General features: G+C 50.2%; 189 protein-coding genes and 4 pseudogenes (2 of these 193 cut by a window edge). 105 read left to right on the forward strand and 88 right to left on the reverse strand.

Annotation, left to right across the window (positions count from 1 at the left end; translation table 11 throughout):
* A protein-coding gene (locus H144_RS0127205; RefSeq protein WP_229208008.1) for a hypothetical protein crosses the window boundary here: on the forward strand, positions 1-117 show its end. It extends 624 nt beyond the left edge of the window; only the last 117 of its 741 coding nucleotides appear in the window; its start codon lies off the left edge, out of view; the stop codon is at positions 115-117.
* A gap of 22 nt (positions 118-139) precedes the next feature.
* Here H144_RS0127205 and H144_RS0127210 read toward each other — a convergent pair whose 3' ends face one another.
* Genes H144_RS0127210 through H144_RS0127225 form a run of 4 tightly spaced genes read right to left on the reverse strand, consistent with a single transcriptional unit; the run spans position 140 to position 4,005 of the window.
* Positions 140-1,093, reverse strand: a complete 954-nt coding sequence (locus H144_RS0127210; protein ID WP_019945284.1) for a hypothetical protein — start codon at positions 1,091-1,093, stop codon at positions 140-142.
* Positions 1,094-1,118: 25 nt separating this feature from the next.
* A complete protein-coding gene (locus H144_RS0127215) occupies positions 1,119-2,528 on the reverse strand; it encodes an MBOAT family O-acyltransferase (RefSeq protein WP_019945285.1) in 1,410 nt (469 codons plus the stop codon).
* A 5-nt stretch (positions 2,529-2,533) separates the two neighbouring features.
* On the reverse strand, positions 2,534-3,742 hold the full coding sequence (locus tag H144_RS0127220) for a cytochrome P450 (RefSeq protein ID WP_033403371.1): 1,209 nt from the start codon (positions 3,740-3,742) through the stop codon (positions 2,534-2,536).
* Positions 3,743-3,756: 14 nt separating this feature from the next.
* Positions 3,757-4,005: an acyl carrier protein gene (locus H144_RS0127225; RefSeq protein ID WP_019945287.1), complete on the reverse strand. Its 249-nt coding sequence runs from the start codon at positions 4,003-4,005 to the stop codon at positions 3,757-3,759.
* Between the two features lie 139 nt (positions 4,006-4,144).
* Between H144_RS0127225 and H144_RS0127235 the strand changes: the two genes are divergently transcribed.
* From H144_RS0127235 to H144_RS0127255, 5 genes are all read left to right on the forward strand, one after another.
* A complete protein-coding gene (locus tag H144_RS0127235; protein WP_229208009.1) occupies positions 4,145-4,819 on the forward strand; it encodes an RNA polymerase sigma factor in 675 nt (224 codons plus the stop codon).
* A gap of 71 nt (positions 4,820-4,890) precedes the next feature.
* Positions 4,891-6,060 (forward strand): FecR family protein, encoded by a 1,170-nt coding sequence (locus H144_RS0127240; RefSeq protein WP_019945290.1) that lies wholly within the window; start codon positions 4,891-4,893, stop codon positions 6,058-6,060.
* A gap of 209 nt (positions 6,061-6,269) precedes the next feature.
* Positions 6,270-9,806 (forward strand): TonB-dependent receptor, encoded by a 3,537-nt coding sequence (locus H144_RS0127245; RefSeq protein WP_019945291.1) that lies wholly within the window; start codon positions 6,270-6,272, stop codon positions 9,804-9,806.
* A gap of 14 nt (positions 9,807-9,820) precedes the next feature.
* Entirely contained in the window at positions 9,821-11,260 is a 1,440-nt protein-coding gene (locus H144_RS0127250; protein ID WP_019945292.1) for a RagB/SusD family nutrient uptake outer membrane protein, read from the forward strand.
* Between the two features lie 18 nt (positions 11,261-11,278).
* The gene (locus H144_RS0127255) at positions 11,279-12,499 is read left to right on the forward strand and encodes a M14 family zinc carboxypeptidase (protein WP_019945293.1); all 1,221 of its coding nucleotides are present in this window, start codon (positions 11,279-11,281) and stop codon (positions 12,497-12,499) included.
* 43 nt (positions 12,500-12,542) lie between these two features.
* Here H144_RS0127255 and H144_RS0127260 read toward each other — a convergent pair whose 3' ends face one another.
* Positions 12,543-13,157, reverse strand: a complete 615-nt coding sequence (locus H144_RS0127260; protein ID WP_026351035.1) for an HD domain-containing protein — start codon at positions 13,155-13,157, stop codon at positions 12,543-12,545.
* A gap of 632 nt (positions 13,158-13,789) precedes the next feature.
* Between H144_RS0127260 and H144_RS33525 the strand changes: the two genes are divergently transcribed.
* Positions 13,790-16,108 (forward strand): T9SS type A sorting domain-containing protein, encoded by a 2,319-nt coding sequence (locus H144_RS33525; protein WP_084600025.1) that lies wholly within the window; start codon positions 13,790-13,792, stop codon positions 16,106-16,108.
* 61 nt (positions 16,109-16,169) lie between these two features.
* Here H144_RS33525 and H144_RS0127270 read toward each other — a convergent pair whose 3' ends face one another.
* Positions 16,170-18,479 (reverse strand): TonB-dependent receptor, encoded by a 2,310-nt coding sequence (locus H144_RS0127270; protein WP_019945296.1) that lies wholly within the window; start codon positions 18,477-18,479, stop codon positions 16,170-16,172.
* 218 nt (positions 18,480-18,697) lie between these two features.
* On the opposite strand from H144_RS0127270, the gene H144_RS0127275 reads away from it, so the two are divergent.
* Positions 18,698-19,489, forward strand: a complete 792-nt coding sequence (locus tag H144_RS0127275; RefSeq protein ID WP_019945297.1) for an SDR family oxidoreductase — start codon at positions 18,698-18,700, stop codon at positions 19,487-19,489.
* A 72-nt stretch (positions 19,490-19,561) separates the two neighbouring features.
* Here the strand turns inward: H144_RS0127275 and H144_RS0127280 are convergent, their stop codons facing one another.
* The 3 genes from H144_RS0127280 to H144_RS0127290 all read right to left on the reverse strand — a co-directional run bounded on the left by H144_RS0127280 (position 19,562) and on the right by H144_RS0127290 (position 22,445).
* Positions 19,562-20,584 (reverse strand): hypothetical protein, encoded by a 1,023-nt coding sequence (locus tag H144_RS0127280; protein ID WP_019945298.1) that lies wholly within the window; start codon positions 20,582-20,584, stop codon positions 19,562-19,564.
* Between the two features lie 33 nt (positions 20,585-20,617).
* Positions 20,618-21,490, reverse strand: coding sequence for an alpha/beta fold hydrolase (locus H144_RS0127285; RefSeq protein ID WP_019945299.1), 873 nt, complete (start codon positions 21,488-21,490; stop codon positions 20,618-20,620).
* A 118-nt stretch (positions 21,491-21,608) separates the two neighbouring features.
* On the reverse strand, positions 21,609-22,445 hold the full coding sequence (locus H144_RS0127290; protein ID WP_033403375.1) for an MOSC domain-containing protein: 837 nt from the start codon (positions 22,443-22,445) through the stop codon (positions 21,609-21,611).
* A 159-nt stretch (positions 22,446-22,604) separates the two neighbouring features.
* Here H144_RS0127290 and H144_RS32555 point away from each other — a divergent pair, with 159 nt between their 5' ends.
* On the forward strand, positions 22,605-22,943 hold the full coding sequence (locus H144_RS32555; RefSeq protein ID WP_019945301.1) for a hypothetical protein: 339 nt from the start codon (positions 22,605-22,607) through the stop codon (positions 22,941-22,943).
* Between the two features lie 44 nt (positions 22,944-22,987).
* Here H144_RS32555 and H144_RS0127300 read toward each other — a convergent pair whose 3' ends face one another.
* A complete protein-coding gene (locus H144_RS0127300; RefSeq protein ID WP_211220712.1) occupies positions 22,988-24,607 on the reverse strand; it encodes a mechanosensitive ion channel family protein in 1,620 nt (539 codons plus the stop codon).
* Positions 24,608-24,837: 230 nt separating this feature from the next.
* Between H144_RS0127300 and H144_RS33530 the strand changes: the two genes are divergently transcribed.
* Positions 24,838-28,047 (forward strand): T9SS type A sorting domain-containing protein, encoded by a 3,210-nt coding sequence (locus tag H144_RS33530; RefSeq protein WP_084600026.1) that lies wholly within the window; start codon positions 24,838-24,840, stop codon positions 28,045-28,047.
* Between the two features lie 23 nt (positions 28,048-28,070).
* On the opposite strand, the gene H144_RS0127310 is transcribed toward H144_RS33530, so the two are convergent.
* From H144_RS0127310 to H144_RS0127320, 3 genes are all read right to left on the reverse strand, one after another.
* Positions 28,071-29,096 (reverse strand): LLM class flavin-dependent oxidoreductase, encoded by a 1,026-nt coding sequence (locus H144_RS0127310; protein WP_019945304.1) that lies wholly within the window; start codon positions 29,094-29,096, stop codon positions 28,071-28,073.
* Between the two features lie 129 nt (positions 29,097-29,225).
* On the reverse strand, positions 29,226-30,710 hold the full coding sequence (locus tag H144_RS33535) for a T9SS type A sorting domain-containing protein (RefSeq protein WP_019945305.1): 1,485 nt from the start codon (positions 30,708-30,710) through the stop codon (positions 29,226-29,228).
* A 38-nt stretch (positions 30,711-30,748) separates the two neighbouring features.
* Positions 30,749-32,560, reverse strand: coding sequence for a tail fiber domain-containing protein (locus H144_RS0127320; RefSeq protein WP_019945306.1), 1,812 nt, complete (start codon positions 32,558-32,560; stop codon positions 30,749-30,751).
* 206 nt (positions 32,561-32,766) lie between these two features.
* On the opposite strand from H144_RS0127320, the gene H144_RS0127325 reads away from it, so the two are divergent.
* Positions 32,767-35,817, forward strand: a complete 3,051-nt coding sequence (locus tag H144_RS0127325) for an ATP-binding protein (protein WP_019945307.1) — start codon at positions 32,767-32,769, stop codon at positions 35,815-35,817.
* Here H144_RS0127325 and H144_RS0127330 read toward each other — a convergent pair.
* On the reverse strand, positions 35,788-36,420 hold the full coding sequence (locus H144_RS0127330; RefSeq protein ID WP_019945308.1) for a response regulator: 633 nt from the start codon (positions 36,418-36,420) through the stop codon (positions 35,788-35,790). The two genes, H144_RS0127325 and H144_RS0127330, sit on opposite strands and share 30 nt — an antisense overlap.
* 224 nt (positions 36,421-36,644) lie before the next feature.
* Here H144_RS0127330 and H144_RS0127335 point away from each other — a divergent pair, with 224 nt between their 5' ends.
* The 5 genes from H144_RS0127335 to H144_RS0127355 all read left to right on the forward strand — a co-directional run bounded on the left by H144_RS0127335 (position 36,645) and on the right by H144_RS0127355 (position 38,748).
* A complete protein-coding gene (locus tag H144_RS0127335; RefSeq protein WP_026351036.1) occupies positions 36,645-37,019 on the forward strand; it encodes a DUF2147 domain-containing protein in 375 nt (124 codons plus the stop codon).
* A 41-nt stretch (positions 37,020-37,060) separates the two neighbouring features.
* A complete protein-coding gene (locus H144_RS34905; RefSeq protein ID WP_019945310.1) occupies positions 37,061-37,264 on the forward strand; it encodes a dihydrofolate reductase family protein in 204 nt (67 codons plus the stop codon).
* Positions 37,265-37,352: 88 nt separating this feature from the next.
* Positions 37,353-37,817 (forward strand): hypothetical protein, encoded by a 465-nt coding sequence (locus H144_RS0127345; protein ID WP_019945311.1) that lies wholly within the window; start codon positions 37,353-37,355, stop codon positions 37,815-37,817.
* 11 nt (positions 37,818-37,828) lie between these two features.
* Complete coding sequence (locus tag H144_RS0127350) at positions 37,829-38,161, forward strand: DUF3817 domain-containing protein (RefSeq protein WP_019945312.1); 333 nt, start codon at positions 37,829-37,831, stop codon at positions 38,159-38,161.
* Complete coding sequence (locus H144_RS0127355; protein ID WP_019945313.1) at positions 38,158-38,748, forward strand: TetR/AcrR family transcriptional regulator; 591 nt, start codon at positions 38,158-38,160, stop codon at positions 38,746-38,748. Before H144_RS0127350 ends, H144_RS0127355 begins: the two co-directional genes overlap by 4 nt.
* On the opposite strand, the gene H144_RS0127360 is transcribed toward H144_RS0127355, so the two are convergent.
* The 4 genes and pseudogenes from H144_RS0127360 to H144_RS0127375 all read right to left on the reverse strand — a co-directional run bounded on the left by H144_RS0127360 (position 38,745) and on the right by H144_RS0127375 (position 42,840).
* Positions 38,745-39,095, reverse strand: a complete 351-nt coding sequence (locus H144_RS0127360) for a metallophosphoesterase family protein (protein ID WP_019945314.1) — start codon at positions 39,093-39,095, stop codon at positions 38,745-38,747. The genes H144_RS0127355 and H144_RS0127360 overlap by 4 nt on opposite strands.
* 111 nt (positions 39,096-39,206) lie before the next feature.
* Positions 39,207-40,055: an arsenite methyltransferase gene (locus tag H144_RS0127365; RefSeq protein WP_019945315.1), complete on the reverse strand. Its 849-nt coding sequence runs from the start codon at positions 40,053-40,055 to the stop codon at positions 39,207-39,209.
* 84 nt (positions 40,056-40,139) lie between these two features.
* Positions 40,140-40,331: pseudogene (locus tag H144_RS32575) on the reverse strand (ArsR/SmtB family transcription factor); the annotation flags it as partial.
* 115 nt (positions 40,332-40,446) lie between these two features.
* A complete protein-coding gene (locus H144_RS0127375) occupies positions 40,447-42,840 on the reverse strand; it encodes a sensor histidine kinase (RefSeq protein WP_019945317.1) in 2,394 nt (797 codons plus the stop codon).
* Between the two features lie 157 nt (positions 42,841-42,997).
* Between H144_RS0127375 and H144_RS0127380 the strand changes: the two genes are divergently transcribed.
* From H144_RS0127380 to H144_RS34455, 3 genes are all read left to right on the forward strand, one after another.
* Complete coding sequence (locus H144_RS0127380) at positions 42,998-43,213, forward strand: hypothetical protein (protein WP_019945318.1); 216 nt, start codon at positions 42,998-43,000, stop codon at positions 43,211-43,213.
* A gap of 12 nt (positions 43,214-43,225) precedes the next feature.
* Complete coding sequence (locus tag H144_RS0127385) at positions 43,226-44,461, forward strand: sensor histidine kinase (protein WP_169409436.1); 1,236 nt, start codon at positions 43,226-43,228, stop codon at positions 44,459-44,461.
* A 168-nt stretch (positions 44,462-44,629) separates the two neighbouring features.
* Complete coding sequence (locus H144_RS34455) at positions 44,630-44,935, forward strand: hypothetical protein (protein ID WP_157505195.1); 306 nt, start codon at positions 44,630-44,632, stop codon at positions 44,933-44,935.
* On the opposite strand, the gene H144_RS35030 is transcribed toward H144_RS34455, so the two are convergent.
* The 6 genes from H144_RS35030 to H144_RS0127415 all read right to left on the reverse strand — a co-directional run bounded on the left by H144_RS35030 (position 44,833) and on the right by H144_RS0127415 (position 51,823).
* Positions 44,833-45,330, reverse strand: a complete 498-nt coding sequence (locus H144_RS35030; protein ID WP_019945320.1) for a LysR family transcriptional regulator — start codon at positions 45,328-45,330, stop codon at positions 44,833-44,835. The two genes, H144_RS34455 and H144_RS35030, sit on opposite strands and share 103 nt — an antisense overlap.
* A complete protein-coding gene (locus H144_RS33540; RefSeq protein ID WP_019945321.1) occupies positions 45,331-47,589 on the reverse strand; it encodes a histidine kinase dimerization/phosphoacceptor domain -containing protein in 2,259 nt (752 codons plus the stop codon).
* Positions 47,590-47,786: 197 nt separating this feature from the next.
* Positions 47,787-48,182: a response regulator gene (locus tag H144_RS33545; protein WP_019945322.1), complete on the reverse strand. Its 396-nt coding sequence runs from the start codon at positions 48,180-48,182 to the stop codon at positions 47,787-47,789.
* A 130-nt stretch (positions 48,183-48,312) separates the two neighbouring features.
* Positions 48,313-49,950 carry an ABC-F family ATP-binding cassette domain-containing protein gene (locus tag H144_RS0127405; RefSeq protein ID WP_019945323.1) on the reverse strand — a complete coding sequence of 546 codons (1,638 nt, stop codon included), beginning with the start codon at positions 49,948-49,950 and terminating at the stop codon, positions 48,313-48,315.
* A 189-nt stretch (positions 49,951-50,139) separates the two neighbouring features.
* A complete protein-coding gene (locus H144_RS0127410; protein WP_019945324.1) occupies positions 50,140-51,165 on the reverse strand; it encodes a bestrophin family protein in 1,026 nt (341 codons plus the stop codon).
* A gap of 124 nt (positions 51,166-51,289) precedes the next feature.
* Positions 51,290-51,823 (reverse strand): dihydrofolate reductase family protein, encoded by a 534-nt coding sequence (locus H144_RS0127415; RefSeq protein ID WP_019945325.1) that lies wholly within the window; start codon positions 51,821-51,823, stop codon positions 51,290-51,292.
* A 196-nt stretch (positions 51,824-52,019) separates the two neighbouring features.
* On the opposite strand from H144_RS0127415, the gene H144_RS0127420 reads away from it, so the two are divergent.
* Positions 52,020-53,024, forward strand: a complete 1,005-nt coding sequence (locus H144_RS0127420) for a sialidase family protein (protein WP_019945326.1) — start codon at positions 52,020-52,022, stop codon at positions 53,022-53,024.
* Positions 53,025-53,106: 82 nt separating this feature from the next.
* Here H144_RS0127420 and H144_RS0127425 read toward each other — a convergent pair whose 3' ends face one another.
* Positions 53,107-53,535, reverse strand: a complete 429-nt coding sequence (locus H144_RS0127425) for a VOC family protein (RefSeq protein ID WP_019945327.1) — start codon at positions 53,533-53,535, stop codon at positions 53,107-53,109.
* Positions 53,536-54,036: 501 nt separating this feature from the next.
* Here H144_RS0127425 and xth point away from each other — a divergent pair.
* Positions 54,037-54,828 (forward strand): exodeoxyribonuclease III, encoded by a 792-nt coding sequence (gene xth / locus H144_RS0127435; protein ID WP_019945329.1) that lies wholly within the window; start codon positions 54,037-54,039, stop codon positions 54,826-54,828.
* Between the two features lie 33 nt (positions 54,829-54,861).
* On the opposite strand, the gene H144_RS0127440 is transcribed toward xth, so the two are convergent.
* The 3 genes from H144_RS0127440 to H144_RS0127450 all read right to left on the reverse strand — a co-directional run bounded on the left by H144_RS0127440 (position 54,862) and on the right by H144_RS0127450 (position 59,126).
* Positions 54,862-55,779 (reverse strand): helix-turn-helix domain-containing protein, encoded by a 918-nt coding sequence (locus H144_RS0127440; protein WP_026351037.1) that lies wholly within the window; start codon positions 55,777-55,779, stop codon positions 54,862-54,864.
* Between the two features lie 59 nt (positions 55,780-55,838).
* Positions 55,839-56,639 (reverse strand): SDR family oxidoreductase, encoded by an 801-nt coding sequence (locus tag H144_RS0127445; RefSeq protein ID WP_019945331.1) that lies wholly within the window; start codon positions 56,637-56,639, stop codon positions 55,839-55,841.
* A 111-nt stretch (positions 56,640-56,750) separates the two neighbouring features.
* A complete protein-coding gene (locus H144_RS0127450) occupies positions 56,751-59,126 on the reverse strand; it encodes an ABC transporter permease (RefSeq protein WP_157505196.1) in 2,376 nt (791 codons plus the stop codon).
* Positions 59,127-59,531: 405 nt separating this feature from the next.
* Here H144_RS0127450 and H144_RS0127455 point away from each other — a divergent pair, with 405 nt between their 5' ends.
* From H144_RS0127455 to H144_RS0127485, 7 genes are all read left to right on the forward strand, one after another.
* Positions 59,532-62,723: a SusC/RagA family TonB-linked outer membrane protein gene (locus H144_RS0127455; RefSeq protein ID WP_157505197.1), complete on the forward strand. Its 3,192-nt coding sequence runs from the start codon at positions 59,532-59,534 to the stop codon at positions 62,721-62,723.
* Positions 62,724-62,737: 14 nt separating this feature from the next.
* The gene (locus H144_RS0127460; protein ID WP_019945334.1) at positions 62,738-64,555 is read left to right on the forward strand and encodes a RagB/SusD family nutrient uptake outer membrane protein; all 1,818 of its coding nucleotides are present in this window, start codon (positions 62,738-62,740) and stop codon (positions 64,553-64,555) included.
* 249 nt (positions 64,556-64,804) lie between these two features.
* Entirely contained in the window at positions 64,805-68,854 is a 4,050-nt protein-coding gene (locus tag H144_RS0127465; protein WP_026351038.1) for a hybrid sensor histidine kinase/response regulator transcription factor, read from the forward strand.
* Between the two features lie 30 nt (positions 68,855-68,884).
* Complete coding sequence (locus H144_RS0127470) at positions 68,885-69,940, forward strand: glycoside hydrolase family 43 protein (protein ID WP_019945336.1); 1,056 nt, start codon at positions 68,885-68,887, stop codon at positions 69,938-69,940.
* A 7-nt stretch (positions 69,941-69,947) separates the two neighbouring features.
* Positions 69,948-72,401 (forward strand): glycoside hydrolase family 95 protein, encoded by a 2,454-nt coding sequence (locus H144_RS0127475; RefSeq protein WP_019945337.1) that lies wholly within the window; start codon positions 69,948-69,950, stop codon positions 72,399-72,401.
* Positions 72,402-72,431: 30 nt separating this feature from the next.
* Complete coding sequence (locus H144_RS0127480; protein ID WP_019945338.1) at positions 72,432-74,366, forward strand: alpha/beta hydrolase-fold protein; 1,935 nt, start codon at positions 72,432-72,434, stop codon at positions 74,364-74,366.
* A 55-nt stretch (positions 74,367-74,421) separates the two neighbouring features.
* The gene (locus H144_RS0127485; protein WP_051100201.1) at positions 74,422-75,465 is read left to right on the forward strand and encodes an endo-1,4-beta-xylanase; all 1,044 of its coding nucleotides are present in this window, start codon (positions 74,422-74,424) and stop codon (positions 75,463-75,465) included.
* Positions 75,466-75,688: 223 nt separating this feature from the next.
* Here H144_RS0127485 and H144_RS0127490 read toward each other — a convergent pair whose 3' ends face one another.
* From H144_RS0127490 to H144_RS0127500, 3 genes are all read right to left on the reverse strand, one after another.
* The gene (locus tag H144_RS0127490; RefSeq protein ID WP_019945340.1) at positions 75,689-76,918 is read right to left on the reverse strand and encodes an FAD-dependent monooxygenase; all 1,230 of its coding nucleotides are present in this window, start codon (positions 76,916-76,918) and stop codon (positions 75,689-75,691) included.
* Positions 76,908-77,282, reverse strand: a complete 375-nt coding sequence (locus H144_RS0127495; RefSeq protein WP_084600040.1) for a DUF4174 domain-containing protein — start codon at positions 77,280-77,282, stop codon at positions 76,908-76,910. The genes H144_RS0127490 and H144_RS0127495 overlap by 11 nt, the downstream gene beginning before the upstream one ends.
* A gap of 177 nt (positions 77,283-77,459) precedes the next feature.
* Positions 77,460-78,746 (reverse strand): spondin domain-containing protein, encoded by a 1,287-nt coding sequence (locus tag H144_RS0127500; protein ID WP_019945342.1) that lies wholly within the window; start codon positions 78,744-78,746, stop codon positions 77,460-77,462.
* Between the two features lie 139 nt (positions 78,747-78,885).
* On the opposite strand from H144_RS0127500, the gene H144_RS0127505 reads away from it, so the two are divergent.
* The gene (locus tag H144_RS0127505) at positions 78,886-79,590 is read left to right on the forward strand and encodes a response regulator transcription factor (RefSeq protein WP_026351039.1); all 705 of its coding nucleotides are present in this window, start codon (positions 78,886-78,888) and stop codon (positions 79,588-79,590) included.
* Position 79,591: 1 nt separating this feature from the next.
* Positions 79,592-81,073 carry a HAMP domain-containing sensor histidine kinase gene (locus tag H144_RS0127510; RefSeq protein ID WP_019945344.1) on the forward strand — a complete coding sequence of 494 codons (1,482 nt, stop codon included), beginning with the start codon at positions 79,592-79,594 and terminating at the stop codon, positions 81,071-81,073.
* A gap of 65 nt (positions 81,074-81,138) precedes the next feature.
* On the opposite strand, the gene H144_RS0127515 is transcribed toward H144_RS0127510, so the two are convergent.
* Both H144_RS0127515 and H144_RS0127520 read right to left on the reverse strand, forming a co-directional pair.
* The gene (locus H144_RS0127515) at positions 81,139-83,598 is read right to left on the reverse strand and encodes a TonB-dependent receptor (protein WP_026351040.1); all 2,460 of its coding nucleotides are present in this window, start codon (positions 83,596-83,598) and stop codon (positions 81,139-81,141) included.
* A 97-nt stretch (positions 83,599-83,695) separates the two neighbouring features.
* The gene (locus H144_RS0127520; protein WP_229208010.1) at positions 83,696-84,454 is read right to left on the reverse strand and encodes an AraC family transcriptional regulator; all 759 of its coding nucleotides are present in this window, start codon (positions 84,452-84,454) and stop codon (positions 83,696-83,698) included.
* 199 nt (positions 84,455-84,653) lie between these two features.
* Between H144_RS0127520 and H144_RS0127525 the strand changes: the two genes are divergently transcribed.
* The 11 genes from H144_RS0127525 to H144_RS33550 all read left to right on the forward strand — a co-directional run bounded on the left by H144_RS0127525 (position 84,654) and on the right by H144_RS33550 (position 95,718).
* The gene (locus H144_RS0127525; protein WP_019945347.1) at positions 84,654-85,811 is read left to right on the forward strand and encodes an alcohol dehydrogenase catalytic domain-containing protein; all 1,158 of its coding nucleotides are present in this window, start codon (positions 84,654-84,656) and stop codon (positions 85,809-85,811) included.
* Positions 85,812-85,887: 76 nt separating this feature from the next.
* Positions 85,888-87,045 carry a glycosyltransferase family 1 protein gene (locus tag H144_RS0127530; protein WP_019945348.1) on the forward strand — a complete coding sequence of 386 codons (1,158 nt, stop codon included), beginning with the start codon at positions 85,888-85,890 and terminating at the stop codon, positions 87,043-87,045.
* Between the two features lie 55 nt (positions 87,046-87,100).
* Positions 87,101-88,228, forward strand: a complete 1,128-nt coding sequence (locus H144_RS0127535; protein WP_019945349.1) for a hypothetical protein — start codon at positions 87,101-87,103, stop codon at positions 88,226-88,228.
* A gap of 168 nt (positions 88,229-88,396) precedes the next feature.
* Positions 88,397-88,936, forward strand: coding sequence for a VOC family protein (locus H144_RS0127540; RefSeq protein ID WP_019945350.1), 540 nt, complete (start codon positions 88,397-88,399; stop codon positions 88,934-88,936).
* A 93-nt stretch (positions 88,937-89,029) separates the two neighbouring features.
* Positions 89,030-91,144: a sigma-54 interaction domain-containing protein gene (locus H144_RS32590; protein WP_019945351.1), complete on the forward strand. Its 2,115-nt coding sequence runs from the start codon at positions 89,030-89,032 to the stop codon at positions 91,142-91,144.
* A 179-nt stretch (positions 91,145-91,323) separates the two neighbouring features.
* Positions 91,324-91,875, forward strand: a complete 552-nt coding sequence (locus tag H144_RS32595) for a helix-turn-helix domain-containing protein (protein WP_019945352.1) — start codon at positions 91,324-91,326, stop codon at positions 91,873-91,875.
* A gap of 162 nt (positions 91,876-92,037) precedes the next feature.
* Positions 92,038-92,430 carry a GlcG/HbpS family heme-binding protein gene (locus tag H144_RS0127555; RefSeq protein ID WP_019945353.1) on the forward strand — a complete coding sequence of 131 codons (393 nt, stop codon included), beginning with the start codon at positions 92,038-92,040 and terminating at the stop codon, positions 92,428-92,430.
* A 41-nt stretch (positions 92,431-92,471) separates the two neighbouring features.
* A complete protein-coding gene (locus tag H144_RS0127560) occupies positions 92,472-93,284 on the forward strand; it encodes an SDR family oxidoreductase (RefSeq protein ID WP_026351043.1) in 813 nt (270 codons plus the stop codon).
* A gap of 117 nt (positions 93,285-93,401) precedes the next feature.
* Entirely contained in the window at positions 93,402-94,229 is an 828-nt protein-coding gene (locus tag H144_RS0127565; RefSeq protein WP_019945355.1) for an oxidoreductase, read from the forward strand.
* 176 nt (positions 94,230-94,405) lie between these two features.
* Positions 94,406-95,050, forward strand: a complete 645-nt coding sequence (locus tag H144_RS0127570; RefSeq protein ID WP_019945356.1) for an SDR family NAD(P)-dependent oxidoreductase — start codon at positions 94,406-94,408, stop codon at positions 95,048-95,050.
* An 8-nt stretch (positions 95,051-95,058) separates the two neighbouring features.
* Positions 95,059-95,718 carry a putative quinol monooxygenase gene (locus tag H144_RS33550; protein WP_084600029.1) on the forward strand — a complete coding sequence of 220 codons (660 nt, stop codon included), beginning with the start codon at positions 95,059-95,061 and terminating at the stop codon, positions 95,716-95,718.
* Between the two features lie 102 nt (positions 95,719-95,820).
* Here H144_RS33550 and H144_RS33555 read toward each other — a convergent pair whose 3' ends face one another.
* A complete protein-coding gene (locus H144_RS33555; protein ID WP_169409437.1) occupies positions 95,821-100,074 on the reverse strand; it encodes a T9SS type A sorting domain-containing protein in 4,254 nt (1,417 codons plus the stop codon).
* 757 nt (positions 100,075-100,831) lie between these two features.
* On the opposite strand from H144_RS33555, the gene H144_RS32610 reads away from it, so the two are divergent.
* From H144_RS32610 to H144_RS33565, 3 genes are all read left to right on the forward strand, one after another.
* Positions 100,832-101,461, forward strand: a complete 630-nt coding sequence (locus H144_RS32610) for a TetR/AcrR family transcriptional regulator (protein ID WP_019945359.1) — start codon at positions 100,832-100,834, stop codon at positions 101,459-101,461.
* Between the two features lie 270 nt (positions 101,462-101,731).
* A complete protein-coding gene (locus H144_RS33560; protein ID WP_019945360.1) occupies positions 101,732-102,499 on the forward strand; it encodes a phage tail-like protein in 768 nt (255 codons plus the stop codon).
* Positions 102,500-102,564: 65 nt separating this feature from the next.
* Positions 102,565-104,139, forward strand: coding sequence for a T9SS type A sorting domain-containing protein (locus H144_RS33565; protein ID WP_084600031.1), 1,575 nt, complete (start codon positions 102,565-102,567; stop codon positions 104,137-104,139).
* 193 nt (positions 104,140-104,332) lie between these two features.
* Here the strand turns inward: H144_RS33565 and H144_RS0127600 are convergent, their stop codons facing one another.
* The 7 genes from H144_RS0127600 to H144_RS0127630 all read right to left on the reverse strand — a co-directional run bounded on the left by H144_RS0127600 (position 104,333) and on the right by H144_RS0127630 (position 116,263).
* The gene (locus tag H144_RS0127600) at positions 104,333-105,835 is read right to left on the reverse strand and encodes a glycoside hydrolase family 32 protein (RefSeq protein ID WP_019945362.1); all 1,503 of its coding nucleotides are present in this window, start codon (positions 105,833-105,835) and stop codon (positions 104,333-104,335) included.
* Between the two features lie 40 nt (positions 105,836-105,875).
* Complete coding sequence (locus H144_RS0127605) at positions 105,876-107,594, reverse strand: RagB/SusD family nutrient uptake outer membrane protein (RefSeq protein ID WP_019945363.1); 1,719 nt, start codon at positions 107,592-107,594, stop codon at positions 105,876-105,878.
* A gap of 11 nt (positions 107,595-107,605) precedes the next feature.
* Positions 107,606-110,683, reverse strand: coding sequence for a SusC/RagA family TonB-linked outer membrane protein (locus H144_RS0127610; protein ID WP_019945364.1), 3,078 nt, complete (start codon positions 110,681-110,683; stop codon positions 107,606-107,608).
* Positions 110,676-111,575, reverse strand: a complete 900-nt coding sequence (locus H144_RS0127615; RefSeq protein WP_019945365.1) for a carbohydrate kinase family protein — start codon at positions 111,573-111,575, stop codon at positions 110,676-110,678. Before H144_RS0127615 ends, H144_RS0127610 begins: the two co-directional genes overlap by 8 nt.
* A 13-nt stretch (positions 111,576-111,588) precedes the next feature.
* Entirely contained in the window at positions 111,589-112,911 is a 1,323-nt protein-coding gene (locus H144_RS0127620) for a sugar porter family MFS transporter (protein WP_019945366.1), read from the reverse strand.
* A gap of 203 nt (positions 112,912-113,114) precedes the next feature.
* A complete protein-coding gene (locus H144_RS0127625) occupies positions 113,115-115,853 on the reverse strand; it encodes a substrate-binding domain-containing protein (RefSeq protein ID WP_019945367.1) in 2,739 nt (912 codons plus the stop codon).
* A gap of 62 nt (positions 115,854-115,915) precedes the next feature.
* A complete protein-coding gene (locus H144_RS0127630; protein ID WP_019945368.1) occupies positions 115,916-116,263 on the reverse strand; it encodes a nuclear transport factor 2 family protein in 348 nt (115 codons plus the stop codon).
* 696 nt (positions 116,264-116,959) lie between these two features.
* On the opposite strand from H144_RS0127630, the gene H144_RS34065 reads away from it, so the two are divergent.
* The 3 genes from H144_RS34065 to H144_RS0127645 all read left to right on the forward strand — a co-directional run bounded on the left by H144_RS34065 (position 116,960) and on the right by H144_RS0127645 (position 119,316).
* Positions 116,960-117,220 carry a hypothetical protein gene (locus H144_RS34065; RefSeq protein WP_211220713.1) on the forward strand — a complete coding sequence of 87 codons (261 nt, stop codon included), beginning with the start codon at positions 116,960-116,962 and terminating at the stop codon, positions 117,218-117,220.
* Positions 117,221-117,339: 119 nt separating this feature from the next.
* Entirely contained in the window at positions 117,340-118,380 is a 1,041-nt protein-coding gene (locus tag H144_RS0127640; protein WP_026351045.1) for an NAD(P)-dependent alcohol dehydrogenase, read from the forward strand.
* 9 nt (positions 118,381-118,389) lie between these two features.
* A complete protein-coding gene (locus H144_RS0127645; RefSeq protein WP_019945372.1) occupies positions 118,390-119,316 on the forward strand; it encodes a helix-turn-helix domain-containing protein in 927 nt (308 codons plus the stop codon).
* A gap of 92 nt (positions 119,317-119,408) precedes the next feature.
* Here H144_RS0127645 and H144_RS0127650 read toward each other — a convergent pair whose 3' ends face one another.
* The 16 genes from H144_RS0127650 to H144_RS33575 all read right to left on the reverse strand — a co-directional run bounded on the left by H144_RS0127650 (position 119,409) and on the right by H144_RS33575 (position 143,875).
* Complete coding sequence (locus H144_RS0127650) at positions 119,409-120,827, reverse strand: ATP-binding protein (protein ID WP_019945373.1); 1,419 nt, start codon at positions 120,825-120,827, stop codon at positions 119,409-119,411.
* A gap of 34 nt (positions 120,828-120,861) precedes the next feature.
* A complete protein-coding gene (locus H144_RS0127655; RefSeq protein WP_020647655.1) occupies positions 120,862-125,616 on the reverse strand; it encodes an eCIS core domain-containing protein in 4,755 nt (1,584 codons plus the stop codon).
* A 19-nt stretch (positions 125,617-125,635) separates the two neighbouring features.
* The gene (locus tag H144_RS0127660; protein WP_019945374.1) at positions 125,636-126,931 is read right to left on the reverse strand and encodes a contractile injection system tape measure protein; all 1,296 of its coding nucleotides are present in this window, start codon (positions 126,929-126,931) and stop codon (positions 125,636-125,638) included.
* A gap of 10 nt (positions 126,932-126,941) precedes the next feature.
* A complete protein-coding gene (locus H144_RS0127665; protein WP_157505200.1) occupies positions 126,942-128,873 on the reverse strand; it encodes a hypothetical protein in 1,932 nt (643 codons plus the stop codon).
* A 5-nt stretch (positions 128,874-128,878) separates the two neighbouring features.
* Positions 128,879-132,196 (reverse strand): hypothetical protein, encoded by a 3,318-nt coding sequence (locus H144_RS0127670; protein WP_019945376.1) that lies wholly within the window; start codon positions 132,194-132,196, stop codon positions 128,879-128,881.
* A gap of 6 nt (positions 132,197-132,202) precedes the next feature.
* Complete coding sequence (locus H144_RS0127675) at positions 132,203-135,853, reverse strand: baseplate J/gp47 family protein (RefSeq protein WP_157505201.1); 3,651 nt, start codon at positions 135,851-135,853, stop codon at positions 132,203-132,205.
* Between the two features lie 72 nt (positions 135,854-135,925).
* Positions 135,926-136,357, reverse strand: a complete 432-nt coding sequence (locus H144_RS0127680; RefSeq protein WP_019945378.1) for a gp25 family contractile injection system sheath assembly initiator — start codon at positions 136,355-136,357, stop codon at positions 135,926-135,928.
* Between the two features lie 47 nt (positions 136,358-136,404).
* Positions 136,405-136,701 carry a PAAR domain-containing contractile injection system baseplate protein gene (locus tag H144_RS0127685; protein ID WP_019945379.1) on the reverse strand — a complete coding sequence of 99 codons (297 nt, stop codon included), beginning with the start codon at positions 136,699-136,701 and terminating at the stop codon, positions 136,405-136,407.
* Positions 136,698-138,479 (reverse strand): type VI secretion system tip protein VgrG, encoded by a 1,782-nt coding sequence (gene vgrG, locus H144_RS0127690; RefSeq protein ID WP_019945380.1) that lies wholly within the window; start codon positions 138,477-138,479, stop codon positions 136,698-136,700. Before vgrG ends, H144_RS0127685 begins: the two co-directional genes overlap by 4 nt.
* Before the next feature lie 12 nt (positions 138,480-138,491).
* Positions 138,492-139,244 carry a CIS tube protein gene (locus tag H144_RS0127695; RefSeq protein ID WP_019945381.1) on the reverse strand — a complete coding sequence of 251 codons (753 nt, stop codon included), beginning with the start codon at positions 139,242-139,244 and terminating at the stop codon, positions 138,492-138,494.
* A gap of 2 nt (positions 139,245-139,246) precedes the next feature.
* Entirely contained in the window at positions 139,247-139,423 is a 177-nt protein-coding gene (locus tag H144_RS34460) for a DUF5908 family protein (protein ID WP_019945382.1), read from the reverse strand.
* Positions 139,420-139,860: a phage tail protein gene (locus tag H144_RS0127705; RefSeq protein WP_019945383.1), complete on the reverse strand. Its 441-nt coding sequence runs from the start codon at positions 139,858-139,860 to the stop codon at positions 139,420-139,422. The genes H144_RS34460 and H144_RS0127705 overlap by 4 nt, the downstream gene beginning before the upstream one ends.
* A 10-nt stretch (positions 139,861-139,870) precedes the next feature.
* Positions 139,871-140,347, reverse strand: coding sequence for a phage tail protein (locus tag H144_RS0127710; RefSeq protein ID WP_019945384.1), 477 nt, complete (start codon positions 140,345-140,347; stop codon positions 139,871-139,873).
* Between the two features lie 32 nt (positions 140,348-140,379).
* Positions 140,380-142,131: a phage tail sheath family protein gene (locus tag H144_RS33570; protein ID WP_084600032.1), complete on the reverse strand. Its 1,752-nt coding sequence runs from the start codon at positions 142,129-142,131 to the stop codon at positions 140,380-140,382.
* Between the two features lie 28 nt (positions 142,132-142,159).
* A complete protein-coding gene (locus H144_RS0127720) occupies positions 142,160-143,221 on the reverse strand; it encodes a hypothetical protein (protein WP_019945386.1) in 1,062 nt (353 codons plus the stop codon).
* A 9-nt stretch (positions 143,222-143,230) separates the two neighbouring features.
* The gene (locus H144_RS33575; protein WP_157505202.1) at positions 143,231-143,875 is read right to left on the reverse strand and encodes a contractile injection system cap protein; all 645 of its coding nucleotides are present in this window, start codon (positions 143,873-143,875) and stop codon (positions 143,231-143,233) included.
* A gap of 810 nt (positions 143,876-144,685) precedes the next feature.
* Between H144_RS33575 and H144_RS0127730 the strand changes: the two genes are divergently transcribed.
* Positions 144,686-145,435, forward strand: a complete 750-nt coding sequence (locus H144_RS0127730) for an SDR family NAD(P)-dependent oxidoreductase (RefSeq protein WP_019945388.1) — start codon at positions 144,686-144,688, stop codon at positions 145,433-145,435.
* A gap of 84 nt (positions 145,436-145,519) precedes the next feature.
* Here H144_RS0127730 and scpC read toward each other — a convergent pair whose 3' ends face one another.
* Complete coding sequence (gene scpC / locus H144_RS0127735) at positions 145,520-147,121, reverse strand: succinyl-CoA:acetate CoA-transferase ScpC (RefSeq protein WP_157505203.1); 1,602 nt, start codon at positions 147,119-147,121, stop codon at positions 145,520-145,522.
* A 168-nt stretch (positions 147,122-147,289) separates the two neighbouring features.
* Positions 147,290-148,135: a universal stress protein gene (locus tag H144_RS0127740; RefSeq protein WP_033403305.1), complete on the reverse strand. Its 846-nt coding sequence runs from the start codon at positions 148,133-148,135 to the stop codon at positions 147,290-147,292.
* A gap of 380 nt (positions 148,136-148,515) precedes the next feature.
* Between H144_RS0127740 and H144_RS0127745 the strand changes: the two genes are divergently transcribed.
* The 5 genes from H144_RS0127745 (at position 148,516) to H144_RS0127765 (ending at position 153,920) form a co-directional block, all read left to right on the forward strand.
* Entirely contained in the window at positions 148,516-148,965 is a 450-nt protein-coding gene (locus H144_RS0127745) for an Hsp20/alpha crystallin family protein (protein ID WP_015810350.1), read from the forward strand.
* Between the two features lie 78 nt (positions 148,966-149,043).
* Entirely contained in the window at positions 149,044-151,554 is a 2,511-nt protein-coding gene (gene uvrA / locus H144_RS0127750) for an excinuclease ABC subunit UvrA (protein WP_019945391.1), read from the forward strand.
* A gap of 46 nt (positions 151,555-151,600) precedes the next feature.
* Positions 151,601-152,611: an SDR family oxidoreductase gene (locus H144_RS0127755; protein ID WP_229208011.1), complete on the forward strand. Its 1,011-nt coding sequence runs from the start codon at positions 151,601-151,603 to the stop codon at positions 152,609-152,611.
* A 12-nt stretch (positions 152,612-152,623) separates the two neighbouring features.
* A complete protein-coding gene (locus H144_RS0127760) occupies positions 152,624-152,986 on the forward strand; it encodes a hypothetical protein (protein WP_019945393.1) in 363 nt (120 codons plus the stop codon).
* A gap of 25 nt (positions 152,987-153,011) precedes the next feature.
* Positions 153,012-153,920: a helix-turn-helix domain-containing protein gene (locus H144_RS0127765; protein ID WP_019945394.1), complete on the forward strand. Its 909-nt coding sequence runs from the start codon at positions 153,012-153,014 to the stop codon at positions 153,918-153,920.
* 45 nt (positions 153,921-153,965) lie between these two features.
* Here the strand turns inward: H144_RS0127765 and H144_RS34465 are convergent, their stop codons facing one another.
* A complete protein-coding gene (locus H144_RS34465) occupies positions 153,966-154,205 on the reverse strand; it encodes a hypothetical protein (RefSeq protein ID WP_157505204.1) in 240 nt (79 codons plus the stop codon).
* Between the two features lie 22 nt (positions 154,206-154,227).
* On the opposite strand from H144_RS34465, the gene H144_RS0127775 reads away from it, so the two are divergent.
* Both H144_RS0127775 and H144_RS0127780 read left to right on the forward strand, forming a co-directional pair.
* The gene (locus H144_RS0127775; protein WP_019945396.1) at positions 154,228-154,470 is read left to right on the forward strand and encodes a hypothetical protein; all 243 of its coding nucleotides are present in this window, start codon (positions 154,228-154,230) and stop codon (positions 154,468-154,470) included.
* A 38-nt stretch (positions 154,471-154,508) separates the two neighbouring features.
* A complete protein-coding gene (locus H144_RS0127780; RefSeq protein WP_026351049.1) occupies positions 154,509-155,696 on the forward strand; it encodes a chromate transporter in 1,188 nt (395 codons plus the stop codon).
* 408 nt (positions 155,697-156,104) lie between these two features.
* Here H144_RS0127780 and H144_RS0127785 read toward each other — a convergent pair whose 3' ends face one another.
* The 5 genes and pseudogenes from H144_RS0127785 to H144_RS35175 all read right to left on the reverse strand — a co-directional run.
* Positions 156,105-156,944, reverse strand: a complete 840-nt coding sequence (locus tag H144_RS0127785; RefSeq protein WP_019945399.1) for a helix-turn-helix domain-containing protein — start codon at positions 156,942-156,944, stop codon at positions 156,105-156,107.
* A gap of 92 nt (positions 156,945-157,036) precedes the next feature.
* Positions 157,037-158,011, reverse strand: coding sequence for an alpha/beta fold hydrolase (locus H144_RS0127790; RefSeq protein WP_229208012.1), 975 nt, complete (start codon positions 158,009-158,011; stop codon positions 157,037-157,039).
* Between the two features lie 78 nt (positions 158,012-158,089).
* Positions 158,090-159,019, reverse strand: coding sequence for a hypothetical protein (locus H144_RS0127795; RefSeq protein WP_157505205.1), 930 nt, complete (start codon positions 159,017-159,019; stop codon positions 158,090-158,092).
* Between the two features lie 88 nt (positions 159,020-159,107).
* Positions 159,108-159,431, reverse strand: coding sequence for a nuclear transport factor 2 family protein (locus tag H144_RS0127800; RefSeq protein WP_019945402.1), 324 nt, complete (start codon positions 159,429-159,431; stop codon positions 159,108-159,110).
* A 94-nt stretch (positions 159,432-159,525) separates the two neighbouring features.
* Positions 159,526-159,687 (reverse strand): annotated as a pseudogene (locus tag H144_RS35175) (SDR family NAD(P)-dependent oxidoreductase); the annotation flags it as partial.
* A 147-nt stretch (positions 159,688-159,834) separates the two neighbouring features.
* On the opposite strand from H144_RS35175, the gene H144_RS34915 reads away from it, so the two are divergent.
* The gene (locus H144_RS34915; protein ID WP_229208013.1) at positions 159,835-159,981 is read left to right on the forward strand and encodes a winged helix-turn-helix transcriptional regulator; all 147 of its coding nucleotides are present in this window, start codon (positions 159,835-159,837) and stop codon (positions 159,979-159,981) included.
* Between the two features lie 68 nt (positions 159,982-160,049).
* Here the strand turns inward: H144_RS34915 and H144_RS0127815 are convergent, their stop codons facing one another.
* The 3 genes from H144_RS0127815 to H144_RS34660 all read right to left on the reverse strand — a co-directional run bounded on the left by H144_RS0127815 (position 160,050) and on the right by H144_RS34660 (position 162,427).
* Positions 160,050-161,300: a phthiocerol/phthiodiolone dimycocerosyl transferase family protein gene (locus H144_RS0127815; protein ID WP_019945404.1), complete on the reverse strand. Its 1,251-nt coding sequence runs from the start codon at positions 161,298-161,300 to the stop codon at positions 160,050-160,052.
* A gap of 441 nt (positions 161,301-161,741) precedes the next feature.
* Positions 161,742-162,242, reverse strand: a complete 501-nt coding sequence (locus H144_RS0127820; protein WP_026351050.1) for a 2'-5' RNA ligase family protein — start codon at positions 162,240-162,242, stop codon at positions 161,742-161,744.
* Positions 162,243-162,280: 38 nt separating this feature from the next.
* Positions 162,281-162,427 (reverse strand): hypothetical protein, encoded by a 147-nt coding sequence (locus tag H144_RS34660; protein WP_019945406.1) that lies wholly within the window; start codon positions 162,425-162,427, stop codon positions 162,281-162,283.
* A 144-nt stretch (positions 162,428-162,571) separates the two neighbouring features.
* On the opposite strand from H144_RS34660, the gene H144_RS0127830 reads away from it, so the two are divergent.
* The 3 genes and pseudogenes from H144_RS0127830 to H144_RS0127840 all read left to right on the forward strand — a co-directional run.
* Positions 162,572-162,901, forward strand: a complete 330-nt coding sequence (locus H144_RS0127830) for an ArsR/SmtB family transcription factor (protein ID WP_019945407.1) — start codon at positions 162,572-162,574, stop codon at positions 162,899-162,901.
* A gap of 134 nt (positions 162,902-163,035) precedes the next feature.
* Positions 163,036-163,449, forward strand: a complete 414-nt coding sequence (locus H144_RS0127835) for an arsenate reductase ArsC (RefSeq protein ID WP_019945408.1) — start codon at positions 163,036-163,038, stop codon at positions 163,447-163,449.
* Between the two features lie 77 nt (positions 163,450-163,526).
* Positions 163,527-163,742: pseudogene (locus H144_RS0127840) on the forward strand (arsenic resistance protein); the annotation flags it as partial.
* 44 nt (positions 163,743-163,786) lie between these two features.
* Here H144_RS0127840 and H144_RS0127845 read toward each other — a convergent pair.
* From H144_RS0127845 to H144_RS0127855, 4 genes are all read right to left on the reverse strand, one after another.
* Positions 163,787-165,058 carry an alginate export family protein gene (locus H144_RS0127845; protein WP_229208014.1) on the reverse strand — a complete coding sequence of 424 codons (1,272 nt, stop codon included), beginning with the start codon at positions 165,056-165,058 and terminating at the stop codon, positions 163,787-163,789.
* Positions 165,059-165,197: 139 nt separating this feature from the next.
* Positions 165,198-165,560, reverse strand: coding sequence for a group II truncated hemoglobin (locus H144_RS32645; protein ID WP_019945411.1), 363 nt, complete (start codon positions 165,558-165,560; stop codon positions 165,198-165,200).
* Between the two features lie 87 nt (positions 165,561-165,647).
* On the reverse strand, positions 165,648-165,824 hold the full coding sequence (locus tag H144_RS35180) for a peptide-methionine (S)-S-oxide reductase (RefSeq protein WP_211220714.1): 177 nt from the start codon (positions 165,822-165,824) through the stop codon (positions 165,648-165,650).
* 105 nt (positions 165,825-165,929) lie between these two features.
* Positions 165,930-166,340 (reverse strand): winged helix-turn-helix transcriptional regulator, encoded by a 411-nt coding sequence (locus H144_RS0127855; RefSeq protein WP_019945412.1) that lies wholly within the window; start codon positions 166,338-166,340, stop codon positions 165,930-165,932.
* 96 nt (positions 166,341-166,436) lie between these two features.
* Here H144_RS0127855 and H144_RS0127860 point away from each other — a divergent pair, with 96 nt between their 5' ends.
* The 7 genes from H144_RS0127860 to H144_RS0127890 all read left to right on the forward strand — a co-directional run bounded on the left by H144_RS0127860 (position 166,437) and on the right by H144_RS0127890 (position 171,866).
* Positions 166,437-167,240 carry an enoyl-CoA hydratase/isomerase family protein gene (locus tag H144_RS0127860; RefSeq protein ID WP_019945413.1) on the forward strand — a complete coding sequence of 268 codons (804 nt, stop codon included), beginning with the start codon at positions 166,437-166,439 and terminating at the stop codon, positions 167,238-167,240.
* A 20-nt stretch (positions 167,241-167,260) separates the two neighbouring features.
* Positions 167,261-168,199: an NADP-dependent oxidoreductase gene (locus H144_RS0127865; protein WP_019945414.1), complete on the forward strand. Its 939-nt coding sequence runs from the start codon at positions 167,261-167,263 to the stop codon at positions 168,197-168,199.
* A 275-nt stretch (positions 168,200-168,474) separates the two neighbouring features.
* A complete protein-coding gene (locus tag H144_RS0127870; protein ID WP_019945415.1) occupies positions 168,475-168,963 on the forward strand; it encodes an SRPBCC domain-containing protein in 489 nt (162 codons plus the stop codon).
* Positions 168,963-169,535 (forward strand): alpha/beta fold hydrolase, encoded by a 573-nt coding sequence (locus H144_RS0127875; protein ID WP_229208015.1) that lies wholly within the window; start codon positions 168,963-168,965, stop codon positions 169,533-169,535. The genes H144_RS0127870 and H144_RS0127875 overlap by 1 nt, the downstream gene beginning before the upstream one ends.
* 121 nt (positions 169,536-169,656) lie before the next feature.
* Positions 169,657-170,220, forward strand: coding sequence for a dihydrofolate reductase family protein (locus H144_RS0127880; RefSeq protein WP_019945417.1), 564 nt, complete (start codon positions 169,657-169,659; stop codon positions 170,218-170,220).
* An 11-nt stretch (positions 170,221-170,231) separates the two neighbouring features.
* Entirely contained in the window at positions 170,232-170,588 is a 357-nt protein-coding gene (locus H144_RS0127885) for a YciI family protein (RefSeq protein WP_019945418.1), read from the forward strand.
* A gap of 6 nt (positions 170,589-170,594) precedes the next feature.
* Positions 170,595-171,866, forward strand: coding sequence for an RNA polymerase sigma factor (locus tag H144_RS0127890; RefSeq protein WP_019945419.1), 1,272 nt, complete (start codon positions 170,595-170,597; stop codon positions 171,864-171,866).
* A 141-nt stretch (positions 171,867-172,007) separates the two neighbouring features.
* Here H144_RS0127890 and H144_RS0127895 read toward each other — a convergent pair whose 3' ends face one another.
* A complete protein-coding gene (locus H144_RS0127895; RefSeq protein ID WP_033403406.1) occupies positions 172,008-172,895 on the reverse strand; it encodes a PhzF family protein in 888 nt (295 codons plus the stop codon).
* A 145-nt stretch (positions 172,896-173,040) separates the two neighbouring features.
* Between H144_RS0127895 and H144_RS33060 the strand changes: the two are divergent.
* Together H144_RS33060 and H144_RS32655 are read left to right on the forward strand one after the other, a co-directional pair.
* Positions 173,041-174,255: pseudogene (locus H144_RS33060) on the forward strand (sulfatase).
* A 463-nt stretch (positions 174,256-174,718) separates the two neighbouring features.
* Entirely contained in the window at positions 174,719-175,351 is a 633-nt protein-coding gene (locus tag H144_RS32655; protein WP_019945423.1) for a hypothetical protein, read from the forward strand.
* Between the two features lie 472 nt (positions 175,352-175,823).
* Here H144_RS32655 and H144_RS0127915 read toward each other — a convergent pair whose 3' ends face one another.
* The 4 genes from H144_RS0127915 to H144_RS0127935 all read right to left on the reverse strand — a co-directional run bounded on the left by H144_RS0127915 (position 175,824) and on the right by H144_RS0127935 (position 180,886).
* On the reverse strand, positions 175,824-178,463 hold the full coding sequence (locus tag H144_RS0127915) for an ABC transporter permease (protein WP_019945425.1): 2,640 nt from the start codon (positions 178,461-178,463) through the stop codon (positions 175,824-175,826).
* 1 nt (position 178,464) lies between these two features.
* Positions 178,465-178,794, reverse strand: coding sequence for a PadR family transcriptional regulator (locus H144_RS0127920; protein WP_026351054.1), 330 nt, complete (start codon positions 178,792-178,794; stop codon positions 178,465-178,467).
* 429 nt (positions 178,795-179,223) lie between these two features.
* Complete coding sequence (locus tag H144_RS32660; RefSeq protein WP_019945427.1) at positions 179,224-179,526, reverse strand: winged helix-turn-helix transcriptional regulator; 303 nt, start codon at positions 179,524-179,526, stop codon at positions 179,224-179,226.
* Positions 179,527-180,301: 775 nt separating this feature from the next.
* Positions 180,302-180,886, reverse strand: a complete 585-nt coding sequence (locus tag H144_RS0127935; protein ID WP_019945429.1) for an SRPBCC family protein — start codon at positions 180,884-180,886, stop codon at positions 180,302-180,304.
* Between the two features lie 226 nt (positions 180,887-181,112).
* Between H144_RS0127935 and H144_RS32665 the strand changes: the two genes are divergently transcribed.
* Both H144_RS32665 and H144_RS33590 read left to right on the forward strand, forming a co-directional pair.
* On the forward strand, positions 181,113-181,433 hold the full coding sequence (locus H144_RS32665) for a transposase (RefSeq protein WP_262485423.1): 321 nt from the start codon (positions 181,113-181,115) through the stop codon (positions 181,431-181,433).
* Positions 181,434-181,713: 280 nt separating this feature from the next.
* Positions 181,714-181,959, forward strand: a complete 246-nt coding sequence (locus H144_RS33590) for an integrase core domain-containing protein (RefSeq protein ID WP_084600033.1) — start codon at positions 181,714-181,716, stop codon at positions 181,957-181,959.
* A 34-nt stretch (positions 181,960-181,993) separates the two neighbouring features.
* Here H144_RS33590 and H144_RS33595 read toward each other — a convergent pair whose 3' ends face one another.
* The gene (locus H144_RS33595; protein WP_019945432.1) at positions 181,994-182,896 is read right to left on the reverse strand and encodes a helix-turn-helix domain-containing protein; all 903 of its coding nucleotides are present in this window, start codon (positions 182,894-182,896) and stop codon (positions 181,994-181,996) included.
* Between the two features lie 197 nt (positions 182,897-183,093).
* Between H144_RS33595 and H144_RS34470 the strand changes: the two genes are divergently transcribed.
* A complete protein-coding gene (locus H144_RS34470; RefSeq protein WP_019945433.1) occupies positions 183,094-183,462 on the forward strand; it encodes a hypothetical protein in 369 nt (122 codons plus the stop codon).
* 31 nt (positions 183,463-183,493) lie between these two features.
* On the opposite strand, the gene H144_RS34920 is transcribed toward H144_RS34470, so the two are convergent.
* The gene (locus tag H144_RS34920; protein WP_229208016.1) at positions 183,494-183,712 is read right to left on the reverse strand and encodes a winged helix-turn-helix transcriptional regulator; all 219 of its coding nucleotides are present in this window, start codon (positions 183,710-183,712) and stop codon (positions 183,494-183,496) included.
* A gap of 217 nt (positions 183,713-183,929) precedes the next feature.
* Between H144_RS34920 and H144_RS0127975 the strand changes: the two genes are divergently transcribed.
* From H144_RS0127975 to H144_RS33600, 8 genes are all read left to right on the forward strand, one after another.
* Positions 183,930-184,724 carry an SDR family oxidoreductase gene (locus tag H144_RS0127975; RefSeq protein ID WP_026351057.1) on the forward strand — a complete coding sequence of 265 codons (795 nt, stop codon included), beginning with the start codon at positions 183,930-183,932 and terminating at the stop codon, positions 184,722-184,724.
* Between the two features lie 32 nt (positions 184,725-184,756).
* Complete coding sequence (locus H144_RS0127980; RefSeq protein ID WP_019945435.1) at positions 184,757-185,080, forward strand: nuclear transport factor 2 family protein; 324 nt, start codon at positions 184,757-184,759, stop codon at positions 185,078-185,080.
* 119 nt (positions 185,081-185,199) lie between these two features.
* Positions 185,200-186,087 carry a helix-turn-helix domain-containing protein gene (locus H144_RS32680; protein WP_019945436.1) on the forward strand — a complete coding sequence of 296 codons (888 nt, stop codon included), beginning with the start codon at positions 185,200-185,202 and terminating at the stop codon, positions 186,085-186,087.
* 54 nt (positions 186,088-186,141) lie between these two features.
* Positions 186,142-187,134, forward strand: a complete 993-nt coding sequence (locus H144_RS0127990) for a hypothetical protein (RefSeq protein WP_019945437.1) — start codon at positions 186,142-186,144, stop codon at positions 187,132-187,134.
* A 138-nt stretch (positions 187,135-187,272) separates the two neighbouring features.
* A complete protein-coding gene (locus H144_RS0127995; protein WP_019945438.1) occupies positions 187,273-187,848 on the forward strand; it encodes a TetR/AcrR family transcriptional regulator in 576 nt (191 codons plus the stop codon).
* Between the two features lie 188 nt (positions 187,849-188,036).
* Complete coding sequence (locus tag H144_RS0128000) at positions 188,037-188,873, forward strand: aldo/keto reductase (RefSeq protein ID WP_019945439.1); 837 nt, start codon at positions 188,037-188,039, stop codon at positions 188,871-188,873.
* Positions 188,874-188,900: 27 nt separating this feature from the next.
* Positions 188,901-189,695 (forward strand): SDR family NAD(P)-dependent oxidoreductase, encoded by a 795-nt coding sequence (locus H144_RS0128005; protein WP_084600034.1) that lies wholly within the window; start codon positions 188,901-188,903, stop codon positions 189,693-189,695.
* A 101-nt stretch (positions 189,696-189,796) separates the two neighbouring features.
* A complete protein-coding gene (locus tag H144_RS33600) occupies positions 189,797-190,222 on the forward strand; it encodes a nuclear transport factor 2 family protein (protein ID WP_019945441.1) in 426 nt (141 codons plus the stop codon).
* A gap of 435 nt (positions 190,223-190,657) precedes the next feature.
* Here H144_RS33600 and H144_RS0128015 read toward each other — a convergent pair whose 3' ends face one another.
* From H144_RS0128015 to H144_RS0128025, 3 genes are all read right to left on the reverse strand, one after another.
* Positions 190,658-191,071: a nuclear transport factor 2 family protein gene (locus tag H144_RS0128015; RefSeq protein WP_019945442.1), complete on the reverse strand. Its 414-nt coding sequence runs from the start codon at positions 191,069-191,071 to the stop codon at positions 190,658-190,660.
* 204 nt (positions 191,072-191,275) lie between these two features.
* On the reverse strand, positions 191,276-191,881 hold the full coding sequence (locus H144_RS0128020) for a TetR/AcrR family transcriptional regulator (RefSeq protein WP_026351059.1): 606 nt from the start codon (positions 191,879-191,881) through the stop codon (positions 191,276-191,278).
* Positions 191,882-191,889: 8 nt separating this feature from the next.
* Entirely contained in the window at positions 191,890-192,504 is a 615-nt protein-coding gene (locus tag H144_RS0128025; RefSeq protein WP_019945444.1) for a TetR/AcrR family transcriptional regulator, read from the reverse strand.
* Between the two features lie 333 nt (positions 192,505-192,837).
* Here H144_RS0128025 and H144_RS0128030 point away from each other — a divergent pair, with 333 nt between their 5' ends.
* From H144_RS0128030 to H144_RS0128060, 6 genes are all read left to right on the forward strand, one after another.
* On the forward strand, positions 192,838-193,965 hold the full coding sequence (locus tag H144_RS0128030; RefSeq protein ID WP_019945445.1) for an efflux RND transporter periplasmic adaptor subunit: 1,128 nt from the start codon (positions 192,838-192,840) through the stop codon (positions 193,963-193,965).
* Between the two features lie 19 nt (positions 193,966-193,984).
* A complete protein-coding gene (locus tag H144_RS0128035; RefSeq protein ID WP_019945446.1) occupies positions 193,985-197,188 on the forward strand; it encodes an efflux RND transporter permease subunit in 3,204 nt (1,067 codons plus the stop codon).
* Positions 197,189-197,433: 245 nt separating this feature from the next.
* Positions 197,434-198,615: an MFS transporter gene (locus tag H144_RS0128040; RefSeq protein WP_026351061.1), complete on the forward strand. Its 1,182-nt coding sequence runs from the start codon at positions 197,434-197,436 to the stop codon at positions 198,613-198,615.
* 7 nt (positions 198,616-198,622) lie between these two features.
* A complete protein-coding gene (locus tag H144_RS0128045) occupies positions 198,623-198,898 on the forward strand; it encodes an SDR family NAD(P)-dependent oxidoreductase (RefSeq protein ID WP_019945448.1) in 276 nt (91 codons plus the stop codon).
* Positions 198,899-199,509: 611 nt separating this feature from the next.
* Entirely contained in the window at positions 199,510-199,854 is a 345-nt protein-coding gene (locus H144_RS0128055; protein ID WP_019945450.1) for a DUF7009 family protein, read from the forward strand.
* 5 nt (positions 199,855-199,859) lie between these two features.
* Positions 199,860-202,178, forward strand: coding sequence for an FdhF/YdeP family oxidoreductase (locus tag H144_RS0128060; RefSeq protein WP_019945451.1), 2,319 nt, complete (start codon positions 199,860-199,862; stop codon positions 202,176-202,178).
* Positions 202,179-202,181: 3 nt separating this feature from the next.
* On the opposite strand, the gene H144_RS0128065 is transcribed toward H144_RS0128060, so the two are convergent.
* Positions 202,182-203,198, reverse strand: coding sequence for an aldo/keto reductase (locus H144_RS0128065; RefSeq protein ID WP_019945452.1), 1,017 nt, complete (start codon positions 203,196-203,198; stop codon positions 202,182-202,184).
* Between the two features lie 276 nt (positions 203,199-203,474).
* On the opposite strand from H144_RS0128065, the gene H144_RS0128070 reads away from it, so the two are divergent.
* The 10 genes from H144_RS0128070 to H144_RS32695 all read left to right on the forward strand — a co-directional run bounded on the left by H144_RS0128070 (position 203,475) and on the right by H144_RS32695 (position 211,752).
* The gene (locus H144_RS0128070) at positions 203,475-203,930 is read left to right on the forward strand and encodes a DoxX family protein (RefSeq protein WP_019945453.1); all 456 of its coding nucleotides are present in this window, start codon (positions 203,475-203,477) and stop codon (positions 203,928-203,930) included.
* A gap of 21 nt (positions 203,931-203,951) precedes the next feature.
* Positions 203,952-205,319, forward strand: a complete 1,368-nt coding sequence (locus H144_RS0128075; RefSeq protein ID WP_019945454.1) for an NAD-dependent succinate-semialdehyde dehydrogenase — start codon at positions 203,952-203,954, stop codon at positions 205,317-205,319.
* A 30-nt stretch (positions 205,320-205,349) separates the two neighbouring features.
* Complete coding sequence (locus tag H144_RS0128080) at positions 205,350-206,093, forward strand: SDR family oxidoreductase (RefSeq protein WP_019945455.1); 744 nt, start codon at positions 205,350-205,352, stop codon at positions 206,091-206,093.
* Between the two features lie 12 nt (positions 206,094-206,105).
* The gene (locus H144_RS0128085; protein ID WP_019945456.1) at positions 206,106-207,131 is read left to right on the forward strand and encodes a bestrophin family protein; all 1,026 of its coding nucleotides are present in this window, start codon (positions 206,106-206,108) and stop codon (positions 207,129-207,131) included.
* Between the two features lie 112 nt (positions 207,132-207,243).
* Positions 207,244-207,366 (forward strand): sigma 54-interacting transcriptional regulator, encoded by a 123-nt coding sequence (locus H144_RS35185; RefSeq protein ID WP_374754601.1) that lies wholly within the window; start codon positions 207,244-207,246, stop codon positions 207,364-207,366.
* A 754-nt stretch (positions 207,367-208,120) separates the two neighbouring features.
* Complete coding sequence (locus H144_RS33605) at positions 208,121-209,002, forward strand: helix-turn-helix transcriptional regulator (protein WP_084600036.1); 882 nt, start codon at positions 208,121-208,123, stop codon at positions 209,000-209,002.
* 153 nt (positions 209,003-209,155) lie between these two features.
* The gene (locus H144_RS0128095; protein WP_229208017.1) at positions 209,156-209,914 is read left to right on the forward strand and encodes an alpha/beta fold hydrolase; all 759 of its coding nucleotides are present in this window, start codon (positions 209,156-209,158) and stop codon (positions 209,912-209,914) included.
* A gap of 36 nt (positions 209,915-209,950) precedes the next feature.
* Positions 209,951-210,619, forward strand: a complete 669-nt coding sequence (locus H144_RS0128100) for a type 1 glutamine amidotransferase domain-containing protein (protein WP_019945459.1) — start codon at positions 209,951-209,953, stop codon at positions 210,617-210,619.
* A gap of 14 nt (positions 210,620-210,633) precedes the next feature.
* On the forward strand, positions 210,634-210,945 hold the full coding sequence (locus H144_RS0128105; protein WP_019945460.1) for a putative quinol monooxygenase: 312 nt from the start codon (positions 210,634-210,636) through the stop codon (positions 210,943-210,945).
* Positions 210,946-211,116: 171 nt separating this feature from the next.
* Entirely contained in the window at positions 211,117-211,752 is a 636-nt protein-coding gene (locus H144_RS32695) for a DUF2652 domain-containing protein (RefSeq protein WP_019945461.1), read from the forward strand.
* Positions 211,753-212,614: 862 nt separating this feature from the next.
* Here H144_RS32695 and H144_RS0128120 read toward each other — a convergent pair.
* Genes H144_RS0128120 through H144_RS34090 form a run of 3 tightly spaced genes read right to left on the reverse strand, consistent with a single transcriptional unit; the run spans position 212,615 to position 214,063 of the window.
* Entirely contained in the window at positions 212,615-213,499 is an 885-nt protein-coding gene (locus H144_RS0128120) for an IS3 family transposase (RefSeq protein ID WP_157504964.1), read from the reverse strand.
* A gap of 5 nt (positions 213,500-213,504) precedes the next feature.
* Positions 213,505-213,816, reverse strand: coding sequence for a transposase (locus H144_RS0128125; protein ID WP_019943624.1), 312 nt, complete (start codon positions 213,814-213,816; stop codon positions 213,505-213,507).
* 58 nt (positions 213,817-213,874) lie between these two features.
* Complete coding sequence (locus H144_RS34090) at positions 213,875-214,063, reverse strand: ADP-ribosylglycohydrolase family protein (protein ID WP_084600037.1); 189 nt, start codon at positions 214,061-214,063, stop codon at positions 213,875-213,877.
* 362 nt (positions 214,064-214,425) lie between these two features.
* Between H144_RS34090 and H144_RS32700 the strand changes: the two genes are divergently transcribed.
* Positions 214,426-215,475 (forward strand): leucine-rich repeat domain-containing protein, encoded by a 1,050-nt coding sequence (locus tag H144_RS32700; RefSeq protein WP_019945464.1) that lies wholly within the window; start codon positions 214,426-214,428, stop codon positions 215,473-215,475.
* Here H144_RS32700 and H144_RS33070 read toward each other — a convergent pair.
* Entirely contained in the window at positions 215,454-216,308 is an 855-nt protein-coding gene (locus H144_RS33070; RefSeq protein WP_019945465.1) for a site-specific integrase, read from the reverse strand. The two genes, H144_RS32700 and H144_RS33070, sit on opposite strands and share 22 nt — an antisense overlap.
* Before the next feature lie 102 nt (positions 216,309-216,410).
* Positions 216,411-216,635: an Arm DNA-binding domain-containing protein gene (locus tag H144_RS34925; RefSeq protein ID WP_019945466.1), complete on the reverse strand. Its 225-nt coding sequence runs from the start codon at positions 216,633-216,635 to the stop codon at positions 216,411-216,413.
* A 739-nt stretch (positions 216,636-217,374) separates the two neighbouring features.
* Between H144_RS34925 and H144_RS32710 the strand changes: the two genes are divergently transcribed.
* The 9 genes from H144_RS32710 to H144_RS0128185 form a co-directional block, all read left to right on the forward strand.
* On the forward strand, positions 217,375-218,193 hold the full coding sequence (locus H144_RS32710; protein ID WP_019945467.1) for a hypothetical protein: 819 nt from the start codon (positions 217,375-217,377) through the stop codon (positions 218,191-218,193).
* A gap of 34 nt (positions 218,194-218,227) precedes the next feature.
* Positions 218,228-219,748: an ATP-dependent nuclease gene (locus H144_RS0128145; protein WP_019945468.1), complete on the forward strand. Its 1,521-nt coding sequence runs from the start codon at positions 218,228-218,230 to the stop codon at positions 219,746-219,748.
* Positions 219,749-220,774: 1,026 nt separating this feature from the next.
* On the forward strand, positions 220,775-221,275 hold the full coding sequence (locus H144_RS0128155) for a hypothetical protein (protein ID WP_019945470.1): 501 nt from the start codon (positions 220,775-220,777) through the stop codon (positions 221,273-221,275).
* A 141-nt stretch (positions 221,276-221,416) separates the two neighbouring features.
* A complete protein-coding gene (avs2, locus tag H144_RS0128160) occupies positions 221,417-225,751 on the forward strand; it encodes an AVAST type 2 anti-phage system protein Avs2 (RefSeq protein ID WP_026351064.1) in 4,335 nt (1,444 codons plus the stop codon).
* 102 nt (positions 225,752-225,853) lie between these two features.
* The gene (locus H144_RS0128165; protein ID WP_157505207.1) at positions 225,854-226,201 is read left to right on the forward strand and encodes a hypothetical protein; all 348 of its coding nucleotides are present in this window, start codon (positions 225,854-225,856) and stop codon (positions 226,199-226,201) included.
* 4 nt (positions 226,202-226,205) lie between these two features.
* Positions 226,206-227,294: an MBL fold metallo-hydrolase gene (locus H144_RS0128170; RefSeq protein WP_019945473.1), complete on the forward strand. Its 1,089-nt coding sequence runs from the start codon at positions 226,206-226,208 to the stop codon at positions 227,292-227,294.
* Between the two features lie 110 nt (positions 227,295-227,404).
* Positions 227,405-228,874 (forward strand): YopA family protein, encoded by a 1,470-nt coding sequence (locus H144_RS0128175; protein ID WP_019945474.1) that lies wholly within the window; start codon positions 227,405-227,407, stop codon positions 228,872-228,874.
* A gap of 210 nt (positions 228,875-229,084) precedes the next feature.
* Positions 229,085-230,032: an abortive infection family protein gene (locus H144_RS32715; RefSeq protein ID WP_019945475.1), complete on the forward strand. Its 948-nt coding sequence runs from the start codon at positions 229,085-229,087 to the stop codon at positions 230,030-230,032.
* Between the two features lie 164 nt (positions 230,033-230,196).
* On the forward strand, positions 230,197-230,686 hold the 5' portion of the coding sequence (locus H144_RS0128185; protein ID WP_019945476.1) for a hypothetical protein. The gene runs 167 nt beyond the window's last position; the window shows 490 of its 657 coding nt (coding positions 1-490); it begins with the start codon at positions 230,197-230,199; its stop codon lies off the right edge, out of view.

The raw sequence follows: 230,686 nt of genomic DNA on the forward strand, positions 1-230,686 counted from the left end.
CAGATGAGCCATTCCGACGGGCACCATAAGGCAGGTTCCGAGCCGATGCTGGGCGTTTACAATGTCTTTGGCGTGCTGTCGGGCAATTTGTCGCTGCCTTACACGGTAAAAAAGTAGGGGTTTGACGGTATGGGGCGGGTCACTTTGCCCGGCTCTGCAAATACCGCGTGTAGATGGCCGCCCCTTTCCGGTTGAGATGGTGCGGGTCGAAAAGGTTTTCAGGCCTGAAAAGCGCGTTGCGCAATGCGTGACCGGGTGGTGGGATCAGGTTAGCCTCCGGTAGAAATGGTGCGACTTGCGACAGGATTTTGTATTCGCCAGCCGTAATGCTGTTGGGATAGTAGAAAACTACTTTGCGGCCCAGCCTGCGTGACTGGTCGACCAGTTTATGGATTTGGGAAATATACCAGGCATTCGGTGCCTGCTTTCCAGCCAGGGCGAACAGGCGATCGGTGGCGCTTTGGTTCGCGATCAGGCGTTCGTTGGTTTTCGAAAGTGACGCGGCCACGGATTGGTGGCCGTTTTGCTGCAAATCGGGCTGGCCTTCGATGGGATCATTGTCGGGGTGGAGGGCTTTTTTGACGGACAAAACCTGCGGGGCGATCGATAACATTTGAAAAAGCGTCGTGTTGAGGCCGTCGAGGAAGCCGGCTGCGTTTTCCTGGAAGCGGGCTCCGGGGCTACCGGCCAACGTTCGGGCACGGAAAATGGCGTCCGGGATTACCTGTTGCGGCGGCAATGCTACCGTGCTGTAATCCAACGCGCTGAGTTCAATGTAGATGGTTTTGACTGCCGGGTTATTAGCGAGCAGGTCTTTCGCGATTTCAATGGAGCTGTACGGGGACAGGCTGAACAGGCCGGCATTGTAGCTGCGCGTTTGTCCTCCATTCAAAGAATCGAACAGGGCAGGTTCGATGCCGTACAGCGTCCGGCTGGTACCGATAAATACGACGTTTGGGTTAAATGCACGGCAAAGCTGCTGCCGGGCGGCAATATCGCGGCGGGGATCGGTGTAAAACTGCGCGACGACGAATGCTGCGGCCATTTTGAAGGCCAGAAGGAGCAGCAGCCATTTTGCAATTTTGATGATCATTGTAGCGGTTTTGATTATCGATTGGTCAGAATTGAATGTAATAAAAGTTGGCTACCGACGGCCTGCCGAACAGCAGTACCAGCTGGACGAGTATAAGAAGCGACAGTGTCCGGTACAGCTTGCTTTTTTTGAGCAAATAGGAAGCAATGTCCTCCTGTTCCCCCATTTTGTAATTGAACAAATCCATCACGAGAAACAGCGCGACCGTCAGCAGGAAGCCGGAGCTAAGCACCGATCCCGCGCCTGACCTCAGTCCGAACATGCTGCCGTAGAGCCGCAATCCGCTATCCAGCCCGGCCGCGCGAAACCAGCCCATGATGAGCGTGCCCGTGAGCAGCCGCACCACCACGCGCGACACGAAATGTGCCTGCGAGCCGGGCGTCAGGCCTAAACGCGGATAGAAATGCTGCCAGAACTGTTTTGTGCGCATTTCGAAATTGATGTAAGCCCATTGCAGCGCGCCCCAGATCACGAACGACCAGCTCGCTCCGTGCCAGAGCCCGGTGATGATGAATGTTACCAGCCGATTGAATTCGAGCCGTTTTTGGTTGGTGACGCCTTTGCTGATATTGAAAAAAACATAATCGCGGAACCATGACGTGACCGTGATATTCCACGCGCTCCATGATTCGGTGCGTGACGGGCTGAAATAGTACCGGTTGGAAAAATTCCGGCTCAGCCTGATCCCGAACATCCGCGCCGAGCCGGTAGCAATGTCGCAATAACCGGAGAAATCGCAGTACAACTGGATCGAAAACAGCAGGATGGCAAGCGTGACGGACACGGGCGTGAACGACTCGGGGCGGTCGAAAACGGGGCTGGTAATGTCTGCAAAACGGGCTGCCAGGACGATTTTTTTGAACAAGCCCCAGACAATGAAGTAGATGCCTGCCTTGATGTTGTCCGCGCTGTAAGGTTTCAGGTCACGCAGCTGCGGCACGAGCTGGCGCGTGCGTTCGAGCGGGCCAGCTAGCAGGGTAGGGAAGAATCCGAGGTAGATCATCAGGTAACCCAGGTGGTTTTCAGGCTTGATATACCGCCGGTACACGTCGTGCAGATAGCCGATGATCAGGAATGTGTAGTACGAAATGCCGATCGGCGCGATCCAGTTGAGCGCCACGAGCGACATGGAGTTATGGACCGGCACCAGGTATTTGAAAAACAGAAGCGGCGACAGGCAAATCACAATAGAGAGCGTAAGCAACGCTTTGCGGTGCTTTTTGGAATAACCCTGATTGCTCAATGCCTTGCCCGCCACGTAACAGATCGATACAAGCACCAGCCAGACGACGAGGTACTTCCCGCTCCAGCTGAGGTTGAATAAAATGCTGGCTGCCAGCAGAAAAATCCATTTTTTGCCATCCGGTACTTTGTAATAGGCCGCGACGGCGAGGGACAGCAAAAGCAAATAGGTAAAATCCGTAAACTTGATCATGCCCCCTATTTTAACAGCACGGGCAAGGTCTTGTAACCCCGGAAAAAGATTTTGGAATCCCATTCGGGCGCCTTGGATGGGTTCAGCCGGATGTCGGGGAAGGCCGCCATGAAGCGGGGCAGGAATTTCTGCAATTCGTAGCGCGACAGCCGGGCGCCCAGGCAATGGTGCATCCCGAAACCAAAGCCGATGTGCGGGTTAGGCTTGCGCGCGGGCATGAACGTGTCGGGATTTTCAAATACGGCCGGGTCGTGGTTCGCGGAGGCCAGGCCCAGGAGGACCGTTTGCCCTTTGCGGAGTTTTAGCCCTTCATATTCCATTTCGCGGGCGACCTGCCGGGGTATCCAGTTTACGGGGCTCACGTGGCGGATCAGCTCTTCCACGGCGATGGCGCATTGGTTGTGCGCCTGCCAGTTGATCACCTTGTCGCAATTCGCGATGAGCGTTGCGATGCTTTTGGTGAGCAAAAGGGTAGTGGTTTCCGTCGCGGCATTGACGAGAAATTCCCAGGTGCCGATCAGCTGCGCGGCCCTGTCGCTGCCCATGATCTCGCGCATTTGGAGCAGCAGGCTGTTGGTCGCTTCGGTCTCGTGGCGGGTAAATGTTTTGGAAAGATAGCTGTGAAAGGTTTTCGACATCGACGCGCATTCGAGCAGCTCGTTGACCGACAGGGTTTTCTCGAAAATGAAGGTGATCACGTACGAGAAATGCTGGATGAAGTCATAATCCGATTTGTCCAGGTCGATGATCCTGCTGATGATCAGAAAGCTGAATTGCCGTGCCATTTCCACCAGGTCCGTCTCTTCTTTTCCGTCGAGTCCGGCGATGATCTCGTTAATGGCACCTAGTGTAATATTCTCGTAGTCAGCCTGATAGAATTTCTGGTTCACAAACCGGCGGTGTTCCGCGTGCTTTTCGCCATTCATGAACAGCAGCCAGTACCGCAGGCTTTCACCGAATTCGAGCAGACCGGGGTCGTTGTCCGACAGGGCCGAAACGACTTTGAACCTCTCCGTAAAATCGAAGTTCCTGAAATTTTCCGAGTCGGACAGGATCTTCCGCACATTGGCATAATCCATCGCCACGAGGTCTCCGAACAAATTGAAGTGCAGCGGATCGGTCTGGCGAATGTCGGCGATCAGCCCGGAATAATTTTGGTTGACCTCTTTACTGGCTGACCAGATCGAAGTGGCAGACATGAGCGGGGTTTGCATGATCGGACGGGCTTTTATGCTTCCTGATTTTCGGCGATCCATTCGCTGGTGGCGGCAATGGTGCGCATTTCCCAGAAAATGGAAGGGCTCAGTTCCATTCCTACATAATCTTCCAGCTCGGTCGTAATGTTGACCAGGATCAGTGAATCGAGGCGGAAGTGGACGATGTCGGCATCGAGCGCGACTTCGGAAGGATCAATTTGAGCGTGATTCGAGATTTTAGCGGTAATCCAATCGGAAATTTCAGTAAGTGATTTGGGCATGAGGGCGTCAGGTAGCTTTTACAGAGGTATAAACCCTCAATATAACAGCAAACTTGCTTCCGGAAAAGCCGCCGGACGCGATAATGTGCTTTTGACACGAAATATGTTAGTAACCGGTGTAACTTTCTACCGGAAATGAATGCTGTGCCCGCCGGCATCGATTTTTACCGGTATATTCGGCAGGCACCGCGCTTTACGAGTTACCGCAGTTATCCAGGCACATTTTACCGTAACACCCATGCACCGGTCGGCATTGATTGATGAAAAAGCGCTTTTGCAGCTCGTGGCCGCGGGCGACGAGCGGGCATTCACGCGGGTGTTCGACCATTATCACCAGCGGTTGGGGATGCACATCTACCGCATAACCCGGTCCGAGCAGGTCGCCGAGGAACTGGTACACGATGTTTTCCTGAAAATATGGCGGAACCGGGAGCTGCTGTCGGAGATTGAAAATTTCTCCGTTTACCTGTTCGTCGTATCCAAAAATGCGGCCCTGAATGCACTGAAAAAGATTGCTGCCGAACGCACCCGCTTCACAGACCTTGAAGATGCCGCCGAAGGAGAACCCGACCAGCCCGACGACTACCGCTACGCATTGATCGACGAGGCGATCGACCGGCTGCCGGCCCAGCAGCGGCAGGTTTATTTGCTCAGCAGGCACCACCGGCTGTCGTACCAGGAAATCGCGGAGCAAATGGGGATTTCGCGGGAGACGGTTAAAAAGTACCTGCAAATTGCCACGGCGTCGATGGTTGCCTACATTGGAAAAAGCGTCAAAATGAGCCCGATACTTGTTTTGAAAATTTTCTTTTAAAAAAATCCTTTTACGTAGCCCCTTTTCGCGGGGCGGCATTGTCCTTCGGGTGAAACAGCATTTCAAAGGCAATGAGCCAGGAGGAACAACAACACTTACGACAGCTTTTCGACCGCTACTATGCCGGCAGCGCCACGCCGGCCGAAGAGGAGGAACTCATGCGGTATGTCCGCGCCGGACATGACGATGGCGCGATCGAGGCCGCTATGAAGCGTAACTGGCTCGAAACGCCGGACGAGGCAACCCTGTTCGATTCCGCGCAGCGTGAAAACATGCTGGGGTCTATCCTCGCGTCCGCACGGGAGCGGAAGCGCTGGCATGTGGGCATATGGGTAAGATATGCGGCCGCGGCTGCCATGCTGGCCCTGGTGGCCGGGTTATGGATCATGCGGAAAAGCGCCAGTGAAAGGCCTGTGGCGGTAGCAAGCGTACAAACCGGAGACGTCGCGCCCGGCGGCAACAAGGCGTTGCTCACCCTGGCCGACGGGCAGGGCATTGAGCTCGACCGCGTCGGCAGCGGGCTGGTGGCGCGCCAGGGAAATACGGAGATCACCAAGCAGGACGACGGCCTCGTTGTGTACAACCACCGCTCATCGGCCGCCGCCGCCGCGGGCTTCAACAAAGTATCGACGCCGAGGGGCGGTCAATATAAAATACAGTTACCGGACGGCAGCAAGGTATGGCTCAACGCGTCTTCGTCGATCCGGTTTCCATCGGTTTTTTCGGGCAATGAGCGGCCCGTCGAGATTACGGGCGAGGCGTATTTCGAAGTGACGAAAGATCCTTCCCGGCCATTCAGGGTACGTTTCAACGGCTCGGTAGTGCAAGTACTGGGCACGAGCTTCAATGTGATGGCCTATGCCGAAGAGCGGGTGTCGAAAACGACGCTGGTGGAAGGCTCCGTGTCCGTGCGGAACGGGCAGGGACAGGCCATGCTGCGGCCGGGCCAGCAAGCCGCATTGTTGCCCGGCGGCCGTATTGAAACGGCTTTCAAGCCCGTCGAGGAAGCCGTGGCCTGGAAGGAGGGGATGTTTTATTTCAAAAATGCAGGTGTAAAAGAGGTCATGCGGCAGCTGTCACGCTGGTATGACGTGGAAGTTACCTATCGGGGCGAGGTGCCGGTGCGGCAATTTACGGGCCGGGTATCCCGCCATGTGAACCTTTCGGAAATCGTGGGAATGCTGCGGTACGCCGGGGTGAATTGCAGCCTGGAAGGCGGTACCGTCGTCGTAGAACCCTAGCTAACGTATATCGTACAGCGTTTAACCCTGAACTAAATCAACTCTCAACCATAAACTCTCAAAGCCTATGCTGACCGGGCCGTATGTTCCGACCTGAAACCGTAGTGCCAAAAACAAAAGGGAAAATGCGCTAACATTTTCCCCGTAGTTCAGGCGCAACCGGGCTTCTCTGAAAAGTCATTTTGCCATTCCTAAACTTTAACAAAGTTATGAAAATTAACCTTTTGCCCCGCTTTCCGGCGGGCAGCAGGGCGTATATTGTCGCCCAAACACTGATTATTATGACCAGGATCGCGCTTTTGCTCATCATAACCCTGTCACATGTGACGGCGGACGGGTTTAGTCAAAAGATTTCCTTTCATGCCAGAAACGTCCCGCTGCCAACCGCCCTTCGCAACATCGAGCAGCAGACGGGATACTTGTTCCTGTACGACGAGCTGGACTTGCCTGCTTCGAAAAAAGTGTCTGTAAAGCTCAAAAACGCCTCGATCGACGAACTTTTGCAGGAAGTTTTCCGGGATATGCCGCTTTCCTACAAAATTTTCCAGCGGAATATCGTATTGAAAAAAATAGTGAAAACTCCGGTGCCCGAAACCGCATTGCCGGCGCGCCTGCCCGACACGCAGCCCGCCATCCGGCTCAACCAACGGAGCATCGATCCGCTGCCCGTCAGCACCGACCGCATTGTGCGCGGCCGCGTGACGGATGAAAACGGCGGCCCGTTTCCCGGTGTGAGCATTATCGTGAAGAACACCCAAACCGGTACGGCGACCGACGCTGACGGAGAGTTCCGGCTCACCATTCCCGACGGGCCGGCAGGCGAGCTCGTGATCGTCGCGAGTTTTGTCGGGTATAAGAACCAGGAAATTCCCGTGGGAAGCCAGGCGGAGCTAAATTTCGGCATGACGGTGGATACCAAGGCACTGAACGACGTGGTCGTGGTCGGCTACGGAACCCAGAAGCAGAGCAGCATCACTGGTTCGGTGGCCTCATTGCCTATGAAAAATGTCGCCAGCCAGCCGCTCACGAGCCTCGACCAGGCCCTGGGCGGGCAGATCGCCGGCGTGAACGTGGCGCAGACGAAAGGCGCGCCGGGCGGGGGCGTGTCGGTACGCGTACGCGGCACGGGTTCGATAGGCGCGGGCAACGAGCCTTTGTACGTGATCGACGGCTTCCCCGTATCCAGCGATTTCAACAGCAATTTCAACCCGCTTTCGTCCATTAACCCCAACGATATCGAATCCATTGAAATACTCAAAGATGCCTCGGCGGCAGCCATTTACGGTTCGCGGGGCAGCAATGGGGTAGTGCTGGTGACGACGAAGCACGGCAAATCGGGCAAATCGGTGGTGCAGCTGGATACATATTATGGTTTCCAGCAGGTGGCCAACAAGATCGATATGCTCGACGCGCGGGAATATGCCGAATACAATATGGAGGCGCGCAACAATGCCTGGGTGGACCGGGGCGGCAATGCCAGCGACCCCAACAGCGCACGGCCGGCCGCATTGCAGATCCCCGAAATGTTCATGAACGCGCAGTCGCTGGGCAAAGGTACCGACTGGCAGGACGAGGTGTTCCGCACGGCAGCCATTCAGAACCACCAGCTGTCGGTTTCCGGCGGGAACGATAAAACGACCTTTTTCATTTCCGGGGCCTATTTCAAACAGGACGGGATTGTGATGAAAACCGGTTTCGAGCGCTATTCGGCCCGGGTGAACCTCGACCACCATCTTACCAGACACGTCAGTGTGGGCATGAACCTGTCGCCATCGTTTGCGACGAGCCGCATTCTGCCTGTGGAAGACCAGGTATTTACGGGCGGAATTCTCGGTTCGGCATTGTCGCTGCCGCCTACCGTGCCTGTTTACAACCCCGACGGCTCGTTTACGACCCTGCTGGGCCCGTCGCCCTACAATATCGGGGTGATCGACAACCCGGTAGCCATTGCGACGAAGATCAGGGACAAACGCACCGTTTTCAGAACATTGGGCAATGTCTATGCGGAAATAAACCTGCTGGCAGGCCTCAAATTCCGCACTTCCTTCGGCCTCGACTACTCCGATGCCCGCGAGAATGCCTACTACCCGTCCGACCTCGGCTGGAACGGCGTGCCCGCCCCCGTGCAGGCGAGGGCCATCGCTTCCACCGGGCGTGACCTTAACTGGCTGAACGAAAACATTCTCACTTATAAAAAGGTATTTAATACCAAACACGAGCTGGACCTCCTGGCCGGTTTCACATCCCAGAAAGCCCACGGCGAATCGGCCGCGCTGAATGCCACCAACTTCCCGACGGACCTCGTGCCGACGCTGAATGCGGGGCAGGTCACGGGCGGCAGTACCAATGTGTCGGAATGGTCGCTGCTGTCGCTGCTGGCGCGTGTCAATTACACCTACTCGGGCAAGTATCTTTTTTCGGCGACAATGCGGCGCGATGGTTCGTCGCGGTTTGGCGCACGCAACAAATGGGGCACGTTCCCGTCGGCTTCCGTAGGCTGGTATGTTTCGGAGGAAGGTTTCATGAAATCGCAGAATGTGGTTTCGGAACTGAAACTGCGGGCGAGCTACGGGCTGGCCGGGAACAACTCGATCGGTAACTATAACCACATCGGGCTGCTTTCCAACCGCCGGTACAGTTTTGGGGCGGGCGCAGGTTCGCTGGCCTACGGGCTGTATCCCAGCTCGATCAGCAACGAGCAGCTGGGCTGGGAAATGATGCACCAGTTCGACATCGGCGTCGATTTCGCGCTGCTCCGCAACCGGCTCAGTTTTACCATTGATTTTTACAATAAAAATACGACCGACCTGCTCCTGAATGTGCCGGTACCTGCCTCTATGGGCTACGAAACAGCCTTGCAAAACATCGGTAAGCTCAATAACCGCGGCTGGGAGTTCAGTGTGAACTCCAAAAACCTGACGGGCGCATTCAAATGGTCGACGGCGTTCAACATTTCTTTTAACCAAAACAAAGTGGTGAAGCTCGGGCCGTCGGGTAATCCAATTATCTCAAAAAGCCCGTCGTTCAGTCCTAATACGCATATTACCAAAATCGGCTCGCCGATCGGCAGCTTCTGGGGGTACGATGCGATCGGCGTGTACCAGTCGCAGGAAGAAGTGGACAACAGTCCGAGGGTGACCGGCAGCACCGGCTCGCGCCCGGGCGACCTGAAATTCCGAGATATCGACGGCGACGGCGTCATCACCCCCAGCGACGTAACCATTATCGGCGACAACAGCCCGGATTTCTTTTACGGCATTACCAACAATTTTTCCTACGGCCCGTTCAGCCTGAGCATTCTTGGCGACGGCGTGCAGGGCATCCAGCTCCTGAACGGCTCGCGGCGCAACATCGGCCTCGTGAACGGCAGTTACAGCCGCAAAGACGTGCTTGGCCGCTGGCAATCGCCCACGCAGCCGGGCGACGGCCGCACGCCGCGCGCGAACGTATCGCCCACGGGAGGCAATGTGAGCTACGTATCCAGCCTGCTGGTGGAGAATGCGTCGTTTTTCAGGATCAGGAATGTCAATTTGAGGTACAACCTGCCCGAAAGACTGGCGAAATCGGCCTACCTGCAAAATGCGGCCGTGACGCTCTCGGTGCAGAATGCATTGACATTTACGCCTTACCGCGGCTACAACCCCGAACAAAGCCTGAACGGCAGCAGCTCCCTTACGCCCGGCGTCGATTTCAACGGCTACCCGCTGGCCCGCACATTCACCCTTGGACTTAACCTGACATTCTAACCCGACCTGAACCCATGAAACTCCATCACATTATCCTCGGCTCCATTTGCATGCTGGCCACGGGCTGCTCGGGGTTCCTCGACCTGGCGCCTGTGGACGCGACGAACGTCAGGAATTTTTACCGGAACGCCTCCGACATGCAGGCGGCCGTGACCGCGGCTTACGGCATGCTCGCCAACAACGGCGAGTACGGCTATGCCTATTATAATGTATCCGAAGTGCGTTCGGACAACACGATGAACTGGGAGGGCGGCGGCAACCTGCCCGATGCCGAGCTCGACCAGTTCAAAATGGCTTCCACGAACGAGATCATCCGCATTATGTGGGTGGATACCTACCGCGGCATCCTCGCCGCCAACACCGTGCTCGACCATATCGGCGGTGCGGAAATGGACGACGCGCTCCGGCAGCGGTTTATCGGCGAGGCGCGTTTCCTGCGTGCATTGCAGTATTTCAACCTTGTCCGGACCTTCGGCGACGTGCCGCTGGTGCTGTCCGAAACCAAATCGGTGGACGAAGGATACAGCCAGCCGCGCATGCCTGCGGCGGAGGTCTACGCGCAGATCATCGCCGACCTCACCGACGCCGAACAGAAGCTGCCGGCATCGTATGCGGGCAATGACATCGGCCGGGCCACGCGCGGTGCGGCGAACGCATTGCTCGGCAAAGTATACCTGACTACCGGCGATTTCGCCAAAGCGCAGGCCAAGCTGAATGAAGTGATCGTCGCCGGTACGTACAAGCTGCTCGACGACTACGCGGCCCTCTGGCCGGTAGCGAATGCCAACAACCAGGAATCGCTTTTTGAAGTACAATTCAAAAAAGGCGGTACGGGCACCGGCAGCAGTTTTTACAACAATTTCGCACCGCGCAACTCGGGTAGCTCGGTGATTAAAATCGGGTTTGCGGGAGGCCGCAACCTTCCCACCGCCGATCTCATTGCCGCCTACGAGCCCGGCGATTATCGCAAAAATGTATCGCTGGCATTGGGCTACACCGATAACACCACTGGCAAATACGTGGCCGATCCCTACACGCTGAAATTCCAGGATACGCCTTTTGCCGAAGGCGACGCCGACAATAACTGGCCGGTACTTCGCTACGCGGACGTGCTGCTGATGTACGCGGAAGCCGCTAATGCAGTAAATGGCCCCGGGGCGGAGGCTTATGACGCTATCAACGCCGTTCGGAAGCGTGCAAAACTGGCGGCATTGCCCGCAGGTTTATCGAAAGCGGCATTTGCGCTGGCAGTCGAGCACGAGCGGCAGGTGGAGCTGGCCTTTGAAGGGCACCGCTGGTTCGATCTCGTGCGCACGGGGCGTGAAGTGGCGGTGATGAATGCGCATTTCAAAGGGCCCGTGGTGCAGGCATTCAACGCCGTTTTTCCAATCCCGCAAACGCAGATCGATATTAATCCGGCGGGCATCAGGCAGAATCCGGGATACAATTTTTAATGATTGAATAACTGAAATATGAAACTTACAACATTTCTGGTACTTGCGCTCGTCGGCGTTTTGGCGGGACGGGTTGCAGTTGCATCTGCTGCGGCCGATACGGTGGCTACGCCGAAGATTTTCATCCATACCGGCTTCGAAAATGCTTCGCCGATGAACTGGCGCATCGATTCGGCCGGGCGGGTGATCGGGTCGATGGTATACGACCATGAGCGTTTTTCACCGAACCGTGCCGTGAACCACTACCATTTCAGGGTGGAGGCAGCCAGGGGCACGGAGGTGACCATTATCCTGGAAAATTTTGACAATATCTGGAACGGCCGGTTGGCGAGCGACCTGTCGGAGAAGTCGCGGTATGTCGTTTCATTTGATCACAAGAAATGGGAGAGCCGCCCGGTGGTGCCGCTGCCGGGGCGCCGGGTGTTTATCCAGTTCAAAATGGAAGCGCCTTTCGCCTACGTCGCCAGCGTGGAGCCCTACCGGATCAGCGACCTGGATAAGATGCTTGCCAGGATCAAACAGAGCAAGATCGCCAGCGTGACTACCATCGGTAAAACTTCCGAGGGCCGCTCGCTGGAAATCGTCCGCATCGGCAACGAAAACGCACCGAAGCGCCTTTTCCTGCGTGCACGGGCGCACGCCTTCGAGGCGGGCGGGAACTGGACGGTGGAGGGGCTGGTACAAAAGCTGCTCAGCAACGACGAGGACGCCCGGCGTTATCTCAAAACCTATTGCGTGTACATCCTCCCGATGGCTAATAAGGACGGTGTGGCGCACGGGAAAACGCGGTTCAATGCCAATGGCTACGATCTGAACCGCAAGTGGGACAAGCCGGCCGACTCCCTGATAGCCCCCGAAAATTACTACCTGGAACAATGGCTGCACCGGATGATCAAAGACCGTAAAAAGCCCGATCTGGCGCTCGACATCCACAACGACGCCGGCGGTAACCTGCACATCAGCCGCCCCGACGGCGATATCAGCGCCTACCTGTCGGACATGGAAAAGCTGGATATGCTGCTGCGAAAGCATACCTGGTTCACCGAAGGCTCCACCAAGCCCAGCTTCCGTAATCCGGGGACGCTGGGAGAGGGGTTGATGGAGCGGTTCGGCGTTCATGCCGCCGTGTATGAGCTGAATTACGAATGGATCGCGGGGTTAAAGAAGGCCCCGCTGGCAGAAGACTGGCTGTCGCTTGGCAAGAACCTGGGCGAGGTGTTTTACAACTACTTTAAATAAGTTTTACCGCCGCCGGATAAGTCATACCGCATCATGCGTGTTGCTAGACGGTTTTGTCCGGCGGCGTTTCTTTCCGCAGGATTCCCTTCTCGACGCTTTCGTTCAGCAGGTTCTCGGCATAGGCCCAAATGGCGGCCGAGCCGTGTTTAATGGCGCTCTTTTTGGCGTAAACCTGTTCGTATTTCACATCGAACTCCGCCCAGGTACCGCCGTTATTGGAGCTGTTTTGCAGCAAAGGTTCGAACCGGTCCATCGCCCGCGCGAACCTGGCCTCGTCCGTAATGCCTTCTTCAAACTCTTCCCAGACGGCGATGAAGTCCTCCGCCTGCGCCTGCGGCAGCATGCCGAAGATGCGTTTGGCGGCGAGTAGTTCCTCGTCGGTGTTCGTGTGGTTCTTCACGGTGTCGTAAATGAACGTATCGCCTGCGTCGATCTCGACCAGGTCGTGGATCAGTACCATTTTCACTACTTTAAGCATGTCGACCGGCTTGTCGGAATGGCCGGCGAGCACGAGCGCCATCATGGCCAGATGCCAGCTGTGTTCGGCGTCGTTTTCGTGCCGGTCGCTGTTGATCAGCTTCGTGCGGCGCTGAATATATTTCAGCTTGTCAATCTCCTTGATGAAAGCTACCTGCTTTAATAAATCGTCTGTGTCCATGGTGTTCCGGTCTGAAATTGAATTGGAGTGCTGGAAACCGGGCTTTGTGTTCGCATCGCCGCGGTCCCTTTTCGCCGCGAAATTACGGCGTAGGAGCAACCAATCCTATTTGAATGGACGGAAGTTCCGCGATGGCCCGTCAGGCGCCCGTCACGTTCGCTACCATGGATGCATAATAATCGGCACAATGCAGACAGGTGTTACGCCGGCCACCATGCCAGGTATTCTCGCTGACAGCCTGCCGGATTAGTAACTGATTTTCGAAAATATTACAGTCGGAGGGGATTTTTAAAAAAATAAACGGTCATCTCATGCCAGACGTCAACGATTATCTAAGTTTGTCTACGAATTATTTCTAAATATTAGTAGCAAATAATAAATTTCTTGTAGTAACTTTCGAATTGATTATCAGTATATTTTGACAAAATGTCGCTTGTTTATTCGAAATAGTATCTTGTTTCCGCACCCGTCTTCATACCGCAATGGTCATCTGACCTGCCTTCCATCCATTTTTAACTGCATAGCTTTTGTAAACGACATCTACATGCCGGCTTACGGGGATATGGTATGCACACTTGTAAAGCCTGATAACGCTTTGGATTTGAATTGGTTACTCACTAAACATCGTTCGTATGCGAAAACAATTGCCATTCATTAAGGCTGGCGGAAGAAATTCTATGCCCGTCTGCAAAATTCTTTTACTACTCATTTTTCTCAACGCGGCCGGTTTTTCCCGGAAAGCGTTTGCGCAGGACCAGCAGCGCTATCTGGGCGTCAGCCTTGTAAATGAAGGAACCTGGAACAGCTTGAAACTCATCGAGCAGGCCCATGCCGTGGGCTGTAACGCGGTGTTCCTGAGTATTCAATGGGGCATGATCGACGGGTACATTTCCCGGGCGTTGAAGCAGCAGTACGGCCAGGATTACAATGTGTGGCAGATGTACGACGACCAGATTGCCAAAGCCCGCTCGCTGGGTATGAAGGTCGGGATTAACGTCGCGATCAGTACCGGGGATAATGTAACACACAGTTATTCAGACCGGTATGGGATTAACACGGGTGACGGATGGCTGAAAGAAGAACGGATACTGAACGTGGGTTTCGACGGCTCTGAGGCTGTTTTCCAGAAGTACGGGGGTAAGATTTTCGGGGTGGACGTCCAGTTTGTCATGACCTCGCTCGCCGCCCAATCGACCCGCGACAGGGTGGTCGATTTTACCAACAAGGTTTTACAGCGTTACGGTCACCTGCAAGACACCGGCGAGCTGCTGTACATCGACCTCATTTACACCCGACAGGGCGAGGCTGAATTCGAAGTCGGGACGGACAAATTTCATTTTGACCAGCCTACCAACCTCCGCGACAACAATAGTATGTCGGATTACTCGCAGCCGATGGTGAAAGGGTACCGGGCGTGGCTTGCCAATAAATATGAAAAAATCCAGGCGCTCAATTTCGTATGGGGGACTAGCTACAAGTATTTCAGCCAGATCAACCCGAAACGGCCTTCGGAAACGATGTTCTTGCAGCCCGACGGCTCGGATTGGTATCTCTACCGGACGCAGGTGTTGAAGGAAGTGAATAATATCTTCAAAAACACCGTCAAGGCAGCCGATAGCCGGATTAAGGTCATCGCGCACCACGGCTCGGTGTATGATAAATTGTCTTTGGGGCGGACAACGTTCGCATTCAACGACGTCGCTGCCGAGCTGGACGGGATCAAGATCAACGACGATAACCATTACGACCACCGTTTTGCGATCGACCTGCTGCGCAGCAACCTGCCGGGGAAATTGTACATTAACGAGGCCGCCTACAATTCGAACTTCGGGATTGGAAGTTTTGTCTCGTATGCCACCGAAAGCTACCAGCACGGCGCGCAAATGGTAAGCTGTATGTTCTTTGAAAACCTGCTGAGCGCGGGCGGCGGGCCGGCCATTCAGCAGTTGGCCAATACGTGGGTGAACCAGCCGGTAACGACTCCGACACCGTCCAACCAGGATAGTTTTACCTTGTCAAACATTATCCAGCAGCGGGGCTGCATTACCAACCGGAACAGCTACGGCGACGATTGCGACGCCTACAAGACCTGGATGGCTGCGCGTAACTCAGCGGGCGGGGTTCCGGTTAATATATTGATTAACAACGACCTGCAAAAGGATTGCCAGATCGGGCTGACGGGGTCGTCGAACATCCGCGACCCACGTACCGGTACCAAAATCAACCTTTCTTCCACCTGCGAAGGCAATTGCGACGGGCTGAGCTACCGGTGGGAGCTGAACGGCAATGTGATCGGTACGACAGCCAACCTCACCGACGTGCCGGTACCTTCCCAGACCGGGACGTATACCTATTCCGTAACGGCGGGCCAAAACGGCTGCGCCAAAACATCCGAAGTGGTGATTACCGCCACGGACGTGCTGCCCGTGACGCTGATCGGCTTTCAGGCGGCGGCCCGGGAAAGCGACGTGGCGCTCAGCTGGTCTACGGCCGAGGAAGCGAATTCGAGCCATTTCGAGATCCAGCGCAGCGCCAACGGCGACCAGTGGGGCGTTATCGGCACCGTGAAGGCGGCGAATACCAGCCAGGTGAAAAACGATTACAGTGCCGTCGACGCGGCGCCGTTCAATGGTAACAACCTCTACCGGCTGCGCATGGTGGATGTGGATAGCACATTCAGTTACAGCAAAATACAGCGCGTGATCTTCGACAATCCGCAGCGGCTTTCTTTTTATCCCAATCCCGTGGCGGACCAACTGCGACTGAGCGCGGCGATGCTTAAAACGGCAGCATCCGTGGAACTGATCGACCGAAACGGACAGACGGTGCTCGAAACGTCCAAATTATCGCCGGGCATCAGCGTGGGGCACTTGCGTGCGGGCGTCTATGTGCTGAAAATCACGGGCCGCGACGGCATTGTCACGAGCAGGCAGGTAGCGATAGGCAAATAAGCAGAAGGCCCGGTGAATGTTTGTTCACCGGGCCTTTTTTCTAGCCAGCTATGGAAACGGATCAGAATTTCAGGATCACATTGGCTACGAAATTGCGTGTAGGGTTGGGCGCGCCCCAGTAGCCCCAGCTTTTCTGATCGCCGATATTGTTCAGCTTGAAACCGATCCGCATGTTGTTGTTTTCATAAAAGGCGCTGGCATTCACGACATGGTACGAAGGCAGCAGGAACAGGTTCGCATCGTCGAAATAGGCGTCGGACACGTAGTTGCCGCCCGCTCCGAGCCCGAAGTTCCGCAACGCGCCCGACTGGAACTGATAGTTGACCCAGTAGTTGGCCACGTGCTGCGGCGAGTTGCCGGAAATGTTGCGGTCGAGGTTTTCGGCGCCGAGAATGCGGTTGTTGTTGTACCCATATCCCAGTGTCATCGTCAGCCCCTGTGCGGGATTGGCCGTAAAATCCCACTCGATACCCTTGCTCACCTGCTTGCCGTCCTGGAACGCGAACGAGTTGCTTCCGTAGCGCACCGCATTGTCGATATCGATATAATAGTAGCTCAGTGTCGTGTTGATTTTCTTATCGAACAGCTCGGCTTTCACCCCGCCTTCATACTGGATCGCGTAAATGGGCTTTACCTGCAGGGTCGAACCGTCGGGCTGGACAATGGAAGGGTAGTTCTGGTAGCCGTTCATATAGTTGGCAAACAATGAGACTTTGTCCTTCACCAGCTGGTACACGAGCCCAAGTTTCGGCGATAGCGAACGCTGGGTGTACGGCGTAGACCACGGGCCCATCGATTTATCCTCCAAATACTCATACCGCAGGCTCAGCATGGCGTAGAGGCGGTCGTTCAGACTGATCACGTCGGCGGCATAGGCGCCGTAAGTAATCGTGCTGGAGCGGCCCCAGTTGAGCATTGTCCCCGGCACGAGCGCGCTGTCCACGAGGATGCGGTTGATTTTCGGAAGGTTACCGTTTTTGACATTCAGCGTGCGGATAATGCCGGTGCTGCCGCTTTGGCCGCGACCGGTGTATTGCGTTACGTTGGCACCCGCCAGTACGGTGTGTTTCAACGGGCCCGTCAGGAAGGTCCCGTTGAAATTCTGTTGCAGGTTCATGTACGTGTTGCTCACCGGCCCGTAGCGCGACACGTCGACCGTCACTTCGTCAGGCGAAATCCACACCGGGTAGTCCTGGTAGCTTCTTTCGGTAGCTTCGTTTACGTACGAGAAGTTGGTGGTCGAGGTCCAGCCGCCATTCAGGCGGTACCGGGCTTCTGCGAAGAGCTTGGCCGTGTTGGTTTGCGCGTCGAGGTCGTTTTCCAGCAAAGATTTTTTGTACGCCAACGGAATGTCGGCATAGGATCGGATGCCCGCGTCGGGCGCGATGCGCACGTACGTGGGGCGCACGGAATTCACACTGTAAATCTCCGCGTCGACGAGTACCGACAGGCGGTCACTGGCCTTGTAGAGCAGGCTGGGGGCGAACATGGCGCTGTTGTAAAATCCACGCTCATTGTAGCTGTCCTGACGCTGCACGGCCGTGTTGACCCGGAGCAGGAGGCTGCGGTCGGCGTTCAGCGGTGTGTTCACATCCGCGCTGATGCGGCCCAGGCCGAAACTGCCGACCGAGAGGTCTACGCTTCCTTTGAAAGTTTCAAAAGGCTTTTTGGTAACCAGGTTCACGACACCCCCGAATGAGGAAATACCCGCGCCGAACAGCGTGCCGGACGGCCCTTTGATGAACTCGATGCGCTCGATGTTGGCAATGTCGGCGCTGCCCCTGCCGGACGTGGTTTGCAGCCCGTTACGGGCATCGATCCCCGTGGAAAAGCCCCTCGACAATGCACCGATACCCCCGCTGGGATACAACGTCGCCACCACGCCCGGTGCATTTTTGAATGCGTCGGTAATGGCCACGACATTCTGCTGCTTCATCAATTCCTTGCCTACTACATTGAATGCCTGCGGGTTTTGCAGGTTGGTGATGGGCATACGGGCTACCATTTCGCCGCCTTTGTCGGTGACGCGGTTGGCCGAAGACCGCACGATTACCTCCTGCAATTGCTGATCGTCTTCCGCTAATGTAAAATCAATGGTCAGCGATTCACCGGCCGCAATGGCTACCGGTTTTTTCTGGGTGACGAGGCCCGTGAAGCTCGCCACCAGGGTGTAGCTGCCCGCGGGGATTTTAGCGATCGTGTAATTACCTGCCTGGTCGACGGTAGCGCCTCGGCCCGTGCGTTCGAGAACAACATTGACAAATTCGGCCGGCTTGCCATCCGAGGTGGTCACCGTGCCGCGTAGGGTGCCCGTTTGTGCCAGGGCCGGAATGCTGAGGAGAAAGAAGATGTGGATTAAAAGTTTTCGCATGAATATTGAGCTGTATTTGAACTGATTTTCGAACAGGCCACAAATATAGCGACGACTTCATTGTTATTTATATTTAGTTTAAATTATTATAACATCAAAAAACGAACACCAGGGCGCGCGCTCCGATGTTCAGATTGTTGCAATGATCGGTCAGATTGTGCGGCTGTTTGGCGCATTCTTTTCTGAACTTTACGTCATCACATTTAAGCGCAATTCAAATGAAAAGGCTAGAAAATAAAGTAATCGTCATCACGGGCGCTGCCATGGGCCTCGGCTACGCGACCGCCCTCGAAGCGGCCAAAAATGGCGCCCGGTTATCCCTTATAGATTATAATGCAGCGTCCCTCGGAGAGGCCAAATCGGCTATTCTCGCGGAATACCCCGATACTCAGATCATTACCTCGGTAGCGGACGTGTCCGACGAGGCGGCGGTGAAGCAATATGTGGACGATACCGTGGCCGCATTCGGCCGGATAGACGGTTTCTACAACAATGCAGGCATCGAAGGCCGGCAGGCGCCGATGGTGGAATACGACCTCGACGTGTTCAAAAAAGTGGTGGATATCAACCTGATGGGCGTTTACTACGGATTGAAATACATTATTCCCGTGATGCAGGGACAGGCGTATGGCCGGATCGTGAACGTCGCGTCCGTGGGCGGCATCCGCGGCGTGATGAACCAGACGCCCTACGTGGCGACGAAGCACGCCGTGTCGGGTATCACCAAAAACGCCGCGCTCGAATATGGCCGCTACGGCATTCTCACGAACGCCATCGCACCGGGCGCTATCTTGACGCCGATGGTGGCCGAGGCATTCAAGCAGGTTAATCCCGCCGATCCGAAGCAGGCAGAAGACCATTATGCCCAGTCCAACCCGACCAAGCGGCTAGGCTTGCCGGAAGAAGTCGGAAAGCTGGTAGTGTTCCTGCTGAGCGAGGATTGCAGCTACGTGAGCGGCCAGATCATCGCGATCGACGGCGGGCAGTCCAACTCTTACGGGAATGTTTAAGGGTTTCAGGTTAATGTAAAGAAAATGGGCGCCTCGCGAGGCGCCCATTTTCTTTGGCAGGGTATTAAATTACTATTTTTTTACGACAAAGAGCGACATGCCGTAGTTGTTGCCATCGCCTCCCGGAAGATAAGCCGGTGTATCGTTTTTCCATACCGACGCAACGGTGAAGCCATTGTTGCCCCAGTTGGCCCCGGCAGTGAAAACGTTTTCGTCCGGCACGGCAATGCCCCGGTAATCGAAGTCATTCGTCGTTTTGAATGGAATGCCATTTTTCCAGACTCTCGCATGGTTCATACCGTTGATGTTTTCAAATCCGGAGACATAAACGTCGTTACCCTGCACCGCGACGTCATAAGCAACCGCCTGGCCCGTACCGTCCGTCAGGTTGGTTTCAACGCCGTTTTTCCAGTATTTGGCTACCTGGCGGTTATTCTGGTCATCACCGTAGCCCACCACATGCACGTCGCTGCCGGACACCGCAATGGCATTGGCCAATGCCTGGTGCACACCATCGGACAGGTTTACCTCGATGCCGTTTTTCCAGTACCGGGCTACCAGTACATGGTCGTTGAATTTATGGCCGGAAACGTAAAGGTCATTGCCTGAGAGGACGATCCCGGTCGCCTGTGCATTCTGGGCGTCGTTCAGGAACAGGGCGGTGCCGTTTTTCCAATAGGCCGCCACCTGCGGGTCGGTGCCGTTTTGGGTATAGCCGGCCAGATACACGTCCGGGCCGGAAACAGCGACGTCGTTCAATCGCTTCGGTACAAAATTGGTCCAGCCATTAAATAGCACGCCATTTTTCCAATATTTACCGATGGCGTCGTTCCCCACCTGTATCGCCCCCACGACATGCACATCGCTGCCGGACACCGTGATGCCGGTAGCCACGAGCTGGTAGGAGGTAGTGAGCGTTTCCAGCTCCACGGGGATGCCATTTTTCCAGTACTTGGCAATGGAACGTTCCCCATTGGCCTCGTATCCGGCCACATAAATGTCATATTGGGCAGGCAAAACGTGATCTTCCAGGCTGCACGACAGCAGGAATACCGAAAGCAATAAACAGGACAGGTAAATAGACAGGTTTTTCATAAGCGGCGGAGATGGTAATTGCTATTTCGCAATCTACCTCGCGGGAAGCCGCCGCATAAACGCCCTGATCTTTTCCGTGATATCAGCCCAGTCTTCTTCCAATGCGAAATGCCCGGTATCATAGGGGTGGTACTCGGCATTTTTCAGGTCCCGCAGGTACGCCTTCGCGCCGGGTTCGGGGAAGAAGGGGTCCTTAATGCCCCAGGTGATCAGCGTCGGCGGCTGGTGGTCGCGGAGGTACTGCTGCCATTTGGGGTAGAGGGCAAGGTTATTCTGGTAGTCGAACAGCAGGTCGAGCTGGGCCCGGTCGTTGCCGGGGCGCGACATGCGGGCGTAGTCGAGGTGCCAGTTGTCGGGGTTGATGTTTTCGGCATTCCTGGCACCGAAAGTGTATTGCCATTGAATGCTTTCCTGCGTCAGCAAGCCCCGCATCGGGCGTTCGGTATCCGGCGTGCGGTTCTGCCAGAATAGCCGCGACGGGGCGAATCCATCGCTCAGGCCCTCTTCATAGGCATTGCCGTTTTGCACCAGCAATGCCCTGATCCGCTCCGGGTGGGCCGTAGCGATACGAAAGCCGAGCGGCGCGCCGTAATCCTGGATCATGAGCGTGTAGGAGGAAACACCGAGGTTTTCCAGAAACTGGCCGAGCACCTGTGCGATGTTGTCGAAGGTGTATGCAAACTCGTCCGGCGACGGGAAATCGCTGTACCCGAAACCCGGATAATCCGGCGCAATGAGGTGAAATTCGTCGGAAAGCGATTGCAGGACATTACGGTACATATGTGAAGATGTGGGAAAGCCGTGCAGCAGCACAATGGTTTCGCGGGAAGGGTCACCGGCTTCGCGGTAAAACAGTTTCAGGCCGTTGACCTGCTGGAACTTGTACGAAATGCTTTGATTGCTCATATACAGGGAATTGTGATGGTCAATTGGCTCAGTATGTCCGTTTGCAGCGTGCGGACGGACATTTTGGCGATCACAAAGTTGGGAAACGACCTGGTGCCTGTAAATGGATCAATGGTGCTTACTGATGTAATAATCCGATCAAAACGGGATCGCCCTCGGCCACCGTGCCCTCACGGACGGCTACCACATTTTGCCCGAAATGGATGCGGTTGCCCCGCCGGCGTGTCCCTGCAAGCGTTTTCAATGGCTGCCTGCCTTTTTCGCCGGAACGCGGATCTACATTGACCATCACGCAGCGTTCGCACGGGGATATCGGCGCAAATTCGGCCCCACCGATCGCGATTGAGCTCAATGCGTCTTCTTCGTAAGGAGATGCGCCGGAGATTACAAAATTGGGCCGGAAGCGGCGGACGTCCACCGGCTCGTCGAGCTGCGTATTGAGCTCATCGAGTGATGATTGGCTGATTAAGTGGTAAGGGAAATCATCGGCGAAGCTCAATGCCTGCGGCGCATGGCCGGGAATGCGATAGGTCCTGCCGGCTACGTCAGGCTGCTTCGCTACCAATGCCACATCCCGATCGAGGCGGTCGCTGAGCCAGCGGTTCGCCTCCGCGCTCGGCTCGTACGCGATGACCGTGTCGTCCCACACCTTCACTTGCCGCAGCGGGCCGCCGGATTTTGAAACAGGGACAAATACCTGCGCACCGGATTGACCGATCGCCGACAACAAAAGGCCATTATCCCCGATTTCAGCCTGCAACAGCGCCATTTGCGGCATTTCACGCTGGGTAAGAAAACGCCCGTGCGCGTCGACTACCATCCACTGGCGGTCGTACCGCAAGCCAGGCCACCCGGCATGCGCCGACGGTACGCGGAAGCCGGCCAGCGATTTGACAGGGTAAATCCATATTTCAGACAAATACGTGGAATGGACAGGCAGTTGATTCGGATTCATGATGACCACACGGCAGGCGCCCGTTTGTTTTGAGCGAAGCGAGTGCGAATACCATGCCAGATGCCACAGCACGGGTATCCCGGGAATGGTTTTTGTTGATAACCACCGGCCCCGCAGGGTAATCCTGCGGACCATCCCATTAACATACTTTAAACAATCATGAAAAAGCTAGCAATTCTGATCGCATTCCTCGCATTCACTTCCGCTGCATATGCGCAGGATGATGCGAAATCCAAAGCCGACAAAGCGGCAGCCGAAACGAAGGAAGCCGGCCGGAAGGCAGGTAAGGAAATCAAAAAGGACGCCAAATATGTGGGCGATAAGACGAAGGAAGGCGCTGAAAAAGTTGCCGACGGCTCTGAAAAGGCCTACGACGCGACGAAAAAGGGTGTGAAGAAAGGCGCAAAAAAAGTAGGCGACGGTGCTGAAAAAGCCTACGACGCCACGAAAAAAGAAGCAAAAGAACTGAAAGACAAAGCTAACGACAACCGTCGTTGATCGTGAATTTCTGAAAAGGGCCGGTATGTTTGCATGCCGGCCCTTTATTGTTGTGACCCGTGGTCCTTCGACAAGTACAGCGTCTGCGAGGGCAGCGTGAACCCGGTTCCGCTGGCCGTAACCACGTCCATCATCTGCAAAAGGAGCTCTTCCTGTATTTCCAGAAAAACATCCGCATCACCCGTGTCGACATAGGCGAACACTTCGAGCTTGACGCCATTCAGCCCGATCTCGACAAACCTTACCCGTGCTGGGGCGGGATTTACCCTTGGATGTACCATAAGCACCCTTTTCAGATCGGTGATCAGCTGGCGGATCTGCCCGGGCGTGGTATCGAGGCGGAGGTAGAAAATCGGATGGAACCAGAATTTTTCGCGGTAAGCATAATTTTCGATTTTGAGGGACGATAGTTCGCCGTTGGGGATCGTGACGATCGTACGGTCGTTCGTACGTACCTGCGTGGCGCGCATGCCGATCCGCTCGATCGTGCCCGTAATGTCGCCGATTTTACAAAAATCCCCCACACGCACAGGCTGGTCGGCGATGATGGTGACGCTGCCGACAAAGTTCTCCACCGTTTTCTGCGTACCCAACGCCAGCGCGATACCGCCGATCCCTAGTGCTGCAATGCCCGTTGTGACGTCGAAACCGACCGTATCGAGGATCACAATGGCGCCGATGATGACGAGGGTCGTTTTGAGGGCCCTGCGCAGGAACAATATTGCAGACACGGCCGACTGGTTCCGTGAGCGCTGCATTCTCCGCTCGGTCACAATGCCGATCACATCCAGCAGCTGCCATATCAGCAGCACCACGGCCACCACGCCGACGATCACCGTCAGGTTGCTGAAACGCTGCCGCACCACGAGCGAAATGCCTGCTTCCTTGCCGAAATAGATGAAGCCCCAAACGGCCAGGTTCAGCTGCATCGGCAGGGAGAATGCCCGGATGACGCCGATGTACGGCTCCTCGCCGGCCTTTTTGTAGACTTTCGGAATGAGGAAAATAAACAGCCGGCATATGCCCACCGCGACCAGGTAGGAGAATATCAGCACGAGGATCGTTGCGATCCAGTGCGATACGGGTACGCCGCTCCATTTCCGGGTTTGTAAAAAGGATGGGAATGTATCTGAAATGAACGTGCTGGTGTCCAGGTCGTCGAGACGCAGCGGAATGTGCTCGATCGTTTGCGTGGAGAACAGCCAGATCGGGTTACCTTCCTTATCTTTATAACTTTCCAGGATGAGGTCAAACGATTCATTATCAATGGTAACTGCGCCGATGCGGTCGAGGTTCGGGCCGAGGTTGTCGTCTGTTTTTCCTTCGGGCTCGTTGCTGATCCAGGAGTACGGATAAATGCGCCCGTTGACTTCGAGTAACGTCTGCAATGCCTGCGCCTGCCGAACGGTATTCTGTCGTTTTCGGAGCGCGGGGTCGCGGCGGATGTACAGCGCCGCTTTTTTATAGTCATTTTGGTAGCTCGCTTTCAGGAACCCGTCGACCGTGCCGCGAGGGGTGCGGCGGCCAAGCGTGTCGGGCGGGTACACAGTACGCCCCGGGCGCGCCGTATCGCCCGACATGGCGGGAAGCTGGGCCAGTGCCGGTAAATGCGGCAGGAGCAGCAGGCATCCGAGTAACAGGATTTTCAGTTTATTGTTTTTCAAAAGGTCGTTTGGCATCGCAAAAGGCAGGAATGGTAAGGCCGCCCGCGTAAATAACGTGCCAGAAAAGCGGGATTGCTAATGTGCATTGGTGAAATTTGGCCTTTCCCGCGACTGTTCGATCATTTTATTGGATGCTTGTTCACCCGGATATCACTGCGTCATCTATTATTTCACGAAAATATTAAGGTATCTTGTGGGTACATGTATTGCTGCAACATCCATTATACCCCATGACGCGACCTCTACGCCTGAACCTGGTTCCTATTCTGTTTCTCTTCATTGTTTTATGTTTCTGTGTAAGCACCGCTTTTAGTCAGTGTGACCTCGTACCGCTTGGCCCGTCGGGCGAAAACCAGGCGTCTTACGGCTATGCTTTCAATCTGTCGTCTGCCAGTTTTCAGAATAAGACATTTATCTGTTACAAGGACAAAGCGTCGCGGATATTCGTACGTCAATGGGATGGAGTTGCCTGGACGACGTTGGGAGACGGGCCAGTGTCCGGTACCAAGGTGGTTATGGACCCGCATATGGTTGTCGATCAGGCAGGAAGATTGTATGTGATTTACCGCGAAGTCTACAACGCTGCCCATATTGCTGTGCGTATGTGGAATGGGGTAACCTGGACGTCCATAGGAGGCGAGTGGGTTATCGATGACTATTGGGGTGGAAGTTCCAACATGGTGAACAGACTGGCCATTGCGGTTGACCCTGCAAACCAGGTTTACATCGCCACCTTCGACCAGCGGACGTCAGAAAAGCTGACGGTGATGAAATGGGACGGTACTTCCTGGGCTTTCGTCGGGTCAAGAGGGTTTTCTTCGGGGTTTGTCACCGACATTCATTTTGCTTTCGATGCGGAGGCGCGGCCTTATGTAGGGTTTATTCAAAGCTATCTTGGTGCCAATGCCGAGATCATGAAATTTGACTCGGGCAATTGGGTATCAGTTGCCAGCGTCAACAATCTGGCCTTTCTGGAATACATGACATTCCTATGCAATGACCGGAATGGCAATATCTACTTTGCCCACAAAACGGCGGAAGCCGGCCGGGAAATGCGGATAAACAGGTTGGAAAACGGCAATTTGATTAGTGTCGGCAGTAATAATCAAACCGGATTTTCGGACCTCATGTCGCTTTCAGCCGATGCGGCGGGAAATCTGTATCTGGTGTATAGTGACAGAAATAATATTCCGGGAAAGCCGGCTGTCAGAAAGTGGGAAAATGGCATTTGGTCGGATATAGCGCTGGGGCTAAATGTGGATTCGCGTGCCGCGGTGAATGCAGTGAGCTTTACGGACGATGGGAAAATGCGCTTCGTATACGCGGAATCGAACGGGGAGGCCATTTTACAGGAATGGGATGGTGCAGGTTGGACCGAGTTGGTTTCCAGAGGTATTTCCGACGGAATTGCTTCCAATGTGTCAGCTGCGATCAACCAGCGCGGTGTGCCGTACGTTTTTTATCAGGATATGAAAAACGGGTTCCGCGGGGTAGTGAAAAGGTGGACGGGCTCAGCATGGGTGACCGTCGGCGGGCCAATTCCAGCGGATAACCCTGTCTATAATCAGCTCATCGTGCTGGATGAGGCAGGTGTACCGTATATCGCATTCACCGACTTGTGGAATGATTTCAAGCTGTCGGTTATGAAGCTGGTAAACGACCAGTGGCAGCTGGTCGGTACGCCTAACTTTTCAGACGGCCTGGCCGGCTGGCCTTCCATTGCGTTTAAGAATGGAGTCCCTTATATGGCCTATTCCGATAAATCATTGGGATGGAAGGCGGTGGTGAAGAAATGGAACGGTTCCGCCTGGGAGGCGGTGGGTGCCGGAGACGCTTCGGGCGCAGGCGCAAGCATGACACAAATTTCCGTTGATGAGCATGGAAACCCGCTACTCGTATATCTGGATGGTAACGGGAATGACGCCGGAAAGCCGGTTGTGAAACGCTGGAATGGCAGTACCTGGGAAAAAGTGGGGTCGGGCGACATCTCGGCGGCAAACGTTTCGCAGCCGCGTTTGGCTACGCATCGTTCAGGTGCCATTTACCTGGCGTATCAAAACATGTACCTGGATCAGGAACTGGTTGTCCAGAAATGGGACGGCAGCCAGTGGACGCGGCTTGGAAACTCCAATATTTCTACCGGACTGGGCACCACGGTGCGATTGGATACGGACAATGGCGGAGCTCCTGTGATGGCCTTTCTGGATGCGGCGCTTGATAACCAGCTGATCACCAAACGTTGGAATGGCAGCGCCTGGATTACGACCGGGCAGTGGACTATAACGTCGCATTTTATGACCGCTCTTTCCGTTGCTTTCGATCAGGCAGGAGTTCCTTTTGCAGCGTTCTCGCACGGAGATGTGTACGCGAGAATGGGCAGACCCGCGCTCGCGGGCGGGCAGGAATCTCAAACGATCGACATCGGAGAATCAAGTTCCGGCGCTTTTAGTGAAAATTGCGGGCTTATTGCGGTCGTCAGGCCGGGCGGCGCGAATCCGGTGGGAGGTAATGTCACGGCGAAAGTGTGGGTAGAGACCGCGCAGCGCAAAGCATTCGTGAATCGTCACTACGAAATCACCCCGGCAAGCAATGCCGGCGAGGCGACGGGCCGGGTAACGCTCTATTTCACGCAAGCGGATTTTGACGCTTATAATGCAGTTAATGCTGTCAAATTGCCGGCGGGACCTTCCGATTCGCAAGGGATAGGGAATGTACTGATTGAAAAACGACGCGGTGAAAGTGCCGATCAATCAGGTCTGCCTAATTCCTATCCGGGCGAGGCCACAAATATCAACCCGGAAGACGCCGACATATTCTGGAACGTCGCAGGAGAAAGATGGGAGGTCAGCTTCGACGTCGCCGGATTCAGTGGTTTTTTTGTTAAAACTTCCGAAACGCCCTTGCCGGTTACGCTCATTAAATTCAGCGCTGGCAGGTTAGAGGGTAATGTACTCTTAAAATGGGAAACAACCTCTGAAATTGCAGCGTCTCACTTTGAAATCGAGCGCAGCAGCGACGCGAAACGTTTTCAGACAATCGGACTGGTCGCCAGCAATGGATATAGTTCCAGGAACAATTTGTATTCATTCCGCGACGACCATCCGCATGGGAAAGATGTGACGTATTACCGCCTGCGAATGGTCGATCTCGATGGAAGTTTCTCTTATTCCAGAACGGTTTCTCTCGGGGATTTACGGAATGGTGATGCTCTTACCGTATACCCGAACCCGGTTAAAAGAGGTTCGCTCATGACGATTGGGGGCAATGCAAAACCTGGAAATGTGAAATTGTACAGCGGCGACGGCATTACATCATGGGAGGGAGCAATCAAAAATGACGGCAATTCCCGTTTTTTAATCGGGAACATGCCGTCAGGAATTTATTTACTCAAAATAGAAACCTACACTGGCGTAACTACCAAATCCATCGTGATTGAGTAGGCGCACTATCTCTAAACCCGGCACTACCGCCACCCCAGCGCCGGCGCGACGTGTTCCAGAATGGAGGATAGCACGTGCACGTTGTAGTCGACGCCCAGCGTGTTCGGAATGGTCAGAAGGAGCGTGTCGGCTTCCTGGATCGCTTCGTCCTGGGCCAGCTCCTTGATGAGCTGGTCGGGTTCGGCCGCGTAGCTCCGGCCGAAAATGGCGCGTTTGTCCTGTTCGATCATGCCGATTTTGTCGCGGCGGTCGCTTTCCTGGCCGAAGTAGTAGCGGTCCTGGTCGTTGACCAATGCGAAGATCGAACGGCTTACCGACACCCTCGGCTCACGCTGGTGCCCGGCTTTTTCCCAGGCCTCCTTATATAGCCGGATCTGTTCGGCTTGCTGCACGTGGAAAGGCTTGCCGCTTTCATCGTATTTCAGGGTGGAACTTTGTAAATGCATACCGTTTTCCGCTGCCCAGATGGCCGTTGCATTGGACGCGGCGCCCCACCATATGCGTTCACGGAGACCTTCGGAGTAAGGTTCCAGGCGCAGCAGGCCCGGCGGGTTCGGGAACATCGGGTAGGGGTTGGGTTCGGCAAATCCTTCGCCGTCCAGCCTTTCCAGAAATTCCAGTGCCTTGCGCCGGCCCATATCGGCGTCGGTGTCGCCTTCTTCGGGTTCGTAGCCGAAATAGCGCCAGCCGTCGATCACCTGCTCCGGCGACCCTCTGCTGATTCCGAGTTGTAATCGCCCTTCCGAAATGAGGTCGGCCGCACCGGCGTCCTCCACCATGTAGAGCGGGTTTTCGTACCGCATGTCGATCACGCCCGTACCGATCTCGATTTTGCTGGTTTTGGCACCGATGGCCGATAGCAGCGGGAATGGCGACGCCAGCTGGGATGCAAAATGGTGCACCCGGAAATAGGCGCCGTCCAGGCCGATTTCCTCAGCGGCGACGGCCAGATCGATCGATTGCAGCAGCGTATCGCTCGCTGTCCGGGCGCGGTAAGCCGGATGGCTAGACCAGTGCCCGAACGATAAAAATCCTATTTTTTTCGTCATACCCAATTAAGGTTCATATGGCTGATTGAGTTCCAAAATAGGAAGAATTTCAAACAAATCAGCCCCACTCGGGCGCGCTTTGGAGCGGGTCCCGAATGAGGCTGACCGAATTATTTGGAGTTCACTTACTTAGTTTTTTAGCACCTTAAAACTCCGGCCGTTGACAACCAGCACATACATGCCAGGCTTTTGATTGCTGAGATTGATCTCGCGGAAGTACTGTCCGGAAATCAGGGTGTTCACTACGCGAATGCCTTCCACCCTCGTGCCGTCGGCCCGAAAGACTTCCAGCGATTGTACCGTCGCGGACGACTCGATGCGCAGCAGGTCCGCTACCGGGTTCGGGAATACTTTGATTTTGATATCACCCTCTAACAGAACGGAAATCGTTTTCGAGTAGGCAAATGTGCCGTCCGTGTCTAGCTGTTTCAGTCGGTAATAGTTAATACCTGATAGCGGCGAATGGTCGATGAGATCGTACTCGACGCGGACTTGGCTTTCGCCCGTGGCGGCCACCACTCCGATGGATTCGAAGTTTTTGGCATCGCCGCTTCTTTGTACTTCAAAATGCGAAGCGTTGGTTTCCTCGGTCGTCGCCCATTTCAGCGCTACCGTGTTTTCAACCGCTTTGCCTGTGAAGCTGACCAGCGTGACCGGTAAAGGGTTCTCTACGCTTCCCACGCCAAGTGCGGTGATGGAAGTACCGGCCGGGATCACCCCACTGAGCGTATTATTCTCTCCATTTCCTGCCGAACCGCTGGGACCCAGCGCAATCCATTGCGTCCCGTTCCAGCCCACGAGCCGGAGGTTAAGGGCCAGCGCAAACTGCGACACATCGGGGATGGACACGGTTACGGCCACATTATCATCGCTTCCGGCAGTGTTTATCCAATCCCAGAAGCCCACCGGGCTGACCGATTTAATGGGCGCCAATACGGCCGTCAGGCTGTGCGTGCCGCCGTCGGATGGGTCGGTTACAGTGGCGGGACTGCCTGAGAACCAGGCCGTACTGATGGCCGTGGCTGCTGATGCGGGAGCCGAAATGGACACCTGGCGCAGGTCCGTACCGCTGCCTACGGGAAATACAAATGCATCATCACCTGTTTTGGTCACATAACCATTTACGTGCTGCGCATCCGTATTTCCTCCGGCATAGCCCGCTCCGTCGGCTAAGCGAAGCGAACTGATAGTGTGCGTATTGCGTGTAGTACTGATAATCCCGCTCGTACCGAAAGTGAGAATCCCGGCTACATTCGCGCCGGCGGCATTCGTGATCGCGACGGTGCCGCCATTTTGAAATTGCAGGTTGTGGAAACCCGGGGCCGACGATCCGCTGATCGTCAATGCGCCTGCTGCATTGAACAGGTCGATGCTGTTAGTCTGCCCGAGCCAGGTACCATTGTTCTGGAAACTCAGGTTCCCGTGCTCGTAGGTAGACCCGTTCGCGAGCGTGACGCTCCCGCCTGCTTGCACGACAGTCCCGTTGGGCGAGTAGTCGCTTACATACCCGGAGCTGATACTCACCGGATCGGGCGGACCGTAGGAGGTCGCGTTTTGTCCGTGTGCCTGCACCACCCAAAGGGGCAATGCGAGGGCTATTAGTCTTTTTTTCATACGATTTGTTTTTAAATGTGAACAACCAGTATGAATGACTATTTGGATACGGCTGTGTGAGCGGCAGCTGTGGTGTTCAGCGAAGCTTCCAGTTGCAGCACTCTTTCCGCCAGCGCGGAGATTTTCGAAACATCGGCTTTCAATGCGGCATTGTCGGCTTTGGAAACGGCCAATGCGGCTTTCAGCTGCTCGATTTCAGCCTGCTGCTCCTGGATGGCTTTTGTAAGAACCGGTACCACGGTCGCATAGGATACATTGTACAGTTCGTTAGCCGGGTCTTTCGGGATCACGACTGCCTCCGGCACCACCTTCGCCAGTTCCTGGGCGAGGAACCCGATGGTTTTCACAACCTTGTCGTTCTCCGTGAATTTCACGACGCCGTCTTTGATCGTTCTGCCGCTGTGGAAGTCATAGGATACCGGGCGCATCGCCATTACCTTTTGCAGACCGTCGTGGATGATATTGACATTGGTTTTCACACGCATGTCGGATACGTTGGTATAAGCGCCGGTAACGGGTGCGATGAATGCGATGTTATTGGTATTAAATGCAGCGGTACCCTGGGAGAGATCGTAGAAACGGAATCCTCCCGTGCCTGTGCCATGGTAATTGACGAATTCCGCTTCCCCGGTTCCACTGCGCACGGTACTCCATGAGATCATGGCACCGTTGGCATGTGTAATGTTTGCGCCGTTGCGAAGCAATATAGTGCCGTCCACATGTAATTTTGTTTTGGGCGAATTTGTGCCGATGCCTACGTTCGTACTGCTGTCGATCAACATGGCTATTTCGCCGCTTGTGGTGAAGGACAATCTCGACTTTTTCGTTATTCCATCTCCTAAGTAATTCGCACTGACGTGACTGACTCCTTCGAATGCTCCATCTATCCGGGCAGCAAACGCATATTGTCCAAGGTTGTCCCCAGCCTGACTATTTTGCGGTGCACTGGCAGTACCGCGTGCTGCGCTGATTCCAAATATGGGGTTAGAATTTCCGAAGGCAGTAATACTGATATTGTCGGGATTAAAACCGCCCGCATTGTCAGCGATGACGTTGATGGCCGAGGCGGGAATCGATCCGGTATTTGAGATCGTGATTCCTCCACCATTTACATGGAGCTTGGCGACAGGGTCTTTAATCCCAATACCAATATTACCGGTGCTTTTCAATGCAAATTGGGTCAGCAGCGGGTTTTCGGAAGCTATGGAATTCGCGGACAGGTAAAGACTGGCGCCCACCCCAGGCCCGGAACTCGTATACACGGCTACATCATTGGCTGCGCCGCCGGACGTGGTAAGGTTCCGGGACAAACCGTGAAGGTGATTGCCAAGTTGAAAGCTCGATTTGCCGTTATCCGACGACCATACCCGCATGGCCACCGTGCCGGTGTCCACAACGTGCAGTTTTGCCAGAGGTGCTGCGATACCGACGCCGACTTTGCCATCCGCAGTCACACGAACAACTTCCGCATTGTTGGTACGGATGCTCAGCGGCTGGCCGTCGGTGGTACCAAGGAAGTTGGTCGCCGGGTTGGTACCCGCATTACCCGTTGCATTCCAGCCGGCAGCGGGCGTTGTCGACCAGAGTGGCAGGAGCGCAGTTCCGATGTTCGTTTGCACCTCATTCGTTGTCGTGTTAAAAATCAGGAGGCCTTTCGCGGGGCTGGTGATGGCGTTGCGCTGTGCGGTCGTGAGGCGGGGCAGGAGCAAGCCTTTGTTGTTGGCGGCACCGCCCGTCACTTCCAGTGTGGCGCTGACGTCGGGCGCGCCGACTGCGCCAATTTTTACCTGTGCAAAACCGGGGGCTGCGGCGAGCATGAGAAGACCCGCCAGAACGTAATGCTTTTTCATTTGTGCAATTTTTTAGTGAATGCCAAATCGGCTTTCACAAAGGTCGATGCAGCCTTTTTAACCCATTGTAAAGGCAAATGCGAATTATTCGTACAAATTTTTACTACATGAGTCCAAAGTATTCGCACATGCGTAAACTTTTAGTTCTAGCGAAAGACATCTAGCTTGTACCCACAAGCCTGACACTGCGGCATTTCCCAACCCCGATGAAAATTTTATATCCGCTTTACCTCTCCATTATCGCCTGCCTTTTGCCACATACATTGCTCGCGGGGGAAACCAGTTCCTGGGCATTGACGCATTTCAACAGTGAAAACGGCCTGCCGCAGAATAGTGTAAACCAGATCTTGATGGATAAGGACGGCTATCTCTGGCTGACTACCCAGGCGGGTATTGTACGCTACGACGGGCAGCGATTCCGTGTGTTCGACAAAGGTAATACGGCCCTCGTACGGAACCGCTACTATATGCTTGGGGAAGATGAGGGCGGGCGTATGTACTGCACGGACGATTATTTGAGGACATCGTTTTACGACCGCCTGACCGCATTTTCAAAACCGAGAGTCATACCAGGGATGGTCCATACCAAAGATCAGGGCCTGATCGATCTCAATAGGCTCGATTTGGGTAATTGGTCCCGCTTAACACAAAAATTCTCGCACAGCAAGGTTCCGGACATGCTCAACTTTTTGTACCATCCTGCGGGTAAGGAAAAAGGATTCCTGGTATTTATGAATGACATCGCTTATGTGTCGAACGGTAAGCTGCGCTGGACGCAATCCCCGGATTCCGCCCGTAAATGCGTCGCTACGGGCGTTGTGGGCGAGAAGCTTTGTCATATCACCAAAGACGCGGAAGTGTTCCTCATCGACTCGAATGGCGTGCGGAGCCGTCTTCGTATCCCCGGCGGCCTGCCCCTGGCCGGATCGCAGGCGACCTACACGTCGGTAGGCTTTTTTTCGCAGGGGGCACAAACGCTGCTCAACCTGAACGGCGATATTTATGAAGTAGGTTTGGCAGGCAATGAACTGAAACTGCGCTTGCTCATCACTGTGAAAGAAATATCCCATATCACCTGTGTCCGTTACTATCGCCACCAGGGGCTGCTCGTCATCGGTTCCAATACGCAGGGCTTGTTTATTTTCCGGAAAAAGCAGCTGGTTGCGGTTGGGGACGACGCATTAAGCGGGTCTTCGTTTTATGCGCTGGCGCCTTATGGTGAGAACAGGATCGTATCCGTGGTCGGGAAAGTACCGGGCAGCCCGCAGGTGCCGGGGGTAGTGGATGCGGTCAACAGGTTCAGCATGCTGCGCGACCGTAAAAACCATTACTGGTACGGCAACTTTTTTACACTGGTGGAATCCGACGAGCAGTTCCGCGTGCTTCGGAAGGTACCGCTAACGCAATGGTTTGGCTGCGTACAGGAAGACGAGAACGGCAAAATATGGGTCAATCAGGGCGAGAATAACTTTGGCTGGGTCCAGGGCGGCCAATTTTTCCCTTACAAGCTGGAAGGATTGGGAGAGAAGCACATCGAAAGTTTCATTCCCCTGGGTAATCAGACCTTCTGGATCGTGGGCGAAGGGATATGCATGTGGGTGGATGTGAAGAACCACCGCCAGCGTATTTACCACCAGTTCGACCAGACGGAGCTGCGGACAGTTTACCGAGACAAAAAGGGTAACCTCTGGCTGGGCAGCTACGGACAAGGCTATTTTCTTTTTCGGAACGGCCGGTTTTCAAAAATGCCGGAAGACGAGGCGCACCACCTCAAAATCGTGCATTCGTTTCTGGAAGACGATAAGGGCTTCATCTGGATGACGACGAACAACGGACTTTTTCAATGCGCCGTGAAGGACCTGCACGATTATGCTTCGGGCCAATCCGTGCAGGTATACCAACATTTTTACGGAAAGGAAAGCGGGTTGAAAACCACCGAATTCAATGGCGGCTGTACGCCCAGTGGCCTGCGGCTGGCCAATGGGACCTTCGCATTTCCTTCCATGAATGGTGTGGTCGTGTTCCATCCGGACAGCATCAGGCCCTCGCTCCCTGCGAACAAAATCTTCATCGAGCAGGTATCGCTGGATGGAAAACAGGTAGGCACCCCGACGCTTTCACACATTGCGCCGACATTCAGGCGGCTGGAATTCACCATTTCGTCGCCTTTTTTTGGCAGTACCAATAATCTCAACATCAAATACAACATCGAAGGCCTCGACGACCGCTGGTATCCGCTGCCCGAAAACGACCGCATTGTGCTCAACACCCTTACCCATGGCCATTACAAGCTGCGGCTGCGGAAAGAAGGCGGCTTCGGAACGGGCAATTACATCATGGCCGAGCTGCCGTTGGTCGTAATGCCCTTTTTCTATCAGACCTGGTGGTTTTACTTACTGGTAGCCGCTCTTATCATTGCCGCAGTAGTGGTGATTGTCAAAATACGCTACCGTTACCTGCTGCGCCAGCGCAACCGCCTCGAAACCGAGGTGAAAGACCGGACGCGCGAACTGGCGTATCAGAGCAAACTCATGGAAAAGCTGACGGTTTCGATCGCCCACGACCTGAAATCACCTTTGTACTTTCTGTCAAAAGTAACCGGGCATTTGCGCGACAATGTGCAGCGGGAAAACTTCAACGGCATTCAACGGACGAGCGGCGAGATCAAAAACACGGCCGACCAGGTGTACCAGTTCGTGGAAGAGTTCAATATGTGGGCCTCGTCGTTTACGGAAGGTTTTTCGGTTAATATCAACACGTTCCCGCTGGAAGGGCTTTTGCAGGAGTTAGGACTGTTTTTCAAGGAAATGCTCGACGCCAATTCCAACAGGCTGATTTTTCCCGCCGATGCACATTATACGCTGGAAACGGACCGCGAGTTGTTAAAGGTAATCCTGCGCAATATTATCGACAACGCCAACAAGCATTCCCGCGGATGCGACATTACCATTGCCGCCACCGCGGAGGCCGGCGGAAATGTGGCCATTACCATTGCCGACACTGGCGACGGTATGAGCGAACCCGTACTCAAACGAATCCACGACCGGATCGCGCAGGCATCCACGGCCGCGGGTATCGAGCGTAACAGCCGCCTGGGTTACCAGATGATCATCGACTTCGCGAATCGCCTCGATGCGAAGCTGGACGTGCGCAGTGAGCGCGGCGTGGGCACTTCCGTAACGCTGCGTATACAGGGGAAGGTGAATGGCGAACGCTTGTCGTCCGATCTAGCTCAGGAGATCGTAGGCGCCGGCTAGATCGGCAAGCTGCTTGTTGTCTTCAATATTGAGTTTCTCAAACGCGCGCCGCTTGTGCGTGTGGGCGGTGGAGTATTGAACTTGCAACATATCGCAGATTTCGTTCATCGGGTAACCTTTTGCCAGGCAGATTACCACCTGGAATTCCCGCTGGGAAAGCTGGTCGAACGGGTTGGCCGACGCGCCGCTGAACACGCCCCGCACAATCGACTGCGACAATTCCGCGCTGACGTAAGTATTACCGCCGATCACCTGGGTGATAGCCTTGATCATTTCCTCGTCCGACGCCGTTTTGCTGATAAATCCATGCGCGCCCAGCAGCATATAGCGCTTTCCATAGGTATTTTCCGGGTTTTGGGAAACGATCAGGATTCTGGTATCGGGGTAAAAGCTTTGTATCCAATGCATCAACACTACCGAGTCGGTCGCCGGCATCTGAATATCGAGTAATACAAGGTCGAAAGATTTTTCCTTCATTCTGGTCATCACGGACCGGGCGTCCCAAGCCTCGCTGATATCGGTCTTAAATGCCATCTTGTCCAGTAACATCCGGAGTCCGGAACGGATCAGCGAATGGTCGTCAGCGATGAGAATGTGTTTCATAGTGGGCAATAATAGTATTTTTAATGCCGTGATGCAATGAAAGAACATAAGTGCGTGGTAACACGGTCAGCGGGCCACGTGTTCCATTGTCGTTGCAAGGAGGCTCCTCCGGAGCGACTACATTTTTCTTTTCAATACTTATGCATTCAAATATCACAAACCCAACAATTATTTTTAATTTTCCGTAACTACATAGCCAGTTTCAAACCAAACTTCCAATGAACATGAAAACAAGACATTACTTCTTCCTGATGGTGATTGCAATGGGTGTGCTATCGATGGCGGCGCGGATGGCTTTTACCGCCGATGACCTTGTCGGGACGTGGAAATACCTGATCAGCGATGTGCCGCCGGAGTATGAATCGGGGCTGTTGATTTTTGAACAAAAGGACAACAAGACGGTGGGCTGGGTCGAAGCCGCTGAAAAGAATGAGATCAAGGAGCTGATGGTCGATCAGGGAAAGGTGACTTTTATGACCGAAAACGATCACGGCGCGTTCAAATACAGCTTCACGCAAAAAGGCGATACCCTTACCGGCACGATCGGCTCGCAGTACGGCGACTTCCCGATCAAAGCCGTTCGTCAGGCGAAGAAGTAACGTTCCGACGAACCGCGTTTGCCGCAAAACACCCTGAGATTGTGCCCGCCGCCGATCTCGGAGAGGACGTTGTTGGTACAATCCGCAGCCTCAAATCCACCGACGGCGCGGACCTGAACGTATGGGGAAGCTCCACACTGACCTCCGCCTTACTCGGCGAAGGCCTGGTGGATGAAGTGGTGCTCATGACTTACCCGGTGCTGCTCGGGCGCGGTAGGAGAGACCGCTTGCCGGCGTTCATTTAACTGATAATGAGTGGCTTGAAAAATCTAGGCCAAAAACATACTAAGTAGTATGTTTTTGGCCTAGATTTGCATTGTAAACTAAAAATCAATGTATCAGACACTTCTTATCCTCCACTCCATCAACCGTTGGCTTGTATTGGCGAGCCTTATTTACGCTATCTGGACAGGCTGGGCCGGCCTTCGGTCCGGCAGGGCATTTACGCCGTCCAACAATACGCTCCGGCACGTAACGGCGACGATCGCGCACGTGCAGCTGCTGCTGGGACTATATTTGTACATGATCAGCCCGGTCGTGAAGTTCGCGACGGGAGCGGTCACGGGGGAGAATCTGGTGAGCGATCATACCTTTTTTCAGCTTATCCATAGTGCGTGGATGGTCGTGGCAGTGGTGATTATCACCATCGGGTCGGCGAAGGCGAAACGGGCGGCTGCGGATGCACAGAAGTTCAGGATTATGCTGGTCTGGTTTGCGATTGCGCTGATCGTCATACTAGCCGCCATTCCCTGGCCGTTTTCGCCGCTGGCCAACCGTCCTTATTTCCGGTCATTCTAAACTTACATTCAATGCTCCAACTGCTAAAAACACCCATCGGCCGATTGAGGATCATCGGCTTTCTGGAAGGAATTTCGCTCATCGTATTGATTTTCATCGCCGTTCCTGTGAAATACTGGGGCGGTGAGCCCGCCCTGGTGAAACTGATCGGGCCGATTCACGGGTTGCTGTTCACGCTGTTTGTACTGGTCACGCTAAGCGTCGCGGTCACTTACCGATGGAAATTTTCGGAAACTTCGTGGAAGGTACTGGTCGCGTGCATGATCCCGTTCGGGACGTTTTATATCGACAAAACTATTCTGGCCCGCGAGCAAGCTGTCCGGGAAAACCGCGCAAACGAATGAAAAAAGCAGCCGCTACCAGGCTTGCGATCCTGGAAAAAGCGTTCGAACTGATCTACGCGAAAGGCTACCAGACGACGAGCATCGACGATATCATCGCCACCACGCAGGTGACGAAGGGTGCTTTTTACTACCATTTCAAAAATAAGGACGAAATGGGCGTATCGATTATCAACGAGCTTTTGAAACCCACGCTTACCGGCAGTTTCATCGCGCCGCTGCAAAATGGCGGCGACCCGCTCAGCGGTATTTACCAATTAATGCACAACCTGCTGATAGAGAACGAATTTCTGAAAGTCGAATACGGCTGTCCCGCCGCCAACCTGACCCACGAAATGACGTCATGGAATGCCGATTTCAACAAAGCGTTAAACGAACTGACCGAGCAATGGGTAAAAACAATGACGGACGCGATCGAATCGGGGCAGGCGGGCGGAAGCGTGCGCAGGGACGTGAATGCCCGGCAGGTGACCCTTTTTGTGATGGCCGGCTACTGGGGCATCCGCAATTTCGGGAAGCTGGAAGGTAGCAAGGAGGTGTATTATGCCTATTTGAATGAGTTGAAGCATTACCTCGAAACGCTGCGCTAACCGTTCCGCAGCATATCGGCATAGGCATTCGGCAGCGGACTATTTTCGATCGCGCGTGCTGCTTCTTCCACGTCGTATTCAAATCGGATCAATGCTACTTCTATGCTGTCCGGCGCCTGCAAGGAGCTATGTTCGTTCAGCGTCAACAGTACGCCGCCGCCGCGCGGGTCCTGGTCCTTGGGCTTTCCAACGGAGTCGTCGCTGCCGCGTCCGATCCCGAAATCGTAGTTGCCGGTAATGGTCGGGATGTGGCGTTTGCGGATTTCGTCGATGACCTCGTTGGGCCAGACATTGCAGCCGACGAGGTCGCCCAGGCAATAAATGGCGTCCGGCCGATGCGTTTCCACATCCTGGAAAATGCCTCCAATGCAGGCAGGTTGGCATGAATGTCGGAGAATAGCGCTATTTTCATTTTGATAGGTTGCGGTTGTAGTCAAATGCTGATGCGGTCCGGGACGCTAGTCGCAACAACCCGGCTTGCAGCAGCCTGCTGCCGTTTCCTGCGGCTTTTCGGCGTAGACGGTGACGCTGTAAATGCCTGTATTTCCCGATTTAAAGGCGGCAATGCCCGCTTCGTCGAGGTAGTTGGCGAGGATATCGTCGGGGATGACGATCGCTTTTTCCTTTTGGATTGTCACATTTTGAAAGCCATTGGCCGTGATCAATCCCAGGTATTCGTCCTTTTGAATGGCGCCCGACACGCAGCCGGCATACATTTCGGCGGCGGTGCGAAGGTTTTCGGGCAAATCGCCGACGAGCACGATGTCGGAAATGCTGAAATGACCGCCGGGCTTTAACACACGGCCTATTTCTTTGAAAACCCCGTCCTTGTTAGGCACAAGGTTCAGTACACAGTTGCTGACGATCACATCGGCCACGTTTGCCGAAACCGGCATTTGCTCAATGTCGCCCTGCCGGAATTCCACATTGTTGTAACCCCTTACTTCGGCATTGATTCTCGCCCTTTCGATCATCGCCGGCGTAAAATCGATCCCGATAACGCGGCCTTCACCGCCTGTTTCCTCACGGGCAACGAAGGCGTCGTTACCGGCCCCGCTGCCGAGGTCGATCACCGTGTCGCCTTTTTTGATCTGCGCAAACTGGGTCGGAAGCCCGCAGCCCAGGCCCAGGTCGGCATCCGGGTTGTAGCCTTTCAGTTGGGTGTAGTCGTCGCTCATGATATTGTACACTTCGGTCGAGCAGGAGCCGGAACCGCAGCAGGACGATTGGTTAGTCTCCTTGTCCTGCAAGGCGATTTCGCTGTATTTCTGGCGGACAAGTTCTTTCAGTTGTTCTTCGGTTTGCATGGACGCTGAAAAATGATCGTTTTATTGCAATATTGCGATTATTATAGGTAAAAATTTTTAGCAGCAGGCAGCGCCGGACAGGTCAACTTCCTTGTAATGCTGCGAGGTCGTCGCCTGGGCAAGGCCGAGTTCTTCCACCAAATCACCGCAGACGCACGCGTTCTTTTTCACGAGGTATTGCAGAATGGCGATACGCGCCGGGTGTGCAATGGCCTTCGCCATGACAGCAAGCTCATTCTGCTCTTTGGTAAACAAATCCGTTTTCGTAGCACCCATTGGTCATTCAAATAATGTATCGCAATATTACGATATAATGATATTAACATCCAAAAGTGACTGCATATTTTTTTATCAGCGGATGGGAGTTGTAGCCCTAAACGGTTTAAAATAGCTATTCATTCGTTAAAACAGGGAATGTAACCTCGATATGCACGCCATTAATACTTTGTATGCTAAATTCTCCATTCAATTCCGATGACAATCCTTTCATTAAATTCAGTCCCAGCGAATGGTATTCGTCCTTTTCGACAGGAAATCCGATGCCGTCGTCGGATATTTGAAGCATTAAGTAATCCGTTGCAAAATGATGCAATTGGATGGAAATGATACCGTTCCGGCCGTGAGGAAATGCATATTTGACAGCATTGACAATGCCTTCCGTCAAAATCAAACCCAGCGGAATGGCCTGGGATACATGCAAATGGATCGGTTCTGTTTCCTGCCTGAATGTAATCTGGCGTTTATCTTCAAAACTTTCGTACAGGTAGCGCACCAGGTCGTTGATGTATTCATCCATCGGGATCGTCGAAGAGCTTTCCTCGCGGTAAAGTTTCTGGTGTATCAGCGACATCGAATGCATGCGCCGCAGGCTGTCCTTTAATGCTAACCGGGCGCCGTCGTCTTTCAAATAGGCGGATTGGGAATGCAGGAGGCTGGTGATCATGTGCAGGTTGTTCTTCACCCGGTGATGCAGCTCCGTAATGAGCCATTCCTTTTCCCTGAGCAGTTTATCCTGATCGGCATTGAGCGTTTTCAGGAAGCTGTTGGTCTGGTCCAGCTCCTGCTTGTTCAGTTCCAGCGCATGGTTCGCTTTTTGTTTGATTTTATAGCGGTTCAGCAGCAGCATAATGATGACCAATGCCACCAGCAGCCCGGCGATCGTTATGTTCCTTGCCCGGTGGGCCTGTTCGGTTTGGATGCGCTGGAGCTGGTTTTTACTGTTCAATAGTTTGATACTCTTGTCTTTTTTCTCCAATTCATATTTAACCAGCAATTCCTCCGCCCGCTTGCGCTGGTCGTACCCGAAGACGGAATCCATGGATTCGTAGCTGAGTGACTGGTTTTTGATCGCTTCCAGGTACTTGCCTTCCATCGAGTCGATTTTGTACAAATTATAGTAGTAGTTTTCCTTCGCGTAAATATCGAACGTGGAGGCGAAGTCATTCCCTTTCGTCAGCAGTTTCCGCGCTTTTTCCGTTTTGCCGATAATGCGGTAGAACCGGGAGATCATGAAAAACGCCGCGGGGAATTCGTCGTAAACGTGTTCAGCGGGAAATTGTTCGGCCAGGGCCAGGAAGGTTTCATACTCCACTTCGGCCTGGGCAAAATTTTTGACATTTTCCTGGGTCATGCCCAGCAGCAGGGCGAAATGCATTTTCTCAAAATAGGATGCCGGCGGGTACTCCCTGGAAGTCGATTGCAGGAGCTGTAATGCGTCTTTGGCTTTCCCTGTTTTGTTGAGCATCCCCACTTTCCCGATCACCGAGCGGTACCAGAATACCCGCGTTTCCCGCGTCCGGCGGGATAGGGCCTTGTCAAACCATATCATCGCCTCTTTGTAGTTGAAAAGCCGCTCGTACACGAGCCCGCGACGCGTGTAGAAGAAGGCGGCGAAGGCGGAATCGGCGCGGGAAGAGAGGCATGCCAGGCTTTTATTGGAGTAAAAAAGGGCATTGGTGAGTGCACCTTTCCGGTACGATAGCCAGGACAGGGCGTCGAAAGGATATTGCTGATGGTGAAAGTGGATGGCGGCCTGCAGCTTCACAATTTGCCGCAGAAATACTTCCGCCTCGTCATAGCGCCTGGCGACGAAGTTCTCGATGTTGATCAGGGAAAGTGCTTCAATTTCCTTCTCTTTCAGATTTTTAGCCCTGAAAATGGAGATAGCCTTTTCAAATTTAACAACCCGCTTCGGATCGCCGTAGGGAAGCACTTCCCCGCCATGCAGCAGCGCCCTCGCGTACGCGAGCGTATCGCCCGACCGTACGCACAGCGTTTCGATCCCGGTAAACAGCTTCTGACTTTCATGCACCTTTCCTGATTGATGCAGCCAATGCGCTTTCAGCAGGAGGCTTTCAATTTTCCATGTGCCCGCCGGACTCAATGCGACCGCTTCATCGATAAAGGCAGCGGCCTGGTCGAGATCGGCCTTTGCAGTGCCGGGTTTGAAAATGAAATAGCTACCCAGGTCGAGCAGCAGGCGAATCCGGTACTTACCATGCAGTTTGGTAAGTAATGTCCTGGTCGCTGCCACTTTTCCGGCAGTCAGCGGCTGGTTTTCCCGGTATTCCCTGCCGGCGTTATAGCCTTCATCGTAGGGGAGCAGCGGGCTCAGTCCGTACACCTTGCAGGGAATGCGGACCGCCGAATCCATGTCGATCTGCCCCTGGCTGATGGTATGAATGTACTGGGCCGTGATCCTGACAAGCAATCTCAGTTTTGCGGGCTCTGCGTATTCTTTGGCGGGGATTTGTCCAAAAGCATTGGAGCAAATAAGTGCCAGCATCACGAAGGCGCGCGGTTTTCCGAAAGTGGTTGACCAATATTTCCGGAACGGTAAATGCAAATGAGACGCGTACCCCATACGATGCTCGTGGATTCTGTCGGGATGTTATGATGTATCCATAAATCTACCAAGTATATTTTGACCGCAAACCCTGGCAATGCTGCCAGTTCTGATGGATACGACAAGTGCGTTGATCGGTACATTGAAAAAATGGCCGGTCGGCGGCAACGAGAAGATCCGCAGCGATGCCGGCGCGAAGATGGAAATTGAATTCGGGAAGCCGTTTCAAATGTGGCTTTGCCGGGGCAGGATGGGGAGTGGAAAGCTGTTGAGATGTGAGGAGCGCCTGCTATATTGCGCGCTTATTGCATGAATGACAACCTCCATGAAAAAATACAATTTGCGGCTTGGCTTGCTGCTGGCGACGATCGTGACCCTGGCTATCGTGCCGGTCCGGCTTGCCGAGGGGCAGGGAGCCAACCTTTTTACGCTGATCGGCTCCGAAATCGTGATCTGGCTGATGTGTATCGCCACCTGGCTTTCAGGCTATGAGACTTATTACAGGCTGAAACTGGTCAAATGGCAGAAAATTGCCGTCGCATTACTGCTTTGTGCGGTGATTTCCAATGTGTTCTTCCTGTGTTCATTCCGCATGTTCGATGACTATCCGCTCAAAAACATGCGTGACCTGCCGCTATGGATCATCACCATCCGCCTTTCGCTCCGGGGGCTCCTGCTCGGACTGATCATGGTTCCGATTATCTTCCTGCTCGAATCCGAACGCGAACGGCAGGCGGAAGCGCTCAAAAGGGAACGTGACAGGGCCATCGAGGCCGAAAAGCAGAAGCAGGTACTGGAAGTGCTCGTCGCCGAGCGGACGGCGGACCTGGAAGAAGCCCTCACTTTTCTGGGCGAATCGCAGGAGGAGCTCGAACACCAGGTGTACCTGCTCACGCGCGTGGTCGCGTCTATCGCCCACGACGTGCACGCGCCACTGCAATACATCGTCGCCGCGACGAAACAGACCGGCGAGCTGATCAGCAGTAATGAGTTGGAACTGGCGGCCGCGTATAACCAACAGGTGGAAGGCGGCCTGGGCAATATGGCGGTGCTGATGCATAACCTGCTGGAATTTGCCCGTGGACAGATCCATAAGGATGCCCTGCATTCGGTTCAGGTAAATCTGGCGACGCTGATGCGGGAAAAAGCAGCATTGTTTGAGCAAATCCTCTCTTCGAAAGGCAACACCTTGCAGCTCTCCCTGAACGAAAATGTTGCCGTCGTGAGCAACGCCCATTTGCTGGGTGTGATCCTGCATAACCTGCTGGACAATGCCGCGAAAAACACCGTGGACGGGCAAATCGAGATATCATCGGCCATGACTGCGGGTCGGCTGTACCTGTACATCCAGAACCCGGTCACCCACGCAAAATCCGCGGGTATTTCCCGCATCGGCCGCAAGAGCGGGCCGAGAAGCCAGTTTACCGGCCAGGGTGGTGACGGCCTCGGCCTGATCCTCGTCCGCGATATCTCGGCGCTTTTGAATGTGGATTTCTCGATCGAAGCCGGAGAGGGGAAGGTTACTGCTTCGATTGTGTTCCCGGAGTTTTCGGCTACCTGAACAGCTTTCAAAAGCCGATTTGGGTAGGTGTACAAAACTGATTTACAGGCGACTAACCTGAATGATTTTTATAGTATCAAAATTTAGATAAAAATAATATCAATCATAGTGCATTTCTCAAATGCGGATGCTATTTTTGCTTTACACCATCAGCAAGATTATAGCATCATGAAAAAGCCATTCCATTATGTAGCCAAAGCGCTGAATCCCGACCAGTTGACGACCCCTTACACGCCGGAATTTTTCAAGGAATTCGGGGCGATACTTTGCCAGTTCCTGCCCACGGTGCGGGGTAGCGAGCTATTACCCGGCGAAGTGCGGTACGGATACCGGTTTTACCTGCTCGACGATCCGGATCGGGAAGGCGTGTTCTATTTGTCCTCCCACAAGGATATCGACACATTGAAATCGCGATCGAAGTTTTTGTCGAGGGTGGAGAAGGAGATACGCAAAATCTCACGGGTGGGCGTATGACCGTTTCGGTTATGATCTTGAAAAGATTTCATTCCTGATCCGCCTCGTAATCCGCCCCATAACTGAGCACCCAACCCGCCAGCACCGTAGCGGATTTTTTCCTGTATGCATCTTTCGGCCAGGACCGACGGCAATATGAGGGGGAGGTCGGTGAGGCCGTAGGTGACGCCGATGGACAGTACGCCCGTTTTAAGCTCCATCAGGTCGCGCAGGGTTTCCTTGCCGTCTTCGGCATCTTTCAATGTTTTTAATGCATAAGGTAAAAACGCCTTGCCAGCTTCCGTGAGCCGCACGCGTTTGGCGATACGGTCGAACAATGGCAGGCGAAGTTCGTCTTCCAGCTGCCTGATCTGCTGGGACAATGTGCTTTGTGTGATGAACAGCGCACGTGGCAACTAAAAAGCCGCGTACCCTCCCGTGCATATACGCTCGGGCGTGTAGGCGAAGGCGATCCGGATCGTCGTTCCATCCTTGTGAACGATTTCCACCTCGCCGCCCAGGTCCTGGGCCAGGCCCAGTATGAGTGTTAAACCGAAAGAATTGACCTGGTTAATGTTAAAATCTTTGGGTAATCCAATGCCGTTATCGGAGATGGTGAGCGCAAAATGGCCCGGTTCGGTCTGTTTGAAACTAACGTCGATCCTGGCGGCCCGCTTGTCGGGGAACGCGTATTTGAGGGAATTGGTGATCGCTTCGTTCAGGATCAGCCCGAGCGGGATTGCCTGGCTGATATTCATATCGAGCTGGTCAATGTCGAGATTGAATTCCACGGGATAGCCGCTTTTGAAACAATCTTTCAGGTATTGCACCAGCTCGTGGATATAGGGCGAGATTTCGATGGATGTGAGGTTTTCCGTCTGATAGAGTTTCTGGTGGATCATCGACATGGACTGAATCCGGTGCTCGCTCTCGGCCAGCGCCATTTTGGCCTCGTCACCTTTCAAAAACTCCGCCTGGCTTTCCAGCAATCCGACAATCATGTGCAGGTTGTTCTTCACCCGGTGGTGGATTTCCTTCATCAGCCATTGCTTTTCCGAAACGAGGCGACCGAGCGAAACATTCTTGTTGTGGATTTCTTCCTGATTGGCGGCCAGGCTTTTGTTGTTCTTTTTAACGAGCAGGTAACCGTAAATCAACAGACCGATGACCGTCAGCAGCAGGAAAATGCTCACATAGGTGATATTCTGGACGAGCGAAGCCTGCCGGAGCATTTTTTGGTGCAACACCGATTCTTTTCTCAGCGCCTGGATATTTTCTTCCTTCTTCTCGGTTTCGTAAATGATTTCCAGCTGGTTAATCTGCCGGCTTTTGGATTCATTGAAAAAAGAATCCCGCAGGACGCTGTACTGCTGGAATTCGCCCAGCGCAGCAAGGTATTGATGATTGATCGAATCGAGCCTGGATTGCCACAGATGGCTGCGGTATGCCACACGGACATTGTCGAGCTTCAATTTTCGTCGCAGGTTCACATATTTCGTTGCCGACGCGTAATCGCCCCTGGCGAAATAGAACTCGATCAGCAAAGTGTAAATCAATTCCGTCTGATCCACGGGCATGCCGCCATTCACGATCGTCAGAATTTCATCGATATACTTATCTGCCTTGTCATACTGCTTTTGTTCCCGGTAGAGGTTAATATAGGTGCGATCGATCCAGTTTCTTCTTCTGATCTCTTTAGCAGGATATTTCAGTTCGATTTTCTTCAACAGACGGGCCGTTTCCCCGAATTTTTTGAGCTTCAAATAAGGGGATCCAAGGTTTGCCGAAACGATATGAATGGTTTCGATATCCTTATATTTCTCCGCAATCCTGAGGGCATTTTCATAGTTTTCAATGGCCTTCGCATATTCGTGCAGCGTGTAATGCGTAATGCCGATGCGGTTATAAATGGTGGAAAGTTGAAGCGACGTATCGCCGACCGCCTGCGCGCTGCGCAATGCCAGTATCCCGTATCGGATGCCTTCTTCGGGCGCGCCCAATGAAGTGTATACGCTGCCGAGCAGGTCGTAAACACCCATAAGTTGGTTGTATCGGATGGATTGATAGGCTTGGAGGCATTGTTTCAGGCTGGATAGGGCAGGGCCGTTCTCCCCCTGGCTGTGATAAATCTCGCCGAGCGTTTGCAGAACGGCACCCTCTTTCATGGTAAGCTTTGCGGCACGGAACGCGTCCAGCGACAACCGGGTGTACCTGATCCTTTCCTGGATCTCGGGATCGATAAACCCGAAATATCCGGCGAGCCGGTAGTAGCTTTCACCGAGCATGCGGTGATTCCCTTGTTTGGAAAATAACTTTGCAGCCATTTCAGTGGCATGCCGGCCCTTTTCACGCAGGTTTTTGAGGGGAAAAATGGCACCTTCCTGAAAATGAACTTCCGCCAAACCTTCCTCAAATGCGAGCCCGGCGGCCAACTTATGGGCGACGGCCGTGTAGTAAAACGCGCTGTCGAGATCGCCGTTACTCCTGCCGGCGCGGTAAAAATAGAGGTCGCTCAACCGGATCGCCAGCCGTGCACGGGCGGTGTCGGGGCGGGAGTTCCTGAATTTCAACAGCACGGGAGCCACGTCCTTTTGTGTAAATGGGCCAAGAAAATCGGCGTGAGCGGATGTCCCGATCAGTAGCAGGACGCCCAGGAGCAGTAAATGTTTACGCATAGGCCCGTATGGGTTAGAAGGGGTGCCGGAAACGCGCCGGCATATGCCGGAAACGGATAATTTCAACGAATATCCAAAATGTTCAGGCGAAATGGTAGTGGAGGGGCTAGCGCAGTTTTTTCAACGCTCTTCCTGAATTGGATTTTCGTCAGGTTCAATGCAAAAAAGGATCAGTAGTATGTTGTTTGAACTACTAATCAATTTCCAGGTAAAAAGCGCCTTAGCAGCTGGTGCGCCAGGCTGCATAGTTCTTCGTATTTCACAGGTTTGATATAGCAGCAATTCGCACCTATTTCCAGTGCCTGCTGCACCATTTCCGGGCCCAGCGAGGTAGAGATCAGTGCCATTGGAGTGCTGGATTGCCGCGATCGGATTTCCGTGATCATTTCCAGGCCATTCATGACGGGCATGTTCAAATCGACCAGGATCAGAGACGGCTCGTTATCAAGGGAGTCGAGCAACGCAATGGCTTCTTTTCCGTCGAACGCTTCCAGGAAGGTGATACCGCTATTGAACAAATGAAAGGCTTCGCGGATCAGGCGACGGTCGTCATCGTCGTCGTCAACAATTATTACAGTAGGGGAGGGATTCATTCAGACGCTCTTTAACAATTGGCGAATGTAGGGGATTTGTCGGGATTTCGGATGGGATGTGTAGCAAAATCGCTACCCAGAGCCATGCGGCAACCCCCGGCTCGTGCATGCCGGGGATTGACGGCCGATATCACTTCGCCAGCTGCAAGTCTGCGATGCTCTTGATCCGGTTGCGTTCCAGGAAGGCATCGATGGTTTCGAAATGCTCGATCACCCGCTTGTCTTTGAACTCGAAGACTTTTTCGGACAACCCCTGTAAAAAGTCCCTGTCATGGGATACCAGCACGAGGGTGCCGTCGAAATTTCTCAATGCTTCCTTCAACACATCTTTGGACTTCAAATCCAAATGGTTGGTCGGCTCATCGAGTATCAGCAGGTTCACCGGTTCGAGGAGGAGTTTCACCATCGCGAGGCGCGTCCGTTCTCCGCCCGACAGCACACTGACCTTTTTATCGATATCGTCGCCCTGGAACATGAATGCGCCCAGAATGTTCTTGATCTGAGTCCGCACATCGCCTTCGGCGACTTCGTCTACCGTCTGGAAGATAGTCAGGTTCGGGTCGAGCAAAGACGCCTGGTTCTGAGCGAAATAGCCGACTTTGACATTGTGGCCCAACTGGCAGGTGCCGTCCACGTCCAGCTCGCCCATGATCGCCTTGATCATCGTCGATTTTCCTTCCCCGTTCCGGCCTACGAAAGACACTTTTTCACCCCGCGAAATGGACATACTTGCATTTTTGAATACCACATGGTCGCCGTAGGATTTCGAAACGTCTTTCACGGTCACCGGGTAATCGCCAGATCGTGGCGAAGGCGGAAAGCGTAGTTTTAACGCAGAATTATCGATTTCGTCGATTTCAATGATTTCCAGTTTTTCCAACATCCGTTCGCGTGAGGCAACCTGGTTCGTTTTGGAGTAGGTCCCGCGAAAACGCTCGATAAACTGCATGTTATCGGCAATCATTTTCTGCTGTTCCTGGTAGGCCTTGACCTGGTGCGCCCTGCGTTCCTCGCGCAGAACCAGGTAATGCGAATAATTGGCCTTGTAGTCGTAAATGCGGCCCATCGTCACCTCGATGGTACGGTTGGTGATATTGTCGATGAAGGCGCGGTCGTGGGAAATCACCATTACCGCATTGGCTTTGTTCACAAGAAAATCTTCCAGCCAGATAACCGATTCGATATCAATGTGGTTGGTAGGCTCATCGAGCAAAATGAGGTCGGGCTTTTGCAATAATATTTTGGCAAGTTCGATACGCATGCGCCAGCCGCCGCTGAATTCCTTGGTTTGCCGTTGAAAATCCTCCGGCCTGAACCCCAGTCCTTTCAATGCTTTCTCCACCTCGGCGTCATAATTCACCTCTTCCAGCTGGTAATATTTTTCGCCCAGTTCCGTCACCTGCTCGATGATCGCCATGTATTCCTCGCTGTCGTAATCGGTGCGCGTTTCGAGTTCGAGGTTTAGTTTTTCCATTTCGGCGCGCATTTCAAATACCTGTTTGAATGCTTTGGCCGCTTCTTCGAACACGGTGCAGTTGTCTTCGGTGAGCAAATGCTGCGGCAAATAGGCGATCACGGCATCCTTCGGCGCGCGCACGTGGCCGCGGGTGGGTTTTTGTTCGCCGGCGATGATCTTCATCATCGTGGATTTCCCGGCACCATTCTTACCCATCAGGGCAACTTTATCGGTGGGATTGATAACGAAGGAAACTTCGCTAAAAAGGGTAGAACCGCTGAATTCAACGGCCAAGTTTTCAATTGTAATCATCTTCGCATGTTTGAAGCCGCAAAGCTACGATTATAGCATTGAAAGAGGCGAAAATTGATCTCGAAACAGTATTTTTTATCCTGTGGTTACTTGTAATATATTGATAATAAGTAGGTTCTGTTTTGGTCATCGTCGGCAGCCTGATAGCAGTGAAACCGGCCAGGCAGTCAAGTTCCGGCAACTACGTCGTCAAAGTAATGTCTGTCCCTTGGCTTCGATCGGGGAGGGGATGTTTTTTTCTCCTATCATTTCCAGCATATCGATTTCAATGCCGCGGCAAATAGCGAGCATGGGGATGTCGTTGTGCAGCCCTTCGAAAGGGTTTTCGGAATAATCGCCGATCATTTCCATGGCCACGAAAATCCATCCGATGATCGTCCCGACCGGAATGCTCAGCCAAATCCCGGCCTGGCCCCAGTTCCTGAATTCGCCGATCATACCAAATGGTAGGAAGAATATAAAAATGCAGACAAACAGGAAACTGTACGTGGCATATTTGCGCGGAAAAGGCGATTGCTTGATCCGCTCCAACCGGCCCTGGTGGCTGTGAAGGCTGCTAATGGAGCCTTGCAGCTCTATTTGCTGGATCATGTTGATCACTTTCCCGTCGAAGAGCCGCTGGATGACGCCCGCCTGTGTGTCGAGCAGATGCGTCGCCTTGTTGGTGCGGCATTCCAAACTGAGCAGTTCTTGTTCCGGCAGATATTTCTCCATACTAATGCTGTCCAGCTCCGCTTTAAACCGCCCGTTAAGGTATGCCCGCCTCTCCCAGTTTTTATGCCCCACCAGCCAGGAGCGGGTCGGGCTCACGTGCTCCCATTCGGCCGGTTCCAGCAATTGTTCCCGGAGCTGGTACAGGTAGGCGATGTGCCGGAAGACGATTTGCCTTCTGACGGCCTTCCGGTTCTTGGCATTCGGTTCGCCGGAATGGTAGTTTTTGACCGTGCTGGCGAGAATCCTGCTGGTATTCGTGATCTCGCCCCAGATCTTTCGCGATTCCCACAGCCTGTCGTAGGACTGATTGTTTTTAAAACCAACATAAAATGCCACGGCAGTGCCGATCAGCGGCAGCGGCAGCGAGGGAAATGCGAGTATTTTCCAGCCTGTAAAATAATAGAGCAGCGTCACCAGCGTCATCCAGCCCGTCAGCCAGAACAGTTGATGGCCCGTAAATTCATAGATTGCTTTGAGCGACAGCGTTTTTGTAATGATCATAGCGGCTGGCCGGTTTCCCCCGGCGAAATGCTGGAAAAGAAATGGTGCAAAATTGCCGCTATGCCACCGTTGCCGCAATGTACGCAGCCGCAGTGCTATGGTATTTATGAAGATTCCCGCGTGATTATTTATCAACCCGGTACCGCACCGACACCAGACCGGTCGGGTAAGTCTTACTCCCGATAAGCGTAAGGTACGTACGATGATCGGACTGCTGGAACAAGGGCCTGCCGCCGCCGAGCAATATAGGGTGCACCGACAGCCATAACTCGTCGACGAGGCCTTCGTTCATCATTGCCTCCATCAGGGATGCTCCGCCGTAAAGCCAAATGTCCTTGCCCGGCTGCTGTTTGATTTTCCGGGCCTCTTCCATCGCGTTTTCCGCGATGAGTACGGCGCCGTGTTTCACTGATTTCAAGGTTTTGGAAAAAACGTATTCTGTCAGTGGAGGCATGCCGGGAACCGCGTCGCCGTTGCTGCTTTCGGCAAATTGCTGCGCTACTTCATAGCTTTTTCTGCCTACGAACATGGCATCTATACCTGTGAAGAACTCATTCAGACCATAATCCTGATCGGTAAAGCACCAGTCGAATTCGCCGTTGGGCCCCTCGATGTAGCCATCCAGTGTGACGGCAAGACCTAAAATCAATTTTCGCATATCGTGATTGTTTTTTTGCAAAACTACACTTCGCCGGTTTACCGGAATTGTATGAATCGGATATCATTAAAATTCTTTTACAATTGGTTAACAAGATTTAACAGTTGACGGGCAGGAAGAGAGCTTTAAGCACCTAAATTTAGGTACAAGAAGTTCAAACAATTTCAGGCGATTAATTCACCCAATTATTGTAGTCATGAAAATCTCTTACTTTGCGTTGTTGCTCCTGTTTCCATTCTCGCTTGTCTTCGATCAGGCCTTCATGTTTCCAGGGTCATCACCACTCCCTGACAGCAGTCCAACACGAGAAAATGCCGTGGCTGCAAACCTCATTTTCAAATCTGCCGATGGCGGCCAAACCTGGCAGGATATTAGCGAAGGGCTGCCCGTAAACTTGCCGGAAGACGGTATCCCGCGAGATGGTTTCCTCGCAAATGACAATGGAATTTACCTGCGCACGGGCGATGCGATGTATTACAGTAAACCAAATTCCACTGCCCCGTTTTGGGAAAAAGAGAGTTCTCCCGGCAACCTTGGCAACATTTTGCCAGGCAAGACCGGAATGCTCGCATTCAACTACGGCGGCGGGTTTTCGCAAAAACTGAACGGGACGGGATTATGGCTGCCCGCCTACACGGATTTTCCGGGTAAGAGCATTCGTACCATTTTTGAAACCGGCGACATCACTTTTATCGGTTGCGACCGGGGCCTTTTCAAATCCGACGATGGTGGGAAAAACTGGAAGCGGGTTTATGACGAAGGGTGGGTAATGAAATTGGTAGCGTCAAACGGAGTACTCGTTGCTACCAGCCAGCGAGGCATCATCCGGTCGACAGATGGGGGCGAAAATTGGGATAATGTGATTAGCGAGGGTGGAGTAGGCATTGCTATTGAACGCATCAACGGTGGATTCGCCGCGATCACGTGCAATACTGAAACGGAGACAAGGAGGGTGCGGACATCCTACGACGGGGGCAAAACCTGGCAGGCCATCGATGCCGGACTCCCGCCAAGCCTCTATACCGCCTCCATCACGGAGGTGGGTAAATACCTGTTCTGCGGTCACCCGGCAGGTATTTACAGATCTTCGGACAAGGGAAAAACTTGGCAGCTCCTACTTCCCGCTATACCGGATAAGGTCTTCAATTTATCTGTATCCGGCAACGTGATCTATGCCATCCCGAGAGGTGGAGGATGCTGACGGTTTGGGAGGCGCAGTGACCGTGGAGGCGGTTGGTCAGTTCAGGTTTGATGGGCCCCGCATTTGCGGTTCGAACTGTGCATTATAACCCCGGATCGTACTCCACGATCCACTCAATGCCATATTTGTCCCTGAACATCCCGGCGTACGTGCCCCAAGGACTATCGCCGATGGGCCCTTCGATGGATCCTCCGGCTGAAAGTCCGTTGAAGATCTGTTCTGCTTCTTCACGGCTTTCCGCACTGATTGAGATTTTGGACCTGTTTTCGTTTTCATTCACCCGCCCCATGAATGCAGGGACGTCGTTGGCTATCAGTACGTTGTGCGGTCCGATCGGCAAGGCAATGGTCATGATTTTGTTTGCCTCGCTTTCCGGGATCGGGAATTCGTCGCTTGCCAGGTCCTTGAAACGAACGAGCCTGGTGAAATCTCCGCCAAAAACTGATTTGTAAAAAGTGAATGCTTCCTCAGCATTGCCATTGAAGTTGATCCAGGGATTGATCGTTCTCATCACTTTATTTTTTAGGTTTTTGTTTTTCTGCTAAGCCTGTCCGGCGCGCACACTTTTGACGATAGATTGCCGCACACATCCTGGCGGGTCGGTTCCAAACAAAAAGCGAGCCCTGGCACATTGCAGCTGGGCTCGCCGGACACTTTTCGTTACATCGATCAGTTCACTGGAACAGGGATCAACTCCCTTTCAAAAAAGGCCAACATCTTTTCGTCATTGCCGCCAAATTCTTCACAATAGTAAATACGCTTCAAATACTTTTTGACCGTCAACCGCTTCCTGGGGTCTGTAAGCAACGAGACCACCGACCCTACTATATGTTTGTTTTCCATTCAGGAAGGTATGAAACTTAAATGGTTATAACTATTTAAAAGAAAACTAAAACCAGGATAAAAAGAGCTGTGCCGACCGGGCAGGGGAAAGCGGGGAAATGAGCAATGCTACGCGGGCAGGTGGTGGCCTGATTTTTTACGCCCGGGAAAATCATCAAAGTCTTGGAGAATGAAGATCGCTACCTACAACATCAACGGCATCAACGGCCGCCTTCCGGTGCTGCTGAAATGGCTCCGGGAAGCGGAGCCTGACATTGTCTGTTTGCAGGAATTGAAAGCACCGCAAGACAAGTTTCCGGAGAAGGCGTTACGCAATGCAGGCTATCATGCAGTCTGGCATGGACAGAAAATGTGGAATGGGGTGGCGATCATCGCGAAGGGTTTGCCGCTTGAAGAGGTCCGTAACGCGCTGCCGGGTGATGATGGCGATTTGCATAGCAGGTATATCGAGGCTATCGTGGGGAAGATGCTGGTGTGCTGCCTTTATTTGCCGAATGGCAACCCGGCGCCGGGGCCGAAGTTCGACTACAAGATGGCGTGGTTCAAGCGATTGAAGAAACATGCCAAATATCTACTGTCGGAGGAAGTGCCCGTTGTACTGGCCGGAGACTATAATGTGATCCCGACGGAAAAGGACGTTTACAAACCTGAGCGATGGATGGATAACGCGTTGTTCTTTCCCGAGCCTCGCAAAGCGTATAAAGAACTGGTGGGTCAGGGCTGGATCGATTCGATCAGACATCTGTATCCCGATGAAACCATTTACACTTTCTGGGATTACTTTCGAAATGCGTACGGCCGAAATGCAGGGCTGCGATTGGACCATTTGCTTTTAAGCCCGCAGATCGCTCCGCGACTGGTCGCGGCAGGCGTGGATAAGCATGTTCGCGGCTGGGAAAAATCCAGCGATCATGCACCGGCCTGGATTGAACTGGCCGATGAAGGAGAAACACAATCCTGAAATGGAGTCCTGTATCCGACGATCCTGAATGCCTCAGTTAAAACTCGCCCTGAATTCCAGGGGGGAAACGTTTGTTTTTGATTTAAACAACTTACTAAAAGACTGCGGATGCTCAAACCCGAGCTGGTAGGCAATTTCTCCCACTGTCAGGTCACTGAATGTCAATACTTCTTTGGCTTTTTCGATCAGCTTGTTGTGAATATGCTGCTGCGTGTTCTGGCCGGTCAGTGCGCGGAGCATATCGCCCAGGTAGCGGGGCGAGACGTGTAGTTCGTCCGAAAGGTACTGGACGCTCGGCAGACCTTTCAGCAGGGCAGTTTCGTCGTCGAAATAGTGATTGAGCAATTGGTCCAGCTTTTCAAGCAATGCATTATTGATCGGCTTGCGGGTAATAAACTGGCGTTTGTAAAAGCGCTGACTGTAATTCAGCATCAGTTCCAACTGCGAAATCAGCACATCCTGGCTGAGGTCGTCGATCGCCGTTTCGAGCTCGTCGCCGATGTTACCGGCAATGCCTTCGATGATCAACTTTTCTTTATCGGACAAATGCAGCGACTCGGTCACTGAGTAAGAGAAAAAGCCATAATGCTTGATTTTGGCGTCCAGCGGATAGTTTCTCAGGAAGTCGGGGTGAACCAGCAAGGTAAATCCCAGGGTCGATTCGGCGACCTGAATGCCCGTCAGCGGCTGGCCCGGCGAGGAGAAAAACATCCCGCCAACCTGAAAATCATAGGTGGTTTGCCCGTATCGCATCCGGCAGCCCGGCGATTCGTTGTAGGTGATGTTGTAAAAATCCATCACAAAAGTATCGGCCAGCATTTCGGCCGTGATCCGCACCTTGTTGAAATCGAGCAGGCTGATCAGCGGGTGCAAAGGTTGCGGCAGTCCGAAAGCCCGCTGCATTTCGGTAATGGAGCGATACACGCGCGGTTTGAGATATTCCCTTTTCATAATGACAAAATTGGTTGCCGGCGCAAATCGTTCCACCTGCGCCGGCATACCGTTGGATCTTAGACAGCGGCTAACAATTGTTTGATCGTTTGGCGAAAAGCCTCGTCGCCCTTAGCGAGGCGCTGCCCGTACCATTCTTTGGCGTCGTCGCCGCAGACATAGCGTAATGTGTCGGTACCATCGGTAGCCGCGCCGTACACGACTTCGGCGATTTGTTCGGAAGTTGTCGCGGCTTTGTCCGGCGCGAGCATCGCCGTGAATTTGTTCGTCAGTGCATTATAAGCCGGGTGCGTGGCAAACACCGACTTTGCTCCGATTTCCGTCGCCACCAAGCCGGGTTCAATGGTTTTGATCCCGATTCCAAACTCGCTCAGCTCATAAGACAAGCTTTCCGCCCAGCCTTCGAGCGCAAATTTGCTGGCATCGTACATCGAGCTTACGGGGAAAGCCATCAGCCCTGCCGATGAGCCGGTAGTAATAAAAAGTCCCGCTTTCCGCTCACGGAAATAGGGGATAAAGGCCTGCGTCACCCGTACGACACCGAAAAAGTTGGTGTCCATTTGCTGCACCAGCTGCTCGTCGGTCATCGCCTCCAGTGCACCGAACAGTCCGTAACCCGCATTGTTAAAAACCACATCGATATCGCCCAAAGCCAGCGCCTGCTGCGTAGTGTCGCGGATTTGCGCCGGGTTGGTCACATCCAGCGGCAGCACGGTCACATTGTCGAGCGTATGGAGTTCCGTTTCATTTTCAGGCTTGCGCATGGTTGCGATCACCTTCCAGCCTTTGGCCGCAAACAATTTGGCCGTAGCCCTTCCGATACCTGTTGAAGCACCGGTAATAAAAATTGTATTTGTCATTTGTCTCACTTGTTATTTTCGTAAGACAAATTTCCGCGACGCGCAGCCGGCGAATGTAGCGGATGTGGAGAATGTTGTAGCCGAAATGGTCTTGCGAAACGTGCTGCGCAATTACTCTTTCAATCTTACAGCGAGGTTTAAGTTAACAGCCCTGCCAATTTGTAAACAGACCGTTGTCGCAACGATCAGTAAGGAAATGATTGTTGCAGCGACGAAGGGCTGAAACGAGATATCGACCCGGTAAGCGAATGTTTGCAACCATTTGGAGGCTATCACGAAAGAGGTTGGCCAGGCTATCAGGTTGGCGGTGACCATGATATAGAAAAACGGTTTACCTAACGTCAAAACAATGCTCCTGGCTCGCGCACCAAATACCTTCCTGATCGCAATCTCTTTTATTCTGAGGTGAATGGCATGCGCTGCCGAAGCAAAGAAGCCCAGCGAGGCAATGAGCAGGGCCAGGCTCGAAAAGTAGGTCAATATGGACTGTAACTGCTCCTGCCTGGCGAATAATTTACCATAGAGCTCGTCGAGGAAATGGTAATTGAAATTATCCCCGTCCAACTTATTAATGCTGCCCCATTGACGGCCGAGCGTAGCCAGTACGGCCGGTATCGCAGGACCTTCGACGCTGATGATAATTTGCGTTTTAGGAACTCCAAGCGGGTCGTTCATGAGATAGACGGTCGGTTGGACGTACGACTCGAAGCCGGAAGATTTGACGTCTTTGGTCACGCCGATGATCCTGTAATTGCCGCTGCGGCCCTTGATCATAGTGCCGATCGGATTGCCCAGGCCCAGCTTCCTGGCCGCAGTTTCGTTGATGACTGCATGGGCAGAGTCTACGGAAAACGATGAAGAGAAAGTTTGACCCTGTTTCAATTGGATATTCAAAGTTTCAAAATAGTGGTAGCCAACCGCAATGGTCTGCATCGCCTGTGTTTTGTTTTGAACCACATATTCGTAGGAAGCCGGCATGATGCCCCCTGGAACGTGGGAGGACACGGCCACATCTTTCACGCCGGGAATCGCTTTTATGCGTGCATGAGCGGTTTCGAAACTTGCGGGTGTGTTATAAATCGCGAGATTGTCGATATATAAAACCTGCTTCGCCTGAAAGCCCGGATCTTCCGATCTCATGAAGCGTATCTGCTGATTGATGATGGTCAGCACAATGACAAACGCGATGGCAAATGTAAATTGCAGCACGGGAATCACGCCTTTCGTCCATGAGAACCGGCCGCCTTTTTCGAACTGATTTCCCCTTAATACCTCGGCCGGCCTGAATCCGGCCATCACCAACGCCGGATACGCACCGGCCAGTAACGTCAGGGCTACGACGGCAAGCAGCAACTGCACGGCTATTCCGCCGGTTATCCCCGAAAGGGACAGGTCGACAGCCAGCAGTTCATTAAAATAGGGCAGCCCCAACGCCACGATCCCGAGTGAGATCATCGATGCGACAATGCATTGCGAAAAAATCTCTGTCAGGAACTGAAAAACAATCTGTCGTCTGCCAATCCCGCTAACCTTCTTGATACCAACTTCTTTGGAGCGCCTGTTGGCCTGGGAAACATACAGATTCGTGAAATTTACACCCGTGACAATCAATATAATCAAAGCAAGGACAATGAGACCCTTTACAATCTGATCATTGACGCGGGAGCCATAATGTGGCTTCAAATGCAGATTTTTGAGCGGGTCTAAAAAAATCGTGGGTGCATTCGACATGGCCAGCGCTTCCCGGGCTATCAGACTGGTATCTGCCAAAGCGGCTTCTCTGTAAACCTTGTCAATTTTTTTTGAAAGCAGGCCGATATCCGTACCTGGCTTTACCAGGAGGAAAGTCCGGTAAATCTGGTTGGCATAGCTTTGGTCCTTGCCCTGCGTGATATCCCCGCTGAATCCGATGCAGTCGAAACTGAAATTGGTGTTACCCGGTGCATCGTCGGCAACGCCGGCAATCGTCATCGGCATTCCACTCCGGGACATCATCATGACCGTTTCATTCTGAACATCGCTTTCGCCGGGAAAAAGTGCCTCGGCAGTCCGTCTGGAAAGCAAAACGGTAGGTGCGGCATTGTTGGGAGTCAGACGAAAACCCTTGGGTCTGATCCCCAGCATGCCGGCCAACGAATAGTCGGCGCCCACCCAATTTCTGATTAAGAACCTTCCAGATTGCGTGAAGAAGGGTATTTGAAACAAAGCGGTATTCATACGGCCCGTTTCTTCCACTTCCGGACACGCATCTTTAATAGCCGCCGCCAGTTTTCCCGGGGTATAGGGCGAAGCACCATCAGGCATTTCCCGCTCTACCAGGAAAATCCGGTCAATGTTACCATTCCACCGATCATAGCTGGTTTCATGGGCAACATACAATGAAACGAAAGTGAATGTGGCCAGACCGAGCGCTAGCCCGGCGATGTTGAGAAAGTTGTACCATTTGGATTTGAGAAACGCCCGTAGTGCAATTTTGAAATGAAGCATCTTCACAGGTTTTTGGTGGATGGAAGCAGTTTTTTGGTAAAAGAGTGCCTGTTTTGCCAATATACTTATACTTGTTAATATATTTAAGTTAATTATATATAAAATGCTGGTCTATCTTCCTCGGGGCTCATATCGCAGTGCGGGAAGTCTGCACCAGCAAGCATTGCGAAAAGCTTTTTATTCAAAGATGTAACATAGCCCATAGTTTCTGTAACATTTTTTGGATCAAAATTGCACTATCTGAATATATATTTGTGCTCAGTTGTGCTGGGCGGGTTGTTTGACCCGTAAATCCTAATATGTTACGTTTCGGGCAAGGTTCCCGGACACCGATTTTCTGCCTGGTGACAGTGGTTGCGAAACCATTGTGATGAATGCTTCTACCACCTTTTATTCATTTTCATTATGAAAAGAAAATTACGGCTTTTTTTACAATTGTCATTTCTACAATTAACAAGCATGGTCGTGCCTTCCGACCTGTTTGCTGCGGGCAATGCCGGCCATGTGGAAACTGGTAAATCGGGACGGGCGCTGTCCGTCGACCGGAAATTAAACGGGAAAGTGACCGACGAGGGAGGTCAGGGACTTCCGGGCGTGAACGTGACCATCAAAGGTACTACACGCGGAACGTCGACGGATGTAAACGGGCTTTATTCCCTCGAATCGGTGAATGACCAGGATGTGCTTGTTTTCTCGTTTGTGGGCTATCTGGCCAAGGAAATGCAGGTAGGGACTGCGAGCAAGCTGGACATTGTACTGGCGCAGGATACCAAGGCATTGGAGGAAATCGTGGTCGTAGGTTACGGCACGCAAAAGAAAGCCACGGTTACGGGCTCCATCGCCAGCATCAAAGGCGATGCCATTGCGGAAGTTCCCGTGCCGAACATTTCCCAGTCGCTCGCAGGACGCGTCGCCGGGGTGAGTATGCGGCCAAACGGCGGGCAGCCGGGCAAGGACGATCCCGATATTCACATCCGCGGGATCGTGACGACGGGCAACAACCGCCCGCTGGTCGTGGTGGATGGCGTGCGAAGGGACAATATCCGCCAGGTTGACCCCGCCAGTATCGAAACGATCACCATTTTGAAGGATGCGGCTGCCGTGGCGCCCTACGGAATAGGCGGTGCGAACGGCGTAATCATGATCACGACCAAAAAGGGGAAGAGCGGTAAACCGCAGGTAAGGATCAGTTCTTCATACGGCTTTCAAAACCCTACATACCTGCCGAAAATGCTCTCCGCCAAGGACTATATGGCCTTGCAAAACGAGGCTTACCTGAACCAGACGCCCGGCGGAACAAGCCTTCCCAACGACCCTGAAATGGTAAAAAATTACGATCAGCTGCATGCGGAAGATCCGTGGAAATACCCGAATTCCAGCTTTGTTGACGTGTTTAACAAAAACGTACCCGTACAAAACCACGGCCTCGAACTGAGCGGCGGTACGGAGAATGTTACCTACCACGCGGGCGTCAGCTATTTCGACCAGAAGGGCATTTTCGACCCGGTGAGCTACCGGCGCTACAACTACAACCTGAGCCTCGAAATGGCGGCGACCAAAACGACGAAAGTCGGGATGTCGCTATTCGGCAGCGTGGAGAACACGCGGGATGTGGATGCGGACGAGACTACTTCCGGCCACCTTTTCCGTAGTTTCTATAAATTTTTGCCTACCCAAAGTCTGATTTATCCCGAAGGCGACAAATGGGGCGAGTCTTCTGCCAGCACGCCCATCGGGGTGCTCCGCTCGGAGGGGTACAGAAGGACCAACGGCAATACCCTGCTTGGCTCGATATTCGTCGAACAGCAGATTGCCAAGGGGTTGAGCGCCAAGCTGGTATTCAGTTACGACCCGTGGCAGCAAAATGTGAAATTGTGGCACGTGCCATTCATCTACCACAAAATCGACCTTTCCCAAAAGCCGTACACGTACACCGAAGCCATTTCGCTGCAAGAGGGCAACGGGCGGCCATTCAGATGGCTGGGGCTGCAAAACCAGAAACGGACCAATTACACCTATCAGGCTTATCTGAACTATAACCGCACATTCGGGCAACATGCGATCACCGGTCTCGTGGTAATGGAAGCCCGGAAGACGAAAGCCGATTCCATGGCGACCCGCCGGAATAACTTCGCGATCGGGATCGACGAGCTCAGCTTCGGCAGCTCCGATAAGCTGGATTACGATAATGCAGGCGTCTCATCCACAGGATCGGAACTGGGCTACGTATACCGCCTGGGGTACACCTACAAAGACCGGTACATTCTCGAAGCGGCAGGACGCTACGACGGCCATTACTATTTCGCACCAGGCAGCCGTTGGGGATATTTCCCGGCATTCTCGGCCGCGTGGCGGGTGTCGGAAGAGAATTTTATGAAAGATTTCCGCTTCATCGACGAACTGAAAATCCGGGGATCCTGGGGTAAGGCCGGGATGCTGGCGGGCGGGCCGTTCCAGTACCAGTCGGGATATGACCTGAGAGGCGCCGCCTACGGCTTCGGCAGCGGGTCGCTTGTACAAGGCTCACGGGTGCCGCGCGAAGCGAATTCCAGGATTACCTGGGAAATTTCGAAGAAAACCGATATCGGGTTTGACCTGAGCATGTGGAACTCGTTGCTGACGGTGGAATTTGACTATTTCCACGAAAAGCGGACAGGTATGCTGCTCGCCCCGCAGGTAACACTGCCGGTGGAATACGGGCTTTCGCTATCGCAGGAAAACAAGGGCCGGATGAGTGCCAATGGCATCGAGCTGAACCTGGGAACGCGCAAGCGGATTTCCAAAGACCTGGATTTCTCCCTGAATGCCAACCTCAGCTATTCGATCAACAAAATGGAGGAAGTATTCCAGACGGATGCCGAGGCGAGAAACCCGAACCGTACACTCGTAGGACGCCAGTTCGGAACGCCGTTCGGCTTTAAATCGCTTGGGTTGTTTACCTCCGCCGAGGATAAAAACGGCGATGGTATCGTGGGTGCCGCAGACGGTTATAATGTGACGCAATTCGGCGACCTGCATCCCGGCGACATCAAATATGCCGATCTGAGCGGCCCGGACGGACGGCCCGACGGCATTATAGACAACTTCGACCTGACGGTCATCGGCAATCCGGTGTACCCGGCATTGACCTTCGGCCTCACGCCGAGCGTGAACTGGAAAGGGTTCGATGTAAGCCTGTTCTTCCAGGGTTCCGGCAAATCGAGCATCAACGTCCGTCAATTCATGACCGTTCCGTTTGAAAACAATGGCAGCAACACAGCCTACGAATATTTCGATAACCGGTGGACGCCAGACCATCAGAATGCCAAGTATCCCAGATCGACGCCGGCGCCGTATGCGAACAATACGAAAGACTCGGATTTCTGGTGGGTTAATTCCAGCTACATACGTTTGAAAACGGCCAGCATCGGCTATACGCTGCCCAAAAGCCTGACCAGCAAACTGAAAATGGGCTCGGCTCGGGTTTATTTCCTGACGCAAAACCTGTTCACGATCAGCAAAATCAAACACATCGACCCGGAAATGGGCTACACCGACCGGGAGACTGCCTACCCGGTGATGAAGGCGAGCACATTTGGAATTGATCTGACATTTTAACGACAACCGATATCATGAAAGCTGCAATCAATTATTTGAAAATACTGGCTGCGGGCATGCTCCTGCTCGTGCTGCCGGTGTCCTGCGATACGGACGAGTTTCTGGAAAATGCCAACAAGGCTAACCTCACGGATAAAACGCAATGGGAGTCGGAAACCAATGCCGACGTATTTCTCAACGACGTTTACAGTGAGCTGCCCAACAAACTAAACCAGACAGAAACGCTGGACTATTTCAGCGACGATTACAACATCAGCCATTACTATACGGCTTCCAACTGGCGCCAGGGCGTGACGCAAATCCCTTCCAGCAGTACCGATAACCCCTGGGGAGGCACGCAGGGCCCGACTTACGGTTATACCTGGCAGAATTTCTTTGTCAAGGTCAGGAAGTGCAACACGTTCATCCAGAAGCTCACGGAAAACAAAGCCAATTTCTCGGAAGCTTATTATAACAAGCGGATCGACGAAGCGAGATTCCTGAGGGCGTTCTTTTACAGCGAGTTTTTTGTCCATATCGGCGGCCTGCCCATCCTGACTGTGCCGCTGGACCGCAACACGATGAGTCCGGAAGAACTGCTGCAACCCAGAAAGACGTTCCAGGAAACATTTGACTTCATCGTGGGCGAGCTGGACCAGGTCGTCAAGGGCGAGCATCTGGCCGTCAAATACAACCTGTCCGACAAGGATGCCGGCCGTGCGACGCTCGGAGCCGCATTGGCGGTGAAAGGCTGGATCGAGCTGTTCGGCGCGAGCCCGTTGTTCAATACCGCCACGCCGTATTTGCCTGATCCGGGAAAATTCGTGCATTTCGGGAATTTCGACGCTGCCCGCTGGGCAAAAGCTGCGGCAACCAACAAGCAGTTTATCGACAAATACGGCAATGGACAACGTTATAACCTGTTTGCCGACCTGAAAAACATTTTCCGGGCCAGCAACGAGTACAATTCCGAAGTGATCTGGGACCGGCAGGTGGTGGCCAATGTCGGCGGAATGGGATCGAGCTACGAGCAGCGGGGCGGGCCTACCTATGTGCTGGGCGAGTACCGCTCCTGGGGAAATTACAATCCTACGCAGGAATTGGTCGACCAGTTTGCGATGGCCAATGGTAAGCCAATCACCGACCCGACGTCGGGCTACAACCCGCAGAAGCCATACGCGAACCGCGAGAAACGCTTTTATGATGCCATCGTGCACGACGGGGCTATTTACAAGCAGGACTGGATGCCCCGGGCGGATACCATCTACACCCGCATCGACGCTACCTACCCGAACCCCGACCGGACCAACCAGATTGACCTGGCAGGCAAAACCGACGTAGGCGATTCGGGATATTACCAGAAAAAACGCCTGAACCCCGACGCTGCCCCCGGAGCCGACGCGAGCGGCCAGAACTACATATTCTTCCGTTATGCCGAAATCCTGCTCAACTTCGCCGAAGCCCAGAATGAGGCCGCAGGACCGGACGCTTCCGTGTACGACGCGGTCAACAAGCTGCGTGCACGCTCCGAACTGCCTGCGCTTCCCACGGGCCTGTCGAAAGACGCCATGCGTACGGCCATCGCCCGCGAGCGGCGTGTTGAGCTGTGCTTTGAAGATAAGCGCTTCCTCGACAACAAGCGCCTGGCCGCTGCCGCCACGATCATGAACAAGCCGCGGCATAATATGGTGATCCGCAACTCGGTGCCGGCCAACAATTCCGGCGTGTGGGTTTACACGATCGAGGAGGAAAAGAAGTACAAAGTAAAATTCGAACCTAAACAATACATGAGCCCTATTCCCCAGAATGTGCTCGATCAGAACCCGGGTATCAAACAAAATCCCGGATATTGAAATGCGGACCGGAGGCCTGCCTGAGCAAGGGCGGGCCTCCGATTGGTAACATGGGCTATGAGTTGTGTAACATTGTGCCGCCGCTTATAGTATTATCCCCACATATATTTGTTTTCTGTTGTAAATCCATGCGGGAAGCAGTTAACAGTAACAACAGGATGTAACATGAGCGCAATGCAAAAGCGTATCGGGGAAACACATGGCGAAGCGATAACCCAACACGGCAGCATCACACACAACGGAATTTTAATGATACGGATACTGGTAATCTGGCTTTGCTTGCTGACCCACGCGTTCGGCCAATCCGCGAAGCTGTTTACGGTGGAAAACGGGCTGTCGAGCAGCATGGTCACGGCCGTTCACCAGGACCGCAGCGGGTTTATCTGGGTAGCTACGGAAGACGGCTTGAACCGTTTCGACGGGATCAAATTTACCGTGTACCGGCAGGATAAGGCGCACGGCGAGGGGGTAGCCAGCAACTTCATCCAGGTACTTTTTGAAGACCGCGCGGGCCGGATGTACACCGGCTCGCTCCACGGATTGCAGTACTACGACCCCGCAACGGACTCTTTCCGGACCATACCCCTCTTGAACGGCGACCATAAAATGGCCAACGTGCGGATACTGGCGATATGCGAACGCAGGAATGGCGATATCCTCGTGGGGACTTCGGGGCACGGCGTATTCAGGGTGGAGCATGACGGCCGGCAGCTTTGCGCCAAACCACTGGCGCTGGAAGTTCCGAGCAACCTCATTATCCAGCTCTTCGAAGACAATGAACGCAACCTGTGGGTCTCTACCGAAGACCGGGGACTACTTCGCTTTGCGGACGCATCAACCAAGCCTGCGAAAGCCTATTTTGTGTCAAAAAAGGTTCAGAATAACATCGTTACCAGCCTTTGCCAGGACAAATACGGCCGCGTATTTGCCGGCAATATGACGAGCGGGCTATATATGTACAGTGCCGTGAACGACGCTTTCCAATCCATTCCCTATAATGGCGGCGGCAGTCTTCCGATCGCCGATATGACGGTGAACCGCAACGGGCAGATATTGATCGGAACGAGGGGTAACGGCTTGAAATATTTCGATTCCGGTACGGGCAAGATCCTTGATATGAACCACAATGTGGATACGTTCGACTTCACAAAATCGAAGGTATTCTCCGCTTGCGAGGACCATTCAGGCAATACCTGGCTGGGCATTTACCAGAAAGGGCTGCTGCTGATGGGCGTCAACACGAACCGCTTCGGCTACATGGGCTACAAATCCGCCAGTAAAAACCTGATCGGATCGAGTGCGGTGAAGTCGTTGTTGGAAGACAAAAACGGTACCATGTGGGTAGGGACGGATAATGATGGCTTGTATGCGATACCTGCGGGCCACAAGTCGGCCACGCACTATTACCGGCGCCCCGGCGACCTTTCCGCACCCGAAAATGTGATGACCGTGTTTGAGGATTCCGAAGGAAGTCTCTGGACGGGTTCCTACCTGACGGGGCTGTCGAAGCTGGACCGTAAAACCGGTAAATTCACCCATTCCAATAAACTATCTGACCAAAACGGAGATAATGTCCAGCGTGTTTTCGACATCGAGGAAGATTCGCGAAAGCGGCTGTGGATCGCCACAATGGGTTCGGGGATTTTTAGCATGGACCTGCGCACGGGAGCTGTCGAAAACCTGGATGCACCACCGGGCAGGATCAGTTTGCCGAACGAAAACCTGCTGCCCAACAGCTGGGTGAATTGCCTGCTGATCGCGAAAGACAACAAATTATTCATCGGCACATTCAACGGGCTGGCTTGCCTGGACCTGGAAACCAAAAGCTTCGTATCCACATTCGGCGCGAACAGCCTGCTGAAAGGCGTCGCGATCTACGCATTGTTCGACGACGACAAGGGCAATCTGTGGGCCGGAACATCGCAGGGCCTCAAAAAGATCGACCGGGCGACGAAAGCGATCACCACATTCGGCACGGTCGACGGCCTGCCCAGCAATCTGGTTGGGGCGATAATGGGAGATAAGGCAGGGAATCTGTGGCTTAGTACGAACCGCGGCCTTTCCAAAATGGACATGGAAACCCATACGTTCGTCAACTTCTATTCGGCCGACGGCTTGCAGGGCAACGAATTCAGCCAGGGGGCTTCGATGGTGAGCCAAAACGGCGAATTCTATTTCGGGGGCATTAACGGGCTGACGCATTTCAAACCCGAAGAAATTAAAATGTCGGCCAGACGCCCCGCGGTACGCATTGTGGACCTTTTCATTCATGATAAAGCCGTCAAAAAGGGAATGAAATCCGGAAGCTACATGATCGTCGATACGACGGTGAGCAGCGCAAAGGAGTTCAATCTGGCGCATTACGACAACTCGTTCAGCCTGGAATTTTCTACCATGGATTTCATCGATGCCGAGCGGGTGGCTTACATGTACGCCATCAACGACAACACATGGACGGTACTCAGGGCCGGAACGGCCCGGCTGACATTCGATAACCTCGCGCCGGGCGAGTACCATTTCCGGCTGAAAGCCAAATCGAGCAAGACCGATTCAGAGGAAACGCGGGTAACGATCATTATCCATCCCGCGTGGTACTTTTCCGCATGGGCGTGGCTTGCGTACGGGCTGTTCGCGTTGCTGGCAGCGGTCCTGGTTTTCAGGGCGCTCAAAAACAGGCAGTTGGTAAAGCAGGAAATGCTGGCCCATTTGCGACGGGAGGAAGTCAATGAGGCAAAACTGCAATTCTTCATCAACATCGCGCACGAGATCCGGACGCCGCTGACGCTGGTGGTCAGCCCGTTGGAAAAATTGCAGAGCCAGGATTACAATGCCGAACGGATGCATTTGTACCAAATCATGGGCCGCAACACGAAACGTATACTGGACCTGGTTAATCAGCTGATGGACATCCGGAAGATCGAAAAGGGTCAGATGTCGCTGCAATTTTCGAATGTCGAAATGGTGGAATATACCAGGGACATATGCCTGCTGTTCGAAGAGCAGATTGAAACCAAGCGGGTCCATTTTGAAATCGACGCGCCGGCACAAAGGATTTTTGCGCAGATCGATCCCCTTAATTTTGATAAAATTCTCATCAATGTGCTGTCCAATGCATTCAAATTCACGCCCAAAGGCGGGAAGATCCGCGTAGCGCTCTCGGTAATAAATTCGCAGGAGGCAACGCAGCGGCCGGGGCTGAGGCTCGCCATCGAGGACTCCGGCCCATTCATCGACCAGCACGAAACAGAACGCATTTTCGATTGCTTTTACCAGTCGGACAGCCACCGCGACCATAACCGGTACGGAACGGGTATCGGGCTGCATTTGGTCAAACAATTGGTGGAACTCCACGGCGGAAGGATCAGGGCTGAAAATATGGCCGAAGTCGGAAGCCGGTTTGTGATTGAAATGCCGTTGGTGGAAACAACTGGCACGGAGCCCGTTCCGATGGATGAAATTTCGCCGGCGGAGGAATTTCCGGAAGAAATGGCAACAGATGGTTTGTATAAAACGAGACCGCGGAAGAAGGCGAAACGGCTCGTGGTGGTGGACGACGATGCCGAAATCTGCAACTACCTGACCGATGAAATGTCGGGCGAATTCACCGTTTTCTCCTATGCCAATGGCGAGGAAGCCTATAAAGCCATTCTCAAAGAGATCCCCGATTTGATCGTGAGCGACGTGATGATGCCGGTCATGGATGGTATGACGCTTTGTAAAAAACTGAAAGCGAACCCGTTGGTAAACTACATTCCCATCATTTTGCTGACCGCTAAAACGGCGGAATCGACCAATGCGGAAGGGCTGGAAATGGGCGCCGACGCCTACATTACCAAGCCTTTTAATATGCAGATACTGACCAAAACGATCAAGGCGCTGATCCGAAACCGTCAAATCCTTCGCAACAACGACAACGAGCAGCATTACCAGGAGGAATTCATTTCGAGGATCAACATCAAGGCTTCGGAAGAGAAGTTGTTGGAAAAGGTGCATTTGCTGATTGACAAAAACCTTGCTAACCCGGACCTGAGCGTGGAGATGATCTCGAACGAAATCGGGATCAGCCGCGTGCATTTACACCGTAAGCTGAAAGAACTGACCAACCTCACCACCAGGGATTTGATCCGCAATATCCGGTTGAAACAGGCCGCCGAATTGATGACAAAAAAGGGGTTGACGGTGTCGGAAGTCGCATTTGCCGTGGGGTTTGCGAATGTGAACAGTTTTTCGGTGGCATTCAAGGAGTTACACGGAATGTCGCCTACCGAATTTGCGAAAAATTACCTGGAAAAAGTATAGCCATTTTGCAGTTTATCCATACAGTACAATATGATTATTCAACTTAAAAAGCCATTGTTGACGGCCCTTGTCCTGGCCGGGGCCATGCAGGGCGCCAGTGTTGCCCAAACCGCCGTAAAACCTAAACCGCTCGTTACGGACCTGTTTACCGCCGACCCGTCCGCCCACGTGTTCAACGGCCGGATTTACATTTACCCGTCCCACGACATCGAGGCCAACGTGCCCCAGGACGATGAAGGAGGGCACTTCAACATGCGTGATTACCACGTGTATTCGATGGATAAAGTCGGCGGCCCGGTGATCGATCACGGTGTGGCGCTCGATCTGAAAGACATTCCCTGGGCGGGCCGGCAGCTTTGGGCACCGGATGCGGCTTACAGGAATGGCACTTACTTCCTCTATTTTCCGGTGAAGGACAAGGACGATGTATTCCGGATCGGCGTGGCGACAAGCAAATCCCCGACCGGGCCGTTCAAGCCCCAGCCGAAGCCGATACCGGGCAGTTACAGCATCGATCCCGCAGTTTTTACCGATCAGGACGGGCATTCATATATGTATTTCGGAGGAATCTGGGGCGGTCAGTTGCAGCGCTGGCACACGGGGAAGTATGATGCGGGCCTGAAAACGGATCTGGGAAAAGGGCATGAAAACGAGCCTGCATTGACGGCTAAGGTTGCCCGCATGAAAGATGACATGCTGACGTTCGACGAAACTCCCAAAAACGTCGAAATTCTGGACGAGAACGGCAAGCCGCTCCTGGCAAAGGATAACGACCGTCGCTTTTTCGAGGGGGCATGGATGCACCGGTTCGGCGACAAATACTACTTCTCCTACTCGACAGGCGATACGCATTTTCTCGCCTATGCCGTGGGAAGCTCGCCTTACGGGCCATTTACCTACAAAGGCATTATCATGAAACCCGTTTCCGGCTGGACGACGCACCATTCGATCGTGGAATTTCAAGGGAAATGGTACATCTTCTACCACGACGTGGAGCTTTCAGGCAAAACACATTTAAGAAATATCAAAGTGAGAATGCTGACACGCGGAAAAGACGGCAGTATTCAAACCATTGACCCACAATAATATCAATATGCGGATATTTTACCTCCTGCTGTTTGTCACGACAGCCGGCTTTGCACAGCCAGGGCAGCCATTGAAACTCTGGTATAAACAACCTTCCGGCAAAACCTGGGAGAATGCATTACCCGTCGGGAACGGCCGGCTGGGAGCGATGGTGTATGGCAATGTCGCCGACGAAACCATTCAGCTCAATGAAAGTACGCTATGGTCGGGCGGCCCGAACCGCAACGACAACCCGGACGCGCTCGCCGCATTACCGGAAATCCGAAAGCTGATTTTTGAGGGGAAGCAAAAGGAAGCGGAAAAGCTGGCTAACAAGGCCATTATCACCAAGAAGTCGCACGGGCAGATGTTCCAGCCCGCGGGCGAGCTGCATTTGACATTCCCGGGCCACGAGCCGTACGAAGCTTATCACCGTGAGCTGGACATTACGCGGGCCGTGGCGAAAACGACCTACAAGGTCAATGGCGTCACCTTCACACGGGAAGTACTGGCGGCATTCCCCGATCAGGTGATAGCCGTCCGGCTGACGGCCGATAAGCCGGGCCAGTTGTCTTTTACAGCTTCATACACTACCCTGCACAAGCAGCCGGTCGTCGGCACTACGCCCGACAAGGCATTGACCCTGGCGGGCCGAGGGGCCGACCATGAAGGCATTACGGGGTCCGTCCGGTTCAAAACCATTACGCGGATCAGCAACGAAGGCGGGAGCGTTTCTGCCTCCGACACGTCGCTGATCGTGAAAGACGCGACCGCCGCGACGGTATTTGTCTCCATCGCCACCAGCTTCAAAAATTACCGGGACGTCAGCGGCGACGAAAATGCGCTCGCCGCCGGATATCTGAAAAAGGCCTTCGGCAAACCCTACCCGGCGATTTTGAAACCGCACGTAGCCGCCTATCAGCGGTATTTCAACCGGGTGAAGTTCGACCTGGGCGCTACCGAAGCGGGCAACCTGCCGACCGATGAAAGACTGAAAAACTTCCGCAACACCGACGATCCCGGCCTGGTAACGCTGTACTACCAGTATGGCCGTTACCTGTTGATTTCCAGCTCGCAGCCGGGCGGCCAACCTGCCAACCTGCAGGGTATTTGGAACAACAAAATGCGGCCGCCCTGGGACAGCAAGTACACGATCAATATCAATGCCCAGATGAACTACTGGCCGGCGGAGAAAACCAACCTGTCGGAGCTGCATGAACCATTTTTGAGAATGGTGCAAGACCTGTCGCAAACCGGCCGGGAAACGGCCAGGGTCATGTACGGCGCAAGAGGGTGGATGGCGCATCATAACACCGACATCTGGCGGGCTACCGGGGCGATTGACGGCGCATTCTGGGGTATGTGGATCGCCGGCGGCGCGTGGACGAGCCAGCATTTGTGGGAGCATTATCTCTACCACGGCGACAAGTCTTACCTGGCTGAAATTTACCCGGTACTCAAAGGTGCGGCCACTTTTTATGTCGATTTCCTGGTGGAGCATCCCAAATACCATTGGCTGGTCGCTAACCCCGGCGGCTCCCCCGAAAATGCGCCGGCCGCACACGAGGGCTCCTCGCTCGATGCGGGCACGACGATGGATAACCAGATCGCTTTCGACATTTTCAGCACAACCATCCGTGCCGCGGAAACGTTGAAAAAGGACGCTGCCTTCGCGGATACGCTCCGGCGCCTGCGCGACCGCCTGCCGCCCATGCATGTGGGCCAGTACGGACAGTTGCAGGAATGGCTCGACGACGTGGACGATCCCAATGACCATCACCGGCACGTGTCGCATCTGTACGGACTTTTTCCTGCGGTACAAATATCGCCCTACCGCACGCCGGAGCTTTTTGCGGCCGCGCGGACCACGCTCATGCACCGCGGCGACGTTTCGACCGGTTGGAGCATGGGCTGGAAAGTCAACTGGTGGGCCCGCCTGCAAGACGGTAACCACGCATTTGCCCTCATTCAAAACCAGCTATCCCCGCTGGGAACCAATAAGGAAGGCGGCGGTACCTATAACAATCTGTTCGACGCGCACCCGCCATTCCAGATCGACGGCAACTTCGGCTGCACCTCCGGGATCACCGAAATGCTGATGCAGAGTGCGGACGGCGCCGTGCATTTGCTGCCCGCATTGCCGGACGTTTGGCAAGCAGGCAGCATCGGCGGGCTGCGGGCATTGGGCGGCTTCGAGCTGGTGAATATGCAATGGAGCGGGGGCAAGCTCACGAAGGTGGAAATCCGCTCGGGGCTGGGTGGGAACCTCCGCCTGCGGCTGCCGAACGACATGAAGCTGGCAGGCGGTACGCTGCTCAAAAAAGCCGGCGGACTGAATCCCAATGCCTTTTACAGGACCGACGAAACACCGGCGGCGGTTATTTCTCCCAAAGCCGCGGGAACCGCGCCGGCTTTGAAGGAAACCCGGCTGTACGATGTTCCCACGCAGGCCGGGAAGGTGTATGTATTTGTAGCCCAGTAGTTTTTACTCATTCATTCAAAAAATAAACCGATGCGAAAGATCATTTTATTCGCTATGAGCTTGCTCTCGTTTCCGGCGAGCTCGATGGCTCAGAACGCGCAAATGGAAATGCCCGCCGGCTACGATGCCGTCCGGGAGGGCGTTGCGGCCGGGAAAATCGATACCGTTCAGTATGCTTCGAAAACGGTGGGTACCACGCGCAAAGCTTTGATTTACACGCCGCCGGGTTACTCCAAAAAGAAAAAATACCCGGTTTTGTACCTGCTGCACGGGATTGGCGGGGATGAAAAGGAGTGGCTGAAAGGCGGCAACCCGCAGCTGATCCTCGATAATCTGTACGCGGAGAAGAAAATCGAGCCGATGATCGTGGTAATGCCCAACGGCCGGGCGATGAAAGACGACCGCGCGACGGGCAATATCATGGCACCGGATAAAGTGGCTGCATTTGCGACATTTGAACAGGATTTGCTCACGGACCTCATTCCGTACGTCGAAAAGAAATACCCCGTGCTCAACGATCGGGAGCACCGCGCCATTGCCGGCCTTTCGATGGGGGGCGGACAGTCCCTGAACTTCGGACTGGGCAACCTCGACCGGTTCGCATGGGTAGGCGGTTTCTCGTCGGCGCCCAACACGAAGATGCCGCAGGAGCTGATGCCGAAGCCGGAAGAGGCGAAAAAACAACTGAAAATGCTTTTCATTTCCTGCGGGGACGACGACCGCCTCATCACATTCAGCAAGCGTACGCACGAATACCTGTTTGAGCACGACGTGCCGCACGTATACTACATCGAGCCGGGCGTCCACGATTTCAAGGTCTGGAAAAATGGCTTGTACATGTTTTCGCAGTTCTTGTTCAAACCGGTTGACGTGAAGTCGCTTTCCAGATACACCATTCTCGGCACACCGGCATCGACCAACATCCGCTCGGCCAAATTCCCGCAGATCCTGCCCGATAACCGGGTAGTGTTCCGCACCAAGGCGCCCAATGCACAGAAAGTGCAGGTCGATTTGGGTAAAAAATACGATATGGCGAAAGATACGGCCGGTTTCTGGTCTGTCACGACAGATTCGATCGGGGAGGGCTTCCACTACTATTCGCTGCTGATCGACGGCGTCGCATTGGCCGACCCGGCCAGCGAGACCTTTTATGGTATGGGCAGGATGGCCAGCGGCATTGAAATCCCCTTTCGTAAAGGAGGCTACTATGCCCTGCGGGAAGTGCCGCACGGGGATGTGCGCATCCGGCGCTATTTTTCCAAAGCGAGCAATGGCTGGCGCGAAATGTATATCTACACCCCGCCGGGCTACGATACTTCGACGGAAAAATATCCCGTACTCTACCTGCTCCACGGCGGCGGCGAGGACCAGCGCGGCTGGGCAACGCAGGGAAAAACCAACCTCATCCTGGATAACCTGATCTCCGAAGGCAAGGCCAAGCCGATGCTCATCGTGATGATGGACGGCAACTCCGGCACCCCGCTGGGGCCCGGCAGCCTCGGCACGGCGGGCGATGGTTTTTTGAAAGCATTCGAAAATGAATTGAAACAAGGCGCCATGCCGTTTGTCGAAAGTACCTACCGTGTCGAGGCGAACGCGGCCAACCGGGCGCTGGCGGGGCTGTCTATGGGCGGCATACAAACGCTCTATGCTGGGGTGAAAAACAGCGACATGTTCTCTTCGCTGGGTGTTTTCAGCTCGGGCTGGTTTGCCAATAACAACGCGTTGTCAGGCCCGCATTACGAGTTTGCCAAAACCAATGCGACCTTGATCAACAGCAACCTGAAAAACTTCTGGATCTCGATGGGCGGACCGGAGGACATTGCCTTCAAGAACTGCAAGATCATGCTCGCGAAGTACGACGAGCTCGGCATCAAATACCAGTACAGCGAGTATCCCGGCGGACACACGTGGCCGGTTTGGCGCCACGATCTGTTCGGGTTTGCCCAGTTGTTATTTAAATAATGTATTCACCATGATGAAGAACAACCTCACCCGCTACCGGGCGCTGCTCTGGGGCATGTGCCTGGCCGCAATGGCGGCGCCCGGACAACTGATTGCCCAAAAAACATTGAAGGATGCATATAAAGGCTATTTCCCCGTCGGCGTGGCCGTGGCTCCGAGAAACCTCACAGGTCCCGACGCCGAATTGATCATACAGCAATTTGCCAGCATCACGCCGGAAAATGCCATGAAGATGGGGCCTATCCATCCCGAACCCGACCGGTACCATTGGCAGGATGCCGACGCCATCGTTGCTTTCGCGCAAAAGAACGGCATGAAAGTGCGGGGGCACACGCTGTGCTGGCATAACCAGACGCCGAAATGGTTTTTCACGGACGCCGAAGGAAAGCCGGTGGACCGGGAAACGCTGCTCGCGCGGCTGAAACAGCATATCGACGAGGTGGTGGGCCGTTATAAAGGCAAAATCTACGCGTGGGATGTCGTGAATGAAGCAGTACCCGACACCAGTTCCAGCATTTACCGGAAGTCGAAGTTTTATGAGATTATCGGGGAAGATTATATCGAAAAGGCATTTGAATATGCCCACGCGGCCGATCCGAATGCGCTATTGTTTTATAACGACTACAACACGGAAAACGCTGTCAAACGGGAGAAGATCTTCCAATTGCTGAAAAAACTGAAAGCGAAAAATGTACCGGTGCACGGAGTGGGATTGCAAGGGCACTGGTCGGTGTACGAGCCGTCGGCGGAGGAGCTTGAAAAATCGATTACCCGGTTTTCCAGCCTGGGACTGGCCGTCCAAATCACCGAACTGGACGTGTCGGTACATGCCAAGGAGCACGAACGCAGGCAGAAAAAGCCAACCGATACCGCCGAACTCACACCGGAAATGGCAGCCAGGCAGAATGCGCAATACAAAATGCTTTTCGATGTTTTCCGAAAACACAAAGGAACGCTGACGGGCGTGACTTTCTGGAATGTATCCGATAAATCGACCTGGCTAGACAATTTCCCCGTACCCGGCCGGAAAGATTACCCCTTATTGTTTGACGAGAACTACAAACCGAAACCAGCCTTTTTCCAGGTCGTCGATTTCTGAATATCAGCCGGCAGCCCTGGCGCCATGCAGGATTGACATGGCACAAAAGATAACCTGGACCTTGCCAAAAGGTTCTGTTAGATGTGGTAGTGAATCTTGACCGAAGGGCTGCTTTCGGTCAATTTTGTTTTATTGAATGGGGGATTACAACCTATTTCGACACTCTTCATAGCGTGACTCCCGACGGCCTAGATACGATTGCGGGCAGCCGACATTTATGCCTTCAAGATACGTTGCCGGGGGCAAGCATACCATATTCCGGCAAAGGCTTGCCATCCATCGTCATTTCTTCCTCCGGGTCCGACTTGCTGAAAAGGCCTGCTACCTTTTGCACCGCGTCGCTGGCGATGACGCCCATGACCGTATTCACGATCGAAACGCCGAGGGCTGTTTTGGGGTAGGCCAGCCGCGGGACGCCGGGGGGCAGGTCCTGGACGGATTCTGCATAAGGCCGCATCAGCGACTCGTACGCTTTCAAACCATCCCGATAGTCGGCATGCCGTGCGAGCTCGCCGCCCAGAATGTAGGCGCCCACAATGGCCAGCGTGGCACCTTTTCCGGAAACAGGCGAGGGACAGCAAGCGGCGTCGCCTACCATGGCAAAGCGGCCCGCCGACCATTTCGGTGCTTTAATTTGCCCGATACCGTCGAAGTACAGGTCGTCGCTTTTCTCCACTTCCCGGGCCAGGCGCGGCGCTTCCCAACCGCAGCCATCGAGGCGTTCGAGCAGGAGCGGCTTGTGATCGGCCTTTTCAAGCTTGTGGTATTCTTCTTCGGGAAGCAGGAAGTTGATCGACGCGCGCGTGGTGCCCTGCCTGTCTGGCCGCAGCAACAGCACCCGCGAGTCGTCGGCGGTGTACCAACGTGCCCAGTCCGTATCGGTTTCGGCTTTTTCGATGGTCAGGTAAGCGGTGCACATGCCGAGGTATCTGAATTCGGGCTCATCGCCGAACATCAGTTTCCGGGTTTTGGAACGAATGCCGTCGGCAGCGATCACCAGGTCGTAACTTCCCGAGTGTCCTCTGGCGAAATGCACGCGTGCCTCCTGTTCATCTTGTTCGAGGCTTTCGATCTGATCGTCGAAGAGGTATTCGACATCATTTTTTGTAAGATTGTAAAGAATCTCAACCAAATCGCCGCGTACAATTTCCAGTTCCTGGGTAAGGCTGGCGGCGCCTTCTTTGGGAAAACTGGCGGTCACCTCGTTGTTCTTGTCGACCCACTGCGTACCGACTTCCCCGGTATTGGCCGCCTTGATCGCATCCAGGATGCCCATCCATTCGGCCACCCTGCGCGCCGGTCCGTTTACATCAATGCTCTGCCCGCCGAGCCGCAGCGACGGTGCCCGCTCTACGATGGAGACTTCAAAGCCAAACTTGCTCAGCCAGTAGGCCAGGACCGGCCCGGCAATGCTAGCACCTGCTATCAGTACTTTCCGTTTTTTATTTTCCACCGCGTGCTTTCTCTTTTAGTTCATTTTTCCGCATCGGCATCGCATCGATCAGTCCGAATAATTTTTCCGCCGAAACCACCTCCGCCGACCGCAGCTTTTCACCTCCGTCTCGGCCGACCAGTATAAATGTGAAAGAGTTTGCCCGGTCGACGTCCCACTTCTTCCATTGCGGGCTATCTTTTTCGGAATCGGTCACGAGCGTCACTTTGATATCCCTTTCACGGATATCCTGCCGATGTGCGTCAAAAATGGTGGCTTGCGCCTTTTGTTTTTCTAAACCATCTTTTGTGTAGAACAGTAAAACCTCGCGTGGCTGGTCGGGCATGGCGGCTATCAGGATAAGTATCGTTAGCAGTATTTTCATAAACACGTTATTATCAAATACTCTGCCAGAGTCTCTTCTCTTTTTGTCTTCCACAGCCTTGTGTATGGTAAAACAGGCGACCTGGTCATACCCCTGGACAGCCATCATGATCTGCTTTTCTCATTGGGTTGGTACCCGAAATGCAGCCTGACGGATCAGCTCCGCCAGGCTGCGCGTTTACTGTAATGTGACCTTGATAATGCTGCCGATGCCCGGTAGCGTGGTGAACTTGTTGGGGTTCGGCACGAGGGCAATGGGTTTGCTTTCACTCAGCGGGGTGCCGGCGAGGTTAAACTGGGTGATACCTGCGCCCGGAAACTGGTCGAGTGCCGTGCCGTTGTCGTACAATGCTACCGCGCCCGAAACATCACCGGTTGTATGTCCGTCGATATCATTACCGCCGGTGGAGAAAAACCAGTCGTTCGAAAATCCGTACATAGTCGCGATCGCGATGCGGTCGCCGGCGGCGAGGGAGAGTGCCTGCGATACTTTGCCCCCGGCATTACCGCCGATCATCGGCAGGAGTACCGTACTGGCCGGCTCTTTGAGCACATACACGTTCTTAATGCCCGGTTTTCCCTGTAAATAGGCCGCGAGCACATCTGCATTGCCTTTTTGTGCGAGGTCTTTCAGGCCCTGGCCACGGTCGTTTTCACCAGTTTTGAAAAATGGGTTTTCAGTGCCGTTGTAAACAACTACCAACACGGGCGAAAGCGGCGTGAAAATGCCGGTCTGGCCGGTCAGTAGCGCACTTAACGGCGCATTGTCGCCTGCTTCGGCAATGCGGGTCAGCGCATCGGTGGTGGGTTTGCCGGCGGCATAGATCGGTTCGGGCAGCAGCAGGTTTCCTCCCGCCACATATGAAATGGCCCACACGCCCGGACTGAACGGCGTCTCATTCGCCGTTCCGCCCGACTGGTTTTGGATGGTGACGGTGAACATCGAATTGCCGTCGTACGCAAGCGACACTTTCATCAGCTGGGATGAGGGCAAAAATGCATGGCCGTAGTCATCCATTCCCTTAACTTCCCTGACCGGCTTCTGCATGGCCTCCGCCGCGCCGGGGTGCGAGAGCGCCATCCCGGGTGCTGCATTTACCCGTGTGCCATTGTCCCAGAGCTTGACCTGTGCCGACACGTCCCCGGTAATGGGCGTACCATTGTCTTCGTAGAGCCTGATGCCGGGATTTTCAGGAGCAAAAAACAGGTCGTTGCTCCATCCGTACATCGTGGCGAACGTCAGTCGCTGGTTTTTGGCTGCCGAAAAGGAAAAAGAAACGGATTGTCCCGGCAGGATCACGGGCGGAGTTCCGGTACCTTTGAATGTGCCTGATTCCACGAGTGGTTTACCGTCGAGCACGTTCTCTATCGTAATGCTTTTGGCAGTTGGCTGCGGGTCGTGGTCCTTGGTGCAGGAGCTGAGAATGAGGGCTGTCAGTGAAAGCCCGAGCAATGGTTTGATCATCCGTTCTGATGTTTTGCGTGTTTGGATGATGCAAAGCAAAAGACACCGTATCCCGCAGCAGTTACGGAATTATAACAAAAGTATCACAGTGGCCTTTCGCGCTGTTTTATTTGTAAACTTTGCAGAAAATCAGTGGATAATGGATACTAAAAATGTACTGGTCATCGAAGACGACAGCGCGATTACCGAGCTGCTGACCATCCATCTGGCCGATCTGGGCTGCAAGGTGGTGAGCGAGAAAAACGGGCAGAACGGGCTAACCCGCGCAGTCGATTCCGCATTCGATCTAATTATCCTCGACGTGATGCTGCCCGGGCTAAACGGCATGGAGGTATGCCGCAAAATCAGGCAAACCGACCGGCAGACGCCTATTATGATGCTGACCGCGCGATCGGAGGAGATCGACAAGGTGATGGGTCTCGAAACCGGTGCAGACGACTACCTGACCAAGCCTTTCAGCGTGCGCGAGTTCATCGCCCGCGTGCGCGTGATATTCCGTCGAGCCGAGGAAAAAGGCCGTTACAGCACTCCTATGGCCCCACAGATCCGCATCGCGGGACTGGAAATCGATGTAGACAAACGGAAGGTCGTACTGCACGGGGAGCGGATCGAGCTGTCGCCGCGGGAGTTTGAGCTGATCGTGCTGCTGGCATCCAATCCGGGGAGAAGTTACAGCCGCAAGCAGTTGCTGAGCCTGGTATGGGGATATGACTTCGAGGGATACGAGCATACGGTCAACACCCATATCAACCGGTTGAGGGGAAAAATAGAAGCCGACGCTTCCAATCCGTCATTTGTATTAACCACCTGGGGCATTGGCTACCGGTTTAACGAGGATCTCTGAAATGTCTGTAAAAACCATTCGCGGAAACCTGCTTTTCTGGAAAATCAGCGCCGTTTTTGCCAGTCTGCTGCTGGTACTTGCGCTAGTATTCGTGCTGATAGGCTCGCGGTTTTCCAAAACCTACTATATGGCAGCGCACCAGCAGTTGTACGGCGACATTGCCGGGCATTTGGCCACCTTTACCCAACCTATTAAAAACGGCCGCCCGGATACGACCGTCACGCACGACATCATCCATTCGACGATGGTCGCCAACCCGAGTGTGGAAGTGTACCTGCTCGATACGCTCGGAAATATCACCGATTACGTCGTGCCCGAAGCTACGGTGCAAATGACGAGGGTGAATATGCGTAATGTCAGGCAATGGCTTACGGCAGAAGGCGGCAAGCGGCCGCTGGGCGATAACCCGAAACGGCCGGGAGAAGAAAGCATATTTTCGGTCGCGCCCGTGATGGAGCATGGCCGGGTGGCGGGTTATGTGTACGCGGTACTGGCAAGCGAGCGGCAGAAACAGATTCTGGCCGCGCTGAACGACGACCTGAATTTCCGGCTGGCGTGCTACATATTTTTGGCGGCATTGCTGGGCGCATTTGTCGTCGGCGTCGTTACGTTTTTCCTGATCACCGACAGCATTTGCAGCTTTGCCGGGGTCGTCAGGAAGTTTCAGGAGGGGGATTACAAAGCGCGCATTCAGGGGAACGCCAAGGGGAATCTGGGCGTGCTTACCTCCACATTTAATGAAATGGCGGACGTGATCGTGGGTAACATCGAGAAGATCACCGCCACCGACCGCTTTCGTCAGGAGCTGATCGCCAACGTCTCCCACGACCTTCGCACGCCGCTATCGATCATGCACGGCTACACGGAAACGCTGATGATCAAGGGTGATACGCTATCGCGGGCTGAGATGGAGCGCTATCTGGGCATCGTGCATGAGGGTACGAAAAAACTCTCGGCTCTCGTGGATCAGCTATTTCAATATGCCAAACTCGAAGCGAATGTGGTAGCGCCGCAGAAGGAATTCTTTCCGATCGGCGAGCTGCTGTCCGACATTGTGAGCGCCTACCAGCTGAAAGCGCAGGAGCGAAATGTCGACCTGAAACTAATCGTCCCTGCCGCTTTGCCGCCCGTATTTGCCGACATCAGCCTAACGGAAAGGGTTTTCCAGAACCTGATTGACAATGCATTTAAATTTACGCCCGATGGCGGGGAAATTTCCATTTCACTAGCGCACACCGGCGGAAGCGTCACGGCGCGAGTGAGCGACACCGGCATCGGGATTGCCAAGGAATATCAGCAGCAGATCTTCGAGCGCTTCAAACAGGCCGATCTGCACACGTCGCCTGAAAAGGGCATGGGCCTGGGGCTGGCGATCGTGCGGAAAATCCTCGACCTACACCAAAGCAGCATTCAGGTTTTCAGCCAGACCGGCGCGGGGACGACTTTCGAGCTGTATCTCGCGACGAGCGTACCGAGCACATAGCTCCGCCGGGCAAATGCTATGCGCTCGGTCCGGCATTGGTGGTCAGTATCTCGCGGTCAGGAAGGTTAAAACTCCCGCTCGCCGAATTCGCTGGTCGGGAGTTTGGCTTTTTTCGAAGTTTGATTGAGGTTTAAGGAGAGGTTGACAAGGAACATGTCGGTTTCCTGAATGTAGTTTGTCGTTGTATAAAAATCTCTTCCCCACGTGCTGATCCGCTGCTGGTTCGCATCAAACAAACCCAGGTTCATACTCTGCCATTGTAACGCGGCGGCGAGCTTGCCTCCCAAAAAGGTTTTGCGGAAGGCCAGGGAAGGGTTTACAAAGCGGGAATCTTCACCCTGTGCCGTCACTCTTTTAGAAAGGTAGTTCAATGCCCATTGGATTTGAAGTGAGGAAGATAGCCGGAATGTGCTATTGGCATTGATCGAATAAATAACACTGGAAGTATTTACCTTAACGGTATTGCCGAAAAGCGCCCCATTGATCCGGTAATGGTACAGATTGGCGCCGGCATATAGCTGCCACCACTTCGCCAGGTTAACATTTCCCCCTAGTTCCGCACCCCAGGAAGTGGCTAAACCTGCATTGGTATAAATGCGGTTGATGATGCTGTCATTGTAAACGCTGTTGACCCGGTTCACCACGTTTTGAATACGGTGATGATAGATCGTCAGAAAGCTGCTGCCTTTTTCAAACTCCTTTACAATGCCAAGTTCGGCCTGGCCTATGAACTCGGGCCGTATGTCCGGATCGCCCGATTCCAGGGTTTCTGAATGCTCTCGCTCAGGAAAAGGGTTTAGCTCGTTATTGGTCGATCGCTGCACACGCCGCGAGAAGCTCGCCTTTCCACGCCAGCCATGATTGAACTGGTATTGCAGCTGCACGGAGGGAAAGAAATTCGAAAGGTTCAGGACACGCTCCTGGCTGTTACCGGCTGCGAACCGGCGCGCAGCATATTCGTATCGCAATCCCGCGGAATAATCCAGTTTGTCAGCCTTCCCGCTAAACTGGCTGTAAAGTGAATGGATGTGATGAATGACCCGCGTGCTGCTTGAAAATTCCGGGACTACAACGAACTCCCCGGTTTCCAGGTTTTGATCCAGGTATTGAAATATCCCCTTTTGCAACTGATTGCGGTATTGATAGCCCGTTTCCAGTCTGCCTTTTCCAATCGGCAAAACAAAGTCTGCCTGCAAACGGTAAGCGTTTAAAGGATTTTTACCTGGATTCCGCGTGTTTTGCAGCGTAACGTTTCGCCCGGGCCCGGCCAGGTTAATGTTGGTTGTGAGACCATCCAGCGCTGCCGATTCAACCAGGCCCGACAAGGTGAGCTCGGCTTTGTTTTCAAAGCGGTGCGTGTAATCCAGATTGCCAAGCGTGACGTCACTGGTTTTTTGAGCAATGTTGGAATTGAAGTATGTGATGCTTCCCAGACTTACGCCGGTTTCTGCATCTGCTTTGGTATTGTTGTAAACCAGGTCGGCACGCCGGGACTGGAAGCGGTAACCCTTATAAAAGCCGGCCGAAATCGTATTCCATTGGTCCGGTGAGAAAGAAACCGATGCGCGGGCTGTATAATTGTACCGCTTAAAGCTCCGTTCGCCCTCGGAGGGCAGTGCCGTAAATACATTATTTCGCGTAGTATTGACATCCCCGACCCGCCGGCCCGCTATGTCGTTGCGCAAATAATTTCCGCTGAGGTTGACCTCCCATTTTCCCGATTTTATTCCCCAGGCTGCATCAGCCCCGAAGCGTAGGGGACTCCTGAGATTGTGATAGGTCTGTACAGAGGGTAATCCGCCCTGAACATTCACGACAAAGCTGCGGCTGTCGGTCGGGGCCGTTTTTGTGGTGATGTTAATAATGCCTGATTTCCCGTCCGGGTCAAAGCGTGCCGATGGAGCGGTGATCACTTCGATGTTCTCGATCGTGTTAGCCGGGATTTGGTTGAGGACGATAGCAGGTTCTGTTTGTACTGGTTTTCCATTCACCAGTACCAGAAAGCCCGTTGAGCCCCGCAGGGTAATATCCCCCTCACTGTTCACGGTTACGGAAGGGGTATTTTTCAGTATGTCCACCGCGGTGCCGCCCTGGCTACCCATAAATTGCCCTGCGCGATATACCTGGCGATCGATTCGGTTTTCGATTGCCTGGCGTCGGGCGGTCACTTCGACGGCGTCCAGTAGCCGGCTATCGGCCGTCATCTTAATGGATGGTACCACAACGAGCCCCGACAACCCTTCCTGCTTCGGCAATGCCATGCGTGCTGTACGATAGCCCATATACTGGATTTCCAGATAATAAGGGCCGGATGGTATTTTTTCAAATTTGAACTCCCCCTCAGTATTCGACAGCATACCATTCACAAGGGAGGAATCTGCCACGCTATATAAAGCCACCGAAACAAAAGGGAGTGCCTGTCCGGACTGCTGGTCGACAATTTTGCCCGTAATGTGCAGCGGATTTTGTGCGTCGACAGCCATCGAAGCAAGCGATAGCCAAACAAGTAAAAAGAAAAATTTCATAGGTTATGTTAACCGCATTCATGGTGTTGAGATGTGCGGCAAAAATAACCCTATAAAGTTAGTAGACTTTGTACATTCCATCCGAAAACTGGTACATTCAGGAAATGCCCTTTCTGTATATGCTGGGTAAAACGCCGGTCTGACGTTTGAAGAACTTATTGAAGTGGGAAGGGTCGGTAAAACCGAGCTCGTAGGCCACCTCGCCCAAGTTATGGTCGGAGTAAAGCAGCAATCTCTTGGATTCACTCGTAAGCCGCTCGGTGATAACCGCCCCGGCTGTTTTATCCAGATGCCGTCGGCATAAGGCATTGAGTGTTTTGGTCGTCACTCCCAGTGTTTCGGCATACCAGTTGACCTCATGGGCAGTTTTGTAATGCTGATCGAGCGTTGAAAAAAAGGTGGTAAGCAGCTGAGGGTAGATTTGATCGTCATCGGATTTAAGCTCGCGCCGCAACAAATTGAACAGTAACAGCAGGTAAGTCTGAATTATCGCCTGAAAATTCGTTTCCTGATTAGCTGATTCGTTTTCGATACTTTCAAAGATTCCCGCCACGGTCTTGTCAATATGGTCAAGATGGAACGCGCCTGGAAATGCAGCGGGAAACGTACGGAACAATAGATCGTACAGGGGATGACCCAACAGGAAGTCTTTCTGGATCATGGCAACAAAACCTTTTGGGATCTCGGTAAGCTCCCAGTTATGGATCTGCCCCGGCATAACCAGGTATAAGCTGGAAGGCCGCACCGCGAAACGGTGATGATCGATCTGGTGCAGGCCATCGCCCTGCGTCAGATAAATGATTTCCAGATAATCCTTGTGTCCGTGAGGATTGGTTGTCTTAATGACCTCCTTCATCCGTTTAATCCTGAAAAGCTCCTTGTCGTTGAGTTTATTTTTTATTGGGACATGCACTGTGCCGGACATCATATTTTAAAGCGATTGGTTAGGTACCATGAATACTATTGTGAAGCGATGACTTTCGACTATGTGCTGCAAAAATAGTGAGCGGGTACGATAATTTTCAGGATCGGCGCTTTCACTAAACATCAGCAATATGAAAGCCCTGGTTTTTCATGGTAAAAAGGAGGTTAGTGTCGATCATGTGGACGATCCACGCATCGAGAACCCGCGGGATACGATCCTGCGCGTCACATCCACTGCCATTTGCGGGTCGGACCTGCATATTTATAACGGACTTTTCCCGCAACCGCACGATCTGGTATTGGGGCATGAATTTATGGGAATCGTCGAAGAAGTGGGGGCGGGGGTCACCAACCTGAGAAAAGGGGATCGGGTGGTGGTCCCGTTTCCGATTGCCTGCGGCCACTGCCATTTTTGTAATATGGACCTGCAAACGCATTGCGAGAATTCGAACCCGGAGCATTACGGTCCGGAAGGCGGTCTGCTCAAAGGCAAGGGCGGCGGTCTTTTTGGGTACACCGATCTTTACGGAGGGTACAGCGGAGGCCAGGCTGAATATGTCAGGGTGCCCTATTCGGACATTGGTCCGCGGGTCGTGCCCGACAACCTCAGCGACGAACAAGTGCTGTTCCTGACCGACATTTTCCCCACCGGCTGGGCTGCGATCGACTGGGCCAACCTAAAAGGGGGAGAAGTGGTCGTGGTGTTTGGCTGCGGACCGGTCGGGATCATGGCCATGAAGGCGGCCTGGATCCGGGGTGCAAGCCGGGTAATCGGGGTAGATATTCTTCCTTACCGGCTCGAAATGGCCAAGAAGGTGGCCAACGTCGAGATCATCAACGCTTCTAAAACCGATGCGGTGGAACAGATCCGCCAGATGACAGGCGGGTATGGCGCGGATGTATGCGTGGATGCGGTGGGGATGGAAGCCGACCGCAGCCTCGTTGAAAAAGCAATGGGGGTTGTCCGTGCCGAGGTGGGGACAATGAAAACCCTCGGCTACTGCCTGGACGCCGTCCGGAGGGGAGGCGTGGTGACCGTCGTTGGCGTATATGGAACTCCGTTCGATAATTTTCCTTTGCACCAGTGGTTCGACAAGGGGATTCAGATGAAAGGCGGACAAGCAACCGTACATAAGTACATCGACCATCTGATTTCCCTGGTTGCGGAAGAAAAAGTAATACTTCATGACATCATCACGCACCAGGTGCCACTCGCGGACGCCGGCAAGATGTATGAAATCTTCAATAACAAGGAAGATAATTGCGTGAAAGTGGTACTAAAACCGTGAAAATAAGGTCTTCCGGCGCCTGACAGCGCCGGACAAACTTCTCAACAAACTAATTTTATTTTGACACTGATTACTCATGAACATCAACTTACAAAAGGACCTGCTTTGTTTTTCGCACCTCAGGTGGGATTTCGTTTTTCAGCGCCCGCAACATCTGATGACACGGTTTGCGCAGCATAGCAATGTGTATTTCCTGGAAGAACCTTTCATGGATGCACCCGATAAGCCGTTTATACAATTTGAACGGAAGCTTCCGGGCCTCTGGCTGTGCGTACCGCATTTGCCGGCTGGTACCTCGCCCGAAGAGACGACAGAGCTGATGAAGGGGCTGTTACATTCCTTCTTCGAAGGCCGCGACAGTTCCAATTTTATTTTTTGGTACTACACGCCGATGGCCTTCGAGTTTTCGAGGGATTTCACGTCGGCCCAGGTAGTGTACGACTGTATGGACGAGCTTTCGGCCTTTAAGTTTGCGCCTGCCAGGATCAAGTTTATGGAGCAGCAGCTTTTTACCCGGGCGGATATTGTGTTCACGGGCGGAGTTACGCTGTACGAAGCCAAGAAAGACAGCCATTCCAATGTGCATCCGTTCCCCAGCAGCATCGATAAGGAGCATTTTCAAACGGCACGGGGAATGTTGGCAGAGCCGTTGGACCAGGCGGGGATTACTGGTACCAAAGTGGGTTTCTATGGTGTGATCGATGAACGTTTTGATCAGGATCTGATCAGGGAGATCGCTGCAAAGCGGCCCGACTGGCAGATCATCCTGATCGGCCCGGTGGTGAAAATCGATCCTGCCATGCTGCCGCGTGCCAACAACATCCATTACCTGGGGCCGAAAAGCTACCAGGAGCTCCCTGCGTACCTGTCGGGCTGGAATGTGGCCCTGATCCCGTTCCTGCTCAACGAATCCACGTATTTTATCAGTCCGACCAAAACGCCGGAATACCTGGCCGCGGGTCGCCCCGTGGTTTCGACGGCCATCCGGGACGTTGTAGACCCCTACTCTAAGGCTGGGCTGGTGAGCATTGCGCTGGGAACGGATGCATTTATATCGGCGATTGACTACGAACTGGGCAATTTTGCTAACCCCGATTGGTTACAGGCGGTAGACGAGTTCCTGTCGGACAAGTCATGGCAGAATACTTTTTCGGCTATGCTGGCATTGATGCAATCGACCCAATCGCAGAACAAGGAAGTTGTGTTAACCGGGGAAATGAAAAATGCGAGTTGACGATTCTGTGAGAAAAGGGGGGACGCCACCGGCGCCTCCCTTCAAAAGCTTTTGGATGGCGGGTTTTGAATGCGCCGACCAGCTTAATGTGAGTGGTAACCGGGTGGACATGCTGGAAATGACCGCACATTTGGCGCTGATTCACGACGACTATGCCCGGATTTCCGCATTGGGCTTACAGACGGTCCGTGAAGGGATCAGATGGAGTATCGTTGAACCGGAACCGTTCCGGTACGATTTCAGCTACGTTTTGGAAATGATCCACGCCGCCAGGGCAAGCGGGGTACAGCAAATCTGGGATATTTGCCATTTCGGCTTCCCCGGCGACCTGACCCCCTTCCACCCGCAGTTTACAGAGCGGTTTGTGGCGCTTTGCAAAGCGTTTACGACCTTTTACATCAGGCATAACCCCGGTGAAATATTATATGTGACACCGATTAACGAGGTAAGTTTTTTGTCGTGGCTGGGCGGAGAGGTAGGAGGTACGGTACCTTATTGCCATCATAGCGGCTGGCAGGTCAAATATGCGTTAATGAGGGCTTACATTTCCGGGGCTGTCGCCATGAAGGAAATCAGTGAAATGGTACGGATAATCACCACCGAGCCGCTGGTGAATATGGTGCCGGGGCCTGATCCGACGCCGGAGGAACAGTTGCTTGCCGACACCGAGCATGAGCAGCAGTTCCAGTCGGTGGATATGCTTTGCGGGCGGATCTGCCCGGAATTGGGCGGGCATCCTGGGCTGGTCGATATTCTTGGCTTCAATTACTATTACAATAACCAGTGGATCGTCGGCGGTAACGCATTTCTTGGCTGGAATGATGCGGTGCCCGATCCGAGGTGGAAACCGCTGGCGGACTTGCTCGAAGCGGCCTACCGGCGTTATGGGAAGCCTGTTCTGCTATCGGAAACGAGCCATCCCGGTGAGGACAGGCCGCTGTGGATCAGGATGATCGCTACGCAATGCGCCGGCGTGCTCACACGGGACGTGCCGCTGGTGGGTATTTGCCTGTACCCGGTGATCGACCGGCCCGACTGGGACAATCCCCATGTATGGCATCACTCGGGCATCTGGGATACCGATAATTCAGGAAAGACGGCCCGCATTCCTCATAGCGAGTCGGTAGCGGCGCTGTTATTGGGGCAGCAGCTGATCAGTGCTTTATTGAACGGGAAAATTTAGCTCTAAATACCCCGTCCGAGCTTACTACATGCGTGACATTTTAGACTTTTCTCTTCAAGCAGCCCGAATCTTTGAAATTAGTAATACCAGCTTTGTTATTGATATAACCCCGCATCCTGATTGTGGCCAATTTTGCTTCATCAAATAACAACCGCAAAAAGATTCGTCATGACAACTTTAATCAAAACAATCGCCTCAGCGCTTTTAGCAGTCGCCGTTACATTCGCCGCCCACGCCCAGCACAAGCATGAAACCGGTTTCAAGATGCCCGCTCTGAACCCTAAAAGCGAACTGGCAGGGATCAGCGGAAATCACGTAGGTATCCGCGTGCCTGATTACGCAGCAGCCATTAAATGGTACACCGAAAAGCTCGATTTTCGTGTGATACATGAATGGGATTATGCCGACGAGAAGCTTGCATACCTGGCGCCTGCCAATACCAATGACTTTTGGCTGGAAATCCTGGCAGAAGGAAAACTTGAACCCAATGAAAAATTTGACGATCTGGGGAAAAGTCTGGGGCGCGGTGGCTACCATCACTTGTGTTTTCACGTAGCAAATGTTGAAAAGACTTTGTCCGAGCTCAGGAAACGTGGCGTGACAGTGGTAGGTCAGCCATTTTACCTTGAAGCGATCACCCGGAACCTCGCGTTTGTGCAGGATCCCTGGGGCAATATGATCGAACTTTCCGAGGTGGTCAAAAAGTAAACGTATACACAAATCCGTGGTCTGAATGCCCCGTATTTGTACGGGGCATTTTTTATTGCGTAAAAACCCATAATTTTTCAAAAACATTCGGCCATGTCTGATACTTCAAAAGACCTGACAGCAATACTTTCATTTGGCAATGCGGTTGCTTCTGCCACCGATAAATACGCTATTGGTAAAATCATCGGGCAACAGTTATACAACCTTTTCGGCATTCACGAATACTGTATTTACATCATTTCACGGGACGAGAAATGGCGATGGGCATTCCTGTATGACCGCGATACCGCTATTGCGAAATACCCTGATTTTAGGGACCTGATTGAAACGCCGCAGGACAATACCGATGAACTTTACCAGGTTGCCAAAAACGCAACGGATGTTCTGCTGCTGACGGCGGAGGAGTACTATCAGCTTCCAGGAACGGCCCCATATCGGGAGATGGGCGATGCGATTGGTTTCAAAGGCTGGGGCTGTCATACCATGCGGCTTGCCCATGAGGAGGTAGCTGTTTTGACTTTCAATCATGACAATGTCCATGAAATGAAACCCCGGCTCGGTTTGTTCAAAGGTATCTGTTCCCAGCTGGCCATCACAGCCTCCAATTTGCTGAGCCGTGAGGAACTGGAGCGCAGGGAAAATGAAAAGTCAATCCTGCTGTCGCTCAGTAACGAGATCGCATTGCTGAAAACCAGGGACGATCTGTTCAATGTCGTCAATGCCAAATTGAAGGCTATTTTTTCGATCTCCAATTTCGGGATTGTCAAGATCGATGAGGATGGGAAAACACATAGCGCTTTTATGATGGATGTTGCCTTGTCGGAGCCCGCGCAACAGGCAGAATTCGAGCGGGTGTCGAGTCAGAAATATCTGATAGAAAAAGACAAATCCTTCCAAAGCGTCATGGAGAGCGACGACCCGGTCGTAGTGGATCTCAGCGGTTATGTCGACTCCGGTGATCGCCCCGGGTATGTGCCATTTTTTAACAGTATAGGTTTAAGCAAGCTGCTTTGCGTGCCGTTGAAAAGCGGCGGTATGCCGATCGGTCTGATATTTATGAGCCAGACGCAACAGCGAAAACTTCTCGATGCCGAAATTCACCTGCTTAAAGGTATTTGCGCCCAGCTCTCGGTAGCCGTATCCAATATCCTGGCCAACGAACGAGTGCTGCAACAGCTCGATGAAATCAAACAATACAAGGCTCAGTTGGAGGTCGAAAACGTGTATTTGCAGGAGGAAATCCAGACTGCCAGCAACACGACGGATTTCATCGGGGCAAGTACCGAGGTCAAAAAAGTAATGCGCATGATCAACACCGTGGCCCCGACCGACAGTACCGTGCTGTTATTAGGCGAAACGGGTACCGGCAAGGAGCTTGTCGCCAGGGCGATACACAACAATTCTCCCAGAAAAAATAAGCTGATGGTTAAAATCAATTGCGCCGCATTGCCACCGACCATGATAGAGAGTGAGCTTTTCGGGCATGAGAAAGGAAGTTTTACCGGTGCTTATGAACGCAGGATAGGCAAATTTGAACTGGCGCATGGCGGCACGCTTTTCCTGGACGAAGTAGGTGAAATGCCGCTTGAAATGCAGGCAAAGCTGCTTCGGGTTTTGCAGGAAAAGGAAATCGAGCGGCTGGGAGGTAAATCGACTATCAAGGTCGATGTGCGGATCATTGCCGCGACAAACCGCGACCTGGAAAAGGAAATCGATGGAGGACGCTTCCGCAGCGACTTGTTTTACCGGCTCAATATCTTTCCGATCAGTCTTCCGCCATTGCGTGCCCGCCAGGATGATATCCCGATGCTGGCCACCTATTTCATCCAGAAATTCGCGAAAAAAATCGGAAAGAGGGTCGAAGGGACGACCAACAACGTGATCCTTGAGATGAAGCGTTATACCTGGCCGGGGAATGTGCGGGAACTGGAACATTTGATTGAGCGAAGCATGCTGCTTGAAACCGGGCCGATCATCCGTCAGATACACCTGCCCGTGCCCAAAAATGCGGCCAGTAGCAATGGGGAGGAATTCTTCCGCCTGACGACCATTGAAGAAAACGAGCGCCAACACATTTTCGACACTTTGAACTACTGCGGTGGCAGGATTACCGGCACAGGCGGCGCGGCGGAAATACTGGGTGTGCCGGCATCCACATTGCATTCCAAAATGAAGAAGCTGGGAATACGCCGTACGCACGTGAAATAGCGATTGTCGGCTGTTTAACGTGTCCGGGGCGTGTCGATATATCAAGAGTTCATGTCAATTGACGAAATATCGATATCGTAGCAAATTCCTGATGTTTCGTAACGTACTAACAGTCAAACCGTAAAGTTTTGGTATTAAAATTGACATCTGATAGGTAGTTCCCGAAAGCATATCAGATCATGAAAAACGCGATTGAACCAGTTGGAGATTTGGCCGAAACGCTTCTGACGAAGCTGCTTCCACCTGGACATTTTCCATCCCAGCAAGAGCGTTTTTTTGTCGCCGGGCTGTTGGCTGTGGCTGAAACATTTCTGAAACCTCAGCAGGCCGGTCAAACCCTATCGCCACCAGGCGAAGCGCTGCCGGTCTATGACATGGATCGCCGTTCGCAGATTGTCGGCACATTTATGCAAAACCTGGAAAAGCACGTCGCGGAACTAGGTGCCGGTCAAACCGATTTGCAGCTGCGTGTTTCGGATTTTGCAGCCATGCAAAACCTGCATGAGAATTACCTGAATGCGGTGATCAAAGCCAAAATCGGCAAAACGGCAAAGGCATGTATATCAGAAAAAATCGTGGGCGAGGCCAGTCGGCTACTGCTGCGCACCACGTTAAGCAACAAGGAAATCAGCTACCGGCTGGGGTTTGTGGAATGCTCGCATTTCAACGCCTATTTCAAAAAGTACACCGGAGTAACACCGCAGCGGTTTCGGCAAATCCACTACGGATAAAAGGATTCGCGGTACTACTGGGGACGCCTTCGTTTTGGATTTGAATAAATGCACGCACCTTTGAAATTCATAATAAAAGCTATGCTTTTTGTATAAGCCGGGCGCAGCCTTCTATCCAACTTTGTAGCAACAAAAGGGACAAAATCCAAGCTCTGAACAAAGATGGAAACTTCACAGAAACAGGCATTTAAGGCCATTTCACTCGCAACAGAAAAAGCCGCACTGATGGGTGTCGATGCCAATATCGCCATCCTCGACACAACCGGTTATCTCAAAGCATTCTCCCGAATGGACAATGCATTCCTGGGCTCAATCGACATCGCTCTGGGCAAAGCAAAAACCGCGATGCTCTTCCGTATGAATTCCGAAGCTGTCGGCCAATTTCTTGCACCGGAAGCTGCCGCTTATGGAATGGTTAACACCAGCGGCGGGCTTGTGGGCTTTAAAGGCGGGATGCCTGTCCGTTCGGCCGGGGAAATAGTCGCCTACATCGGCGTTTCCGGCGGAAGCCCGGATCAGGACTTTGAAATTGCCCGGGCCGGCAGCCAACTGTAACTACCGACCACAAGATTTTATTATTCTAAACTCAAACAATCATGTCAACTACAAAAACAATTTTAATCACCGGCGCTGGCTCAGGATTTGGTGAAGGAACAGCTTTTGGTCTGGCTAAACTGGGCCACAAAGTCATAGCAGGAGTACAAATATCCCCGCAGGTAACCGCCATGCGCCTCAAAGTTCAAGAGGCTGGCTTACAGGATCATATCGAGGTGATCAAGCTCGATATCCTCGACAAATATGACGTTGCCGTTGCATTAAGCTATGATATCGACGTGTTGTTCAGCAACGCAGGAATAGGAGAAAGCGGGCCCGTTTTCGAAATACCGTTGGATCTGGTTCGCGGAAATTATGAGACGAACGTTTTTGCACCGCTCAACCTATCACAGCAATTCGCTTCCAAGTGGATAAAAGCCGGGAAGCCGGGTAAGATTGTGTTCACCTCTTCCATGGGCGGGCTCTTTACACCTTCGGGTTACGGCATTTATGTCTCTACGAAGCATGCGCTCGAAGCAGTCGCCGAAGCGCTGGCCGATGAGTTAAAACCATACAATATCAAAGTGCAGACCGTCAACCCTGGCGCTTATCTGACCGGCTACAACGAGACGATGGCAGAAAATGCCTTCCGCTGGCTCGACGATGAAAAGAATTTTACCAAACGCGCCGACATGAAAGCCAATTTCGATGCATTGCTGGGCACACCGCAAGGCCGGCTCGATCCTGAGGAAATGATCAATGCGATGATCCAAATCGTGCCTGCCGACACTGGTAAGTTCCGTAACGTCGTGCCGCAGTTCGTGGAGGATATGCTGAAAGAGCATCAGTTACAGGCCTGGGAGAATCAAATCTAAGGTTGGGTGTAATCAAGTTGGGTATGGTCAGGTATTGTAGAAGTTGTCCGAGAACAATTCCTGACCAGGCCTGACAACACCTGATCATTTAGGACCAAAATCAAAATGTAGACAATCATGAAAAAGGTATGGTTAATAACAGGTTGCTCGACCGGCTTTGGCAGGGCAATCGCACAAACTACGTTGGAAGCAGGCTATCTGGTAGCCGTTGCCTCGCGCAAGACGGAAGATGTTCAGGATATCATCGACGCCCATCCCGATACCGCATTTCCTGTCCGGCTTAATGTTACCGACTATGCACAAGTCCGTGCAGCGGTACAGTTGGTTCTGGCCAAATTCGGGCGAATTGACGTGCTTGTCAACAATGCGGGCATTGGTTATTTTGCCGCCATCGAGGAAAGTGAAGAGGAAGATATACGCAATATGTTCGAGGTCAACTTCTGGGGACTCAGCGAAATGACACGCCAGGTATTGCCGTTCATGCGCGGGCAGCACAGCGGACATATCATCAACATTGCCTCCATCGGCGGACTTAAATCGTTTCCGTCGCTGGGATACTATCATGCCACCAAATATGCAGTTGATGGCCTTTCCGAGGCACTTTTTAAAGAAGTTTCTCCGCTGGGGATCAAAGTGACGATTGTCGCGCCGGGCGCTTTCCGGACGGACTGGGCGGGCCGCTCCGCCAAAGACAGCGCGGTTTCAATCCCCGACTATGCCGCCACATCGGAATCGACCAAACAGTGGATCAGGGGAACAGACGGTAAGCAGGCCGGAAACCCGGTACTGGCCGCCAAAGCAATTATCACGGTAGTAGAAGCCCCGAAACCTCCACTCCGGCTGCTACTCGGCCAGGATGCATTGGAAGGTGCCCGGATCAAGCTATCCGAGCTAACCGCGGACTACGATGCCTGGCAGGAAACCACGTTGAGTTGTGATTTTTAAACAGATCTACACATCACCGCACCGACAGCGATGATCAAGACGCCCCTGGATGCCAAAGTGATCGGCAACCGGCGCGAGTGGCCGGATATGATCCCCGTTTTTTGAGAATACTACGAAAGCTGGACGATCCGGGTTTCAGCGAACTTTAATCTGGCAAGAAATAAAAATTAGCATACATGAAAAAGTCAATACTGATCATCGGAGCGGGCTCGGGACTAAGTTCGGGCGTTGCTGAAAAGTTTGGGCGCGAAGGCTTTAAGGTAAGCCTGATCAGCCGAAGCGCTGACAATTTAGAGAGAATGAAAAAGGATTTGGAAACCAAAGGAATCGCGGTAAACTATTCGAAAGCCGACGCGGGTAATGCCATCGAGCTAAGATTAGCGATAAAGGCTTTGGAAACCGAGGCTGGTGGCTTTGACGTCGTGCTCTACAATGCAGCGGTAGTGAAGGCTTTTGATATCCTGGAAGAAGATCCCGCTACCCTGACCAAGGAATTCGCTGTTAACGTGGCCAGCGCATTGGCTTCACTGCAAGCTACTTATGAGGGGTTGAAGCAAAGAAAGGGAGCGTTTCTGCTGACTGGCGGCGGACTGGCCGTGCGTCCGGCTGCGGCATACGGGTCACTTTCTATCGGTAAGGCAGGGCTCAGGAGCCTTGCGTTTCAGTTGCACGACCGTCTTAAAAACGATGACATCTATGCGGGCCTGCTTACGGTGGCCGGGTTTATCAATCCGGAAAGCGAAACACATTCACCTGAGCTGCTGGCTGATTTGTTCTGGAAAATGTACGTAGAGCGCTCCCAGGTTGAGCTACACCAATAGGCCCGATTATGATGGAAATTCTGAAAGAAGACAGCAACACACGCCAGGCTGTCACTATTCTGTTTGTGAAAGTGGCGGCAAAATCCCGAAGTCAGCAAAAAGCACTGGACGCCCTTCTCGCAGATGTAAATGGGGCACGCACCGAGCCAGGAAACCTGAAAATGGAGCTTTACAAGGCTGCCAACGATCCTGATGCGTTTTATTTGTTCGAGCGTTGGCAAACCAGGGAGGCTCTCGACGACCATTTCAGCCAGCCTTACACCCAAGGTGCATTCGATTTGCAGGTGAACGATTTGACGGAACCCATCGAGATGAATTACCTGGAAGAAATTTGGCCTGACGCCGACTCGTTTCGTAAAGAGCCGCACCAACCGCTGACTACGCTAATCGTGCCCTTCCAGGTAAAACCTGAATTCGTGGAAGAATTTGAAGCCAGGTTCGAAAAGTTTGTCGCGCAGGTACGTCGGGAAACGGGTAATCGGGAATTTCATTTTCACAGGATTATCGACCAACCAGGGCGGTTTGTCCTTTACGAAAGGTGGGAGTCGCAGGCACATCTGGACGATCATAACCGCCTCCCTTCAACCGCTGCCTTCATTGCAGACATATCGCCAATGCTTACTCGGCCGCTTGCCCAAAGCGTGCTTATCGTGACCGACATTAGCTAGCACCCATTCGAATCTGCCCGTGCTTACCTCAAACCCGATGCGCTATAACAGCGAAGAGGGTGCCTTTTTGAGGCATCCTCTTCGCTGTTCATCGGCTAGTTTTTATTTTACAACGAACGGTTTCGTTTGAACGTCCCCGCTCGCCGAGGTGATGCGCAGCACATACAAGCCTGACGCGAGTTCGTTGACATTCAGCTCTCTGGTTTTCGCCAGGCTCTGTGTCAGTACGGTGATGCCCGCCACGTTGACGATTTCGGCCTGGTAGGCCTCCGCATTCGCTACATCGATCGTCAACTTGCCCTGAACCACCGGGTTAGGGTAGAGTGCCATGGTATTTGCGGCATCCATGCGAATCGTTCTGATCAGGCTGTAAGCGAAGGTAGCATCAAGATCGACCATTTTCAGGCGATAGTAACTCACTCCATTGAGCGGGTTGGCATCCGTGAAATCGTAATCCTGCTTGCCGATCACTGTTGCTCCCTGCGAATGCGCCCTTACGAAACCGATTTTTGTCCAGTCGGACGCATTGGCGCTGCGCAGGATTTCAAATCCTTCGCTGTTTGTTTCGCTCGTGGTGACCCATTTCAGGTGGGCGGTTTTGCTTTCCGTCGCCACATCAAAGCTGATAAGTGTCACCGGCAGTGGTTTGCTCCAACTGATCAGGTAGGTCGCAGGTGTAGGATCTACGACGCCCGCCGCATCGACGTAGGCGTAATTGAAACTTGTGCTGGTGTATCCCTGCCCTGTAAGTACGACGGCGAAAAGCGAAGGATCATGGAACAATGTACCATTTGTTACATCGGACGCCGAAACTACCACCGGCGCGCCGAAACCATAGTACCATAATTGGCCGTTGGTGGGCAATGAAGTGATCACGACGCCCTTCGGATCATTCCCCGGCGTCGCGGTGCCGCCGCTATATGTGCCGTCCTCCGGATCACTGCCGTTCATCAGCGGAGCGTCGGCACCATCCAGGGCTATTTCCTGGTCGGGGATCGGATCCGGGGTCAGTATGTGCGTCACACCGTTGCTGTTTGGCTGCCGGTCAAGACCAAAGTTTGCGTTTGTCACGCTGGTAGCACCGACGCTCACTGCCAGCGTACCATTTGGCGCCAGATCATTCCCTGTTCCTGATCCAACAAATTCTCCGGTATTTACCCAGCCCGTTGGCAGGCCATTAGAACCAGCTGGCGTACTGCCCGTGGTTGCGGCAGTCGTACTGACTGTCACCAAATAGTCGATTCCAGGGCTGACGGAGAAGCTGTAATTCCCGGACGCGTCCACAGGTACCGACGCTACGAAAACGCCGGCAGCAGTAAACAAATTGGCATAAAGCGGTGCGCTTTCGGCAAGCTGAATAGGCGTACCATCGACCATGTTCACCGGGGAGCCGGAGAGGCCGTTGGCATCATTAAATATCGTTCCGGAGATTTGGACGTTGCAGGTGTTCAGGTTGACGGTAGCTATACTCACATCCTCGGCACATGAACCGGCCCCGGCAATGGTGTAGCTGAATGTGCTGGCAGTGGCACCGGCAGCCGGGGTGAATGTCCCGGCTACTGCGTCGAATGTTCCGCCTGTGCCTGTCAATCTCGCCCAGGTACCGCCGGTCTGTTCGCCGCTGATCAGGCTGAACAAATCGATTGGGGTAGCGTTATCGGTGCAGGCTGTAACCGCGCCGTCGGTACCGGCGTCCGGAATTGGCACGACGGTGAGTGTCGTTACGACAATGCTGTCACATCCGAAATGAGAAGCACCAACCAACGTATCAGAATAAACGCCGCTTGTATTATGGCAGATCTGTTGCTGCGGTTCGACGGTCCGTGCAGTCCCGGCAGGGTTGAAAATGCAGATGGACTCGCCCTGGCAAATGGTAATGCTTTGGTACTTTACAGGGACAGGTCTTACCGTGACGGTAGCGATACTGAAGCTCGCCGGGCTGCCGCCGGTTGCAGGGATATCGTACCGATAGGTGCTGGTCGTGGCCGAGCCCGTCAATTGCACTGTTCCGGCCGCAGCGTCGAAGGTGATCCCGGATCCGGATACATAAGACCATGTTCCACCCGCGTCTTCTCCCTCAATAAAGTCGGCCAGCGGCAATATGGAGGTATCGTTCGCACAGATATCAGATCCGCCACTCGTGCCGGCACTCTGGTACCTGATACCAAAATTTCTTTGGATCAGGCTCGCCGTGGTGACGGTCACCGAAAGTATGCCGTCCGGACTCAAATCGCCGCTACCGGTGTTGTTACCGCTTCCATTCTCTCCGCTGGTTGCCCAACCTGATGGCGGCGTGCGGTTAATAGGCGTGCCGCTGACGCCAGTGCCGATCGGGTATTGCACCGTAGAAAGGTGCAGCGCGGAAGTTTGTCCGGCCGGGGCGAGCAACAGGTATGAACCGTCGGCGGCCACAGTGGCGGCATCCACGATGAAATTGTTTTGAACCATATACACATACATCGGTGCCGGCAGGCTCGTGAAGGGTTCCCCAGAATCGATCCGTGTGTTGCGGTTGATGTCATTGAACACCGTTCCGGCCACGGTCCGTCCGATGAAAAATCTGTAATCTTCCACTTCTCCGCTATTGGCCGCGCCTGTTGGTAAGGCGATCTCGGATGCAACGGACGCAATCCGGAAGCGTGCGTGAATGTACCCGAAATTGGCCACAGCCGGGAAGCTCGGCCAGTTGAGCGTAACCGAGGTAGCTCCGTCGGGAACCGTTTGAGTGGCCTCTTCCCCCGCGCCGAAAGCGCCATCCTTGTTAAAGTCTATCCAGCCTTTCACCGTCGCTGTGGTGCCTGTTGCGTTGGTAACGGGCAAGGTGACGCTGTACGACGTCGAACCCGGAACCAGAACGGGGAAGTGCGTCACGGCATCTTCGTCATCCATTCCTGCAAGGTCATCGCCGGTCGCCACGGTATTTGGGGCGCCGTCCGTGTCCGAATCGATTTGCGAGCCCAGCATCAGGCTGGCTGTATGCGTGGTGGCATTATAGGCTGTGAGCGCATGCGAGGCCCCGTTGGATGCTGCGAGGGTAGCATAGGTGTCGGGCAAATCTCCGTAATCCGCGGCAGCCCAGGTAGCAGACGCTTCGCGGAACGGATAGGGGTTTGCAGCTTTGCTGAGCCCCAAAAAGCCTTGAAAGTTTCTCGGCGCAGTTTCATAATAATCGCACGGCTCATACACAACCAGGTTGTCGACATTCCAGAAGCCTGATTGCTCGTAAGCTACCCCTAAGGTGGCAGTCTGACTACTTGCGCTGGTAACCGAGACAGTTGCCGAAGCAGGCGCCGAAGCAAATGTGATGTCCTGGTTTACAGCATCGTATGTAACCCCGGTGCCGGTTACGGCATTGACTGTGACGCCTGCCGGGACTTTCAGTTTGTAAATACGTGGATGCCCACCATCGTTGGTCAGATTCACGACAAAATTCTGTGGAGTTCCTGCGGGTGCAGATGTAGCGGGGCCGGTGATGGCGAACGTGGGCTCTTCGGGTGAAGGCAGGCTGGGGACTGCCGCAATTGCGTCTTCACCCAGCGTACTACCGGAAGTAAAGCCACGTGTGATCATATCCACAGCAGCCCGAACTTCATTGGAATTTGCCATGTCGGAAATCGGCTGGGGAGCGTGTTGGAGGATATGGATCAGCCGTGCCGTTTTCAATTTGTCCTCCGTCGTGACGACGCCATCCTCATTGATATCCGGCCGGGCGGTTGGGTAGTAGACCATTTGTCCGGGATAAAAGTTGCCGCGTCGGGGAGCGCTCTGCCCGTAGTCGATGCACCACGATACTTCACTGGAAACCAAATCCCTGTTCGCATCAAAATAACCGGTGGCAATGGTGGAGGCAGATCCGGCACGAGAGTCGATCCAGGCGCGGGAGTTGGGCGTAATGAATTGTTTCCAATAGGTAATTTCCTGGGCTAATGGGGAGGTGTATACGACTTCGCCGGTCATAAAAGTAACTTCGACATCGAAGTTGCCGGTGGCAGCAGACGCCGTGTTTTCCATGGTTACCGTTATCGGCCCATTGTTTTTGTGGTTAAAACGATAATAGGTGCTGGCATTGGCTTCGGTAATGGTGGCTACGGGCGTGGTGGAAGTACCATCGCCGTCATACACCTTAATGACAGCTCCGGAGGATGCGATTTCCAGGTAGTAAAAATTAATAACCGCCCAGCCCATTGCCCCATCGGACCATTGCGGGTGGATGGTGACGGTGGTTAGTGGGGTTGCGGTCCCCTTTGCACCGCTATGGTACAGGCCCCCATGCGTCGCATTGGGACGTCCGGCGGTGACGCCTGCTGGTAGCGCAACCGGGTAGCTATCAGTAGTGTTCCCATCGTCGAGCCTCATCGATACTCTTGGCGGGTCCGGTGTTGTGGGGCACGGCTGTCCGGCGGCCAATGTACATATCGCCAATACTAAGACGGCAGCGCATAGCACGCGGCTGAGGTTTCTGACTAAGCAATTTTGTGTTGCGTAATAGTTTACCATAGCATTTTGAAATTTAAATGGATGAGGATTAAGCATTAAAATACATGTGTGATCATTGTGCAGTTATCACAGGCGAGGGCGCACGCGGTCACTGCACATTTCGCACAGAATACATCGTGAATTGATTGCGCTTCTCAGGGCGTTGTTGTGGTACGATGTATTGATTACTTTATGAATAAATATTTAGCGGTGCATCACTTATGATGATGGGTGGCTGACGCTGGAGTTGTAATCGGAATAAGTCAGAGAAGCTCCCCGGTATTCTTCGGGAAATCTTGAATGCAAGTACCGCCTTTTGGAATAAACAGACAGGTGGAAAAATCGTCTATTTGCAGGGAAAATATTGTCGTTCCCGCTTTCATCAAAGAATTTGGTTGGCGGAACGTACGGCCAATACTAAATTTGACACTATCTCGAAAACTGTGTTAAGCGAAAAGATCGGGGTTAATAATCCCGATTATTTTATTTTGACAAAACACAACTTATGAGGCAGAGAACTATACAGATCCATCCCGCCGTTCGCCGGCGCGGAGCCTTTGCGTCCTGGTGGCTATACCGTCAAAATGAATGAATTTCGGTCCGATGTGATTTGTAATGGAGAAACACCAGGTAATTGATGGAAACTTTTCATAAAAAAGACAAGGAAGAAACAAAAAAGAAGCTGATCCAGGCAGCAGGGGAAATCTTCATGAAAAAGGGTTATCAAGGGCTGAGGGCCGCCCGGATCGCCGATGTTGCCGGTGTAAGCAAGACTTTGATCTATCGTTATTTTGGAACTGTCGAGGAGCTTTTTAAAGCCTACCTGGCTCAAAAGGACTTTTGGTTAGCAATGGAAGGGCAGGTAGAAGAGCTCCTCGAAGACAGCCGGCCCGACTTCGGAAAACAGCTTGCCAAGCAAATATTGGAGGCGCAAATCATTTATTTTTTCCAAAATAAAGAAATGCAGGAAATTATGCGGTGGCAGATCAGTGAACCGAACCAAATTGCAAGAACAATGGCCGATTCCCGCGAGCTGCTGGGTGAAGAATTACTTAGTTTGAGTGATCCGTACTTTCAGAATTCAGGCGTTAATCTCCGTGCATTACTCGCTATCATCATCCCCGGCATCTATTATCTCGTACTAAACGCGAAGGTCAATGGCAGTACATTTTGCGGCATCAATATTAACAGGAAAGAAGACATGGAAGAGCTGCAAAAGATTGTGAAGCAGGCGATAGACTGGTGTTACGAGAAAGCTGAATCTTGAAACTGTAAGCTATATGTCAGCATGTGCACGTAAGCTGGAATTAAAATAATCGTGCATGTTACGGTTTGCGATAAAAAAGTAACATAGATTTCGAAAGAATTTGACAATCTGTGAAACGAACGTTTTGCGAACGTCTTGATTGCCGCCGGCTCGTCTGCTTGTGGTTTTCCGCTTTACAACAGTGTTTGATTTGTCTGTTAACCGGCTCTCAGAGATAGGTTGATCATCCATGTCGAGCGCTATGCCAATAAATAAACTTAAACAATTGATATGAAACGAAACCTACTCCTATTGACGATTGCACTTGCTTCCGGATGTGCCACCTATGCGCAGACCAAAATAAAGGATGGGACTATTGTCAGCCCAGGATTGTCCAATGCAAACGCTATTCTTGAACTCGAAAGCGCCAACAAAGGGCTCTTGCTTCCCAGGGTAGCTTTGGAACAAACATCGATCGCTTCCCCTCTCAATGCACATATTGCTGGTATGGTAGTCTATAATACCGCTACGGCCGGCGATGTGCTGCCGGGTTACTATTACAACGACGGCAGCCAGTGGGTTAAAGCGTCCGGTGGTTCGGGTGGCAGCACGGAGCCCTGGAATGTGCAGGGAGGTAGCACGCCTGCAAACGCAAATAGTGAAAATATCTATCAGACGGGGAATGTGTCGATCGGGAAAAATTCGTCGGGTGTGGGGTCCAGTACCCTTCAGGTCTACGGATCGGTGTCAACGCCGATCAGGTCTGTCACCCAAAGTGTTGTCCTGACAGAAGAAGACTACACGGTTGTGTGCCGCCAATCGTCCGCCATCACTATCAGCCTACCTGACCCCGCCACTTGCTTGGGCCGGATGTATTATATCATCAATAACGGAACGCAGCCAGTCACAACGAATTATCCGTTTGAGGTAGCGACCGGCGTCAATCAGAGTACTATTCCTGTCGCCGTCAATGGCATCAACAGTCCAAACCCCAACTTCGGTCAGAAGTATCTATTGCAAAGCGACGGGACAAAGTGGGTGTTGATTTCTCTGGGATAGAAGGGTTCCCTCGAAGGAACAAGTCTATCTAGTCAATCTCCCAGCAGATAAAAACCTGAACAAGTATGAAACCACAAAGTAACGGGGTGCGTCTTACTGCGATAATTTTCGTCACTCTCCTATTAAACTTACCTATCATTTCGTTCGCACAAACCGGGGCAGGCAGTGTGACGGTAGACAATAGCCTTCGGACGTCATCGGTTGGGGAAACAACCTACGAGTATTCCGAGACGCTCTATCTGGGCCCGAATGCAGTTTGGAATATCAGCGGAACGCATATTATCTACAGCAAATATATTTGGATAGCCCCCACCGCGCTCATCGGGAACAACGGTGCCGGTTCGATCGTTTTCGCCAATCCGGATGAGAACCCTTTTTACCCTGATATGACCGGCCCTACCACCATAGATGGGAACAATGGGAACCCGATCGGAGCGATTGTAAAGCATCGGAATCCCAATAATATCATCCTGGGCGATATTCAGGACCCGGGATACGGGACAGTAAATCCTCCGGGTCCGCTGGCTGCGGGTGTACATTTTCAAAATGATTTCATTTTCGAGGTAGATGGAGGGGATATCTTGCTGAATGGTCACGATTTAACGACCAGTGGGCTGGGGCAATTACTGGGTTTTGGTCCGAACAGGATGGTAAGTACGGGAAACAGTACCGCAGGGCACCTGATCAGGCTGAATTCAGCAACTACTTCCACCACCTACTTCCCCGTGGGCATAGCCGAGGGGGATTACACGCCCGCATATGTGAAAGGGGCTAATGACTACCATGTTAGTGTGACCGACTATCTGAGCTCAGGATTACCCATCAGCGTGCCGCAGGAGGGGATGGACCGTGCCTGGCATATTTACGGTGGAGATGCTTCGGGCATAGGGCTGCAGCACAATTCCCCGGCAACGGATGGCAGTATGTATGTTGACGCATCGGCGTTTATAACGCGCTATCAAGGTGGCTCGACATGGACTACGGGGTCCTCCGAGCAAATCGCCGCCGGTCTTCACTACAACGAGGGCACAACAGCCAGCGCGATTCCATCAGCGGCAACAGCGGATGGCGCCTGGCTGACCAAGACCAGCGAAGCCGAGACACCCATGCCGGTCACCCTGGCTGGATTTCAAGCCGGTCGGGAAGGTAGCGCAGTACTACTGAATTGGGTCACTGCCAGTGAGAGACACAACCAGCAGTTTGAAATTGAACGTAGCGGCAACGGAAAATCATGGAGCCGGTTGGGATTGGTATTGGCTGCCTCGCCGAATGGTAATAGCGACACCAGGTTGACATACCACTTCCTGGACGCTCAACCGCTGAACGGGTTAAATTATTACCGCCTCAAACAGATTGACCTGGACGGTACTTACGCGTATAGCCAGATCCGGGCGGTTCAAATGGACGGGGCAGTGGCATTGAAAGTTTATCCCAATCCTGCTGCATCGGAAATCAGGCTGATGGGCCTGAAGGGCAATGCCAGCGTTTGTGTTTTCGATAGCCGTGGGCGCCAGGTATTAAGATTGGGCAATGTCCGGGAAGGTGAGTCGGTAAACGTCGGCCAGCTCGTTGCGGGCGGGTATCACATTCTGGTGACTGAGCAAAGCGGGGCTGCATCCTATCTGCGGTTTGTCAAGTGATCTACGGATAGGTTGATCCCCTTGTTATGTTCATGGGCTTCTGCCGGTCAAAAACATATTTTTTATAACGTTGAGTATCAGTCAATCTGGCAGCATTGCCGCCAGATTGATTTTAGTTACCTGGCCTGTTCATTGACAGGCACTATTCCATGGAATCGCCATTGATTCGCCTGTATTTCGTCAGATGATGTGATTATTTTGCCGAAGGTTTCAAAACCGTATATTTCAAATTATCAAGGGTAATCCCGGAAACGGATTTGATAGAAAGCCTGGACATAGGACTTTCCGGGAAGAAAATATCTGTCATAACCGTTAACCCATTGTCTGCAAAAAGCTCCACCGATGCAACATCGGCAATCAGTGTAAGTGGCATTTCGCTTCCCGTTGCAAACCTGGGTGCTATGTGTTTTTCTCCGAAACCTTTTTCAAAGTCTATTTTACCTGATTTGGAACGATCAATGTAATACTGATTTTTGGCTTTATCGTATCCAATGATCAGTTCATTACCGGCCTCATTGGCCAGTACAACAGAGAAGTCTGCGCTGTTTTTGGTCGTTAAATCGAGGCGGAACAGGCCCGTTTTGTTTTTTGCCTTATCCGTCAGATCGAGCTGGTCTTTCACCTTCACGTTCTTCATTGAAAAAGTGGTTGTGTTCAAAACATCCAGTTCTTTCACGGGAACCGAAGTCAGGTAAGTTTCTTTACCCACCGTTTTTAAACCCAGTTCACGGGCGATCGTATTGGCACTTCTCCACGGATCTGTCGGAACCTGATTGGCATATTGCCAATTGCTCATCCAGCCCATCAACATGTTGCGGTCGCCTGTATTGGAGAAGGTTACTGCGGCATAATTATCCGTTCCAAAATCCAGCCATTTTGTTTCTTTGGAATTGGAAGTGAATGTTTTACCATTAAAATCACCCAGGAAATACTGTCCCGCAGATCCCTTGTTCGGCCCACCCGGATTAATGTTCACGATCAAAACCCACATTTGTTTTCCTTCATGCATGACCGGAAAGAGATCAGGACATTCCCATACGCCGCCATGCCCGCCTTCGTTGGCGCCGAAATCACTTTCGCGCGTCCATGATTTCAGGTCAGGAGAAGAGTAAAATGTGACGCGGTCTTTGGTTGCCAACGTCATCACCCACTTTTTCTGCGGCTCAAACCACCTTACTTTCGGGTCGCGAAAATCGGTTATCCCCGGATTTTGAAGCACAGGATTTCCCTTGTATTTCGTCCATGTTTTTCCGTCGTCCAGGCTGTATGCAATGCTTTGCGTTTCGTGCTTGCCGGTTTTCTGTTTTTCCTGAACGGGGTCATGATGGGTGAAAATAGCGACCAATGCGTCTTTCCCGAATCCTGCCGTATTGTTCTTGTCCACGACAGCGCTTCCCGAGAAGATATAACCCAGGCTATCCGGATACAAAGCGATCGGCTGCTCTTTCCAGGCGATCATGTCCTTGCTTGTAGCATGTCCCCAGTGCATAGGCCCCCAGACTTTGTCATCCGGGTAGTATTGGTAGAAAAGATGATAGATCCCGTTATGATACACCATGCCATTCGGATCGTTCATCCAGTTGGCTTTGGGCGTAAAGTGAAACTGCGGACGGTATTTTTCTTCGAACTCCTGCGCAATAGCCTTCGAGCCGGTGATGGCACAAACAAGGAGTAATGCAATGGTTATTTTTTTCATAGTTATTTGGTTGTGTTTGAGTCAGACCGGTTGCTGACATTTACCATCCCGCATTTTGCTTATACAGGCCACTGCTGAAATTGATCTGATTCAAGGGTATAGGAAGATATTCATCCCGACCGGCAGTAAATTTCGCATCTCCCAAATGGGTTGCCCTGGTTTTCTCAATCTGGAAATAGGCATTAATCGTCTCAGCGGCAACGCCCCAGCGAACCAGGTCGAAGAAGTGATAGCCTTCACCGGCAAATTCCAGTCGCCTTTCCCAGCGCAGGGCCATTCTTGCATAGTTCTGTGTCCAATCCGCACTTTGTACGTAGGGCTGGATTTTGAAATTCGCAGTCGGCTTGCCGTCTGCTTGTACCAGCAAAGCGGTACTCGACGCGGCGCGGGCGCGGATCCTGTTGATCAAAGGAAGTGCTTCGTTGTGTCTACCCAGTTCAATCAATGCTTCGGCTTTCCAAAGCAGTACATCGGAGAACCGGATAATCTGCCAGTTTTTCGCACTGGACATAAATGGCGGCACTTTTTGGAACGATGGGTCCGTTGGCAGAACCACTTCTTTAATGCTGGCAAAAGCGCCATAAACCGCCGGAGCACGAGCCCAGGATTTCTGGAATACATAGCTTTTCCCGTATTTGAAAGGAGCATTTGGCCTTGCCACGGTGTGATCCAGCCGTGGATCGAATGAGCTGGTCTGGAAGTCGAGGGATGCTGCTACGTCATGGGTGGAGTAGGTTTGAAATAAGGGCAATCCGTCAGCACTTGTTTTGAATGCATTGATCAGGTCGTGGCTGGGAACGTGGAAACCGCAGCAGCCGTATTCCTGGTTCATCGTGTAGTTTAATGCATGTCCGTAATCCAGCCTGCCGAGCGGGGTGCCGTCGTTTTTTGAGTACTGGATTGCAAATACGGATTCCGGACCGTTTTCGGTTGCTGTTAAAAAATTGTCTGCAAAATCGGCACTCAGATTATACTTCCCGGAGTTGATCACCTCATCACAAAGTGCGTTTACTTCTGTCAGCAAGGTTTTGTTGATCGTTACTACCGCATTGGTTTCGTTTTGTTCATAAGCCTTGTACAAAAGTGTTTTTGCCAGATAGGCTTTCGCTGAAATCTTGTTGGCGCGGCCTTTGTCGCTCTGGTTGTCGGGTAGCCGCTCAACCGCACTTCGAAAGTCCGCCTCTATTTTCGACCAGAGTTCATCATTGGAAAGCTTATCATTTGAAATGGTCGGATAGTCCGTTTTGGCAATGGTTTCGTCGATATACGGGACGTATTTGAACAGGATTTTCAGCAGGAAATAGAAATGCCCTCTCAGGAAATTCAGTTCACCCATGCGCGCGGCTTTTTCCGGATACTCGGCGTCGGACATTGCGCTTACCCTACGCATTGCATCATTGGTCCGGCTGATGCCCACATACAATCTGAACCAAACCTGGTCGATCAACGCGTTATCCACCCTGTTGAGAGAAAATGTCTCGAACAAATGGAATTCGGACAAATCACCCGGACCGTCGCCTCCTTTGTACATATCCCCTCCACGAATGCTCCCATACGCCCACATACTGGAAAAAGGGGAGGTGTAATGATCGTTTCCAAGTGCGGAGTAGGCGGCTACGACCATCTTGTCCACATTTTCGGGCGTGTTCAGATCGTCACCCGAAATAACACCTTGTGCCGGCTCTACCAGCGCATTATCGCAGCCCGTAAAAAACACCATGAGCAATGTCAGGGCATATAGTAGTTTTTTTGTGATCATGATTTCAGAAATTAGAAAGTGACATTCAGTCCGATTGTTCCAATGACGGGTATGGGGAAAGCGAAGTTGGGGATCTCGGGGTCGGGACCTGTGAAAGCTTTGCTTTTGATGGTAAATAAATTACTCCCCTGCAGGTACAATCGTGCGCTCTGAATTTTCAGGGCATTCAGACTTTTAAAATTGTACCCGATCTGCGCATTCCGCAATTTTAGGTAAGAACCGTTTTCAATGAAGTAAGTCGAAAAGCGGCCTTCGTTATTCCTGTCCACCAATGTCAATGCAGGGATGTCCGAGCTTGTGTTTTGCGGCGTCCATGCGTCCAGGGTCCTTTCACCCCAGTTGGTGCCTGTCCAGAGCGATGAAAAATCGGTGTAGGTTTTGAATTCGTTTTGAACCTTCACGCTGATCCCCTGGAAGAAAAAGCTCAGATCGAAATTTTTCCAGCTAACAGACGTGTTGAAGCCATACATATATTTAGGCGTGCTGTTTCCGATAAAATCCCGGTCCTGCGCATCAATGGTGCCGTCGTTGTTCAAATCGGCATATCTGATTCGCCCGACGCCCTTTCCTGGTTGTGTTGCAGCATTGTCCACTTCGCCCTGATTCTGGAATATTCCGTCGGCGACATAGCCAAAGAATGAATTAGCCGGGCGGCCGAGTATGGTCTTATCCGTTCCGTTTCCCGGATAGGACGCGATCACCTCTTTGGGCAGATAAGTGATTTTGTTGCGATACAGGGAGAAGTTTCCTGTGAGGTTGATTCTCAGATCATTGCCGATTTTTGTGTCATAGGAAAGCAATGCTTCAAAACCGCTGTTTTTCATCGAAGCGCCGTTGGTAAACCGGTTTCCACCGTCGCCAATCACGGCCAGATAGGCCGGGCTGATCAGAATGTCGGAGGTCTTTCTTTGAAAATAGTCGACAGAACCAGTCAAAGTGTTGTTTAAGAAACCGAAATCCACGCCAAAATTCGATTCTGCCAGGGATTCCCATCTCAGGGCATCATTGCCTTGCTGGATTAATGTAAATCCTGACGGAAGCTGGCCCGTGCCGTTTCCTCCAATGTCGTAAGCGCTGCCATTGTCAAAATCCCATGTCGGATCGCTGCCGTAAATAGCTGAGTATAAGGATTGCGTAGCATTGTTCGGAATTTCCTGGTTACCCGAGCGGCCCCAGCCGTATCTCAGTTTTAAGTCGGAAATGAAAGGAATATCTTTTATGAATGCCTCTTCGCTCAAACGGTAACCCAATGAAAATGCCGGGAATGTTCCGAAGCGGTTGTCCTTTCCAAAGCGCGACGAACCATCGCGGCGTACAGTTGCCGATGCCAGGAATTTGTCCGCATAAGTGTAATTAACCTTCGCGAAATAGGAGAAAAGCGAATTGGCACTGCCGCTGCCGCCATTATTAATATTGTTGCTTCCGGCATTCAGATAGGCATAATTGATGTTCTCCAATGCCAGGCCTCTTCTGCTTGCCGAAAATTCCTGGGCGATATACCGGATGCTTTCCTGGCCCACAACGATCCCGATCTGGTGCTTGCCTGTTTGAATGTCATAGTTCAGTGTGTTTTGCCAGATCGAATTCCCCGAATAGTCCTGGACGTTCGTTACCTGATTGGTTGGATCAGACAGAAAACCCGAGGTGTACGATTTCCGGAGCAGCCTTTTGTAACCACCGCTGTAATCAACTCCGTAGCTGGTTTTAAGATGCAGTTTCGGGATAATTTCCAGGTCGGCGAATACATTTCCAAAGAGTCGGTAAAAGTTGCCTTTGTTCTGCCTGTTATCCTCGATAAGCCTGACGGGATTTTGGCGGTCGGTCATCCCGGAAGCAGGGCCGCCCCAGCCGCCATCCACGGTATAGACCGGCACAACGGGCTGTGAAACCAGCGATGCAAACAAGATATCGGCAGTCGGGGACTGCACGTCCTGGATGTAGGTAGCAGACAGGTTTTCCCCAATTTTTAGTTTTGATTTAAAAAGTGAAAAATCCGTATTCAGCCTTGCCGTGTATTTTTTATTGCGCGTCGATTTAACAATGCCCTTGTTGTCGTAATAACCCAGCGAAAACATGGTATTCCCTTTTTCAGAACCGTTGGAAAGGGACATATCGTACGACTGGATAATTGACTTTTGAGATATTTCATCATACCAATAAGTGTTCGCCGGCTTCATCGTTTTGGCCGCATCGATGAATTCCGGGTACTTAACCTGACTCAATGCGGGGTTGTTGAAGTCGTTGTTCCAGTCGTACTGATAAATCTGGTTCGCATTCGGATCCGCTTTGTCATTGACTGCCGCCTGCCAGTAAGCCCGGCCCCGGCCGTCTGCATTCAAGGTTTTCAGCTTCGAAGCGTAATCCTGGATCGAAGTGGAAATGTTCACATTCAACCGCGATTGACCGTTTTTTGCTTTTTTGGTCGTAACGATCACAACGCCATTTGCTGCTCTTGAACCATAAATCGTCGCCGAAGAAGCATCTTTCAAAACCTGAATGGATTCGACGTCGGCCGGATTGATTTCATTCAAGCCTCTTTTGGTCGGAATGCCGTCTATAATGTAAAGCGGATCATTGTTGCCCAATGTACTGCCTCCCCTGATCCGTACCGTAGCGCCGCCACCGGGCGCTCCATCGGTGGTGATCAACACACCCGGGACTCTTCCCTGCAATGCTTTCGCCGGATTGCCCACCTGGCTGTCTTTGATGTCTTTAATGTTCACCACACTCACCGCGCCTGTGATATCTTTCTTCCGCTCAGTCTGATAGCCGGTAACGACCACTTCATTCAGGCTTTTTGAATCATATTGAAGTGTAACGTCCATGACAGAATTGGTGCCTGGAACCACTTCACTCGGGACCATGCCCACGTAAGAAAATACAAGTGTGGCGCCGCTGTTAATGCTGATGCTGTACTTTCCGTCGGCGTCGGACAATGTGCCATTGGTTGTACCTTTTTCCAGGATACTTACACCGGGGAGCGTTATGCCGGCGCCGTCTTTCACGGTTCCGGTAATGTTGGACTGCGCAGCCGCAAGTTGCACCCAGCAGAGTATGGCAAAAGCCAGAAGCGGTAGTCGTTTAAGCATGATTCAGTTGATTATTGGTTAGAAAATCTGCAATTTCTTTTTCGGCAATCACAGGTGTAGCACCAGAATAGGAGGCAACCAACGCACCAACGGCGCAGGCTTTTTTGAGGGCTGACGGAATGGATGAGCCGGATGTGTATTCTTTCAGGAACATCGCCAGAAAGGAATCGCCGCTGCCAATCGTATCCTGCACTTCCACTGCATATCCGCCTTGCGAATGAAATCCGTCGCTGGAAAGAACTACCGCACCATCAGCACCCAGCGTCACACAAACGAGTTTCAGGTTGAACCGTTCGTAGAGGAATTTCATCTGCGTTTCCACTTCGGGCTGTATACCAAACCAGGTGCAAACCGCGTTCAGCTCGTGCTCGTTGACTTTTACGATGTCGGCTTGTTCCAGCAGATATTCGGTAGTGGCCCTGTCCAGATGCGGGGGACGAATGTTGACGTCAAACACTTTCAGTTTTGCATCTTTCAGCAATTCAAAAAGCGTTTCGCGCGATTGCTGGCTGCGGACGGAAAGTGTGCCGTAGACGAATACATCCGAGTCCTTCACCAATTGCTTGTTTTCGGGCGTCGGCATAATGTAGTCCCAGGCAACAGGCTGCACTATTTTGTAAGTAACTTCTGTTTTATCGGTCAGGTTTACCTTTACAATACCGGTAAGGTGTGTCATGCCGGTTTGGATATAATCTGTATTAAAATCCTGATTGTTAAGATAATCCATGAGCTCCACGCCCAGGTCGTCGTCACCGACGCGGCTGATGAAAGCCGGATTCATGCCGAAGTTTTTCAGGTGAATGGCTACGTTCATGGGTGCTCCGCCGGGTTGTTTGCCAGAAGGCAGCATGTCCCAAAGCATTTCTCCGAAAACGGTTATTTTAGGTGTCATATATGTTGAGAAATTAGTGTAGAACCATTGTCTTTTCAGTCCTTTCGAGTGAAGTCCCTTTTGTTTCGGGCATAATGCGCCACACGAAAATGAGCTGCAAAATCATCATCACTGTGAAGAAGGAGAATGTGACGCCCCCGCCCAGATATTCGGAAATGATGGGGAAGGAAAAGGCGATCACGGCGGCCATGAACCAGTGGGTAAAACTGCCCAGGGCCTGGCCGTTTGCACGCACTTCATTGGGGAAAATTTCAGATATAAAAACCCAGATGACCGCACCTTGTGAGAAGGCGAAAAAGGCAATGTAAACGAACAGGAAAACAGGGACGCCCGTAAAATCCTGTATAAAAAATGCCCTTGCAACCAATCCAAGCGTGATAATAACGCCTACCGAGCCGATCGCCATTAAGGTGCGTCTGCCGAAACGATCTATAAAGTTGATGGCTAAAAGCGTGAAAGCGAAGTTGACGAAACCGATTCCCGCAGAAGATAAAAATGCCGCTTTGGCTCCTAATCCCGTCATTTCAAATATGCGTGGGCTGTAATAAATGATCGCATTAATACCGGAAACCTGATTGAATACAGCGAACAAAATGGCAAGCATGACCGGCGTTTTGTATTTGGCAGAAAACAACCGGGCAGTAGGCTTGTCTTTCGCTTCGTCATTCGCATTCATGATGGCAAATAATGTTTCTTCGCTGGTATCGCGGTCGATGATGTTTAGAATCTCCTTTGCCTGCTGCACATCCGCCTTTTTCATGATGAGCCACCGCGGACTTTCAGGGACATAAAGAATGGCCAGCAAGAAAATCAGTGAAGGCAATGCCTGCACGCCCAGCATCCATCGCCACGCATTGTCGCCCAGGTCCTGCATGAAGTAGTTGGAGAAGTAGGCAATGAGAATGCCGAAAACGACATTGAACTGGAACAGCCCAACCATTTTCCCGCGTGACCTGGCAGGGGAGATTTCGGAAATGTACATGGGGGCTGCAACCGAAGAAGCGCCAACGCCCAATCCGCCCAGGAAACGGAAGAATATGAAAACGTACCAGTCTGTGGCGAGCGCGGAGCCGAGGGAGGATACCAGGTATAAAACAGCGATCCAGAACAAGGTCGTTTTTCTTCCCAGTCTGTCGGCCGGAATGCCGCCTAACATGGCGCCGAGCACGGTTCCTATGAGTGCGATGGAAACGGTGAATCCGTGCTCAACTGCGGAGAGATCCCATAAATGCTGAATGGCTTTTTCTGCCCCCGAGATCACAGCCGTATCGAATCCAAACAGGAATCCGCCAAGCGCAACGACAATCGACCAAACTAATACCTTGCTGTTTTTCATTGGTAGTTCTGATTTTTTGTCAAAACTACCGCCACTTGCTGCCCGGAATAACTAAATAATATCTCAATAAAGTTAAACTTTGATACAGTGGTATTTCGGGGGAATAAAATTGTGATAATCAGCGAATTATCATGTAGTTTCAAAATTGATACATGGGCAGTGTTTCAATTTTGATACATCATATTTAAAAATCGTATCATTATTTACGATTTCTTATATTCCATAGGGGTTTGATTATATTTTCCCTTAAAGGCAGTGGAGAAATAAGTAGGAGAGGAGAAGCCGACTTTATAGGCAACGTCGGCAATCGTCAGATCGTCGCGGCGCAGCAGGAACCTGGCTTTGTTGAGCCTTACTTGCTGCATGTATTCATTCACGCTCATGCCCAGCAGCGCCTTCACTTTTCTGTAAAGCTGCACCCGCGACATACCGAGGTCTCTGCCAATGTCTTCCACACTCAATTCCGAATTGTCGTAACGCTCCTCAATATATGCCGTGAATTGGGTGATAAATTTCTTATCCAGTTTGTTCGGATTCGTTCCGGACGATGTCTCGATGGGCAACTCGCTGGTGTAATGTTCCCGAAGTACCGAGCGGTTTTTCAGCAAAGTCTTAATGCTTTCCTGAACGTATTGCAGATTGAAGGGTTTGGTAATGTAAGCATCCACGCCCGTCTGAATACCCTCGATCTGCTGTTCGATGGTCGTTCTGGCGGTAAGCAAAATAACCGGAATGTGCGACGTCCTGAAATCTGCTTTCAGTATAGCGCTCACGCCCAGTCCATCCTTTTTCGGCAACGTCACGTCGCACACGATCAGATCGGGAATGTGCTCAAATGCCAACCTCAAACCTTCTTCGCCGTCATTGGCAACCAATATCTGGTAATTAACACTGAGTTTTTGCTCCAAGAGTCTGACCAGGTCATTGTTATCTTCAATGAGCAGCACGGATTGATCATGTGTCGGGAGCTCCTTCGCCGCGACAATGCCGGAAGCCGGATCATCTTCCTGAATTTCGAAGTTTTGAACCATGGAAAAATCTTCCGCATGCCCGGTTTGCAGTTCTTCTTCCTGAAAATGTTTGTTGCCCAGCGGCAGTTCAATGGTAAATGCCGTTTCTTTGTTTGGCTGGCTGCGAACAGAAATGGTCCCCTTGTGAAGTGAAATCAACTCCTTGGAAAGCGCCAGGCCGAGTCCGGTTCCCAATGCCTTATAACCGCTTTCGGCTTGATAAAACACTTCGAAAACGTGCGCGACTTCCGATTCGGTCATGCCTATGCCATTATCTTCCACCGTAATCTGCGCCTGATCAGGCGAAATGGTCTTGATGTACAAATAAACCCTTCCCTTATCCGGGGTGAACTTAAATGCATTGGAAAGCAGATTGAAAATCACCTTGTCGAGCATCGTGGCGTCGAACCACACCATCACTTCGGGATCTGAGGCGATCAATTGAAAATCAATCTTCCGTTTGGAAGCAATCCTTTCAAAAGCCACCATAATGTTTTTTACAAAAGCCACCAGATTGTGCTCGCCGGCACGCACCTGCATGCGATGACTTCCCAGTTTCCTGAAATCCATCAACTGGCTTACCAGCCGCAGCAACCTTAATGTGTTTTTCCTGATCAGTGAAAGTTCTTGTTTAATCAATGGATCGCGGATTTTCTCACTGGCCAAAACGTCCTCGATGGGCGCCAATATGAGCGTCAGGGGAGTACGGAACTCGTGCGAAATGTTCGTAAAAAATTTAAGTTTGGCTTCATGCTCAATCTCGGCGCTTTGCGCAAGCTGTTCTATCTGATTTTTCTGATCTGATATTTCATGGTTCTGCACTTCCAGCCGCCTGTTGATTTTCCGGTTTTCGCGTAACGAATAGAAGGAAATAGCGCCGAAAATGAGTGCCAGGGCAAGGGTGATCGAAACGGTGTAGATCACAATGCTCTGGTTTTCAGAGATCGCGCGCTGCTCCTCAATTTTTTCCTGGCGACGTTCGATGTCCTGCTGCTGGGCCACCAGTTTCTCACTCTGCAATTTCATGATCCTGACGTTGGTCGAATCGATCATGGTGATTTGCAGCCGGTTCTCTCTTTTGAAAGGTTGTTTGCGCAGGATTGAAATAGCGGTCCGTATGGCCTCTTCGCCGCCCGTAGGGTATAAAATGGTGGCATTCAGGACGTGCTTGTCAACCAGTTCAATTCCGCCATTTGGCCCTGTAAGTCCGTCGACACCAATCAAACGGATCTTTTTTTCAAGACCTAAACTCTTGCAAACCTTAAAAGCAGTGAGCGCACGGCGATCATTCTGACAAAAAATGACGTCGATGTCCGTATGCGTTTTCAGCAGGTTGGTCAGTGGCGCTTCGAAAGAATATTTATCCCAGTCACCATCCAGTTTTGCCGTCAACCTGATGCCCGGAAAACGGCTGATCGTTTCCATAAAGCCTTTATGGCGATCAATGTCGGCGGACGAGCCCGGCTTTTCACTGATCTCGATCACCTTTCCGGTTCCTTTCAAAAGCGTATTGGTATAAGCCCCGGCAATTTGCCCGACTTCCACATTGTCGGCACCGACATAGGCCGTATACTGATCAGAATTCGTACGACGATCCAGGATGATAACCGGAATTCCGCTTTGATAGGCTTTCTCTACAACGGGCGTAATGGGCTCAGCTTCATTGGGAGAGACGATCAGCAGGTCAATCTTTTGTTTGAGCAGCTCCTCAATCTGCGTGATTTGTTTTGGACTCTGTCCGCCTGCATCCTTCATCACGAAGTTGATCTCCGGGTTGAAAGACAGCTCCCGGTACATGCTCTCCTGCATGGTTTTGCGCCAGTTATCACTGCCCGTGCACTGCGAAAAACCAATGGTGTACTGCTTCGATTCCTTTTTGGAGCAGGCAGTGACGATCAAACAAAAAAGCGCAATCAGTTTAAAATATTTCAATGTTTTCTTGTATTTAATCAGCTTTTGACCCTCCCGGTTTCACCCCATCCCCATACAATTTCTCACCGTGCGACTTTAATAACGAACGCGTTTAATTCCGCCATTTTTCCATCCTCAAATCGCCAGACATCACAATATGAATAGTGTGTCAGGATTCCGTCCTGATCCTTCAAATCGATTTTGCCGACGGCGGTAACAAAATCGCCTTCTGCGATCATCGTTTCGACATCGAACTTCGGCGGCTCCAAATAGGTATCAGCCATATATTGCCGCACAGCCGCCTTGCCGCTCAATGTCTGCTCTCCGACGAAATTCCATACCACGGTATCGGTACAAAAGGCTAAAAACCCTTCGTTGTCGCCCTTCATTACTGCGGCATTAGCCGCCTTCAATACTTCTTTATTTTTCATTGCAGTGCAAATGCTTACATGACATTTTACAGGTCACCAATCGATGACGCGACAAGATAACCAGGTGATTTTGGATTTGCGGCAATCAGACCATTTAATCAATTTCCGCAGATGAGAAATTATACCGTTTACAACGGATAGTTACTCCAAAAACATGAGAAAGTCCCGGTTTAAACCGTACTTACGCACTCTCGTAACTGCATGGTAAAGTACCGGCGACCCGGGAACAGGCAATCGGAAAGAAATTGATACTCATTAGTGCGCCACCCGAAAGCTGTCAGCACGTATTCACTTCCTTCCTGCATCCGACTGCAACGCCATCTTTATCCCCCACAGCACGAGTTCCGGATCGTCGCGGTGGATAAAATGGCCGGCGTTCGCGCTGTAAAGGAAACGTCCTTTTGGCACTGTTTCTACGAACTGTATCCATCGGTGCAGGCGAAACTTCATTTTTGAGTCAAAGATATTTTTGTCGAACGGCCTGGCGTTGGGCATCGGATCTTAGCGTCCGCTGGTGATGAAAGCACGCAGGCGTGGTTGTTTACCGCAATTAGCTTCATGTGTTAACAGACATGCCTCGCCGGTACAACGACGCAGCTAAGCATGTCCGAAATTGCCTTTTAGCTCGGTTTTCTCCGATGGAGTTTAGGGCGTCGTTCACCTAAAACCAGTTGCTCAGGGCAAATCAATTTTAGAATGGTAGGCTGCACACGAGCAGGTGTTAAACGATTTGTTTTTACCAGCACCTCTAATGTCTATTGCTCGGGTTACCACCGCCCGGCAAAAGAAGACGAGCAGGTAGATATCAACGATCCGCTCGCCTACTCTTCCAGCAAGGTCGCTGCGCGAAGGCCCGCTTGCCGACCCTTTCCAGGGCATTCAGGATATTTCCAAACTTCGAACGAAAACCGGCTTCCGGCCATTGGTGCCGAGCTACTACGCGGCCCGCGACCTTGATATATTGTAGCCATAGGCCTTATGCCTGGCGGCATTGGAAAATTCGGATACCTTTTCCCCGGATTTGGATAATTGTGGCCGTCGGCTGCTCCCTAAGTTTGCATCCTAAAACAACTATGATGATAACAGCAAAAGGATATGCGGCGCAAACGGCAGAGAGCCCACTAACGCCCTGGCAATTTGAAAGACGCGAGCTCGGCGCGCACGATGTACAGATCGAAATTCTATACTGCGGGGTTTGCCATACCGATATTCACCTGACCCGTAACGAATGGTTTGAAGGGATCTTCCCGATGGTCCCCGGCCATGAGATCGTCGGCCGTATCAGTACGCTCGGTACTCATGCCAGAAAGTTCAGCATCGGTGATCTGGGTGGGGTGGGCGTGATGGTTGATTCCTGCCGGGAGTGCCCAGACTGCAAGAACGGGCAAGAGCAGTTTTGCAGTGTAGCCCCGGTCCAGACCTATAATAATCTCGGCCATGACGGCCTGCCTGTTTACGGCGGATATTCCAATACCATTGTTGTCCACGAAGACTTCGTGCATCGCATTTCTGAAAAGCTCGACCTAGCCGGAGTGGCCCCATTGCTTTGCGCGGGGATAACGACCTATTCGCCGCTAAAAAGATGGAACGTGGGTAAAGGACATAAACTGGCTGTGGTCGGTTTAGGTGGATTGGGCCATATGGGCGTTAAGTTCGGGAAAGCGTTGGGCGCAGAAGTGACGGTGCTAAGCACTTCCCCCGGCAAAAAGGAAGCGGCCATACAGCTCGGGGCTGATCATTTTATCATTTCCAGGGAGGAAGCGGAGATGAAAGCAGCCTTCAAAACATTTGACTTTGTGCTGGATACCGTTTCGGGCAACAGTGATGTCAATCCTTATCTGGCCGTTTTAAAAAGCAATGGCATTTACGTCAATGTCGGTATGCCGGGCAAGCCCTGGGAGGTAAGCTCCTTCTCGCTGGCAACGGGCAATAAGGTTATCGCCGGGTCTGGCGCCGGAGGCCTGCCCGAAACACAACAGATGCTGGACTTTTGCGCAGAACATGATATCGTCTCCGACATTGAACTGATCGATATCAAGGATATTCACACTGCCTATGACCGAATGCAAAAAGGCGATGTCCGCTACCGTTTTGTCATTGATATGAAAACCCTGTAACTTCAATCAGTGAACAAGCCATACCTCATCAATTCCATATCCGAGCAGCACCGGCTGCTCGGATTGCCTAAGCCTAAACATCCGCTGATCAGCGTATTCGGGCATGAAAATGCCGATTACGCCAGACTGGTCGATCTGCAACATTTTACCCTCAATTTCTACTGCATATCCATCAAAACGGACTATGACGGCAGGTTGAAGTACGGCCATCGCCATTACGATTTCGACGAAGGGATGATGGCCTTTATTTCCCCGAACCAGCTGCTGATGAAATTGGACCCGGGATCCAAGCCGCCGGGTGGCATGACGCTGATGTTTCACCAGGATTTCATTGCAGGCACCTCGCTGGCTGCCAAAATTCGGAATTTTGGCTTTTTCTCCTACGAGCTCCACGAAGCCCTTCATCTGTCCGAGCAGGAAGAGGTGAAGATCAAGGGCCTGTTTGCCAGCATAGAGGCGGAATACCAAAGCAGCATCGATCAATTCAGCCACGAAGTGATGATCTCCCACATTGAGCTTTTGCTGCAATATAGCAGCAGGTTCTACGCCCGTCAGTTTATCACGCGAAAAGTGGCCAACGACGAGATCCTGATCCGATTGGAAGTGGTGCTTAACACATTTCTGGAATCGCAGAAAGGGTTGCCGACCGTACAACAGGTCGCCAGGGAGTTGAACGTGTCCGCCGATTATCTCAGCGATATGCTAAGGACGGTGTCAGGACAAACCGCCCAGCAGCATATACAGGCTCGCGTGATCGACAAGGCTAAACAGCTACTGGCGACCACGAACTTACAGGTCAGCGAAATTGCTTATCAGATTGGCTTTGAATATCCGCAGTCCTTTCATAAGCTATTTAAGAACAAGACGAACATGTCTCCGGTACAATACCGTGAAAGCTTGAATGACCAGGTGGAGCATGACCAGCCGCGCGATTAAGTTGAAGGCCGGGTCACCCGCTCAGCAACCTCGACATTGGCGCGGATGCCGATCCGAGGCCGTCGTGGGGTCATATAGGGGGATACACATCTTCAGATAGTTTTATTTTCTTTTGCCAGCTCTTTACGGATCTCCTCGATAAGCATGGCGCGTGTGATTTTTTGCTCATCAGCCAGTCCACGTATCGTACTAATATACATTACATTAAGAATAGATGCGCCGCTTAATTCAAACTTCTGTGCCAGTTCTTCAAAAGATATATCATCGGCTATTTTTACAACCTCGGGCTTTGTCTGTTGCCAAAGCGTCAGTCTTTCCTGCGCATCGGGCATCGAAAAATGAATAACGGATTGAAAACGCCGCATAAACGCATTGTCGATATTATGCTTATAATTGGAAGCCAGGATTATCAATCCATTATAATCTTCGACGCGCTGGAGCAGGTAAGAGACGTCCTGGTTGGCATAACGGTCATTTGACGATGTCACGGAAGTGCGTTTCCCAAACAAGGAATCAGCCTCGTCGAAAAACAAAATCCAGTTTCTGTTTTCGGCAATGTCAAACAAGTTGCTGGCGATTTTTGAAGTTTCGCCAATATATTTGGAAACCATCTGCGAAAGGTCTACCCGGTAAACAGGCCTTTTGTGACGTTTGCCCACTAATGCGGCTGTCAGGGTTTTACCAGTCCCCGGCGGCCCATAGAAAAGTGCCCGGTACCCCGGTTTGATCATCCTGGACAAAGCCGGGTCGGTCTTGATCGTCTGTTCATGTTCGAGCCAGTCCTGGATAATTCTAAGCTCCTCCAGATTGTTTTTGGATACGATCAGATTGTCCCAATCGAGCAGCGTCGTGATCGGCTGGGCCGGGAACTCGCTGCTGAAACGTGGTTGCCATTCCCGGCCCAGCAGGAACATTTCGACGTACTCTTTTGAGACTGTAATGCGACCGCTTGTGGCGGGTTCTCCATCCTTCGGGTCTTCCAGCAGGATAATTTGCTGTTTGATCAGTCGGCTGTCGTGCGAAAGAATTTGTTGCCAGGTAGTTAAACGTCCTGTGAGATCGGTGCCGTTGAGCAAAAACAAAACCGTGTCGCCGGTGGGCAATGTCGTCCGCGTATTAGCGTTTTTGACCCCTCCGAACTCGGGAAATTCGCCCGCTTTCGACAAATGTTTATGGATGAGTAAATCGTAAAAATTGGGTTGAAGGGCGGGCGCAAGCGCGATCATCAGCGTCAGATATTCGCTCGGCGACAGCCCCCAGTGGCTTAGCGCAACAAACAGGGGAGAGCCGTCGTCGTAAAGCTGCGGATCGGGCATTTGAAATGAACCTTTGCCAAGATATTCCTGCAAGCGACTGTCGGCCAGCTGCTGCACGTGGGTTAGCCCCAGTGAAAGGTTAACAGCCAAACCGGTGGCGGCGTGCATATGCTGGTTGCGCAGGACCAATGCCTTGGTCTCGGGAGGTTCGGGCGTTTTGAACCAGGAGCGAAGCTGGGAAAATGAATTAGGCATAGGGATTATTGATTGTCATGATGGAGCCATGTTTTTATTTGATTAAGCTATCCAGGGGTTGAGCCTTTATGGTAGCCTCACCGGCTTTTACATTCGCTTTGATCTTGGTAATAAGTTCTTTCTTATCCTTATCATTTCCGTCAGTGTCATGCCAGATGTCGCCCCAAGCTTTTTCATCTTTTGGATCCTTGTCATACACGCTTCGCATCTCTTTTGCATCACTTTCCAACGCTTTTTCCAAAACGTTGAGCACTAATTTGTTCCTTGAATCGAGATTGGCTGCTTCTTCGATATCCTTTTCGTCGGGTGGGCTAAATTTGCCATAGGTAGCGCCCATTCGGTGTCGGCGTTTGTGCAGTAATATAACGTAAGCATTGCCGCCGTGGCCCGAGCCAATCCAGTCTTCTATTTTGCTCTTTTTCAAGTATTTGGCCGACCATTTTAGCAGGGCAGTCTGAGGTTGATGGTCGCCTTCCATTGCGTCACCCGTAGAATTTGCCATTTTTGAGTATTGTCCAACAGTGCCTTCCAGATAGTAGCTTTCGAAGGAATGGCCAACATCTTTGTTGCCATCCATCAGTAATCCGAAAGAATGCGCTATTTCACCTTTTATCCCTAGTAATTCTTGTAAATCCTTTTTCGGGGTATTTTCATCGAGAGTTCCAACCACCTTCATTTTTTCCTCCAGCCGAGGCAGGAGCTTATTTTCGATATTATTGAAATGCTTCGTCTTGGTTTCATTATTCTCAAGGCTGTCTTTATATTGCTTTTTGTAGAATATCAAGAATTCTTTAATTGAAAGCGGTTCGCTTCTTACGATCAGTTCGGCGTGGTTGTTCTGATCCTCAAAAGCTACGGAGTGCGTATTTCCTTTTTCATCTTTGAAGAATGATTTGATCCCAAAGAACCCGAGGATTTTTCCAAGCGCGGCCCCGCCTTTTTCTACCAGCTGTTCCTTGCCTTTTTCGACGGCCGCTTTGCCTTTTTTGGCAAGGGCGGTCAGGCCGGTTTTTTCGGCAAATGCCTTGGCTTTGTCGAACAGCCAGTTGATGGCGCGGTCGATAGGGGTTTTGATCGCGGCAAACAGCTTGCCGATCCTGGCGCTGATCACGTCGAATTTGATACCTATCAAAGCGGCGAGAAATTTGATCCCGACGAGCAGGATGTCCTGCAATGCACTTTCCACCTTGGCAGCCGCATTTTCGATTTTGCCTTGTGCTACGTCAATGAACGAGTCAAGAATGGCGTCCAGCAGTTGAAGCAGGTTTTTCAGGTTTTCGATAAAGAAAATGGCCATATTGATGATCGTCTCGCAGGCTTTGATAAACCCTGACACCGGCGTCAGCGCACTGAGCAAATATTTGATGGCAGCCTTGATAATGCTTTCGCTCAGATAGTCCTTCACCTGCCCGATCACCTGATCTTTCAAGTCGCCGATACGGTCTTTAATGTGTTTCCATAAGCCGGCAAAACCCTCTTTTTTGAAAATGATAAACAGGTCGAAGGTCTCTTCCAACGCGTGAACAACGGGCTCGCCCAGCTTATCCACAGCTCTTTCGCGGATCTTGTCTTTGCTTAATCCGAGCACATCCAGCGCGAGAGAAAAGATACCCGCGGCATCAAACGTGTCCGGAAGCTTGATACCCGGCGGCAACATGCCCAGGACGAGTCTCAGGATGATTTTTTCAAGGTGTTCGCCGATCCTGCCCACAAACATGTCGAAGCCTTTTCCGACCGCTTTAAACAGGTTACCGATAAACCGTAGCGGGTGCGCTATAATGTCGCCGATCACGCCGGCCGCTTTGGCCAGGACATTCAGCAATAGTTTGCCAAGGTCGTAAAGAATCGTGGCGACTTTCTTGATAGCATTCCACGCTTTCTGCCACCACGGCATGGCAGCTTCCGCCCTGATTTTCTCGAAGGTTTCTTTGAGCGCCGATACGTTTTTGACATACTCGCGCGACAGGCTTTCTTCGATATCCTTTTGTTTGTCCGTGAGCGCGGTGTCCAGGTCATCAAACTTGGCCTTGAATTCGTCGGTATGCTCCCGCGCCTGATCTTGCAGGTGAGCTGGTACGCAATGAGATGCGCAGTCAATGTCCTCTTTCCCTTTTTTTATGATATCTCTTGCGGCGTTGAGGGTGGTTTCGATTATCGTCCCGATCTGGTCCAGAGATTCGTCTAGGGCCGCGATGAAAGTCGCCTTTTCTTCCCTGAAAATTCTTTCAGGAATTGTTTCGATCGCATTGCCTCTACCTGTCAGGTACCTGATTCGCTGGTCGATGTAGGCGATCTGTACCGGGTCGGTGGTCATTTGTCTGCGTACATTCAGCCAGTGTATCTGCCCTTTAATACCTTCTTTGGCCGAGCGTTCGAAAGCATCTTCGTCTTCCTCACTGAGGTTGAACACACCTTCGCCGTAATAATCGTTCAGCCGGCTCTTCACGCGGCTGCTGAACGTATCGTTGGCCTTGGTCATGGCCGTCGAGAATAGCTCCGTAACGGCATCCAGTTCCTTCAGTTTGGTATCGACAGCCTCTTTGGAGGTGGTGTAAATGCCCGCGATTTTATCATAATAAGCTTTCAGAATAGCTTCGTCCTGGCGGCTCGCGTCATCCTTGTTTTTATTTAGTTTTTCAAAACTATCCTTCCGCGCCCCAAACTTGCCCGCCATCGTTTTGTTCAACGACGATTGCGCGGCATCGGCCTCTTCCTGGTGGGTGGTATATTCGGCCTCGCGATTTTTGGCGGATATCTGGCAAAGCGCTGTCTGTGCTCCCTGCTTGGTTTCCAAGGCTTTGGTAGCTTGTCCGTCACTGTCCAGCTTTTTGAATTCCGGCTCTTCGGAGGAAGCAAGGTGGTCATTGGTGAGCTTTACATTGTATTCCGCAAGCTTTTCGTCGTCCATAGCCTTGTCGAGCGAATCGGCGTCATGCTCTTCATCGAGCTTCATAAACTTCTGCGGGAGCGGTTTGGGGACAGCCCGCTCCGACTGACCAATTTGGGGTTTGCGTCCGGGGTCTTCGGGTTGCGTTACGGCCACCTCTTTCTGGTACAGGGGCCCAGCGGAACCGGCAGTAGCGTTTTCAGTATTCCTGAGTGCGGCCAGGGTAGGGTCCTGGGGGTTCACTACTTCCTGGCCAACCGAGCTGGTGAGCGACTGCACTCCTCCCTGTTTGAATCCCTTATTGTCGTCTTCATTCTTGGGCAGCCCTTCGTTCACCCGCTTTTTGATAGCAGCCTTGAACATTTCCTTGCTGAAAGCAGGCGCGGCAGCCAGTTTTTCTTCGGTGCCCAGCACCTTACCGGCTTGGCCCATTTGCGCGTCTTTCCCGGCGGGATTGGCCGCATTCAGGCGGGCTTCATCGGCGATCACATCCTCTTTTTTATGGTCACCCTGACTTTTCTTGGCGCGCCTCGTGTCGACAAGCATCGTTTTGAAAGAGGCATCCTGCGCAGGATTTGTGATGGCCTCCGGCTTGGCGGCCGGCGCATTGGCAGCATTTGGGTCTGCCGTCGGTTCTGCAGGGGCAGATGCTTTGGGTTGCGGGTATGTTTTTGATGGATTATTTCCCGGAATGTCGGTTACCTTTTCCGGACCGGTTACGGCTTTGATCGTTTCCTGGGGATCCTCGCATACGGATGCCCCCTTGTCGGCAAGACGCCTCACGGTGCCGCCATCCTGCTGTATGGTATGCACGAGCTCGTGCGCCAGCAGACGTTTACCGCTATCCGTTTGAGGCTGGTATTGGTTTTCGTTGAATACAATGTGGTTCCCAGAGGTGTAGGCGCGCGCATTGATCGAATCGGCCGAGGCGGCGGCTTGGGTGTCGGTGTGAAGTTGCACCGACTCAAAGCTGTGGCCGATCCTCGCTTCCATGAACTGCCGTGTATCAGCGTCGAGCGGGCGGCCACTGCCCGAAATTACGTCCGAAACAATGGGCGGGGCGGTGTTCTGTTTTGGGCTTTCGGGAGATTGTGTTTTTCTGAAAAGCGTGGGTGGCGTGCCTGAGCCCAGATCAAACGAACCCCATAAGACTGGAATATTGGGGGTCTTGAATGTGCCAGACGGCAGGCCCCGTTCGAACAGTTCCGATTGTGTGGGAAAGTCTCTCGACAAATAATTCCCTACACTCAATGAAATGGATTTGTTGGTTGCCCATAAAGCGGTGGATTCGGGCATAATGTTCCGGAAAAAACGGAAGTTGCTGCGCCAAAGCAATTCCACATCGTTCCTGATGTACGGACCGAGGTGCGACGCCCCTCTGGACTGCAACATCGTGTTGATACCGAACCAGTCAATTTGCAGGGTAGGGGCGGGCAGGGGGGCGAGATAGCCCGGTTGCACGCGGGGAAACAAAGTCGGACGCGGAAGTGAAAGTGGCGGCAACAAGTCTGGCGTCGCGACCGGCGGCTCCTGGTCGTCTCTTTGCACAAGCTCTTTCCGCTGCACCTTTTCCTCTTCGTTGCATTCGGCGCATTTACGCTGGACGGATAATTCGCTGATCGGCTTCAGTTGCACCGGCGTTTCTTCCTCTTCGCTTTCTTTTCGCTGTATTTTTTCCTCCTCGCACGAAGCGCATTGCCGTTGCAGACTCGCGACCGGTACTTTTTTGAACTGATTGTGATGGGCGGTCGGGTCGGGCATGCGCATAGCGCGGTCGGCTAGGGCGTCGGCCTCCTGCTCATAGGAGTCCCCAGGCTCGTTTACGATGAGCTTGGGTTGAAAGAAGGGTGCTTTGGCGGCCTGCTTTTTGTCAGCGACCGGCGACTTCACAGCTGTCAGCATAGCAATACCTTTTAAAAAGTTACCAGTCCACGAATAAAATGTTACTCATCCAGGGCAGTTTGATCACCGAAAACCCCCAGGGGATCCGGTCCAGGAGTACATCAATGGTTTGACGCGGTACCAGCATCCGCCACTCGCCCCCGGGATCGCGGGATAGCTTGCCTTCCCTTGCTAAAAAATGATCCCGAAGTCCGGCTACGGAGGTGGTTTTCAGCACGGTCCATTGCGCTATCACTACGGCCAACAGCTCGTCGGCCAGGGTAAGTACCTCAGGCATGAGCGCGCCGGGCGGGCCAATTTCGGCGTCCAGCGGCAAGCCACAGAGCACTTTGTTCAGCGGCCATTCGAACTCGTCGCCGTCGGTTGTCCCGTGAGACATATATGCCAGCAACCGCACGGCCTGCTGCTGAAAATCGTTACTAACCCATTCTTTATCTTTTATCCAGCCCAATGCATTGAAAAGCGTGCTCAGGAAAGGGGCGAGTAGTACCAGCCCGGCATTTTCGATAAAAAATGCATCGCTAGTTTGGGTCAGTTCTTTTGGGTCATTTTCCTTTTCCGGTGACTGTACTGGTAGCTGAGGCGACCCGTTAGCGGCATTGATTTGCTGCGTCAGGTATTTTTCGAAAACGGTCTGGTGTTCAAATGTTTCGTCCGCAGGTTTTTGCAAAAACATCATTTGCCAGAAACGTATTTCCACCGTTTTGTCAAAGTGCAGATGAATTCCTCCATCGGTTTTCTGTGCTTGAAAATCGGCTATCCAATGCGGCACAAGTAGGTTGATGCCGAGAATTTTACAAATCAGCTGCCGGAAGTTTGTCATATCAAGATACTGGTAAAGCCGACGGAGAATAGCGGGCCTGTTACCTGCTTTTGACCGGATAACCTGCCAGAACCCGGGATTTTCATCGGTCGACAGGTTTTCGATAAACCCTTTTATTTCAGACCTGACGAATGAAGGCGCTGCTGCCGGGAGATAGCCATTTTCAAGATAAAAAGTTACAATCTCGTGGATGTAAATCTGCCTGTGAAATGATTTGCCCTGCTGTTTTTCTTGAAATTTGCCCACCGCATTCAAAATCGCATCAACCATCTGTTTCTGAAAACCCGCTTCGTCCCCGGCATGAATGTCGATTTCGATCCGCGGTATGCGCAGTACCATTTCTTCGGGAACGAGCCGGTCCAATTGCTCCGACAATGCGAGCTGCCAGGCGCTTGCTTTCAGCCATTGACTTACCTCCTCCTGCCGCCGACGGGCAGTGGCGGTGTCGGGCGCGGCAAGTTCCACGGTAAGACGCTGGATGAGGTGTGCCATTGAAACAATGTTATATCGTTTTTCCCAGAAAAACAGGAATGGTAAAATCAGCGATGATCGTGTTCTTTGCGACCTCCGGGTCCGAGTCCTTTTTGCATTCACTGAGCTCGATCTGCTCGTCGGTGTCGGTGTACACGAGTACCAACGTTTGTCCGTAGGCAAGGCCGCCAATGTGTTCCAGGCCCCAGTGGAGCGCATTGCCGGGAATATCGCCGAACTGACTTACAAAATCGGGCAATTCGGAAACCGGAATGCCTATAACCTGCAAGCTCAGATTCTGCTGACGGAGCAATTCGGCCCAGATCTTCAAATCCGCTTTGAATTCGGCGGGGACCGCTCCGGGTACCTGAACCAGTCCCACAGGTTTTCCCATGTGCCCTTCCGCGCGTAAAAACGGATACTGGCGCAAATGGAAAGCAACGGGAAACTGGGCGTCCAGGTGGTATTTCTTTTCCCCGACGGCGGTGTACGAATCCCTGTCGGGAATGGCATTGTAGGAGCGGATGTGTTTCGTCCGGTGCATTTGTGTCAGCCGGTAATTCCAGTACTGATGCAGCGAGTAAGGGCTGTCGGCATCGAGTGGATAGTAGTAGGGGATTGCCTGCCCGGCGAGTGGCGTTTCCGGCGTCTGGCTGGGGGTGAATTTCAGGGGCAGGTCGCCGAGGGGCATTCTTTCAAAATAGTTGGTCGAGTCTTCAAACTCTTTGGCCGATTCCAGATAACCCCTTTTGACCAGGATCTCGTCGAGTTTAAGCTGCGGAAGATCGAATGTCCAGATCATCATCATCAGCCGCCAGTGGTGAAACCGGATCCGGTTCCAATCTTCTTCATTGTGCCCGTCGATCAGCGGAGGTTCAAAACTGTCGCGGAACAGCAGGGGGGTGTAGCTGGTGCTGCCGCCCAATACCGGTCCCAGCCGCAGCAGGCCAAATTCGCCCGGCTGATTTTCCTTGCTGTGGCAGTGACATTTTCCGACAAACGCCGATAGCTCTTCACAAAGCTCGTCGTACGCTTTCACCAGGTCCGCCAGCCAGTCGTGATAGTATTGAATGTAGTACAGATGTTCGCCTTTTTCCAGGAACACCTGCCATTTGCCCGTCAGGATCTTGCGGTACTTGTCCCAATAATGCTTTCCCTTGTGTGTGAACTGGTCGCCGTAAATAGCATGCAGTTTTTCGAGCGCCTCCGCGAATTCGGGTATCAGGTCGTCCAGAATGGCTTTGTATTCTTCAAAAATCGTTTTGAAGGTTTTGATTTTGGAAAATGGATTGACAAAATTATCCGTGCCGAATGGCTGTGACCTGTCCGCAATGGCCAGCTCTTTGTAACCGAATCGGGGAACGATAACCTCCCGAAGTTGCAGGTAAGGCCGGAATGCCTGGTCAATCAGTTCAGATGGATAGATGCGCTCGCCGCGTTGTGGCCGTTTATGCAGCCGGGAGCGGGCCTCGGAAATATCGCTTTTTGACAATTCTTTGACCTTGTTCAGCGTGTCGCTATCGCCTTTTTCCAGCAACAGTGAAGGACTTACCAGGAGAAAGTATTGTTTGGAAGGATCGTTGATCCGGAACAAAACCACCAGTATTTTATCGGACAGAAGATCGGGTGTAGGTGTGTCTTCCGGGCTTTGTTGTTTCAACGAATCGGTGGTTCCGGGGTTGTAGCCTTTACTTGAAAAGAGTTCCAGCACGGTGCGATTGATGCGCTCCTCGTTCCTGGTGTTATGCGGGAAATATGCCTGTACCTCGGGCGACGGTTCGATGAGGTAGTAGCTGAAAGTTTTGTCCCCGATGTGGATCAAGCCGCCTGACGGCGTAATGGCTGTGCCGCCGGTCAGGTGTATGTCGCAATTGTGATTGATATGTACCTCCAACCCGCAAACAATGCCGTGGCCATGCAGGCAGACTTCGATCGGGGACTGGGGTGTGGTTGCTGTGCTCATTGTGTTTACTGTTTTTTGTTGAGTTCCTCTATCAGCATGTTAGTCGCTTCACGCAAGTGGAAATCGGAAGTTTCCGGGTCGGTTTTCGCTTTCAGCCATTCAAAATAAATGGGTTCGAAAGCCAGCATTTCGCTATGGTCGATCCTGACGAAATGAATGGCCACGTGCGCCGGAACTTCGCTGCGGACCAATTCTTCGAAGAGAGGATCCAGAAACTGCCCCACCCAATTGGGGACGATCACCGTGATCCGGAATGAATAGGGGTCTGCTTGACTGAAATTTTGTATATCCGCTACCGGCTTCAAAGGAAGATAATACTCATCCGCAGGTCGCAGCAGGATGTGCTCAATCACATAAAAGTTCTTCACCTGACACTGGCGGGCAATGTAGTTTTTGATGTCGCTCAGGAGCACATTGGCCTGCATTTCGTTTTTGGGCGAAGAAATCAGCAATGCATTGTCGCGGGTGCGGGGATCGTTCCCACTCCAAAAGCCTGCAAAATAATCCTTGTCCTGCCGGACGATCCCGTACTGACTGATATCGGCTGCCCGGGCGTAAAAATCGTCGGCGGCACGGCTGGCATTTTCCTCGCGGCTGTAAAGCGCAGAGCTTAGCAACCAGAAAGAAGATGCGTTTTCATCCTTTTTTATGCCAAAGCGATATCTCTTGGACCGGCTGCCGGTTTCCAGTCTGGTGTCTGTGTAAAATCGGGGAGAGCAGGTAATGGTGCGGCGGCGCCAATCTTCAACGCCCATCCGGGCCAGCACCCTGCCTTTGAAACCCACTTCATTATCCGAGTCCCAGAAGTGCCGGTAGTCATCCTCGGCGGCAGGGCGGTAGTTGAACCCCTTGCCCCGTCGCCTGCCCAGACCGGGCAGCCTGCGCAGCATTTTCTGTTTGTCTTCCAGCCAATCGGCCAGGCTTCCTTCATTTTCGCCGTCATCGTCCAGCGGCTGTTCGATCTCGAAAAGGCGCAAGGCATGATCGGTAAATTGTTCGCCGAAACGCGCCAGCAAGTGGTCGATGATTTTGTTTTGCCGCAATCGCCGGGAGGTATCGCTGCCATTTGTAAGCGAATGCAGCACTTTGAGATAACCGTTTTCGGGGTCTTTTTTGAAATCCTCCCACGAACTGCTTTCGTCGAATGCCATCAGCAGCGGCTGCACGTTCGGTACGTCGTAGAGCGCCTGGTACAGCGCTTGTTTTTCTACGGTCATATCCGTTGCGAGCATATTCCGGACTTCGGCGAGGTGGGCCAGGTAGTTGGCCAGGATTTGGTCAAAAAACATCAGAAACCCCTTCATTTGCTTTACCTGCGCTTTGCGCAGGGGCGGGTGGCTGGAAGCAATGCCTTCGCGGCCGACATGATAAGTACGCGGAAACTCTTCCTGAATACTGACATATTCGTCCAGATCGGGGCGCTGGGTACCACGTGGGACGGGGAGGTCCATATTGCCGGTACGATCAATTTTCGCATCCTGGGCACGAAGCTGTTCCAGCTTGCCTATGGCCTCGTGCTGGTCCATCATATCGAAACGGACCGGGCGCCCATTCACTGTGAACTTAAATTCCGAGCATTCCGGATCGAGTGTCGGCTGGCAGTCGCAGTCAAACGAAAGGCACCATTCTTTTTCGACGGTATCGGCATTTTCATCGTTTTTCGGGGCTTTGTGGATTTGCAAACGCGTCACCCGGACTACATTCCTGGTAGCCGACAACACCTGGAAAAGGTCGGATTTGTAAACCACACGCCGCCAGGAAGCGTTTGCAAGTGCTACATCGTCGATAAATCCGTGTCTCAGCAACGGTCCCCGGAATACCTCATCGGATTCGTAGGTTTTACTGGTATGCTGGTAAAGCAGGCCCTCATAATCGTCCATCACCACCTGCCCGACTGCATTGGTGACCGCCTTCCGCCAGGCTTCTATCCCGATCCACAACTGCTCCTGGAGTGGCAGCAGATTTTGCAGTATTTCGTCCGGCAATTCCGCCTCGGTCAGTTGCCCGATGGATGTTTCGGTTAATGTGAACGCGGCATGCCGGTCGAGCATTTCCTGTAACCCGTACATGGGCACAGTCGGTGCCAGAAAATTTTCGACGGTATACCGCAAATCGGCATATACCTGCACAGGATCGGCGTCCGGCGCGATTTCGATCTGTGCGTGCACGCATACACGGGCTTTGTCTACAACGGTGATACCTTCAAAATCCTCGCTCAATGCCCGGTTCTCATGCAAACGTTTCAGCGCTTGCTCGGTAATGGTATTCTTTTCATATTCAAACCCGTCTTCCAATTGCAGATAAACCTTGTAAGTGCCTTTTGGTTTAAAAAGAGAATAGGGCGAGGGCGAATCCGTGGGCTTGACCGACAGACCATCCATGAGTTGGGGCCAGACAGGCTCCGCAAAAAAATATCGCGCGAAATCGGGATCCTTCAAGACCTCTTCCAGCAGCGTTTTCTTGGTGAGCGAAGTCCGGAGGGCTTTTACACGTTTGGCAATGTCCGTGTCCGCATTGTCCGCATTGTATTCAACGAATTTCAGGGTACGCGCCACCGCTCCCAGCTCTTTCAGGATTTTAATGCGCTGGTCGGTAATGCCATTTACACTGACCCATTTCTGTGCGTCGTGCAGGTATTGGGCGGCATGCAGAAGCAGCCAGTATTTTTTGATCTGCTCAGGCAGGATTACTTTGATGACCTGGTCGCCGATCGCTGCTCTTAAATGCAGCTCGGGAGTTTTACGCTGTGCCGGGTTGAGTTGGTAAATCGTGTGCAGGTACTCCTCGATCGTATATTCTTTTGTCTGCGGCGGGCTCGATTCCGGCACATTTAAGGTCAGTTTGAAGGTCTTAAGGTTGAATGGCGGAATGGGGTCAAACGTTTCTTCTTTCAGTCCCTTCCGGTTCAGGTCGGGTATCCGGAGGTTTATTTCCCTGTCGAGCAGCCAGTTAAAATGCACGGTGGGTTTGCCGCAGCCTTCAAGCCACGCGTTTTTTACACCTTCGATATCGATCAGGATTTTGCGGAAATCAAGGGCTGTAACGGGCGCATTGGGTAAAATTTTGGCAGCCGTGAAAAAAGCTTTCCGGTTGTCGACAGGGGTAAACAAATCGGCGTCCGGCATCTGTGTGCGATAGCCCAGGTCAGTGAGCGCGTAGCACAGCACTTCCAGCATGGTCACGCCCGGGTCGTGGGAGTTGAAATCGGTCCAGATGCCCGAGCCAAGCCTTTCGAGGTAGCGCATACCTTCGCGCCGCAGCAGCTGGTAGTCCATGCCCGGCGGGTAGTTGAGCGTCTTTGGAACAGTCAGGGAAGTGGCCATATCGGATTATGGATTAGCTTTTTTCAAATTGTCGTCATCACAATCGGCACAGCATCCGGTGCCTTCTATCACCAGAATGTCGTGGTCTATCGTATTGGGGTTGTCTTCGTTGAGGACATCGAGATAGGTGGTCAGAATGGAGCGGGCGGTAAAGGGGGTAATACTTTCCTCCACTTCGAATGCGATCGCGTCCTCTGCGATTTCGGCCATTTCCATGCTTGGGAAGTGCTTGACTTTCAGTCCCATGATAACGTCTACATAATTCAGGTTTTCGAGTACACGGAGTAATTCCACTGTATATAGTGTGGTCCCGAAAACAAGCGGTGCCCGGGAATCCGTAGCCCATGGGGCCAGGAATATTTTGAGATCGGTATCCAGTTGTTTTTTGTAGAAAAAAGGATCTCTGCCCTCCCTGAATTTGACACATACCTGCAAGCGCACCGGCTCGAAAATCGCATTGCGTACCAGGAGCCCACCCTCGTGCGCGCATCCGCAACCGCTTTCGTCGGAGCCACAGCATTTCACTCCGCCCCCCTGGTGGCTCACAAAATAGGTATTGTGCCGGTTGAGAAAGCGTTCGATGGCTTCCAGGACGCCTGCATTAAAAATGGGGTAATATCTTCGGTTGCCGACCATCTGGTTGGGGAATGGTACCACACCGAGCGTCACATAGCCCGGGCGTGTTACGTCGGTATCGCGGGTGTGCGTGATACACTTGGCGAGTGCTACTTTTGGAAATTGTTCGAGCGTCATGCGCTCATAGTCCCACAGCGTGACGGCGCGTTGCTTATGCCGCAAACGCTCGTGTATGCGGCGGTGGTAATCCAGCGGGCTGAAATTCTCCGACAGGCGGCCGTCAAAAGATTGGAACGGCTGATCTACCTTCACGACATTGGCGTCCCTGAAACGAAGCGCTGTAATGGTCTGCGCGGGCAACCCATCCGGTAGGTGGGCGAGGTCGTTTTGCCGGTTTAGGAAAATGGCTGTGCCCGCCTGCGGAAAAATATCTTTCAGCATGGGCAGCGCGTCCACAAAGATGTTGTTGCCGGGATCTTCACTTGCGCTGGCCTGGATCCAGAACAGGTCCTGCCGGCCGTCTTCTCCCAGCGCTAACGTATTTCCATTGTTGATATCGAACGGAATCTGTAATCGCAGAATGCCGGTTTGGCGCATCCCGAGTGTTTCGTCGATGAGGATGAATTGTGGCGGTAGACGCACCCACTCATTTTGCCGTAGATAAGCCCATACGATTTCATCGGGCGCAATGTGGTCGGGGTTGCCGGTACCGTCGGCAAAATGGAAGAGCAGCGATAATGTCTGGCCGGGTTGTAATGCTTCAAAACCCAGACGCAGGCTGCCGTCGGCAGTGTTAGAAGGCGTCGGGGCAGCGGCCGCAGGTCCGGCCGCTGCATTCTGGTTGTCCAATAGTGGTGCGCCCCTTTCCTTGTTCATAATCAGAGGCTTGTCCAGCTCAGGTAACCGGTGCAGCGGAACGATTGTGAACAAGGAACCATCCAGCTCGGGTACTTTCGAATACCCGCCCAGGAAATCCCTCCAATACAGCTGCGGTTGTTGTTCCGTGGAAATATATTCGAGCGAAATGGCTTCGGAGGCAATTTTAAAAATTTGGATAGGCGCATTCTCAGGGCCTTTTTTAATGCTGATGGTGGTTGTAAAAAAAGGATACGGCGTGGTTGTGACGTACGGCACTGGTTTTTCGAATTCCTCTGCTGTCAATTTTTGCCGTGTTCCGGTCAATGTAAGTTCCTTCGACTGGCCGTCCAGTCCTTCGATAGGCACGTTTAGCGTCGCTTTTCCGGTTTTGACAGCCAGCTCAGGAGCCGTAACATACAATTTGAGGGTAGTTACGTCGGCCATAGAACCGATAAGCGGAATGTCGGCATTGGCCACGTAGGGCGTACTTCCGAGCTGTACGCTCACGTTACGGAGACGCTGATTTTGAGTTAGTATGCCGACTTTGGACAAATGAATGCGCGCGGCGGCATCATAGTTACTGTCATCTTTCAGTCGGAGTGTGATAAATGGATTCCCGTCGCCGATGTTGGCCTGCGTATCCCTGGGGGACGAAATGGAAACAAAATCGGCGGGAAGCTGGATGTTCCAGATCGTGATGTTATCATGGTGCACATAAGTGGATCGTAACGGAAACTTCCTGTTCGCCAGCAGCACTTCCGGCTCAGTCGGTTCCTGCCTGTTGAAGTCTAACGGAAACGTATATACGCCTTCGGCTGTGCTAATCTCGGTGTAAAATTTGTTCAGTTCAATGGGGGCATCCGCGGCGAACGAAATCGTAATCGTCCGGTCGCCTCCACCAGCGAGCCATAACTCGGGCGACGTAATGATGAGCCCGGGATTGGCGGTAATGGTTTCTATCTGATTTCGTAGCTTGGTACTAAATGCCAGTTCTTCCTTGCCTGCGACCTTTTTGAAGGCAAACATTTGAGTCTGTCGCCGCCATTTCCGGAATAAGTCAAGTCCTGATAATGGCTGCCATAATTTTTGTCCCGCCTCGTACGGGGTTTTGATGCCGTCTTTCTGGTCGGCCTTCCTTAATGCAATGGCGGTGCCCTGGAAGAAATACAGGTTTTGTTTTTCAATGAGTTTGGCCTGATTGACTACGAGTTCGTCGGCAAGCGCGTAGAGACGGTCGAGACCGTTGACATCCTGGCCGCCGAGCAGCAATGTATCTTTTTGAAGGCGGTAGGTTTCGATATTCTGGGCGATCTCGAACGCGATATGGACTTTATCGGGAATCTCCCGGCGCTGCTGAAGGCGCAGTACGCCCTGGTAATAGAATAGCAGGTGCCTGGACAACAAACTATTCATGTCCGACTGGTGGTACCGGCGGAATAGTTGCAGGAAGGCCAGCAACAAGGCAATGTGCGGCGGGTGGTCGCTGCGGCCGTGTAGTGCTGTTTGAAATGCCTTTTCGGCTTTTCCGACTACCCAGCTCAGCGCCTTGTAAAAAATCAGGAACAACCTCCATAGCCGCTCGCGGTCAGCTTCTTCCAAGGGAGCGTGGAAATTAATGCAATTCAAAAAATCGTGACTGTCGATACCCCACGCTTCCGCGCAGGGCGTCGGCCTAAAAAAAGGTGCGTACAAATCGATCACCTTGCCCTCGCGGCCGAGCTTCGCGTGGACGGTCTTGTGGTAGCTGATCAACAAGCCGATGGGCGCATTGAAGTTTGTGACAGCGCCATTTTGCGACCGGATCCCCAATTTTTCTTTTATCAACGCCTGTGATTCGGCTTTGAGCGGATGATCCGGCGGGAATTTTTCGCATATATCCAACAGCTTTTGTGCGATGGCAAAAATGTGATCTACCAGCGGATATAAATGATCGATGGCCTGGTCGCAAGCACTTTTTCCTTCGGCCTGTTTTTCCTGCCTGCACGCCTGCACAAAGTCCAGCTCGCTTTGGCGGTAGTCGAGCCTGATTTCCTGCAGAGGGGTGGCCGCGATGATTGCTAGCAGCGTGGTAGCGTCTTTTTCGAAAAAGCAGGTCCAATCGCCGTCGGGTGTGTTGTCCGGCGACCAATAGCGGATCTGGCGGGCGAATTTGCCCGCAAACGCCAGTAGCTCAGCCATATTACGACCGTCGAGTTGGAGGTTTTCCGGAATGAGGGCTTTCAAAAGCCTTTCTTGTTGCGTGGTGCCAGACCGGGCAAGCGGGTGTGCGACAAGTGCCATAACAGGAAATGATGCTTAGGGTGCGACGTTGGTACCTTCGTTCAAATAGTAGGGGAACACGCGGTTGAAGCGGTTATTGGTAGCGCGGACTGTATATTCCAGCAGGATGTTCAGACGGCCTTCGAGTTCCACCACATCCAGTCGCAGCTCGTTGAGCTTGATCCGCGGTTCATGGAGCAAAATCGCTTCGCGTATCATTTCTTCAAGGAGCGACAATAGAGACACATTCAGTGGCGCAAACACGAAATCGGCGAGATTGCAGCCATAGTCAGGCGTGATCCGACGTTCTTTCAGGCTTGTGCTGAACAGTATTTTCAGGCTTTGCCAAATGTCTTCCTCGTCCGAAACCATTTTGGGCGTGCAGTTCGGCTTGGAAAATTCGGGCGGGAAAGCCCAGCCGGTTCCGAGAAAACTGCGGCGTTCGGGAGGCAATGGGGTTGTTTCCATAGGATCGTGATAAATCTGTTTTAATTCGCCGGCTGTAAGGCCAGCATTTAATCTCCTATAAACACATCTGCAGAGCCGCTGCTAATTCGCCCGCCGTGTGCCGTCGAATCAGACTGCCGCGCAGCTGCAAGCCCGTCAAAAAATACAGACCCGGAGCCAGCGGCGATGACATTAGGCCCGCCCGCTGCACAGGGACATTGGTCCTGAATAGTCGCGGCCTTCATGCCGTTGACGAATACCGTGCGCGGCGCGGCGATGGTGATTGACCCGCCTACGTGAGCGACGCCCGCAGTGTTGAGCGTGCATACCTGAAGATCGGAAAGACGTGCGGCGGGTTTAATCATGGTCCGGGTTTGTTGAGTTGAATGGTTTTACCTTTAATGCTCACTTCACCTTCGGCTTCGATCGAGATGTTCGATTTGCCGACGAGGCTAATCCCCGATTCGGAAAGGGTGACGGTGTTCCCGCTTTTGTCTTTGAGCTCGATCTTTCCCGGGGATTCGCTGACAAGGATGCTGTAACCTTCCTGCGTTTTGAGCTCGATGCTTTTCTTTTCGTCGTCAAACAACAAGCTCATGCCTTTTTTTGCGAAATAACCTTGTTGCAGGTTTTTGTCCTTCGCGTCGATAGGCGCTGGCTTGGTTTTGCTGTGCAGCATGCCCAGGATAATGGCGTCGTTGGGGTCGTTGTTGATAAAGCCGAGAATGACTTCGTCTTTTATCTCGGGCCTGAATACCGAGCCTCTTTTATCGCCGGCGGAAATGGTCGCCTGTCGCGCCCAGATTCCTTCCGAATTGCGCCCCTGGTCGGCGATAAACGGAATTTTGACTTTAATGCGATGCCCGCCCGTGACTGTGTCGCCTTCGATTTTGGTGACAATACCGACGTGCAGGCCCTGGATCGCCGGGAGCAAACCTCCGGCTTCCGGCGAGGTAATGTAAGGTTTGGTTTCGGCAAAGGTTTGCGCGGAAAGTCCAAACTGGATATCCACTTCCCAGGTACCGCTATGGACCTGGTGAAGCACGCCGCTTATCAGGTGCGAGCCGTTGAAGCGGCCTGCTACCTTCTTGAGCGCCAGCGTGTGCAGCGGGACATAGTGGCGGCCCCTTACCTGCACGCGGCCCCGCACCTGCGATAGTTCGGCGCGTTTCTGCTGCCCTTTGGCCCAGGCACCCAGCGCTTTGGTGTCCATGTCTCCGCCATGGAACAGCTGCGGTTTTTCCGATTGATAAAATACTTCCGGAAACTGATGTCTGGTGTCTTCGACCCCGGTATCGATGCCCAGTGCATTGCCTGCTGCACCGGCGGCCTGTCCCAACCCATTCAATGCACCTGCCGCACTACCTACGGCACCGGTATTTCCCGACCCTTTTTCGGTGGCCATTTTGCTATTTACGGCATCCCAGCTCGATGTGGAAATGTCGGCATAGTGGGTGCGAACGTCCATTTCCGCTTCCAGGTCGAGGAGGTCCGTACCCCAGGTAACCTCGAAATCGGCCTTGGCGGCCTTGGCGGGTTTCACAATGCTTATCTTGCCATTGCTCACCATCACCACCAGCCCATTGGCTTCGGCCCGCATTACCAGAAAATCCCAGTCGGTGCAATCGTACTGGACCAGTTCGGGTTGCGGGGCTTCGGTATCGTCCAGTGTGCCAATGGTCACGCCCCGGTTTTTATATTCACCGATAATTTCCTGGAAAACGGATTTGTCCTTTTGATCGACAAAATAACGGCTCTTCCTGGTCAGTGTGAGGTGTATCGCGGCGTCCTTGCATTCCAGTTCGAGCGCCGAGGGGCTGCCCGCCGATGCTTTAATGCGGTGCCTGACGATCAGACCTTTGAAAACATTTTCGGTCTGGTTTTGGTAGCCGAGCTGGATGTCTACCATCTTGCCAGGGGCAAAATTCACCGAGCTGCTTTTGGAAAACGTGCCTTTTTCGACCGCTCCGTCCGCCCAGACGATGTTGGCCGAGGGAATGCGGTTTAGTTCATTTTGAACGGACATCGAAAGCAGGCCGCCTGGCTTTTTCGTCAGGTCGCTACCGTCTACCAATATTTTCGTACTCACGGTATGCGTGGGTTCGGTGGATGCTTGGGGCGATATGCTGGGTAGTCCGACCATCTGTCAGGCGGTTTAAGAGTTGGCAATCGGCGGTAAAATCAGTTCGGAGCCTTGTTTGAGCCTCCGGAAATTTGTCAATTCGTTGACCCTGGCTATTTCCAGATAATAGTCGGGCTTCTGGTAGGTGTCCAGGCAGAGGTTAATCAGGGTATCGCTCGATTTGACGATGTGCTTGCGGGTCAGGTCGGGCGATAGCAGCGAGAGCGCGGCGGTTGCCACGGACGGCATTTTGAACTCATTTATTTTCAGCGTAACATCAACCCTGAGTGGCAGTCCCGATTCGTGAAAGAGCGTGAATGTGTGCGACATGCTCTGTAATACACCCATAAACACCAGCTTTCCCCAGTTGACCACCATAAACGGCGGCCGGTGCGTTTCCGACTGGATTCCGTAGGCAACGATTTGCAGCTGTTGCAGTTTGGCAGTCACGAATGCGACCTGTGCATCGCTGCCACCAGCGGCAAATGCCTGCGTTACCAGGTCAATGGCCGGCTGCTGCACGGGTACAATGCCTGTCCCATCAATGGTAAATTTGATTTCCAGCGCTTCGGGCTTCACGCCTTTGAACTGCGAGTGGACCAGTGGAGCGCCAATGTCGGTAGGCGTGGCGTATTCTATCTCGAAATTTCGGGAATACGTTTCCGGATTCATCTGCAATTCAAAAACCCCGCCGGCGAGCGTTTGCAGGACCGAGCTCGCAATGGCCAGCGGCGACCCCGAATCGAGGTGTACCGACATAATCCGCAATTTGTTGACGTAGCCCATAATTACCGTTCTTTTTGTCTTTTCAGAATATCCATCACCTGCCTGACACACGCTTGTATCACTTCCTCATTTAAACCCTCGCGCGTGCTGTTGCGGGCATCCTGCCTGGGTGGCGAAGCGGGATCGATGGGCGTTTCGGTGATGTTTGCCCTGACGACCAGTTCCTTGATTTCGATCATGACGGAAAGATTTTGGAGAAATGCTGGTACTGCAATTCGATGCTCTCGATAGCAAGCTCGTTGTTGGCGGCATTGAAGCCGGAGACCGACCATTTGGTAGGATAGGCCCTTACCACCTGCCAGGTCACGAGTATCTTGTCCTGCGCTGCAAAATCCAGCAGCGAAATTTCCAGGTCTTTCGGGCTGAATGAAAAATTTTCCAGCGCGTCTTTGCACCAGTTTGCCAGCTGAGAACTCACTTCGAGGCCCCGTTTCAAAATCAGTTTTTCCGAAGAAGTGCGCACCGGCAACTGATAGACAAACCGGTTCTGGCCACCTTCTTTGATGGGTACTGTTTCCAGCGTCATACTCAGGCCGGTGACTTCCTGAAACGCGACGTCCTCAAAATCACCAATCTTCACCTTGAAGAAAAAACCTGTGGGCGGGTACAGAGCCATTTTCGGGTCGTCAGATGTAGGAAACCGTGAGTCCTTCGTGCGCCAGTTCCATCGTATCAATCGAAATTTCATTGCCGTCGGCCTTCATGTCCGAAAACTGTACTTTGATGGGAATGGCATTTTGGAGTGTCCATGATACCACTTCGGTAGCGGCTTCGTCCATGAGCGTAATCGTGACTGTGCGCCGGTAGTCTTTGCGTTTCACAACGGATTTGTCCGACGCGGCATCACCGCCGTCGATCCAGTCGTAAAAATCGCGCAGGCCTTTGAAAACACCTCTTTTGAGTGTCACATTGCTGAATTTCCGCATTCCGGGCAGTTTCCGTTTGGATAGATTCGGGTCTGTGCCGTCGCGGTATTCTATCACATCGATCTGATAGTCCAGGCCGGTAACCTCGGTAAAACCGATTTCATTTTCCTTGGATAATCCCTCCCATTTTACTTTGAAACGGAATTTCGCTATCGGGTAAGAAACGCTAGTAGCCATGATTTGAATGATAAATAATGGATGTGGAACGATTAGTTAGCATTTGCCTGGAACTTGTGCTCGTAGCGCAGGATAATAAATTCGGCCGGCCTTGCCACGCGCAGTTTGATTTCGACGATCATCTTGCCTTCCAGAATATCGACATCCGTCATGGTTTCGGGCAAGCCTACATTCACCTGGAATGCTTCATTGGTTGTATTTCCAAAAAGACCGCCCGCCTGCCAGATCTGGACTAAAAAATTGTCGATCATCGCTTTGGCTTTGATCCAGGTATCGCGGGTGTTGGGAGAGAAGACGAAATTTTGCATGGCCCGTCCGATGGCGTCTTCGATAAAGCAGAAGGTACGGCGCACCGAAATGTACCGCCATTCCAAGTCGTTGCCCGCGAGCGTCCTTGCCCCGAACACCAGCACGCCGCGGCCCTCGTACGAACGGATCGCATTGATGGACTTGCCGGAAGTAGCGTCGACATTGAGTGAAGCGTGAAGGTCGTCGTCGATCTCGATGGCAGGGGCAATGGTAGCGGCAACCCCGACGTTGGCAGGCGCCTGCCACACACCCTGGGTGGCATCCGTCTGCACCATAATGCCCGCGATAGCCGAGGTAGGCGGCATGAGTACGGGTAAATCCCGGATCGCTTGTTTGATTTTCGAGGCCAGTTCGTTGTTGGCATCTTCCAGAATATCCAGCGTCATGCCCTGCAAGTCTCCGGATTTTGCAATTACGGCAGCGGCGGCCAGGGCGGCGTTCGCGGCATCGGTTTTTCCCTGCACGTCCAGGCCGGTAGTCAAAGTGTCGATAGCCGCATCGAGTGTCGGGAAATCCGTTACAGTCGCCGCCGACAGACTTGCGTCCAGGGTAGCAATTCCGGTAATGCGCTTGGCCTCTCTTTTCGCGACTTCCTGCAAATCGGCGATGGCGATCGCATTATCGGCAGCATGCGCCTTGCCGACGGCATTTTTGATGCTCACATACAGCACCTGATCTGCTTCGGCCTTCGCCTGGGCTGCTTTTTTTGTCTGATAATCGGCTGCGGCGTTGGCTGCCGCTGTGGCATCGGCGGCGTTCATAGCCTGGTTGTTCCGGAAAAAGCTTTCGATCACCACTTCGTCCATCTCATACCTGAACATGAGCGTGGTGTTCAGGAACGGGAAATAAGCAGCGCCGTATTTTTTCTGGTCTATCTGCATCGGAACGATGTTCCGGAAATCGTCGATTTCATCTTCGCTGTTCTTCACATCGAGCAGCGCGACGCGGTTGACAGCCTTCGAGCAATGTTTGAGCGCTTCCTGCACGGCATTACTGTATTTGTCGCTGTCCGTGGCGTCCGGCATCACGAGTATGGTAATGTCTTTTGCCTTTTTCAAGCCGTTGAACAATGTTTCGTCGTATACTTCGGTAGTCTTGTCGAAGGTGTAGGTGCCTATCGAATAAATGAAACAGGGCCCCCCGCCATTGGCATAATACAATTGCATGGCATAGTGCATCCGGTTTTTGAAATTTTCGCTTCTCGCCTTGACGGCCAGCACGCCGCCGATACCCGTATTGTCAACCACAGTCACCTTGATCTGCGCAGTGGAGGCCCCTCCGAACCAGTCTTCATACTCACGCATGCTACGGACGCGGGTGGGTTTTCTGAGGAGGGATTCGCCATTTTTCTCATGCTTTTCCGTGTAGCCGATGAAGCACGGCACGGCACTTGGCACCAGCGCAATGGAAGGCGGAAGTGTGGGGACCTCTACCGTATAAACGCCAGGCATTCGGGTATCAACTAATGCTGCCATAATAAATGGTATTTAAAAGGTTAATGATTTAAATGTTGAAAAAAACAACAGCTTTATTGTCGATGATTTGCAAATCATTAAGGAGTGGGACCGGCAATATTACTTCGTTTGCGCCTGCCTTTAATTTGACGGAAGCAGGCCTGTTTTCAAGCACAGGTAAAGGTGAAACTGATTCGACCACATAGATCCTATCTGAACCGGTTTTCTTTAATTGGGCAACAACAATATCTATTTTGGACTCGGGTGGATCGGCTATTTCCAATTCAGAAAAGGCAATGTCACTTTCTGCGGAAATTGTATCAAGAATATGTTTTTTACCTCTTACAATAATAGGAATGTCGTAGTTGATTTGCTTGCTTTCTACGTCTGTAAAAATGTATTGAAACTTGAACAGCCTCCCGGGAATTTTGGCAGTATATAATGTTTTGAATGCAATATCATTTTGTAACCATATATCAATCAATGCAAAAAAAGGTGTGCTTTTGTATGCGTCGTCACTGGCTATTAATATGAGCGATGTTTCGCCTGCCGGAAGTGGTTGTTTGGTAATTCTGTATTTGCCGGGTTTTATAAAAGTTAATTCAATTCCTTCCGCTTTCGGATCGATATTTTCCGTGGTTACTGTGTTCCAGCCTGTACTGTCAAAAAAATCAATAACCAATTTAGATATTGCTCCTTTTCTTAATTCAAAGTTGAATTTCTGGGGTGTTATCCGGGGTAATATTTCATGTTGCGATAGATATTCGTCCTGCGTCAATGTATCCCTGAATGTCCCGTCGCTGTTCAGATTGGTCAAATGAAATTGCCGGATGCCGCCTGTGTCAAATAGATTGTATATGGCTGAATTAGTGAGGGAGGCCATAAATGAAAAGCAAACCGGCTCCGTAAAAGGAACTTCGGGCACTCCGGCGCTGATCTGCTGGAAAATATGCGTTTTCCCCAGGGTATTTTTGACCAGCAAACCGTGATCTTCTAACGCTTGGATAGTATCCCCGGTGGGCGTCAGGCGAATGTCCGTGCAAATGCCTTCACTGTAAAAGTGATGTTCGAAGACGATTGAGCACCGAATATCATAGAGAATCTCCAGCATGGCAAAAGGTTATTTTAAATGCTCATTGCTTTGAATATGCGTGACTAATCCAGCACCATTGAGCGGCGATCCCTGGATGAAGATCAACCGTGCCTTGTAAACCACCGAAGGCTTTGCAGCCCCTCCCAAAACCGTCCAGAGGTTATGCAGGCTTTCGAAACCGATGTTATGCAGCGTAAAATTCAGGTTGTAGGTGTCGCCCGACGGGTCCGAGAAACTGATCCGGGTATTGGCCTGGAAAAATGAAAGGACATATCCCAAATGTTTGAGGGCCTCTTCATAGTCGTCGAAATTGGCAGAAAAGAGGAGGTATAAATTAAGGAACAATGTCGGTTTCTGGCTGAAAGAAATTGCGTCCTCCTGGCGTGTCGGATAGTTATTTTTAAGACTGCTTTCTTCTTCAACACTCACTAATGTCAGTACCAGATTATTTTGAATCGTATCTCCGCCTCCGGGTGTATCTCTTTCTTTTTCATGCTTTGCAATATCGCCAAGCACCAGTCCTTTTCCTCCGTTTGCAACAATTTGCGAACTATTGAATCGAATCGCAATATCTTTTAGAACGGGATGTAACATGGCATTTACGTTAAGTTTGAATAATAAATATCCAGCTCCGGCTGGTAAATGGCGGACATGTTTGCGCGAATAAATCAAAGAAGAATTATAAATACTTTAAAAGTCTAATTTGTAAATTAAATTAAGATGGATGGTGGTCAAATAATTTGAAAATGAACCTTAAATAGTTTGATAGGTTTTCGAAATAACTTGCAAAGAACTATACGCAATCTTGACCTTATTATTGGATGTGCGGGTTGGATATCGAACGCCAGGAAGAAGAATACGAAGCTACATGAATGTGTGCAATAGCATCAGAACAAATGTATAATAAATGGTAATAAATTAATGTTTAACTTATTAACCGGCGAAGGCCGGGCAGAGGTGGAGATGTATCCATTTGCCGGGAACCAAATCCCCGCCGGGATTCGGGATGGCTCGGCTTCTGAAAATCAATACTCCATTTGATCAGGGCCACAGAAAAAACACCGTTGTAAGCCTGGTCGCCAGGGAGTTTTTCTAATTGTTCCCCGGCCGCCCAAGGCATGTCTGTAGTTCGGTGCGTTACCGCCGGTCCTTCGGCTTTGTTAGCTACGCTGGGCTTACGCAAGAAATATCCGGATCTTTTAAGTAGTTACATCGGCCAGCTTGCAGCGCATGAGAACGCTTCGTCGTTCTTTGTGCAACCAGGTTATTAGGTTGATAACCAATTGTTTTGCGTATGACTATGGTCATAATTTTGCAATGTGGTAACGAGCAACTTTGCGTAGTAACAATCAGATGAAAACATGCTGCGCTTTCTGCTTTTTGCCTTTTGATGCTTCATGGTGCTACTCATCTGGCGGGCGTCATTACCCCGCACCGCTGATCAAGGCGATCATTTAGAACTAACTATTACTTAGGAAAACCATGAAAATCTTACAAGACAAGGTGGCCATCGTTACCGGCGCGGGCTCAGGTATCGGGCGCAGCGTAGCGCTTGCTTATGCGCGGGAAGGCGCAAAAGTTGTTGTTTCCGACATGGACGAAGATTCAGGCCGGCATACCGTCCGGCTGATCACAAACGAAGGAGGTGAAAGCTTTTTTGTCAAATGTGACGTTTCCTCCCCCGAGGAGAATGAGGCGCTCGTCTGGGCGGCGATTGACAAATACGGCGCGCTGCACATTGCTTGTAATAACGCAGGGATAGGCGGCGCAATGGCGCCAACGGGTATGTACCCGGTCGAAGCCTGGGACAAAGTGATCGCTGTAAATCTTTCGGGCGTATTCTACGGTGTGCGCTACCAGATTCCGGCTATGCTGAATTCGGGCGGAGGAGTTATCGTAAACATGTCCTCCATTTTGGGAAGCGTGGGATTTGCCAACAGTCTGGCATATGTGGCTGCCAAGCACGGCTTGCTCGGGCTGACCAAAAACATCGCGCTTGAATACGGCGAGAAAGGAATAAGGGCTAATGCAGTCGGCCCGGCATTTATCAAAACGCCGCTGCTGAAAGACCTGGACGAAGCAACGATGCAATGGCTGGTCGGCCGGCATCCGATCGGGCGAATGGGCGAGCCCGAGGAAGTGGCCGAACTGGTGCTTTGGCTCAGCAGTCCGAAGGCTTCATTTGTCACAGGCGCCTATTACCCGGTTGACGGTGGTTATCTGGCGCAATAGCAGGGCAGCCGGATCACCAATAATCTGACCTATCCCCGCCAGGTAAGTCATTGACTTAGGAAAAATTCCTTCTGGCTCGCCCGGCTAAGCTGGTCGGTCGGGCGCGAGCGGTTTTGCAGCGAAGGGTGGTTTGAGATCGCTTAACGAAAAATTCCGGTGAGCCTCGACCGGGTCAGCGAGGCCAGATAGAATGCGGGTTTTCATCGAACCGGTTGCCGTCAGGTTGGCATGCAGCCGGAACGCTTCTTCCAGCAGGTGAGGGGTGTGGCCACCGCGCCGACAGGCACGCAGGAAATAACCGGAGAGGTCGTCGTAGTAATCGGGATGGACGCAATTTCTGAGAATGGCCTGTGCTTTTTGCCTTGGGTCGAGTCCTCTCAGATCGGCAAGGCCCTGTTCGGTAACGATCACATCCACGTCGTGCTCGGAGTGGTCTACATGGGTAACCATCGGTACTATACGTGATATGTTGCCGCCTCTGGTCACCGATTCGGTCACGAAAATGCTCATGTAGCTGTTTTGGGCAAAATCGGCAGAGCCGCCGATACCGTTGACGATGTGGCTACCGGAGATATGCGAAGAATTGACATTGCCATAAATATCGCATTCCAGGGCCGTGTTAATGGCGATAACGCCCAGCCGCTGGATCACCTCGGCCGCATTGGTAATGTCTTGCGGACGGAGCAGGATCTTATGACGGTAACGGTCGAGGTCGGCGAATACGCGTTGGTAGCATGCCTCGGACAACGTCATCGAGCTTCCGGATGCGAAATCCATCTTCCCGTTCTCAATCAGCTTGAAAGTGCTATCCTGCAATACCTCCGAGTACATGCTCAGATGCTCAAAGTCGCCTTCCGCGAGCCCGCCCAGCACGGCATCCGCAATTTTCCCGATCCCGGCCTGCAAGGGCCTTAGCGAGCGTGTCAGGCGCCCGGCAGCTATTTCCTGCTCAAAGAAATGCAGCAAATGCCCTGCAATAGCCTCGGCGGCGGCATTGCCCTCGGTAGTTTCGGCCGGGCAGTCCTTCTGGTTGGTAAAAACGATGGCTGCAATCCTGGACGGATCGCAGGCAATGACCTGCTGGCCGATGCGCTGCCATACCTCGGTAATCGGTAGTATAGCCCGGCCGGTGGGGTCCTCTGGCAGAAATACATCGTGAATACCCCGGATCCCGACAGGCACCGCCTCGTTGATCTCGATGATTACCTGACGGGCCTGCTGGACAAAGATTGCCGAATTGCCCAGCGAAGTGGTGGGCACAATGCCGCCGTCGGCTTCGATCGCCGCGGCCTCGATGATGGCGATATCGATCGGTGGCAGAAACCCATTGCGGATATGGGCCGCTGTTTCGCTCAGGTTTTCATCGATATAGCAGAGCTTACCCTCATTGATGATCGTCCGCATCACAGGATCGGACTGGAATGGTAGCCGCATGGCGACTGCGCCGGCCGTAGCCAGCGCGCCATCGGTCCCTTGCCCCAGTGAAGCCCCGGTCATCAGCGTAATGCGGGTGTGGTCTTGCTCAGCCTTTTCTGCCAGCGCGGCCAGTACCGCTTTGCTGTCACCTGAGCGCGTAAACCCGCTGGCGCCGACGACCATGCCGTCACCGATGAGCGAGGCGGCCTGGCCGGCCGACATGATTCTGGACGTCAGGGCTGTATGTTTAATTCTGGATATATCGGACATGGTGTTTGTTTTTTAGTTTGGCCGGTTCCGGATTCGTGGAGCATTCATGCCATGAAGATGGCCAGCACGTTGCAGATCAGATAAAAGCCCCAGGAGACCATGTCAAAGAATCTGAGTGAATCCATCATGCTGGCTTAGTTTAGGATAGTTATGCATTCAATTTTGGATTCAGGCATGTTCGGAAAGTCTGCAGGTCCAGACGGCTTCACGGGTGTGGTTGATCACATTTTCGGCCACACTTCCCAGCATGAGGTGGGTCAAGCCTGTGTAGCCGTGTGTACCCATGGCGATCATCGAGCCTGGGATGCGGGTGGCAAATTTGAGCACGCCTTTTTCCTCGCTAGACGCATGGGTAACATGAACGCTATACTCGGAAAGGTCATAATATGTGGCCAGATCGCCGAGCATACCGCTCAACGTCTTGTCAGTTTCTTTGGTATCGGGCGTTTTCACGTAAAGCAGGTGAAGGTGCGCGCTGAAAAATGATTGCAATGCCCGGATCTGCCATATAAAGCGGTGCTGGTCCAGATCGATGGTTGTGGGGAAAATAATATTTTGTATCTGGCTGATTTTTTGGCCCCTATGGATGGAAATGACAGGTACCGGGGCAGTCCTGACGACTTTTTCCGTATTCGAACCCATCATCACCTCGGCGATCCCGTTGCTTCCGTTTGTCCCCATCACCACCAGGTCAGCTTCTGTCTCGTGTATGGTCTTGATCACTATTTGGTGCAGCAACCCCTGTTCAACACGAAAGCCGGGTTCTATGCTTGTTTTCAGCTCGACTTTGACCCGGGCGAAATGCTGAGTTGCCTCGCGGCTCAATTCTGAGAGTATCGAGGCGGAGCTGATAGGATACCCGTTCGGGTCCAGGCTTTCCAGGTAAACCGGCGCGATATTCACCACATGCAGCGCGGTTGCCTGGCCCTGCGCTGCTTCCGCCAGCTCGATAGCGAACCTCAGCGCGGACATGGAAAGTGCAGAGAAGTCAAAAGGGACAAGTATCTTTTTCATGTGCTGCCTGCTTAGGTTGAAATGGTCGTTAAAGCGGTTGCAAGTTATTGACTAACAGTAAGCTGAAAGATGATCAAACATACCCGGTGAGCTGACTTTGGTCATGTCTGCGGGTTTTGCTGCAAGAGCCATCAATGACCAGAAAGGTTCGAGGGTGTCCCGATGAATACCGGGACATCCTCGGTTTGGTTAGCGAGGATTGTAAACATTTTGTCAGTTTGCTGCAGTGTAAAACTGTCAGAAAAAATATCATAACCCTGAAAAAATTTCAGGCAAATCCAGATTGGTATACGGTTTGAAATAAGCGTAACCGGTCAGACGGTAGTGGCTGGCCACAAGTTCACTATTTCATTGTTTAACTTTTAAAAAGGAGGTTGATTATGTCACTCATCAAAAGGAACGGGCTATTGCCCCAAACATTCCCAGCGCTGTTCGACGATTTCTTTGGCCGCGAACTTTTTAACTGGGGCAACAATAATTACTCAGCTACCAGCACAACGGTGCCTTCGGTAAACATCCGTGAGACCGGCGACAATTTCGAGGTCGAGATGGCCGCGCCGGGCATGACCAAAAACGACTTCAAGGTGGAGCTGGACGGAAACACGCTCACGATCAGCTCTCAGAAAGAGCAGCGGCAAGAGTCAGATCAGGATGGATACAGCCGCAGGGAATTCAGCTACCAGTCTTTCCAAAGAAGTTTCGTTCTTCCCAAAGACGTGGTCGATGTTGAGCACATTGCGGCAAAATATGAAAACGGCTTACTCCACCTGACGATTCCCAAACAGGAGCAAGCCAAACAAAAAGCCCCGAGGCTGATTGAGATAGCTTAAAAAAAAAAGAGGGCCTGCTTATTGCAGGCCCTCTTTTTTTTAATTCCTTGCTGGCCAATACTTTTTATCCCTGATATCATGTCAAAAGAATTAGAATCTCATACTATCTCCGGTTTTGTCAAAGTACAGGGAGCCAAAGAGAATAATCTGAAAAATGTGGATCTGGAAATTCCCAGAGGTGCGCTAGTCGTATTTACCGGCGTCTCGGGTTCTGGTAAATCATCACTTGCGTTCGGGACATTGTATGCCGAAGCGCAGCGTCGTTACCTGGAATCGGTTTCTCCATACGCGAGGCGGCTTTTTAATCAGATGTCCATTCCGCAGGTCGACAGCATCGACGGTCTTCCTCCTGCTGTCGCTTTGCAGCAGCAGCGGGGGGCGACCAGCACACGTTCTTCGGTAGGCAGCGTCACAACTATTTCCAACCTGATCAGGATGCTCTATTCGAGGGCGGGAGATTATCCTCCGGGTCAATCCATTGTATATGCGGAATCGTTTTCACCCAACACGCCGGAAGGCGCCTGTCCGGAATGCCACGGGCTGGGGGTCGTTTATGAAGTGACCGAGCATTCGATGGTGCCCGATGACTCGCTTTCGATCCGGGAAAAAGCCATTGCAGCCTGGCCCACAGCCTGGCAGGGGCAGAATTTGAGGGAAATACTGATGACGCTTGGCTACAATGTGGACATTCCCTGGCGCGATCTGCCCAAGAAAGACAGGGACTGGATCTTGTTTACCGAAGAGCAGCCGGTGGTCCCGGTTTATTCCGGACTTAATGCGGAACAAGTTCAGCGAGCCCTGGCGCGAAAAATGGAACCCAGCTACATGGGCACCTTTGCCGGGGCCAAACGGTACGTAATGCAGACATTTGCCAATTCACACAGCCAAGCAATGAAAAAGCGCGTGTCCAAATTCATGCTGAGCGCGCCGTGCCCCGTCTGCCATGGAAAGCGCCTGCGTCCTGAACCTTTATCCGTAAAATTTGCAGAGATGGATATTGCGGAATTATATCAGCTAAATATTCAGCGTTTACATGAAATCATATCCTCATCCCTAAACTCAAAAAATGATCGCTTAAACAATGAACATCCTGAAAAGGCATTGGTACTTCAACGCATAGGTCATGACCTTTTATCCCGCCTGGATGTACTGATCGATCTCGGGCTTGGATATCTGACCCTTGAAAGAAGCACGCCCACGCTGTCGCCGGGAGAATTGCAGCGCCTGCGGCTGGGGACGCAGATACATTCTAATCTGTTTGGTGTGGTATATGTACTCGACGAGCCATCGGCAGGTCTTCATCCTGCGGACACGCAGTCCTTGCTCCGGGCGCTGGACCGGTTGAAAGCAGCCGGGAACTCGCTTTTTGTCGTCGAGCATGAAATCGAAATCATCCGCCATGCCGACTGGGTGGTCGATGTCGGGCCAGGCGCGGGCGAAAAGGGTGGTGAAATACTTTATAGCGGCCCATTGCTGGGATTGGAAAAAATGGACAGGTCCGTGACAAGGCGCTATTTGTTTAATGTAGATCAAAGCCAGAAAGCTGCAAGAGAGGCGAAAGGGTGGCTGCGGCTCAGGGACGTAAGCCGGAATAATTTAAAGCATGTCGATGCCGACTTTCCATTGGGTGTATTGACCAGCGTCACCGGCATATCCGGCTCGGGAAAGAGCAGCTTGGTGAGTCAGGCGCTTGTAGAGCTGGTTTTGGAAAAATTAGGACAGCAAATTCCGGTAATTGAAGATCGGGAGGATATCTTACTTCAAGAGGACGGTATAAAAACGACCAGCGGGTACATTTCCGAAGGTGCAAATCAAATCCGCAGGCTGATACCGGTAGACCAGAAACCCATCGGCCGCACGCCGCGTTCGAATCTGGCGACCTACACAGGCCTGTTCGACCATGTCCGGAAATTATTTGCCAGTACCAAAATGGCAAAGAGCCGAAAATACGACGCAGGCCGTTTTTCCTTTAATGTGGCAAAAGGACGCTGCCAGAACTGTGAAGGCGAAGGCTTTGTGATGGTCGAACTTTTGTTTCTTCCCAGTGTTTACACGCCCTGCCCGGTATGTCACGGGAGTCGCTACAATGAGAAAACGCTGGAAGTTACCTACCATGACAAAAACATTGCCGAGGTACTTGCGATGAATGTGGATGAGGCATTTGAGTTTTTTGAGTCTGAACCCCAAATCAGCCGGGCGCTGGATGTGGTCCGTCAGGTGGGTTTGGGATACTTGCGTCTGGGTCAACCGGCTACCGAGCTTTCGGGCGGTGAGGCGCAGCGGATAAAGCTGGCTACCGAGCTGCAACGGGCCCAGCATGGCAATACGTTATACATTTTGGATGAGCCTACAACAGGACTGCATCCATCCGATGTGGACAATTTATTGGTCCAGCTCAATAAACTGGTCGATCAGGGCAATACCGTCATTGTCATCGAACACGACATGCACGTTGTCGCAAACAGCGACTGGGTGATCGATGTCGGGCCGGGTGCTGGGGATAAGGGCGGTAAAATCGTTGTTTGCGGTACCGCGGCAGCTGTTGCCGCTGAACCGGCGAGTAAAACGGGCAAATATCTGGCTGTTTGAGCCGGAATATCAATGACTGTCCCGAGGATGCGGTGTGTTCTCATACATGACTTTCCACTACAACAATACGACTTTTGGCTACATCTGTTTTCTTAATGTTACCCACTTTTGTATTAACAAAAAACATGAGAAACAGACGCAAATGAAAAATTGGACGACAGCTGACATTCCACAGACAAATAGTGGTTTAGCTATCATTACGGGCAGCACGGAAGGCATCGGATATGAAGACGCACTGGCACTAGCGTCAGCAGGGTGGAATGTCACATTAACGGGACGCAATCCTAAGAAAGGCGCGGAGTCTACCGCCAGGATTAAACAGGTTAATCCCATAGCAAAAGTGAGTTTCGAGCAAATAGACCTGGCGGATCTTTCATCAATCAAATCATTTGCTTCGAGAATGATTTCAAAAGGGCGAGCGATTGATCTTCTTATTAACAACGCTGGCGTTATGACGCCGCCAAAGCGGCTTGAAACTGTCGATGGCTTTGAGCTACAATTCGGCACAAACCACATTGGTCACTTTGCATTGACCGCACAACTTCTCCCATTACTACGCAAATCGCGGGAAGGGCGCGTAGTGACCGTTTCGAGTGTAGCAAATCGGGAGGGAGCAATCAATTTTGACGACCTTCAATCGAAATCTGCGTATGCGCCCGGGAAAGCGTACAGTCAGTCCAAATTGGCGAACCTGATGTTTGCCATCGAACTTCAACGGCAAAGCGAAAAGCATGGTTGGGGCATTACGAGCATCGCCGCCCATCCGGGTGTTTCCCGAACCAATCTGCTGATCACAGGCGCTGGGCGCTGGAGTGTTGCAGGAATGGCGCGGACTTTTCTTCCATTCTTGTTCCAGCCATCCGCACAGGGAGCCTTGCCAACATTGTATGCGGCTACATCTCCGGACGCCAGGGGAGGCGCATATTATGGACCAGACAGATTGATGGAGACCCGGGGATTTCCAGCTGTCTCGAAAATACCAGCACAAGCAGAGAATGCAGATGACTCTTTAAAATTATGGGAGATATCCAAAGCGTTAGCCAAAGTTGAATTTTAATAAAAGAACACTATGAAACTTATAAGTTCTATCTTAATTGTCCCGATAATGATCTTATCCTGCAATCCTCCCAAAACGGTATACATCAGCAACAAAACAGACAGCCCGCTCAGTTTGCTGGTCGACAGCTCCTATCAAAGTGCACACCCTGTTGATTTCAAAGACTCAATAAACGGGTTGCGGGTTGAGAAGAAAAAAGTGTTAGATTTTGGCGAGGGTAAATGGACAAAAGAAGACAAGAAAAGTCTTGAGGAATTGATCAAACACACACGGATTATCAGAGACGGAAGCGCCACTGCCGTTGAAATGCCTGCTAAAACGGAAGTGTCGCTGATCAGTTTCAACGTGGAAGAACTTTGGCTCAACATTAAATAAGCTTTAAAAATCTAATAATGCCCTGATGAAAAATTCCGAACCATACAGATTACGGTCCATTTCGGAGCTGCACCGTATTGCAGGAATCGCAAAACCGCATCACCCGCTGATCAGTATTTTAAATCTGGAAGGTCTGACCAATAATACGGACATTACTTCGGTCATATTTGATTTTTATGTAGTCTCGATGAAACGCGGCTGCGATAAACTTTTCTACGGGCAGCAGAAATATGATTTTGACGAAGGTGTGATGGCTTTTCTGGCTCCGGGTCAAATACTGCGGGGCGAAGAGAATGGTATGCCGCACAACCTGCGTGGCTGGATGCTGTTTATCCATCCCGACTTTCTATGGAACACATCGCTCGCAAAAAAGATCAAGCAGTATGAATACTTTGGATATTCAACAAATGAAGCATTGTTCCTTTCTGACAAGGAAGAGTCCGTCATCAATTCCATTGTCGACAATATCCAAAACGAGTACAGTTCCAATATTGACAAGTTTAGTCAGGACGTAATTGTGGCACAGTTGGAAGTATTATTCACCTACGCCCAGCGATTTTACGAACGCCAGTTCATCACCCGGAAGATTACGAATAGCAAAATTTTAAACCGTGTGGAAGAGGTGCTGGCTGATTACTTTAACAATGAAGATTTATTGTCAGAAGGGCTGCCAACCGTCCAGTATGTGGCCAGTGAGCTAAATATATCTGTTAAATATCTGGGCAGCCTGTTAAAACAACTAACAGGCCAATCCACCCAGCAGCACATTCATGAAAAACTGATTGATAAAGCGAAGGAGAAGCTGTCGACTACCAGTCTTTCAATAAGCGAGATTGCTTACGAACTTGGCTTTGAACATTCGCAGTCATTTAGTAAGCTTTTCAAAACAAAAACCTCACAATCTCCTTTGGAATTCAGGGCTTCGTTCAATTGATGAATTGATTGTCGTCACATCAGATTTGGACCGCTAAGACGAGATTCACAGAGGCGCAGCGGGGTGGTCCGTGCCATCGTTTCGATCCTCAAACAGCAGGAAGCGGGCATTCCGATCAAGGAGATTTGCTGGCAGCATGGCATTTTCGAAGCCACTTTTTACCCGTGCGGGATGCACCGGGCAAAACCCGGCGGCTTTTCGGAAATCTTTGGCCAAAAAGTAAACTCCGTCCAAACGAGTTATTTTTATTCTATTTTTTAGGTAATGGGTTTGATAGTATTGCATTGTCAACCACATTATTTCAAAAATGGAAAACGAAACACTGATTTCGAGAAGAACATGGCTCGGTGCAACATCGATGGCGGCCACAACAGGGTTAACCGGGCTTTACGGTACCACTGCTAGCAGCGCACCGGTAAAAACACCGCCCTTGTCGGCAGAAGAGCTAGCGAAAATCCTTGATTTCTGCTGCGCAGCCAGCTGGAAAGGCTTCCGTGCCGCTTTGGATGTCCTTGGTAAAACGCCTCATGGATCGTATTCCAACCACTGACAATGAAATGGATAGTGTGCGCAAAATGAAAAGCATATATGGAAACCCTGACACCCCCTAAAACAGCACGGTACAGCTTAATGGAGCTGACAAAATATTTTCTCAGACTTGGTACACTTGGCTTTGGTGGGCCGGTAGCACTCATTGGCTACATGCACCGTGATCTGGTGGAAGAGCGGAAATGGATTTCCGAGGACGAATATCGCGAGGGGTTGGCGCTGGCGCAACTTGCCCCAGGCCCGCTTGCCGCGCAGCTGGGTATTTATCTGGGCTATGTGCACTATGGAGTTTGGGGAGCTACGCTTACCGGTCTGGCATTTGTGCTTCCTTCCTTTATAATGGTTGTTCTGCTGGGGATGGCGTATAAGCTGTATGGCGGACTGGCATGGATGCAGTCGGTCTTTTACGGGGTCGGCTCGGCTGTAATCGGTATTATCACGCTGAGCTGCTACAAGCTCACCGTCAAGTCAGTAAGCAAACTGGAAACACAAGCCATTAAAAGCCGGTGGCTCTTATGGCTATTCTTCATTGTCATGGCCGTTGTGACTGCTATAACCCAGCGGGAAGAAGTATGGTTATTCATTATCCTCGGGCTTGTTTATATGATCATCAAAGCGCCGCCCAGATGGATTAAAAAGCCCACGGCTTCACTGTCTGTCGTTTTAGTGGCTGCAACAGGTTTCTGGGACTTTGATGCGGCCAAGCTCTGGCAGCTTGGGGTGTTCTTTACAGAGGCCGGTGCATTTGTCTTCGGTAGTGGGCTGGCGATTATCCCGTTCTTACAAGCCGGTGTTGTTGGTGAAATGGGTTGGCTCAACGAGCAGCAATTTTTGGATTCAGTCGCTGTGGCCATGATCACACCCGGACCCGTGGTGATTACCGTTGGATTTATTGGCTTTCTGGTGTCTGGCTTCGCAGGTGCGAGCGTAGCAGCGCTCGGTGTATTCTTACCATGCTTCGTTTTCACAGTACTTCCTGCACCCTATTTCAAGAAAATATCAAAGAATGAAAGTATCAAAGCATTCGTGGATGGCATTACCGCGGCCGTTGTAGGTGCGTTGGTCGGCTCGGTATTTGTCATCGCTACCCGCTCGATAGTAGACATTACATCTGCCCTTATTGCATTAGCATCGATTCTAGGCTTGATTTATATCAAGAAGTTACAAGAGCCTTACATTATCCTGGCAGCGGCCATCAGCGGTTATTTCCTTAAAACTTATCTGTGACAGCGTATTTCTCATGATTCAAAAGTATTTAGTGATATTCACTTTACGTCGGGCTATGCTTACGCAAGAAGCTACCCGGCTGGCAGAATGCCCCGCAGTAAATTCACGAAAAATTAGAAAGCAAAGGAACGGCTGACGACGACGCAGCTCAGTATTTCCGAAATTGCCTATGAGCTCGGATTTGAACAACAGCTTGGTGTTATCTGGTGAGAAAGACAGGCCATACTGGCAAGGCTTTGCAGGCTGATCTGCCTGGAACTGGGCGGGCATCCGGTGCTGGACGATATTTTTGGTTTCCACCGCCGGCGCTGGTTCCAGGGACTTCCACTTCACGGTAGGGACGCCAAAGACATTATGTGGCTCCTCCCGGATGGCATTCAGATACGCGATGAGCAGTGAGTTTCAACCCTAAAAGTTTGCCCGAAAACCTGATGGGGATTCACCCGTTTTCGTCTGAAACAGCCTACTGAAATATGCAGGGTCACTATACCCCAGTTCGTAAGCAATCTCTTTTGCTGTTAGCGAAGTATGGACTAACAGGCGTTTCGCTTCCAGGATAATTCGATTTTTAATCACCTCGTTAGGCTGTGGTAGCCGTAATCGGTTGAACTTATGCGTGATCGTTTTGGGCGCCATGCAAAGAAAATCGGCGTAATCTGCGACGGTGTGTTTGGATTTATAATGCTCCTCTACCAACCTGGTGAATTTGCGAAAAAATTCCAGATCGCTTTGCTGGTCAGTCACATCATGGGTCAAATGCTGACGTTTCCAGGAGCGCGTCGCGCGGATGAGGAGTTGTTTAAGGTAAGTCCGCATCATTTCTTCCAGCGAGCTGTCATTCAACTGAAATTCCCCGATCATCTCCTTAAACAGGCCTCCGAGAAAAGCGATTTCGTTTTCCAAGAGCTCCACTTTGGGCATGTTCCTGATGTTGTTGAACAATAAACCATCGCAGGCAACTTCCTGATCGTGAATTTGAATACAGTAAAAATCGCGGTTGTAAAAAATGAAGTAACCGCTTTTCTCACCAGCGATTTCCAGTTCAAGATATTGATTGGGGCTGATAAAAAACAATGTAGGCTGCTGGGTATCGTAACACGCAAAATCAACCCTGAGCTTGTAGCCAGCGGGCAGATAGAGAATCTTGATGTATTCTTTATAGGCTGGCCCGTTGATGATCTCCGTTTGCTCCTTGCTTACTTGCAATAGTCCCAGCGTTTTTAAATTGTTATTGAAAACAGTACTCATGGCTATATACGCTTGTGAATGAAGAGTTTCTTTTTCAAATTAGACCGAAAGCCAGTGAAGCAATGATTTGCTTCACTGGCGTCATCTTTTAGTTAGTTTCGTGCAAACTTTTCCAGCTCGGAGTTGAATTTATCCATTTCTTCCAAAAATAATCCGTGTCCGCCTTTCTCAAATTTTACGATGTAAGATCCTTTAATGGCTTTGTTAAGCTGCTCAGCCTGAGCATAGTCACACAATTTGTCATTTACACCGTGGAATATTGCAACCGGCATCTTGATTTTTCCAAGCACAGGGCGTAAGTCCAGGTCGCCCAATGCGCTGATAGCCTGAGTAGTAGCGTATGGCGATGCATTCAGGTTGATGCTTTCCAGCCATTTGATTGATTCCGGTGAAAGTCCGCCTTCCTGGCCTTCAAATGCTTTTCCGAATCCTGCTACCAATTGCTCCCGGTTTGTTTTGGTCTGTTTGATCAGATCGATAGCACCTTGCTCAGTGATCCCGTAAGGATGGCCTTCGCGTTGTTTCCATGATGGACCGGTTGCACCGAATACGGCTAACTTTTTGATATGTGCCCCATTGTATTTGGTTATAAAGTGCAATGTTACCGCGCTCCCCATTGAAAATCCGCCTAATGTTGCGTTCTCGATTTTCAGTTTTTCCAAAACCACCTTGATGTCGTCAGAGAAAGTATCGAAGTCGTATTTCCCATAAGGTCTGTCCGATTTTCCGAAACCGCGGAGGGAAATGCCGATGACCCTGAACCCTTTTTCAACCAGATACTGGTATTGATATTCATACATCTCGTTGTTCAGCGGCCATCCGTGAATGAGTACAACGGGCTGGCCTTGGCCCAGGTCGATCACGTGCAGTTTTACATTTTTCTCCACTTCAATGTATTCCTCTCTTCCGAAGGCTGCGGGCTTGCGTGTTTGTGCAAATAGAGATTGGCTTTGGATAAAAGTGAAAAGGAATGCGATAGTCAAGGCAATAGTTTTCATCTGAGTGGTAAGTTTGAGTTTTTGAGTTAATTTGCTAACCATTAGTAGATTGTCGTTGTGTTTTGACATTACAAAGGTGGCAGGTTGAACCGCGCAGAAGAATGGATAAAAGTCCAAGCTGCTTGTACATTTTTCCCGTAGAGGAAGTTATGGCTGGTAGAAAGCCGCTAACTGACCCAATCGCGCTTTGACCAGCGGATTTTTCATGGGTTCAAACCGGGCCACTTCCACATTGTTTTTGGTAACCACTACATAAAACGGTTGCTTTAATCGGGTGGTCATGTGATAGATTGTGAGCAGCTCGGCGGCATCCTCAGACCACGCAGCCATCGCATATAATGAAGGAAAAGGCGTTTTCGAAAGCTTCGCATAAACATCCGGCGCGAGGTTGATCGAAATTGGCCGCCCGCTCCGGAACCGCGTTTGTTCCAGAAGGGAATCAATGTATGGCTCGGCAGGCTTGTTCATCAGTCGCCAGATATCTTTTGTGAACGCTGTCGGCTCCACCACTGCATCTGCATCTTCAATGTGCGGGGTAATCCCGGTTACCACATCGACAATGTGCGTGGCCTCGTGCAGGAGCACATAAATGATGGCGTCCAATTTGCCGCCTTCCACGCGTACCTGGTAACTCGAATCAACTGCGGGCGTAAAGCAAGTATTCTCTTTCCACGTCGCCCATTCTGAAACATTTTCACTCAATAAGCCGCCTCGAAAAGTGATGTTAAACATTTTAATCCCGCCGACCGGATCCACCGGCGAGGTCAATGCGGTGTTGGGCATGTTATCCATAAAGCTGATGCTAAGCAAATGTTGATTCAAGATCCGCTGGTGCAGTGGCGGCAATAACGAGAAAGCATTGCTCACTTTTTCCTTTTCTGCTGACGTCAGCGTGCGATTGATTGGCTTCATCCCCGCCTCACGGAACATTTTAAAGACACTTTCAGGGGCAATTTTGACCCGTTGAGCAGGTTCGGCAATGTTCACCGAATCTGCCTTTTGCGCAAAAGTGAGTGTTGAGAAACACAGCAGTACTAAACCTGCAACTGTCGATATTAATCGTAATTTTCTGATCATGTTTTAAATTAAAATGAAATGTAAACAGGATTGCTTCGCCAAGATCCAACTTTTGCAAAACAATCCTGTGAACTAATGTAACAGGCTGTTAACCTGTAATTTTCAGCGAACCAATTAATGCATTTTCCATATCAAGGTGGTATTGCATCATTGCCGGGCTGCCGGGAAACGTGCCGGTTGTTTCCACTGAAAGCGTTCCTTTAGTGCCGTTTTGCGTGAAATCAACAGGCGTCACTTGCATATTATACTTTTCAGTCGCCTCTTGTATCCAATGTTTGATTTCCTCTCTACCGGTGTAGGACGAGCCTTCGTCGAAAACGGTTGCGTGTTCTGTAAAGAAACCGGCAAATGCGGTGCTGTCTGCTTCGTTTTGTGCTTTTAGTAAGCCGTCTATGTTTTCTGGAAGTTTCATGATTCTGAATGGTTTATGTTGTTAAAAAAAGGTTTTGGTATTGAAAAAATGAGAATGAAGTAAAATGGTCAATGCAGGTCAAATCGTGCGGACTGTGCCCGCCGTTGCCATTTTCTTCGGGCTTGTTTCTTGCGGTAATGATCACCGTTGCGCCCGCTTTTAAAAGGCGGTCTGCAATGGCTTTTCCGGCACCTTTTGATCCCCCGGTTACGAGCGCAATTTTGTCTTTTAGTTCATTTTCAAAATTGAAATCCACGTCCTTGCTGTTTTTGTCTAGGACAAATTTCGGCACTATGCGTCCTGCTGACAAGTACGGATTTACGATTCAGATAGGGATAAATTTATCCCTATCGAACCGCCAAAGGCATATGTTTATATTCGCAGGATGTACGAAAGCAAGATAATGCCCAACCTGAATTGCACGCTCGACCTGATCGGTGAAGTGCTATATGGGAAATGGAAAATGAGGCTCTTGTGGTTCATTTACCAGGGCTTCCAACGCCCCAGCGAGCTGCAACGGAAAATTCCGGAGCATCCCGGCGGGTGTTGAATGTGCAATCCCGGTCATCGGTGCGATCGGTGCGTGGGGCGATCAGAATGACCAGTGCTTGCGGAAGCTTATTGAAGAGAACATGCTGTCTTAGCAGTCACATTTTCCTGACAAGCCTTTTCCAGAATTCGCTCCATTTCATCAAGCAGGCCAGGAATCGGTGTATCGCTAGTATTGGTCAGGCCCAGCGAACCATTCGTGGTCAATGCGCCGATCGTCTGCTCCATTCCCTTTCCCGACCGAACCATCGGACCATACAAGGCTTCGAGCTTCAACGGCCCGAACTCAGTCTTGTATCTCACCCGCACCAGGTTAGTGACCATAATGTGATGGTTAAATGCCTGTTTCAATGCGTCCAGCATTTGCTGCATATCATTGTGACCGAAAACCAGGTCCCGGAAAAACGACAGATAGCCGGTTGTATATTCCGCAGAACCGGTCCCACCGAGCCCGGCCTTCGCCAACCTTGCCAAATCCCAGAAGGATAAATGTCGCTGGTTTTCAAAGAACACGGATTGTGTGGTTATGTTCAGCCCAAAGTTATCGTCCAGATCAAGCGCTGCCCTGGTGCAAACAGGCGAAACCAGCTCCATTCTGGTCCCGTCCCATTCCGGACGCAGTTTTCTTGAAGCAATTAGCACGGCCGCACAAATGGCGCCATGAACGCTTGTATTTTCCTGCCTTGCGCGTTCCAAAAGGTTGTGGGTTGTGGTTTCAGAAAAGCGGTGCGACGAAACCAATGGGTGCACGACATCTGTCTTCATTTTCAGTTCGAGCACCTTCTCAACGACCTGCGCAGGCACATCTTCCCCAAGGCCGAGGGTTTCATCGTTAGACACCTGCGGTTCCATTAATGCTAGTTCATTTCCGGTAAGGGCAAGCAATATATCCCGTGTTAAATAGCTTAATGATGTGCCATCGGCCACGGTATGGTTTGCAGCCAGGATCAGGACGGTGCGGTCTGTCTTTTGAACCAAAACAACCCGTAGCAATGGGCCTTCGGCTGTATTGAATCTGGTGGAAAGCTCCTTTTCAACTTCCTGTTCCCAGCGATAGTTCTGCTCTGCATGCACCACACGGAGCGGAATATGCAGGTTGTCTGCATGCTGCAAGGTGGGTCTTCCCAACTCGTCGGGCACCACCTTTACAGAAAGGTTTGGATGGCGTTGCTGAGCCATGTCAATGGCTTTGCGCCATTTTTCAACGGGTTGTGTTCCAAAGATGTCGGCGGCCAGGCAGAAGTCTTTTGAATCAATCTGATCCAGCAGCCAAAACGTTTTTTCGAATGCACCTAATGTGCGGTTCTGTTGTCTTTTCATTATGCATTGAGTTGAAGTGAGGGGAGCGGCACCGCGCCGCTTCCCTTAAACTGAATGCAAAATTGGCAGGCTGAAATGTGGGAGAGAATGGACAAAAGTTGATGGGACAGGTACATTTCGCCAATTCGGACCAGAAACCCGTCGGTTAATTCAGTGCCTTTGTTCGGTTTAAGACAAGCCTCTTAATGAATGGCAATATTCCGTCGGCTCACAGTGATTTGCATAGCCGGTATATCGAAGCTATCGTCGGCAGGATGCTTGTATGTTGACTTTATTTGTCAAACGGGAACCCTGCGCCAGGGCCAAAGTTCGACTATAAAATGGCGTGGTTTAGGCGATTGAAGAAGCATGCGAAATATCTGCTGTCAGAAGAAGTGCCCGTTGTACTGGCCGGTGATTATAAACCGACTGGAAAAGCAAATTTGGATAACTGCGCGAACGCTAACCGTCGAACCCGAAAGTCCTGACAAACTCCCACGGCCCGCCGAGGTATCTCCACAAATGAATTCCTTCTGCCGTAAAAGAAAATGGCTCAAAGGTCGACCTGAGTTCCGCTTGCAGGCTTTTCGCAACGGCAGGCTCCACCTTGTTCTGCACGGTGATGTGAAAATTTCTTTTCTGCTTATCCTGATTCGTCAGAGAGTCGTGATAATGCGTTTGCAAATTCCGATGCAACAAAGTCAGTTCCGGCGATACGATCTTAAAAGCCGTCCCGCCGCCCAATGAAATAATCTGATCGGCATTTACCTCGAATACGGCCTGACCGGTGGTTAATGTTTGCATTTTGTCATAAATCCACGGCTCGTCGGGCAAGGCGTTAAACAGCGTGAGGTGGGCATTCAGATAATTTCTTTCCTTTGGAAAGTACTGCGCTCGTAGGTTATCAAAATACGCCTGGGCAGTGGAGTCAATTGACAGGGTGGCGACTAGGGGCTGACTCATTAAATAGGGTTAGTTTAGGAAAGATTTTTAGATTTACTTTATTTGATCTCCATGACAAATGCGGTCAATTCAGCCATCTTTCCATCTTCAAACCGCCAGACATCTGTACAGAACGCTAAAAATCCTCCGTTGTCACCCCGCATTACTTCGGCATTAGCTGCCAGTAAGACATTTTTGTTTCCCATTTTAGCGCAGACGTTTATTTGATATTCTAAATGAAAGATCTGTACCAATAACAACGCTTCCCGTCAAAGCAGATTCCATGCAATCGGCCGAAAAAATACAGATCGCAATATTGCGATCTGTATTTTTTGTCTTATGTTTGCACTATGGGACTTACAAAAACAGAAATATTCACCGAAGAACAGAACCGCATTGCCGACCTGGCGAAGGCATTCGCGCATCCGGCTCGGGTGGCGATCTTGCAACTGCTGATCGCCCGCAAAGCCTGTGTTTGCGGTGATCTGGTGGATGAACTGGAACTCGCCCAGGCGACGGTCTCGCAGCATTTGAAAGAATTGAAGCGGATTGGGATTATCCAGGGCGAAATCAACCCGCCACGCGTTTGTTATTGCATTAACCCACCGGTATGGGAAGAGGCCCGGCAAGCATTCGGCTCCATGCTGGAATCCCTTGAAAGCGTTACCTGCTGTAATTAAGCGGGTATTTTTTTGAGTAAATCAATCGCAATATTACAATAAAACAAATGACTTGCCGAGAAATCGTTGGTGTCTGGCGGAAGGTCAACTTGTTGGAACGCAGAAGTAAAACCATAGGAATCAATTAAGTAAACATGAAAAAAGTTTTAGTGCTATGCACCGGCAACAGTTGTCGGAGCCAGATCGCAGAAGGTTATTTGAGACATTTTGCCGGAGATAAAGCCACCATTTACAGTGCCGGGGTGGAAACACACGGCGTGAACCCCAAAGCCATCGCGATCATGGCGGAAGACGGGATCGATATTTCTCATCATACATCCAATAATATCGTTGAATACGGCGACATCGATTTTGATTTCGTCATCACGGTTTGTGATAACGCCAAAGAGCGCTGCCCTTACTTTCCTACCAACGCAAAGAAATTCCACCACAACTTTCCCGATCCTGCCAAAGCAACGGGTACTGAGGAAGAGGTTATCAATGAATTCAGGGCCGTTCGTGAGCAGGTGAAAGCGTACGCCGAGAACTTTGTTAAAGAAAACCTGTAAGCGATGTCTGCCAAGAACTGCGCCCCATGGGCGAGGTGTTTAAGTCGCATCGGGCTGACCGCGTTGAAAGGTCACGCGGGGCTGATTACGCTCAGAATGCATCCATTGCGTTCACCGCTTCTGGCAACAACTTCGAATTAGCCATTGCAGTCGCTATCGGCGTGTTTGGTATCAATTCGGGTCAGGCATTTGTCGGTGTGATTGGCCCGCTGGTGGAAGTACCAGCCTTGATAGCGTTGGTCAACGTAGCTTTTTGGCTCAGAGATAGATATTATAGATCAGCCATATTTTAGGGCAGCTCTTATTAGGATTTTGGTATCAGATTTGGTTTAGGCTTTTACCATTTCTGGCTCCAAAGTCGCGGAGCAAAAGATATCATCAGATAACTCCAGACCGGCACCTTCGCAGAATCCGGAACTTTATTGAGCACTTCCATGCGTTTATCGGTAATTGTAAAAGAAAACCCATAAATGATTTCCAAGGCTTTGACCGGTTTATAATTTAAGGACAGATCACTTTCAAATCCCAGATAAGTCCCATCGATCGCCCGCTCGCCGGAGAGCAGCGGATATTGCGAGTAAAATAAATGCGAATCCGCCCGAAGAGATAGCTTCTTTCCGGCCTGATGAATGATGAACAAATAGGGATTAACCAGACCTTTGTCGTTCACATCGGCAGGGAACCGGGTAAATAAATTCATATTACCCATGAATTTCCAGGCAACACCGTAAAGCGGCACAAAAGACGCTGACACATTACCCGGAGTTCTGGTATTACTTCCACTCAGTATTTCGGCACCCAGCCGGAACAAGGTTTTGCCAGTGTTCGCGCTGACTTCCGGCTGAACGTAATAGGCCCTGATCTTTTTCGCCGCCGCATTTTGCCCGTATTGGTAGTACGCATTCACCGTTGCATAAAACCACTTTTGGTTGTATTCCAGTCGCCCGCCATTGGTGACGCGCTGATAGTATTGCTGATCACCAGTTGCCCGACGAAATACATCCAGGGCATTAATGGTTGTCAAAGTAAACTGGTTTGTCAGTTTATGTTTGAGATGGTGGACAAACAAATATTTATAATTATGCGCTGCAACGGGCGAAAACGCTGGATCAAAACGTTTGGCATATGGCCTGGTAAAGGCAATAGTCAAATCTGTTTCGAGCTTCTTTTTGTAAAGGAAACGGATTCCCTCATGCGAGCGGCTTTGCTGTCCCCAGGGGGCTGCGGAAAATATTCTGCCATTGTCAAGCGATAATGCTTGTCTGCCGATCCGAACAGAAAGGTACCTTGAAATGCTAGGCTCTGCATATGCCTCGAAAAAATTCAGGTTGCCTACCTCCGAGAATCGACCAGATTTACCCCAAACATGGATTTCCTGTGGAGAGGCGTGGAGCCTGAGACGATTTGTACGGTATGTAATGCTAAGGCGATTTCGCTGCGTTGCGAATAATTCCGGCATGACGGTATCGGCAGGCGTCCACATGAAATTATCGCGGTATTCAGCTCGTGGTCGCACTTCAAAGTCGATTATCACTTCGCGGCTTAAACTGTCACCAGATTGTGCATATAGGCTACGGCCCGTCAAAAGCAACACGAGAACTGCTGCCAAATATCGATTTCTTCTGATCTGCTTAAATTGGGGGCCCACTGAGATCGTTTCTCTTTGAGGGCGCAAACTACTGAAAAGAAATTGACATTGTCTATATTCTAAATAGGATTATTAAATTCTTCGTATGGTCAGTTGACTGCTATTTTGGGTCATCAACCATGTAAGGCCCCCCAGTTTCACCCCATCCCCATTTCGGCATCGGCTCGCTTTCGGTTATCGGATTTTCTGTCAACTGCGAGTTAATGACAGCCAGCCTTGTTCCCCATTCAATATATCCCACAAATGCAGAGCGAAATTCAGGGTCACTTTTTAGGCCGACTTCATCAGCCGTTTGTAACAGTAGCTGCACCCAACGCTGCCGTTTTTCCTCCGTAAGCATTTTGCCGATGTGTTTTCCTATCATCGACGCATGGCTTCCATTGTCTAGCATGGTATACAATTTCTCCCCGCCAAAGACTTCGGCGACGAAATGAGCGACGTGCGTTTGATGTTCCGGGGACATATGAATGGGATTACCTTCGTAATAATCCTTCGATCAAAATCCGCCTGAAGCTTATCAATCGCCTGGTTTGCGCAGGAAAATTGCTCGTCAGAAAATGTATAAACGGCAGATCTGTATTTGGATCTCATCTGAAAATCGGGTTGGGGTATCATCGGAGGCAATCCACCCCTGGCTAACATGGAGCACGCCTCTTAATGATTGAAAGATGGCATCGGTGCACCAATGACAGCTTCCGCCCAGACCGATTTTTTCAAGTGCTGTCATGAGATGGACGTGCTCGCACGTACGGAAAAAATCATGGTGATCAGGTTGAATTGAGTAGATAAGAAAATAAATATAGCATGGAATCGGCCATTGACTTTCTGGTCTCTAAGGCTGCCTCAGCTTAGCCACCACCCTCTCCAAAAAAGCTGCCTTATCCTTCTTCACTTCCGCTAGAAAAGCCTTGTGGGTTTCTGATAACTCGAAATATTTGTCTCCCCAGAGATAGATTTCTATCATCACTGGCAGCAGGTCTATCCCTTTGTCGGTGAGGCGGTACAATACCTTGGCTTTGCTTTCGGGATGCTCCAATTTGGAGATAATTCCCGCTGCTTCCAGCGTCGAAAGCCTCGATGCCAGAATATTGGTGGCAATCTTTTCTTCCGAGCGCAGCAACTCCCCGTAAGTGCGCTCTTTCGAATACATTAAATCCCTCACGATCAGCAGCGACCACTTGTCGCCCCAGATGTCCAGCGAAGAACTTACCGGGCAGCCTGATCTTCTGTTGTTTTCTTTCATGAAATTTCCACTTGCATTTTGCAAGTAATTTTACATACCTTTACACTTGCAAATTGCAAGCAAATTTAATGAATCTTATCTAATACCTGCAAAACCATGATTTTCACTACTAAAAAAATCAATGAAAACTATTGGAAGATCGCCATCGACCATCCGCCTGTGAATGTATTTGATCCTGAATTCTCAACACAGCTGCGGACGTTGATGGATGAACTGGAGGCTAACGAGCAGCTAAAAGTGGTCGTTTTCGAAAGTGCTAACCCGGAATTCTATGTGGCTCATGCGGAATTGGTCAACATCTTCGAATTCCCGAAAGGCGAAGGTAAAACCGGTCTTTCCAAATCCTGGCCGGATGTTGCCAAACGTCTCGAGCAGGCATCCTTTGTAAGCATTGCTTCGATCCGTGGTCGCGCCAGAGGCTTGGGAAGCGAATTCGTCCAGGCTTTCGACATGCGGTTTGCTAGCAAGGAGAAAGCCCTTTTTGCCCAGGTAGAGATCGGGATCGGCTCATTTCCTGGCGGCGGCGGACTGGAACGCCTGCCTTTGTTGACGGGAAAAGCCAGGGCATTGGAAATCATTTTAGGTGGGGAGGATTTTGATGCGGAAACCGCTGCGGCATACGGCTGGATCAACCGGGCATTTGCCGATAGCGAACTGGACGCCTTCGTTGACAACCTCGCCACCCGCATTGCCTCGTTTGATTTGAAAATTATAAGCAAAATCAAGGCAACGATGAACGAGCGGGTTGTTCTTCCACGGAACGAGCACATCATGGAAACCCAAACTGCATTTTTCCAATCCCTGACCGAACCCGAAGCCAGGACAAGGATCAAGACATTGCTCGACCAGGGCTTGCAGACCTACGGAGACGTTGAGCTAAACCTGTCTAAATACCTCTGACAAACAAAAGCAAGCAATATATGAAAGCGATCATCCTCAATGAACCTGGTGGTGCCGACAAGCTCACTTACACGGAAATAGAAAAGCCGGTCATTTCAGAAAAGGAAGTGCTGGTACAGGTAAAGGCGATCAGCATCAACCCGGTAGATGTAAAAGTCCGGGCGGGACACGGTGTTTACCAACTTCTTAAAAGTGATCAGCCGCTCATTCTGGGTTGGGACATTAGTGGCGTCGTTGTCGAGGCCGGTGGCAGGGCAAATTTTATCGTGGGCGATGAAGTTTTTGGGATGGTCAGGTTTCCTGGGCACGCGAAGGCGTACGCAGAATACGTCGCTGCGCCCGCCGACCAACTGGCTTTGAAGCCCACCAATGTTTCCCACGAAGAGGCTGCTTCCGCGACTTTGGCGGCATTGACAGCCTACCAGGCGCTGGTGGTCCATGCCAATGTGAAAAGCGGTGATAAAGTCCTGGTCCATGCGGCTGCAGGTGGTGTCGGACATTTCGCTGTGCAAGTTGCCAAGCACCTTGGAGCTATCGTGACCGGGACTTCTTCCGCCAAAAACAAAGATTTTGTGCGCCAACTCGGTGCGGATGAACATATTGATTACCGTGGTTACGACTGGCAAAACAGCGTCGCCAGGTTCGACATGGTACTGGATACTGTGGGCGGCGACAATTTCGAAAAATCGCTGGCGGTCGTCGATGCCGGGGCGACCGTGATCAGTATCCCGTCGGGACTAAGTGAAAGCGTAACTGAAAAAGCGAAAGCTAAAGCAGTCAATAGCCTCTTCTTTCTGGTGAATTCCAATGGCGTGCACATGGCCATTATTGCCGATTGGCTGAGACAGGGAATCCTCAAACCACACGTTTCTCAAACATTCGGCTTCGATCAGATGGCTGACGCGCATCGGCAGGTTGAAACTGGAAAAACGGCAGGAAAAGTTATCGTGCGCGTTTAGGTACTGGTTGTTTCATTTTACCGTAGCGCTTGTAGATGGGATTGTTTCCTTTTGGAGGCAGTCCCATTTTTTCGGCCTAGAATGGGAATCGGGTGAAAAGCCAGGACAGGGTTGACTAATGCACATTCACTCGGTTGATTTGTTTTATTGAAGTCTTTGTGTTACTGCAAAAAGCTCCGGCTATGGCGCGGATGCCCCTCTTAAATGGCTGAATTTGCCTGCCCTAAAGGCGACCAGATTTCCTATTTTTGATGAATATAATTCAACACTTCATCATGGAAACAACCAGAAAAGACATCGCATCGAAGGTAGTGCAGGCTTCTGCGGATGAAATCTACCGCGCCATCATCGACCCGCAAGCACTAGCGCACTGGCTGCCCCCGCGGAATATGCGGGCGCGGATCAATCAATTTGAACCCTGGGAGGGAGGGCAATACCGCATCACCCTTAGCTATGACCACCCGGATCTCGGGGCGAAATTCGCGAAATCGTCCGACGCGTCGGATATAGCGCAAGGGTCATTCCTTAAATTGTCGCCCGGAAAATGCGTTGTTCAATCGGTTGAATTTGTGTCCGACAATCCTGATTTCGCAGGTGTGATGACCATGACCTATGCGCTAAGCCGTGCCGGTGACGGTACTCAGGTTACGATCATCGCTGAGCATGTGCCTCCCGGGATTAGTCCCGACGATCATCTTGCAGGGATGAATTCGACCCTGGATAATTTGGCGCAGTATATGGAACGCGGAAAAATGAGCCGATAGTGAAGTTCCTTTCAAATTCAATCATGATGACAAAGCAAGTAATCTTTTTTCATGGCGGCGGGTCAGAAGGGGATTTTGAGGCCGACAAAAAGCTGGTCGACTCACTGAAAGCGCACCTGGGCTCATCTTTTGACGTTCAGTATCCGTTTTTGCCCGATGACGGATCACCGGATCTGGGAAGGCGACGGCAGATTGGCAGCGCCATAGCCGGCAGCGAGGACGGTGTCATACTGGTAGGGCATTCGTTCGGGGCTTCGATGCTATTGGCAGCGCTTTCAGAAACTGAGGTCACGCGAACAATTGCCGGAATTTTCCTGATAGCAACGCCTTTCTGGCAGGGAACCGAGGACTGGGTGGAACCATTTAAACTGCGTCCGGATTTCGCAAGGCAGATTGACCGCCGGATACCTTTGTACCTTTATCATTGCCTTGACGATGAGGATGTCCCGGTTGAACAATTCGCGATTTACAAGCAACATCTTCCCTGGGCAACTTTCCGCGAAATTACTACCGGCGGGCATCAGTTCAACGACGATCTTGGCGTCGTGGCAGCCGACATTGCACAGCTTTGACTGTTGCCGTTTGTCAATACTGGGTTCGTATTTTCCAAGTTTTTTAAGGATCATGTCTTATTCCGTCAAACTCATTTGTAGTAGTGTTGAAAATGATTTTGAAACTTAAAATTTTACAAAAATGGGAACCTTAAGTACATTTAATTTTCTGACCCTGAACGGATTTTACAAGGACGCGGCAGACGGCGTCAGCTGGCACCGGCATGGCGGGGAAGAAAGTGGGTTCGCTTCCGAACAGATGGAGGGGCGAAAGTCGATATTGGTTTTTGGGAGGATTACCTACGAACAGATGGCCGGCTGGTGGCCGTCCCCGGCCGCGCTGGAAGCCATGCCCGAAGTTGCCAAAGGCATGAATGAATCCCGGAAAATCGTGTTCTCGACTACATTGGAGTCTGCCGACTGGGAAAATACAGACCTGATCAAAGGCGACCTGATCGGGGAAATCAAAAAGTTGAAAGCCGATCCGGATGTGCAAATGACGATATTAGGCAGCGGCAGCCTGGTTGCCCAGCTCGCCGATGCAGGGCTGATCGACCACTATGGTATCATGATCGACCCCGTGGCCCTCGGTGGTGGTAAGCCGCTGTTTTCCGGCATGAAATCCAAGCTGGACCTGCAGCTGGTGGATACCAGGACTTTCGGGAGCGGGGTGGTGTTGCTCAATTATGTGCCTGTTAATGCTTAAAACGCTTTAAAATGGAAGAATACATTGTTTTCATGCGTCTGGACCTACTCACCAAAGACGCCCAGCCCTCGCCGGAGCAAATGCAGGTTTATATGAAGCAGTACCAGGATTGGGTAGGAGGGATTGCTGCGCAGAACAAGTTCGCGGGTGGCAAGGGGCTTTCCACGGAGGGAAGGGTCGTCGGGTTCAACGACGCGGTTACGGACGGACCTTTCGTCGAGATCAAGGAGTCTATCGCCGGTTTCATTATCATCCGGGCGGCCAGCCTGGATGAGGCGACCGAGCTCGCGCGCGCTTGTCCGATACTGAAAGGAGAGGGCAACAGCATGGAGGTAAGGAAGATCAGCGCGGTACACCCGGTAAGTTGATGGTTCATGCAAGATCTCATTCCGCATCTTTTCCGGACCGAATACCGCAAGATCGTATCGGTGTTGTGCCGTCGCTTCGGTTTCTCTGAAATCGAAGCGGCGGAAGACATTGCCAGTGACACGTTCCTGACCGCTTCGCAGTCGTGGGGCATCGAGGGCGTTCCGCCGAATCCGGTAGGCTGGCTGTACCAGGTGGCCAAGAACAAGGCAAAAAATCACTTGCACCGCAACATCCTCTGGCAGGAAAAAATCGCGCCGGGCATCCGGGCAGATGAGCGTTTTCAGGATGAGGCTGATATTGACTTATCTGCTCAGAATATCATCGATAGTCAGCTGCAAATGATGTTTGCGATTTGCGATCCGGCTATCCCGGCCGAGTCCCAGATCGCGCTTTCGCTCCGGATTTTGTGCGGCTTCGGAATCGAAGAAATTGCCGATGCGTTTCAAACAAACAAAGATACTGTCAACAAACGCCTGCTGCGGGCGAAGGAAAAGTTGCGTCAGGTCGGCATCAGGATTCAGCCGCCTGAGCCGTCGGAGGTCGAAGCGAGGCTGGAACCGGTGCTGACGACGATTTACCTGCTTTTCAATGAAGGCTATTATTCGGTAAGCAAAAACAAAGCATTGCGACGCGACCTATGCCTGGAAGCGATGAGGCTGTGCATGATGTTGATTGAAAACCCGCAAACCAATCAGCCACAGGTAAATGCCCTGCTTTCGTTAATGTGCTTTCACGCATCCCGCTTCGATGCCCGGCTCGATGACCAGGGGGAGCTCGTGAACATCGAAGCGCAAAACACCGATCTCTGGAATAGCGATCTGATCAGCAAGGGCGGCTATTTCCTGCGCAGCTCAGCCAGCGGCCTGGCGTTATCGCGGTACCATTTGGAAGCCGCGATTGCCTACTGGCATACCGTCAAGGAAGATTCCTCTGAAAAGTGGGAGAATATTTTACAGTGTTATGATCAGCTTTTGCAGCTGCATTATACCCCGGCAGCGGCTTTAAATCGCACTTACGCATTTTCGAAAGTGCATGGTAAAAGACCGGCGATCCGGGAAGCGGAAAAACTGGATTTGAAAGATAATCATTTCTGCGAATTGCTCCTGGGCGAGCTTTACACAGGCGTCGACGATAAAAAAGCGCAGGTACATTTTCGTAACGCCCTTATGCTGGCGAAAACCGAGACGGAAAAACAGGCAATCAGAAAGAAATTGAACGATACAATCCTTAGGTGCAAGTGTGGCTGTATTGCTGGTTGTGGTAGATATCGAAACTGAAAGGGCATATCGATTCCAGTTCTCTCGGCAGGGGAGTTGTTATGCTGTTTTGGCATGAAATACCAAAGAAATGATCAGATGAAGTGCAGTAAAGTAGCGGAATATCCTTTATTGGTTTTTTAGACTCGTTTCGCAAGTGGATTAAATTCGAATTTGGCCTTCCATTACGATGGTGGCTGATCCGCTGATCCATATGCCCTCGGGTGCCGCATTGAAATTGATAACTGATGGTCGTCCAATCTGGGCACCTTGCAGAATTTTATAGTCAGTTGCCGGTCTCACATAACCGTTTTGCAACAGGTAGCCTGCCAACGGCCCAGCCGCACTACCGGTTGCCGGGTCCTCGTCGATCCCGATGCCTGGATTGAAGAATCGCGCCTGCAGAAGGTATCGCGGATCGTTTTCCAGAAAGGTGAAACAGTAAAATCCTTCAAATCCATACAGTTCGGCGATCTGAATCAAAGCCTTTTTTTCGACTTTCGCTGCGCTGAGGCTGGCGGCATCTTTTAATGGCACCATTAGATGAATGGCTTCGGTGGAAACTACTGCTGGGGAAAGCTGTTGCCAAGAAACCTGTTCAGTGCCAAGAGAAAGGGCGCGTGCAACATCTTCCTTTGGTACTTGCTGCTTGATCACTGCGGGAATTTGCCGCATACCAATAATCGGAGCATCACGGTTGGTGTGGTCAATATGCAATGCGATAAAATCGTCTTTCATAAGCACATGTTGCTTTCCTGGCTGCTGGGAGAAAATATCCATCCCAGTCAGCAGGGCAGCGGCGACCGCGCCCAGCAAATTGTGCCCCGCGCCACCAACTTCAAATCCAGTAGGGGTAAAGGAGCGCACCTTTAATGCATTGTCCTTTTGAGAATAATAGATGAACGAAGTTTCGGAGTAGCCAAATTCACGGGCAATGTCCGTGTAGGTATCAACTGCCAAATCTGAATCCGTCAGAACAACTGCAAGCGGGTTACCTTTGTATCTTTCGGCTGTAAAGACATCGAGCACGTAGTATGAGAAGCGTTTCATATATGCAATATAATCTATTAAGTCTATGGAATAATTTATTTTTTGACTTTCTTTGGTGCTAGCCGCAACCATTAACAAAAATGCTTAGATGAATCCCGGATTAATCAGAATATGCATTTTGATGTGTGTTATTTTTAATAGCATAATGACCAATGCGCAAAAGCCGAACGTCGTTTTTATTCTAGCCGACGACCTGGGCTATACCGATCTTTCCTGCTATGGAAACGCTTACCACCGCACACCGAATATCGATTCGTTGGCTAGAAAAGGTCTGAAATTCAGACAAGCCTATTCGGCATGTCCGGTATGCTCGCCTTCGCGGGCGGCTATTATGACGGGAAAGTATCCGGCCAGGCTGCATTTGACCAACTTTATTGCCGGTGACCGCAGAGACCCGGCTTCCCCATTATTGCCGGCCCAATGGACAAAATACCTACCTGCCTCAGAAGCGACCCTTGCTGAATTGTTTAAAAACTAGGGCTATGCCACCGGAATGGTCGGCAAATGGCACCTGGGCACAGGCGATTCCACCTCGCCGGAAAGGCAGGGCTTCGACTACGTCCGAGTCATCGCAAAGAATGGCCTGGATTATTACAATTACACCATTACCTCCGGCGGTCAGACCGTTTTTGAAGACAAAGGCCAGTCCTATCTTACCGACAAGCTGACTGACTATGCCGTAGAGTACATTCGGAACAATCACTCAAGGCCATTTTTTCTGTATCTTACCTATTCAGCCCCGCATGTCATGCTGGTGCCTCGCGCCGACAAGCTTGGCTATTATTTCCGGGAGTATTCCAAACATGGCGGCAAATTCAATCCCAATTACGCTGCTATGCTTGAGAGTATGGATGACGGCGTTGGCCGGGTAGTACGGCAGTTAGCCGAAAGCCATTTACTGGACAACACTATTATTATATTCACCTCCGATAATGGCGGATTAGGACTCGCAGAACTGGGACCTGTGCCTACAAACCTGGAACCGCTGCGCAAGTGGAAAGGGCATGTTTACGAAGGAGGTATCAAGGTGCCACTCGTGATCCAATGGCCTGGAAGAATCAAAGCTAATGTCCAGACGGACAGCCAAGTGATCGGAACGGATTACTTTGTTACGTTCTCGGATATTCTCGGACTTAAAAACCAGCAGGTTCCGCCTGATGGTAAAAGTTTCCTGGATGTGCTTCAAAACCCCGACAAGCCAGCAGATCGCGGTGCGATATTTTGGCATTATCCGCATTTTAGTAACCAGCAGGGCCGGCCGGCCGGGGCCGTAAGAGAGGGCGATTTCAAATTGGTGGAGCTATTTATGCTTACTGGCAGCGCAGTTGCTTTTGTCTGTGGGATTCGCTGTGCGCAATGAGCCGGCGCCCGGTGTGGCGACAAAAGCCGACTGGCACCTTTTGCTTTTGGTATGGCGGTCATGAACCGCACCGGCGTACGAATATCGAAGCGGAATTCGGAAAGGTGGCAGAAAACTCAGCGAAAGCAACAAATTTTGGTCATTCCCGTTTAAAAAAACGTCCTGCAGAAGAGCTTTATAACTGACATAGCGATCCTTATTTGGTAGTAAATCTAGCATCTAAGTGCCAGATGCAGTCAGTAAAGGGGGACCTACGCACACAAATTGTGGCGTGGCTGTGCTGGCTCCCCAATATGTTTGTAGCGTATCTGACAACCCGGAACATCAAAAAGCCTGAGAGCGGGAATGTATGACGGCCAAAGTTACTTCATATAAAATAACCTCTGCTTTCAAGGGGCTCTGGCCCGAATTTGCTCCACAACGTAGAAATGCTCTTTTACCCACTACAAAACAGTTAACAAGAATGAAAAGTACAGCCGTTTTAATGTCATTGATTTTTACAGGTTCTTTTTTTGTCTTTAATAAGTCTAGTAAAGCGGATACCGTCCATGGGACGTCAATATTGCCAGCTGATGCGGCCTTGCCTGCGCAGGAAACATCCCTGGAAGTGCTTCCGGATTCCATTGATTTGAGCAAGCTTCCGTTTAGCGAAAAGCAGTTACCCCAGTTCCCCGTCTTTAATCCTCCGGCCGATATAGTGCCTCTGAATAAGCCACTTACCCGTGATTTCGACCGGCTGTTTTTTCCAACGCGGGAAGGCATGGTGCCTATTGAAGGAAAGGTATACAAAGCATTTCTAACGAGTGTCACTGGGAAAGAGTGGTCTTTACCCTATTTTGAAAAGAGTTATAAAGACCTGATTATGGCGGCAGGCGGCGTGCTGTTGTTCCAGGGAAAGGTTCCGCAACAAGAACTGGACCGAATCAAAGATGAGGCAACCTATTTTGGTGAGGAAGGCTCTATTGATTATACCAACACTTTGGTGAGAGTTTACGCAATCCGGAGAAAAGCAGGTGATCATGTATTTGTGCAGCTCTCAGGATACAGCGCCGGAGGATCAATACAGATTCTTCAGTTGCCAAAAAAAGAGAAATAAGACGTTACGCCATTGGAATATCCGGCATCGGCGACTATAATTAAAGCCTGGTCTTGCTGATGTTATGAACCTCAGCAAGATTTTTAAAACACCGGACGGGCTGGCTGTCGATAGGCTCATCCCATTAGATAAAGGCAGGGAGCTATTGCTGCATTTTGATTTCAGCCGTGAATTGAAAGTTTACATGAATGGTAAAGAACTATATCACTATGAAAAAAAAAGCTCGACCGTACTCTACACAGATTTCGAGCGATAGATTATATATGATACTGCCATGCTAATTTATCCGGTCGTTAAAACGAAAACAGGGCGAACCCCAAAAAGCCGCTAACAGCGGTTCTATGGGGAAGAATTGCTCAGTTTATAGTACTACGCAGGCGTCTTAATGTAATTCGTTTAGGCCAAAATTCTTGGCTTATGATGAACATAACTACGAGGTATTCTCATACTGATCGCAAACTTCTTATGGCTACTATTCGGATCGCAGCGTTTTGATCGGGTTAGCCAACGAAGCTCTGATGCTACGGAACCCGACGGTAAAAAATGCCACAAACATGGTAATCATAATGGCCAGCACAAAAATCCCGGGGCCAGGTTCGATATGGTACGCAAAATCGCGGAGCCAGTTGTTGGTAAACCACCATCCGAGTGGTGAAGCCAGCAGAAATGCGATCAATAACAGTTGCAAAAATTCTTTTCCGAAAAGCCACAGAACATCCGACGTTTTCGCGCCCAGCACTTTGCGAACACCTATTTCCTTGGCCTTTTGAGTAGCCATGAAGGAAACCAGACCGTATAACCCAAGACATCCAACGAAGATGGCCACCGCTGCAAATGCCTGAATGAGGCGCAGCAGCACGTTATCCAGTTTGTAGAGCCGCTCGACGTCTTCGTCCATAAACCGGTAGGTGAAAATAGATGACGGGTAAATTTTAGCCCACTCGGTTTGCAGTCGGGCAATGGTCGATGACATGTCCGATAGATTGATTTTTAGCCCGCAACTACCGTAAGCCTCGCCACGGGTGGTCATGCAAAGGGGCTCGATGGCCGTACGCAGAGACCGGAAGTGGAAGTCTTTTACCACGCCGACGACGGTTCCCCGCCGGCCGTTGATGGTCGCTGCTTTGCCGATGGCGTCATCCATTGTTTTTAATCCCAGTGCTTTAATCGCCGTTTCGTTGAGCAGGTACTCGCGTATCGTATCGGACGGATTTAGGTTGCGGCCAGCTAGCAAGGGTATTTTAAACATAGGTACATATTGATTATCCACGGCTTTGATGGAAATCATAAATTGCTCGTGTTCGGGACGGGTATCGAACTGGATATTGCTGCGGCCAATTGCATCAGATGCGGGCGGGGTATCAAAAAATGTGACATTTTCGATACCTGAAAGCCTGTTTAATTCGCTTTTTAATGCACTGATTTTAGACGTTTGATTGTCAGGCACCGGCACAATTACTACTGCATTTTTTTCAAAACCCAAATTGGCCTGTTGCGAATAGCGTAGTTGGTGCGCCATCACCAACGTGCCTATGATCAGCAGTTGGGAGATTGCAAACTGGCCTACAACCAGCCCTTTGCGCAGCGAAAACCCATGGGGCGAGCTTTGGGTAAGTTTGCCTTTTAAGGCCACCACCGGTTGGAATCTGGCAAGTATCAGGCCAGGATAGGCGCCAGAGCAGAATACGACGACCACCAGCAAAGAGCCCAGGAATGCGAGCAGGTAAGTGTCATTGAAGGGGTTAATGGACAGGTTAATTTCAAAAAGCTGATTTACTACCGGGACAGAAAGGTATGCCAATGCGACTGCAACCACCAGGGCAGCTGTTGCGATAACCGCCGTTTCGGTCATGAATTGCCAGAACAATGCGCCGCGTTGACTTCCCAGCGCCTTACGAACGCCTATTTCCCGCGAGCGGGCCACTGCCTGCGCCGTAGCGAGGTTCACAAAGTTGACACAAGCGGTTAGCACGAGAAAAAAGCCGATCCAGGCAAAGGTGTACAGATTTTTCTTATCCGTTTTGCCGCGCAATTCCATATTGAAATGTACATCTGCCAGCGGTTGGAGCTTGAAGCGGAAGTATTTTGAAGCCTCCTTGTCATAGTGCGTATTAGAAATTGCGGGCAGGACAGTGGTATTGACCGACGCCGCCGAAATACCTGGTTTGAGCCGGACGAAGCACTGCATTTCTTTATTCACACTCATCCACCAGTCTTTCTCGACCATCCACGGGCTATGGCGTTGCAGGTTGCCGAATGGCACAAATATCTGTGAACGGAAGTCGGTATTATCGGGGAGGTCGGCAAGCACACCGGTAACCTGCAGCATGAGCGAATCGTCGATGCGAAGCGTCTGACCAACAGCATCTGAGTGTCCAAAGTATTTTCTGGCAAGTTGCTCCGTAATCAGTGCTGCGTTTTGCCCCTGCAATGCGTGGGAGGCGCTACCTTCAATGAGCGGAAAATTGAAAATAGAGAAGAACTCCGGATCGGCGAATGCAATATCTTCCTCAAACCGGTTATTGGATGGTAGGGATACTACCCGTTTAGGCAAAAATGCGATGCGTCCGACTGTTTCTGCAACCGCATATTCGGAGCGAAACGCCTGGCCCATCGGGTTCGGAACGCCGGTGTTATAGGCGATTTTTTCGCCATGGAGTTCGGAATAAATGCGGAAGATCCGGTCTTTGCCGGTATGAAAATCCTCGAAGCTCAGGTGGTATTTTACCAAAGAAAAAATGAGCACTGCACATGCAATGCCCATGGTGAGGCTCACGGTGTTGATGACCGTGTAGGATTTGTGGCGGTTTAATTTTCTGAATGCGACCTTAATGTAGTTATTAAGCATGGCTATGGGATTGGGTGTAGAAGAATTAGCAGGGTAGAGGCTTGGTTTCACCTTCTCAGGCGCGCGTCGCCAGAGCCGGGGATGTATCAGCAGGACGATGTCCAGCATGTAGAACAGTTGCGCGGCGAAAAGCCCGAACCGCCTGTTTCGTTTTTGAAACAGTTCAAAAAGATCGCCCAGAATCTCTTCTTGTAAATGGCTTGCGGCAATGCGCCCGATGAGCCGTTCGGCCCAGCGTGGCGGCTGGAAGGTTTTGGGTTTCATATCAGTGTCCGAATGCTGTTTCTGAAATGCCCGCCCAAAGCTGATTACGGATGCGCCTTGCCTCACGCAGGGCCAGCTCGCCTTCGTAGGTGACTGTAAACAAGCGCTTGCTTCGCCCGCCCCGCTCGGCAGATGCTTCCCCGAACCTGGAAACAACCAGTTTCTTCTCTTCCAGGCGTTGCAGTGTCCTGTGCACAACACCCAGGCTCACAGGCCTTCCCAAGTGTTCGTCGAGCACTTCCAGTACCCCCACACTGTAAGCATTATCGTGCAACATGGCTACTGTTAGCAGCACTACTTCTTCAAATTCGCCCAATTGGGTACCTTTCATATGCGCACGGATCAGACCAGGAGTTATATCTTTTCACTTTGCATAGCAAATGCTAGACCAGATCATAAAACACACTTTGATTGGCTATAATTGAAGTTTTTAAAGCAATAGGTGGCGAAGGGGCGTTCGTTTTTGAGCAGCGTAATGTTCAAAAGCGAACATCCGATGGTCAGCAGGTTGCCAGGTACATGGCACCGCGTGGGACGTTATATTATTGCGAAATACCGTTGTTTGCTAACCTTATGACTCATGCGGTAACAACAACTTGGAGACTAAGATAGAAATTTCTATAACGATTTGCCTTCTATTTATCCGGTCGTTTTTCTGTAAATGGCCTAGTGACTAATGTGTGACCTTACGAGCATTAAGAGGGGTGTTTTAGTTCAATTAAAACAAGACGTTGCACGTTTAATTGTAATTAATCAGCAATTATTGAAGTTCAACAGAAAGCGTTTTATTTCGGACTGATGAAACGTGCGCCGTACCCCAAAGGTCGATCTGCGAAAAGATCGGAAGTATCGACTTTCCGAGCCCTGTCAGGTGGTATTCGGTGCGCCTTGGATATACATCTGTTGCAAACCTTTCAACAACTCCATGGTGAAGCAGCTCTGCCAGCTGTATTTCAATTACTCTGAGCGAGGCGTCTTTAATGGCCTTGTGGATTTCATGCGGGCGCGTGACGCCACTGGTAATGGCCGGCGCATTCATCTTCGGTCTCACCTGGCTATTCATGCATGGAGCCGATCAATTCCTGCTGCTCACACCGGCCGCCTTAGATAAATATTATCAAGTAAGATGGATACTGATAGCTCATATTACAGCAGGCGTCCTGGGTCGGTTGGTACTGGCCCCAGAGATCGTAGCTGACACGTCCATAAAAAATGGTGTCGATGCCTTCAAGAAAGGCTAACAACGTATTGCCCACATTTTCGTCCATGACAATCCAGTCAATTTCGCCATTAGGACCTTCAATAAAGCCGTCGAGACTAATGGCTAAATCCAGAATATCTTACGCATAAGTTATCAGTAATAAAATTTCCCCCAGTTACCGGTGTCCACTTTGAGTTCGTACCTGCCTCCGACATACCAATCCAGCATTTGTAGCAGGATGCCGTGAATTACTTGATAGTTCCTGGACAAGGGCAACCTCTCGATGCCAAAGCGCTTTGCCAAGGCTGCCGGATATGAACCATTACTCGTTGCAACAATCCATGAATGAGCAGGTCGAAGGTTTTTGTCTGCAATAACTTGCGTCGCTTGCAGCCGGTAACGGGTGGTCTTGACAATTCATGATTTAAATTCATCAAAGCCTTTATCACGAAAACATCAGCAAGGTAGGCGAACGTGGAATAATCCGTAATGAAACGGGTAAACCCGATCTGCGCATTTTCGTGGAATACACCCACGCAATACGAATTTTCAAGTTCAGTCTTCACCGTTTCAACTAATAGCTTTTTGGCTCAAGAACTTTCAGGGTGAAAACATAGCCGTTTAAAAAACATGAAAGTTACAAGCTGTGCTGGGCGGGCCACGGTTTTCCCTTTCCGGTTTCGCAGTACAATTTTAAACTTCTCAAAAACTGCCCCCACGTATAGCTGCATTCCGCAAATGTGCTGGTGTAACCGGCCCAGTCATTGTGCTGAAAATGAAGCATCGTCGCGGCCGGTGCGGGGTTTTGCTCTATTTGTCCCCTGATTTCGGGATTTGTTTCTAAGAGTGCTGCATTGGCACTTTGCAATAGTGTAAAGATGATTGTTGTTCCGATCCATTCTTGATCGCCTCCCACACATTTCCATTTTACCTTTTGCGCTGGGTCCAGGCTATCAATCTGCATCTGCTTGACATAATCATTACCAAAAAGAAAACGGGCAATAGTACCAGTCTCTCCGGCTGCATGTACATTGGGCGTCCACCAGGCGGAGAGTCCTTCGCTGGTGGTGAGTGCATGGTAGATACGCTCCGGCGTAGCTGCAATCAGAAGTGTTTGTCGGATGTCGGGCATTTTTTTTAAGTTAAATGTGCTGGCAAAAATATAAGGTAGTTTGTCCTGAAAGCGAGGCCATATGGACAATTTTCGGGCGTATATGGACATTTAAATCAGGTATCTTTGCGTACTCAACTATTACATGCAGTATGCAGCATCAAATCGTTTTTCTGGTTCCGGAAGGGCTTGCCGATCAGTGTAAATCGTCAGCGAAAAGTGGACAACTTTGAATGAAAGTGAAGAGCGTGTTTTCCTAAAAATGAGTACTTTAAATCATGGGAAACACAAAAAAGCCTACACCTGAGAATTACAATCGCGCGGCGACCGCAAGGACATTCGCCGCAAGACCAGCCGGCTCTTCACGGCCGAGCAGAAGGTTTTAATCGTGATGGAAGCGCTGCGTGCGGAGATTTCGGTCGCTGAGTTGTGCCGCAAACCCCAGATCAACGAATCTCAATTTTACAAATGGATCGGATCGCCGAAGCGACAAGGAGTTTCTGGAAGCTGGCAAGAAGCGGCTGCGGCGGCTTTGGAAGATGACCTGACGCGTGAAGCCACGACCGACGAAGTCAGTGACCTACGAAAGGAAAACGCCCGACTGAAAGAAATGGTGGCAGACCTGTTTTTGCGGTATGATATCGTAAAAAAAGTTTGACAATGCTGGATTAAACCTCAAATACCCAATCCGAACTGGGCGTCAAAAAGACATTGCAGGAGCTTGGGATTACCAAAAGCATCAGTGCCCCAGTTGTGTAGCAGCATGAAGGCTGACGATGTGAAAAGGACCGTTGAGCTTGCCGTAAAAAAGGCGGGTATTAAAACCAAAGCCAAACCTAAGTTACTCTCAGATAACGGAGCGTGTTACATATCCAGCGAACTGGGCGAATATCTGAAAAATACGCTTCAAATGCAGCAGGTGCACGGTAGGCCGGCCCATCCCCAGACCCAGCCGGGCGGCCGGTGCCGGTAAAATTGAGCGTTATCATCGCACTATGAAAAATGTTGTCAAGCTTGAAAATTTCTTCCATCCAGACCAGCTAAGGGAGGCAATCGGCCAATTCGTAGACCGCTATAACAACCAGCGGTACCACGAGTCCTTGAACAACTTGACGCCCGCTGATGTCTATGACCAGAACCTGAACCTCGCGAAGGCCGGGCTTCGACTGAAGGTCGACCTTTGATCGGTGAACCGCTATCTAAGATCAGCGTGGCCGATCAAACGGAGCGGCGAAAGCTGCTCGGATTTTGGCCACAATGTTTTTTAAAGAATTTACTGAACACGAACTGGTCGCTGAAGTTCAATGATTCTGCGATATGGGCGATCGGCATATCGGATTCATTCAATAGCACCTTGGCCTCTACGATCAGCATTTCATCGATGAGGTTGCCTGCGGTCTTACCGGTCAGCCCCCGTGTGGCGGTTGTCAGATATTTAGGTGTGATATTTAACATTTCCGCATAGGCTTGGACACTCTTTTCTTCTTTGAATTTCTTCATGACCAGTTTGAGGAACTGATGTACCACATACACCTTGCGACTGCTGGAAACGACGTATGGCTTGGGCTCAGTCTGATACAACGCGCCTATCTCAAATATTAGGGCAGAAAACAGGTGCCGCAAAATATCTTCCGCATAAAACGGGTTCGTTCGTGTATCCTTCATTTTCAGCGCAAACACAGAGAGATGGGTCTTGAATAGTTCCGCCTGGGCTTCCCGCAGTGTAACCACCGGGTTGATGATACCGGTCAGGTAATCATAGGCCTCAGCGGTCTTTGAAGGGACCGCGGAACTTAATAAATAATCATTCGAGAACAAGAGATTGGTCGCTTTACAATCCGGCGATACCGTACCGAAATGACGGACCATATTGGTCGTAAATAATACCAGATCATTTTTTTTAAGCGTATAATCCAGTAAGTTAATTTTTACATTGACTTCGCCTCCAGTGATCAGATGAATGGAATTATGATCAGCACGGTAAGGCGAAATGAATGAGGTATCCATTTCCTGCGCATCAGTATCGAATACATATAATCCTTTAAAATCCGTATTGATGTCTAAACGGGACCTTAAAAGATCCAAGGTTAATTTTTCTATACGCTGCTTTTTATTTTTCATGATTCCGAACAGTACCTATCGCCGGCATTTACGCAATTCAGCGGACGATAAAGATGAAAAGGTAGCAAAATTTGGCAGATCATCATAAATACGTCATCGACAGGTAGCGGAGTTCTGAACATATTTAGGCCGTATCCGGCTATGTTTCCGAGTGGTGAGATACCCGAGATTTGTGTTGTTAATCAACAAATAAGGCTATGGATAAGCAACAATCATCTTTAAACGGATACCTCAGGAACTGGTCGCTGATGGCGATAACATCTTTCATCTGGCTGCAAATATTTTCTGTCCCCCTGGCTTCCGTGACCGGAATACCGGTACTACAGGAAGAACTTTATGTTCAACTGACGGCCAGCCTGATCTTCTATTTTGGTTATTGCATCTGTTTCCCTGGATATTTCCAGCGCTATGTGGATTCGCCATTCCAAGGTTGCAGCGCAATAGAATTACCGCCACAGACATCAACTCAGGTCGCGAACAACAGACCTATCCGGCTAAAGCGCGGACGGTTGCGCCTTCGGTATAGGCGTCTTCTGACCCATCTGATGATCGGGGGGGCGCTTTAGAATGACCCGACGCAAGCGCTCCTGATGTTCGTCACCCCAGAGGCCAATGGAACCGATCAGCGGAATAAGTGTACTCCCGAAATCGGTAAGCGTATACTACTCTGGATGGCAGCACCGGATAGATCTTTTTAGTAACCAGTTCATGGTCTTCGAGTTCTTTCAACTGGACATTCAGTACCCGCCTGGTAACGTCAGGGATCTTGCGTTGAAGTTCGCTCGGACGTAGGTTGCCCTGGTGAATGAGCCACAATATCCGGATCTCCCATTTGCCATAAAGGACCTCACCGACCAGGTCAAGTCCACAGTTCAGGAATGGGACGGTCTTTTTTTATACATAAATACAAATCTACAACAGGCCCGATAAGTGAGCAATACGGATAAATTTATCACTATCTGATTCGTAACCCCGTAATTGTTTGATGTCTGTGTACTGTTGAAACTTGGACAAAAAAACAACCTTTAAAATTATGACACCACAAATCAACAACAACAATGAATTATCAGGCAAAATAGCCCTGGTAACCGGAGGTACAAAAGGAGCCGGAAAGGCGATCGCGGAAAGACTATTGCAGGCTGGCGCAACAGTTATTATTACTGCAAGGAATTTTCCCGAAGAAGAGAACAGCAACATGCAATTTATCCCCGCCGATCTGAGCAAGGGAGAAGATGCGCAAAAAGTGATCAGCGAGATCTTGTCGACCCATGGCAGACTGGATATCCTGGTCAACAACCTTGGTGCTTCAACGACACCAGCGGGTGGTTTCGCGGCATTGAATGATGAAGATTGGATCTCGACCCTACAAGCCAATTTACTGGCTCCTGTCAGGCTTGACAGAGGGTTTCTACCGCAAATGATCGAAAGGAAAGATGGCGTTATCATCCACATCGCTTCGATACAAGGCATGTTGCCGCTATACGATTCCACCTTGCCTTATGCGGCTGCAAAAGCAGGTCTAATCAATTATAGTAAGAGTTTATCGAACGAAGTTACACCTAAAGGCGTCCGCGTGCTGGCCGTTTCTCCGGGATGGATAAATACTTCAGCATCGATCGCCTTTCTGGGTGAAATCGCGAGAAATTCAAACAGTACGGTAGAAGAAGCTCAGCAAAGTATTATGGACGCATTAGGCGGCATACCTTATGGCAGGCCGGCCCACCCTGAAGAAGTAGCCGAACTGGTGGGCTTTTTGGTATCACCGAGGGCCAGTTACTTAACAGGAACGAACTACGTCATTGACGGCGGGACTGTACCAACAGTTTAATAATCAAATAAATAACTTAATCAATAATTATCATGAAATTACCAGAATTAATCACGCGTTTCGTTGACACGCAGAACACTTACGACAGCGAGGCATATATTACCTGCTACACCGAAACTGCCATCGTACATGACGAAGGCAAGACCCATACCGGAAAAGAAGAAATAAAGGCATGGATCGAAGATGCAAATGAAAGATACCGCTCTGTTATGAAACCACTTCAGTATGAAGAGTCGGATTCGAAAGGCGTGTTAAAAGCAGAAATATCAGGCACATTTCCCGGTAGCCCTATCGTCCTTAAGTTCCATTTGGGCCTGAAAGACGGCCTGATCGACTCTTTAAATGTGACCGAATAATTCCCCGTAAAGGAAGCGCTTATCACTATCAAAAGAAAACCGCCGTCTTAAAACGGGGGTTTTCTTAAAGGCTTAACAGCGTGTATTTACTTCCAAAACCCATCTAACGCTAATTCAGGATGAAAAATAACCTATTTACCAACAGTTTTAAAACCATTGGATCAATGCGTATTGACAACAATAACCTGAACGAGATCAACTCGGATAGCTATAAACCTTTTATTAAAGTTATGTACCTCCCTGAAGGTGGGCATATACAAATGGACTTCACTGATCATTATACAGAGAGCCCGGCACTATTCTTCATAAGCCCCAACCAGGTGTTCAAAATCAAAAGCGCGTTCGCAAAATCCGGATATTTCATCTATTACAACCGCGATTTTTACTGTGTTCAGCTTCACGATGAAGAAGTAGGGTGCGATGGATTGTTATTCAACAATGTTAATAATATGCCCCTTACACTTGTTCCTGAGCATGAGTTGAGTTTTGTTGAAAACGTTTTTACCGAGATCGAAAGCGAGTTCATTTCTCAGGACACCGAACAGGAAGAAATGTTACGCGCTTATTTGAAACAGTTAATGATCAAGGCCACGCGTCTTTGGAAACAGCAGCACCTTGGTAGTGTGTTGGCTGACGAAATAAACGACTCGAACACTTTTAGGAAATTTACCCGACTGGTGGACGCCCATTACAAGCGAAAACATACGGTAGCGGATTATGCCGATCTGATGCTGATAACACCGAAAACGCTTGCTCATAAATTTAAAAAGATGAACTTGCCTGCTCCCAATGAGGTGATCAAAGACCGCATCATGCTGGAGGCTAAAAGACTATTGGTCCATTCCAGTATGTCAGCGAAAGAGGTCGCTTACACCCTTGGATATGATGACCCGGCTTACTTCAGCCGGCTCTTCCTTGCTAAAACCGGAGAATCACCTTCCGGCTTTAAAACGAAATTTCTGGCAAAAAGTGATAACATTAACTCGTGCCACTTGTCCGTGGCTTAACCTATATTTGATCGTCATAAGCGTCTTTACGCTCACCAGTCTTAAACATTAGAGATGAACTTATCAAGCAAATCATTATCATATATATTATTAACCGTACTGCTTGCAGCTAGCATTAGCAGTATAGCCCAGGTCAGGGAACCTGTTCCGCAAAAATTGGATATCCAAATGATCCAGAAAAAGTATGGACTGGATCCCGAAAGTTCACTGATCTCAAGATTAACTACAACACCAGATGATGTAATGGCTATTTTCAGGGAAGCAGGCATGGCACCTACCGAGCATCAGATGACAAAGGAAGAACTGCGTATCGTGTCAGACGCAATAGCAGTGCTTCCTCCCTTGCACCAGCGCGTGTTAAAGAGGCACCTTAAAAGCATCAGTTTTGTTGACAATATGCCCAATACGGCGATCACCGCGCCGATTACCAAGGACGAGCCAACTAAACTTTTTCACATTGCGTTTCGCGCGGGAATATTGCATCAGACCATCTCGGAGTGGGTGACCGAAAAGGAAAAGACCTGTTATAATAAAGACGACTCTACGTTTTCCATTTCCATTCAGGCAGGCCTGATGAGTGCACTTACCTATGTATTGTTGCATGAGGGCACGCACGTTGTGGACGGTTCACTCGGTCTTCTAAACACCGATACCATTGCAGGGCGCCCGGTCGCTGATCGATTCAGGGCTGATTTTTCCAAAAACATCTGGGGTGATATCCGCACGCACATCTGGTCTTTCCCTGATTCTTTGGTCGTAAAAAGTATATTCAGGCCGGGCGGCCGGCGGTTCGAGCTCAGCGAAGCGGAACGGGTTTATCAGGGTCTTTCCCAGGCACCCTTCGTTTCCTTATACGGATCGGCCAGCTGGCATGAGGATCTTGCCGAATTGCTGACGGTCTATCACTTGACCCAAATGTGCGGTCAGCCATTTCAGGTCATAGTAAAAAAGAACGAGACAGAAATTTTCCGATACGACCCCGCTTCGTCAATGGCAGTTCGCCGTCGTTTCGCGGGGCTGGAGCGTTTTTACCGTAAAACTGGCTGAGATCAACCATCGTTCATGGCTTAAAATAACCGATAAAGGGGATAAAGGTTTTATTGTAAGGTGAATTTTCACAAAAAGACATATAAATGATAAAATCAATTGGAATGATTGGTTTAAATCATTTACCTTTGTCCTGTTATGTCAAGACAAAAGGAATTTGATTACGACGAAAAGCTGATGGAAGCGAGAGAGCTCTTTTGGAAAAAGGGCTATAATGCAACTTCTTTGAACGATCTGGTGGATACCCTCAAAATTAATAGGAGCAGCCTCTACTTGACGTATGGCAGCAAGCATGACCTTTTCATAAAATGTCTGAACAGCTACAATGCGCTGAGGAAGAAGGAATACAACGCAGCAGCCAAAAGCAGCGAAGATCCTCTAAAGGCACTGGAAAATGTGGTCATGTCTGTACTTGATTCTATTAAAGAGAATAAGACCTGCTTAGTTGTAAATTCGTCATTCGAACTTGGTCGTGTCGACAGTGAAGTGAGAGATATGCTTCGGGGTCAAATGTCTTGGGGTATAAAAGTGTTGGAGGAATTGATGGTAACAGCGCAGAAAAACGGCCAGCTCCCAGCTGAAAAGGATGTTAAAGCTTTGGCTCATTTTACGTTGATGGGCTTAACCTCTATTTGGCACACGGATCTGTTATACTCAGATGAAAAGCTTGCTCGCCAAATGGTCCAAATGTTAATAGATAATATAAGCAAGTAAAAAAAATTTGCCTTGAATTAAACCATTCGGTTTAATTCAAAGATCAAATGGTTTAATTCGAAGAGCACTGATAAAAAATTCAGAAATGAGATAACCTTTTTTTAGGCTCATTTAAACCGAACGGTTTAATAAGTCTGCTTAGATCCATTCTCAGATGATACAGAAATTAAAAACTAAATCATAATACCATGAAAAACATGTTAAACTATAAAATTGGAGACATCAAGATCAACCGTTTAGGATATGGTGCGATGCAACTGACAGGCGCAGGCGTCTTTGGCGAGGTCGCTGATCGTGAAAGCGCTAAAAAAGTATTACAAGCCGCTGTTGAAGCTGGCGTAAACTTTATTGACACAGCAGAAGCCTATGGCCCGAAATTGAATGAGACCTTAATTGCAGAAGCGCTGCATCCCTACAAAGCAGGTCTCCTGGTCGCCACCAAAGGTGGATTTAACAGACCGGGGCCTGGACAGTGGATCCCCAATGGTTCACCAGATCATATTACCCAAAACATCGAAGGAAGTTTAAAAAGGTTAAAAGTGGACACGATCGACCTATGGCAATTGCATCGAATTGATCCCAACGTAGACGTTGAAGAGACGTTGGCGCCTGTTGCTGATGCTGTAAAGGCAGGAAAAATACGTTATGTAGGGCTTTCAGAAGTTACCGTTGATCAGATCAAACAAGTACAAAAAATATTGCCGATCGTTTCTGTGCAAAATTTGTATAATCTGGTAGACAGGCGATGGGAAAATGTCCTGAACTACACTGAGCAGCAAGGATTAGCCTTCATTCCATGGTTCCCTCTTGCATCAGGACCAGATAAATTGGAAGCGAAGATCAAATCCATCGCTGCAACACATCAGGCTACAACAGCACAAATTGCATTAGCCTGGCTTTTAAAACGTTCATCAAATATTTTGCTGATCCCCGGAACAAAATCGCTCACTCACCTGCACGAGAATCTAACAGTAGCGGACATCTTTTTGTCAGAAGAGGAATTTGCAACCCTTTCCGCTCAATAATATCAGGTAAATCAAAACCATACTTCAATGAAAACAACATCAAATATTGAAAATCCTCAATCTGGTGATGATCGCTTGATCTCATTTACGCTCGTAGGTAAGAAGGCGCTCGTGACCGGCGGCAGCCGGGGCATTGGCGCGGCGATCGCAAAAACACTTGCAGCAGAAGGCGCTGCCGTTGCGATCACGTATGAAAAGTCAAAGGATCAGGCTGACGCGGTTGTTTCCGAAATTAAGGGCCTTGGCCGCATCGCCGTAGCGATCCACGCCGACAGCGCGGATATCAGGGCGATCCAGGCTTCGGTCGACAAAGCAGTCGCAGAACTTGGTGGCCTTGACATTCTTGTTAACAACGCCGGGATCATTCGGATGAATAATCTCGCCGATATTGCCATCGAGGACATTCAGGCTCTTCTCGATGTCAACATGCGCGGGCCGATCATTACGAGCAAGGCTGCTCTGCCCCATCTAAAGGAGGGCAGTAGCATCATCACGATCGGTAGCTACTTCGCGGATCGCGTGCCGTACGGCGCCTTGGGCATATACGCTGCGACGAAGTCGGCTCTTACTGGCTTTAACCAAGGACTTGCTCGCGAACTTGGGCCTAAAGGAATAACCGCGAACATTGTCCAGCCCGGCTCGATCGACACGGATATGAACCCGGCCGACGGGCCCTTTGGCGATCCGATGCGCCAACTGACCGCTTCTGGCCGCTTTGGTTCAGGTGCTGAGATCGGACATGCGGTCGCCTATCTGGTCAGCGACAAAGCGCGATACATTACCGGCACTACGCTGACCGTAGATGGGGGCGCTAACGCCTGAATGGTGTCAGCACGTCCGAAGGCTTAGCCGATGTAACCACATTAAAATGAATAAAAATCGAGAAAACAATAATTAACAAATTCAACTTAAAAGGAAAAATTATGGAAAAGGAAAACATTATGGCTGATCAGAGCAGTTTTGCTGTGGTAAAACATTTCTACGATAGTTTCGTGCGCGGCGATATCGATGCTGTTGTCGCAACCCTGAGTGATGATCTGTATTGGCGTGAATCTGAGAACTTCTTACTTGGTGACCGCAATCCCTACTTGTCTCCGGCCGCTGTCGTTGAAGGCGTTTTTGGCCGCATCGCCAAAGAGTTTCAGAATTATATAGCGGGGCCTGACGAGTTGATCGACGGCGGCGATGCTGTCGTGGCCGTTGGCCGATCGAAAGGCATCATGGCCTCGACCGGAAAGCCATTCGATGCGCAATACATGCATGTCGTGCGTGTTGCTAACGGCAAGATCGTAAGTTTTCATCAGGTGATCGACACACTTGAAATATGGCGTTCACAGCAACTCGACTAAGCGTGAATTATGGGCGGCAGCGTAGGTCTGTGATTTTCATCCTTCTCGCTGCCGCTCTTCCTATGCAGTATTCCCTGCACTTTTGCCGTTACCTATTTGGTATGCGGGGGGGAAACTCCGCACATGGCCCCTTTCCGAATTCGGCGTCCGTCAGCAGATATTTAAATCTGTAATTGTTGACTTATAGATTTACAATCTGAATAAATACATATTTCTTCATTTAAGAATATGTATTTCTCATCGCTTTTAGGTATGGGGCAATCGGCTTAACAATAATCTCTACTCCCTGTAAATAAGAAAATTTTCAAATGTCGTATACCTGAAATCCCTTTAATTCTTAAACAACACCGTTACCTGGTTAGTAAATATATATATATATTAAAATTAATGAAATGGTAAAAAAGGGTTTATGACACACCTGATTTAATTTATATGTTATTTTAACCTGCGTTCAGATTCCTGAATTGGGACATCATTTATGCTGGCGTATCTCTTTCGCATCAGGCCATTTTCGTCAAATTCCCAATTTTCGTTACCATAGGCACGGAACCATTGTCCATCGCTATTGTGAAACTCATATTCGAATCGCACTGCTATATGATTATCGGTGAACGCCCACAGCTCCTTTTTAAGTTTATATTGATGCTCGTCTTCCCATTTTTTTGTTAGGAATTTAACAATTTCTTCACGACCATTTAAAAATGTTGACCGGTTACGCCACTCACTGTCTAAAGTGTAGGCTTTAGATACTATTTCAGGATTTCGTGTATTCCATGCATCTTCAGCCATTTGGACTTTTTGTTTTGCGTTTATCAAATTAAAAGGCGGTAATGGAGGTTTTTGTTCCATGAATTATATTGATTTTAAATTGATATCTATATAGACAAAGGTAGTGTTGCGCTAACTGCATGTGTGGCACTTTTTATAAAATCTGCGGTAGAATTTGCTTCCATAAAAATTATATCCGCATATTTCATGATATTACAATCACAAGGTCATGATTGTACTGGCTTTCCGCTTGATCCTACATTAAATTTTAATCGATTTAACTTTCTAACGAACCATGTTTGCCCGTATCATTTGCTGATAGGCATCCAGTATTTGCTCCATACGGGATTGATCTTTGGTTAGTCGCGCCAGAAGTAAGCCGCCCTCGATTAATGACAACATCGAAAAAGCCATTTGGCTGGCATCAACATCAGATTTAAATTCACCCGATCGTTTTCCTTCTTCTATTAAAAGAATCATGAGTTGCTGCCACTTAAAGCTGGCTTCAGCTACGCGCTCCCGAAGGAGAGAGTTGGTATCGTCCGCCTCTGATCCGGTGTTTAAAATGGGACTGCCGCCAAGAATAACGCTGTCTTCCGCAAGCGCTTTGTAAACCCTGGCATAAACCAACAGTTTATCTGCGGCACTGCAAGTTTTTTTGATACGGTTCTGTATGACTGAGCAGAGTTTAGACAGATTATAGTCAAATACCGCAAGTGCAAGAGTTTCCTTATTTTTAAAGTGGGCGTAGATCCCACCGCGGGAAAGCCCTGTAATGACTTCCACATCGGCCATTGAGGTGCCGGCATATCCCTTTTTATTAAAGACCTCTGCCACGCTTTCTATAATAAAAAGTTTGGTGCGGTCCGCTTTATAGATTTTTTTGGACATATTTTGGATCACACGGTTTTTATACCCGGGGTTAAACAATACGATTCAAGCATGCGCTTGAAACCTTTGATAACCAATTGCATAGGTTTAGTGGAATTTTTAACACAGCACATCACATTTGCGCCACGAAGTGAATCAAACATCATCATTGCATACTCTTCCGGGATCAGTTCCTCAGAAAATTCCCCAGCTCTGATGCCGTCTTCTAAAATACCGGTAAGCATTTCAATGAGTTGATCCATATACTTACGGATTTTCTTGTTAATCAAAGGGAGGGTGTCATCTGCTTCGGCTGCTAAGTTAATCAACGGGCAGCCTCCTTCGAAAATTGACTGTAGCGGGTTCTTTTCCAACTCCATAAAGGCAAATATCTTGCCTTTGGCTGTCTGCTGTTTGTTCAAAACATGATCACGGTGATCACTTAAAACTTGCAGCATATAATCGACACTTGCGTGAGCCAAATCTTCCTTGGTTTCGAAGTGACTGTATAAACAGCCTCTGGTTACCTTGGCAGCGTGCAGGACTTCTTCAACCGAAGTGCCTGAAATGCCTTTTACATTAAATATCGGCGCCGCCTTCGTAATGATATGATTCTTGGTTTTCTCTCCTTTGCTCTTTTCCATAACGACAAAATATACTGTACAAATATATACATAAATGTCTGTTTTGGTAGTATCATCATAGATATATTTACAGTATAAGAAAAAAAATTAATGTACATTATTGTACAAAACATGTACATTTATCCCTTCCTTATTCGAATATTGTTGATGATAAATAGTTGATTTATAGACAAATATGGAGTTTTTAGCGACCAGCTTGTCGATTCTTTTATTTTGAAAAATATACTATGCTGTATATTTTTGTTAGCTCGATTAAGAAGTGCTATGACCTTCTTCCCCAGACGAATTAAATACAATACTGACGGATTTGTAGGCAATATTTTTTAAAAAATTATGAAACATACCATTTTAGCCATCATAGCTATCGGATTATATAGCTGTTCGCCCAAACCCGATAATGCAATACCGCCGCCGCCACCGATAATCGTCGCGAGTATTCAACCTTCATCCATTAATACGTATCAGCAATATCCGGCATCTATAAAGGGCGTGGATGAAGTAGAGATCCGACCGCAAATCAGCGGCACGCTTGCACAAGTTCACGTTGATGAAGGAGCCTACGTAACCGCGGGAACACCGCTATTTAAAATTGATGAAAGACCGTTCAAAGCAGCGCTAAATAACGCGCTGGCTAAGCTCCGTGCGGCAGAATCAGCCGCCTTCAATGCGGAGCTCGAAGTTCAGAAATTAACGCCGCTCGTGCAAAATAAGGTCATTTCCGATTATCAGCTGAAGGCCGCCCGGGCTGCCGCAGGTGTTGCAAAAGCTAATATTGATGAGGCGAAGGCGAACATCAGTACGGCACAGATCAATTTAGGCTTTACGCTGATCAAAGCCCCCGTAAGCGGCTATATCGGCCGGCTTGAAAAGAAAAAGGGAAGTTTGGTCGGCCCTGCTGATGCCAGCGCACTCACTGATCTTTCCGATGTACATAATGTACACGTTTACTTCTCCCTGAGCGAAGATGACTTCGTAAACTTCAAAGCGCAATACCCTGGAGAAACCCTAACAGAAAAAATTCGACAGCTACCTCCGGTATCGCTCCTGCTTAGCGATAATTCCACTTATCCGGTAAAGGGATATGTCGATATCATCGACGGGCAGTTCGACAAAAGCACTGGCGCGATCACTTTCCGTGCAAATTTCCCCAATCCTCGGGGATTACTTCGCTCGGGCAACACTGGAAAGATTCAGCTCAGCTTGTTGCATAAGGACGCGTTACTTGTACCGCAGTCAGCGACGCTTGAAATACAGGACAAGATCTTCGTTTACCAGCTTGCAGACAGTAACAAAATCAAAAAGCAGGCTATCGTTATCTCAGGCCGTTCAGGACACTACTACGTGGTCAAAGAGGGGATCAAAGTCGGCGACCATATCGTCGTCGACGAAATTAACAATTTGCAAGAGGGCCAAGTGATCGATCCGCAGACCACTAAAAAACTGACCGCTACAAACAATTAATATTAAAAACTTTGAAGCTATGCTTAAAAGGTTCATAGAAAAACCAGTGCTGGCGACCGTAATCTCGATCATACTTGTCATACTCGGTTCGCTCGCCCTATTTAAATTACCTCTACAGCAATTCCCTGATATCGCTCCACCCTGTGTGGTGGTAAATGCGACCTACCCGGGCGCCAATGCTGAAACCATTCTCCGTTCGGTCGCACCTTCACTCGAAGAAGCGATCAACGGTGTAGAAAACATGGCCTATATGACCTCAACAGCCAGTAACGATGGTACCCTCGTTATAAGTGTGTTTTTTAAACTGGGTACGGATCCCGATCAGGCTGCTGTCAACGTGCAAAACCGGGTCACTCAGGCTACCTCCCAGTTGCCCCAGGAAGTGGTTCGGCAAGGGATTGTTTCCGCCAAGCAAATGAATAGCATGGTAATGGCTACCGGAATATACTCAGACGATGTTAAAAAATTTGATCAGACCTTTTTGAGTAACTATACGTCGATCAATATCATTCCAGAACTCAAACGCATCACAGGAGTAGGTTCGGCCAACATTTTCGGCGGCTCACAGGATTATTCGATGAGGGTCTGGCTAAATCCGGCACAAATGGCGGCCTACCATGTATCTCCTCAAGACATCACCGATGCGATACAGGACAAAAGCCTGGAGTCAGCTCCCGGTCGCTTTGGGGACAGGACGGACGAAGCCTTCGAATATGTTATCAGATACAAAGGCAAACTTAATAAACCGGAGGATTATGAGAACATAGCAATTCGTAACAATCCTGACGGATCAGTCCTTCGGCTAAAAGATGTAGCAAGAATCGAATTTGGTTCGTTCAATTACGCCACAAAACAGAGGATCAACGGTCATGTCGGTATCGGCATGCCGGTAATACAACTTGCCGGTTCCAATTCTAATCAGATCCAGATTGATGTCAATAACTTCATGGAAAAAATTGAAAAGAAATTCCCTGAAGGAATCCATTCATTAACTTTTTATAGTACCAAGCGCCTACTTGATGCCTCTATCGAACAGGTGGTACATACCCTGATAGAGGCGTTTATTCTGGTATTTATAGTTGTGTATCTATTCCTGCAGGATTTTCGCGCTACGCTCATACCGGCTATCGCTGTTCCTGTGGCTATCGTCGGAACCTTCTTTTTCATGTACCTGTTCGGGTTCACAATCAACCTTCTGACCCTGTTTGCCCTGGTCCTCTCCATTGGTATTGTGGTGGATGATGCCATTGTAGTTGTGGAGGCCGTACATGCCAAAATGGGGACAACCGGCATGATGCGAAAACACGCCACCCTTTCCGCGATGCATGATATCACCGGCGCAATCATTTCCATTACGCTGGTAATGGCCGCGGTATTTTTACCGGTGGGTTTTATGGAGGGTTCAACCGGCTTATTTTACAGGGAGTTTGCCTTTACCATGGCTATCGCTATCATGATATCCGCTCTAAACGCATTAACATTAAGCCCTGCTCTCGCTGCATTATTTCTCAAGAATACTCATCACGACAGCGAAACGATAGCTCCAGGAAAACAAAATTTCAAGGCCCGCTTTTTTAAAAGCTTCAATGTTGGATTTAGTCGTATAACCAATCGCTACCTTGGCTTTGTAAACTTTTTACTAGCACGTAAGTGGATCGCCATAGGTGGGCTCGTGGTGGTTGTACTTGCCTCAGCATGGATGATCAAGTCGACGCCAACCGGATTTATCCCCAGCGAAGATCAGGGCTTTATTGCGATATCGGTGTCACTGCCGTCTGCGACCTCATTGAAACGTACGGAAGGCATTATGTTGCAGGCAGAGAAAAAACTGCAAATTGAATCGGGCAAATATGTCTTGAACTTTCCGGGATTTAACATACTGACGCAATCAGCCAGTCCCTCAGCAGGCGTGATGTTCATTATGTTGAAAGATCCAAAGGAACGCGGGAAATTGAAAGACATCGCGCAGATCATGGCCGCGGTACAGCAGGACCTCGCTGGCATAAAAGGCGCAACTTTTTTCGTATTCACCTTCCCAACGGTTCCCGGATTCAGTAACGTGGAGGCTCTTAACGTCGTACTTCAAGACCGGTCTGCCGGACAACTTAATAAGTTCGCAGGTGTTGCCAACAACTTCATTGCAGAACTAAATAAACTGCCTTCCGTCGGCATGGCTTTCACCAGTTTTAAGGCGGACTACCCACAATACCAGCTAGATGTCGATGATGATAAGGCTGGGCAGTTGGGAGTCAGCGTAAAAGATGCGCTTCAAACCGTGCAGTCTTATTTCGGTACAGTACAGGCTGGGGATTTCAATCGCTTCGGTAAATACTATCGAGTTATGCTTCAAGCCGAATCCGACGATAAACGTACACCGGAAGCGCTCAGGAGCGTGTTTGTGAAGAATAAGACAGGTGAAATGGTACCGTTAAGCGCGATTGTCAAACTCACACGAGTTTTAGGACCTGAAACCGCATCCCGTTACAACCTTTTCAATTCGATCGAACTAAACGTTATTCCTAAAAAAGGGCATAGTTCGGGTGAAGCTATCGAGGCGATCAAAGCACTGGCAGCCCAAAAACTGCCGGCGGATTACAGCTACGAGTTTTCAGGACAAACCCGGGAGGAAATATCATCAGGCGGTCAGTCAGCGATCATATTTATCATGAGCCTGATCTTTGTTTATTTCCTGCTCGCTGCCCAGTATGAAAGCTACATCCTTCCACTGGCTGTGATCTGTTCTATCCCTACAGGTATATTTGGCGTATTTGCGCTAATCGGCCTCAAAGGAATTGAAAATAATATTTATGTTCAGGTAGCGCTGATCATGCTCATTGGCCTGCTTGCCAAGAACGCGATCCTTGTTGTGGAGTTCGCAATCCAACGCCGCAGGACTGGTTTATCGCTGATTGATTCTGTGCTGGAAGCCGCAAAGCTACGCCTTCGCCCGATCGTCATGACATCTCTGGCTTTCATCTTCGGCTTATTCCCATTGAGTATAGCTTCTGGCCCCTCAGCACAGGGAAACCATTCGATCAGCTACTCCGCAGCGGGCGGCATGATTTCAGGTGTCATACTTGGTTTGCTGGTCATCCCAGTTTTATTCATCATTTTCCAAAGCCTTCATGAAAAGATTTCCGGTGTACCAACCGAGGAGGATGGTAACGGTCTTGAACTAGACATGATGACCAAGGGCACAACCAAACACGCAACAATATCTTAATAATGAAAAATTCATGTATGATCCGCGACTGGTTAGGCATTCTGACCGCCGCTCAATTAATATCCGACTGTAAAGTCTCAAAAGATTTTACTGCGGCCGGTATCAATCAAATGTATTGCAAGGTGAACTAGAACTTGCAGGAATCAAAAAGAAGCAATTGGATGCCTGGGTGGATCTTACCGCGGTTTAGGAGGTGGCTGGCAATAGTGACCACTGGCAAATTAATACACGGACACAAGAAAAGAATGAAGAAAATTGTTTATATCCTGGCTTTCGGGGCCTTTGGAATTATTACTACCGAAATGGGTGTGATCGGCATTATGCCGGATATCGCTAAAGGGCTCGATGTGAGCATTGATACGGCCGGCTGGTTACTGACGGCTTTTGCGATCACCATTGCGCTTGCCGGACCTATTACTGTATTGGCAACCTCCAGGGTAAATCGTAAATGGATGATGGCGGCTGTCTTGCTCACTTTCGTAATTAGCAACTTCGCTTCATTTTTTGCCCCGAATTTTGCTGTACTAATGGTAGCACGGCTGATCCCTGCCTTTTTCCATCCAATATTTTGGTCGATCGCTGCCGTCGCTGCCGCTAAACTTGTTCCGGGCAAAGATGCGCCTAAGGCTGTGGGGATCGTTTTTGCCGGCGTAAGCATTGCCACAGTTTTAGGTATCCCGCTTTCTACCTACGTTAACAGTCTTTTTGGTTGGAGGTCGTCATTTATACTTGGCGGAGTGATAAATCTGGCAGCTCTCATATTGTTATCCCTATTCGTGCCATCGATGCCTTCGACACTTGAAAAGGGCGGTCTTAATGACCAGATGGTGATCTTTAAAAATCCGGGCCTGTGGGCCAACATCGCCACTGTTTTCATCATGATGGCCGGCATGTACGCTACTTACTCTTACTTGGCGACTTACTTGCTGGACGTAACCAAAATGGAAAGCAAGATGGTGAGCGGCATGCTATTGTTATTCGGTGCTGCTGGCATAGCAGGGAACTGGGCGGCAGGCAAAGCATTGAGCAGGAACCAAGTCGCCACAACCCGCTGGTTTCTTATCCTGCTGGCTGTCATTCACCTGCTAGCCTATGGTGCCGGAACAATACTCGGATTAATGGCCATACTGGTAATTCTGTGGGGGTTAGTACATTCTGCGGGCTTGCTTATTGCCAATACCCGTATCACAAGTGAAGCAGAGGAAGCTCCAGAACTGGCAAGCAGCCTGATGGTAACATTTGCCAATGCAGGATTGGCGGTTGGAACCTATCTGGGAGGTTTGGTGATCGTTCACGCCGGCGTGCACTCGCTGGTTTTGTTAAGTGCAGGCTTGCTGATCACTGCCTTATTGATCACCTTATTAAAGTTCCGGAAAAGACCAAACGTTACGAGGGCACCTGACCATTTCGAAATGCATTCCCAATGAGGTGTTATTGTATACAAACAAAAATTACATAAAAACAAATGTCAGATTTAAAAGGGAAAAAGCGTTAACAATCGGCGGCAGCCGGGGCATTGGCGCGGCGATCGCAAAGACACTTGCACCAGATGGCGCTGCCGTTGCGTTCACGTATGAAAAGTCAAAGGATCAGGCTGACGCGGTTGTTTCCGAAATTAAACCCCTTGGCTGCATCGCCGTAGCGATCCTGGCCGACAGCGCCGATATAGGGGCGATCGCGATCCCTGCTTGTCTACGGCCGCTGCCGTAGAAGGTGTTTTTTTGGGACCGCATCGCCAAAGAGTATCAGAATTTCATAGCGGACGGCAGTGTAGGTCTGTGATGTTCATTCTTCTCTCCCTCTCTTCCTACTTCGCATTACTTGCACTTAAGCCGTATGAGCTAGCATCATTTTAGGATGCCCTGTCAGAATTCTAAAGGTTATCATCCATATCATCCAGAAAACGTTGTTTATGTCACCCAAAGGCAAGTAGTCAAGTCCATTTTAGGTAAGGCTACAAATGCAGGGAAGCTTACAGTTGGTGTAAAAGGTAATCAGACATTGAGAGGTCAGCTAGTTAAGGGACACATTATCGATATTATGTTCCTAAGGAGGTAAAAGCGGTCTCTGTAGAACTTTGTAAATCAATTTTGTTATCCAGATCACTACCAAGTTAGCAATCGGAGAAGCTCTATCTGCTAACTAGGTTGTATGCAGTCGGAGTCTGCGTTCACTCGCAATTTTTAGATAATGTATACAAATCAATGCCGGGTGAATCAATTGTGAGGTGATCGTTAATTTCAGACTTTTGGAAGGCCAGATAGGGCATTGCATGTATTCCTGACGGTTATTGAAATGTCGTTTCAACAACTAATCGCAACATGAAAATCCGAATCAAAGAACAATTTATCCGCTTTCGCCTCACAAAGACGGATGTTAGAAAATTAGCCGAAGATGGCATGGTGATAGAGCACTCTCAGTTTCTGACCCGTATGTTAATATATTCGATTGTGCGGACTACTGGACATCAATTATCGATCGATTTCGACGGAAAAGCAATCATCGTAGGTATGCCTGGCCAAATGATTGACGAGTTGTCGACGACTGAAATTGTAGGTTTTTCGGAAAACAGCAGTCTAATGAAGATCTTGGTTGAAAAGGATTTCATATGCCTAGAAGCCCCTTTGGAAGACCAGAGCGATAATTACGATCACCCAAACAGCTGAGACAAATGAAAAAGGAAGAGGAGAATCCATCCGCCGAAAATCCACAGAAGTTGTTGAATTTGACCACCAAGCCCTCCAAGCGCTGGGCGGCAGGTGTGCCGGCAGTGGTGGCTGCGTTAACAGATCTGGTCGAAGAGGGGATTCCGCTCAGGGGCCTTCGTGCATTGGCGAAAATGAACCAGAAGGGAGGTTTTGACTGCCCGAGCTGCGCGTGGCCCGATCCGGACGATGAGCGTTCCGTGGTCGGGGAATATTGTGAAAATGGCGCAAAAGCGCTCGCCGAGGAAGCTACGTCCAAAAAGCTGACTGCCCGTTTTTTCAGAGAAAATTCCGTGTACGATCTTGCGCTACTGACGGATTACGAAATCGGCAAGAAAGGCCGATTGACTGAGCCGATGTATCTCAGAAACGGCGGTACCCATTACGAACCGATCAGTTGGGAGAACGCATTTAACAAAATTGCCGAACATTTGAATGCTTTGGATGACCCGAATCAGGCCGCATTCTATACCTCGGGTCGGACTAGTAATGAAGCGTCATTCCTGTACCAACTTTTCGCAAAGGAATTTGGCACCAACAACATGCCCGATTGTTCCAATATGTGTCATGAAACAAGTGGCACGGCCCTTTCCGCTACGATTGGGGTTGGAAAAGGAACTGTCACACTCGACGATCTGCACGAAGCGGATGTCATCGTAGTCATAGGGCACAACCCGGGTACCAATGCGCCAAGGATGATGAGCGCATTGGAGAAAGGGAAAAGAAATGGAGCGAAAATCATAGCCATCAACCCGTTGCCCGAGGCCGGCCTGTTGGGCTTTCGAAACCCTCAGCAGTTGAATGGCGTTTTTGGAAACGCCGTCCAGCTCGCCGACCTGTTTCTCCCAGTCAGGATAAATGGCGACATGGCTTTGCTGAAAGCAATAGAACTGCTGCTTTATCGGGAGGAGGTGCGATCGCCGGGACTGGTTTTTGATTGGGATTTCATAGAAAAAAACACCACTGGCTTTGAAGCATTCGTCATGCATATAAGAAGCCACAACCTGGAAAAGCTGGTGGACGCGGCGGGTCTTTCTATTGATCTGGTAAGGCAAGCGGCGCAAATACTCTCCGACAAAAAGCGTATTATTTTTTGTTGGGGAATGGGATTGACCCAGCAACCCAATGGCGTTGACATGCTGAAAGAAATCGTAAACATCACTTTGCTTAAAGGCAGTATCGGGATTCGCGGCGGGGGACTTTGCCCCGTCAGAGGCCACAGCAATGTGCAGGGTAACAGGACAATGCTGATCGACGAAAAACCCACAGCGCGACAACTCGATAGGCTTCGGGATGTTTTTGGATTTGAGCCGCCGCGCGCGCATGGGTTTGACGTGGTAAAAACCATTCACGCTATGCACGACAAAAGGTTGAAGGTGTTCTTTGCGATGGGTGGGAATTTCATTTCGGCCACGCCCGACACCACCTATACCGCCGAAGGCATGCGAAAAGTCAATTTAAGCGTTCACGTATCGATCAAACTGAATCGCAGCCATCTGGTCCATGGCAAAGAGGCAATCATCCTACCGACATTATCGCGAAGCGACAAGGACATTGTGAATGGAGAGGCGCAGTTCATCAGTACCGAAAATTCCATGGGTGTCGTCCAATCCTCGAAAGGCATTCTGGACCCTGTTTCACCCAATCTGATTAACGAAGTGCAGATCATTTGCAGGCTCGCCATGGCCACGCTCGGATCACGTTCGGTGGTCGATTGGGGCAAGTATCACGACAGCTATGATGCGGTCAGGGATGTGATTGAAAAGTGCATCGACGGTTTTGAAAACTATAATACCCGTGTAAGGCAGAGCGGCGGTTTCTATTTACCCAATGCTGCCAGGGACGGAAAATTTCTCACGGAGCAATTTGTCGACAAAGCGCCGTTCACGATAAGCCCCGTTCCAGAAATTCAGCTAGCGGAAGGTGAATACCTGATGGCGACAACCAGGACACACGATCAATTCAATACCACCATCTACGGGCTGGAAGACCGTTACCGCGGCATTAAAAATGAAAGGCGTGTGGTATTTATGAATGAAAAGGATATCAAAAGCGAGGGGTTTAAAGATGGCGACGTTGTTGACCTGTATAACTACGACGACGGAATAGAAAGGAAAGCACCGCTATTTATCATCGTTGCGTATAATATACCCCAGGGTAATGTCGTCACTTATTTCCCGGAGGCGAACGTGCTGGTTTCGATCAATAACGTCGTCGGAGAAAGCAATATGCCCGCATTCAAATTTGTGCGGGTCAGGATCCGCAAGCATTTTGATGTCAAATAGAAACTATTCACTGTCAACCGGAAGCGGAGCGGCCGGATCGACCAGGTTTTGTGCCCGCAGTTGATGCCAGAATTCGCCGGGGACTATGGCAGTCAATGCCTCGATATCTTCGGCGATACGGCCGGGTTTGCTGGAACCGGGGATGACGGCCGCTACCGCAGGGCTTGCGAGAGAAAACTGTAAGCCAGCGGATTTCATACTTATGCCGAAGCGGTCGGCAATTGCTTTGATTTTCGAAACTTTACCGAGCATTTCAGGCGACGCAGGAGCGTATTCGAAATGTGAGCCGCCCACGAGTACTCCCGAGCTGTAAGGTCCTCCCACTACAATACCGAGGCCTTGCTTGATTACCTCCGGTATTACCCTCTGCAAGGCGTGGCTGTGGTCGAGTAGCGTATACCGGCCGGCCAGTAGGAAGCCGTCTGGCCGGGGCTCGTCCAGGTTCAGGATGGTTTCGATAGGCTCCGTCCGGTTAACGCCCAGGCCCCAGGCTTTAATCACCCCCTCGTCCCGCAGCCGGTCGAGCACGCGGAAGGCGCCTTTGCGGGCGCTTTCAAACTTGCCCAGCCATTCATCACCATAAAAATCCTGTGAAACATCGTGTACCCAGACAATATCCAGGCGATCTGTTTTCAAACGCCTGAGGCTATCTTCGATCGAACGGAACGTAGCTTGCTCCGAGTAATCGTTAACGATCCTATTGGGAAGCCCATACTTGAAAATCTCTCCCTTCTCGCCTAAATCGCGCTTGCGTACATCTTCAATTTCGTCCAGGATGACGCGTCCTACCTTGGTGCTTAGGATAAACTCATCGCGCGGGTGTTGGGAAAGTATTTCGCCCAGACGTATTTCGGCCAATCCTGCGCCGTAGAAGGGAGCGCTGTCAAAGTAACGTATTCCGTGTTGCCACGCCGTCGCTACGGTGTTCAACGCCTCCTGGTCGGGAATATTCCTGAACATATTGCCCAATGGGGCAGAGCCAAAGCCTAGCTTGCCGGGGAGAAGTTCTTTGATCTTCATAATATTTTGTTTGGGATAAGATTTCAAAGTTTTACTAGGACTATAAGATTGCGATACAAAATTCGGAGATTCTGTATTTCGTGTAAATAGATCAATAGCGAATGGAATTGTAGCCTTGGAAAAAGATTGCATTGATCACTACAAATAATAGGATAAATATGCCATTGGTCATTGTTTCGGAATGCACCAATTTTGGTCTAAGATTAGGTAGGTAGCGAGGAGTTTTTCGCCAATCGTTTTATAGGTCTTTCGCATTCAACCTTCAACCATATGACTATGTTGTTAAACAGAATCTTCATCACAGACCCGGCCGATACGACCGCACTAGTTGCACGCCTGGCGCTGGGTATCACCATCTTTCCGCATGGTGCACAAAAACTTTTGGGCTGGTTTGACGGCTATGGCTTCCAGGGAACCATGCAGTTCCTGACAGGATCAGTTGGCTTACCCTACATTGTTGCATTGCTGGTCATTCTTATTGAATCCATAGGATCACTGATGATACTCATTGGCTTCGCTGCCAGGGTAGCTGCCCTGGGCATGCTGGGCAATTTTTTGGGAGCGGTAGTCAGCTCGCATGCCAAAGCGGGTTTTTTCATGAACTGGTACCAGCATCCCAATCAGCCGGAAGGCCTCGAATATTTTGTCCTGCTTTTCGGGCTGGTCATCACTATCCTCTTGGCAGGAGGCGGCCGCGCTAGTGTAGATGCGCACCTTTTTTATCGTAATTAACCAATATTCCAACTTTCAATTATGGGAATCGTTTCGATTAATCCGGCAACGGGGTCTGAGATCAAGACTTACGAAGAACTCGATTTTAAAAGTGTCGTCACCAAAATTGAAGAGGTGCAAAAGTCCTGGGAACACTGGAAAACATCATCCCATGAAAATCGTAGTAAGCTATTGCAGACCATGGCCGGTGTGCTTAGGAAGCGTCAGCACGAGTTGTCGGTGCTGATGGCCAATGAAATGGGGAAACCGGTGACACAAGGCATTGGTGAGATTGAAAAATGTGCCGTATGCTGTGAATACTATGCAGCAAACGGGGCGAAGTATCTGGCCGACAGGCCTGTTGATACGGAGGCGTCCAAAAGTTACGTGTCCTTTCAGCCGCTTGGGGTGATATTGGCGGTAATGCCGTGGAATTTCCCCTTCTGGCAAGTGTTCCGTTTCCTTGCTCCCGCACTTGCGGCAGGTAATTGCGGTATTCTGAAACATGCTTCGAACGTACCCGGGTGTGCACTTGCGATACAAAGTATTGTTGAAGAGTCCGGGTTTCCCAAAAATGTCTTTGTAACACTCCTGATCGGAAGCGGTCAGGTTTCCAAAATCATTGAACATCCGGTCGTTAAGGCGGTGACGCTCACGGGAAGTACAAATGCAGGAATCAAGGTAGCGACAGCCGCGTCGTCGGTACTGAAAAAAACGGTGCTCGAATTGGGTGGAAGCGACGCCTATGTGGTGCTCGAAGATGCCGACCTGGAACTGGCGGCCGAAGCATGTGTGGAAAGCCGGCTAATCAACAGCGGCCAGAGCTGCATTGCCGGAAAGCGGTTCGTGGTGGTGAAAAAGGTTTTGGAGCGGTTTACGGAATTGTTCCTTGCGAAAATGTCCGCAAAGCGGATGGGCGACCCGCTGGACGAATCGACGGACGTAGGGCCTCAGGCCCGCCAGGACCTGCGCGATGAGCTTCATGGGCAGGTAATACGTTCGATTGAAAAGGGTGCCCGTTGTATTCTTGGAGGTCAGGTTCCAGAGGGGAACAATGCTTTTTACCCGCCGACCATTCTTACCGATGTAAAACCGGGCATGCCGGGTTATGACGAGGAATTGTTCGGGCCGGTTGCTTCTATTATCACTGCCGAGGACGAGGCTGATGCGGTCAGAATTGCAAATGACAGCATTTTCGGCCTTGGCTCTGGGGTATTTACCCAAGATATAGCCAGGGGAGAACGCATCGCATCAGTGGAATTGCAAGCGGGTTCCAGCTATGTCAATCACAGGGTGTTGTCGGACCCCCGACTTCCTTTTGGCGGGGTAAAAACATCCGGGTACGGACGGGAGCTAAGCGACTTCGGAATCCACGAATTCGTCAACATCAAGACCGTCTATATTAAATAGTAATCCATTCAGACCTAACCTTTATCCAAAATGAGCAATAACATAGAAGGCAAGGTGGTTGTGATCACCGGAGCCAGCAGCGGCCTTGGAGAGGCAACTGCGCGGCACCTGGCAGAAAAAGGCGCGCTAATGGTGCTCGGAGCCCGAAGAATAACTCTTCTGGAAGAGATCGTCGGCGATATTGTTTCAAAGGGTGGTACAGCCATTTGCCGGCAGACGGACGTAATCAGCAAGAGCGACATAGAAGCCCTTGTTGATGCTGGTTTGAAGACCTATGGGAAGATAGATGTCGTCATCAACAATGCCGGTGTCATGCCGATTGCCCCTATGGTCGAGGTGCGGACCGCCGAATGGGATACCATGATCGACATAAACATCAAAGGAGTATTGTATGGTATTGCTGCCGCATTACCGATATTTCAAAAACAGCAGTCGGGGCACTTTATCAATCTGGGCTCGGTAGCGGGTGTCAAGGTTTTCAGTCCCGGGGGGACGGTTTACAGCGGGACCAAGTTTGCTGTCAGGGCGATCAGCGAGGGGCTAAGGCACGAGGTTGGTGCCAACATACGGGTGACGGTAATCGAGCCGGGAGCGGTAGAATCGGAATTGAAACATACTACTGTTCACGCGGAAAGTTCGACGAATGTCAACCAGTTTTACGAGTTGGCCATACCTGCCGCCTCCGTGGCTAGGGCAATCGCATTTGCCATTGAGCAACCTTCCGATGTCGATATCAACGAAATAGTGATGCGGCCTACTGTTCAGGATTTTTAAGGAAACCCTGTTATGATTATCAGGAAGACGCTTTCGGTTCGATCGATTCTTGAATTCACTGGACATCATCTGTTATGGCTGACCGGCTGGATGAGTGCGATAACTTGTGTGTTCTATTTTATGGATTGGAAAGAGGTCGCCGTGCCCTGGGTATCCATTCCACTTGTGGGAACTGCCGTTGCATTCTATGTGGGTTTCAAAAACAACCAGGCTTACGACAGGCTGTGGGAGGCCAGGAAAATTTGGAGCGAAATCACCAACGACTGCAGAAAGCTGGCCGCGTTGATAAAGCATTGCCGGTCGGGAGAACCCAATGTAAAACCCGAAAAAAAAATAAGAAGGCGATTGCTCTTTTACAACATTGCGTACCTGTACCAGCTCCGTGAACAATTGTTGGAGCCGACCATCTGGGAGCATGTCGGAACAAGCAATCTCGCTGCTATAAGAAACCATAACCGCAAACGACGGGAAAAACTCACCGAATCATACAAGAAGGAACTGGGTGACGTTACGGATCGCAAGTACCTGTCGCCCGCAGAAGAGTTGTATTTAAGTAAGTTCTCAAACAAAGCCATCCAGCTCCTGACGATGCAAGTACATTTGATCCAGTTGCTGTTTAAACGAAGGGACATCAGCAGCGTGCAGCAACTTGCGATTCAGGGCATCGTTTGTAACTTTTTAGATGCTCAGGGAAGGCTGGAACGAATTAAACAAACCCCGTTTCCCCGCAAACAAGCAACATTCAGCTTCATTTTTGTGTGCATTTTCGTTGCTCTGCTGCCGTTTGGGACAATTGGTGAATTCGCCAAATTCGGAGGTTTCGGAATTTGGCTGAGCATCCCGGTCAATATTGTCATTGGCTGGATATATGTTACCATGGAGTTAATCGCCGACTATTCGGAAAACCCTTTTGAAGGATTGCATAACGACACGCCGATGCTCGCAATATGCAGGCAAACAGAAATAGAAATGCTTCAAATATTCGGTGAAGACAACGTGCCGGAGCCTTTCCACTACAAAGGGGGCGTACTGCTTTGAGACGTTGGAAGCTATGATTATATAAACGGTGTTGTCGATAGCAATGTGAAACTCGTTCATAACTATTGAAAAGGCCCATGAAGGAACTATATTCCTGGATAAAATTGGAGAGATGCCCCTGGACTTGCAGGTGAGGCTATTGCGGGTGTTACAGGAAAAAGAGATCGACCCTTTGGGTGCTAAATTGGCAAAAAAGTCGATGTTCGCATTGTGGCGGCGACCAACCGAAACCTGAAACAAGAAGTTGCCGGGGGCAGGTGAAGACTGGACCTTTACTATCGCCTCGATGTAAGGGAGTATCTCATTTCCGTTCTCAAAAAACGAAGGGGGTCGTACGTGGTTTAAATGAAGCGGCTGAGTTTTAAATATTAAGCCAACAACGCTGGAATCCAAAATGGCCAAGCTCGGCATTCAAAAGGAGGATCTGTAACGCGGGCGAAGTCGTGTTAGTTTTCATGAAGTCATTCCAACTCCGATATTCTCGGAGTTGGATGTATGCAGGCTCCGAAAATATCGGAGCTCAACATATCCGATGACTATTTCCTTATTGCGGTTTCTAATTTTAAATAACTGTAAACGAGATATTTAAAATGAGAAATTGGTGCTTTTTGAAATGTACTGACGCAATGGTACGCAATTGTTTACAATGATCTTATCGCTATTGAGATAGATCAAACTGTTGACGACAGGTTCCATGAGATCAGGAGAAAACCAAACGACATCTTTTTTCCGTAACAGTGCGGGACGGAATATTTTCTATCGGAGCTATTTTTTTATGGGTCACAGTGCCAGTGACGTGTTTCCGGCAGTTTATGCGGTCGACCGGCCCTTAAATCTGAAAGGGTTAAGGATATTACCATGGTTTGCTTCATGATAAGTACAATGGAATTATCGTCAGGGATATCACCCAGTGGCTGAATAAGAGCGTCTAATTTATCCTACCCCGATTATCATTAGTCAATATTATAAATCAATTGAATGTTGCCGTTATGAGAAGCTTTACAACTTTAGAATGGCTGCCCGTAGAGCCGACGACTTTTACAGCTCATGGCGCCGAAGGTTTCGAAATAAGAACGTTGGAAACCGAGTATGCCCGCAGACAGCCGGACAGGCGTGGAGAAATGGTCGAAATAGTTTGGGTTACCGGAGGGCGTATGCAGATCATGTTTGACCTGGAAACATACGAAGTGTCGGCGGGGACGATGATCTTTCTCGTTCCCGGCCAGCCGTGCCATGTAAGATCTGCCGAAGATCTTGAAGGCGTGATCATCCGGTTTCCAGTTACATTAATGCGGCTCGATCCTGACTCGCATTATCCGGGGCTGGCATGTGGGAGCTCGCGATTGTTCGAAGTGGAGGCGTCGGCTGCAACCAATATTATGTGCGTTGTCCAATGCATGCGCCAAGAATTGACCGATACGCATAATCAGCAAATTCAAGTGCTAGCGGCATATCTTAAAATAGTGCTGATCTATCTGTTCCGGCAGCGGTACGTTTTGCCGCGCTCCGTATTTAAGCATGATATGACGGTGCTGGCCAGAAGGTTTTTTGATTTGCTGGAATGCAGATACCACAACATCAAAAAAGTGAGCGAATATGCCGACGAACTGGCGGTTACGCCGAACTATTTAAACCAAATTGTGAAGCAAGAAACCGGTATTTCGGTAAGTGCGAATATCAGAAAGCGTTTATTGCTGCAAGCTAAACGCATGGCGCTTGTGGAAGGAGTCAGCATGAAGACCGTCGCTTACAAGCTAGGTTTCGACGATATCGCCCATTTCAGCAAATTCTTCAAGACCGGTTGCGGTTGCAACTTCACAGACTACCGAAAGACCTCCCCAATCAGCAATGGTAATGTTGCGACACGCTAAGAAAGACAATTAACCAGTACGTATGTAGGTTATCGTTCGAATTTATGAAGGATTACGCTTCATCAACGTCTATTTGTTTCAACCCTAAAATTAGTTTTTATGAAAGCGAGTCGATCACTGATGGCCAGATTGGCCATTCTAACCCTGTTTCCCATGATTACAGCTATCGAGCCCAATGCAGAACCCCTGCAAGCGAACCAGTCGACCCAACAGGACGACAAGCCAACCATCGTCCTCGTGCATGGCGCATTTGCCGACGGGTCGAGTTGGAACAAGGTGATCCCCATTTTACAAAAGAAGGGATACAAAACCATCGCTGTTCAAAACCCGCTGACATCCCTTAATGACGATGTCGCTTTTGTCGATCGTGCCATTGCCGAGGTGAAAGGCAATGTGATTCTGGTAGGCCATTCGTGGGGCGGTGTGGTGATCACACAGGCCGGGAATAATGAAAAGGTTAAGGGACTAGTATTCGTCGCCGCATATGCTCCCGACGAAGGTCAAAGCATTGAAGATATCACTAAGGATGCGTTTGAAGTACGCAAGCTACCGAATGTGCCCGGATTGACTGACCCGATCGTCGAAGACGGCTTCATCCGGCTGAAAGAGGAAACTGTTTTGAACCACTTTGCCCAGGATTTACCGCCTGCCGAGGCAAAACTGATCGCTGCGGGACAAGGCCGGTTCCATGTCAGTACCATATCAGCTAAAGTGTCGAACCCTGCCTGGAAAAGCAAGCCAAACTTCTTTGTCGTATCGGATAACGACCACATTATATCGCCGCTGGTAGAAGCGGAAATGGCAGCCAGGATGAAGGCGACAGTGATCCACTTGCCGAGCAGCCATGTAGCTATGCTATCACAACCTCAAAAGGTTGCGGAATTAATCCTCAAAGCAGCCGGCGACAAGTAATTTCAATCAATTTTTTAACCCATAATCATTTAAATCATGAAAAAGAAAATCCTGTTCCTGGTAACCAGTGCGGGCCTTATCGGACCCAAAAATCGTAAAACCGGCAGTTTGCTCACCGAGCTGGCGCACCCTTATGAGACTTTTAAGAAGCAAGGTTACGATATCGACATTTACAGCGTTAAAGGCGGAGAGGCGCCGATAGATATGGTAGAATTGGAAGATCCAGTCAACCAGGCGTTTTTGAATGACGAAGGACTTGTCAAAATGAAAAACACCAAAAGCATTGATAGTTTATCCATTGATGGATACGACGCGGTATTCGTGCCGGGAGGACTGGGGCCGGTTGTAGACATGACGGACAACCCGCCCGTTCAACAAATACTGGCATCCTTTTACGAAAGTGGCAAGGTGGTGAGCGCGGTTTGCCACGGGCCGGTTTCCTTGGGTAATGTTAAACTCAAAGACGGCTCTTATCTGGTGAAAGGTAAAAATGTGACTGGTTTCAGTGCATTAGAAGAAAAGAATTATGCGAGTGAGGATGTATCGTTTGAGCTGGAAGACCTTTTGAAAGATCACGGTGCCAATTACAGTTCCGTAGAGCCCTGGCAGCCACACAGTATCACCGACGGACGGCTTGTCACAGGTCAAAATCCTGCCTCGGCCCAAGGCGTGGCAGAAAAAGTGATTGCGATATTGGAGGCCTAAAAAACAATCCGAACATGAGCGCAAAACAGATTACGACATTTGCCAAATGGGAGGTGAAGGCGGGCAAACTTGGAGAAGTGCTGGCACTGCTCGCGAAGCTAGCGCCACCTAGCAGGAATGAGCCTGGTAGCCTCTCCTATACTGTGTACCAAAGCAATGCAGACCCAAATGTGATCGTGTTGTTAGAAGTCTATACTGACGAAACGGCTCTCGCAGATCACAGAAGTTCGGCCCATTTCCAGCAGATTGTCATACAGCAAATCGTACCGCTGCTGGAAAACAGGGAAGTCGTACTGACAACAGAACTAGCACTGGACGACATTTAGGATTATTTACCATTCAAAACCAAAGTCGTCTAAAGCGAATGGAAATTGCCGTCGACAAGCAATGGAAATCTTACACCACGCGGTAAGAAAAGCGCACGAAACTAAGATTCCAGTCTGAAAGAAGATTTCGCGATTGCCACCGCCGGAAGCTCCGGTTAAACACCCAGTGCCATGATTAGCGATTCAGGAAACGCACATGTATTCAAGCTCACTTTGGGTGAAATGACGCCTGAAATGGGGTTGATCTTTATTCCAGATATAAGTGGATTTACACGCTTTGTTCAGGATACAGATTTCTCAACCGGCAGAAGAATTATCTACGAGTTGCTTTCCGCGATCATCGATGAAAACGAGCTGATGCTCCGTATTTCGGAAATAGAGGGCGATGCAATCTTTTTTTACAAGCTGGGTCGTCCGCCCTCTGTTTTTGAATTGCTGGGGCAGTTCGAGAGAATGCGTAACGCATTTCACTTTCGGTTGGAGCAGATTAACCGGCTGTTAGGCGTAAAGTTTGACCTGACGTTGAAATTAATCGCTCACTACGGCCCCATTGCGGAGTACGACCTCCGAGGTTTTAAGAAGCTATACGGGCAGGCCGTCGTGGAAGCGCATGTATTGCTTAAAAACGAGATTGCCAGTCATTCCTACGCGTTGCTCACGGCGGACCTGATAGAAGCTGCGATGATGGTACAAATCGAAGAGGTACCGGTGGGAATTCAGTCGCATACCATTTGCCGCACAAATGGCGAAATCGTCCATATTTGTTATACGTACTACGATTTCGGGCAAACCGGTTTTGAATCATAAGCCCTGATTTTCACTCTTGCTTCCAAAGATGGGTATACTTGGCAAGTTTGCCTCTTCACTTGAACGCCGGTTGTCGGCACTCGGTGCTTGCATGGTGCTGCTGGCCGGCGTGCACGCAAATGCCGGCAATCCTTACGCATACTGGCTGATACCGGGGATTAACTATAAGATATCGGAGCGCCGGTATGCGTTTGCTCAGATTGGCTGGACCCGGAGCAAAATTTCTGCTCGGTCATGGTAATTTTATTCTTCGGCCCCGACCAAACTTTGATGTCAACCTGGGGTTTATGTTCATCGATTATTTGGTACCCGAAACAGAAGAATGGACGCTAATGAACGGGATCACATGGAGAATTCCTGTTGGTAGCTTTCTGATCGAAAACAGGAGCTTGGTCTGGAACAGGTTCGTCTCCGAAGCGCCTGATCTGCATTTCCTTCGCAACCGAGTCAGGTTCATGCGACTTGTTCACAATGTGTGGCAACTGACGCCCTATCTGTTCGATGAGCCCAGCTACTCATTTAACAGGAGAAATAGAAGCTTTCGGTGTGCCGTCTCAAAACCTCGTAGCATTTGAATGTTCCGACAGCGTATTCCTGGCCAACTAGCGAGTGCATCCGCCGATTGTGCTCTACAATCACCGCCATCAACATCCGCTGTTTTGGGCCGATTCCCAAGAATTTGTTTTTAATGGTTTCGGCAGTTGCAAGCTCGCCTGGCGAATTAAAGAAGCATGTGCGTCAAGTAATTGTTGTTCAAGGTTGCCCAAATAAGCGTTGAGTGACTTCACGGCCTCCTTGTTACCTAGAACCCGACCTGCGCGCGCATTCCAGGTCCTAGGGTCGCACTTGTCTTGGCCCCTTATTAGTTGGACACTTCTTCCAGCACGGTTAAGGCGTTTGGCATAGCTTCTTCCCATTTCTTTTGGGGTGTGGTAAAGCCGATGGAGCGGTGTAACCGGCGTTCATTATAATGCTTGATGAAACGCTGCAACGTTTCTTTTGCCTCGTAGTAACTGGCAAATTCATTACGTTCAATCACCTCACGCTCCAAAATACTGTGAAACGCTTCGATATAAGAGTTTTCTTCTGGTGTTGCTACGTGTGTAAACTCTTGTCTGACTTCCGAATTTTTCAAAAAATTACGCACTTTGTTAGCGATGAATTGGCTACCGTTATCATTTCGCAGAACGACGCCTTGTAACTGATGAAAATGGTTGACGCGGCGCAATAAATTTATTAAGTCCAGTTGTCGAATGCTGCTCTGGAATATCCAATCGACGATTTTACGGGTAAATACATCTAAAATACACAGGAGATAATAATTACGTCGCTCACCATTGATCCAGATATACTTAATATCCCAGCAAAGATACTCCAGGGGCTTTGTGGCTTCAATTCGCCGAAATTGAACAAAATCCCGCTTCCCAGCCGGTCGAATCATCTTTCCCAATAGTAGGTCATTGGCTAGCATCAGGCGGTATACCTTCTTCTTGTTGATTATATATTCCTTTTTCAGTTCGTGTGTAATGTATTCATATCCAAATGCATTAAATTCAGTATCAATAAGTTGCCTAATCCGTGCGGTCACATCTTCGTTTGATACTGAAACCCCGTCTACGGTCATAGTTTCACGACTAGGTTTTACCCCTGGTGTTCCCTGTCGTGGTTTGTAGTATGTTACACTCCGCGGTACTTCTAACCACCGGCACAACTCTTTTCGGGTCGCATTAAGCTGATATCGTGCCATGATAGCTATCTTTTCCTGGGTCCGATAGGAGTTTTTTTTAGCAGCTCGCTTTTTACCTCCAATTCCAAAGCTTGCTTGGCCACAATCCGCTTAAGTCGCTCATTTTCTTCTTCAAGAGCGCGTAATTGAGGATCGACACGGACATATGAATCGCGAAGGCCATCCTTACCACTGTCTAAATACTTTTGCCTCCACTTTCTCAAAAGTGATGGTGACAGGTTGTACTTCCTACTGACATCAGCATGGCCGTCCCGAAGAGATTCCTGTACGATCGAATAGCGATCTTCGGCGCTGAATGTTCGTCTTTGTTTACTCATGATTCCCAAATTAAATGGACTAAACTGTTTTTACAATTTTGTCCAACCATTTAGGGGGCTAAGACACTTCCGCCAGGCAGAGCGACAAAGACGTGTCATCGGACCATGTTCCGGGTGGTAGGTTGTAAGTCCCATAACCATCCATGTCGTCGACTGGCTTAACTTCAAATTCCTTTCGTGGCTTAAATTCATACGGTACACCAAGCGCATCGCCAATTGCTATTCCAAGCAGAGCATCTTTTATCACAGGCCTATATCGAAATGTTATCCGGGCAAATGTATCTCAATTGATAATGGAAGTCCAGAATTTTGGAAAGCAATCGCAACGCGGGTACACCAAACTGCCGCGTTAGTATGCCCAGCACTAGCTACGTCCATCAATGAAAATTTATAAAACTCTTCCGCTAGCGACTTCGGAGCGTTTGAGCGGCCAGATGAGATTGTGACACAATCTGACATCTGGCCGATTGCGGGTAAGAGGCAATCCCGAAGTTCCCGGATTCGCACTTGCCCGTTGAACGGAGAAGGAAAAGTGATATTCGTCCCGTCATGAACGTATTACAAGAAAGCCCTATATTTAGCAGATACTATTTCACGTAACAAAAGTCTGTGAGCTTAACTACGGTAGACCTAGCCACTGGTCGCTATCAAATTTCAAAGGGCGTGACCGCGAATGAATTGGCTAAATTGGCAGAAGATCTGAAAACTTCTGTAATCCAGCTTTCCAAGCCGATTGATACTAAAACCATTGCCTTACTGGAACAAGTCGTTTTTTCCAAACGTCGAGACATCGCCCTGAGGGTGTATGGGCACTATTCTGAGAGATGTGATCTAAGCTTTATTGAAAAGATACCATCGATTAGAGAGCTCTCGGTAGATTGTCTGATGGAGGTCACTAATATTGATGTAGTTACGAGAATCCGGCACTTAGATGGACTGCATGTAGGCATTTTTGGACTTGATAACTTTGAGTTCCTGAATAACGTCGACCCTCACTTGAAGCGGCTCTCGCTATATCAGACTCGATCAAAAAAACCAAGGATTGAGACGATTGGTCGGTTCACTGAACTTAACGAACTATTCTTAGAAGGACAGAGCAAGGGGATTGAGGCCATTAATGAGTTGAAAAAACTCGAAAAAATCGTATTGCGATCTATATCAACCCCGGATATTGAATACCTTAGGAATCTGGAACGCTTATGGTCCGTTGATATTAAGTTAGGAGGTATAAAGGATTTAAGTGCATTAAAATCCCTACCCAATTTGAAATACCTGGAAATTTGGCAAGTTAGAGGACTTTCAGACCTGTCGGTTCTATCGGACTTAAAATCGTTACAAAACTTATTTCTTCAATCACTACCGCAGCTCGCCGTGTTTCCTGCAATATCTAGCTTGGGTAAACTAAGGCGTATTGACCTTGAAAATCTAAAAGGTTTGATGGACTTGAGTGAATTGAAATCTGCGCCTGCCTTAATTGAATTCAGTTACTTAATGGCACAAAACCAAAGCCCTGAAAACCTCATCCCTGTACTCGAAAATAAGAGCCTGAAAAGGGTCTCTTGTTATTTTGGTAGCGATAGGAAGAATAATGATTTTAAAAAGCTAGCCCAGTCATTTGGAAAAGATGAGTGTGAGTATCAAAAGTTCGTGTATAACTGAGGTTCATTCGCATAGATCTGCGTAGTACGGATGTTCGTATGTCCAAGCATTTTAGAAACACTCTCAATCGGAACTCCATTTTGCAGGGTAATCGTAGTAGCGAACGTATGCCTGGCTACGTGTGAAGTGAGAACTTTATCAATCCCGCAGATTACGGCAATCTCTTTCAGATAATCATTCATTTTTTGGTTACTCGGCACCGGCAAAACGAGCCCGCGGGATTCGCAAAGCGGATGGCCTTTGTATCTGTCAATGATTTGAAGCGCTTCCGGCAGCAACGGAATGTGAGACTTGACATTCATTTTGGTGCGCTGGCTAAATATCCACTGTTCACCGTCAATTCCTCGTGTTATCTGGCTTTTTTCGAGCTTCTGAACATCCGAGTAGGCCAGGCCGGTGAAACAACAAAAAAGAAAGGTGTCCCGAACCTGTGCAAGCCGGTCGCTAGCAAATTCTTTCCCCGCCATCAAATCCAATTCAGTTCTAGTGAGGATCTCCTTGTCAACCTTTTTAAATTTACCCTTGAAGTTCAAATACGGGTCAAGGTTCATCCAGCCATTGCCCAGGCAGATGTTGACGATTTTGCGGAACATTTTCATGTGCTTCACCACCGCGTTGTTGCCCATTTTACGAACTGAGCGGAGATAGAATTCGTAATCGGCGATGAAAGCGAAATCGATGCGACTAATGTCAAAATCGGTTGTGTTGAATGTCACTTTCAGAAATGCGAGTGTATGGCGTTCTAAAACCTTATAGCGATTGAATGTATCGATTGCATATTCCTGGCCAACCAGTGCCTTCATCCGATCATTATGGTCAGCAATCACTACCATAAGTAACCGCTGCTTAGGACCGACGCCCAGAAATTTGTTTTTGACCGTTTCCGCTGTTATCAATGCGCCGTCGCGAACCAGGGCGGCGTGGGCGTCGAGTAGTTACTGTTCTAAGTTGCCGAGATAAGCGTTGACGGATTTCACGGTTTCCTTCGCACCGGTAACTCTTCCCGCAACCGCATTCCATCGACTGGGTTCGCATTCGCGCCCGGTCGTAAATTCAGCTCTTTTACTTTCAACCGTAATCCGCAGATAGATCGGAACCGGACCTTTCTGATAATTCTTCGGCTTCTTCAAATAGAAAAGCAGACTGATCTTTGTTTTCATACCCTTTTCAGGTTAAAAAGTTGAACAAAAGTAGTCTTGCAAGCCTGGTCAGCGCAAGATGTCCACCGCATGGACATCTTGTAAATCAATTGGTTACGCGATTTCTGGTGAGTAAACTTTTCAGGCTGATTGACTCACCGAATTACTCACCAAAACTTTGAGAATATTTGAACGTTTTGGTATAGTAGGGGCAAACAAAAAAGCCTGCAATCGTTTGATTTGCAGGCTTTTGATGCTTTTTGTTATTTCTTTAAGTGATCCCGCTGGAATCATTTTTATCGCCTAACTGCCTCATAAACAGCATTGCTTCTGAATAGGATTTCCAGGTTACCGGATAGGTTACCGGATGAAATGATCAATACTGTCGAGCTTTGACCACTTTCTACAAGTATAAAACTACTGATTTTTTTCTTATAGACAGTAACATATTCCATATTGATAATGCGATGACACCGAACAACTGCCTGATTGTTTGCTTCAAAAGTCTGTACCGTTCGGTGTCTTTGGGAGATACCCACTTTTGCTAGTTTTGGGAATCGCCTCCTGTGTATGCTCGCAGTTCGGATTCTCTACTTGTCGACGGAATACTTGGCATCGCCTAAAGTTCTGTCGTAAGACTTACCAAAGCAATTGGAGTAAATTTTTATTCAAGGGATTCAGGATTGCTGAGCAAATTGAAAACAAAATGTAACTTTGAGAATTCTGATCTACAGTTTCCCCTCCCTAATAAGCTAACAATATGAGTCAATGTTTCACCATACAGCCTTTTGACAAAGATCGTTTTGATAAGCGCTTTACAGATGTGTTTGAGCCCGCAATTAAGAAGGCTGGCTTAAATGCCTATCGGATAGATCGTGATCATTCAGTAAGAATCCCGATCGAGGAGATTGAGAAGGGCATAAGGGAATCGGAAATTTGTTTCGCGGAAATTACTACTAATAATCCGAACGTATGGTATGAGCTAGGCTATGCGTTTGCGTGTGGGAAGGATGTTGTGATGGTTTGCTGCAAAGATGAACGCAAAGAAGAATTCCCATTCGATGTGCGACATAAATTTATACTCGACTATAAAAGCACTTCAACAAGTGATTTCCAGTCTCTCTCCGAACTCATTACCGAACGTATCAAAGCATACCTTGCCACATCTAAGGTCACTGAAAAGCTCTCACTATCACCGATAATGGAAACTGAGGGGCTAAATGCTCAAGAAATTTCAGCACTAATAATAACGCTCGAGAATCAACCGACAGACCATGATATGTTAAGCGTCAATAGCTTGATTGATTACATGGGCAAGGCTGGGTTCACTCGGGCAGCTACAAACGTGGCAATTCGCACTCTCAAACGCAAACAGCTGGTCGACTTTGTTCAAAAGGAAGAATATAACTATAACGAATCCTACCAAATAACTTACTGTTTCTTGACAAAAAAAGGTGAAGATTGGCTAATCGATAATCAGGATAAAATTCGAATTAGGTTAGATCCATCTGAAAAAATAAGTTCCGAAAAAACGGAATCCCCGTCTGAAAATGATGGTGATGATGATTTACCATTTTAACTTTTTCGTTTTGAGTACTTACATTAGTTAAGAAATGATTTTCAAGATACTCAATCGTTGGGGCGACTACCCTCCGTCCACTCGTAACCAAGTTATCCTTACCTGGGATAATTGGAATGATTTCCAATTCTACACGTCCTTCGGCATTTTCTATATCGACGAGGATTCGAAAAAGCACGAACTTAGTGGTATAAAGATTGGATTTATTGGTCAGTCGGTGAAGCAACGTGTATACAGCATAGGTCATTCGTTTGACCGCCTTGAATCACCATATTTTTCCTTGGGAACCTCCGAAGAGTACTACGAAAAATTAAATTTGCTTCCGGATGATATCAGGGATGAAATTTTATCAGGCCTTCGCGATCTCGCAAAGGATACGGAACTGTTTTATGAGGTGATCAACGAACCGGTAGTCGCGAAATCGTTGCTGAGAGACCTAAGCATATCAACAGTTACGGGACAGTTTAAACGAATGACCGAAGGGGGGGCTAAGCTGACGGACTACCATTTTAAATTCAATTATGCGGGATTTGCAACGACTCATCCGGTCGAACTAACTTTTGACGTGTCTCCCGAGTCTCAGCCACCAACTAACATTCATGTGATTATTGGAAGAAACGGAGTTGGTAAGACATACTTGATAAATAGTATGATTGATGCTCTTGTTATCGATGGGAAGAAGCAAACCGGTGGGGGGGACTTTGACTTCGTTGGTTATAATTCTGAAAGTGGAGATTCATTTGCGAACTTAATATCCATATCCTTTAGTGCTTTTGACGAGGTAGAACCGAAGTCGAAGAGCACTAAATTTATGGGTAACATCAGTTATTCCTATATCGGATTAAAAAATACAGAGGCAACAAACCTGCGACGTTCCTCCATCAAAGATCCATCTCTATTGGCAGATGAATTTCTAAATAGTTTAAGGGCATGTCGTTCAAGACTTTTGTCAAAAAGATGGCTCCAAGCTGTCTCCACGCTCGAGTCGGACCCGAATTTCTTTGAAGCTGGTATTCGGAGCTTGATCGACGAGGTCTCTCCTCGACGGTCCGCAGACGTTTTAAATGTTTTTCGAAGGCTCAGTTCGGGACATAAAATCGTGTTGTATTCAATCACAAGTCTCATTGAAAAACTACAAGAACGTAGCCTTGTCATAATGGACGAGCCTGAGGCGCACCTGCATCCTCCACTATTATCAGCCTTTATTCGGTCGGTTTCCGATCTTTTAATTATGACTAACGGTGTTGCGATTGTTGCGACCCATTCGCCAGTCATTCTTCAGGAGGTCCCTAGAAGTTGTGTATGGAAGTTGAGGAGAAGCGGACCGGTTATGGTTGGAGAGAGACTTGCGAGAGAATCATTCGGTGAAAACGTCGGAACATTAACAAATGAGATTTTTGGTCTTGAGGTTACTGATTCCGGTTTCTATAAAATGTTAAATAAGATTATGAAGCTACAAAATTTTGATTATGAGTCCGTTATTCGAGAGTTCGGAGGTCAGTTAGGAATGGAGGCAAGGTCAATTTTAATGGCTGAAATTGCGAATAGAGAATAATGCGATCAATAACAAAGCCCAATCTAGACGCCTCGGTCGTATTTTCCGACTGCGTCAGCGTAGTACAATCTGAGAATCTAAGGCAGCGCCTAACTGCTTGCGCGGGCCTAATTGAGGATGCCGAAGAGGAGTTTGAACGGAAAATTACACGAGGCCGTATTCATACAATTGCTAGGGAGGATAGAGTAAATGGAAATGTATCCGTGAAGGAATTTATGAATCTCTACACCGGAAGGATGGTAGGGAACCCGTTAGGCCGGATACATTATGACAAATTGCTTCTGTCAGCCCCAAACGGATTATGTCCGTTATGCGGTCACCGAGATGTGTCAACATTGGATCATTATCTACCTAAATCGAAGTATCCGCGTTTATCAGTTGTGCCAATAAATTTAGTTCCATCATGTAAGGATTGTAACACTGGTAAGCTTGTTGATTTTCCCGTGTCACCTGAGACCGAGACGTTACATCCATACTTCGACCGAATTGGTAATCAACGTTGGTTATCATTAACAGTCAATAAGACCACTCCACTGTCTGTTACTTATTCAGTCGTTGATGTATTAGGTTCGGGTGCACTTATATTCGAAAGGATTAGGGAGCATTTCAAGGCATTTGGTCTTCAATCGCTATACGCCACGCAGGCCGCACGGGAACTTACAGGTATAAAACTTCAATTAACCAATATTTTCGACAATGGGGCTGGATTTCCGGGAGTCCAAAGGTTCCTTAGAGATTCCGCGGAATCAAGATCAATAGATAATTTAAACTCTTGGCAGGCAGTTCTCTACGAAGGCCTTGCCAATGACGACTGGTTTTGTCGATTGGGTTTTCGAACCATTGCATGAGGTATTCTTGAAGTAGCTAACATTCTAGTCATCGGTAAATCAAAATGACAAATGGGCGCCCATTGAATTGTCAGCATTGTTGCCTCGCTTTCGAGGGTTAAAATGGCTAGGTTGTAATATCAAGAACCATAAACCAATTAGTACGCTAATATTTATCTAAATAGCACCCGAGTTATGTATGGTCTCATTTGCAATTAAAGTCCTCTTGATAGCTGGAGTAATTGTCTCCATTGTTATTTCTCGTGTTTTAGATTTGTCATTCACAGTTGAAGGCATTTCGGCAGTCGGTAGTCTTCTTACAGGCATTTCTGCGCTGATAGCCATTTTAGGTGCCTTCTATACTATGCGCTATCAGGTTAAAAAAACAGCTCATAGCGAGTGGTTGAAAGTGTTTCGATCAGAATGCGCTAAGGTACTGGCGTCCTCTCAAAAGCTTGAAGCAAATTCTATGAAAAGTGAGCTCGTTGAGTTCGGCAATTCAAGTATGACACTGTTGTTGCTACTTAATCCTAGATCTGAAAGCCAGCGGTTGCTTGAGAAGATGGTTAAAGATTTTACTATTTTTATGATGAGTTCCGATATGAGTGACCCAGACTTCAATAGGGTCTTTTCTAAGAATTGGAATATAGTTCTCTCCCAAATGAAGGCAATTATTACGGAGGAAGAAAATAGCTTTTAGTCTCTTAATCACATTTTCTGAGGCATGTACAGAGATCATTTACGTATTGTCCCTCACAATTTGTAAGATTAGCTGCGGCTCATTGGGGGCATCACGTCCGTTTAGAGGCTATTGCCTATAATTAGAAAAATTTAATCGATAATGAGTCCCGAAAATGATTACGCATTAAGTCGTTTAGCCGTACGCCTTGATAACATAGAAAACGGCACGCCGATCGGCAGTGGAATACTATTTAATTGTAACACGCCATCAGGTCCAGTTTATTTAATCACAGCGGCCCATTGCTTGTACGAGGATGAGGAGACTTTCCAGCTTCCGAGGTTACGGATACAAGCCCAATTTTTTGATCCTAGGCTTGGATCGCATCAATCTGTTACGATTAATGTCAATCACGATTTGGTGTCAAAATCTCCACTTAACGACATTGCCATAATTCATCTGGAGAAGGACGTGGTAGAGTTGATCACCGGCGAGTTGCCAACGGTTCATGCCATCAGCGAGCGACACTCAATCACTTCCTTTGTTTTGAAAGGATTTCCAAGCGCCACACGTGGCCAGGAAATTGTTATGATAAAGCCGGAGTTTGTTCAAGCGAATCCAGGAAGATTGGGTTTCCAGTTGCGCCTAACAGATGATTTTACCACGGATACCAGTGCAGAGTCGAAAGTGGACGGTTTCTCGGGGAGCGGGATTTTTCTGGAAACACATGGTAGACTGTATCTTTACGGTATTTTTACCCGGTTTCGAGAGGCTCAGAAGATCATCTATTGTCAAAACATCGAGACTGCCAACGAGCTACTTGCTGTTGCCTTTTTACAGACCATCCCCTTCACCTATATTGGTGAGCACGGACTCACGCCCGAGTTTTTTGCAAGGCACAATTCAGGCGCGATAAATAATCTGGGGCCGCGATTTAGTGAGCAATTGAATTTGCGATTGCCAATTGTCGGCGATTTTCATGACGCGCGTAGAGGCAATGCATTTAAATATAGGCTTCAAGATTGCGTCGAACAATGGCTTGATTCTCACAGACATTCCGGCTCAGACTTCAAAGGCGGAATACTTGAGACAACTGTCAGTGAATGGCATTCTATCAAAAAGTCTGTTATTACGTGGATCACAAACATTCAATGGCGAGCTGACCAGCATCTCAGCATCGCCCCGATTCAAGATATTCTTGACAGTTTCAAGCTCCATGTTGATGCGAAAAAGGAGGATTTCTACGCACTGCGACAAAGGAACAGACAACAAGAAACGCCGCCGAGCAATGAGAAGAAGAATGCTCATACTTCTCGAAGACAGCAGTATGAAGATGAATTGACTTGGCTGCGAACCGTTGATCAGGCTATTTACGCACTCGAGCGTGCATTATCAGAAATATCCATTACGCTTGCAAATAATCCCTTTCTGGTAATTAAAGGCGAGCCGGGATGTGGGAAGTCCCATTTGCTCGGTGATATTGCTAGTTTGGCGACTAAGGATGGCGTTGCGACTCTCTTGTTATTGGGGCAGCTCTTCACAAAGAGTCAAAGCGTTGCTCAGAACATTTTAAGCCAACTTGGCCTTAACTGCTCTCCGGATGAATTATTCAATTCGCTGAACAGTATAGGTAGGCAGCAAGGTGCAAGAGTTCTATTGATGATCGATGCGCTCAATGAAGGCCCAGGTAAGGACCTGTGGAAAGATTCGTTGGCGGGTTTTATTCAGGATGTAAAGAGGTATCCTTTTGTTGGTGTGATTATGACTGTTCGGTCCACATATTTCAACGCTATTCTTCCAACAAATTTACAAAACGATGAAACGATCACGTACAGAGATCATCAAGGTTTTAAAGGAAATGAATATGCGGCTCTCCGACTTTTCTGTGAACACTACGGACTACAAATGCCGACGTTTCCGATTTTGACGCCTGAATTTGCCAATCCACTCTTTCTTCAACTCTTATGTCAGGGCGTTAAGATCTCTAGAAACAGGACTTTCCCGCATGGCTTCCAGGGGATTACAAAAGTATTTAACTACTATATAGATGCAGTGTTTGAAAGACTAGTCGGGAAAAGAGATGAGTATGAGAATCGGCGTCATATTGTCCGTGATGCTATTTTTACAGTTGCGAAAGCCTGTTTTAGTGATGATAATTCACGAATATTGTCATTTGAAGATGCAGACAGGCTTTTTGAAAAAACTTTCCCGCGATTCCAACACTTGCTGAATGATCTTATTCACGAGAACGTTTTCATCCAAACGACTCAAAATACCTACGATTTAAATCCAGGATTTGAAGCGCTGTCGTTTTCCTATGAACGATTCGGAGACATTTTCATCGCTGAGGAATTGTTGGCTGGGTATGTTTCAACTGCGGATGTTAGCCAAGCATTTCAGAAAGATGGCAAGCTTGGACGGTTGCTAAAAGGCTATTTGTGGCCAAACAGAGGTGTTCTTGATGCAATGGCTATTCGTTTACCTGAAAGATACGGCTTGGAACTAATGGAAATATGCGATTGGGTCTATGCCGAGGAGGAGGATTCAGAGTACAGTGATGTCGGCGAGTGGCTATCTCGATCTTTTTGGGACAGCTTAAAATGGCGACACCCGGAAAGCATTGATAATGCGAAGATAACAACATGGTTGAATAGCGACCAATGCATGCTGAATGAACACGAGTACACTTTGAAGTTAGTCGAATTAGCAACTGTTCAGCAGCACCCCTTCAATTCGGATCGACTGTTCAGATATTTGAATCAGTTTTCGATGGCGGAACGCGACGCTTTTTGGCAAGAACATATGCTTAGATATTCTCGATATGATGACGATCGAAATGCTCTTCCAATAAGACGACTTATGGATTGGGCATGGCAAAAGGGAATATCATCATCAGTTGACATGGAGACCGCTCGCCTTGCCGCGCAAACTCTGGCTTGGCTTCTTTCAAGCACTTATAGACAACTTCGGGACCAAGTAACTAAAGCCATGGTGAATTTGCTAGAAGAGCAGCCAGATGTCCTAATTGAAGTTATGACAGCGTTTAAGGATACAGACGATGTCTATATTTCGGAACGGCTTTACTCAGTAGCTTATGGATGTGTACTTCGGACTGCGAATGGCAGTAGCATCGCGAAAATAGCGAAATACGTATATAACCGTACGTTCATTGGTAAAAACCCGCCCATTCATGTACTGCTTCGTGATTACGCTAGGAATATTTTGGAATATGCCGACTACAAAGGACTAGCTGACTACGCCGATATGGCACGAGTACGTCCGCCCTACAATAGTGACTTTCCAAAAAGATTACCGTCCGAATCGGAGATTAAGCAATTCGAAAATAGTTTTGAAGGGACAGGCCAAAGCTTGGAAAAAGAAAAAAACAGGATATATGGACAGATACATTTTTCAACGACCACATGGGATTTTGGGCGCTATGTGGTGAAAAGTGCCCTTAGGCATTTTGCCCCAACTAGTTTTAAATTCGAGTCGACATATAGAGATTTTAAAAAGTCACTTAAAGGAAAAAGAAAATCTTTCATATCCGTGTTAGAATCAAGTGCTCGCCTACATTCGGTAATCGAGGAAAGGCGTGCACAAGGTGTTAAATCCCTTTTTGGCAAGTCGACAGATGATTGGCTTAGAGAAGAAGAAGAGCATCTTCAGGTATGTCTTGATCGTATGAATGGACCATTTGATCAGATAGAAATGATGCAAATACGCGACGAATTTTTACCTTTTCTCAAAGCGAAATATGCGAGCCAAAGTGGCCAACGGGATGCTATTGATGACGGACCCATCAAACGCTGGATTGTCCAGCGTTCATTCCAATTGGGATATGACATCGAAAAACATTATGATTACGACAGCCGTACCGAAAGACTCAACGAGTTTCCAGACTATTATGGAAGCAAAATTGAGCGCATTGGAAAAAAATATCAATGGATTGCATTCCATGAAATTGTTGCCCGGCTTTGCGACAATTACCATTTCATCGAAGATAGATGGAGCTCGAGTGCTAAGTATGGGTTGTACCAGGGGCCATGGCAGCTTTTAATAAGAGATGTCGATCCGGTGTTCACAACAAAGACAAAGAGAGAGGAAAATGACAGCGACTTGGGAGAAGCTACCGATTTTTCAAAAAAGGATTGGAGGTTTGACGCAGATTACCGATACTGGAACCAGCCGGTATCGCAATGGGTAAGAAATAAGCAAGATCTACCTGCACCCGAAAAAATGATTCTTCGTAAAGATGATTATGGACACGAGTGGGTGTACCTGCGAATGAACAAAACTTGGCAAGAACCGAAGGGAGTTGGATCGGACCGACATATTAGTCGTAAGGAGATATGGTATGGGATTAATTCTTATCTCGTACCAAAGCGAGACAGAAAGAAGATAGTTGCGTGGCTAGAGGGGAAAAACTTCTTCGGCAGATGGATGCCTGAACCTGACGAAATGAGCTTAAATCTTTTCAATAGGGAGAATTATTGATCCCCCGCAGCGAAATTTGACAATAGTCAGCGAAATCTTTGGGAAACTATTTCCGGTACTAAATTCAAGGTAATCCTTACCACTAATCGAGCGGTAGGTGAAATGAGCGAGGACAAATCTGATGCTCACTTTTATTACGAGATGCCTTCAAAGATAATCTTTGAAGGTATGGGATTGAATTATGCATCTGAGGATGGTTGCTTTACGAATGGAGATGGTCAAGTTGTTGTGATCAATGTAGATCAGACTGGGGTCTTGGTGAGGAGGAAAGAGTTGGTACTGTTTCTCAATAATAATAACTATGATATTATATGGACCTTACTCGGAGAAAAAAATGCTCTAACAGGGTTATCGACGAACAGTGATGCATACTTTAAAGCAATATGCGGAGTCTACCAATTTGAAGGAGATAAGATAATTGGCGATTTATCTATTTTTGAACGTAACTAAAAATATGCGCATTCGATTTTATCAGGTTGACTGTGGTGACGCGGCTAGTATTTTGTATGAAGGCAGTGATGGGAAGGACAACTATGTTTTCGTAGACGCTGGCTACGAGAGGACTTATCGAGAAATTCTCGCTGACGAAATCAAGATTATCGATGCGACAGGTGCTACGATTGATCTGTGGTTGATTTCTCACATCCATGATGATCATATTGGCGGAGCTGTCTCATATGCAAAAGCGATAGAAAGGTGCGATGCCAGGGACATCGTTTCAAATTGGTGGTACAATCATCCCTATAAAGCAATAGGAGATACGAAAGCTCCCAAGTCAACTTTTAATATAAGTGAAGCCAAAAGTTTCGCGCAGAGTGAAAAACTAACCTCCTACCTCCGATCGGCTGGTCGTCTGCCGAAGTTTGATATTGTTCAAGCAATCGATCCCAAATACCATAACGATCTGAAAATCAATATACTGTCACCAACGAAGGATGCTGTAAACAAATTGAGAGAAAAATATGAGAATTCCAGCTTTCTCGACAGGGACTATCATGAGATGACCGCGATTAGTGAGCCGAAAGCAGCGAAAATGAATGACTACTGCCAAACGATAGAGAGCTTTGATTTAGAGGCTTTTGCAGAGGATGTGTCAATCGAAAATGAAAGTAGTATAGCGATTTTGATAGAGCACAGTGGCATACGAATACTCTGGTTGGCCGACTCCCTTCCTAGCATAATTACAACCGCTCTTAGAAATCTTGGATACTCCGAAGGGAACCCATTGCAGGTTGACCTAGTGAAAGTCTCCCATCATGGAAGCCGTGGAAACAATAGCAGCGAACTGTATGATATGGTTCGCTGTGACAAATATATTTTCTGTGGAAGTGGAATCAATAAGCACCAATTGCCTACGAAAGAATGCATGGTGAGAATTCTTAAAAATAAATATAGGGACGTTAGAGACCGATACGAGTTTATATTTACTCACGACAATCCCAGCCTCCGCGGAATTTTTGATGTTGATGAAATTGACATTGTTAAAAACTTAAACTTTACGATGACTTTTTCTGCCTCTAAATATGTCGATTTGCATTTTTAATGTAAGAAGCTACTTATTTGAACCATTATGAATATTGAATACCCGATTAAGTTCAACCAAACTTAAATGACCTTTCGATGATAACTATTTAGTAGTATCGGCAATATAAAATGAAAGATGCGTTATTATTTATGCAAAATTTAGAAATGAAGACATATAAAGCTGTTGAACAATCGAACGTCGTTCGCGACCTAGATGAAGAAATCTCAATTGGTAACTATGTGCTTGATTTAATTCATCCAGACAGAGCAGCTTCGATTAACGTTAAATTGGAATTTCGTACGTCGCCAATTAATCATGTATTCTTATGTGGTACGGTGGTCCCTGGCAAGGAGCCGTTTAGTTTGATGGTTTTGCACGGTAATAAGTATCAGGCATTTGTAGAAGGAGTAAAGGTTGGAAATATAGTGTTGCGTAAGTACGACGAGAAAACAGGTGCGGTTCAGGGAGTATTCCTCGGCGAGACCGTCTTCGGAGACCGGTCGGTCTATGCTGATCGGGCCAGATTTCTTATTCAAAATCTCCGCGAGATTGGAGGGCGTCAAATGGTTTATGAAGATGGCTCCTTTAATGTCGGACACTATACATTTGATGATGGCAAATTCGAAATTCAAATTAGTAGAAATCGAGAATTCAATTTAAAAATGCAAGCTTGGCAGGATTTCGGAGGTGCGTTCTGGGGTTATTCGGGAGAAGTAAAAAAGAAAGGGAGTTCCATTTCATTTGAAGAAGTAAACAAGGTTCTTAAGTCATTTGGGTCATTTCTAACGATGATTAATGGTGCCACTATTTCTCCATTAGTTGTCGAAGGGATTGCGCGAGATGGATCACAGCTCTTGTGGCGAGATTTTTCGGCCTATGCTAATAGTAACGCTATTTTTTCTAACACACACGGTCTCTTGCAATCAAAAACCTATTTGAATCTAAACACTACGTGGCAAAATTTCAGGAAATTGGAGACGTTTCCAAAGGACAAGAGCTTTCTTAACTCTGCTTTGAAATGGTATATCGAGGCAAATTCGAGTACTAGTCTGGAAGCATCTATAGTTATTTCACAAACCTGCTTGGAACTAATTTACAACTGGCTTGTGGTTGAGAAAAGGCAAATGCTTGCAGGCAAAGATGCTAGTAATATTCTTGCCGCAAATAAGCTACGCCTGCTAAACAGCATCATAGATTTCAAAATTGACCTTCGAATGCTTCCCGCGCTTGCAGATGGAGGCTTCCAGAAGAGTCGGGATAAGGACATTTTCAACATCATTGTCGGTATACGCAACGCGCTAGTGCACGGTGAAGAAACGAAACGGGAAAGTATTGAGAGCCTGCTGCCACACGCGCTGCACCAAGCGCGAGAATTACTTCTGTATATGATTGAGATGGCACTTTTGTTTATATTAGGATACGAAGGACGCTATTGTAGCCGGTTCCTGGTCCCAGAGGTAAGAGCTATTGCCAAGTATCCTGTACCGTGGCATCGATTATACGATAAGATCATGTGGAATATTGAGACAGGGAAGTATGACCCGGATCTGGCCAAGGCCGAGACGGATTTGCTTTATGGAGAAGGGAGTCATCTTTAAATGTGAAGTGAATCACCGTTTGCTCAGCTCAAAAGCAGGTTACGGCACATCGCTCTGTGTTTTAGTATATTGAAGAACTTTGATGACAAATCAGTAAGTGTTGGTAGTGCTACTATCTTTCTACCTAAGGAGTTAATGAGCAGGGCTCATTGAAGCGTAGGCTTAGCCAAAATGTAAGCTTTTCGGAATCATGATACCAAGATTTACAAAATGAGTCATAATAAAATTACTACCGTTACCAGAACAAGTATCGCTGATGCCTTGACCGTCGGAAAATTGTGGTACAGCGGAAGATTGAAGGAAGCAGATTTTTTAAACCGGATCTACGATTTGTCGGCGATGCCTTCAACAGATTATAGACCGGAATATAATAATGCTTATAAAGACGTTTATCAACATGCCGATATGAACTTCGGAGACTGGGAACCGGATTGGGTGTTTACCGATGTCCGTTTTAATCTGATGCATTGCGACGATGAGACATATTTAAAGTTTTTAACTGAAACTTTAAATCCGAACGTAAGGCCTGACATTAACGATACCAACAAAGTCGTTGGGATTTATAATAAGTATTTGCAACCAGATGGGTTTCAATTTTATCAGACTGGTGAATTATCTGGAAGACCTGTTTTTTCATGGACGAGAGATGGGATCAGCCAGACCCGGCTGGTCGCTAAGGCCGTTGAGATCAGAAAGTATATTGATACTGACTATGTGAACAAGAAGATCGAGCAGATGAATAAGGCTATCCCCAACGACACAGATGTCGCCATCGGTACCGGTAAAGAATTGTTGGAGATCATTTGTAAATCTATATTGAAGCAAAAGAATGTTGATATTGATAAAGGTTGGACACTCCAACAACTCATAAAGCACACAACAAATATCCTGGATTTCAAGCCAAAAGAAGCTGATCAGCCGGATGCTGCCGAACGATCCATAAAACAAGTCTTAGGCGGTATAGCAACAATTGTCCAGGGGGTAACGGAGCTAAGAAACGCTTATGGTTCCGGGCATGGTAAGGATGCCGAATTTAAAGGATTAGAGAGTAAATATGCTAAATTATATGTTGGTGTTGTTGCTGAAATCGCTATTATCTATCTTGCCACAAACGGCGAGACTGTGATGGTCGAACCTATCAACCCGTCTATTTTGTAGCCTGGCGGCCTTTGAAAAACCATAAGGTATTTATCATTATGGTGGGACATGAACAGTGCCATTAAACATAACGTCAAGGCGGGCAGTCACTTACGCGAAAATGATTCAAATTAGCTGATGCATAGGCGCGTTTTATTGTAAGTATATCAAATACCAACAGAATTATGATCGATGAACTAATTGATTTTCATAAAAAAGAACTGAACTTCTACTACCTAGTCACCAGGAAAAATAAAACCTGGCAGACCGCTCTAATAAATGCATCCTTTGCATTGGCTTTTATTTTTTATTCTCTTATGTTATTCATGGGCGAAATCTGGTATGGTGTGTGGGCAGGCGTTTGTCTCGTAGTTGCGGCGTGCCTGGCCAAAGTGTTTAACACTATGACCATTAAGAGGCTTTATCCGGAAGTTTATACACCTTGGTATCAACCCTTCCCACGCTCGGCATTTAATGACATGATACTAATGAAATTCAGAAAGCATGTGGAGGACAAAAAATGGGATGATAAAAAATGGGACATGATACAAGCTGCTGTCGCCAGTGTGGCGGAAAGGCAAAGGATGTCGCTTATTATTTATATATCTGCGGTAGCCGCGCTCATTTTGCCTGTCTGGGGCATCTATGCTGTTAAAATGATAAGCAAATTCGACA

It is taken from the genome of Dyadobacter beijingensis DSM 21582 (assembly GCF_000382205.1).
GTDB lineage: Bacteria > Bacteroidota > Bacteroidia > Cytophagales > Spirosomataceae > Dyadobacter > Dyadobacter beijingensis.

Bases quoted from the DNA above. Each gene is read 5' to 3' on its own strand.
- H144_RS0127210 (WP_019945284.1), bottom strand. From the start codon at position 1,093: ATGATCATCAAAATTGCAAAATGGCTGCTGCTCCTTCTGGCCTTCAAA.
- H144_RS0127215 (WP_019945285.1), bottom strand. From the start codon at position 2,528: ATGATCAAGTTTACGGATTTTACCTATTTGCTTTTGCTGTCCCTCGCC.
- H144_RS0127220 (WP_033403371.1), bottom strand. From the start codon at position 3,742: ATGCAAACCCCGCTCATGTCTGCCACTTCGATCTGGTCAGCCAGTAAA.
- H144_RS0127225 (WP_019945287.1), bottom strand. From the start codon at position 4,005: ATGCCCAAATCACTTACTGAAATTTCCGATTGGATTACCGCTAAAATC.
- H144_RS0127235 (WP_229208009.1), top strand. From the start codon at position 4,145: ATGCTGTGCCCGCCGGCATCGATTTTTACCGGTATATTCGGCAGGCAC.
- H144_RS0127240 (WP_019945290.1), top strand. From the start codon at position 4,891: ATGAGCCAGGAGGAACAACAACACTTACGACAGCTTTTCGACCGCTAC.
- H144_RS0127245 (WP_019945291.1), top strand. From the start codon at position 6,270: ATGAAAATTAACCTTTTGCCCCGCTTTCCGGCGGGCAGCAGGGCGTAT.
- H144_RS0127250 (WP_019945292.1), top strand. From the start codon at position 9,821: ATGAAACTCCATCACATTATCCTCGGCTCCATTTGCATGCTGGCCACG.
- H144_RS0127255 (WP_019945293.1), top strand. From the start codon at position 11,279: ATGAAACTTACAACATTTCTGGTACTTGCGCTCGTCGGCGTTTTGGCG.
- H144_RS0127260 (WP_026351035.1), bottom strand. From the start codon at position 13,157: ATGGACACAGACGATTTATTAAAGCAGGTAGCTTTCATCAAGGAGATT.
- H144_RS33525 (WP_084600025.1), top strand. From the start codon at position 13,790: ATGCGAAAACAATTGCCATTCATTAAGGCTGGCGGAAGAAATTCTATG.
- H144_RS0127270 (WP_019945296.1), bottom strand. From the start codon at position 18,479: ATGCGAAAACTTTTAATCCACATCTTCTTTCTCCTCAGCATTCCGGCC.
- H144_RS0127275 (WP_019945297.1), top strand. From the start codon at position 18,698: ATGAAAAGGCTAGAAAATAAAGTAATCGTCATCACGGGCGCTGCCATG.
- H144_RS0127280 (WP_019945298.1), bottom strand. From the start codon at position 20,584: ATGAAAAACCTGTCTATTTACCTGTCCTGTTTATTGCTTTCGGTATTC.
- H144_RS0127285 (WP_019945299.1), bottom strand. From the start codon at position 21,490: ATGAGCAATCAAAGCATTTCGTACAAGTTCCAGCAGGTCAACGGCCTG.
- H144_RS0127290 (WP_033403375.1), bottom strand. From the start codon at position 22,445: ATGAATCCGAATCAACTGCCTGTCCATTCCACGTATTTGTCTGAAATA.
- H144_RS32555 (WP_019945301.1), top strand. From the start codon at position 22,605: ATGAAAAAGCTAGCAATTCTGATCGCATTCCTCGCATTCACTTCCGCT.
- H144_RS33530 (WP_084600026.1), top strand. From the start codon at position 24,838: ATGACGCGACCTCTACGCCTGAACCTGGTTCCTATTCTGTTTCTCTTC.
- H144_RS0127310 (WP_019945304.1), bottom strand. From the start codon at position 29,096: ATGACGAAAAAAATAGGATTTTTATCGTTCGGGCACTGGTCTAGCCAT.
- H144_RS33535 (WP_019945305.1), bottom strand. From the start codon at position 30,710: ATGAAAAAAAGACTAATAGCCCTCGCATTGCCCCTTTGGGTGGTGCAG.
- H144_RS0127320 (WP_019945306.1), bottom strand. From the start codon at position 32,560: ATGAAAAAGCATTACGTTCTGGCGGGTCTTCTCATGCTCGCCGCAGCC.
- H144_RS0127325 (WP_019945307.1), top strand. From the start codon at position 32,767: ATGAAAATTTTATATCCGCTTTACCTCTCCATTATCGCCTGCCTTTTG.
- H144_RS0127330 (WP_019945308.1), bottom strand. From the start codon at position 36,420: ATGAAACACATTCTCATCGCTGACGACCATTCGCTGATCCGTTCCGGA.
- H144_RS0127335 (WP_026351036.1), top strand. From the start codon at position 36,645: ATGAAAACAAGACATTACTTCTTCCTGATGGTGATTGCAATGGGTGTG.
- H144_RS0127345 (WP_019945311.1), top strand. From the start codon at position 37,353: ATGTATCAGACACTTCTTATCCTCCACTCCATCAACCGTTGGCTTGTA.
- H144_RS0127350 (WP_019945312.1), top strand. From the start codon at position 37,829: ATGCTCCAACTGCTAAAAACACCCATCGGCCGATTGAGGATCATCGGC.
- H144_RS0127355 (WP_019945313.1), top strand. From the start codon at position 38,158: ATGAAAAAAGCAGCCGCTACCAGGCTTGCGATCCTGGAAAAAGCGTTC.
- H144_RS0127365 (WP_019945315.1), bottom strand. From the start codon at position 40,055: ATGCAAACCGAAGAACAACTGAAAGAACTTGTCCGCCAGAAATACAGC.
- H144_RS0127375 (WP_019945317.1), bottom strand. From the start codon at position 42,840: ATGCTGGCACTTATTTGCTCCAATGCTTTTGGACAAATCCCCGCCAAA.
- H144_RS0127380 (WP_019945318.1), top strand. From the start codon at position 42,998: ATGCTGCCAGTTCTGATGGATACGACAAGTGCGTTGATCGGTACATTG.
- H144_RS0127385 (WP_169409436.1), top strand. From the start codon at position 43,226: ATGAAAAAATACAATTTGCGGCTTGGCTTGCTGCTGGCGACGATCGTG.
- H144_RS34455 (WP_157505195.1), top strand. From the start codon at position 44,630: ATGAAAAAGCCATTCCATTATGTAGCCAAAGCGCTGAATCCCGACCAG.
- H144_RS33540 (WP_019945321.1), bottom strand. From the start codon at position 47,589: ATGCGTAAACATTTACTGCTCCTGGGCGTCCTGCTACTGATCGGGACA.
- H144_RS33545 (WP_019945322.1), bottom strand. From the start codon at position 48,182: ATGAATCCCTCCCCTACTGTAATAATTGTTGACGACGACGATGACGAC.
- H144_RS0127405 (WP_019945323.1), bottom strand. From the start codon at position 49,950: ATGATTACAATTGAAAACTTGGCCGTTGAATTCAGCGGTTCTACCCTT.
- H144_RS0127410 (WP_019945324.1), bottom strand. From the start codon at position 51,165: ATGATCATTACAAAAACGCTGTCGCTCAAAGCAATCTATGAATTTACG.
- H144_RS0127415 (WP_019945325.1), bottom strand. From the start codon at position 51,823: ATGCGAAAATTGATTTTAGGTCTTGCCGTCACACTGGATGGCTACATC.
- H144_RS0127420 (WP_019945326.1), top strand. From the start codon at position 52,020: ATGAAAATCTCTTACTTTGCGTTGTTGCTCCTGTTTCCATTCTCGCTT.
- H144_RS0127425 (WP_019945327.1), bottom strand. From the start codon at position 53,535: ATGAGAACGATCAATCCCTGGATCAACTTCAATGGCAATGCTGAGGAA.
- xth (WP_019945329.1), top strand. From the start codon at position 54,037: ATGAAGATCGCTACCTACAACATCAACGGCATCAACGGCCGCCTTCCG.
- H144_RS0127440 (WP_026351037.1), bottom strand. From the start codon at position 55,779: ATGAAAAGGGAATATCTCAAACCGCGCGTGTATCGCTCCATTACCGAA.
- H144_RS0127445 (WP_019945331.1), bottom strand. From the start codon at position 56,639: ATGACAAATACAATTTTTATTACCGGTGCTTCAACAGGTATCGGAAGG.
- H144_RS0127450 (WP_157505196.1), bottom strand. From the start codon at position 59,126: ATGCTTCATTTCAAAATTGCACTACGGGCGTTTCTCAAATCCAAATGG.
- H144_RS0127455 (WP_157505197.1), top strand. From the start codon at position 59,532: ATGAAAAGAAAATTACGGCTTTTTTTACAATTGTCATTTCTACAATTA.
- H144_RS0127460 (WP_019945334.1), top strand. From the start codon at position 62,738: ATGAAAGCTGCAATCAATTATTTGAAAATACTGGCTGCGGGCATGCTC.
- H144_RS0127465 (WP_026351038.1), top strand. From the start codon at position 64,805: ATGATACGGATACTGGTAATCTGGCTTTGCTTGCTGACCCACGCGTTC.
- H144_RS0127470 (WP_019945336.1), top strand. From the start codon at position 68,885: ATGATTATTCAACTTAAAAAGCCATTGTTGACGGCCCTTGTCCTGGCC.
- H144_RS0127475 (WP_019945337.1), top strand. From the start codon at position 69,948: ATGCGGATATTTTACCTCCTGCTGTTTGTCACGACAGCCGGCTTTGCA.
- H144_RS0127480 (WP_019945338.1), top strand. From the start codon at position 72,432: ATGCGAAAGATCATTTTATTCGCTATGAGCTTGCTCTCGTTTCCGGCG.
- H144_RS0127485 (WP_051100201.1), top strand. From the start codon at position 74,422: ATGTGCCTGGCCGCAATGGCGGCGCCCGGACAACTGATTGCCCAAAAA.
- H144_RS0127495 (WP_084600040.1), bottom strand. From the start codon at position 77,282: ATGAAAATACTGCTAACGATACTTATCCTGATAGCCGCCATGCCCGAC.
- H144_RS0127500 (WP_019945342.1), bottom strand. From the start codon at position 78,746: ATGATCAAACCATTGCTCGGGCTTTCACTGACAGCCCTCATTCTCAGC.
- H144_RS0127505 (WP_026351039.1), top strand. From the start codon at position 78,886: ATGGATACTAAAAATGTACTGGTCATCGAAGACGACAGCGCGATTACC.
- H144_RS0127510 (WP_019945344.1), top strand. From the start codon at position 79,592: ATGTCTGTAAAAACCATTCGCGGAAACCTGCTTTTCTGGAAAATCAGC.
- H144_RS0127515 (WP_026351040.1), bottom strand. From the start codon at position 83,598: ATGAAATTTTTCTTTTTACTTGTTTGGCTATCGCTTGCTTCGATGGCT.
- H144_RS0127520 (WP_229208010.1), bottom strand. From the start codon at position 84,454: ATGAAGGAGGTCATTAAGACAACCAATCCTCACGGACACAAGGATTAT.
- H144_RS0127525 (WP_019945347.1), top strand. From the start codon at position 84,654: ATGAAAGCCCTGGTTTTTCATGGTAAAAAGGAGGTTAGTGTCGATCAT.
- H144_RS0127530 (WP_019945348.1), top strand. From the start codon at position 85,888: ATGAACATCAACTTACAAAAGGACCTGCTTTGTTTTTCGCACCTCAGG.
- H144_RS0127535 (WP_019945349.1), top strand. From the start codon at position 87,101: ATGGCGGGTTTTGAATGCGCCGACCAGCTTAATGTGAGTGGTAACCGG.
- H144_RS0127540 (WP_019945350.1), top strand. From the start codon at position 88,397: ATGACAACTTTAATCAAAACAATCGCCTCAGCGCTTTTAGCAGTCGCC.
- H144_RS32590 (WP_019945351.1), top strand. From the start codon at position 89,030: ATGTCTGATACTTCAAAAGACCTGACAGCAATACTTTCATTTGGCAAT.
- H144_RS32595 (WP_019945352.1), top strand. From the start codon at position 91,324: ATGAAAAACGCGATTGAACCAGTTGGAGATTTGGCCGAAACGCTTCTG.
- H144_RS0127555 (WP_019945353.1), top strand. From the start codon at position 92,038: ATGGAAACTTCACAGAAACAGGCATTTAAGGCCATTTCACTCGCAACA.
- H144_RS0127560 (WP_026351043.1), top strand. From the start codon at position 92,472: ATGTCAACTACAAAAACAATTTTAATCACCGGCGCTGGCTCAGGATTT.
- H144_RS0127565 (WP_019945355.1), top strand. From the start codon at position 93,402: ATGAAAAAGGTATGGTTAATAACAGGTTGCTCGACCGGCTTTGGCAGG.
- H144_RS0127570 (WP_019945356.1), top strand. From the start codon at position 94,406: ATGAAAAAGTCAATACTGATCATCGGAGCGGGCTCGGGACTAAGTTCG.
- H144_RS33550 (WP_084600029.1), top strand. From the start codon at position 95,059: ATGATGGAAATTCTGAAAGAAGACAGCAACACACGCCAGGCTGTCACT.
- H144_RS33555 (WP_169409437.1), bottom strand. From the start codon at position 100,074: ATGAGGCTCGACGATGGGAACACTACTGATAGCTACCCGGTTGCGCTA.
- H144_RS32610 (WP_019945359.1), top strand. From the start codon at position 100,832: ATGGAAACTTTTCATAAAAAAGACAAGGAAGAAACAAAAAAGAAGCTG.
- H144_RS33560 (WP_019945360.1), top strand. From the start codon at position 101,732: ATGAAACGAAACCTACTCCTATTGACGATTGCACTTGCTTCCGGATGT.
- H144_RS33565 (WP_084600031.1), top strand. From the start codon at position 102,565: ATGAAACCACAAAGTAACGGGGTGCGTCTTACTGCGATAATTTTCGTC.
- H144_RS0127600 (WP_019945362.1), bottom strand. From the start codon at position 105,835: ATGAAAAAAATAACCATTGCATTACTCCTTGTTTGTGCCATCACCGGC.
- H144_RS0127605 (WP_019945363.1), bottom strand. From the start codon at position 107,594: ATGATCACAAAAAAACTACTATATGCCCTGACATTGCTCATGGTGTTT.
- H144_RS0127610 (WP_019945364.1), bottom strand. From the start codon at position 110,683: ATGCTTAAACGACTACCGCTTCTGGCTTTTGCCATACTCTGCTGGGTG.
- H144_RS0127615 (WP_019945365.1), bottom strand. From the start codon at position 111,575: ATGACACCTAAAATAACCGTTTTCGGAGAAATGCTTTGGGACATGCTG.
- H144_RS0127620 (WP_019945366.1), bottom strand. From the start codon at position 112,911: ATGAAAAACAGCAAGGTATTAGTTTGGTCGATTGTCGTTGCGCTTGGC.
- H144_RS0127630 (WP_019945368.1), bottom strand. From the start codon at position 116,263: ATGAAAAATAAAGAAGTATTGAAGGCGGCTAATGCCGCAGTAATGAAG.
- H144_RS34065 (WP_211220713.1), top strand. From the start codon at position 116,960: ATGGTAGGCTGCACACGAGCAGGTGTTAAACGATTTGTTTTTACCAGC.
- H144_RS0127640 (WP_026351045.1), top strand. From the start codon at position 117,340: ATGATAACAGCAAAAGGATATGCGGCGCAAACGGCAGAGAGCCCACTA.
- H144_RS0127650 (WP_019945373.1), bottom strand. From the start codon at position 120,827: ATGCCTAATTCATTTTCCCAGCTTCGCTCCTGGTTCAAAACGCCCGAA.
- H144_RS0127655 (WP_020647655.1), bottom strand. From the start codon at position 125,616: ATGCTGACAGCTGTGAAGTCGCCGGTCGCTGACAAAAAGCAGGCCGCC.
- H144_RS0127660 (WP_019945374.1), bottom strand. From the start codon at position 126,931: ATGGCACACCTCATCCAGCGTCTTACCGTGGAACTTGCCGCGCCCGAC.
- H144_RS0127665 (WP_157505200.1), bottom strand. From the start codon at position 128,873: ATGAGCACAGCAACCACACCCCAGTCCCCGATCGAAGTCTGCCTGCAT.
- H144_RS0127670 (WP_019945376.1), bottom strand. From the start codon at position 132,196: ATGGCCACTTCCCTGACTGTTCCAAAGACGCTCAACTACCCGCCGGGC.
- H144_RS0127680 (WP_019945378.1), bottom strand. From the start codon at position 136,357: ATGGAAACAACCCCATTGCCTCCCGAACGCCGCAGTTTTCTCGGAACC.
- H144_RS0127685 (WP_019945379.1), bottom strand. From the start codon at position 136,701: ATGATTAAACCCGCCGCACGTCTTTCCGATCTTCAGGTATGCACGCTC.
- vgrG (WP_019945380.1), bottom strand. From the start codon at position 138,479: ATGGTCGGACTACCCAGCATATCGCCCCAAGCATCCACCGAACCCACG.
- H144_RS0127695 (WP_019945381.1), bottom strand. From the start codon at position 139,244: ATGGGCTACGTCAACAAATTGCGGATTATGTCGGTACACCTCGATTCG.
- H144_RS34460 (WP_019945382.1), bottom strand. From the start codon at position 139,423: ATGATCGAAATCAAGGAACTGGTCGTCAGGGCAAACATCACCGAAACG.
- H144_RS0127705 (WP_019945383.1), bottom strand. From the start codon at position 139,860: ATGGCTCTGTACCCGCCCACAGGTTTTTTCTTCAAGGTGAAGATTGGT.
- H144_RS0127710 (WP_019945384.1), bottom strand. From the start codon at position 140,347: ATGGCTACTAGCGTTTCTTACCCGATAGCGAAATTCCGTTTCAAAGTA.
- H144_RS33570 (WP_084600032.1), bottom strand. From the start codon at position 142,131: ATGGCAGCATTAGTTGATACCCGAATGCCTGGCGTTTATACGGTAGAG.
- H144_RS0127720 (WP_019945386.1), bottom strand. From the start codon at position 143,221: ATGCTGGAGATTCTCTATGATATTCGGTGCTCAATCGTCTTCGAACAT.
- H144_RS0127730 (WP_019945388.1), top strand. From the start codon at position 144,686: ATGAAAATCTTACAAGACAAGGTGGCCATCGTTACCGGCGCGGGCTCA.
- scpC (WP_157505203.1), bottom strand. From the start codon at position 147,121: ATGTCCGATATATCCAGAATTAAACATACAGCCCTGACGTCCAGAATC.
- H144_RS0127740 (WP_033403305.1), bottom strand. From the start codon at position 148,135: ATGAAAAAGATACTTGTCCCTTTTGACTTCTCTGCACTTTCCATGTCC.
- H144_RS0127745 (WP_015810350.1), top strand. From the start codon at position 148,516: ATGTCACTCATCAAAAGGAACGGGCTATTGCCCCAAACATTCCCAGCG.
- uvrA (WP_019945391.1), top strand. From the start codon at position 149,044: ATGTCAAAAGAATTAGAATCTCATACTATCTCCGGTTTTGTCAAAGTA.
- H144_RS0127755 (WP_229208011.1), top strand. From the start codon at position 151,601: ATGACTTTCCACTACAACAATACGACTTTTGGCTACATCTGTTTTCTT.
- H144_RS0127760 (WP_019945393.1), top strand. From the start codon at position 152,624: ATGAAACTTATAAGTTCTATCTTAATTGTCCCGATAATGATCTTATCC.
- H144_RS0127765 (WP_019945394.1), top strand. From the start codon at position 153,012: ATGAAAAATTCCGAACCATACAGATTACGGTCCATTTCGGAGCTGCAC.
- H144_RS34465 (WP_157505204.1), bottom strand. From the start codon at position 154,205: ATGCAATACTATCAAACCCATTACCTAAAAAATAGAATAAAAATAACT.
- H144_RS0127775 (WP_019945396.1), top strand. From the start codon at position 154,228: ATGGAAAACGAAACACTGATTTCGAGAAGAACATGGCTCGGTGCAACA.
- H144_RS0127780 (WP_026351049.1), top strand. From the start codon at position 154,509: ATGGAAACCCTGACACCCCCTAAAACAGCACGGTACAGCTTAATGGAG.
- H144_RS0127785 (WP_019945399.1), bottom strand. From the start codon at position 156,944: ATGAGTACTGTTTTCAATAACAATTTAAAAACGCTGGGACTATTGCAA.
- H144_RS0127790 (WP_229208012.1), bottom strand. From the start codon at position 158,011: ATGTCAAAACACAACGACAATCTACTAATGGTTAGCAAATTAACTCAA.
- H144_RS0127795 (WP_157505205.1), bottom strand. From the start codon at position 159,019: ATGATCAGAAAATTACGATTAATATCGACAGTTGCAGGTTTAGTACTG.
- H144_RS0127800 (WP_019945402.1), bottom strand. From the start codon at position 159,431: ATGAAACTTCCAGAAAACATAGACGGCTTACTAAAAGCACAAAACGAA.
- H144_RS34915 (WP_229208013.1), top strand. From the start codon at position 159,835: ATGCCCAACCTGAATTGCACGCTCGACCTGATCGGTGAAGTGCTATAT.
- H144_RS0127815 (WP_019945404.1), bottom strand. From the start codon at position 161,300: ATGAAAAGACAACAGAACCGCACATTAGGTGCATTCGAAAAAACGTTT.
- H144_RS0127820 (WP_026351050.1), bottom strand. From the start codon at position 162,242: ATGAGTCAGCCCCTAGTCGCCACCCTGTCAATTGACTCCACTGCCCAG.
- H144_RS34660 (WP_019945406.1), bottom strand. From the start codon at position 162,427: ATGGGAAACAAAAATGTCTTACTGGCAGCTAATGCCGAAGTAATGCGG.
- H144_RS0127830 (WP_019945407.1), top strand. From the start codon at position 162,572: ATGGGACTTACAAAAACAGAAATATTCACCGAAGAACAGAACCGCATT.
- H144_RS0127835 (WP_019945408.1), top strand. From the start codon at position 163,036: ATGAAAAAAGTTTTAGTGCTATGCACCGGCAACAGTTGTCGGAGCCAG.
- H144_RS32645 (WP_019945411.1), bottom strand. From the start codon at position 165,560: ATGTCCCCGGAACATCAAACGCACGTCGCTCATTTCGTCGCCGAAGTC.
- H144_RS35180 (WP_211220714.1), bottom strand. From the start codon at position 165,824: ATGACAGCACTTGAAAAAATCGGTCTGGGCGGAAGCTGTCATTGGTGC.
- H144_RS0127855 (WP_019945412.1), bottom strand. From the start codon at position 166,340: ATGAAAGAAAACAACAGAAGATCAGGCTGCCCGGTAAGTTCTTCGCTG.
- H144_RS0127860 (WP_019945413.1), top strand. From the start codon at position 166,437: ATGATTTTCACTACTAAAAAAATCAATGAAAACTATTGGAAGATCGCC.
- H144_RS0127865 (WP_019945414.1), top strand. From the start codon at position 167,261: ATGAAAGCGATCATCCTCAATGAACCTGGTGGTGCCGACAAGCTCACT.
- H144_RS0127870 (WP_019945415.1), top strand. From the start codon at position 168,475: ATGGAAACAACCAGAAAAGACATCGCATCGAAGGTAGTGCAGGCTTCT.
- H144_RS0127880 (WP_019945417.1), top strand. From the start codon at position 169,657: ATGGGAACCTTAAGTACATTTAATTTTCTGACCCTGAACGGATTTTAC.
- H144_RS0127885 (WP_019945418.1), top strand. From the start codon at position 170,232: ATGGAAGAATACATTGTTTTCATGCGTCTGGACCTACTCACCAAAGAC.
- H144_RS0127890 (WP_019945419.1), top strand. From the start codon at position 170,595: ATGCAAGATCTCATTCCGCATCTTTTCCGGACCGAATACCGCAAGATC.
- H144_RS0127895 (WP_033403406.1), bottom strand. From the start codon at position 172,895: ATGAAACGCTTCTCATACTACGTGCTCGATGTCTTTACAGCCGAAAGA.
- H144_RS32655 (WP_019945423.1), top strand. From the start codon at position 174,719: ATGAAAAGTACAGCCGTTTTAATGTCATTGATTTTTACAGGTTCTTTT.
- H144_RS0127915 (WP_019945425.1), bottom strand. From the start codon at position 178,463: ATGAAACCCAAAACCTTCCAGCCGCCACGCTGGGCCGAACGGCTCATC.
- H144_RS0127920 (WP_026351054.1), bottom strand. From the start codon at position 178,794: ATGAAAGGTACCCAATTGGGCGAATTTGAAGAAGTAGTGCTGCTAACA.
- H144_RS32660 (WP_019945427.1), bottom strand. From the start codon at position 179,526: ATGAATAGCCAGGTGAGACCGAAGATGAATGCGCCGGCCATTACCAGT.
- H144_RS0127935 (WP_019945429.1), bottom strand. From the start codon at position 180,886: ATGTCCATATACGCCCGAAAATTGTCCATATGGCCTCGCTTTCAGGAC.
- H144_RS33595 (WP_019945432.1), bottom strand. From the start codon at position 182,896: ATGAAAAATAAAAAGCAGCGTATAGAAAAATTAACCTTGGATCTTTTA.
- H144_RS34470 (WP_019945433.1), top strand. From the start codon at position 183,094: ATGGATAAGCAACAATCATCTTTAAACGGATACCTCAGGAACTGGTCG.
- H144_RS0127975 (WP_026351057.1), top strand. From the start codon at position 183,930: ATGACACCACAAATCAACAACAACAATGAATTATCAGGCAAAATAGCC.
- H144_RS0127980 (WP_019945435.1), top strand. From the start codon at position 184,757: ATGAAATTACCAGAATTAATCACGCGTTTCGTTGACACGCAGAACACT.
- H144_RS32680 (WP_019945436.1), top strand. From the start codon at position 185,200: ATGAAAAATAACCTATTTACCAACAGTTTTAAAACCATTGGATCAATG.
- H144_RS0127990 (WP_019945437.1), top strand. From the start codon at position 186,142: ATGAACTTATCAAGCAAATCATTATCATATATATTATTAACCGTACTG.
- H144_RS0127995 (WP_019945438.1), top strand. From the start codon at position 187,273: ATGTCAAGACAAAAGGAATTTGATTACGACGAAAAGCTGATGGAAGCG.
- H144_RS0128000 (WP_019945439.1), top strand. From the start codon at position 188,037: ATGAAAAACATGTTAAACTATAAAATTGGAGACATCAAGATCAACCGT.
- H144_RS0128005 (WP_084600034.1), top strand. From the start codon at position 188,901: ATGAAAACAACATCAAATATTGAAAATCCTCAATCTGGTGATGATCGC.
- H144_RS33600 (WP_019945441.1), top strand. From the start codon at position 189,797: ATGGAAAAGGAAAACATTATGGCTGATCAGAGCAGTTTTGCTGTGGTA.
- H144_RS0128015 (WP_019945442.1), bottom strand. From the start codon at position 191,071: ATGGAACAAAAACCTCCATTACCGCCTTTTAATTTGATAAACGCAAAA.
- H144_RS0128020 (WP_026351059.1), bottom strand. From the start codon at position 191,881: ATGTCCAAAAAAATCTATAAAGCGGACCGCACCAAACTTTTTATTATA.
- H144_RS0128025 (WP_019945444.1), bottom strand. From the start codon at position 192,504: ATGGAAAAGAGCAAAGGAGAGAAAACCAAGAATCATATCATTACGAAG.
- H144_RS0128030 (WP_019945445.1), top strand. From the start codon at position 192,838: ATGAAACATACCATTTTAGCCATCATAGCTATCGGATTATATAGCTGT.
- H144_RS0128035 (WP_019945446.1), top strand. From the start codon at position 193,985: ATGCTTAAAAGGTTCATAGAAAAACCAGTGCTGGCGACCGTAATCTCG.
- H144_RS0128040 (WP_026351061.1), top strand. From the start codon at position 197,434: ATGAAGAAAATTGTTTATATCCTGGCTTTCGGGGCCTTTGGAATTATT.
- H144_RS0128055 (WP_019945450.1), top strand. From the start codon at position 199,510: ATGAAAATCCGAATCAAAGAACAATTTATCCGCTTTCGCCTCACAAAG.
- H144_RS0128060 (WP_019945451.1), top strand. From the start codon at position 199,860: ATGAAAAAGGAAGAGGAGAATCCATCCGCCGAAAATCCACAGAAGTTG.
- H144_RS0128065 (WP_019945452.1), bottom strand. From the start codon at position 203,198: ATGAAGATCAAAGAACTTCTCCCCGGCAAGCTAGGCTTTGGCTCTGCC.
- H144_RS0128070 (WP_019945453.1), top strand. From the start codon at position 203,475: ATGTTGTTAAACAGAATCTTCATCACAGACCCGGCCGATACGACCGCA.
- H144_RS0128075 (WP_019945454.1), top strand. From the start codon at position 203,952: ATGGGAATCGTTTCGATTAATCCGGCAACGGGGTCTGAGATCAAGACT.
- H144_RS0128080 (WP_019945455.1), top strand. From the start codon at position 205,350: ATGAGCAATAACATAGAAGGCAAGGTGGTTGTGATCACCGGAGCCAGC.
- H144_RS0128085 (WP_019945456.1), top strand. From the start codon at position 206,106: ATGATTATCAGGAAGACGCTTTCGGTTCGATCGATTCTTGAATTCACT.
- H144_RS35185 (WP_374754601.1), top strand. From the start codon at position 207,244: ATGCCCCTGGACTTGCAGGTGAGGCTATTGCGGGTGTTACAGGAAAAA.
- H144_RS33605 (WP_084600036.1), top strand. From the start codon at position 208,121: ATGAGAAGCTTTACAACTTTAGAATGGCTGCCCGTAGAGCCGACGACT.
- H144_RS0128095 (WP_229208017.1), top strand. From the start codon at position 209,156: ATGATTACAGCTATCGAGCCCAATGCAGAACCCCTGCAAGCGAACCAG.
- H144_RS0128100 (WP_019945459.1), top strand. From the start codon at position 209,951: ATGAAAAAGAAAATCCTGTTCCTGGTAACCAGTGCGGGCCTTATCGGA.
- H144_RS0128105 (WP_019945460.1), top strand. From the start codon at position 210,634: ATGAGCGCAAAACAGATTACGACATTTGCCAAATGGGAGGTGAAGGCG.
- H144_RS32695 (WP_019945461.1), top strand. From the start codon at position 211,117: ATGATTAGCGATTCAGGAAACGCACATGTATTCAAGCTCACTTTGGGT.
- H144_RS0128120 (WP_157504964.1), bottom strand. From the start codon at position 213,499: ATGGCACGATATCAGCTTAATGCGACCCGAAAAGAGTTGTGCCGGTGG.
- H144_RS0128125 (WP_019943624.1), bottom strand. From the start codon at position 213,816: ATGAGTAAACAAAGACGAACATTCAGCGCCGAAGATCGCTATTCGATC.
- H144_RS33070 (WP_019945465.1), bottom strand. From the start codon at position 216,308: ATGGTAGTGATTGCTGACCATAATGATCGGATGAAGGCACTGGTTGGC.
- H144_RS34925 (WP_019945466.1), bottom strand. From the start codon at position 216,635: ATGAAAACAAAGATCAGTCTGCTTTTCTATTTGAAGAAGCCGAAGAAT.
- H144_RS32710 (WP_019945467.1), top strand. From the start codon at position 217,375: ATGAGTCAATGTTTCACCATACAGCCTTTTGACAAAGATCGTTTTGAT.
- H144_RS0128145 (WP_019945468.1), top strand. From the start codon at position 218,228: ATGATTTTCAAGATACTCAATCGTTGGGGCGACTACCCTCCGTCCACT.
- H144_RS0128155 (WP_019945470.1), top strand. From the start codon at position 220,775: ATGGTCTCATTTGCAATTAAAGTCCTCTTGATAGCTGGAGTAATTGTC.
- avs2 (WP_026351064.1), top strand. From the start codon at position 221,417: ATGAGTCCCGAAAATGATTACGCATTAAGTCGTTTAGCCGTACGCCTT.
- H144_RS0128165 (WP_157505207.1), top strand. From the start codon at position 225,854: ATGAGCGAGGACAAATCTGATGCTCACTTTTATTACGAGATGCCTTCA.
- H144_RS0128170 (WP_019945473.1), top strand. From the start codon at position 226,206: ATGCGCATTCGATTTTATCAGGTTGACTGTGGTGACGCGGCTAGTATT.
- H144_RS0128175 (WP_019945474.1), top strand. From the start codon at position 227,405: ATGAAAGATGCGTTATTATTTATGCAAAATTTAGAAATGAAGACATAT.
- H144_RS32715 (WP_019945475.1), top strand. From the start codon at position 229,085: ATGAGTCATAATAAAATTACTACCGTTACCAGAACAAGTATCGCTGAT.